This is a genomic window from Rhizobium sp. 32-5/1 (assembly GCF_029537235.1).
GTDB lineage: Bacteria > Pseudomonadota > Alphaproteobacteria > Rhizobiales > Rhizobiaceae > Pararhizobium.
The window spans coordinates 2,792,501-3,023,186 of the sequence record NZ_CP120638.1; the positions used below are offsets into that span (position 1 = coordinate 2,792,501).

General features: G+C 60.1%; 158 protein-coding genes, 1 tRNA gene, 2 rRNA genes, 45 pseudogenes and 1 riboswitch (2 of these 207 cut by a window edge). Of the genes and pseudogenes, 125 read left to right on the forward strand and 81 right to left on the reverse strand.

What is annotated here, in order from left to right:
• The 3 genes from P6U16_RS14195 to P6U16_RS14205 form a co-directional block, all read left to right on the forward strand.
• Nucleotides 1–2,528, forward strand: a 23S ribosomal RNA gene (locus P6U16_RS14195); it begins 272 nt to the left of the window's first position.
• A gap of 276 nt (nt 2,529–2,804) precedes the next feature.
• Nucleotides 2,805–2,919: ribosomal RNA gene (gene rrf / locus P6U16_RS14200) — 5S ribosomal RNA — on the forward strand.
• A gap of 251 nt (nt 2,920–3,170) precedes the next feature.
• A tRNA-Met gene (locus P6U16_RS14205) sits at nt 3,171–3,246 on the forward strand.
• A gap of 521 nt (nt 3,247–3,767) precedes the next feature.
• On the opposite strand, the gene P6U16_RS14210 is transcribed toward P6U16_RS14205, so the two are convergent.
• Entirely contained in the window at nt 3,768–3,950 is a 183-nt protein-coding gene (locus P6U16_RS14210; protein WP_277701108.1) for a hypothetical protein, read from the reverse strand.
• Between the two features lie 21 nt (nt 3,951–3,971).
• Nucleotides 3,972–4,499 carry a recombinase family protein gene (locus P6U16_RS14215; protein WP_277701109.1) on the reverse strand — a complete coding sequence of 176 codons (528 nt, stop codon included), beginning with the start codon at nt 4,497–4,499 and terminating at the stop codon, nt 3,972–3,974.
• A gap of 228 nt (nt 4,500–4,727) precedes the next feature.
• Between P6U16_RS14215 and P6U16_RS14220 the strand changes: the two genes are divergently transcribed.
• The 3 genes from P6U16_RS14220 to P6U16_RS14230 all read left to right on the forward strand — a co-directional run bounded on the left by P6U16_RS14220 (nt 4,728) and on the right by P6U16_RS14230 (nt 7,856).
• A complete protein-coding gene (locus P6U16_RS14220; protein ID WP_277703853.1) occupies nt 4,728–4,985 on the forward strand; it encodes an integrase core domain-containing protein in 258 nt (85 codons plus the stop codon).
• 20 nt (nt 4,986–5,005) lie between these two features.
• Nucleotides 5,006–5,287, forward strand: coding sequence for a hypothetical protein (locus P6U16_RS14225; RefSeq protein ID WP_277701110.1), 282 nt, complete (start codon nt 5,006–5,008; stop codon nt 5,285–5,287).
• A gap of 313 nt (nt 5,288–5,600) precedes the next feature.
• Nucleotides 5,601–7,856 carry a hypothetical protein gene (locus tag P6U16_RS14230; RefSeq protein ID WP_277701111.1) on the forward strand — a complete coding sequence of 752 codons (2,256 nt, stop codon included), beginning with the start codon at nt 5,601–5,603 and terminating at the stop codon, nt 7,854–7,856.
• A 283-nt stretch (nt 7,857–8,139) separates the two neighbouring features.
• Here P6U16_RS14230 and P6U16_RS14235 read toward each other — a convergent pair.
• Both P6U16_RS14235 and P6U16_RS14240 read right to left on the reverse strand, forming a co-directional pair.
• Nucleotides 8,140–9,301 (reverse strand): annotated as a pseudogene (locus P6U16_RS14235) (IS3 family transposase).
• A 127-nt stretch (nt 9,302–9,428) separates the two neighbouring features.
• Nucleotides 9,429–9,698, reverse strand: coding sequence for a hypothetical protein (locus tag P6U16_RS14240; RefSeq protein WP_277701112.1), 270 nt, complete (start codon nt 9,696–9,698; stop codon nt 9,429–9,431).
• Nucleotides 9,699–9,746: 48 nt separating this feature from the next.
• Here P6U16_RS14240 and P6U16_RS14245 point away from each other — a divergent pair, with 48 nt between their 5' ends.
• On the forward strand, nt 9,747–10,151 hold the full coding sequence (locus P6U16_RS14245) for a transposase (RefSeq protein WP_277701113.1): 405 nt from the start codon (nt 9,747–9,749) through the stop codon (nt 10,149–10,151).
• Between the two features lie 287 nt (nt 10,152–10,438).
• Here P6U16_RS14245 and P6U16_RS14250 read toward each other — a convergent pair whose 3' ends face one another.
• The 12 genes and pseudogenes from P6U16_RS14250 to P6U16_RS14305 all read right to left on the reverse strand — a co-directional run bounded on the left by P6U16_RS14250 (nt 10,439) and on the right by P6U16_RS14305 (nt 26,744).
• Nucleotides 10,439–11,143: an SDR family oxidoreductase gene (locus P6U16_RS14250; protein ID WP_277701114.1), complete on the reverse strand. Its 705-nt coding sequence runs from the start codon at nt 11,141–11,143 to the stop codon at nt 10,439–10,441.
• Between the two features lie 250 nt (nt 11,144–11,393).
• Nucleotides 11,394–13,955, reverse strand: a complete 2,562-nt coding sequence (locus tag P6U16_RS14255; protein WP_277701115.1) for an FAD-dependent oxidoreductase — start codon at nt 13,953–13,955, stop codon at nt 11,394–11,396.
• Nucleotides 13,956–14,212: 257 nt separating this feature from the next.
• Nucleotides 14,213–15,304, reverse strand: a complete 1,092-nt coding sequence (ugpC, locus tag P6U16_RS14260; protein ID WP_277701116.1) for a sn-glycerol-3-phosphate ABC transporter ATP-binding protein UgpC — start codon at nt 15,302–15,304, stop codon at nt 14,213–14,215.
• A gap of 121 nt (nt 15,305–15,425) precedes the next feature.
• Nucleotides 15,426–16,880 (reverse strand): extracellular solute-binding protein, encoded by a 1,455-nt coding sequence (locus P6U16_RS14265; RefSeq protein ID WP_277701117.1) that lies wholly within the window; start codon nt 16,878–16,880, stop codon nt 15,426–15,428.
• A gap of 45 nt (nt 16,881–16,925) precedes the next feature.
• The gene (locus P6U16_RS14270) at nt 16,926–17,954 is read right to left on the reverse strand and encodes a carbohydrate ABC transporter permease (protein ID WP_277701118.1); all 1,029 of its coding nucleotides are present in this window, start codon (nt 17,952–17,954) and stop codon (nt 16,926–16,928) included.
• Nucleotides 17,951–18,824: pseudogene (locus tag P6U16_RS14275) on the reverse strand (sugar ABC transporter permease). Before P6U16_RS14275 ends, P6U16_RS14270 begins: the two are co-directional and overlap by 4 nt.
• A complete protein-coding gene (gene rbsK / locus P6U16_RS14280; RefSeq protein WP_277701119.1) occupies nt 18,821–19,753 on the reverse strand; it encodes a ribokinase in 933 nt (310 codons plus the stop codon). The pseudogene P6U16_RS14275 and the gene rbsK overlap by 4 nt, the downstream one beginning before the upstream one ends.
• A 16-nt stretch (nt 19,754–19,769) precedes the next feature.
• On the reverse strand, nt 19,770–20,225 hold the full coding sequence (locus tag P6U16_RS14285; protein ID WP_277701120.1) for an RbsD/FucU family protein: 456 nt from the start codon (nt 20,223–20,225) through the stop codon (nt 19,770–19,772).
• Nucleotides 20,226–20,370: 145 nt separating this feature from the next.
• The gene (locus P6U16_RS14290; protein ID WP_277701121.1) at nt 20,371–22,779 is read right to left on the reverse strand and encodes an aldehyde dehydrogenase family protein; all 2,409 of its coding nucleotides are present in this window, start codon (nt 22,777–22,779) and stop codon (nt 20,371–20,373) included.
• Nucleotides 22,776–23,704 (reverse strand): annotated as a pseudogene (gene deoC, locus P6U16_RS14295) (deoxyribose-phosphate aldolase). Before deoC ends, P6U16_RS14290 begins: the two are co-directional and overlap by 4 nt.
• Before the next feature lie 218 nt (nt 23,705–23,922).
• Entirely contained in the window at nt 23,923–24,651 is a 729-nt protein-coding gene (locus tag P6U16_RS14300) for a DeoR family transcriptional regulator (protein WP_277701122.1), read from the reverse strand.
• Nucleotides 24,652–24,842: 191 nt separating this feature from the next.
• The gene (locus P6U16_RS14305) at nt 24,843–26,744 is read right to left on the reverse strand and encodes a potassium transporter Kup (RefSeq protein ID WP_277701123.1); all 1,902 of its coding nucleotides are present in this window, start codon (nt 26,742–26,744) and stop codon (nt 24,843–24,845) included.
• Between the two features lie 285 nt (nt 26,745–27,029).
• On the opposite strand from P6U16_RS14305, the gene P6U16_RS14310 reads away from it, so the two are divergent.
• Nucleotides 27,030–28,652, forward strand: coding sequence for an ABC-F family ATP-binding cassette domain-containing protein (locus P6U16_RS14310; RefSeq protein ID WP_277701124.1), 1,623 nt, complete (start codon nt 27,030–27,032; stop codon nt 28,650–28,652).
• A gap of 137 nt (nt 28,653–28,789) precedes the next feature.
• Here the strand turns inward: P6U16_RS14310 and P6U16_RS14315 are convergent, their stop codons facing one another.
• Nucleotides 28,790–29,020, reverse strand: a complete 231-nt coding sequence (locus tag P6U16_RS14315; RefSeq protein ID WP_277701125.1) for a hypothetical protein — start codon at nt 29,018–29,020, stop codon at nt 28,790–28,792.
• A gap of 112 nt (nt 29,021–29,132) precedes the next feature.
• Here P6U16_RS14315 and P6U16_RS14320 point away from each other — a divergent pair, with 112 nt between their 5' ends.
• Nucleotides 29,133–29,771, forward strand: coding sequence for a TetR/AcrR family transcriptional regulator (locus tag P6U16_RS14320; RefSeq protein WP_277701126.1), 639 nt, complete (start codon nt 29,133–29,135; stop codon nt 29,769–29,771).
• Between the two features lie 33 nt (nt 29,772–29,804).
• Here P6U16_RS14320 and P6U16_RS14325 read toward each other — a convergent pair.
• The 3 pseudogenes from P6U16_RS14325 to P6U16_RS14335 form a co-directional block, all read right to left on the reverse strand.
• Nucleotides 29,805–31,777, reverse strand: a pseudogene (locus P6U16_RS14325) (CHASE2 domain-containing protein).
• Nucleotides 31,777–35,416: pseudogene (locus tag P6U16_RS14330) on the reverse strand (FecR domain-containing protein). Before P6U16_RS14330 ends, P6U16_RS14325 begins: the two co-directional pseudogenes overlap by 1 nt.
• A gap of 386 nt (nt 35,417–35,802) precedes the next feature.
• A pseudogene (locus P6U16_RS14335) lies at nt 35,803–36,512 on the reverse strand (sulfate transporter family protein).
• Nucleotides 36,513–36,761: 249 nt separating this feature from the next.
• Between P6U16_RS14335 and P6U16_RS14340 the strand changes: the two are divergent.
• From P6U16_RS14340 to P6U16_RS14350, 3 genes and pseudogenes are all read left to right on the forward strand, one after another.
• Nucleotides 36,762–38,134, forward strand: a pseudogene (locus tag P6U16_RS14340) (amidase).
• Nucleotides 38,131–39,041, forward strand: a pseudogene (locus P6U16_RS14345) (ROK family protein). Before P6U16_RS14340 ends, P6U16_RS14345 begins: the two co-directional pseudogenes overlap by 4 nt.
• Nucleotides 39,038–39,769 carry a copper homeostasis protein CutC gene (locus P6U16_RS14350; protein WP_277701127.1) on the forward strand — a complete coding sequence of 244 codons (732 nt, stop codon included), beginning with the start codon at nt 39,038–39,040 and terminating at the stop codon, nt 39,767–39,769. Before P6U16_RS14345 ends, P6U16_RS14350 begins: the two are co-directional and overlap by 4 nt.
• Nucleotides 39,770–39,782: 13 nt before the next feature.
• Here P6U16_RS14350 and nagA read toward each other — a convergent pair whose 3' ends face one another.
• The 4 genes from nagA to P6U16_RS14370 are packed head-to-tail and all read right to left on the reverse strand — an operon-like array spanning nt 39,783 to nt 43,652.
• Complete coding sequence (gene nagA, locus P6U16_RS14355; RefSeq protein WP_277701128.1) at nt 39,783–40,958, reverse strand: N-acetylglucosamine-6-phosphate deacetylase; 1,176 nt, start codon at nt 40,956–40,958, stop codon at nt 39,783–39,785.
• A complete protein-coding gene (locus tag P6U16_RS14360) occupies nt 40,955–41,977 on the reverse strand; it encodes an SIS domain-containing protein (RefSeq protein WP_277701129.1) in 1,023 nt (340 codons plus the stop codon). The genes nagA and P6U16_RS14360 overlap by 4 nt, the downstream gene beginning before the upstream one ends.
• Before the next feature lie 29 nt (nt 41,978–42,006).
• Nucleotides 42,007–42,771, reverse strand: coding sequence for a GntR family transcriptional regulator (locus P6U16_RS14365; RefSeq protein ID WP_277701130.1), 765 nt, complete (start codon nt 42,769–42,771; stop codon nt 42,007–42,009).
• A complete protein-coding gene (locus P6U16_RS14370) occupies nt 42,768–43,652 on the reverse strand; it encodes an N-acetylglucosamine kinase (RefSeq protein ID WP_277701131.1) in 885 nt (294 codons plus the stop codon). The genes P6U16_RS14365 and P6U16_RS14370 overlap by 4 nt, the downstream gene beginning before the upstream one ends.
• Before the next feature lie 197 nt (nt 43,653–43,849).
• On the opposite strand from P6U16_RS14370, the gene P6U16_RS14375 reads away from it, so the two are divergent.
• The 9 genes and pseudogenes from P6U16_RS14375 (at nt 43,850) to P6U16_RS14415 (ending at nt 55,582) form a co-directional block, all read left to right on the forward strand.
• Complete coding sequence (locus tag P6U16_RS14375) at nt 43,850–44,749, forward strand: N-acetylmuramic acid 6-phosphate etherase (RefSeq protein WP_277701132.1); 900 nt, start codon at nt 43,850–43,852, stop codon at nt 44,747–44,749.
• A 51-nt stretch (nt 44,750–44,800) separates the two neighbouring features.
• Nucleotides 44,801–46,060, forward strand: coding sequence for an ABC transporter substrate-binding protein (locus tag P6U16_RS14380; protein ID WP_277701133.1), 1,260 nt, complete (start codon nt 44,801–44,803; stop codon nt 46,058–46,060).
• Nucleotides 46,061–46,387: 327 nt separating this feature from the next.
• Nucleotides 46,388–47,338 carry a sugar ABC transporter permease gene (locus P6U16_RS14385; protein WP_277701134.1) on the forward strand — a complete coding sequence of 317 codons (951 nt, stop codon included), beginning with the start codon at nt 46,388–46,390 and terminating at the stop codon, nt 47,336–47,338.
• Nucleotides 47,339–47,351: 13 nt separating this feature from the next.
• On the forward strand, nt 47,352–48,191 hold the full coding sequence (locus P6U16_RS14390; RefSeq protein ID WP_277701135.1) for a carbohydrate ABC transporter permease: 840 nt from the start codon (nt 47,352–47,354) through the stop codon (nt 48,189–48,191).
• Nucleotides 48,188–49,246: a Gfo/Idh/MocA family oxidoreductase gene (locus P6U16_RS14395; protein ID WP_277701136.1), complete on the forward strand. Its 1,059-nt coding sequence runs from the start codon at nt 48,188–48,190 to the stop codon at nt 49,244–49,246. The genes P6U16_RS14390 and P6U16_RS14395 overlap by 4 nt, the downstream gene beginning before the upstream one ends.
• Nucleotides 49,247–49,316: 70 nt before the next feature.
• Nucleotides 49,317–50,318 (forward strand): ABC transporter ATP-binding protein, encoded by a 1,002-nt coding sequence (locus tag P6U16_RS14400; RefSeq protein WP_277701137.1) that lies wholly within the window; start codon nt 49,317–49,319, stop codon nt 50,316–50,318.
• Between the two features lie 229 nt (nt 50,319–50,547).
• Nucleotides 50,548–51,597, forward strand: a pseudogene (locus P6U16_RS14405) (efflux RND transporter periplasmic adaptor subunit); the annotation flags it as partial.
• Nucleotides 51,598–51,763: 166 nt separating this feature from the next.
• Nucleotides 51,764–54,910: an efflux RND transporter permease subunit gene (locus tag P6U16_RS14410; RefSeq protein ID WP_277701138.1), complete on the forward strand. Its 3,147-nt coding sequence runs from the start codon at nt 51,764–51,766 to the stop codon at nt 54,908–54,910.
• A gap of 51 nt (nt 54,911–54,961) precedes the next feature.
• On the forward strand, nt 54,962–55,582 hold the full coding sequence (locus tag P6U16_RS14415) for a TetR family transcriptional regulator (protein ID WP_277701139.1): 621 nt from the start codon (nt 54,962–54,964) through the stop codon (nt 55,580–55,582).
• A 9-nt stretch (nt 55,583–55,591) separates the two neighbouring features.
• Here the strand turns inward: P6U16_RS14415 and P6U16_RS14420 are convergent, their stop codons facing one another.
• From P6U16_RS14420 to polA, 3 genes and pseudogenes are all read right to left on the reverse strand, one after another.
• Nucleotides 55,592–56,101 carry a 2OG-Fe(II) oxygenase family protein gene (locus P6U16_RS14420; RefSeq protein ID WP_277701140.1) on the reverse strand — a complete coding sequence of 170 codons (510 nt, stop codon included), beginning with the start codon at nt 56,099–56,101 and terminating at the stop codon, nt 55,592–55,594.
• Nucleotides 56,102–56,441: 340 nt separating this feature from the next.
• A pseudogene (locus tag P6U16_RS14425) lies at nt 56,442–56,567 on the reverse strand (isopenicillin N synthase family oxygenase); the annotation flags it as partial.
• Nucleotides 56,568–56,594: 27 nt separating this feature from the next.
• A pseudogene (gene polA, locus P6U16_RS14430) lies at nt 56,595–59,764 on the reverse strand (DNA polymerase I).
• A 268-nt stretch (nt 59,765–60,032) separates the two neighbouring features.
• Here polA and P6U16_RS14435 point away from each other — a divergent pair.
• The 3 genes and pseudogenes from P6U16_RS14435 to P6U16_RS14445 all read left to right on the forward strand — a co-directional run bounded on the left by P6U16_RS14435 (nt 60,033) and on the right by P6U16_RS14445 (nt 63,100).
• Nucleotides 60,033–60,464 carry a MarR family transcriptional regulator gene (locus tag P6U16_RS14435; protein ID WP_277703854.1) on the forward strand — a complete coding sequence of 144 codons (432 nt, stop codon included), beginning with the start codon at nt 60,033–60,035 and terminating at the stop codon, nt 60,462–60,464.
• A 91-nt stretch (nt 60,465–60,555) separates the two neighbouring features.
• A pseudogene (locus P6U16_RS14440) lies at nt 60,556–61,943 on the forward strand (M20/M25/M40 family metallo-hydrolase).
• A gap of 194 nt (nt 61,944–62,137) precedes the next feature.
• Nucleotides 62,138–63,100, forward strand: a complete 963-nt coding sequence (locus P6U16_RS14445) for a lysylphosphatidylglycerol synthase domain-containing protein (RefSeq protein WP_277701141.1) — start codon at nt 62,138–62,140, stop codon at nt 63,098–63,100.
• Between the two features lie 127 nt (nt 63,101–63,227).
• Here P6U16_RS14445 and P6U16_RS14450 read toward each other — a convergent pair whose 3' ends face one another.
• The gene (locus P6U16_RS14450; RefSeq protein WP_037103743.1) at nt 63,228–63,437 is read right to left on the reverse strand and encodes a cold-shock protein; all 210 of its coding nucleotides are present in this window, start codon (nt 63,435–63,437) and stop codon (nt 63,228–63,230) included.
• A gap of 552 nt (nt 63,438–63,989) precedes the next feature.
• A pseudogene (locus tag P6U16_RS14455) lies at nt 63,990–64,324 on the reverse strand (hypothetical protein).
• A 160-nt stretch (nt 64,325–64,484) separates the two neighbouring features.
• Here P6U16_RS14455 and P6U16_RS14460 point away from each other — a divergent pair.
• Together P6U16_RS14460 and P6U16_RS14465 are read left to right on the forward strand one after the other, a co-directional pair.
• Nucleotides 64,485–64,754, forward strand: coding sequence for a hypothetical protein (locus P6U16_RS14460; RefSeq protein WP_158476296.1), 270 nt, complete (start codon nt 64,485–64,487; stop codon nt 64,752–64,754).
• A 102-nt stretch (nt 64,755–64,856) separates the two neighbouring features.
• A complete protein-coding gene (locus P6U16_RS14465) occupies nt 64,857–65,339 on the forward strand; it encodes a DUF2938 domain-containing protein (RefSeq protein ID WP_277701142.1) in 483 nt (160 codons plus the stop codon).
• A 60-nt stretch (nt 65,340–65,399) separates the two neighbouring features.
• Here the strand turns inward: P6U16_RS14465 and P6U16_RS14470 are convergent, their stop codons facing one another.
• Nucleotides 65,400–65,723 (reverse strand): hypothetical protein, encoded by a 324-nt coding sequence (locus tag P6U16_RS14470; protein WP_277701143.1) that lies wholly within the window; start codon nt 65,721–65,723, stop codon nt 65,400–65,402.
• A 319-nt stretch (nt 65,724–66,042) separates the two neighbouring features.
• Between P6U16_RS14470 and P6U16_RS14475 the strand changes: the two are divergent.
• From P6U16_RS14475 to P6U16_RS14520, 10 genes and pseudogenes are all read left to right on the forward strand, one after another.
• Nucleotides 66,043–68,329 (forward strand): annotated as a pseudogene (locus P6U16_RS14475) (transglycosylase domain-containing protein).
• A gap of 299 nt (nt 68,330–68,628) precedes the next feature.
• Complete coding sequence (locus P6U16_RS14480; protein WP_277701144.1) at nt 68,629–70,389, forward strand: acetate/propionate family kinase; 1,761 nt, start codon at nt 68,629–68,631, stop codon at nt 70,387–70,389.
• 539 nt (nt 70,390–70,928) lie between these two features.
• Nucleotides 70,929–72,368 (forward strand): ATPase domain-containing protein, encoded by a 1,440-nt coding sequence (locus P6U16_RS14485; protein ID WP_277701145.1) that lies wholly within the window; start codon nt 70,929–70,931, stop codon nt 72,366–72,368.
• Nucleotides 72,365–73,405 (forward strand): sensor histidine kinase, encoded by a 1,041-nt coding sequence (locus tag P6U16_RS14490; RefSeq protein WP_277701146.1) that lies wholly within the window; start codon nt 72,365–72,367, stop codon nt 73,403–73,405. Before P6U16_RS14485 ends, P6U16_RS14490 begins: the two co-directional genes overlap by 4 nt.
• An 85-nt stretch (nt 73,406–73,490) precedes the next feature.
• Nucleotides 73,491–73,928, forward strand: coding sequence for a response regulator (locus P6U16_RS14495; protein ID WP_349017652.1), 438 nt, complete (start codon nt 73,491–73,493; stop codon nt 73,926–73,928).
• A gap of 162 nt (nt 73,929–74,090) precedes the next feature.
• Nucleotides 74,091–75,011: an ArsR family transcriptional regulator gene (locus P6U16_RS14500; RefSeq protein WP_277701147.1), complete on the forward strand. Its 921-nt coding sequence runs from the start codon at nt 74,091–74,093 to the stop codon at nt 75,009–75,011.
• A gap of 106 nt (nt 75,012–75,117) precedes the next feature.
• Entirely contained in the window at nt 75,118–76,626 is a 1,509-nt protein-coding gene (locus tag P6U16_RS14505; RefSeq protein WP_277701148.1) for an alpha-N-arabinofuranosidase, read from the forward strand.
• A 58-nt stretch (nt 76,627–76,684) separates the two neighbouring features.
• On the forward strand, nt 76,685–77,959 hold the full coding sequence (locus P6U16_RS14510) for an extracellular solute-binding protein (protein ID WP_277701149.1): 1,275 nt from the start codon (nt 76,685–76,687) through the stop codon (nt 77,957–77,959).
• A 90-nt stretch (nt 77,960–78,049) separates the two neighbouring features.
• A pseudogene (locus tag P6U16_RS14515) lies at nt 78,050–78,933 on the forward strand (sugar ABC transporter permease).
• Nucleotides 78,930–79,772, forward strand: coding sequence for a carbohydrate ABC transporter permease (locus tag P6U16_RS14520; protein WP_277701150.1), 843 nt, complete (start codon nt 78,930–78,932; stop codon nt 79,770–79,772). The pseudogene P6U16_RS14515 and the gene P6U16_RS14520 overlap by 4 nt, the downstream one beginning before the upstream one ends.
• A 45-nt stretch (nt 79,773–79,817) precedes the next feature.
• Here the strand turns inward: P6U16_RS14520 and ugpC (P6U16_RS14525) are convergent.
• From ugpC (P6U16_RS14525) to P6U16_RS14555, 7 genes and pseudogenes are all read right to left on the reverse strand, one after another.
• Nucleotides 79,818–80,891: pseudogene (gene ugpC / locus P6U16_RS14525) on the reverse strand (sn-glycerol-3-phosphate ABC transporter ATP-binding protein UgpC).
• 301 nt (nt 80,892–81,192) lie between these two features.
• Nucleotides 81,193–82,281, reverse strand: a complete 1,089-nt coding sequence (locus tag P6U16_RS14530; RefSeq protein WP_277701151.1) for a PHB depolymerase family esterase — start codon at nt 82,279–82,281, stop codon at nt 81,193–81,195.
• Between the two features lie 532 nt (nt 82,282–82,813).
• Complete coding sequence (locus tag P6U16_RS14535; RefSeq protein ID WP_277701152.1) at nt 82,814–84,568, reverse strand: biotin carboxylase N-terminal domain-containing protein; 1,755 nt, start codon at nt 84,566–84,568, stop codon at nt 82,814–82,816.
• A 38-nt stretch (nt 84,569–84,606) separates the two neighbouring features.
• Nucleotides 84,607–86,208 (reverse strand): 5-oxoprolinase/urea amidolyase family protein, encoded by a 1,602-nt coding sequence (locus P6U16_RS14540; protein ID WP_277701153.1) that lies wholly within the window; start codon nt 86,206–86,208, stop codon nt 84,607–84,609.
• A gap of 7 nt (nt 86,209–86,215) precedes the next feature.
• Nucleotides 86,216–87,021, reverse strand: a pseudogene (locus tag P6U16_RS14545) (putative hydro-lyase).
• Between the two features lie 22 nt (nt 87,022–87,043).
• Entirely contained in the window at nt 87,044–87,808 is a 765-nt protein-coding gene (locus P6U16_RS14550) for a 5-oxoprolinase subunit PxpA (RefSeq protein WP_277701154.1), read from the reverse strand.
• A gap of 11 nt (nt 87,809–87,819) precedes the next feature.
• Nucleotides 87,820–89,034: an NRAMP family divalent metal transporter gene (locus tag P6U16_RS14555; protein WP_277701155.1), complete on the reverse strand. Its 1,215-nt coding sequence runs from the start codon at nt 89,032–89,034 to the stop codon at nt 87,820–87,822.
• A gap of 447 nt (nt 89,035–89,481) precedes the next feature.
• On the opposite strand from P6U16_RS14555, the gene P6U16_RS14560 reads away from it, so the two are divergent.
• The 10 genes and pseudogenes from P6U16_RS14560 to P6U16_RS14605 all read left to right on the forward strand — a co-directional run bounded on the left by P6U16_RS14560 (nt 89,482) and on the right by P6U16_RS14605 (nt 99,154).
• A complete protein-coding gene (locus P6U16_RS14560) occupies nt 89,482–90,144 on the forward strand; it encodes a GntR family transcriptional regulator (protein WP_277701156.1) in 663 nt (220 codons plus the stop codon).
• Nucleotides 90,145–90,531: 387 nt separating this feature from the next.
• A complete protein-coding gene (locus P6U16_RS14565) occupies nt 90,532–90,801 on the forward strand; it encodes an acylphosphatase (RefSeq protein WP_277701157.1) in 270 nt (89 codons plus the stop codon).
• A 165-nt stretch (nt 90,802–90,966) separates the two neighbouring features.
• Nucleotides 90,967–91,608, forward strand: a complete 642-nt coding sequence (locus P6U16_RS14570) for a Rieske (2Fe-2S) protein (RefSeq protein WP_277701158.1) — start codon at nt 90,967–90,969, stop codon at nt 91,606–91,608.
• Nucleotides 91,605–92,450, forward strand: coding sequence for an aromatic ring-hydroxylating dioxygenase subunit alpha (locus P6U16_RS14575; RefSeq protein WP_277701159.1), 846 nt, complete (start codon nt 91,605–91,607; stop codon nt 92,448–92,450). The genes P6U16_RS14570 and P6U16_RS14575 overlap by 4 nt, the downstream gene beginning before the upstream one ends.
• Nucleotides 92,447–93,106: a glutathione S-transferase family protein gene (locus P6U16_RS14580; RefSeq protein WP_277701160.1), complete on the forward strand. Its 660-nt coding sequence runs from the start codon at nt 92,447–92,449 to the stop codon at nt 93,104–93,106. Before P6U16_RS14575 ends, P6U16_RS14580 begins: the two co-directional genes overlap by 4 nt.
• A gap of 1 nt (nt 93,107) precedes the next feature.
• Nucleotides 93,108–94,487, forward strand: coding sequence for an amidohydrolase (locus tag P6U16_RS14585; RefSeq protein ID WP_277701161.1), 1,380 nt, complete (start codon nt 93,108–93,110; stop codon nt 94,485–94,487).
• A 26-nt stretch (nt 94,488–94,513) separates the two neighbouring features.
• Nucleotides 94,514–95,611 (forward strand): BMP family ABC transporter substrate-binding protein, encoded by a 1,098-nt coding sequence (locus P6U16_RS14590; protein ID WP_277701162.1) that lies wholly within the window; start codon nt 94,514–94,516, stop codon nt 95,609–95,611.
• 3 nt (nt 95,612–95,614) lie between these two features.
• Nucleotides 95,615–97,137 (forward strand): annotated as a pseudogene (locus P6U16_RS14595) (ABC transporter ATP-binding protein).
• The gene (locus P6U16_RS14600) at nt 97,134–98,246 is read left to right on the forward strand and encodes an ABC transporter permease (protein ID WP_277701163.1); all 1,113 of its coding nucleotides are present in this window, start codon (nt 97,134–97,136) and stop codon (nt 98,244–98,246) included. Before P6U16_RS14595 ends, P6U16_RS14600 begins: the two are co-directional and overlap by 4 nt.
• Entirely contained in the window at nt 98,243–99,154 is a 912-nt protein-coding gene (locus P6U16_RS14605; RefSeq protein WP_277701164.1) for an ABC transporter permease, read from the forward strand. The genes P6U16_RS14600 and P6U16_RS14605 overlap by 4 nt, the downstream gene beginning before the upstream one ends.
• A gap of 198 nt (nt 99,155–99,352) precedes the next feature.
• On the opposite strand, the gene P6U16_RS14610 is transcribed toward P6U16_RS14605, so the two are convergent.
• Entirely contained in the window at nt 99,353–100,363 is a 1,011-nt protein-coding gene (locus P6U16_RS14610; protein ID WP_277701165.1) for an AraC family transcriptional regulator, read from the reverse strand.
• Between the two features lie 198 nt (nt 100,364–100,561).
• Here P6U16_RS14610 and P6U16_RS14615 point away from each other — a divergent pair, with 198 nt between their 5' ends.
• From P6U16_RS14615 to P6U16_RS14670, 12 genes and pseudogenes are all read left to right on the forward strand, one after another.
• Nucleotides 100,562–101,329 carry a 3-hydroxyacyl-CoA dehydrogenase gene (locus P6U16_RS14615; RefSeq protein ID WP_277703856.1) on the forward strand — a complete coding sequence of 256 codons (768 nt, stop codon included), beginning with the start codon at nt 100,562–100,564 and terminating at the stop codon, nt 101,327–101,329.
• 21 nt (nt 101,330–101,350) lie between these two features.
• Nucleotides 101,351–102,538: an acetyl-CoA C-acyltransferase gene (locus tag P6U16_RS14620; protein WP_277701166.1), complete on the forward strand. Its 1,188-nt coding sequence runs from the start codon at nt 101,351–101,353 to the stop codon at nt 102,536–102,538.
• A 23-nt stretch (nt 102,539–102,561) separates the two neighbouring features.
• Nucleotides 102,562–103,687: pseudogene (locus P6U16_RS14625) on the forward strand (acyl-CoA dehydrogenase family protein).
• A gap of 66 nt (nt 103,688–103,753) precedes the next feature.
• Nucleotides 103,754–104,985 (forward strand): annotated as a pseudogene (locus tag P6U16_RS14630) (thiamine pyrophosphate-dependent enzyme).
• Nucleotide 104,986: 1 nt separating this feature from the next.
• The gene (locus P6U16_RS14635; protein ID WP_277701167.1) at nt 104,987–106,000 is read left to right on the forward strand and encodes an alpha-ketoacid dehydrogenase subunit beta; all 1,014 of its coding nucleotides are present in this window, start codon (nt 104,987–104,989) and stop codon (nt 105,998–106,000) included.
• A gap of 2 nt (nt 106,001–106,002) precedes the next feature.
• On the forward strand, nt 106,003–107,274 hold the full coding sequence (locus tag P6U16_RS14640) for a dihydrolipoamide acetyltransferase family protein (protein WP_277701168.1): 1,272 nt from the start codon (nt 106,003–106,005) through the stop codon (nt 107,272–107,274).
• A gap of 4 nt (nt 107,275–107,278) precedes the next feature.
• A complete protein-coding gene (gene lpdA / locus P6U16_RS14645) occupies nt 107,279–108,676 on the forward strand; it encodes a dihydrolipoyl dehydrogenase (RefSeq protein WP_277701169.1) in 1,398 nt (465 codons plus the stop codon).
• Nucleotides 108,660–109,763: an enoyl-CoA hydratase/isomerase family protein gene (locus tag P6U16_RS14650; RefSeq protein WP_277701170.1), complete on the forward strand. Its 1,104-nt coding sequence runs from the start codon at nt 108,660–108,662 to the stop codon at nt 109,761–109,763. The genes lpdA and P6U16_RS14650 overlap by 17 nt, the downstream gene beginning before the upstream one ends.
• Complete coding sequence (mmsB, locus tag P6U16_RS14655; RefSeq protein ID WP_277701171.1) at nt 109,760–110,650, forward strand: 3-hydroxyisobutyrate dehydrogenase; 891 nt, start codon at nt 109,760–109,762, stop codon at nt 110,648–110,650. The genes P6U16_RS14650 and mmsB overlap by 4 nt, the downstream gene beginning before the upstream one ends.
• Before the next feature lie 34 nt (nt 110,651–110,684).
• A complete protein-coding gene (locus tag P6U16_RS14660) occupies nt 110,685–111,455 on the forward strand; it encodes an enoyl-CoA hydratase (RefSeq protein ID WP_277701172.1) in 771 nt (256 codons plus the stop codon).
• 188 nt (nt 111,456–111,643) lie between these two features.
• Nucleotides 111,644–111,964, forward strand: a complete 321-nt coding sequence (locus P6U16_RS14665; protein WP_277701173.1) for a PepSY domain-containing protein — start codon at nt 111,644–111,646, stop codon at nt 111,962–111,964.
• Nucleotides 111,965–111,999: 35 nt separating this feature from the next.
• Entirely contained in the window at nt 112,000–112,605 is a 606-nt protein-coding gene (locus tag P6U16_RS14670; protein ID WP_277701174.1) for a general stress protein, read from the forward strand.
• A gap of 88 nt (nt 112,606–112,693) precedes the next feature.
• Here P6U16_RS14670 and P6U16_RS14675 read toward each other — a convergent pair whose 3' ends face one another.
• Nucleotides 112,694–114,448 carry a PAS domain-containing methyl-accepting chemotaxis protein gene (locus tag P6U16_RS14675; RefSeq protein WP_277701175.1) on the reverse strand — a complete coding sequence of 585 codons (1,755 nt, stop codon included), beginning with the start codon at nt 114,446–114,448 and terminating at the stop codon, nt 112,694–112,696.
• 414 nt (nt 114,449–114,862) lie between these two features.
• Here P6U16_RS14675 and P6U16_RS14680 point away from each other — a divergent pair, with 414 nt between their 5' ends.
• Both P6U16_RS14680 and P6U16_RS14685 read left to right on the forward strand, forming a co-directional pair.
• A complete protein-coding gene (locus P6U16_RS14680; RefSeq protein WP_277701176.1) occupies nt 114,863–116,752 on the forward strand; it encodes a methyl-accepting chemotaxis protein in 1,890 nt (629 codons plus the stop codon).
• A 65-nt stretch (nt 116,753–116,817) separates the two neighbouring features.
• Entirely contained in the window at nt 116,818–117,399 is a 582-nt protein-coding gene (locus P6U16_RS14685; protein WP_277701177.1) for a hypothetical protein, read from the forward strand.
• A 106-nt stretch (nt 117,400–117,505) separates the two neighbouring features.
• Here P6U16_RS14685 and P6U16_RS14690 read toward each other — a convergent pair whose 3' ends face one another.
• The 8 genes and pseudogenes from P6U16_RS14690 to P6U16_RS14725 form a co-directional block, all read right to left on the reverse strand.
• On the reverse strand, nt 117,506–119,512 hold the full coding sequence (locus P6U16_RS14690; RefSeq protein WP_277701178.1) for an aldo/keto reductase: 2,007 nt from the start codon (nt 119,510–119,512) through the stop codon (nt 117,506–117,508).
• A gap of 32 nt (nt 119,513–119,544) precedes the next feature.
• Nucleotides 119,545–120,632 (reverse strand): annotated as a pseudogene (gene ugpC / locus P6U16_RS14695) (sn-glycerol-3-phosphate ABC transporter ATP-binding protein UgpC).
• 10 nt (nt 120,633–120,642) lie between these two features.
• Nucleotides 120,643–122,888: pseudogene (locus tag P6U16_RS14700) on the reverse strand (glycoside hydrolase family 2 TIM barrel-domain containing protein).
• Between the two features lie 10 nt (nt 122,889–122,898).
• Nucleotides 122,899–123,738, reverse strand: a complete 840-nt coding sequence (locus P6U16_RS14705; RefSeq protein WP_277701179.1) for a carbohydrate ABC transporter permease — start codon at nt 123,736–123,738, stop codon at nt 122,899–122,901.
• Nucleotides 123,735–124,631, reverse strand: coding sequence for a sugar ABC transporter permease (locus P6U16_RS14710; RefSeq protein WP_277701180.1), 897 nt, complete (start codon nt 124,629–124,631; stop codon nt 123,735–123,737). The genes P6U16_RS14705 and P6U16_RS14710 overlap by 4 nt, the downstream gene beginning before the upstream one ends.
• A 138-nt stretch (nt 124,632–124,769) precedes the next feature.
• Entirely contained in the window at nt 124,770–126,038 is a 1,269-nt protein-coding gene (locus tag P6U16_RS14715; RefSeq protein ID WP_277701181.1) for an extracellular solute-binding protein, read from the reverse strand.
• Nucleotides 126,039–126,172: 134 nt separating this feature from the next.
• Nucleotides 126,173–127,219 carry a LacI family DNA-binding transcriptional regulator gene (locus P6U16_RS14720; protein WP_277701182.1) on the reverse strand — a complete coding sequence of 349 codons (1,047 nt, stop codon included), beginning with the start codon at nt 127,217–127,219 and terminating at the stop codon, nt 126,173–126,175.
• A 242-nt stretch (nt 127,220–127,461) separates the two neighbouring features.
• A complete protein-coding gene (locus P6U16_RS14725) occupies nt 127,462–128,370 on the reverse strand; it encodes a homocysteine S-methyltransferase family protein (protein WP_277701183.1) in 909 nt (302 codons plus the stop codon).
• Nucleotides 128,371–128,584: 214 nt separating this feature from the next.
• Here P6U16_RS14725 and P6U16_RS14730 point away from each other — a divergent pair, with 214 nt between their 5' ends.
• Entirely contained in the window at nt 128,585–129,055 is a 471-nt protein-coding gene (locus P6U16_RS14730) for an Lrp/AsnC family transcriptional regulator (RefSeq protein ID WP_277701184.1), read from the forward strand.
• A gap of 21 nt (nt 129,056–129,076) precedes the next feature.
• On the opposite strand, the gene P6U16_RS14735 is transcribed toward P6U16_RS14730, so the two are convergent.
• Nucleotides 129,077–130,135: a LacI family DNA-binding transcriptional regulator gene (locus P6U16_RS14735; RefSeq protein ID WP_277701185.1), complete on the reverse strand. Its 1,059-nt coding sequence runs from the start codon at nt 130,133–130,135 to the stop codon at nt 129,077–129,079.
• A 339-nt stretch (nt 130,136–130,474) separates the two neighbouring features.
• On the opposite strand from P6U16_RS14735, the pseudogene P6U16_RS14740 reads away from it, so the two are divergent.
• From P6U16_RS14740 to P6U16_RS14770, 7 genes and pseudogenes are all read left to right on the forward strand, one after another.
• A pseudogene (locus P6U16_RS14740) lies at nt 130,475–131,451 on the forward strand (substrate-binding domain-containing protein).
• Between the two features lie 86 nt (nt 131,452–131,537).
• Nucleotides 131,538–133,051, forward strand: a pseudogene (locus tag P6U16_RS14745) (sugar ABC transporter ATP-binding protein).
• A complete protein-coding gene (locus P6U16_RS14750) occupies nt 133,044–134,042 on the forward strand; it encodes an ABC transporter permease (RefSeq protein WP_277701186.1) in 999 nt (332 codons plus the stop codon). The pseudogene P6U16_RS14745 and the gene P6U16_RS14750 overlap by 8 nt, the downstream one beginning before the upstream one ends.
• Nucleotides 134,039–135,034, forward strand: coding sequence for an ABC transporter permease (locus tag P6U16_RS14755; RefSeq protein WP_277701187.1), 996 nt, complete (start codon nt 134,039–134,041; stop codon nt 135,032–135,034). The genes P6U16_RS14750 and P6U16_RS14755 overlap by 4 nt, the downstream gene beginning before the upstream one ends.
• A gap of 5 nt (nt 135,035–135,039) precedes the next feature.
• Nucleotides 135,040–135,887: pseudogene (locus tag P6U16_RS14760) on the forward strand (sugar phosphate isomerase/epimerase family protein).
• A 27-nt stretch (nt 135,888–135,914) separates the two neighbouring features.
• Nucleotides 135,915–137,374 (forward strand): annotated as a pseudogene (locus tag P6U16_RS14765) (FGGY family carbohydrate kinase).
• Nucleotide 137,375: 1 nt separating this feature from the next.
• Entirely contained in the window at nt 137,376–138,077 is a 702-nt protein-coding gene (locus tag P6U16_RS14770) for a class II aldolase/adducin family protein (RefSeq protein WP_277701188.1), read from the forward strand.
• Nucleotides 138,078–138,099: 22 nt separating this feature from the next.
• Here the strand turns inward: P6U16_RS14770 and P6U16_RS14775 are convergent, their stop codons facing one another.
• The 12 genes and pseudogenes from P6U16_RS14775 to P6U16_RS14830 all read right to left on the reverse strand — a co-directional run bounded on the left by P6U16_RS14775 (nt 138,100) and on the right by P6U16_RS14830 (nt 148,128).
• Nucleotides 138,100–138,216, reverse strand: a complete 117-nt coding sequence (locus P6U16_RS14775; protein ID WP_277701189.1) for a hypothetical protein — start codon at nt 138,214–138,216, stop codon at nt 138,100–138,102.
• 115 nt (nt 138,217–138,331) lie between these two features.
• Nucleotides 138,332–138,862: a hydroxymethylpyrimidine/phosphomethylpyrimidine kinase gene (locus P6U16_RS14780; protein WP_277701190.1), complete on the reverse strand. Its 531-nt coding sequence runs from the start codon at nt 138,860–138,862 to the stop codon at nt 138,332–138,334.
• A pseudogene (locus tag P6U16_RS14785) lies at nt 138,853–139,457 on the reverse strand (thiamine phosphate synthase). Before P6U16_RS14785 ends, P6U16_RS14780 begins: the two are co-directional and overlap by 10 nt.
• Nucleotides 139,454–140,225 (reverse strand): annotated as a pseudogene (locus P6U16_RS14790) (thiazole synthase). The pseudogenes P6U16_RS14785 and P6U16_RS14790 overlap by 4 nt, the downstream one beginning before the upstream one ends.
• Before the next feature lie 2 nt (nt 140,226–140,227).
• Nucleotides 140,228–140,425 carry a sulfur carrier protein ThiS gene (thiS, locus tag P6U16_RS14795; RefSeq protein ID WP_277701191.1) on the reverse strand — a complete coding sequence of 66 codons (198 nt, stop codon included), beginning with the start codon at nt 140,423–140,425 and terminating at the stop codon, nt 140,228–140,230.
• Nucleotides 140,422–141,446 (reverse strand): annotated as a pseudogene (thiO, locus tag P6U16_RS14800) (glycine oxidase ThiO). The gene thiS and the pseudogene thiO overlap by 4 nt, the downstream one beginning before the upstream one ends.
• A gap of 2 nt (nt 141,447–141,448) precedes the next feature.
• The gene (gene thiC / locus P6U16_RS14805; protein ID WP_277701192.1) at nt 141,449–143,284 is read right to left on the reverse strand and encodes a phosphomethylpyrimidine synthase ThiC; all 1,836 of its coding nucleotides are present in this window, start codon (nt 143,282–143,284) and stop codon (nt 141,449–141,451) included.
• A 90-nt stretch (nt 143,285–143,374) separates the two neighbouring features.
• A riboswitch (TPP riboswitch) is annotated at nt 143,375–143,506 on the reverse strand.
• 28 nt (nt 143,507–143,534) lie between these two features.
• Entirely contained in the window at nt 143,535–144,491 is a 957-nt protein-coding gene (locus P6U16_RS14810; RefSeq protein WP_277701193.1) for an ornithine cyclodeaminase family protein, read from the reverse strand.
• Entirely contained in the window at nt 144,488–145,105 is a 618-nt protein-coding gene (locus tag P6U16_RS14815) for a PAS domain-containing protein (RefSeq protein ID WP_277701194.1), read from the reverse strand. The genes P6U16_RS14810 and P6U16_RS14815 overlap by 4 nt, the downstream gene beginning before the upstream one ends.
• A gap of 10 nt (nt 145,106–145,115) precedes the next feature.
• Nucleotides 145,116–146,222 carry an aminotransferase class I/II-fold pyridoxal phosphate-dependent enzyme gene (locus tag P6U16_RS14820; protein ID WP_277701195.1) on the reverse strand — a complete coding sequence of 369 codons (1,107 nt, stop codon included), beginning with the start codon at nt 146,220–146,222 and terminating at the stop codon, nt 145,116–145,118.
• 128 nt (nt 146,223–146,350) lie between these two features.
• Nucleotides 146,351–146,991: pseudogene (locus tag P6U16_RS14825) on the reverse strand (ThuA domain-containing protein).
• A gap of 33 nt (nt 146,992–147,024) precedes the next feature.
• Complete coding sequence (locus P6U16_RS14830; protein ID WP_277701196.1) at nt 147,025–148,128, reverse strand: Gfo/Idh/MocA family oxidoreductase; 1,104 nt, start codon at nt 148,126–148,128, stop codon at nt 147,025–147,027.
• Nucleotides 148,129–148,423: 295 nt separating this feature from the next.
• Here P6U16_RS14830 and P6U16_RS14835 point away from each other — a divergent pair, with 295 nt between their 5' ends.
• The 4 genes and pseudogenes from P6U16_RS14835 (at nt 148,424) to P6U16_RS14850 (ending at nt 153,801) form a co-directional block, all read left to right on the forward strand.
• Complete coding sequence (locus P6U16_RS14835) at nt 148,424–149,593, forward strand: PspA/IM30 family protein (protein WP_277701197.1); 1,170 nt, start codon at nt 148,424–148,426, stop codon at nt 149,591–149,593.
• Nucleotides 149,571–150,169: pseudogene (locus tag P6U16_RS14840) on the forward strand (OB-fold-containig protein). The gene P6U16_RS14835 and the pseudogene P6U16_RS14840 overlap by 23 nt, the downstream one beginning before the upstream one ends.
• A 42-nt stretch (nt 150,170–150,211) precedes the next feature.
• Nucleotides 150,212–151,878: pseudogene (locus P6U16_RS14845) on the forward strand (flotillin domain-containing protein).
• A gap of 207 nt (nt 151,879–152,085) precedes the next feature.
• Complete coding sequence (locus P6U16_RS14850) at nt 152,086–153,801, forward strand: GH32 C-terminal domain-containing protein (protein WP_277701198.1); 1,716 nt, start codon at nt 152,086–152,088, stop codon at nt 153,799–153,801.
• A gap of 16 nt (nt 153,802–153,817) precedes the next feature.
• On the opposite strand, the gene P6U16_RS14855 is transcribed toward P6U16_RS14850, so the two are convergent.
• A complete protein-coding gene (locus tag P6U16_RS14855; protein ID WP_277701199.1) occupies nt 153,818–154,567 on the reverse strand; it encodes an HAD-IIB family hydrolase in 750 nt (249 codons plus the stop codon).
• The gene (locus tag P6U16_RS14860; protein WP_277701200.1) at nt 154,564–155,901 is read right to left on the reverse strand and encodes a glycosyltransferase family 1 protein; all 1,338 of its coding nucleotides are present in this window, start codon (nt 155,899–155,901) and stop codon (nt 154,564–154,566) included. The genes P6U16_RS14855 and P6U16_RS14860 overlap by 4 nt, the downstream gene beginning before the upstream one ends.
• A 446-nt stretch (nt 155,902–156,347) precedes the next feature.
• Between P6U16_RS14860 and P6U16_RS14865 the strand changes: the two genes are divergently transcribed.
• The 15 genes and pseudogenes from P6U16_RS14865 to P6U16_RS14935 all read left to right on the forward strand — a co-directional run bounded on the left by P6U16_RS14865 (nt 156,348) and on the right by P6U16_RS14935 (nt 171,386).
• Nucleotides 156,348–156,857: a sigma-70 family RNA polymerase sigma factor gene (locus P6U16_RS14865; RefSeq protein WP_277701201.1), complete on the forward strand. Its 510-nt coding sequence runs from the start codon at nt 156,348–156,350 to the stop codon at nt 156,855–156,857.
• Between the two features lie 157 nt (nt 156,858–157,014).
• Entirely contained in the window at nt 157,015–157,608 is a 594-nt protein-coding gene (locus tag P6U16_RS14870) for a FecR domain-containing protein (protein WP_277701202.1), read from the forward strand.
• Nucleotides 157,598–157,954, forward strand: coding sequence for a hypothetical protein (locus P6U16_RS14875; RefSeq protein ID WP_277701203.1), 357 nt, complete (start codon nt 157,598–157,600; stop codon nt 157,952–157,954). The genes P6U16_RS14870 and P6U16_RS14875 overlap by 11 nt, the downstream gene beginning before the upstream one ends.
• A gap of 243 nt (nt 157,955–158,197) precedes the next feature.
• Nucleotides 158,198–160,366, forward strand: a complete 2,169-nt coding sequence (locus P6U16_RS14880) for a TonB-dependent receptor (RefSeq protein ID WP_277701204.1) — start codon at nt 158,198–158,200, stop codon at nt 160,364–160,366.
• Between the two features lie 77 nt (nt 160,367–160,443).
• Nucleotides 160,444–160,734, forward strand: coding sequence for a DUF2218 domain-containing protein (locus P6U16_RS14885; RefSeq protein ID WP_277701205.1), 291 nt, complete (start codon nt 160,444–160,446; stop codon nt 160,732–160,734).
• Nucleotides 160,735–161,001: 267 nt separating this feature from the next.
• A complete protein-coding gene (locus P6U16_RS14890) occupies nt 161,002–162,636 on the forward strand; it encodes an IucA/IucC family protein (RefSeq protein WP_349017653.1) in 1,635 nt (544 codons plus the stop codon).
• A complete protein-coding gene (locus P6U16_RS14895) occupies nt 162,620–162,778 on the forward strand; it encodes a hypothetical protein (RefSeq protein ID WP_277701207.1) in 159 nt (52 codons plus the stop codon). The genes P6U16_RS14890 and P6U16_RS14895 overlap by 17 nt, the downstream gene beginning before the upstream one ends.
• 65 nt (nt 162,779–162,843) lie before the next feature.
• Nucleotides 162,844–164,367: an IucA/IucC family protein gene (locus tag P6U16_RS14900; RefSeq protein WP_277701208.1), complete on the forward strand. Its 1,524-nt coding sequence runs from the start codon at nt 162,844–162,846 to the stop codon at nt 164,365–164,367.
• The gene (locus P6U16_RS14905; RefSeq protein ID WP_277701209.1) at nt 164,364–165,638 is read left to right on the forward strand and encodes an AMP-binding protein; all 1,275 of its coding nucleotides are present in this window, start codon (nt 164,364–164,366) and stop codon (nt 165,636–165,638) included. Before P6U16_RS14900 ends, P6U16_RS14905 begins: the two co-directional genes overlap by 4 nt.
• A gap of 316 nt (nt 165,639–165,954) precedes the next feature.
• Nucleotides 165,955–166,835: pseudogene (locus tag P6U16_RS14910) on the forward strand (DUF6005 family protein); the annotation flags it as partial.
• A 222-nt stretch (nt 166,836–167,057) separates the two neighbouring features.
• A complete protein-coding gene (locus P6U16_RS14915) occupies nt 167,058–167,798 on the forward strand; it encodes a TIM barrel protein (protein WP_277703857.1) in 741 nt (246 codons plus the stop codon).
• Nucleotides 167,795–168,721 (forward strand): siderophore ABC transporter substrate-binding protein, encoded by a 927-nt coding sequence (locus P6U16_RS14920; RefSeq protein WP_277701210.1) that lies wholly within the window; start codon nt 167,795–167,797, stop codon nt 168,719–168,721. The genes P6U16_RS14915 and P6U16_RS14920 overlap by 4 nt, the downstream gene beginning before the upstream one ends.
• A gap of 106 nt (nt 168,722–168,827) precedes the next feature.
• Entirely contained in the window at nt 168,828–169,697 is an 870-nt protein-coding gene (locus P6U16_RS14925; RefSeq protein ID WP_277701211.1) for an iron chelate uptake ABC transporter family permease subunit, read from the forward strand.
• Complete coding sequence (locus P6U16_RS14930) at nt 169,690–170,631, forward strand: iron chelate uptake ABC transporter family permease subunit (protein WP_277701212.1); 942 nt, start codon at nt 169,690–169,692, stop codon at nt 170,629–170,631. Before P6U16_RS14925 ends, P6U16_RS14930 begins: the two co-directional genes overlap by 8 nt.
• Nucleotides 170,628–171,386 carry an ATP-binding cassette domain-containing protein gene (locus tag P6U16_RS14935; protein ID WP_277701213.1) on the forward strand — a complete coding sequence of 253 codons (759 nt, stop codon included), beginning with the start codon at nt 170,628–170,630 and terminating at the stop codon, nt 171,384–171,386. Before P6U16_RS14930 ends, P6U16_RS14935 begins: the two co-directional genes overlap by 4 nt.
• Before the next feature lie 69 nt (nt 171,387–171,455).
• Here P6U16_RS14935 and P6U16_RS14940 read toward each other — a convergent pair.
• A pseudogene (locus P6U16_RS14940) lies at nt 171,456–174,655 on the reverse strand (efflux RND transporter permease subunit).
• A gap of 40 nt (nt 174,656–174,695) precedes the next feature.
• The gene (locus tag P6U16_RS14945; protein ID WP_277701214.1) at nt 174,696–175,925 is read right to left on the reverse strand and encodes an efflux RND transporter periplasmic adaptor subunit; all 1,230 of its coding nucleotides are present in this window, start codon (nt 175,923–175,925) and stop codon (nt 174,696–174,698) included.
• A 169-nt stretch (nt 175,926–176,094) separates the two neighbouring features.
• Between P6U16_RS14945 and P6U16_RS14950 the strand changes: the two genes are divergently transcribed.
• Nucleotides 176,095–176,676 carry a TetR/AcrR family transcriptional regulator gene (locus tag P6U16_RS14950; RefSeq protein WP_277701215.1) on the forward strand — a complete coding sequence of 194 codons (582 nt, stop codon included), beginning with the start codon at nt 176,095–176,097 and terminating at the stop codon, nt 176,674–176,676.
• A 145-nt stretch (nt 176,677–176,821) separates the two neighbouring features.
• Nucleotides 176,822–178,315, forward strand: coding sequence for a histidine ammonia-lyase (hutH, locus tag P6U16_RS14955; protein WP_277701216.1), 1,494 nt, complete (start codon nt 176,822–176,824; stop codon nt 178,313–178,315).
• 93 nt (nt 178,316–178,408) lie between these two features.
• Here hutH (P6U16_RS14955) and P6U16_RS14960 read toward each other — a convergent pair whose 3' ends face one another.
• The 5 genes and pseudogenes from P6U16_RS14960 to hutI all read right to left on the reverse strand — a co-directional run bounded on the left by P6U16_RS14960 (nt 178,409) and on the right by hutI (nt 184,258).
• Nucleotides 178,409–178,933 carry a HutD family protein gene (locus tag P6U16_RS14960; protein ID WP_349017654.1) on the reverse strand — a complete coding sequence of 175 codons (525 nt, stop codon included), beginning with the start codon at nt 178,931–178,933 and terminating at the stop codon, nt 178,409–178,411.
• A 1-nt stretch (nt 178,934) separates the two neighbouring features.
• Entirely contained in the window at nt 178,935–180,608 is a 1,674-nt protein-coding gene (gene hutU / locus P6U16_RS14965; RefSeq protein ID WP_277701217.1) for a urocanate hydratase, read from the reverse strand.
• Nucleotides 180,605–181,423 (reverse strand): N-formylglutamate deformylase, encoded by an 819-nt coding sequence (gene hutG / locus P6U16_RS14970; protein WP_277701218.1) that lies wholly within the window; start codon nt 181,421–181,423, stop codon nt 180,605–180,607. Before hutG ends, hutU begins: the two co-directional genes overlap by 4 nt.
• Nucleotides 181,424–182,958: pseudogene (gene hutH / locus P6U16_RS14975) on the reverse strand (histidine ammonia-lyase).
• Nucleotides 182,959–183,007: 49 nt separating this feature from the next.
• On the reverse strand, nt 183,008–184,258 hold the full coding sequence (hutI, locus tag P6U16_RS14980) for an imidazolonepropionase (RefSeq protein WP_277701219.1): 1,251 nt from the start codon (nt 184,256–184,258) through the stop codon (nt 183,008–183,010).
• Between the two features lie 100 nt (nt 184,259–184,358).
• Between hutI and P6U16_RS14985 the strand changes: the two genes are divergently transcribed.
• Together P6U16_RS14985 and hutC are read left to right on the forward strand one after the other, a co-directional pair.
• Nucleotides 184,359–185,702 (forward strand): formimidoylglutamate deiminase, encoded by a 1,344-nt coding sequence (locus P6U16_RS14985; protein WP_277701220.1) that lies wholly within the window; start codon nt 184,359–184,361, stop codon nt 185,700–185,702.
• Between the two features lie 109 nt (nt 185,703–185,811).
• Nucleotides 185,812–186,557: pseudogene (hutC, locus tag P6U16_RS14990) on the forward strand (histidine utilization repressor).
• Between the two features lie 64 nt (nt 186,558–186,621).
• Here hutC and P6U16_RS14995 read toward each other — a convergent pair.
• From P6U16_RS14995 to P6U16_RS15020, 6 genes and pseudogenes are all read right to left on the reverse strand, one after another.
• Nucleotides 186,622–186,762, reverse strand: coding sequence for a hypothetical protein (locus tag P6U16_RS14995; protein WP_277701221.1), 141 nt, complete (start codon nt 186,760–186,762; stop codon nt 186,622–186,624).
• A 46-nt stretch (nt 186,763–186,808) separates the two neighbouring features.
• The gene (locus tag P6U16_RS15000) at nt 186,809–187,051 is read right to left on the reverse strand and encodes a hypothetical protein (RefSeq protein ID WP_277701222.1); all 243 of its coding nucleotides are present in this window, start codon (nt 187,049–187,051) and stop codon (nt 186,809–186,811) included.
• Between the two features lie 299 nt (nt 187,052–187,350).
• Nucleotides 187,351–187,923 carry a sarcosine oxidase subunit gamma family protein gene (locus P6U16_RS15005; RefSeq protein WP_277701223.1) on the reverse strand — a complete coding sequence of 191 codons (573 nt, stop codon included), beginning with the start codon at nt 187,921–187,923 and terminating at the stop codon, nt 187,351–187,353.
• Nucleotides 187,916–190,872: pseudogene (locus P6U16_RS15010) on the reverse strand (sarcosine oxidase subunit alpha family protein). The gene P6U16_RS15005 and the pseudogene P6U16_RS15010 overlap by 8 nt, the downstream one beginning before the upstream one ends.
• On the reverse strand, nt 190,869–191,141 hold the full coding sequence (locus tag P6U16_RS15015) for a sarcosine oxidase subunit delta (RefSeq protein ID WP_277701224.1): 273 nt from the start codon (nt 191,139–191,141) through the stop codon (nt 190,869–190,871). Before P6U16_RS15015 ends, P6U16_RS15010 begins: the two are co-directional and overlap by 4 nt.
• 9 nt (nt 191,142–191,150) lie before the next feature.
• The gene (locus tag P6U16_RS15020) at nt 191,151–192,401 is read right to left on the reverse strand and encodes a sarcosine oxidase subunit beta family protein (RefSeq protein ID WP_277703859.1); all 1,251 of its coding nucleotides are present in this window, start codon (nt 192,399–192,401) and stop codon (nt 191,151–191,153) included.
• 90 nt (nt 192,402–192,491) lie between these two features.
• Between P6U16_RS15020 and P6U16_RS15025 the strand changes: the two are divergent.
• From P6U16_RS15025 to dhaK, 22 genes and pseudogenes are all read left to right on the forward strand, one after another.
• Nucleotides 192,492–193,459 (forward strand): annotated as a pseudogene (locus P6U16_RS15025) (GlxA family transcriptional regulator).
• Nucleotides 193,460–193,548: 89 nt separating this feature from the next.
• A pseudogene (locus P6U16_RS15030) lies at nt 193,549–194,243 on the forward strand (XRE family transcriptional regulator).
• A 109-nt stretch (nt 194,244–194,352) separates the two neighbouring features.
• The gene (locus P6U16_RS15035; protein WP_277701225.1) at nt 194,353–194,586 is read left to right on the forward strand and encodes an AbrB/MazE/SpoVT family DNA-binding domain-containing protein; all 234 of its coding nucleotides are present in this window, start codon (nt 194,353–194,355) and stop codon (nt 194,584–194,586) included.
• Nucleotides 194,583–195,008, forward strand: coding sequence for a type II toxin-antitoxin system VapC family toxin (locus P6U16_RS15040; RefSeq protein ID WP_277701226.1), 426 nt, complete (start codon nt 194,583–194,585; stop codon nt 195,006–195,008). The genes P6U16_RS15035 and P6U16_RS15040 overlap by 4 nt, the downstream gene beginning before the upstream one ends.
• A gap of 97 nt (nt 195,009–195,105) precedes the next feature.
• Nucleotides 195,106–196,011 (forward strand): glutamine amidotransferase family protein, encoded by a 906-nt coding sequence (locus P6U16_RS15045; RefSeq protein ID WP_277701227.1) that lies wholly within the window; start codon nt 195,106–195,108, stop codon nt 196,009–196,011.
• A 38-nt stretch (nt 196,012–196,049) separates the two neighbouring features.
• A complete protein-coding gene (locus P6U16_RS15050) occupies nt 196,050–196,736 on the forward strand; it encodes a GXGXG domain-containing protein (protein ID WP_277701228.1) in 687 nt (228 codons plus the stop codon).
• Nucleotides 196,737–196,751: 15 nt separating this feature from the next.
• The gene (locus P6U16_RS15055; protein WP_275786299.1) at nt 196,752–198,080 is read left to right on the forward strand and encodes an FMN-binding glutamate synthase family protein; all 1,329 of its coding nucleotides are present in this window, start codon (nt 196,752–196,754) and stop codon (nt 198,078–198,080) included.
• An 89-nt stretch (nt 198,081–198,169) separates the two neighbouring features.
• Nucleotides 198,170–199,476: pseudogene (gene glnT / locus P6U16_RS15060) on the forward strand (type III glutamate--ammonia ligase).
• Nucleotides 199,477–199,637: 161 nt separating this feature from the next.
• Nucleotides 199,638–200,522 carry a formyltetrahydrofolate deformylase gene (gene purU, locus P6U16_RS15065; RefSeq protein ID WP_277701229.1) on the forward strand — a complete coding sequence of 295 codons (885 nt, stop codon included), beginning with the start codon at nt 199,638–199,640 and terminating at the stop codon, nt 200,520–200,522.
• A gap of 427 nt (nt 200,523–200,949) precedes the next feature.
• The gene (locus P6U16_RS15070; protein ID WP_277701230.1) at nt 200,950–202,266 is read left to right on the forward strand and encodes an extracellular solute-binding protein; all 1,317 of its coding nucleotides are present in this window, start codon (nt 200,950–200,952) and stop codon (nt 202,264–202,266) included.
• A gap of 87 nt (nt 202,267–202,353) precedes the next feature.
• Nucleotides 202,354–203,322: a sugar ABC transporter permease gene (locus tag P6U16_RS15075; RefSeq protein ID WP_277701231.1), complete on the forward strand. Its 969-nt coding sequence runs from the start codon at nt 202,354–202,356 to the stop codon at nt 203,320–203,322.
• Nucleotides 203,319–204,271, forward strand: a pseudogene (locus P6U16_RS15080) (carbohydrate ABC transporter permease). The gene P6U16_RS15075 and the pseudogene P6U16_RS15080 overlap by 4 nt, the downstream one beginning before the upstream one ends.
• Nucleotides 204,268–204,474 (forward strand): hypothetical protein, encoded by a 207-nt coding sequence (locus tag P6U16_RS15085; RefSeq protein WP_277701232.1) that lies wholly within the window; start codon nt 204,268–204,270, stop codon nt 204,472–204,474. Before P6U16_RS15080 ends, P6U16_RS15085 begins: the two are co-directional and overlap by 4 nt.
• A 3-nt stretch (nt 204,475–204,477) precedes the next feature.
• The gene (locus tag P6U16_RS15090; protein ID WP_277701233.1) at nt 204,478–205,575 is read left to right on the forward strand and encodes an ABC transporter ATP-binding protein; all 1,098 of its coding nucleotides are present in this window, start codon (nt 204,478–204,480) and stop codon (nt 205,573–205,575) included.
• Nucleotides 205,568–206,578, forward strand: a complete 1,011-nt coding sequence (locus tag P6U16_RS15095; protein WP_277701234.1) for an ABC transporter ATP-binding protein — start codon at nt 205,568–205,570, stop codon at nt 206,576–206,578. Before P6U16_RS15090 ends, P6U16_RS15095 begins: the two co-directional genes overlap by 8 nt.
• 72 nt (nt 206,579–206,650) lie before the next feature.
• Nucleotides 206,651–208,294: pseudogene (locus tag P6U16_RS15100) on the forward strand (dihydroxyacetone kinase subunit DhaK).
• Nucleotides 208,291–208,929 carry a dihydroxyacetone kinase subunit DhaL gene (gene dhaL, locus P6U16_RS15105; RefSeq protein WP_277701235.1) on the forward strand — a complete coding sequence of 213 codons (639 nt, stop codon included), beginning with the start codon at nt 208,291–208,293 and terminating at the stop codon, nt 208,927–208,929. The pseudogene P6U16_RS15100 and the gene dhaL overlap by 4 nt, the downstream one beginning before the upstream one ends.
• A complete protein-coding gene (gene dhaM, locus P6U16_RS15110; RefSeq protein ID WP_277701236.1) occupies nt 208,926–209,327 on the forward strand; it encodes a dihydroxyacetone kinase phosphoryl donor subunit DhaM in 402 nt (133 codons plus the stop codon). The genes dhaL and dhaM overlap by 4 nt, the downstream gene beginning before the upstream one ends.
• On the forward strand, nt 209,324–209,686 hold the full coding sequence (locus P6U16_RS15115; protein WP_277701237.1) for an HPr family phosphocarrier protein: 363 nt from the start codon (nt 209,324–209,326) through the stop codon (nt 209,684–209,686). The genes dhaM and P6U16_RS15115 overlap by 4 nt, the downstream gene beginning before the upstream one ends.
• Nucleotides 209,670–211,262 carry a putative PEP-binding protein gene (locus P6U16_RS15120; RefSeq protein ID WP_277701238.1) on the forward strand — a complete coding sequence of 531 codons (1,593 nt, stop codon included), beginning with the start codon at nt 209,670–209,672 and terminating at the stop codon, nt 211,260–211,262. The genes P6U16_RS15115 and P6U16_RS15120 overlap by 17 nt, the downstream gene beginning before the upstream one ends.
• A gap of 2 nt (nt 211,263–211,264) precedes the next feature.
• Nucleotides 211,265–211,675: a hypothetical protein gene (locus P6U16_RS15125; RefSeq protein ID WP_277701239.1), complete on the forward strand. Its 411-nt coding sequence runs from the start codon at nt 211,265–211,267 to the stop codon at nt 211,673–211,675.
• A gap of 92 nt (nt 211,676–211,767) precedes the next feature.
• A complete protein-coding gene (gene dhaK / locus P6U16_RS15130; RefSeq protein ID WP_277701240.1) occupies nt 211,768–212,763 on the forward strand; it encodes a dihydroxyacetone kinase subunit DhaK in 996 nt (331 codons plus the stop codon).
• Nucleotides 212,764–212,773: 10 nt separating this feature from the next.
• Here the strand turns inward: dhaK and P6U16_RS15135 are convergent, their stop codons facing one another.
• Together P6U16_RS15135 and P6U16_RS15140 are read right to left on the reverse strand one after the other, a co-directional pair.
• Entirely contained in the window at nt 212,774–214,105 is a 1,332-nt protein-coding gene (locus P6U16_RS15135; RefSeq protein WP_277701241.1) for an FAD-binding oxidoreductase, read from the reverse strand.
• A 58-nt stretch (nt 214,106–214,163) separates the two neighbouring features.
• Nucleotides 214,164–215,213 carry a substrate-binding domain-containing protein gene (locus tag P6U16_RS15140; protein WP_277701242.1) on the reverse strand — a complete coding sequence of 350 codons (1,050 nt, stop codon included), beginning with the start codon at nt 215,211–215,213 and terminating at the stop codon, nt 214,164–214,166.
• Nucleotides 215,214–215,386: 173 nt separating this feature from the next.
• Between P6U16_RS15140 and P6U16_RS15145 the strand changes: the two genes are divergently transcribed.
• From P6U16_RS15145 to P6U16_RS15180, 8 genes and pseudogenes are all read left to right on the forward strand, one after another.
• On the forward strand, nt 215,387–216,394 hold the full coding sequence (locus tag P6U16_RS15145) for a Gfo/Idh/MocA family oxidoreductase (RefSeq protein WP_277701243.1): 1,008 nt from the start codon (nt 215,387–215,389) through the stop codon (nt 216,392–216,394).
• Nucleotides 216,394–217,296, forward strand: coding sequence for a sugar phosphate isomerase/epimerase (locus P6U16_RS15150; protein WP_277701244.1), 903 nt, complete (start codon nt 216,394–216,396; stop codon nt 217,294–217,296). The genes P6U16_RS15145 and P6U16_RS15150 overlap by 1 nt, the downstream gene beginning before the upstream one ends.
• A gap of 63 nt (nt 217,297–217,359) precedes the next feature.
• A complete protein-coding gene (locus P6U16_RS15155; protein WP_277701245.1) occupies nt 217,360–218,592 on the forward strand; it encodes a sugar ABC transporter substrate-binding protein in 1,233 nt (410 codons plus the stop codon).
• Nucleotides 218,593–218,704: 112 nt separating this feature from the next.
• Nucleotides 218,705–219,607: a sugar ABC transporter permease gene (locus P6U16_RS15160; protein WP_277701246.1), complete on the forward strand. Its 903-nt coding sequence runs from the start codon at nt 218,705–218,707 to the stop codon at nt 219,605–219,607.
• Nucleotides 219,604–220,431, forward strand: a complete 828-nt coding sequence (locus P6U16_RS15165; protein ID WP_277701247.1) for a carbohydrate ABC transporter permease — start codon at nt 219,604–219,606, stop codon at nt 220,429–220,431. The genes P6U16_RS15160 and P6U16_RS15165 overlap by 4 nt, the downstream gene beginning before the upstream one ends.
• Nucleotides 220,428–221,494 (forward strand): annotated as a pseudogene (locus tag P6U16_RS15170) (ABC transporter ATP-binding protein). The gene P6U16_RS15165 and the pseudogene P6U16_RS15170 overlap by 4 nt, the downstream one beginning before the upstream one ends.
• 119 nt (nt 221,495–221,613) lie before the next feature.
• Nucleotides 221,614–222,351: an SDR family oxidoreductase gene (locus P6U16_RS15175; RefSeq protein ID WP_277701248.1), complete on the forward strand. Its 738-nt coding sequence runs from the start codon at nt 221,614–221,616 to the stop codon at nt 222,349–222,351.
• A gap of 62 nt (nt 222,352–222,413) precedes the next feature.
• A pseudogene (locus tag P6U16_RS15180) lies at nt 222,414–222,793 on the forward strand (winged helix-turn-helix domain-containing protein).
• On the opposite strand, the gene modC reads toward P6U16_RS15180, so the two are convergent.
• The 3 genes from modC to modA form a co-directional block, all read right to left on the reverse strand.
• Nucleotides 222,768–223,841, reverse strand: a complete 1,074-nt coding sequence (gene modC / locus P6U16_RS15185; RefSeq protein WP_277701249.1) for a molybdenum ABC transporter ATP-binding protein — start codon at nt 223,839–223,841, stop codon at nt 222,768–222,770. The pseudogene P6U16_RS15180 and the gene modC sit on opposite strands and share 26 nt — an antisense overlap.
• The gene (modB, locus tag P6U16_RS15190) at nt 223,838–224,539 is read right to left on the reverse strand and encodes a molybdate ABC transporter permease subunit (RefSeq protein WP_277703860.1); all 702 of its coding nucleotides are present in this window, start codon (nt 224,537–224,539) and stop codon (nt 223,838–223,840) included. The genes modC and modB overlap by 4 nt, the downstream gene beginning before the upstream one ends.
• A gap of 102 nt (nt 224,540–224,641) precedes the next feature.
• Nucleotides 224,642–225,379: a molybdate ABC transporter substrate-binding protein gene (modA, locus tag P6U16_RS15195; RefSeq protein ID WP_277703861.1), complete on the reverse strand. Its 738-nt coding sequence runs from the start codon at nt 225,377–225,379 to the stop codon at nt 224,642–224,644.
• 237 nt (nt 225,380–225,616) lie between these two features.
• On the opposite strand from modA, the pseudogene ung reads away from it, so the two are divergent.
• A pseudogene (gene ung / locus P6U16_RS15200) lies at nt 225,617–226,317 on the forward strand (uracil-DNA glycosylase).
• Here the strand turns inward: ung and P6U16_RS15205 are convergent.
• Nucleotides 226,314–227,219 (reverse strand): DMT family transporter, encoded by a 906-nt coding sequence (locus tag P6U16_RS15205; protein WP_277701250.1) that lies wholly within the window; start codon nt 227,217–227,219, stop codon nt 226,314–226,316. The pseudogene ung and the gene P6U16_RS15205 sit on opposite strands and share 4 nt — an antisense overlap.
• A 188-nt stretch (nt 227,220–227,407) precedes the next feature.
• On the opposite strand from P6U16_RS15205, the gene P6U16_RS15210 reads away from it, so the two are divergent.
• The 3 genes from P6U16_RS15210 to P6U16_RS15220 form a co-directional block, all read left to right on the forward strand.
• Entirely contained in the window at nt 227,408–227,998 is a 591-nt protein-coding gene (locus tag P6U16_RS15210) for an ANTAR domain-containing response regulator (protein ID WP_277701252.1), read from the forward strand.
• Between the two features lie 59 nt (nt 227,999–228,057).
• Nucleotides 228,058–229,350 carry a CmpA/NrtA family ABC transporter substrate-binding protein gene (locus P6U16_RS15215; protein WP_277701253.1) on the forward strand — a complete coding sequence of 431 codons (1,293 nt, stop codon included), beginning with the start codon at nt 228,058–228,060 and terminating at the stop codon, nt 229,348–229,350.
• Nucleotides 229,351–229,702: 352 nt separating this feature from the next.
• On the forward strand, nt 229,703–230,686 hold the 5' portion of the coding sequence (locus tag P6U16_RS15220; protein ID WP_277701254.1) for a CmpA/NrtA family ABC transporter substrate-binding protein. Its footprint extends 309 nt past the window's final position; the window shows 984 of its 1,293 coding nt (coding positions 1–984); its start codon is at nt 229,703–229,705; its stop codon lies beyond the right edge, outside the window.

Consider the following 230,686-nt stretch of genomic DNA (forward strand, 5'->3'; position numbering starts at 1 on the left):
ACATCAACCGAGACTCCGTAAGTAGTGGCGAGCGAACGCGGACCAGGCCAGTGGCAATGAGGAATAAAGTGGAACGGAATGGAAAGTCCGGCCGTAGCGGGTGATAGCCCCGTACATGTAGAACACTCATTGTCCTAGAGTAGGGCGGGACACGTGAAATCCTGTCTGAACATGGGGAGACCACTCTCCAAGCCTAAGTACTCGTGCATGACCGATAGCGAACAAGTACCGTGAGGGAAAGGTGAAAAGCACCCCGACAAGGGGAGTGAAATAGAACCTGAAACCGGTTGCCTACAAACAGTCGGAGGGCGCAAGCCTGACGGCGTACCTTTTGTATAATGGGTCAACGACTTAGTGTGACGAGCAAGCTTAAGCCGATAGGTGAAGGCGCAGCGAAAGCGAGTCTGAATAGGGCGTTCAGTTCGTCGCATTAGACCCGAAACCGAGTGATCTAGCCATGAGCAGGTTGAAGGTTGGGTAACACCAACTGGAGGACCGAACCCGCATCTGTTGCAATAGATTGGGATGACTTGTGGTTAGGGGTGAAAGGCCAATCAAACTCGGAGATAGCTGGTTCTCTGCGAAAACTATTTAGGTAGTGCGTCGATCGAATACCTCAGGGGTAGAGCACTGGATGGGCTATGGGGACTCACCGTCTTACTGATCCTAACCAAACTCCGAATACCTGAGAGTACTAATCGGCAGACACACGGCGGGTGCTAACGTCCGTCGTGAAGAGGGCAACAACCCTGACCTCCAGCTAAGGTCCCCAAGTCATGGCTAAGTGGGAAAGGATGTGAGGATCCCAAAACAACCAGGATGTTGGCTTAGAAGCAGCCATCATTTAAAGAAAGCGTAACAGCTCACTGGTCTAAATAAGGGTCTTTGCGCCGAAAATGTAACGGGGCTAAAGCCATGCACCGAAGCTGAGGATCAACTGACTTGTCAGTTGGTGGTAGCAGAGCGTTCCGTAAGCCTGTGAAGGGGGACCCGTGAGGGCCCCTGGAGGTATCGGAAGTGCGAATGTTGACATGAGTAACGATAAAGGGAGTGAGAGACTCCTCGCCGAAAGACCAAGGGTTCCTGCTTAAAGTTAATCTGAGCAGGGTTAGCCGGCCCCTAAGACGAGGCAGACATGCGTAGTCGATGGGAACCACGTTAATATTCGTGGGCCTGGTGGTAGTGACGGATTGCACAAGTTGTTCTTTCTTATTGGATTGGAAGGGCAGCGGAGCGGTTCCAGGAAATAGCTCCACCAATATAGACCGTACCCGAAACCGACACAGGTGGTCAGGTAGAGTATACCAAGGCGCTTGAGAGAACTATGCTGAAGGAACTCGGCAAATTGCACGCGTAACTTCGGAAGAAGCGTGACCTCTTTTTACGCAAGTGGAAAGAGGTGGCACAGACCAGGGGGTAGCGACTGTTTATCAAAAACACAGGGCTCTGCGAAGTCGCAAGACGACGTATAGGGTCTGACGCCTGCCCGGTGCTGGAAGGTTAAAGGGAGAGGTGCAAGCTTTGAACTGAAGCCCCAGTAAACGGCGGCCGTAACTATAACGGTCCTAAGGTAGCGAAATTCCTTGTCGGGTAAGTTCCGACCTGCACGAATGGCGTAACGACTTCCCCGCTGTCTCCAGCATAGACTCAGTGAAATTGAATTCCCCGTGAAGATGCGGGGTTCCTGCGGTCAGACGGAAAGACCCCGTGCACCTTTACTATAGCTTTACACTGGCATTCGTGTCGGCATGTGTAGGATAGGTGGTAGGCTTTGAAGCTTGGACGCCAGTTCAGGTGGAGCCATCCTTGAAATACCACCCTTATCGTCATGGATGTCTAACCGCGGTCCGTTATCCGGATCCGGGACAGTGTATGGTGGGTAGTTTGACTGGGGCGGTCGCCTCCGAAAGAGTAACGGAGGCGCGCGATGGTGGGCTCAGAACGGTCGGAAATCGTTCGTCGAGTGCAATGGCATAAGCCCGCCTGACTGCGAGACTGACAAGTCGAGCAGAGACGAAAGTCGGTCATAGTGATCCGGTGGTCCCGCGTGGAAGGGCCATCGCTCAACGGATAAAAGGTACGCCGGGGATAACAGGCTGATGACCCCCAAGAGTCCATATCGACGGGGTTGTTTGGCACCTCGATGTCGGCTCATCGCATCCTGGGGCTGGAGCAGGTCCCAAGGGTTTGGCTGTTCGCCAATTAAAGCGGTACGTGAGCTGGGTTCAGAACGTCGTGAGACAGTTCGGTCCCTATCTGCCGTAGGTGTAGGAATATTGATAGGATCTGCCCCTAGTACGAGAGGACCGGGGTGGACACATCTCTGGTGGACCTGTTGTCGTGCCAACGGCATAGCAGGGTAGCTATATGTGGAATGGATAACCGCTGAAGGCATCTAAGCGGGAAACCAACCTAAAAACGAGTATTCCCTTGAGAACCGTGGAAGACTACCACGTTGATAGGCCGGGTGTGGAAGTGCAGCGATGCATGAAGCTTACCGGTACTAATAGTTCGATTGGCTTGATTGTTCTCATTGCTAGTGCTCATCAAAGCGCCTCCGGCGCTTTAATGATCCCTTTCTTTATGTCCTGGCGCGTGAAAAACGCTCCGGACGGGCCGCGTCACGAGACGCGACGGCCGCTTGGCCTTGCGGAGCTTTCGCTCCGGATGGGCCCAAAGCAGCTTAGAAAAAGACGTGTTCAAATAGACTAGTCACTAACGACTAATCCCTAATCACTCCTAGAGTGAACCAGCTTCTCATTTGGTTTTGCGCTGTCGCCAGCGCAATTCTTGCCCTTAGTTGACCTGGTGGTTATTGCGGGGTGGCTGCACCCGTTCCCATTCCGAACACGGCCGTGAAACGCCCCTGCGCCAATGGTACTCCGTCTTAAGACGCGGGAGAGTAGGTCGCTGCCAGGTCTATTAAAGGCAAGAAAATACCAAACCATCTTCTCTTCATCCTCGGCCAAAGCCGAAACAACGGGCCGCCATCAAGCGGCCTTTTTGCTTCGGTACGTTAAGCCGGATCAGAAAATCTCAGGGAGAAGCCGTCGCATGCGTGACGGTGCCTCCCTAACATGAGACAAATCCCAAGGGATTTGCTCAGGTAGTAAGTGTAACTGCAAAGCAGTTACACAATCGCGACATTCGGCAATGCCGAATGCGCTTGGCGCGGGTGGAGCAGCCCGGTAGCTCGTCAGGCTCATAACCTGAAGGCCGCAGGTTCAAATCCTGCCCCCGCAACCATCGCCTCTTGGCCACTTTGGCTAGAAGCAAAGTCCCGGCGAATAAGCCCTCCCGCAATCATCGCCTCAGAGATTTTCCCTGAAGGGTAGTCGCGCTTGGTGCGGTTTCCCGCAACCATCGCCATAGATGACCCAAAACCGCCAGGCGTGGCGGTTTTTGCGTTTGTGGCTGGCGCGTGGAAATCATCCGTTTGCTGCAGAGGTTGATGTTTAGACAAGTCATCCGCAATGGACTTCCGGTCCCGTTTGGTGGCGATCGACAGGATACCTGCTAGATCGCCTATGAGGTCAACCGTCAGGCGGTCGCCTGTTTCGGTTGGCGTCAATACAATGCGAGCGATCAACGATCGCAAAATGGTGGCCGCTTCCGTGCGGCTTTCGTTCGAATGCAATGAGGCAAGAAGATTTCGAATCTGAAGCTGATAGCGGTTGGCCATATTCGGATGAAACAGAACCGTTTCCTCCTTCACGTCCAGCAGAAGGCGCTCAAGTTCCTCCTTGCGATTCTGAACGATAATGGCCCTATGCTTTAAGCATCGCCCCTGGTACACCGTCCGAGATTGAGCGGATGATTTGCTGAGTCTCTCGCTCCAGCTTCGCCAGCTCCGCTCGATATCCCGAGAGCGAGGAATTGTGCTGCATGCGCAGCTCGTTCATGCGACGGGTGTATTCCTTGCAAAACTCTGCACAAAGCTGCTCATCCATCAGATGATCGCGCAGAGAGCGCTACACCATATGTTCCAGCTTCTCGCGCTCCATAGTCAGGCGGTTTTCGCAGGTCCCTTTATTCCGCGCCGTTGAGCAACCGACATGTTTTGCGCCTATCATCGAATATCCACCACCACACGAGCCGCAGCATAGAAGGTGTGACAGGAGGTGTTTTGGCCTATTCATCTTCCACAATGGCGCGTCGTGCTTGTTGATCTCGCCTTGCACCCGCTTGGCTTCATCCCAAAGCTCTTGATCAAGGATGCGCAATTCAGGGACATCCTTGATGATCCAAGCATCTTGTGGGTTCATTTGCGACACGCGTTTGCGCGTCGAAGGGTCTTTGATGTAGCGGAGCCGATTCCAGATCAAACGGTCGATGTAGAGTTCATTATTCAGGATGCCCGTACCGCGCTCGCGATTTCCGTAGATGGTGCTTGCACCCCACGCACCGCCTTGCGGACCGGCGATGCCCTCTTTGTTGGGCGTCATCGCAATCGTGCGCGGTGAAACACCGGCAATGTATTCCTTGAAAATGCGCCGCACTACGCCGGCCTGAATTTCATTGATTGCTCGACCGAAACAGGCGACCGCCTGACGGTTGACCTAATAGGCGATCTAGCAGGTATCCTGTCGATCGCCACCAAACGGGACCGGAAGTCCATTGCGGATGACTTGTCTAAACATCAACCTGTGCATCAAACGGATGATTTCCACGCGCCAGCCACAAACGCAAAAACCGCCACGACTGGCGGTTTTGGGTAACCTATGGCGATGGTTGCGGGAAAACGCACCAAGCGCGACTACACTTCAGGGAAAATCTCTGAGGCGATGATTGCGGAGGGCTTATTCGCCGGGACTTTGCTTCTAGCCAAAGTGGCCAAGTGTCAGTGGTTGCGGGGGCACTACAACACCGTGCGTCCGCACTCGTCACTGAACTACAAGTCACCGGCACCCGAAGCGGCTGTCTGGCCTCGCCAAAACGGCCCGACGTCAACGCCAGCGGTGGCGGCCAGGCCGAGCATGCACTAACATTAAACCCGGATCACCCCATGGGGGCAGACCTCAACAACGTCATGGCGCTGCGCGAAGAGGCCGGAAAGCTGGCGCTCAAATTGAACAACGGCGAGCCCGGCATTCTCGCCGGGCCGGATGCGCCGGGCTGCATGCTCGCCAGTTTGACCGCCGCACCCGATGGCACTGTCCCACTTTGGGGGCAGACCGGAAGTTTCATTGTAAACGTGAAGTCCATGCGGGTGCGAATTAATATGGGGCCTCTTCGGCATCAGTGCACGCTATATGCCGTGGATGAATTTCAGCGCCCATGTCGTTGATTGGGATAAACCCTTTCTCCCAGAAACGGGTTACCGCAGCTTCGGCGGTCTTAACGCGCCGCAGGTACCGGGCCTGACGTCGGATATTTTCACGGCAAGAATTATCGAAGTCCACATCGGAAAACACTTGAAGGGGAGATTACGGGGCGTCCAAATAAACGTAGATAGACCGGACACCAATGACCTATTCAAATAATGAAATTTCCATGCATGTAGAGGCAAGGTCCAGAATAAATTTTAAAGGTACATACGTGTTGAAGAAGAGAGCTGGCAGCGTTAAGGAGTATTGATCTTATTCGCGGGGTGAATGCGCATGGCAAAAGCTGCTGGTCAACCACGCCAAAGAACGACCGAACGCCGGAGAAGAAAATCCGCAACAATTGCTGTTCGCGTCAGATGGCTAAAATCATCGGTGATCAAAGCTCTAAAGAACGCAGAAATCAGAGAGAAGCTATTCGCCTTCTTGTTTTGGGTCTGCTTACTGCTATCGCTCACGCCCCTAATTTTCAGTTTTAAGGGCATATTCGGCAGTTTCGCTATCGCGGAACTCTTAGCAGTAGATGCAGCGCCCCTCCCTGGTTGGGTGGCGGACCCAAAATTCAGCGTCTTTCTCACGCTCGCGGGCCTGATGGCTTCCTGCGCGGTCGCGTTGAGGATTCCAACCTATATTCTGGCTTCATTGACGCCTGTCGTTGCCGCGTTTCTAGGACTCGCTGAGCCAGCGCAGCCCATCTTCGTTCCGTTGACACTGGCGTACTGTCTGCTCGCGTTCATTTCGTTGGCAATTTTTGGTTTAAGGGGCCGCTTCCTGTCTCCCGCTGTCGCTATTTTTGCAATTTTTTCATTCTTCGACAGCGCCGCAATAATCCTTCTCGATACAGTGCATTGGATCTCGTTCAACATCTTCGGCGGATCAATTCTCGATTCCGGATCGTACGAGGGATTTCTGCCCGGTTACTTACTCGACGACTATGGGGCTAGTATCGTTGATTTAATCTCATTTTTCGTACTGTTGGTTTCGTTAAGATTCTCGGTCCATCTGGTCAACGACAACAAGCAGATCGCCGGCACGCTTTGGGCAGAAAGAAAAAACACACGGGAAGCGCTGATTAGTGCCGTCGGCATGTGGTGGCCATTAGCAGTGGCCTTCATTGTTCTAACCGTTTGGGCTTATCCAAAATTCGACGCTTTCGTTGAAAACCGGACAATGACCTGGCTACAAAACATGCTTATTTGCGAGCCGGCGAACGAAATGGCTTCAGACTGTATTGCCTATGAACCAGCGCGGGCAACGGCCGTGGAATTCGAACCTATGATGCGAGTACTGGTTGACTACAGCGCTGCCCAAGTGGAATCGACAGCCAACCAAGCAATTCAGGACATTGCAAATCTGAGCATCCAAACTGCAGATGATCTAAAACACACAGTCTATCCTATCCTTGCAACGAAGGTGCTGCCTGAGCGTATGCCGGGCACGAACACACGCGGTTGCAGAAAGTTGAATATCCCCTGTCATGGTGCGAACGGAGCAAAGTCACTAGCCAATTCGGGATATCGCAGGCTACGCGATCCGCCATTGCGAGCACTTGAGCGACAAATCGAAAATGCCTATGTTTTCGCAAATGGTAATGTCGAAGCGTTTCGACAGGAGACTACCAGGTTAATCCAACAAGAGGTTATCAACTATCGAGTCCGTGCCAATATAGCCATCGACAAGACCGTGTACGGACTGAAACTGATAGCAATTTTCTCATTTTTGTACAGCTTGATGGTGTTGATAAAAACTTACGGAATCGCCTTCTCCCGGGTGATATTCGACTATAAATCTCGCTACACTCTATTCGCCCTTTTGGCGGAAAGCGATCGGGCCAAAGGCCTATTTTCGAGCGACAGGAATATCGTCGCGGTACATAAAAACTCGCCGTTAATATTGTCGCCGGAGGAAGGGCTTAACTACTACATTCAAGGTTCTCGCCAAGTCGCGTCCGGCCTCAGCTTCCCGTGGCCTCCATTTCCATTTAAGGGCATCAGAAAGCGGCTTTTCGCTAAGAACTATGTGATGCAGTTCTATAATCTAACTGGAGGAAGCAGCCCGGATTCCGTTGCCATGCATTTCGGCGCGATGGAACGGTTGATTTCAGTCAAAATAAGACAGGGAGATAGGTTCGTTTTCGATTTCCCCAACGTGGTAGCTTTCTCAACAGGCATCAAGGTCAAAACCTTCGTGACACTGAGCCTGCATGGACTTGTATTCGGAAAGGCATTGTACAGAATTGCGGAAGGCGAAGGGGTCATAATTTTTTATATCGAAGGCGAACCAACCGTGCTTTCCGCCGACGATTATGATTCGCCAGAAGTGCGGCGAGATGCGAAGTCCCTAGTCGCATGGCGCCTTGATACACCGTTCAGGATACAATCAAAACTGACAATGGCAGGGCTTCTTGCTTCGGGATATAATATCGCAAAGCAGGATGGTGGAGCAGCTGTAATCCATAACAACCAAATTACTAACGGATCGGCGAAGATGGGCGTTGCGCGCTTTGTGCGGACATTCCTTTCTCCCGTCTGAGAGACAAGTCGCTCAGGATCAATGCCGCTGGTCAATGCGGGCGGCAATCGAACGGCAAGCACAGCTCTCAGCATTTTTCGTGAAAGCGGCGTCCGATTAAAGGGCACTAATTTTCGTGCGTTCCCCATTTGCAAACTGATTACAACCCGTTCCTTTCGGAAACCGGTTATTGCGACTTTAGGGGTGCATGTCGAACTGGTGTGCCCGATCTCGCGCCGGACGCTTTCGCTGTGGAGGGGCGTTTGCAGTTGGTCTGCCCCCATGGGGTGATCCGGGTTTAATGTTAGTGCATGCTCGGCCTGGCCGCCACCGCTGGCGTTGACGTCGGGCCGTTTTGGCGAGGCCAGACAGTCGCTTCGGGTGCCGGTGGCTTGTAGTTCAGTGACGAGTGCGGACGCACGGTGTTGGAGTGCCCCCGCCAGCCCTCGATGATGATCTTCGCTTCTTTGAGCGTGTAGAAGATTTCTCCGTTGAGCAGTTCGTCCCTGAGCTTCGAGTTGAAGCTTTCGCAATAACCGTTCTCCCATGGGCTGCCCGGCATGATGTAAGCCGTTTTGGCACCGACGGTTGCAATCTACTCCCTCAGCGCCTTGGCGATGAATTCCGGGCCGTTGTCGGAACGAATATGCGCCGGGACGCCCCGCATGATGAACAGGTCTGAGAGGACGTCGATTACATCCACAGCCTTCAGCTTCCTCTCGACCCTGATGGCAATGCATTCCCGCGTAAACTCATCAATCACGTTGAGCATTCGGATTTTCCTTCCATTATGCGTGCGGTCCTCGACAAAATCGTAGGACCAGACATGGTTGGGATATTCCGGCCGAAGCCGGATGCACGCGCTGTCGTTCAGCCAGAGCCGACCGCGTTTGGGTTGCTTGGATGGAACCTTCAGCCCCTCCCGTCGCCATATCCGCTCGACCCGTTTGACGTTCACGATCCAACCCGCCTGATGCAGCATCGCCGTGATGCGGCGATATCCATATCGGCCATATTGGAGGGCGAGCGCCGTGATGTCGGCGGTCAATGCCGCTTCGTCATCTGGTGTCTTTGCGATTTTGCGGCTCACGTGGAACGATGCTGGCCGAGAACCCGGCATGCCCGTCGTTCGGACACGCCCAGTTCTGCGGTGACTTGGTCCACACAGGCACGACGGCGAGCGGGGCTTAGACGTTTCCCCTGGCAGCCTCCGCAAGGATCATCTTGTCCAGGGTTAGATCGGAAACAGCCCGCCGGAGCCGCGCATTCTCGGTCTCCAGCTCTTTTAGGCGCTTCACCTGATCGCCCTTCAGGCCACCGTATTCTGCCCGCCAGCGGTAATATGTAACTTCCGTCACGCCTATCGACCGGATCGCCTCCGCCATCGATTTGCCCTGTGCATTCAGCACGTCAACCTGACGAAGCTTCGTGACGATCTCTTCTGCCTTGTGTCTTTTCGCTGCCATTTCAATGTCCTTCTTCGGCTCAGGAGCCATACTTCAAAAAGGACCACTTTTCAGGGGGAAGACAGTTCCTTCTTCCGCCTTTCCAGCGCCACCATCTTCTCATTGATGCGGTCGGCTGCCCCTCCCTTCAAGACGAGGACGAGAAGTGTGTCCAGCTCGCGGTCGATGCGCCTGATCTCGAAGCGGACTCGAGCGAGACCCGAGCCTGCATGCGTGCTTTGATGACCTCACGGGTGAATTCTTTGCAAAACTCTTTGAACAGCTCCGGCTCCATCAGGTGCTTACCGAGGCCGTTGAGGATGGACGCTTCGAGCGTGTCGCGACGGATAATGTGCCGGCTATCACAAGTGCCCTTGGTGCGAGCATTGGTGCATCCGAGCATATCCTTGGTAATCATCGAATAGCCGCCACTGCAGCGGCCACATTTGACGAGGCCGGTGAACAGATGCTTCGGCCGCCGGCGGTCGTTCAGGGAAAAGTTGTCGCCCGGCTTCGTTCCCGGCTCGAGCGCGAGTTGCGCTTGTCGCTGCTTCACCGCGCTCCACTGGCTCTGGTCGATTATGCGGAGTTCCGGCACGTCCTGAGTGGCCCATTCACTTTCCGGATTAAGGCGCGAGACGCGTTTGCCGGTGTCAGGATCTTTCAGATACAGGCGCGGCTTGAGGCCTATAATCAACCGATCCATCGCATTCGTGGTCGGATCGAGAAGATCTTCGGTACATGGAAGCGAAGCTACGGCCTGCGCCGGGTGCGATGGCGCAGGCTTGCAAAGGCAGGTGCTCAAATTCGCCTCACGGCCATCGCCTACAATATGCAACGCAGTTTGAAGATCATCGCTATGGCTGGATAGCGTGCAAGACCACCACTGGCGCTCACACAGGAACGCCAAAAGCCACAGCAACCACCTTGGTGCGGCTATCTTCCAGCGCATTGCCCCGAAACCCGACAAAATCAAACAAAATCAACACAAAGCTCGCCCTGCGCACCGGTCCCCTTTAGCCAAATGCCAAGGCAGAATCGTTGGGCCGATTCAAAACCAGGGCTCAAAGGAGCGTGACCTTATGAGACTCTTCTCAACACTGGACGACACGTTCTGCTTGAACAGAGCAAATGAATACGCCACCTAGTGCAGCATTTTCAGACGGAACGCGTCAGCCCGCCATCGACCTTGATATTCTGGCCGGTTATGTAGCCGGCGCCTTCCGAGGCGAGGAAAGAGATCGTGGCGGCGATTTCCTCACTCGTGCCGTAGCGTTTCATCGGAACGCTGTCGCGCCGTTCGTCTGTTCCCGGAAGGCTGTCGATCCATCCCGGCAGGACGTTGTTCATGCGCACATTGTCAGCCGCGTAACTGTCGGTGAAAATCTTTGTATAGGCGGCAAGACCGGCACGGAACACGGCCGATGTCGGAAACATCGCGGAGGGCTCGAATGCCCACGCCGTCGAGATGTTGATGATCGTTCCGGATTTCTGCCTCTGCATGACGGGCGCGACCAGTCGGACCGAGCGAATGACATTCATGAGATAGACGTCAAGTCCCGTGTGCCACTGCTCATCGGTGATCTCGATGATCTGCGCGCGTGGCCCATGGCCGGCGCTGTTGACGAGAACATCGATCCGCCCCCAGCGCGACAGCGTCAATTCCACGACCCGCGCGAGATCGTCCGCGGACTGGTTCGAGCCGGTCACGCCGATGCCGCCGAGTTCCTCTGCCAGCGCCTTTCCCTTTCCCGAAGAGGAAAGAATGGCGACACTGAAGCCGTCGGACGCCAGGCGCTTTGCCGCTGCTGCTCCCATTCCGCTGCCACCCGCTGTAATGATCGCGACTTTTTCCACCGACATGCCAGTCTCCTGTTTTTCCATTGTTCGTCGTACTCTAGCCGGGAACGACCGAAACATGTCGGAGATTGTGTCGGTTCCGCAGCTGAATTCAATGGAATTGCGCTGATCATTCGTTGAAATCTTTGCACGCTTCACGCAGCTATCCATCACATCGCACGGCCTCAGCCGATACCCATGAGCCGGACAAGAAAATGCCCGCTTTATCGAGCGGGCATGATTGTTGTCTCTGGTTTTCTCAGGCGTGCGGGCGTTACGTCCGGGGCTTCAGATTCTGCGGGTCGTAGAGGGGTTTGTAGCCGACACCCGCAACCTCGACCGGGTAGGTCTCACCGAAATACTCGATATTGAGCTTGCGGCCTTCCTGGCAATAGGACCATGGCAGGTAGGCGAGCGCGATGTTCTTGCCGATCGTCGGACCGTAAGCGACAGAGGTCGTATAGGAACGGCGGCCGAGTTCATCGACCAGCACATCGCCGGTTTCCGGATCCATGACCGGCATCGAACCGACCGGGTAGCGCTTGACGCCCTTGCTGTCGGTGTTTTCGGTCATGACAAGCGTGCAGAGCATGGCCGGCTGATGCGGCCGCGCCTTGTACTCCAGGTGCTTGGCCTTGCCGCGGAAGTCGGCTTCCTTGACCTTCGGACGTGCAAGATCTGCCTCGATTAGGTTGTACTGGGTCAAAAGGTCGGCATTCTGCAGGCGTAGGCTCTTTTCCATGCGGCGCGAATTGGCATAGGTCTCGACCCCGAAGGCCATGACGCCGGTGGAGCGCAGGGCGTCCCAGACGGCGAGGCCATCCTCGTATTTCATGTGCAGCTCCCAGCCCTGCTCGCCGACATAGGAAATGCGGAAGGCTGTGACCGGCTTGCCGCCGATCTCGATCTGCTTGATCGCGGCGAAAGCGAAGTTTTCCGGATCGAGGCCGGTAGGATCGGTTACGACCTTTTTCAACGTGTCGCGGGCATTCGGACCCCAGATGCCGATGGTGATGAACTTTTCGGTGACATCGGTGATGGTCACGTCGAGGCCGCGATCTTCCGCCACGCGCTTCATGTAGTGGAAGTCGCGCGGGCCGGCGTCTGCCCCGTTGATCAGCCGGCACCGATCGGCCATGCGGATGACGGTGAAGTCGGCGCGCACCATGCCCTCGTCGTCGAGGAAGTGGGTGTAGATGCCCTTGCCGATATTGCCGTCGCCACCGATCTTGGCGGCGCAGAGCCATTCGAGGAGCTCGACATGGTCAGGGCCTTCGATGTCGACCATGTGGAAATGGCTGAGGTTGACGATGCCGCAATCCTCGCTCATCGCCAGATGTTCGGCATTGGAGACGCGCCAGAAATGGCGGTTGTCCCACTCGTTTTCACGCACCGGAACGCGATCGCCGTACTTCTCCAGCAGATGCTCGTTGGCAGCGTAGCCATGGGCACGCTCCCAGCCACCGAGTTCCATGAAATAGCCGCCAAGTTCCTTCTCGCGCTCATGGAACGGCGAACGCTTGACGCCGCGGCTCGAGGCGTAGGGCTCGCGGGTATGCACGGCCGGGAAGTAGATCTTCTGGGCAGCCTCGAAGCTGCGGTTCTCGATGAACTCTTCCGTCAGTTGGTGCGGATAGAAGCGGGCATAATCGATTGAGTTATGGTCGATCTCCGTGCGGCCATCCGTCATCCAATCAGCGATCAGCTTGCCGTAGCCTGGACCGTCCTTGACCCAGATGGCGACGCAGTACCAGAGGCCCCGCACCTTCTGGCTCTCGCCGCAGGACGGGCCTCCGGCGGCGGAAACCTGCAACAAGCCGTTGAACGAATGGCCTTCATTGTATCCGAGTTCGCCAAGGATAGGCGTCAGTTCCATGGCCTTTTCCAGTGGCTCGAGGATTTGCTCCATGTCGAGGTCGCGCTGCGAAGGCGACAGGCGGGCCTCATGCTTTTCGAGAATGTCGCGCGGATGACACATGCGCGGATTTGTCTGCTCGTAATAACCCCATTCGATCTGGCCACCTTCGGTCGTCTTCGGGTCGCCGGTGTCGCGCATATAGGCGGAGTTGCCCTGGTCGCGCAAAAGCGGGAACCCGATTTCCTTGCCGGTGCCTTCGAACTCGTTGTAGGGGCCGAAGAAGGTCAGCGGATGGTCGACCGGCATGACGGGAAGATCCTCGCCGACCATTTCGGCGATCAGGCGGCCCCAGATGCCGGCGCAGACGATGACGTGGTCGGCCATGATCGTGCCGCGATGGGTGACGACGCCCTTGATGCGGCCGCCCTCGACGATCAGCGACTGGGCCGGCGTGTTGCCGAAGATCTGCAGCTTGCCGGATTTCTCGGCGGCATCGACGAGCTTGCCGGCAACGGTCTGCGAACGCGGAACGACGAGACCGGCATCGGGATCGAACATGCCGCCCATGACCTGATTTTCCTCGATCAGCGGGAACATCGCCTTGATCTCGGACGGCGAGACATAGTGAGCGCGGGTGCCGAATGCCTTGGCGGAGGAGAGCTTGCGCTTGATCTCTTCCATCCAGGTGTCGTCACCCGTGCGAACCACTTCCAGGCCGCCGATGCGGGCGTAGTGGCCCATCTTTTCGTAGAAATCGATCGAATACTGTGTGGTCCAGACCGAAAGATAGTCATGGCTGGTGGTGTAGCAGAAGTCGGACGCATGCGCCGTCGAGCCGATATCGGTCGGGATGCCTGATTTGTCGATGCCGACGATATCGTCCCAGCCGCGCTCGATCAGGTGATGAGCGATCGATGCGCCGACGATGCCGCCGAGCCCGATGATTACGACTTTCGCTTTCTGAGGAAACTGCGCCATTGCATACGACCCTGATTGATATTGAAGAGGGATTTTAGGATTTGCTGCGCAGCAACCAGAGCCTGTCTACGACATAATCAGGATGCTGCACGACCACGGCAGCGCGCAGCGGACGGCAGCATCCCTGGTTCGCCGGCAATCGTCGATTCCCCGTATTGAAAGCACAGTAGCCAAGGCGGCGTCAAATATGTCGCGCATGATATCTCCGCGGGGCGAACTATGTCTCCGAAAGCGGCATGCGTTGATGGAAAAGGGTATCAGCGTCCGATGGCTTCCCCTGTGCTTTTCAGGAACAAGTGCATTTTCTCCGGATCCAGCGAGACATCGATTGTGTCATCCGGCCTGACGCGCGACGCGGCATGAATCTGCGCGGTGAAAGCGCCGGCGGCAACCTTGCCGATCGCAAGCGTGTGCGGACCCAGTGGCTCTATGTCGGCGACATGCACCCGCACCTGCGGAAACGCGGGGTTGGCTTCCATCGTGTGCTCCGGGCGGATACCGAGAACGACGGCCTGTCCGATCGCCGTGGTGAGGCGCCCAGCGGTCGGCGCGGGCACAGGGATCGCCACATCGCCGTCTGCCCGGAAGAATACATTGCCATCCGTGCTGTCGAGCCGACCTTCGATGAAATTCATGCTGGGCGCGCCGATAAATGCTGCAACGAAAAGATTCTTCGGCGATTCGTAGAGCGTGATGGGATCTGCAGCCTGTTCAATCCGCCCCTGATTCATCACCACGACGCGGTCGGCCATGGTCATCGCTTCCACCTGGTCGTGCGTGACGTAGACAATCGTGGTCTGCAGGCGCCGGTGCAGCAGCTTGATCTCGGTGCGCATTTCGATGCGCAGCTTGGCATCGAGGTTGGACAACGGCTCATCGAACAGAAAAACATCCGGCTGGCGAACAATGGCGCGACCGATCGCGACACGCTGGCGCTGTCCGCCGGACAGGGCGCTCGGCTTGCGCTCAAGATAGGCATTTAGATTGAGAATGCGGGCAGCATTGGCCACGGCCTTGGCGATCTCGTCCTTGGACGTTCCGCGCACCTTCATGCCATAGCCGATGTTCTCGGCAACGGTCATATGAGGATAGAGCGCATAGTTTTGAAACACCATCGAGCAATTGCGAAGCCCTGGACGCAGGCCGGTCACGTCGCGGTCGCCGATACGAATTGTCCCGGAGGATTCCTGTTCGAGGCCGGCAATCATGCGCAGCGTGGTGGTCTTGCCGCAGCCGGAGGGACCGACGAGAACGACGAATTCCTTGTCGGCTATAACAAGATCGAGGGGTGGGATGACCGCAACGCTGCCATAGGACTTGGTGACCTGTTCTAAACGCACCTGGGACATGATGCTCGACCCTTTTTTATGAGAATCCCATGGTGCTGCTGATGCGGCCATGGTTCGTCTTTCTTTCAGAAACAACCGAACCCGCCCCGGACAAGCCGGGGCGGAAATTGCGATGAACGCCTTATTTGGCGGCAAGCCCCATCGACGCGCGATATGCGGCCAACTGCTTGTCGCGACCGAATTCATCGGTCAGCTTGTTCCAGCCCTCAGCCACCGTGTCGAGCGCCTGCTGCGGCGTCACTTCTCCGGCCAGCGCCTTGGAAAGCTCGATTTCGAGAATTTCCGTGTAGGAGAAATAACCGGGCAGGCGCATATCAAGGGCTGTGTTCGTGGCTGTCACAGCCGCTTGTTGCGCCCCGAGATATTCCTTGGCTTCGCGTTCGGAGAAGCTCTTCGACCAGAGCCCCATGTTGGTGGTGTGCGAGATACGGTAGGGGTTGACGCCTGTGCCGCCTGTCACCGCCGCCTGGCCGGATACTGCCGGGCTGGTGAGGTACTGGATGTAGTTCCAAGCCGCTTCCTGGTTCTTGGAAGATGCGGGAACGGCCGCCTGCCAGCCACCGAAGGCCATGAAGGACGTCTGGAGGACTTCGGGCTGCTTGTCCCATGTCTTGGTCTTGTAGTTCCAGATTTCATCCACGCCCGGCAACGGTGCTGAGCCGACATTGCCGGCGACCTTGGACTGCTTGGGATCGGCGCCGATGACGCCCGTGTCACCCCAACCGATCGACTCCGCGACCTGTCCGCCGGCAAAGGCGGCGTTCACTTCACCGAAGGAGAAGTTCAGCGCATTCGGCGGAGCAAGCTTGGAGGCGCGGATATATTCCTCGAGGCCACGAACCCAGCCCGGATTGTTGACCTGCGCATCCATCGTGTCCGGATCGAAGAACATGCCGCCCGGATTGGCGGGATGGCTCGTGTAGCCGGCGACATGGCTGAACAGGAACCAGAACTGCTGGCCGCCGCGGCGGAAGGCTTCCGCCGTTCCCCAGAGGCCCTTGTCCGGCTGCTGGAAGAATTCAGCGATGTCGAGATACTGCTTCCAGGTCTTTGCCGGAGCGAGGTCGTAGCCATACTTGGCCTTGAAGGCGGCCTGGTTTTCAGCATTTTCGAAAAGGTCGATGCGGTAGGTATAGGTATGCGCGTCGCCGTCCATGGTCTGCGACAGGACCTTGCCGTTCCAGACCATCAGCTTTTCGCGATAGACCGGCGCGATGTCTTCCCAGTCAGCGCCTGTCTGCATCGAGGCTGGCATTTCGGAGAGGAAGTCGGTGAAGTCCGGGGCCCAGGCCGGGGCAAAGGCAATCATGTCAAACGTGTCTTCGCCTGAAGTCAGCGAAGTGACGATCTTGGGGTAGAGTTCCGACCATGGAAACTCGACGACATTGACCTTGCCGCAGGTCTTTTCTTCCCAGCCCTTGGCGGCCAGCTGTAGCGCCGAAGCGATATAGGGGCCGGTCTGTGTCGTGGCGTTGATCGTGACGCCGGTATAATCGGGCTCGCAGGCCATCGCCGCCGTGTTCGCGGTCAGGGCCAGCAATGCGCCGGCGGTTGAGCTAAGCAGAAGTCTCTTCATGGTTTCCTCCCAGAATTAAAACGTTGGTTCAAGCGCGTAGACCGGTCACTTAATCGCTCCCAAAAGCAGGCCGGACCGCATCAGCCTGCTTAATATTCCCGCCATGACGACCATGGGTATGATCGCGACCAGGGCGGCTGCCGATATCGCCCACCATTCATCGCCGCGCTGGCTGTTCTGGCCGGCGACGAGAATGGGAAGGGTCTGCCATTTGGAATTGGTCAAGAAGAGCGCAAACAGGAACTCGTTCCAGACGAAGGCCAGGGTGATCATGAACGTCGCGATCAGGCCTGGTTTTGACATGGGCAGCACGATACCGAAGAAGATTCGCCATGTCGGGACATTGTCCACCATTGCCGCTTCCTCGACCTCAACCGGCAGGGCCGCGAAGAAATCGCGCATGAGCCAGATGACGATGGGAAGCGAAAAGGCAACATAGGCGAAGGTGAGGCCTGTATAGGTATCGACGAGCTTGAAGCCCATCTTGCCCATTTCGGTATACATCAGGTACAGCGCGAAGGCCGTGACGATCGGCGGGAACATGCGCTGGCTGACGAACCAGAAGACAATGTCGTCATTGCCGAGCACCGGTCCGGGGAGCCTGATCCGACTGGATCCGATGGCAAGGGCGAGTGCGGCGAAAAAGGCACAGATCAGCGAGATTGCCTGTCCGAGGCCCAGCGCATGGCGGCCGAAGAGGAAGCCTCCGAATGCGATAAAGACGAAGATGACTGCCGATAGCAGCTTGACCTCGAAGGTAAAGCGCACAAGGGCATAGGCCGCCATCGCGCCGATGAAGGTTGCGAGCAGTGATGCAGAAATTCCGATGATCGTGGAGGCGATAAAGGTCGCATAGAACTGTCCACGGGCGCCGGAAAGCAGCTCGCTCCAGGCCGTCAGCGACGGCTCGAAGTCCACGAAGGGAATGTAGGTTGGACCGCCGACGACCCCAAGCGGCGATTTGAAGGACGTGATCACTGCCCAGTAGAGCGGGAAGAGGGTGAAGGCCAGCCAGATCAGGCAGCCGGCGAGCGCCCACCAGCGGCTGGGGCCCTTGAGGTCGCGGATGCTCATCTGTGCTTCTCCAGATAGGGCTTCAGAACAGCCAGATAGACGAGGCCGATGACGGTGATCACGAGCAGGAACAGGAAGGAGAGCGCCGACGTATAGCCGAGATTGAACTTCTTGAAGCCTTCCTGATAGGCAAACAGGGTCAGCGTCTCGGTCGAGATGCCCGGCCCCCGCCTGTCATGACAAAAACGGTGTCGATGATCTTGTAGCTCTCGATCAGGCGAATGAAGACGACAGCGGCAGAAATCGGCAGCATCATCGGGAAGGTAATCCCCTGAACTGCTGCCAGGGGCTGGCATTCTCCAATGCCGCGGCTTCGTAGACATCGTCCGGCAGCGTCTGCAATCCGGCCAGCAGCATGAGGATGACAAACGGTGTCCACTGCCAGACTTCGACCGCGATGATGGCGCCGATGGCCCAGGTTGTCTGGGTCAGGAACGGCAGGTTGGGAAAACCGAAGAAAGTCATCAGTTCGTTGAGCGGCCCCATCGTCGGATTGAGTAACTGCCGGGCAATCAAGGCTACAGCGACCGGTGCGACCAGCATCGGCAGGAGAAAGCTGACGCGAAACAGGCCTTCGCCGGGAACGCGCCGATTGAGAGCCAGGGCAACGGCAAAGCCGATAACATATTGCAGCATTACCGAGGTGACGGCGATAACAGTCGTTGTCCAGGTGACTTGCCAGAAACGTGGGTTCTGCAGAAGCTCCGTATAGTTCCCGAAGCCAACGAAACGCGCCGGGATCGGCGGCACGAGCCGCAGGCTCATGAAGCTGGTGGTTAGGGAGTAGATCAGCGGGAAGATGGAAATCACCAGCACGATCAGAAGGGCCGGCCAGATAAAGAAATGCTTGATGGGATCCTGGCGCGTCATCCGGCAACTCCCTGCCGAAGAAGTGCTTCGACCTCTTCAAGGCGCGGCATTGCTGGCGCTGTGCCGCGCCGGGTGACTGCGATTCCTGCGGTTGCGCAGCCGAAGCGCACCGCGTCCACCGGCTCAAAACCCCGCGAAAGTGCTGCGGCAAAGCCACCGACGAAGGCATCGCCAGCCCCGGTCGTGTCGATCACCGTGCCTGACGACATGGCCGGCACATGAACGGATTTGCTGGCGGTGTGATAGAGAACGCCACGTCCGCCAAGCGTGATCAGCGCTGTACGCACACCCTTCGCAAGCAGCGCATCGCCGGCACGTCGTGCATCGTCCAGTGTGTCGAGCACAAAGCCGACGATGGCCGCGGCTTCCGTCTCGTTCGGCACGATGTAGTCGCAGAGCGGATAGATCGCTTCGGGAAAGCTTTCTGCCGGTGCCGGATTGAAAATAGTGGTGACGCCAGCCGCGTGCGCAATTTCGAGCGCCCGTTGCGCTGCCTTTGCCGGCTGCTCGAGCTGGGTCACGAACACCAGCGACTGCTCGATCGTTTCGCGCGCCGCCTCTACATCGGCGATATCGATGGTACCGGCCGCACCGGGATAGACGATGATCGCATTTTCGCCGTTCTCGTCGTTGACGTAGATGAAGGCGGCACCTGTGGGCATATCATCCATCTGCACGACCTTCGGCCGGACGCCGGCTTCCGCATAGGTCTTCAGCGCCATGTCGCCGAACGTGTCCCGGCCGATTTTGGAAATAAACGAGACCTCCGCACCGGCGCGGGCCGCGGCGACGGCCTGGTTTGAGCCTTTGCCACCTGGGCCTACCGAGAAGCCGGTGCCGGTAATGGTTTCACCAACATTGGGCATTCGCTTGGCCAGGTAGGCCGTGTCGGCTACAAAGATCCCGAGGATCGAAACGCCTGCCTTCATGACGATCTCCCCGCTTTCAAACTGTTTCCGGCGGAATGACGCCCTTGGTGAAGATGAAGCAGCCGTAGAAGCGGTTTTCTCCTGTCGTGATCACGCAATAGGCTTTCTTGGCTTCCTCGTAGAATTTGAACCGCTCGATGCCGTACATCGGCGCCGGCTTGCCCTCAGCCGCATCGATCTCTGCCTGAACTTCGCTCTGGACGACCGGAATTTCATCCGGAGCGCCCATGATTTCCATGCGCCCCGCGGACGGCTGCAGCGGCGTGTCGAGGGGCATTACCGAAAGGATTGCTTTGATGGCCCGGGCGGTCGAGACATTGTCGATGCGCAGCAGCTTGCCGAGCACGGTCTGGCGGGCAATGGAATCGGACGGGAAGTTGGTATCGGATACCACAAGCGTATCGCCATGGCCCATGGACCGCAGCGCGTGCAGCACATCGGCGTTCAGCGCCGGGTCGATGTTCTTCAGCATGAAAGTCCTCCCTCATTGTCTCTGTCTCGAAACGATATCCGCCTGAGACTTTTGGGGTCGCCCGCCGCTCCGGCCAAACGATCCCCTTGCATGTTTCGTCCAAAACCGAACGGCGTCGGCGCTCCCCGCGCCGCGTCCGGTTCCCCTATTCGCCGTAGGGGATCCAGATGTTCTTGATGTCCACCGCGCGGCGCAGATAGAGCGCGCCCTCTGCGGCCGTCCTGTCCATCCAGTCCGTGGCCTTGCCATTATCGACGAAAGTTCGCTTCAGGTTGCCAGCGGACAATTTCTCCACCATCGCTGACAGTTCAGCCGTGCCGAAGGCCCAGAGCGCATCGACGTCGTTATGCGTCGCGAGCGTCTTTGCCAGATCGTCTGCCGGGCCGGTGACAATGTTGACAACGCCGGCCGGAACATCCGACGTTTCGAGAATGGAATAGAAATCCGTGGCTGCAAGCGGATGTGGCTCGCTGGGCACGACGACCACGCGGTTTCCAGTGGCGATCAGCGGCGCAACAAGGCTGATAAGCCCGAGCAGCGGTGCTTCCGGTGGGCAGATCACGCCGACCACGCCGAGCGCTTCCGGCATGGCAAGTGCCACGCCGCGCAAGGGTGGCTGATGCACCACGCCCTCATACTTGTCGGCCCAGGCGCCATAGGTAAACAGCCGGGCAATCGAAGCTTCAACTTCCGCCTTTGCAGCGGAGGCTGAGGCACCGGTCATCGCGCCGATGCGCTCGGCAAAGGCGTCGGCGCGGCCGCTGAGGTTTTCGGCAATGTAATAGAGGATCTGCGCGCGGTTATGCGCCGTGGCGCTGGCCCAGCTCGATGCGGCATGGGCCGCAACGACTGCATTGCGGATATCCTTGCGGTTGCCTTCCCCGACTTCGCCGATCAACTTGCCCTTCGGCGAAACGACGGGGCGGGAATAGTTGCCATCCGGACGCGCCTGCTTGCCGCCGATAAACAGTTTTGCCGTGCGGTCGATCGTCGGCTGCGAGAAGTCACCGGTCGTCGTCCTGATCTGCGGCAGGGCCGCAATGGTCCGTGCCTTGCGCCCGAGCCAGGCCTTCGGCTTCAGATATTCGTAGCAGCCTTCCCGTCCACCCTCGCGGCCGAAGCCCGATTCGCGTTTTCCGCCGAAACCGACAGCCGCGTCGAACAGATTGGTGGCATTGACCCAGACGACGCCGGCTGCAAGTTTCGCCGCAACATTGAGCGTAAGCCCGATGGTCTCGCTCCAGACGCTGGCGGCAAGTCCGTAGCGGCTGTGATTGGCAAGCTGGATCGCTTCTTCCGGCGTACGGAAGGTCATGGATACGGCGACCGGACCGAAGATTTCCTCCGTCGCCACGGTCGATGTCGGCTGGACGCCGCTGAGCAGCGTCGGCGGATAGAAGCTTCCACCCTTCGGCATGTCGATCTGTGCCTGATGCAGCGTCGCGCCTTCGGCCACGCCCTTTTTCACCAGGCTCTCGATGCGACTCAACTGCACCGGGGCGACGATCGCGCCCATGTCGATGCATTTGTCGAGCGGCTGACCGACGCGCAGCGTCTGCATGCGGCGCTTGAGGCGCTCGTGAAACAGCGCGGAGACGCCTTCCTGGACGAGGATGCGCGAACCTGCACAGCAGACCTGGCCTTGATTGAACCAGATCGCATCGACGACACCTTCGACCGCGCCATCGAGATCGGCGTCCTCGAAGACGATGAAGGGCGACTTGCCGCCGAGCTCCAGCGTCAGCGATTTGCCGCTGCCGGCCGTGCGTTCGCGAATGATCCGACCGACATCGGTCGATCCGGTAAAGGCGATCTTGTCGATATCGGGATGATCGACCAGAAGCGCACCGGTTTCGCCTTCGCCGGTGACAATGTTGATAAGCCCTGCGGGCAAGCCGGCGGCTGCAGCAAGTTCGGCAAAGAGCAGCGCGGTCAGCGAGGTAAATTCGGCCGGCTTCAGCACGACGGCATTACCGAGTGCCAGCGCCGGCGCCAGTTTCCAGGACAGCATCAGGAAGGGAAAATTCCAGGGAATGATCTGCCCAACGACGCCGACGGGGGCGTGATCGGCGAATTCTGTATCCTGGATCTGTGCCCAGCCGGCATGATGATAGAAGTGCCGGGCGGCGAGCGGCACGTCGATATCGCGAGTCTCGCGGATCGGCTTGCCGTTGTCGAGCGCCTCGACCACTGCGATCAGCCGGGCATGGCGCTGGATCATCCGGGCCAGCGCATAAAGATGGCGCGCTCGGGCATGGCCCGGCAGTTTCGCCCACTGCACTTGTGCCTTGCGGGCGCTGGCGACAGCACTGTCGATATCCGCCTTGTCGCCAAGGCTGAGGCGCGCGAGAGCTTTTCCGGTTGCCGGCTCGAAGGTGTCAAAGCTTTTGCTGGACGCCGACGGCACGAAGGCGCCGTTGATGAAATGGCCGAAGCCGGAGGCGTGGCGCGCGAGCCAGGCGCGGGCTTCTGTATCGGCTTCGGGAGCTGGGCCGTAGGACATGTCGTCGAAATACTTTGCTACATCAGAGATTGCGGCGGTCATCGTCATCATCCGATCGGGTGTCTGTTGAGGGCCGAGTAGGCGCCGGTCACGTGGTGCTCAAGCTGCCGCTCGATATCGGCAAGCAGGCTTGAAGCGCCGATGCGGAAGAGATCGGGTTCCAGCCATTCGCGGCCCAGTTCTTCCTTCATCAGGAACTGGTAGTTCAGCACATCCTTGGCCGCCGAAATCCCCCGGCCGGCTTGTAGCCGATCTTGATGTCGGTGCGCTCTTCATAGGCACGGATCGCCCTCAGCATGGTTAGTGTCACGGCGAGCGTGGCGTTGACGCCCTCCTTGCCGGTGGATGTCTTGATGAAATCTGCACCCGCCATCATGCAGACCAGAGAGGCTTTTGCGACATTGCGCAGCGTCTTCAGGTCGCCCGTTCCGAGGATAGCCTTGACATGCGCATCACCGCAGACGGCGCGATACTCGGTCATCTCGTCGTAGAGTGCCGACCAGTTCCCGGTCAGCACGTGTTCGCGCGTGATGACGATATCGATTTCCTTGGCCCCGGCGGCAACCGAGGCTTCGATTTCCTTGACCTTGAGGTGATGGGGGCTCAAGCCCGCAGGAAAGCCGGTCGATACGGCGGCAACCGGAATGCCGGAATCGCCAAGCGCTTCCACCGCAGTTCCGACGTAACGATGATAGACACAGATCGCGCCTGTCGTAATTGAGCGATCGCCCATTCCCAGCGCATCGAGAATGTCCGCCCGAACCGGATTCATCGCCTTTGCGCAAAGCCGCTTGACGCGCTCGGGCGTATCGTCGCTGTTCAGCGTGGTGAGATCGATGCAGGTGACCGCCTTGAGCAGCCAAGCCGCCTGGGCGTCCTTTTTGACGGTGCGACGACCCGGCAGCGTCGCGACGCGCCGCTCCGTTGCGGAGAGATTGACGCGTGTATCCATCACCCAGGAAAGATCGAGGGCCATGCCGGGATTCCGCAGAGAAGCATGGTTCGACAGCGTCACGCCACCGTCACGATCTACAGTCTCTCGGCGATGTGCAATTTCGGCTTCCACTTGGCTTCCTCCCGGTGCCGTCCGTTATGTCAGGCACATGGTTTGTTATTTTCTTATCATTGATTTGATAATTTCATCACAAAATGGAATCGTCAAGATTGTTCTGGAAGCAGCGACGAAAAATTTTTTCAGGCGAAGAATTCTGTTGGGCCGTCTTCGGTTAGTACGGCGTCAAAAGCCTGCATATCGCTGAAAAAGGCCGGTTTGAGCCTGCCCATCTTGCTCCGGTCGATCAGCAGCACGTTCTTTTCGGCTCGCGACATCGCCTTGCGCTTGATTTCCGCCTCATGAAAATGCGCGCAGGTCGCGCCGTGCCGGCTGTTTACGCCAGCCGCTGAAAGAAATGCAACATTGATCACCAGCGAATCGAGTGTTTCCAGCCCGGAAGACCCGGAAAACGATGCGGAAGCGGGGTGATAGAGGCCCCCGAGCATGACGAGCCGCACATGTGGCTTGCGTGTCAGCCTCTCGGCCACGTTGAGCGAGTAGCAGACGGCAGTCAGGTGAATATCGTCAGGGAGAAGATCGACGAGATAGGGCAGCGTTGTGCCGCAATCGAAAAAGACGGTTTCGTCATGGTGGATATAGCTTGCCGCATGAGCGCAGACATCCCGCTTCGCCGCCGCGTGACTGTCGGCCGCCTTGGAGAGTTCATAGGGATTGTCGGGCTCGCTTTCGGCTGCGGGCACGATATGGCCGCCGAGAAAGCCGAAAAGGTCTGAATTGGCGCTGACATCGCGGCGGACTGTCATTTCGGAAACGCCCAGGATCTGGGCAGCGTTCCGGATGTGAAGAACGCGGTGCTGCGACAGGGCATCGGACAATGCGGCAATGCGCTGTCCCTTACGCGTATTCATGAACCAAGCCTCGTCTTGTTATACGTGGAGCCGTCCTGTTCCGTGGTTGCGGGAACGCATGCTTGTCACATCATGGATAGCGTTTTGTTCGAAATTTAACAAGAGCGTGGCAAGTTATGCTTAAGCGTAAAGTTCGTGACTCTCCGCCCGCTGCAAAAACAGACATCCACAGAACACGACCCACCGGAGTCTCAGATGACCACCTGCTCGCCTATTTCCACCACGCGGTTGGCCGGCAGGCGGAAGTAGGCGGACGGATCGATGCCGATGCCGGCCGTTGCGATATAGAGTTTGTCCTGCCAGCCGGGCAGGCCTGCCTTCGGGTCGCTGATGATATTGCGTCGGCCGAGGTAGAACGAGGTCTGCATGATCTCGAATTTGAAGCCGGCCTTCTTGCAGAGGGCCAGTGCACGCGAGACGTTCTGATCGTCCATGAAGCCGAAGCTGACCTCGATGCGCAGGAAACGCTCCGACAGTCTGGTGATGGTCACGCGCTGCGCGTCCGGGACATAAGGCACATCGGCGGTGTTGACGGTCAGGATGACGTTCTGCTCATGCAGGACGTGATTGTGCTTGATGTTATGCAGCAGAACGGCCGGCGTGGTATCCGGCAAGCTCGTGAGGAACACCGCCGTGCCCGGCACCGAAACCGGCGCATGATCGGATTTTCGTTCGATGGACTTGATGAACATTTCCAGCGGCACATCGTTGCGCGCCGTCTTCTGGCGTAGAAGCAGCGATCCTTTCCGCCAGGTCCACATGATGATCATGATCACGAAGGCGAGAAGCACGGGCACCCAGCCGCCATCATGGATTTTCAGGAGGTTGGCGCCGAGGAACACTACCTCAAGCGAAAGAAGGGGAAGCAGGACCAGCACAGAGGTGACCGCCGACCATCCCCAGACAGAGCGCAGATACTGGACACACATGAGCGTCGTCACCACCATCGCGCCGGTGACAGATATGCCATAGGCGGTGGCCAGCGATTCCGAATCCCCGAAGGTGAAGATCAGCACCATGACGCCGACGAACAAAAGCATGTTGACCGCCGGCACGTAAATTTGTCCCGTATTGGTCTCGGAGGTGAAGGTGATCTGCAGCCGAGGCAGGAAGCCCAGATGCACGGCCTGACGGGCGAGCGAGAAAGCGCCGGTAATAACCGCCTGGCTCGCGATGATGGTCGCCGCCGTCGCGAGAAGCACGATCGGCAGCAGCGCCCAGTCTGGATACATCAGATAGAACGGGTTTTCGACAGCCTCAGGATGGGCAAGCACAAAGGCGCCTTGCCCGAGATAGTTCAGCGCTAGTGCCGGGAAAACCAGGATGAACCAGGCGACCTGGATCGGCTTGCGGCCGAAATGCCCGAGATCGGCATAGAGCGCTTCAGCGCCGGTCACGGTGAGGAACACAGCGCCCAGCACGATCAGCCCGACAAATCCCGCATGGGTGATGAACCAGATCGCATTCAGCGGGTTGAGTGCCTGAAGGATCTGATAGTCGTCGGAGATATGGAGCAGGCCGCCCCAGGCGAGTGCCAGAAACCATACGACGGTAATCGGCCCGAAGAAATTCGAGACGGCCGCGGTGCCGCGGGACTGGACCATGAACAAAAGGATCATGATCACGGCCGAAATTGGCAGCACATAGTCGCCGAGAACCGGCGTCACCAGCTTCAACCCCTCGACCGCCGACATGACCGACAAGGCCGGGGTAATCATCGCATCGCCGATGAACAGGGCCGCGCCGATGATGCCCGCGAAAAACAGCACTGGCATATAGCGTCCGGTCTTCTTCATCAGCAGAGCGAGAAGCGAGAGCGTACCGCCCTCGCCGTCATTGTCGGCGCGCAGAAGGAAGAGCACATATTTGAAAGTCACGATGATGGTGAGCGTCCAGACCATCAGAGAAATCAGGCCGATGACCTCCTGGTCGCTGACGCCGTCCTGCACGAAGGGGCGCAGGGCCTCCCGAAAGGCGTAAAGCGGGCTGGTGCCGATATCTCCGTAGACAACGCCGACCGACCCGACAAGCAGGGTCAGGAACTTGCGCATGTCTGGCGGGGCTGCGGACGCATTGCTGGTGGAAGCAGTCATCTTTTCTCCAGCTCGTCCGAGCCTGTTTCCCGTCGAAACGGATTGAAACTGTCTTGCAGCGTACCGGTGTCCGTCGACAAAAAGCGTTTATGTAAGCCTTTGGCACCTGTGCCGGTTCGCTTCCCATAGCGCTAAAGCGACGGCTTCTCAAGATCGCCTGGGATTACCCTCTCTTGAGATAGCTTGCCTGTTCGCCAAAGCGATAGTGCAGTGCGAAAAAACTGCTACAGGCCTCAAAATCCCGCGACACAAGGGCGCCGCAACCATTCTGGACGTCATCGACCTATGATCCGTATCGAAAATATCAGCAAGCAGCTCAGCCATCGCATTCTTTTCATTGAAGCCTCCGCCGCGCTCAACCGGGGTGAAAAGGTCGGGCTCGTCGGACCGAACGGCGCCGGCAAGACCACGGTCTTCCGGATGATCACCGGCGAGGAGCAGCCGGACGAAGGCCAGGTCTCGGTCGATAAGGGCGTGACCATTGGCTACTTCAACCAAGATGTCGGCGAGATGGAAGGCCGCACGGCTGTCGCCGAAGTGATGAATGGCGCCGGTCCCGTCAGCGTCGTCGCTGCCGAATTGCACGCGCTTGAGGCCGCTATGGTCGATCCGGACCGGATGGACGAGATGGACGCGATCATCGAGCGTTACGGCGAGGTGCAGGCGCGCTATGAAGAGCTCGATGGCTATGCCCTGGATGGACGCGCGCGTGAAGTGCTGGCCGGCCTGAGCTTTACCGAAGAGATGATGGACGGCGATGTCGGCGCGCTTTCGGGCGGCTGGAAGATGCGCGTGGCGCTTGCCCGCATTCTCCTGATGCGTCCCGACGTCATGCTGCTCGATGAGCCGTCCAACCATCTGGATCTCGAAAGTCTGATCTGGCTGGAGGCTTTCCTGAAGAATTACGAGGGCGCGCTTTTGATGACCTCGCACGACCGCGAGTTCATGAACCGCATCGTCAACAAGATCATCGAGATCGATAGCGGCTCGCTCAACAGCTATTCCGGCGACTATACCTTCTATGAAGGGCAGCGGGCGCTGAACGAGAAACACCAGCTTGCCCAGTTTGAGCGGCAGCAGGCGATGCTGGCAAAGGAAATCAAGTTCATCGAGCGCTTCAAGGCACGGGCCTCGCATGCGTCGCAGGTGCAGAGCCGGGTGAAGAAGCTCGACAAGATCGAGCGCGTCGAGCCGCCCAAGCGCCGCCAGACCGTCTCGTTCGATTTCCTGCCGGCGCCGCGTTCCGGCGAGGATGTCGTGATCATCAAGAAGGTGAACAAGAAATACGGCAGCCGGGTCATCTATGAGGACCTCGATTTTACCGTCCGGCGCAAGGAGCGCTGGTGCATCATGGGCATCAACGGTGCCGGAAAATCGACGCTGTTGAAGCTTGTGACCGGCTCCACCAATCCCGACGAAGGCAGTGTGGCGCTTGGTGCGAGCGTCAAGATGGGCTATTTCGCACAGCACGCAATGGACATTCTGGATGGCGAGAATACCGTGCTCGAAATGCTGGAAAACCAGTTTCCACGGGCAGGACAGGCGCCGTTGCGTGCTCTGGCGGGCTGTTTCGGCTTTTCCGGTGACGATGTCGAGAAGCGCTGCCGGGTGCTTTCAGGCGGCGAAAAGGCCCGGCTGGTCATGGCGATCATGCTGTTCGACCCGCCCAACCTGCTTGTGCTCGACGAGCCCACGAATCATCTCGATCTCGACACCAAGGAAATGCTGATCAAGGCGCTTTCGGAATATGAAGGCACCATGCTCTTCGTTTCGCACGACCGGCACTTCCTCGGCGCACTGTCCAATCGCGTGCTGGAACTGACGCCCGAAGGCATCCATCAGTATGGTGGCGGTTATACGGAATATGTGGCGCGAACCGGCCACGAGGCGCCCGGACTGCGCAGCTAGGCCAAGAGCCGAGGCCTGCAGGTTCGTCCGTAATGTCAAACAAAAACCCGACCGGTGGAGGCGCCGGTCGGGTTTTACGCGGGCAGGTCAATAGCAGCCGACGCACATAGCGTCGCTGGACCCGCCGGGAGGCTTGATCATTGCCAGCAAGCGTCTTTTTCGCCCTGCAAAAAGACTTTCTTCCATTGAGCCGGTTTCGGTCTGGCGTGTGGGCCCTTGGCAGGTTCCCTCTGGCGAATGCCCCTTGCTGCGGTCTGGAGCAGCGATTTGAATTCCGCCATCTGCACGCCATCCGCGTGCATCACGGCGCGGATCAGCGGATCAGTCAGAACCTCGTTGAGGGTTAGATCGGTCTGGGCCTGATACATGGGGTCTCCTTTGGTCTTTCGCGTCTTGCCGGTTCGGGAGCCGTTCTTGACTTCATCAATCAGTAGTGTTACCGGTAAGTAACAATGCAATAGTTACCGACCGGTCACACCCATGTCAATAAGCACGACGCAGAAAAATTCAAAACGCGGTTCCGAGCAGAAACCGGAAGCGGACTGTTCGCCTGCGCGACCCGCGCCGCGCGATCGTATCGTCTCGAAAGCCTGCGACCTGTTTCGTCAGCACGGCATCCGCGGCATCGGTGTTGATGCCATCGCGGAAGCGGCGGAAACCAACAAGATGACGCTCTACCGGCATTTCGGCTCGAAAGACGATCTCATCTGCGAAACCCTGAAATTCACCTCTCAGAAAGCGGCAGCCTTCTGGGAGGAGCTTGAAACCGCCCATCCCGGCGATGCCATGGCCCAGTTGCATGGCTGGGTGAAAGCCCGCGCCCAGTGCCTGACGGACGAGCCCTATGGCTGCGATCTCGCAAATGCGGCCGTGGAGCTCAAGGAGCAGGGCCATCCCGCCCATATCGTCATCGAAAACTTCAAGACGGCCCAGCACCAGCGGCTCGTGTTGCTCTGCGGACAGGCCGGCGTCGCGCAGTCCGAGCTGCTGGCGGATACGCTTTCGATGCTGCTCGAAGGCGCGCGCGTCAGCCGCCTGGCGATCGGCACGGACGGACCGTCCGCCCATTTTGTGCGGGCCTGCGAGGCAACGATCGCCTCGTTCGGGAATGCGCGATAAGGTTTGGGATACAGGCGCCCGTCCGCCAATGGTTCAGGCGAGGCGCGACTGAACCATTGCATAGTAGGCGACCAGTTCCGGAATGCCCTGTTTCAGCGCGGCGAAAGCCGGGTCGTCGGCATAAAGTTTACCGGCATATTTTCGCGTCAGCATGGCACCATGTTTGGCCAACAGGGCAGGCGGCGCGGCGGCGCTCAACACCGTGAAAACCGGTGACAGGCTGGTGCGACCCTTCACGGTAATCCTGTCGAGCTCGGCAATGGTGAAATCGCCGCTGGACAAGGCCGCCGTCTGCTCGCCGATAAGCAGCGGCACACCATAATTTTTCGATTCCCCCTCGAGCCGCGAGGCAAGATTGACGCTGTCACCGAGCACGGAATAGTCAAAGCGGCGGGTCGAGCCCATATTGCCGACGACGCAATCGCCGGTGTTGATGCCGATGCCGATCCGCAGAGGTGGTGGTGGCGCCATCCCGCTTTCCGCTGCTTCGCGGGCAAGCTCGTCATTCAGTGCGGTGATCGCCTCCAGCATGTCGAGGGCGGCGGTCACGGCATGGCGGGCATGGGCCTCGTCGTCCAGCGGCGCGTTCCAGAAGGCCATCAGGCAATCGCCGATATATTTGTCGATCGTGCCGCCGCTCTTCAGCACGATGTCCGACAGCGGCGTCAAAAGCCGGTTGATCAGCGTCGTCAGGCGTTCCGGGTCATCCTTCATCGCCTCGGCAATGGTGGTGAAGCCGCGCACGTCGCAGAACAGGATGGTCAGTGTTCGCCGCTCGCCGCCGAGCTTCAGCTGCGAGGGATCATTGGCGAGCCGTTCGACAAGCGCCGGCGAAAGATAACGGGAGAATGCGCGGGTGATCTCGCGCCGGCTTTTGCGCTCTGCCGCATAATCGAGCGCGGCCTGACCTGTGACCACGGACAGAAAACTTAGCGTCGGTCCCACCGGCGAGACGAAGATGTGGCCTAAACGCAAAAGCAGGTAGCTTGCTCCAACCAAAATCAGCACGGCCAAAAGCGTGGCGATGAATGTCGCCAATCCGGTTCCGCGCCAAACCAGAAGTGCGGCCAATAGGGCGCCAAAAGCGATGGCGGCAACACAGGATGAAAAGCCCGCCCGCTCGACCGACAGTCCGTGGGCAAGATTGTCGAAGATCGTCGCCTGGATTTCCGCTCCGGCAATCAGATGCTCCGTGTGCACGGTGTAAGATGTCGCAAAAGCATCAACGCCGCCACCTTGCAGCGTGGGCGCATTCTGCAAGCTGAGGCCGACGATGACGATTCGGTCCTTGAAGATATCAGGCGGAAGAAAGTTTTCCGGATCGAGCGCCTGGTAATAGGAGACGGTGGGATAGGTGCGGGCGGGGCCGAAGCTCTGGATCAGCCTGTTCGGCGATAGCTCGGGCGGTGCTTTCCCTGACGCCACAAGCAGTTGAGCGGCAAACCCGTCCGGGTAGACGGGCATCTGCCGCAGGACGCCGTCTCCGCCCAGATGCACGGAGGCAATGCCGGTGAGGGCGCCCCGCGCCGAAAACTCCACGAGCGGCTCGGTCCGCACGAGCTGATCGGCCTGTGGCGTGCGGATCAGGCTTTCATCGCCAGCCAGAACGACGTCGGGGCCGAGCGCTCCGGCAAGCGCAGCATCGTTCTCGGGAATGGCCGACGGCTCCGCAAAGATCACGTCGATCCCGATCACCCTTGCTCCGGCTTTGCGTAGCGCCTCGACCAGCCGGCCATGAATGTCGCGCGGCCAGGGCCATTGGCTGCCGATCTCCGCCATCGACGGCTCATCGATCGCAACGATGATCGGTCCCTCGTCCGGCAGAGAGGGCGGCGCGATGGTCGAAAGATAGTCGAAGCTGCGCAGTTCGAGGAGTGACCAGGGTTGGGTCAAAAGCAGCAGCGAAAAAAGACCGTTGAGACAACCGACAGAGCCGCAAGACCGGCACGTCGGCGTTTTACCCGACTTTCGAGCGATTTGATCTGGCCGCGCCGTTCCCCGGCCATCAGAAACGCACTTTCACGGTCCCTTTTATGGTCGGCCCCCATCCCGGCCGATTGCTTGCGAGATCGAAATCTGCGTCGAGCAGATTATAGCCGCCGACTTCCACTTCGAATTGCTTGTCGAACGGCTCCCATCTAAGCGTTGCGTCGAGCGTCCAGAAGTCGTCAAGTTCCGTGCCAACCGCGTCGCCGTCGCGTTTGCCGACATAATTTGCGGCAAGACTTGTCTTCACATTGGCCATGTTGACCCATGTGAGCGCAACCTGACCGGATGTTTCCGGCACGAAGGGCAACCGTTCGGCACCCGGCGCTCTCAACGGATCGAGATTCCGAGACCTGGTGTAGGCAGCGGTGGCCGAAATGCCGAAGCCGTGACCCAGCGCCATATTTGCAGTCAACGCAAGCCGGTCGATACGCCCCTCCGCCAGATCGATCTGGCTTGTGGAATAGGGTATCGAGATCGAAAGGTTCTTGATGTCCTGATGTTGGAAATCAAGCGCGGTGAAGAAGCGGTCGTTCCATTCAGCATCCCATCTTAATGCGAGCGTGTCGGTGTAGCCGTCCGCGGCAACGTCGGTCTGGTTTGCCAACAGGCCGACGATCCCGATGGGAGAGAGGGTCGGCGTATCGAACGGATTGCCTTCGCGCGTCAACCCGGCCCGCAGCCAATGGCCCTGCGACGGTGACCATGCAATGCCGATGCGCGGTTCGATCATGACGTCATTGTCATTGCTGTCTTCGACGTAGCGCGCAAACAAGGCGCCCTCGACCTTTAGGTCCGGGGTGATTTCGGAAAGCACATCCACATAGGCTTTTCCCACAACATGCCGTGCTTCATCTGCCTCCGAGACGATGAAAGGGCCTGCCGGCAAGAAAATGGAAGCGACTGTGCTGGATTTGGTATCAACCCGGCCACCTTCCACTCCGTAACGCCATGTCAGATCGTCATCACCCACCGTATGATTGATGGCAGCAACGATGTTAGATTGTCTGCTTTCCTGCAATATCCTGTTGCCGAGCGGTCCAACACCTGTCTCGACTATTTCGTTGTGGGCAATTTCCGTGCTGCGGTCGCTGTAGAGTAGCGCGGTGTTCAGAATATTTCTGTAGGCAAAGGTGTGGCTCCAGCCGAGGCCCGCCAATGTCTGATCGGACTCAGACGTATCGGAATAATCTCCGCCCAACGGAAATACAGGCGGCAACAGTGGAAAATTGAGCTTGTTGTCCGCCCAGCCGGAGCTGAAATAGGAAACGAGCCGGTCGTCCGGCGTGGGCGATGCTGTCAGGTAGCCGGTCCCGGACAACTGGCTGACGTTCCGTTCTGCATTATCACCCAGAGAGGTAAATGTTTGCAGAGGGTCTTCCTGCCAGCTTAACGTTCCGAAGAAGCTGATCGGGAAGGGCGCCATGGTCATGCCCCGCAATTCGGCGCCTGCCGTCCTGCCGCTGTGATCCTCCGTTGCAAGAAGGCCACCGGTGAGGGATGCTTCGAAAAACGGCTGCTGCAGAAGATTTGCGGCGCGTTCCCGGCTCGCCAGCATATGTGGCTCGACCATCAATCCTTGCAGGAACGAAGAAAAGGCACCACCGCCTGCGGCATCGACCAGCGCGTTGCCTTCGTAGCCGGAGGCGTTGAAAAACGGATCGACACTGCCACGCACGGCCTGGTCGATATAACTCGATCCCGTAAAGGGATCAAAGACGGCATCGCCGTAATATTGTCCCCAGGCGTTCAATCCCTGGAGACGGAAGGCGTCATTGAGCGTCGACCCGCCCTGCTGGTTGGCCCCGAGCGGCGCGTAGTCGCCGCCGCGGGCGCGGGTCCGGCGTAAAACCTCCTGTGCGTTGCGGATGGCCGCATCGGCGTCGTATTGATCTATGGCAATCGCGGTTCGGACAACGGAGACCACGGGATCGGCCGGATCGAGCCTCTCGGCATTATCGAGCGCCTGGGCCGCCGGCAGCCGGTCGCCTTTTTCGTAGTGGGCGGCGGCCAGCAGCAATTGCGCCTGGGAATAGCCCGGATTGGCCGTCGAACCCGCGAGAAGATCCTTGATGGCCTTGTCCCTGTCTCCGGTTTGCATGTGGTAGCGGCCGCGTGCCACCAGGGCGATATCGAAGGATGGATCAACCTCCAAGGCCTTGTCGATCTCCGCTTTCGCTTCCGCCAGACGCATTTCGTCGAGATAGAGCAGGGCAAGGTTGGCATGGCCGACAGGATCGAACGGGTCGAGTTCGATGGCTGTCTTGAACGCCCGCTCCGCTTCGCGATTGGCATCGCGCGCGGACTCCACGATGCCGAGCGTGTTCCAGAGAGAACTGTTGCCAGGGGCTATTTTCAGGGCCTGGTTCAGATCTTCAAGCGCAGCTTCAAGGTTGTTGGCGATGTGGAACTTGTAATCCGCCCGGGCTTCGAGCCCGTTCGGATCTTCAGGGTCGAGGGCAAGGGAGCGCGTAAATCCATCGACGAGCTCCTTTCGTCGCCGAGAAGCAAAGCGATCTGCGCGCGCGCCGCCGGCAGCATCGGATCGGTGGGGTCATTCTTCTCTGCGGCCCGGATGGTTTCCAGCGCCGCTGGAAGATCCTGCTGGAAACCGGCAACGAACGCTTTCCCGAGCGCGCCATAGCCGGCTGTGCCGCGTGGCGGCTGCTCGACATGGTTGGGGTCTGCCAGCGAGCGGGCAAAATAGCCGCCATAGGCCGCGACCGCGCGCCGCCTGGTATCGAGCCCCGGCAGCGCCTGCCGAAATAGCTTGGCTGCATCGTCATAGCGGTTTTCACCGCCGGCAATCAGCGCGTCCACGAGCAGAGCGCGTGCACGCTGCCGGCCGCCGAGCCCCAGCGCTCTTGCCCGGTCCAGCGTTGCGCGGGCCTTTTCCTTGCCATCAAGCGTCAGATAGACCTCGGACAGCGAAAGCCAGTCCTCCGCTGATCGACCGGCTTCCGCCTTCGCCTCGATACGTTGGCGCTCGCTGCGCATCTGCGCTGTGCGCAGCGACGTTGCCGGCATCCAGTGGAATGCGCTGCGCAGCGACAGGTTGAAGAGCATCTGCTCCCGGTCCTTCGGCTGAGCGATGACGATCTTGGAGGGCGCCTTGCCGATCGCGGCAACGGCCCCTTGCCCTTGCGAAACCTCCACGCTGCCAAAGGCGTTGCTGAGTTCCACCACCCCTTCAAGCACGATTAGAGACGTCTTCCCGTCCGGCCCGACGGTCAAGGTCCAGTCGGTGCCGCGAATGGCTGCCGCTGCCGCCGGTGTGTCGACGGTGAGGCCTTGGCCGCCGCGTTCGGCGCGGGCCCAGATCGTCCCGGATTGGAGTTCAAGCCCCGTATCGCCCGCGTTCCCCATTTTCTTGACGAGCAGCGCCGTGTTACGGCCGAGCCGAACCTGGGTGCGATCGGAAAAAGCACGGCGAGTTGACCGGTGGCATTGGTGCGCAGCACATCGCCGCTCAGCAGGTCCTGGGCGAGATCGACATAGCGCCAGTTGGAGACATCGAAAAAACGGACTTCCTCGCCGGCTTTCCGTGCGATGACCGATCCTGCCGCCGGCAGGCCACGCGCCACGGGTTCTGCCGTTGCCGGCAGGGCAAGGCTTAGCGCCGCTCCCGCAAGAGCACCTCGTATGGTCGCGTTGGACATGCAAATCCCCATAAATGCACAGTTGATCTGTGAATTTCACACCGGCAAAAGTCAAGGTGTTGGCCCTGTTGCTTTGCCGAAGAAGTGTATTATTGGGAAGCCGATCAATGCCGTGTTCCTGCTGAAACAGCGCCAAGGATTTTTCCAGTAAAACCTTATATTTCGAGTTCGAAAGCCGTGCCTAATATTGGGCATTTGAACAATTGAAAGGCGTTTTCTTGCCGCTGTTATTGCCTTCTTGATTCTGGAAATGTGCAGCCGTAAAGCCGATGTGCAGTCGCTGCCCATTATGGTGCCGGTATCCCCCACCAACAGCAATATCGATCACCGAAATCTGGCTGGACACCGGCTGCGCATAGCGGAATGATCGCCTTTTGGGAGATTCATCAGCTGAAATTCGGATCGCGCTTCGACAGCTTCTTGTGCAGATGCACCATCATGCCGGCGGCAAACAGGGGCGTCAAAAGGTTGAGGATCGGGACGGCGAGAAAGGCCGCCAGCAGAAGCCCCGCGAGGAAAACCGTCGTCGAATGCTTGGCGCGAAACAGCCGCGCCTGTGCCGGTGTGCGATAGCGCATCGCCGCGAACTCGAAGAATTCGCGGCCGAGCAGGTAACCGTTCACCAGGAAGAAGGCGATGAGGTTGACGCCGGGAATGAGAAGCAAAAACAGCGCAATGATGTTGCCGATGATGATGACGCCTAGAAATTTCAGCGTTCCCACGATCGCTTCGCCCAAGGGCAGCGCCTGACCGGCCGGCTCCAGCGGATAGTCGCGCTTCTCGACCACCTCGGCGACGTCATCGAGAAAAAGCCGGCAATCAGGGCCGTCACCGGCGCCATCAGGAGCGCAAGTGCCAAGGCGAGCCCGAGGCTGGCAAAGATCCCGATGATGAAGGTGAACCAGCCGGCCCATTCGGTCGAGACCGGCAGCAGCCCGCTCAGCCAGGGCAACGCCAGATAAGCCAGAATCTCCTTGAGCGCGAACCAGGCAGCGACCAGCACGAGCAGTGTCAGGCCGATAACCTTCCAGAAGACGGAGCGGGTTTCCGGCGCGAAAAGATTGGAAAAGGCAAGCCGCGCTGCGTCGAAAATCATGAACCCACCCATTGGTCGTCTGCCGGAAATATCCCGGAAACATCATTGTGCGTCACCGATGTAGGCGGGCGAGGTCGGGCCGGCAAGGGTGAGCCGAATTTCAAGGGTGCCCGGATCGGCGAAATCGTGGGAAAGGGGCAGGAAATCTCTGGCAAAGCCGGTCGGCGGCGATAAGGTGCGGCGAGTTTTTGAAGCGTGTTCTATGCGACGCGATGCGTTGCTTGGCACGGCAATCGAACGAGGAACAGGATGAGCGGATACGACAAGGATGGATCGTCGGTGGCGTCGCTTTCGATGCGTCTGCAAAGCGGCTCGCTGGACCCTGTCGCTCTCGCAGACTCCACCTTCAAAAAGATAGCCGGCTACGGAGATGATGCTATCTTTACCGGCCTGCTGGAAGAGCGTGCTCGAAAAGAGGCCATGGTTGCGCGCGCGCGTCTCAAGGCGGGGCGTTCGCTCGGTCTTCTCGATGGTATGCCGGTCGCCTGGAAGGGCCTCTTCGACACGGCTGGGTCCGTGACGACCGCAGGGTCCGTTGTTTTAGGGGGCAGCGGGCCGGCGCAAGCCGATGCCGCGGTCGTTTCAGCGCTTGCCGGTGCCGGCATGGTCTCGATTGGCCGCACCAATCTCAGCGAATTCGCCTTTTCCGGCCTCGGCATCAATCCCCATTACGGCACGCCGCTCAATCCGGCTTCGACAGACGGCGCGCGGATCCCGGGTGGTTCGTCCTCCGGCTCGGCGGTCGCTGTGGCGGCAGGGCTGGTGCCGGTGGCGATCGGCACCGATACCGGCGGATCGGTCCGCATACCCGCGGCCTTCAACGGCATCGTCGGCTACAAGGCCACACGCGGTCGCTATTCCATGGCCGGTGTCTTCCCACTGGCAACCAGCCTCGATTCGCTCGGGCCGTTGTGCCGGACCGTGCAGGACGCGGTATGGATCGATGCCGCGATGCAAGGGCTGGCGGCGCCCACCGTCCGGCGTGGCACGGTTCAGGGTCTGAAGCTCGTCATTCCGGAAACTATCGTCTTCGATGGTGCCGAGCCCGGAGTGATAGCGGCCTTCGATGCAGCGATCGGACGGCTGCAGAAAGCGGGTGCCACGGTCGAGCGCCGGGCATTCCCGGTTTTTCAGGCGGTGTTCGATGTCGCGGCCCGGTATGGCGCGCTGGTCACGGCAGAGGCCTATGCGCTGCATCGCGAACGGCTGTCGGGCGAGGACGCCTCGCGGATGGACCAGCGTGTCGTTGCCCGCGCGCGGCTGGGCGAAAAATCCTGACGCCTGATTACATCGCGATCCTCACGGCACGGCAGCGCCTGATCGAGGAGGCGAATGCCGCGCTGAAACCGGGCGAACTGATCGCCCATCCGACGCTGCCGCATGTCGCGCCGCTTCTTGCGCCGCTGCTGGCCGATGACGATCTGTTCTTCGCCACCAATGCCAAAACCCTGCGCAACACGCTGATCGGCAATTTCCTCAACTGGTGTGGGATCTCAATTCCCTGCGGCACTGGCGATGCCGGCATGCCTGTCGGGTTCCTCCTGTCCGCGCCGCGCAACGAGGACGAGCGGTTGCTGTCGGTTGCGCTTGCGGCTGAGGCCGTCATCCGGGGCGAGGCATGATCGTCTGTTTCGACATCGGCGGTTCCGCGATCAAGGGGCTGTCGCCCATGCGCCGGACCGGATCGTGCCGCTCGGGCGCAAGACAACCCCGCTCAAGGATTTCCCGGCTTTCGTCAATGTGCTGCGCGCGGTGCTCGACGAGGCCGGCGGCGCGCCGGAGCGCATCGCGCTGTCGATTACCGGCGTCGTCGATCCGGACACGCAGGCGACCAAATGCGCCAACATTCCCTGCATCGATGGACGTCTGCTCTCCGCCGAGCTTTCCACTGAGCTCGGACTGCCGGTGCTGATTGCCAATGACGCCGATTGTTTTGCTCTGGCAGAAGCCTGCATCGGCGCCGGGCGCGGTCACCGCATCGTGCTGGGTGCTATCCTTGGCACCGGTGTCGGCGGTGGTCTGGTGGTCGATGGCCGGTTGATCAATGCCGCTGGAGGCTTTGCCGGCGAATGGGGCCACGCTCCGGCCGTCGCCTCCCATGCCGGTCATCCGCCGATTGCTATCCCGGTCTACGAATGCGGTTGCGGCCAGAGGGGTTGCGTCGATACGGTCGGCGGCGCCCGCGGCATGGAGCGCCTGCATCTGGCGCTGCATGGCATCGAGGCAGCGAGCGAGGCGATCACGCAAGCTTGGCTGTCGGGGGATGCGAAGGCGGCGCGAACCATCAATGTGCTTGTCGATCTGGTGGCTTCACCTCTGGCGCTGACCGTCAACATCACTGGGGCGACGATCGTGCCTGTGGGTGGCGGCCTTTCCAATGTCGAACCGCTGCTGGACCTGCTCGATCAAGCCGTGCGCGCCCGCATCCTGCGGCGCTTCGAGCGGCCACTTGTTGTTCGCGGCGAATGCCGCATCGAACCCGGCCTGATCGGCGCTGCGATCCTTGGCCTCAACGGGGTAGAGCCATGAAGCCGGTTTTGCTCGAAGTCTGCGTCGACGATGCAGCCGGCCTTGCGGCGGCGATAGAAGGTGGAGCCGACCGGATCGAGCTTTGCTCTGCACTGGGGCTGGGTGGCCTGACGCCGTCTGCCGGCCTGATGGCGCTGGCGGCAAGCGCGCCGGTTCCTGTCTATGCGATGATCCGTCCGCGGCCCGGCAATTTCGTCTTTGACGAAAACGAAGTTGCGATGATGTGCGTGGAAATCGATGCTGTGCGGGCAGCGGGTCTTGTCGGCGTGGTGCTCGGCGCCAATCTCGCAGATGGCCGGCTGGATGTGGCTACCCTGGAGCGCCTGGTGCGCCAAGCTGCTGGCCTGGGCCTGACGCTGCACCGTGCCTTCGATCTCGTCCCGGATTTTTCCGAAGCGCTGGAAAGCGCTGTTGGGCTCGGTTTCGAGCGGATTTTGACATCCGGTGGTGCAAAGACCGCGCCTGATGGCGCCGGGCAACTCGCCGATATCGTGGCCCAAGCCTCCGGCCGTATTTCGATCATGCCCGGCTCCGGTGTAACCCAGACGACCGTCAGCGATCTTTTGGCACGGCTGGCCGTATCGGAAGTCCACTCCTCCTGCTCGATTGGTGAGCCGGCTGAGGAATCCCGAGTCGTATCGCTCGGATTTGCCCCAGCGGTCACGCGCAGGACCAGCGCCGCGGTAGTTGCAGCGCTCAAGGCGCAGCTTCCCAACCGCACCGATTGAGCGTCCGCCTGTCTCAGGCTTCGAAAACGCAGGCGCCGCCGATCCACGTCGAGACCATATCGAGGGATTGACTCATCAGCACGAAATCGGCGTCGAGCCCCGGAAGCAGCCGGCCCTTGCGCTCTTCTATGCGCATGGCGTCTGCGGGATAGGCCGAGGCCATGCGGAGCGCTTCGTCCAGCGGCAGCCCGAGCCTCTCGTGGACGAAGCGCACTGAAGACAGCATGTCGATATCTGCGCCGGCCAGTGTGCCGTCGGCCAGCGTCAGGCGTCCGTCCTTGCGGAAGATTTCTCGGCCGTTTAGGGTGAAGCCGGTCTGGTCAGAACCGATGGTCGACATGGCATCGGTGACGATGAAGATGCGGCTGGGACCGGCCTTGGCGCGAAGCGCGATGCCCATCGAGACCGGATCGACGTGAAAACCGTCTGCAATGATGCCGGCAAAGAGATCGCCGCGATCAAGTGCTGCGCCGACGACGCCGGGCTCGCGGTGGCCAAGCGGGCTCATGGCGTTGAACAGATGGGTAACGGTGCGAGCACCGGCGTCGGCGTAAGCCACAACGGTGGCGTAGCCGCTGTCTGTATGGCCGATGCTGACGACGAAGCCGGAAGCGGTAAGGCTTGCTACCTGTTCCACCGTCGTGTTTTCCGGCGCAGCTGTGATCATCATGGCATCGAACGCGCCCTTGCAGGCCAGCAACGCGTCGAGATCTGCCGCATCCATCGGTCGGATGAGGGCCGGATCATGTGCGCCCTTACGGGCGATGGAGAGATGCGGGCCTTCGAGGTGCAGGCCGAGAAACCCCGGCACGCCCGCCGCCTTCGCCTCGATCCCGGCCGCGATCGCTTTTGCCCGGATGTCGAACGTATCTGTAATCAGCGTCGGCAGAAGTGCCGTGGTGCCGAACTGCGCATGAGCGGCGCAGATCGTGCGGATGCCGTCGACATCCTGCCGGTCATTAAGCATGACGCCACCGCCACCATTGACCTGCAGGTCGATGAAGCCGGGAACCAGAAGCTGGCCCGAGGCATCGAGGGTTTCGACGCCATCAAGCAGATCGTTGATGCCAACGATGCCGGCAATGGTTCCATCCTCCACGAGCAGCGCCTTGCCGGCATGCCAGGTCTGTCCGTCGAAGATGCGGGCGCCGGTTACGGCTTTGCGGATGATGGCGTGCGTCGCGGTCATCGTGTTTCCGTTATCTTCTTGAGGGCGACAGGCGCATCCGGGTTGAGGCCACGTGAGCGGGACCAGGATTCGACGAAGCCGTAGAATGGCAGGATCAGCGCCAGTGCATCGGTGATCGGATGACCGGTCTCGACAAACGGCAGCACTTTGGCCGTTTTTGCCTTTGCGGACGTCACAAACGCGCGCGCACCCTTGGCACCGAGACCATCGAGAATACCCGAGACCGAGCCTTCGGCCGCATCGCGTGCAGCAAGGCCGATCACCGGAAATGTCTTCTCGACCAGCGCCACCGGCCCGTGCAGCACTTCGGCTGCCGAATAGGCTTCGGCGTGCATGCCGGAGGTTTCCTTGAATTTCAGGGCTGCTTCGCTGGCGATGGCGAGCGCGGGACCGCGACCCAGCACGAAGAGCGATTCGGCGTCGGCGAGATCGGCGGCCAGCATCTGCCAGTCGAGCTTGACGGCTTTTTCGAACTGGACCGGCAGATCGGCGACTGCGCGTTGTAGGTCCGCATCGCCCGTCCATTCGCTAAGGATCGCAAGGCCGGCGACGATGGAATTGACATAGGACTTGGTGGCGGCAACGGCGATTTCGGGACCGGCCTGGATATCGAGCGGGTGCGTACTGGCTTGCGAAATCGGGGAGGGCAAGGTGTTGGTCAGCGCGATCGTCACGGCGCCCGCCTTGGTCGCGGCTTCAGCCATGGCAACGATGTCGGGGCTTTTTCCGGATTGGGAAATGCTGATGGAGGCGGCGCCCGCAAGGCGCATCTCGGCGCCATAGATCGAGGCAAGCGACGGCCCGAGCGAAGCAACCGGCCGGCCGGTCGTCAGCTCAATCGCATATTTCAGGAACAAAGCTGCATGATCGGAAGAACCGCGGGCGATCGTGACGAGAAAGGCCGGATCCTTTTCGCGCAATGCAAGACCGGTTGCCTTGACGGCATCCTTCGAGCGATCGAGCAGACGCGCCGCCGCTTCCGGAATTTCGTCGATTTCGCGGCGCATGTTGGTTTGCATCGTCTTGTCTTTCTTCAATAATCTGGTGCTCACGAATCCGACAGGGTCAGTTCCGCTACGAAGTCATAGGCGTCGCCGCGGTATATCGAGCGCGTGCATTCCACGACCCGGCCGGAGGCAAGGTAGGAGATACGTTCGATAGACAATCCAGCTGAGCCGACGGGGATGCCGAGCATCGCCGCATCAGGGTCCTTCATGTTGCAGGCGGAAATCCGCTGCACGGCGCGCACCGGCCGCAACCGGGTCTTGTCGAGTTCGGCATAGAGCGAGGAGCCGATCCGCATCGGATCGGGCAGGAATTCCGCCGATATGCTGGCCCGCTCGATGGCCAGCGGCATGTCGTCGGCAATGCGCAAGCGTCCGAGCCGGGCAACGAGACCATCGGCGGGCAACCCGAGCGTCATCATCTCGTCCGGGGAGGGCTGGAACAGACCGCGCTCGATCCATTGCGCCCGCGTAGTCAACCCGCGCCGTGCCATGTCTTCCGTAAACGACGTCAGTCGCGACAGCGATTGCTGCACGCGGCTCACTGGCTTGACCACGAAGGTTCCCGAGCCATGACGGCGCACCAGAAGACCATCCTTGACGAGGTCATCGACAGCCTTGCGGACCGTTACGCGGCTGATATTGGCATAGTCGGCGAGGTCCCGCTCGGGCGGCAGGGCATCGCCATGATTGAGCTTTCCGGACAGGATAGCGCCTTCGAGGGATTGCCGAAGCTTCAGATAGAGCGGACCGGAGCCGCCGGCCTGAAGGCCCTCCAGAGGCAGAATGGCTTCGAGTTGCTCGGTCATGCGGTCACCTCCGAAATCGCCGCTACACGCTTTGCCGCAAGCATCACCGAACCCGTCAGCGCATCCGCCAGCGGTTCGACAAACAGCGGCTGATGGCGTTCGGCAAGCCACGGACGGTAAAGAGCCGCGAGCCCGCCGAGCAGGCAGATCTGTTTCCCGCCACGCTTGACAACGACATCGAGCGTTTCGTTGATGCTTTCCGTCGCAGCCGTAAGCAGCCGGATCGCCACCGGATCGCCTTTGCCGGCAAAGTCGAACAATCGCGGTGCATAGCGACCGAACTCGCCCGGCCGTGCCTGCCTGGCAAAATCGACGACCTCGCGAGGATCGTCATGGAATTCCGCCATGACGGCATCGGTCAGCGGCGAGGAGGGATGGATGCCATCGAATGCCAACACGCTTTCCTGCAGCAAGGCCTGGCCAAGCCGGGCGCCACTGCCGAGATCACCGATCGTAAAGCCCCATCCGCCTATATAACTGACGGTCGAACCCCGCCGTACGACATAGACAGTGCCGGTCCCAAGGCTTGCGACCGCGCCATTGCCGGCTGGCAGCGCGCCCTCAAGCCCGATCAATACGTCGGAGACGATTTCAGCCCTCGCAAAGGGAAGCCGTTGCTCCACGTAATGGACGGCGTCGCCGACATTGTTGCCGGCCAGCCCCAGGACTGCGGTTGCCGAGCCGATATGCACGGGGTCGATACCGGCGTCGGCGAAGGCGGACCGCGCGGAGTCGACGATGTTTATGAGGGCCGTATCGGGATCGGTCAGGATATTGGCAGCGCCGCTCTTGCCGCGGCCCAATATGTGGCCATCCGCGCCGGCAACAGCCGCGCGGCAGCTCGTGCCGCCTCCGTCGATTCCTAAAATGTAATCTGGCATGGATACCTCCGGAAAAAATGATACCAAAAAATACCATTAACCAAGGGGGATTTGGTCTTTAATTGGAATTATTACCTAATGTACGGAATAATAAGGGTTATTTTGATAGATGAAAATTTTCTTCGGTCAGAAGTTAATTTTTCCTAGACAATTGGTATTTTTTGGCATTAATTTGCGGAAGAGGGAGATTGAGCGCAATGCCGTCAGCCAAGACCGAAGAGCGTCACGATAAGGCAAAGGGTCTGGATGTCATACATCCGGCGCTGGCGCTGCGTCTGCTCGCTGCCGGTCAGCAGGCTGCCGCCAAGGTCGTCGAGGCGGCGATAGAGCCGATTTCGGCGGCGGCACGGATTGCTGCCGATTGTCTGGCCTCCGGCGGGCGCCTTGCCTATGCAGGCGCCGGCAGTTCCGGCCTTATGGCGATGGCCGATGCGCTGGAATTGCCGGGCACCTACGGGATCGGGCTCGACAAGGTCGCCGTGCTTCTGGCCGGCGGTGCCGCGAGTTTGACCGATCTTGCCGGCGGCTACGAAGACGACATGGATCTGGCGCGCAGGGATGTTCGCGATGCCGGCATCGGTGCCGGCGATTGCCTGATCGCGGTTTCCGCCAGCGGTTCGACGCCCTATGCGCTTGCAGCCCTCGACGAGGCCCGCAAGAACGGCGCGCGCGTCATCGCCATGGCGAACAACCCCGGCGCCGTTCTGTTTCAGGATGCCGAGATTTGCATTCTTCTGCAGACGCCGCCGGAAGTTGTTTCCGGTTCGACGCGGATGGGTGCGGGAACGGCGCAGAAGATCGCCTTCAACATGTTTTCGACGCTGGTCGGCATTCACCTCGGCCATGTCCATGATGGGCATATGGTCAACCTGAAGGCCGACAATGCGAAACTGCGCGGTCGCGCCATTCGTATCGTCTCGGACATCGCCGAAATCGGCGACGCAGAAGCCGGCCGTTATCTCACACTCTCATCGGGTTCGGTAAAGATAGCCATTCTGCTTGCTGCTGGGGCAAGCGACGTGGCCGCTGCACAAGCAGCGCTTACCGAGGCCGGTCAAAGCTTGCGCCGTGCCTTGTCGCTTGTGGCGGCGCACTGATTTCTGGGTTCCAAAACCGCGCCATCCGGCGCTTATAAAAGGGAGAACGTAATGACCCGCACGACACTGAAAGGATTGCTTCTGGCATCCAGCATTCTCGGCTCCGCCGGGCTTGCCCACGCTGAAGACGTCACGCTGACCATCGAAAGCTGGCGCAACGACGACCTGACCATCTGGCAGGAAAAACTGATCCCGGCTTTCGAAGCCAAGAACCCGGGCATCAAGGTGGTCTTCGCACCGACCGCGCCGACCGAATATAACGCGGCCCTGAACGCCAAGCTCGACGCCGGTTCCGCAGGCGATCTCGTCACCTGCCGTCCGTTCGACGCTTCGCTCGAACTCTACAACAAGAAGCACCTCGCTGACCTCAGCGGTCTCGCCGGCATGGAGAACTTCTCGCCGGTGGCTAGGGCTGCCTGGACGACGGACGATGGTGCTGCGACCTTCTGCGTGCCGATGGCGTCTGTCATCCACGGCTTCATCTACAACAAGGACGCCTTCGACAAGCTCGGCATCGCGATCCCGGCAACGGAAGCCGATTTCTTTGCCGCCCTCGACAAGATCAAGGCCGACGGCACCTACATCCCGCTTGCCATGGGCACGAAGGATCTCTGGGAAGCCGCAACCATGGGCTACCAGAACATCGGTCCGACCTACTGGAAGGGTGAAGAAGGCCGCGCTGCCCTCATCAAGGGCGAGCAGAAGCTGACCGACGCCGGTTGGGTTGAGCCCTACAAGGTTCTCGCCAAGTGGAAGGACTATCTCGGCGACGGTTTCGAAGCCCAGACCTATCCGGACAGCCAGAACCTGTTCACGCTCGGCCGTGCTGCGATCTATCCGGCCGGCTCATGGGAAATCGGTCTGTTCAACACGCAGGCCGAGTTCAAGATGGGCGCCTTCCCGCCGCCGGTCAAAACCGCTGGCGATGCTTGCTACATCTCCGACCACAACGACATCGGCGTTGGCCTGAACGCCAAGAGCGCGCACCCGGAAGAAGCCAAGAAGCTGCTTTCCTGGATCGCTTCTCCGGAATTTGCCGATATCTACGCCAACTCTCTGCCGGGCTTCTTCAGCCTGAATTCGACGCCGGTGAAGATGGCCGATCCGCTTGCCCAGGAATTCGTCTCCTGGCGCGAAAAGTGCAAGCCCACGATCCGCTCGACCTACCAGATCCTGTCGCGCGGCACGCCGAACCTTGAAAACGAGACTTGGGTCGAATCGGCCAACGTGATCAACGGCACCGATACGCCTGAAGTCGCCGCCGAGAAGCTCCAGAAGGGCCTCGACAGCTGGTACAAGCCTGCGAAGTAAGCTTGGTTCTGGGGTTTGCCCTCACCCTGACCCTCTCCCCGTAAACGGGGAGAGGGGACTACAGAGTCTGCGACTTGTCCCTTTGCCCCGTTTACGGGGAGAAGGTGCCCGCCTTCTTTGATGAAGAAGGGAAGGCGGATGAGGGCAGCACTCGGTGAAGGATGTCGCGATGCAAAAAGCACGGCGTCCAGCCAAAAAAATGTAATCTGAAATCACATCCTGCCGGCCCTTTCGGGGTGCTGGTGCGGCATGCGCGGCGGGGACCGGCGGCGCATGTCCTGTCGCATCGTGCGACGATTGACGAAAAACGGGTCGGAGCGGCAGGCCATGAGCGACGCCACATTTTCTGATGATGACATGAAGGTGCCGAAGCGCGGCACGCGCTGGCACATTCTGGTGTTCCTGGCCCCGGCCTTCATCGTCTATTCCGCCGTGATGATCCTGCCGTTGATCGAAACGTTGCGCCTGTCGCTGTTCAACACGGTTGATGGCCAGCCGGCCTTTGTCGGCCTCGACAATTTCCAGGTCCTGTTCGGCAATGAGCGCTGGGCGGCGGATTTCTGGCGGGCGCTGAAGAACAATTTCGTGTTCTTCGCTATCCATATGCTCATCCAGAATCCGCTCGGCATCGCACTTGCCGCCATGCTGTCGATCCCCAAGCTCCGGCTTGCCACTTTCTATCGTACAGCGATCTTCATGCCGACGATCCTGTCCTTCGTCATCGTCGGCTTCATCTGGAAGCTGATCCTCTCGCCGATCTGGGGCATCACGCCGTTCTTCATGGATCTCGTCGGTCTGAAATCCCTCTTCGGCCCCTGGCTCGGCAAGCCCGGCTCGGCTCTGATCACGGTCTCGCTGATTTCCGTCTGGCAGAATGTCGGCATTCCGATGATGCTGATCTACGCCGCCCTGCTCAACATCCCTGATGAGGTGATCGAGGCGGCCGAGTGCGACGGCATTACAGGCTGGAGCCAGTTCTGGAAGATCAAGCTGCCGTTGATTCTGCCCGCGATCGGCATGGTGTCGATCCTGACCTTCGTCGGCAATTTCAACGCCTTCGACCTGATCTATACGGTGCAGGGCGCGCTTGCGGGGCCGGACGGTTCGACGGATATCCTCGGTACGCTGCTCTACCGCACCTTCTTCGGCTTCCAGCTGCAACTGGGTGACCGCTCGATGGGTGCGACGATCGCGACGGTCATGTTCCTGATCATCCTTGCCGGCGTCTCGCTCTATCTCTTCGGCATCCAGCGGCGCGTTCGCCGCTATCAGTTCTAAGGGGGACGGATCCATGTCAAAGGCCCGCATGTCGCCGCTGCGCTCCAGCTTCGTCCATCTCGCCCTTGCAGCCTATACAGTGATTGCGCTGTTTCCGGTGGTGCTGACGATCTTCAACTCGTTCAAGGACAAGAACGCGATCTTCCGCACGCCGCTGGCGCTGCCGACGACCGAGACCTTCAGCCTTGTCGGTTATACGACGGTGCTGAAGCAGGGCGATTTCATCGGCTATTTCCAGAACAGCCTGATCGTCACAGTTGTGTCGATCTTCTTTGCACTGTTGTTTGGGGCCATGGCGGCTTTCGCGCTGTCGGAATATCGCTTCCGCGGCAATACGCTGATGGGCCTCTACCTCGCCATTGGCATCATGATCCCGATCCGGCTTGGCACCGTCGCCATCCTGCAGGGCATGGTCGCGGCCGGCCTCGTCAACACGCTGACGGCGCTGATCCTCGTCTATACCGCCCAAGGCCTGCCGCTCGCCATCTTCATCCTGTCGGAGTTCATGCGAACGGTGTCCGACGACCTGAAGAATGCCGGTCGTATCGACGGGCTTTCCGAATACGCGATCTTTTTCCGCCTCGTTCTGCCTCTTGTCCGGCCGGCCATGGCGACAGTCGCCGTCTTCACTATGATCCCGATCTGGAACGACCTCTGGTTTCCGCTGATTCTGGCGCCCGGCGAGGCCACCAAGACGGTCACGCTCGGCTCCCAGGTCTTCATCGGCCAGTTCGTCACCAACTGGAACGCGGTCCTGGCAGCGCTGTCGCTGGCGATCCTGCCTGTCCTCGTTCTCTACGTCATCTTCTCGCGGCAGTTGATCCGCGGCATCACCGCAGGAGCCGTCAAGTGAGCAGCAAAGCCATCCGTGTTCTCGTCGCTGGCCTTGGAAACATGGGCCGCAGCCATGCGCTCGCCTATCACAACAATCCTGGCTTCGAGATCGTCGGCTTGGTCAATCGATCCAAGCCAATGCTGGCGCCCGAGCTTGGCGGCTACACAATCCACCCGGATTTTGAGACGGCGCTGAACGAATTGAAGCCTGACCTCTGCTCGATCTGCACCTATTCCGACAGCCATGCGGATTATGCCGTCATGGCGTTCGAGGCGGGGTGCGACGTCTTCATCGAAAAGCCGCTGGCAACGACGGTCGCCGATGCGGAGCGTGTTGTGGCTGCGGCCAAGAAAGCCGGCAAGAAGCTCGTCGTCGGCTATATCCTGCGCCATCACCCGTCCTGGATCCGGCTGATCGAGGAAGCGCGAAAACTCGGCGGCCCTTATGTTTTCCGCATGAACCTCAACCAGCAGTCCTCTGGCCCGACCTGGATGACGCACAAGTCGCTGATGGAAACGACGCCGCCGATCGTCGATTGCGGCGTGCATTATGTCGATGTCATGTGCCAGATCACCGACGCGAAGCCTGTCGAAGTGCGCGGCATGGGTCTGCGCCTGTCGAACGAGATCGCCGCCGACATGTACAATTACGGCCATCTGCAGGTGATCTATGAGGACGGCTCCGTCGGCTGGTACGAAGCCGGCTGGGGCCCGATGATCTCGGAAACGGCCTTCTTCGTGAAGGACGTGATGTCGCCGAATGGCTCCGTCTCGATCGTCATGGATCCGAACGCGAAGTCCGACGACATCGACACGCACACCAAGACGGCAGTCATCCGCATCCACAAGGCCGAAACCGGTGCCGACGGAAAATTTATCCACAAGGACGAGGACCTGAAGATGGATGGCGAACCCGGCCATCAGGAACTCTGCGATTTCGAGCAGGCCTATGTGCTGAAAGCCATCCGCGAAGACATTGATCTCGATCGGCATATGAACGACGCCGTGCAGTCGCTGCGCATTTGCCTGGCGGCTGATGAGAGCGTGCGCAGCGGCCAGCCGGTCAAACTGTAACGAAGCATGTCCCGTTCCGCTGCGCAGCATCGGCACGAAAGGCACATGCGACAAAGAAAAGGCGCGTCCCGTGGGATCACTTCAACTGAAATCCATCCGCAAGGCCTTCGGTACCCACGAGGTGTTGAAGGGCATCGATCTTGAGGTCAAGGATGGCGAATTCGTCATCTTCGTCGGCCCGTCCGGTTGCGGAAAGTCTACGCTTTTACGGGTCATAGCAGGACTGGAAGATGCAAGTTCCGGTAGCGTCCAGATCGACGGCGAAGAGATGATCACGACGCCGCCTGCCAAGCGCGGCATCGCCATGGTATTCCAGTCCTATGCGCTCTATCCGCACCTGACGGTGAAGGACAATATGGGCCTTGGCCTCAAGCAGATGGGTGCGCCGAAGGCCGAAGTCGATGCCAAGGTCGCCAAGGCCTCCGCCATGCTGTCGCTGGAGCCCTACCTGGCGCGCCGCCCGGCCGAACTGTCCGGTGGTCAGCGTCAGCGTGTCGCCATCGGTCGTGCCATCGTGCGCGAGCCAAAGCTGTTCCTGTTCGATGAACCGCTGTCCAATCTCGATGCCGCGTTGCGTGTCAACACGCGCCTCGAAATCGCCCGGCTGCATCGCAGCCTGAAGGCGACGATGATCTATGTGACGCACGACCAGGTCGAGGCGATGACACTCGCCGACAAGATCGTCGTGTTGAACGCCGGTCAGATCGAGCAGATCGGCTCGCCGATGGAGCTCTACAACAAGCCGGCAAATACATTCGTCGCCGGCTTCATCGGCTCACCGCAAATGAATTTCATCGAAGCGGGTAGGCTGGGCGATGCTGAGGCCAAGACCGTTGGCATCCGGCCGGAACACATCACCCTGTCCCGTGAAAGCGGCGACTGGAAGGGCAAGGTCATTCACGTAGAGCATCTCGGCGCCGACACGATCCTTTATCTGGAAACCGAAGTGACCGGCCTTCTGACGGTGCGCCTGTTCGGCGAACATCGCTATGCTGTTGACGATGTCGTCTATTCGACGCCGGACAAGGCGAGCATGCACCGGTTTGGCGCGGATGACCGGGTGATTGTTTAACAGTCACGAAAGCCTGCCGATCACAGTTTGGTGAGGTCTATTGTGCGCTGCATCATGGTCTTGCCATCCACGGCAATTTAACATACAAAAACGTTTGTATATTAGAGACACGCTTGCGAGGAGGCCTCTCCGCACGCGTGTCTCGGTGATTTTCAGGTACTCCGACCGCTGCTTTCGCCTCCCAGGAAACGCCCGGCCGAGCCTTTTTGATATGGATGAACCCATGCGGATGAACCGACCGATCCTGGCTGTAACCACGGCCGCCCTTTTTGTTTTGGCAGGATGCCAGGAAAAGGAGGAGCAACAGGCAGCGCCTGTCTATCCGCCGGCACAGGTTTCCGTGGTCACGACGAGTGCAGGGCCTGTGACGATCACCAATGATCTTCCGGGCCGCATTGCCGCCACACGCGTCGCCGAGGTTCGTCCGCGGGTCACCGGTATCGTTATCCAGCGGGTCTTTGAACAGGGCTCCATGGTTCAGGAAGGCGACGTGCTCTACCGGATCGATCCTGCATCATTCCAGGTGCAGGTCGAAAGCGCAGAAGGCACGTTGCGCCGCGCCAAGGCAGTCCAGCTTCAGGCCAGGCAGTCGGCAGATCGTCAGGAGCAGCTGAAGAAATCAAACGTCGCCTCCGCCCAGCAATATGATGATGCCATTGCGACGTTGGCGCAGGCCGATGCCGATGTGGCCATTGCCGAAGCAGGCCTCGCCACCGCGAAGCTCAATTTGCAATATGCGAGCGTGACCGCGCCGATCAGCGGCCGTATCGGCCGTGCGCTGATCACCGAAGGCGCGCTCGTCAGTGCCAATGGCAGCGAGAACCTGGCGACGATCCAGCAACTCGATCCTGTTTATGCCGACTTCACCCAGTCCGCGACCGATCTTATCCGGCTGCGCAAGGCCATGAAGACCGGCGCCGTTTCCGGCGATCCGAACGAGGCAAAGGTGCACCTTCTGATGGATGACGGCAGCGCCTATCCGCATGTCGGTCGGCTGCTGTTTTCCGAGGCTGCCGTCGATGAAACGACGGGGCAGGTGACGCTGCGCGGCGAGTTCCCCAATCCGGACGGCGATCTTCTGCCGGGCATGTATGTCCGCGTGCTGATCGAGCAGGGTATCGAGCAGAACGCCATCAGCGTGCCGGCGCAGGCCATCCAGCGCGATACCGCCGGCAATGCACAGGTTTACGTCGTCAAGCCCGACGATACGGCCGAATTGCGCCCGGTCACGACTGGCCAGGTCTCCGGAGACCGCTGGGTGATTTCCAAGGGTTTGAATGTCGGTGAAAAGGTCGTCGTCGAAGGATTCCAGAAGGTTGGGCCTGGCGCCAAGGTTGTACCCTCGGATTGGAAGCCAACGGAGGCTGCGGCCTCGACCGAGGCCAAGCCCGCGGATGGTGAAACCAAGGCCGCCCCTCCGAAGCGGCCAAATGAGGATCTGATCGATGCCCAGTTTCTTTATCGATCGCCCGATCTTCGCATGGGTCGTTGCGATCTTCATCATGCTGGCAGGGGTGATTTCCATCCCGCTTCTGCCGATTTCACAATATCCGAACGTTGCACCGCCGCAGATCTCGATCAACACCACCTATCCCGGCGCCTCCTCGGAAGAAACCTACCAGAGCGTCAGCCGTCTCATCGAGAACGAGTTGAACGGCATCGACGGTCTGCAATATTTCGAATCGACCTCGAGTTCCGCAGGCTCCGTCAGCATTGATGTCACCTTTGCGCCGGGTACGGATTCCGGAGATGCCGCCATTGATGTCCAGAACCGTGTCCGCCGCGTCGAGCCGCGCCTGCCGGATTCCGTCCGGCAGCAGGGCATTGAGGTCGAGGAGGCCGGCTCAGGCTTCCTGATGATCGTGGCGCTTACGTCGACCGATGGTTCGATGGATGCGGTCGCGCTCGGCGACTATCTCAGCCGTAACGTCCTGAACGAGGTGCAGCGCGTCGAAGGCGTTGGCCGCGCCCAGCTGTTCTCGACGGAACGCTCGATGCGCATCTGGCTTGATCCCGACAAGATGGTCGGCCTCAACCTGACGACGGGTGATGTCACCGCCGCCATCGGGGCACAGAACGCACAGATCGCCTCCGGCAGCATCGGCGCGCAGCCAAACCCGATCAATCAGCAGGTTAGCGCTTCGGTTCTGGTCAAGGGTCAGTTGACCTCGGCCGACGAATTTGGCGCGATCGTCCTGCGTGCCAACCCGGACGGGTCGGCGGTTCGCCTTCGTGACGTCGCCCGCATCGAGATCGGCGGCCAGAGCTACTCGTTCTCGACGCGTCTCAACGGCAAGCCATCCGCCGCTATCGGCGTACAGCTGACGCCGACCGGCAATGCGCTCAACACCTCCACCGCGATCAAGGCGCGTCTGGATGAACTGGCGCGTTTCTTCCCGCCCGGTGTCGAATATGCGATCCCTTACGATACCTCGCCCTTCGTGGCTATCTCGATCGAAAAGGTGCTGCACACGCTGCTCGAAGCGGTCGCGCTCGTCTTCCTCGTGATGTTCCTGTTCCTGCAGAACATCCGCTACACGATCATCCCCACGCTTGTCGTGCCGGTTGCCCTGATGGGCACCTGCGCCGCCATGCTGGCTATGGGCTTCTCGATCAACGTGCTGACCATGTTTGGCATGGTGCTTGCCATCGGCATTCTCGTCGATGACGCGATCATCGTCGTCGAAAACGTCGAGCGCATCATGTCCGAGGAAGGGCTGACGCCGAAGGAAGCGACCCGCAAGGCGATGAAGCAGATCACCGGTGCCGTCATCGGCATCACACTGGTGTTGTCTGCGGTGTTCATTCCGATGGCCTTCTTCCCCGGCGCCGTCGGCGTCATCTACCAGCAGTTCTCGCTCACCATGGTCGTCTCGATCCTGTTCTCGGCGCTGCTCGCGCTGACGCTGACGCCGGCGCTCTGCGCCAGCTTCCTGAAGCAGGTACCGAAAGGCCATCACCACGCCAAGCGCGGTTTCTTCGGCCTGTTCAACCGTGGCTTCGACAAGGCGTCGCACCGTTACAGCGGCTGGGTCTCGAGCATGATCCGCCGCACAGGTCGCTTCATGCTGGTCTATGTCGTCCTGCTCGGCGGCCTCGGCTATCTGTTCCTGCAGCTGCCGTCGTCCTTTCTCCCGGATGAGGACCAGGGCTTCGTCATCGTCTCCATGCAGCTGCCGTCGGAAGCGACCGGCAACCGCACCACGGAGGTGATCGAGCAGGCCGAGGCGATCTTCGGCAAGGAGGAAGCGGTCGATCGCATCATCGCGATCAGCGGCTTCTCCTTTTCCGGTACCGGCCAGAATGCCGGCCTTGCCTTCGTGACGCTGAAGGACTGGAGCGAACGCGATGCCAACAATGTCGCCAGCGCCATTGCCGGCAGGGCTTCCGGTGCGATGAGCCAGATCAAGGACGCCATCGCCTTTGCTCTGTCGCCCCCGCCCATCCAGGGACTTGGCACCACCAACGGCTTTGCCTTCCGTCTCCAGGATCGCGGTGGTCAGGGTGCCGTTGCACTGGCTGCGGCCCGAGACCAGCTTCTGGGACTTGCGGCCCAGAGCCAGATCGTCTCCGGCGTGCGTGTCGATGGCCTGCCCGATGCAGCCCAGGTTGATCTCGTTATCGACCGCGAAAAGGCCAACACGTTCGGCGTTGCCTTTGCCGACATCAACTCGACGATCTCGACCAATCTCGGTTCGAGCTATGTCAACGACTTCCCGAATGCGGGCCGTCTGCAGCGCGTGACCGTCCAGGCGGACGAGAACAAGCGCATGCAGACCTCCGACCTGCTGAAGCTTAACGTGCGCAATTCGAATGGCGGCATGGTGCCGATTTCGGCCTTTGCCCACATCGAGTGGAAGAGCGGCCCGACCCAGACGATCGGTTATAACGGCTACCCGGCGGTGCGTATCAGCGGCCAGTCGAACCCCGGTTTCTCTTCCGGGGAAGCCATTGCCGAGATGGAGCGCCTTGCCGGGCAATTGCCGGCCGGCTTCGGCTATGAATGGACCGGCCAATCGCGCGAGGAAATCGCTTCGGGCACGCAGGCGCCATTGCTCATCGGGCTTTCCTGCCTGCTGATCTTCCTGTGCCTTGCAGCGCTCTATGAAAGCTGGAGCATCCCGGTCGCAGTCATGATGGTGGTGCCGCTCGGCGTCATCGGTTCGGTTCTTGCCGTGCTGATGCGCGACATGTCCAACGACGTGTATTTCAAGGTCGGCCTCATCGCGATCATCGGGCTTTCGGCCAAGAACGCCATCCTGATCATCGAGTTCGCCAAGGAACTGCGCGAGAGTGGCAAGTCGCTGCTGGATGCGACGGTCGAGGCGGCGCATTTGCGTTTCCGGCCGATCCTGATGACCTCGCTTGCCTTTACGCTCGGCGTTCTACCGCTCGCCATCGCAACCGGCGCAAGTTCCGGCAGCCAGCGGGCGATCGGCACCGGCGTCATGGGCGGCATGATCTCGGCAACGGTGCTTGCGATCTTCTTCGTTCCGGTCTTCTTCGTCTTCATCGCCGGGCTCTTCGAGCGGGGTCGGAAGAAAGAGACTGAAACCGCGACACCGACAGAGGCGCCCGCTGCCGGCGAATAATCTTAAAGGCCCGTCTCACGGCGGGCCTTTCTGCTGATGACAGGAGGCACCATGCGTAGGACCAAGGCCGAAGCGGAGGAAACCCGGCACAGAATCCTCAACGCTGCGGAGCGGGTCTTCTACGCCAAGGGCGTATCGAATGCGACGCTGGAGGATGTTGCCGGTGAAGCTGGCGTCACCCGCGGCGCAATCTACTGGCATTTCGCCAACAAGACGGATCTGTTTCTTGCACTCTACAACTCGGTGAAGATCCCGCAGGAAGACATGCTGGAGCCTGATGGTGCAGGCGGGGATACCGATGCGCTGGCCTTTATTGAAAAGAATGTCGCGGAATGGCTCGACGTCATGGAAATGGACGAACAGCGGCAACGCATCCTGTCCATCCTGTTGCGCTGCGACTATGGCGACGATCTGGCGCCTGTGCTGGAGCGTCAGCAGGAGGTTGACGAGCACCACACGAAGCTGTTGGTCAATGCCTTTGCCTCGGCCATGGCGAGCGGTGATCTCGATGCGCGCTGGACGCCGCAATCCGCCGCTAAGGCCCTGCGCTGGATGATGAAGGGCCTATGCAGCGAATGGCTGCTCTTCGGAAAACGATTCGATCTTGCGACCGAGGGCCGGGAAGGTCTGCGCCGGCTTTTCGACAGCTTCCGCCAGACGGCCGCCGACTGACATTCTGTGTCAGGCGGTCGTCGCCTTGAATTTGCTCATCAGATACGGACCGGACAGGATGGGCGGATATTTCGCCGTTTCGCCCGGCAAAAGGCAGGCGTCGAGCACGCTGATCTCCGCGGCCCAATTCGGCTGGTGAAAGAAGGCGAGCGATTGCCTGCGTGCCATGCCGCCCTCATCGGGCGACGGATTGACGACGCGATGCAGCGTGGAGATCCAGCGATCATTGGTCCAGCGCGCCATCAGGTCGCCGATATTGATGACGAAGGCACCATCAACTGGCGGCACGGGCGTCCAGCTCCCATCGGGCGTGATGATCTCCAAACCCTTCGAGCCCGCCTGCGGCAGAAGGATCGTCAGGCTGCCATAATCCGTATGGGCGCCGGCACGCAGCTGCCCGGCTTTTGGCGGCACATGCTGCTCTGGATAATTCAACGCCCGAAGCGCGCTGATCGGCGTATCGATGAACCGTTCGAAATAGGTTTCCGGCAGATTCAGCGCCACCGCGAAGAGCCGCATGACCCTGGCAGCGAGATCCTCCAGCGCCGCATAATAGCCCGTCCAGGCATCGAAGAAACCGGCAGGCTGGGCCGGCCAGATCGTCGGGGCGTAGCAGAAGGCCAGCGCTTCCGGATCGGTGATGGGGGCGGCCGCACAACAGGACCGCCGTTGAAGCTCTCCTTGAGATCGGGTGGGCTGTCGATGTCGCGCGACTTCGCCAGCGCTTCCAGTTCCGGCCCGAGATAGCCGTAGGGATACCCCTTGTAGGGCGCCCGCGCCTTTTGCTTTGCCTCCGGAGAAGATCGAAGAAGTCCCGGGCTTTTTCCCAAACGCCGTCGATCACCGCCTGCGGCACGCCGTGATTGCGGATCGCCAGAAACCCGGTGCTCCGGCAGATGTCGTCGACCACCCGGCCCAAACGCTGCTTTTCGGCGGCATCGCCCGTCTCGAAGGCCAGAAGGTCGAATACGGGAAATTGCTGCATCAGATCTGCTCCGGTTTGGGAGGGTGCTCAATGCGCCTCGTCCCAGTTGTGGGCAGCGCGGGCATCGACCTTCAGGGGCACGCGCATGTCGAGCGCCGGCATGGCGGCGTTTTCCATGACCGAGACGACGAGCGGAATGGTTTGCTCGACATCGGCATCCTCGACCTCGAAGATCAATTCGTCATGCACCTGCAAAAGCATCCGGGCGCGGTCGGCCAAGCCTGCATCCTTCAAGGCCGGCTCCATGCGGATCATGGCGCGGCGGATGATATCGGCTGCGGACCCTTGAATCGGCGCATTGATCGCGGCGCGTTCGTTGAAGGCGCGCATGGACGGGTTCGACGAGCGGATTTCCGGGTAGTGCGCTCGGCGCCCGAAGATCGTCTCGACATAGCCGTTCTCGCGGGCAAAGGCCTTGGTAGAATCCATATAGTCGCGGATACCGGGGAAGCGCTCGAAATACTTCTTGATGTAATCGCCGGCTTCGGACCGCTCGATCGACAGCTGGTTGGCAAGGCCGAAGGCCGATATGCCGTAGATGATGCCGAAGTTGATCGCCTTGGCGCGGCGGCGGATTTCGCTCGGCATGCCCTCGACGGGAACACCGAACATTTCCGATGCCGTCATGGCATGGATATCGATGCCGTCGGCGAAGGCCTGGCGCAATTGCGGAATGTCGGCGACATGGGCGAGAACCCGCAGTTCGATCTGGCTGTAGTCGGCCGAAACGAGCTTGTGGCCGGGGTAGAGACGAAGGCCGTGCGGATCTTGCGGCCTTCCGTGGTGCGTATCGGTATGTTCTGTAGGTTCGGATCGGAAGAGGAGAGGCGGCCGGTCGTCGTTGCAGCAAGCGCGTAGGAGGTATGGACGCGCTTGGTCTCAGGGTGGACGAAACCGGGTAGGGCGTCGGTATAGGTTGATTTGAGCTTGGTCAGCTGGCGCCAGTCGACGATCTTGCGCGGCAACGGATGCCCCTCGGCGGCCAGATCTTCCAACACCTGCGCCGAGGTCGACCACTGTCCGGTCTTGGTCTTCGAGCCGCCGGCCAGGCCCATGCGACCAAACAGGATGTCACCGAGTTGTTTCGGCGAGCCGATATTGAAAGTTTCGCCGGCCAGCGCATAGATGTCGTGTTCGTGCGCTGCTGCACCCTGCGCCAGTTCGCCGGAAAGCCGCGACAGGATTTGCCGGTCGACCGAAATACCGCGCTCTTCCATACGGGCCAGAACCGGCACCAGTGGACGTTCAAGGCGCTCATAAACGGAGACGAGACCCTTGGATGCAAGCCGCGGCTTCAGCACATGCCAGAGCCTGAGGGTCACATCGGCATCCTCCGCGGCATAGGCCGTCGCCTTGTCGATCTCGACGTAATCGAAGGTTTGCGAGGACTTGCCGCTGCCGGTCACCGACTTGTAGCTGATCGGCTGATGGCCGAGCCAACGCTCGGACAGCGAATCCATGCCATGCGTTCCATTGCCCGCATCGACGACATAGGACATCAGCATCGTATCGTCGAAGCCTTGGATGGTGACTCCATGGCGCTTCATGACGAGGTAGTCGTATTTCAGGTTCTGCGCGACCTTCAGGACGGACGGATCTTCCAACAGGGCTTTGAGCCGTGGCAGCGCCTCATTCATCGGGATCTGATCGGCTGCCAGTTTCACCCCATCGCTGAACAGGTCGTCGCCGCCGGTCTTGTGAAGCAGTGGCACATAGGCGGCCTTGATCGTCTTGCCCGACGGGTCCTTGTCATTGTCGGCGATCGCCAGCGAAAAACCCACAAGCTCGGCCTGCATCGCATCGAGCGAGGTCGTCTCTGTGTCAAAGGCAACAAGACCCGCGTCACGCGCATCAGCAATCCAGGCATCGAGCGTTGCGATATCACGGATCGCGACATAGCCGGCGTGGTCGATCTTCGCGGTGGCGAAGCTTTCGGCGCGTGCCTGGGCATGGGCCTGCGGCGTCTGGGTGTCGTGAGTGCCGTCAATCAGCACAGCCGCCGCTTGGGCAGCGCTGCCGCGTGCGGGCGAGGTGGAAGAGGAAAGCTCAGACGGTGCGGATGGACCGCCTGCCAGTTCGCCCTTGTCCAGGTCCGGTCCACGCGCCTCTGCGCCCCATTCGACAGGAACCTGTGCGGGTTCGACCACATCCGCATCCGTTTCCGTCGCCGCGGCGACCCGACGGGTCAGGGTCGTGAATTCCATGGCTTTGAGGAAGGCAATCAGACGCGGGCCGTCCTGCGTCTCCAAATGCAGCGCATCGAGATCCATATCGACAGGCGTGTCGATCTTCAGCGTTACAAGCTGGCGCGAGAGACGCGCGAGATCGGCATTGGCAATGATGTTCTCGCGGCGCTTGACCTGCTTGATCTCGCCGGCGCGGGCGAGAAGCGTGTCGAGATCGCCGAATTCCTCAAGCAGCTGTGCGGCGGTCTTCGGGCCGATGCCCGGAATGCCCGGCACGTTGTCGGTCGAATCGCCGGTCATCGCCTGCATGTCGATCATCTTTTCCGGCGGCACACCCCATTTCTCGATCACTTCGGGGATCGAGATCTGCTTGTCCTTCATGCTGTCATACATCGACACATTGGCCGTTACGAGCTGCATCAGGTCCTTGTCGGAGGAGACGATCGTCACGTCGGCGCCGGTGGCTTCCGCCATCCGCGCATAGGTGGCGATGATATCGTCGGCCTCAAAGCCCTCCTTCTCGATGCAGGGCAGGTTGAAAGCGCGGGTCGCGTGGCGGATCAGGCCGAATTGCGGGATCAGGTCTTCCGGCGGGGCCGAGCGGTTGGCCTTGTACTTGTCGTAGAGCTCATTGCGGAAGGTTTTGGACGAGTAGTCAAAGATGACGGCAAAATGCGTCGGCGTCACGCCGACGGACGTGTCGCGCGCGTCGGTGAGCAGCTTCCACAGCATGTTGCAGAAACCCGAGACGGCATTGACCGGCAATCCGTCCGACTTGCGGCTGAGCGGTGGTATGGCGTGGAAGGCACGGAAGATGAAGCCGGAGCCGTCGACGAGGAAGAGATGATCACCTTTTTCATGGGAAGAAGGGATAGCGCGGGCCGCGTTGGGCGTCCATATTTCAATTGCCGAGCTCGGATAATTTTCGAGCAGCAAATAAATGAGGGCCCTCACAGGAACGTTACTAATTTGTAATCCGGCTCCGGATGTGAATCCCTTGAAAAGCCACATTTGAAACCACAAATCTCAGTCAACGGCGTCTGAACACGCCGTCATCTGGCGGATGGCCTGTCCCCCGCCGAAGCCGGATGTAAGGACAAAGGCCTATCCCCTCTCCGGGCCTTTGTCCCAGATTGACAAAACCGTCATGGCCCCGCCTCCGCCATGACGGTTTTTGTCTTTTAGTGATGTGCGTGCAACCCTTGCTGCATAAGGCTTTGGCCCTTCCATCGCTTGCAATGAATCTTGTTTTTAGGGGATTTTGGGCGTAACCATGGGTATGGTCTTCAACCGGATGGATTCAGCAACATATCTGGCCAGCCTGCTGGCGAAGAATTTCTCCCGCGCCCTGCAGGAGAGAAGCCAAAAACTCGGCTTCGCGCCCGGACAGTTTCCCGTCCTGCTGGAATTATGGACCGAAGAAGGGCTCACGCAAAAGCAGCTCCTCGACAGGTTGGACATCGAGCAGGCGACGATGGCCAATACGCTTTCGCGCATGGAGCGGGATGGGTTGATCAATCGCCGCAAGCATCCGGACGACCGGCGTGCCCAGCAGATTTTTCTCACCGAAAAAGCAAAGTCCATGGAAGCGGATGCCAAGGCAGCAGCGCTTGCCGCAGACCAGTCGCTTCTGTCGGGCTTTCGCCGGTTCGAGCGCGAGCTGATGCTGGAATATATGCGCATGGCGATCGCCAACAGTGCGCGGAGCTGATGGCGCGTTTTTGCCATCCATCAAAATATTTTACTTAAACGTGCCGCGATTCCTCTCTACGGTCCGCCGCAACGAGAAGGATTCTGCAAAAATGGCAAATATCTCCCCGACACTCGAGCGCGCCGACGCCAATCTCCCTGAAAGTCTCGACCGGCTTTTCAATCTGGTCCGCATCCAGTCAATTTCCACCGATCCGGCCTACAAGACCGAGTGCCGCAAGGCTGCCGAATGGCTAGTGTCCGAACTGACGGGACTGGGCTTTACGGCTTCCGTGCGCGATACGCCCGGCCATCCGATGGTCGTGGCGCACCATGCGGCCGGCAAGGCCGGCGCGCCGCACGTGCTTTTCTATGGACACTACGATGTCCAGCCGGTCGATCCGCTCAATCTCTGGGAGGTCGCTCCTTCGAGCCGTCGATCAAGGACATCGGCGACGGACGCAAGGTCATTACCGGCCGCGGCACCTCCGACGACAAGGGCCAGCTGATGACCTTCGTCGAAGCCTGCCGGGCCTACAAGGAAACCCATGGCAGCCTGCCTTGTGAGGTCACCATCCTGTTCGAAGGCGAGGAGGAATCCGGCTCGCCGTCGCTGAAACCATTCCTGGAAGCGAACGCTGCCGAGTTGAAGGCTGACTATGCGCTCGTCTGCGACACCGGCATGTGGGACCGCGAGACGCCGGCGATTTCCGCCGGGCTACGCGGTCTCGTCGGCGAGGAGATCGTCGTGACCGCGGCCGATCGCGACCTGCATTCCGGCATGTTCGGTGGCGCGGCGGCCAATCCGATCCACAGCCTTTCGGCCATTCTCGCCGGTCTGCACGATGCAGAAGGCCGTGTCACGCTTGATGGCTTCTATGACGGCGTCGAGGAGACGCCGAGCCAGATCAAGGCCCAATGGGAGACGCTCGGACAGACGGCGGAGAAATTCCTGGGCGAGGTCGGTTTGTCGGTGCCATCCGGCGAAAAGGGCCGCTCGGTGCTGGAACTGATCTGGGCCAGACCCACGGCCGAGGTGAATGGCATCTGGGGCGGTTATACAGGCGAAGGTTTCAAGACGGTGATTGCCGCCCAGGCCTCCGCCAAGGTCTCGTTTCGCCTGGTCGGCAAGCAGGATCCTGCAAAAGTCCGCGTGGCGTTCCGGACCTATGTCAAATCGAAGATCCCGTCCGATTGTTCCGTCGAATTCCACGCGCATGGCGGATCGCCGGCTATCCAGCTGCCCTATGATTCGGCCCTGTTGAACACGGCGAAGATGGCATTGTCGGACGAGTGGCCAAAGCCCGCCGTCGTCATCGGCATGGGCGGGTCGATCCCGATCGTCGGCGATTTCCAGAAGATGCTCGGCATGGAATCGCTGCTTGTGGGTTTTGCCCTCTCGGACGATCGCATTCATTCGCCGAATGAAAAATACGACTTGCAGTCGTTCCACAAGGGCATTCGCTCTTGGATCCGAATTCTGGATGCTCTCGCAGCCTGATTCTCTCCATGCTTAAACCTTCCGCCCTTGACCCCGGCGGGAGGGAATGGTCTTTTCCTGATGATGAATTGTTGCAAACTGAACAGCGGCCTTCAGTTACCCCGAGGAGGAGCAGCTGAAGGGGAGAGAGACGGGAGCCGATGGAGCAGCCTGGCTGCTTCACTTGAAGTGCTCCTGTCGAGAACGACTGCGGCATGAAGGCTGTCCGTAAATTCATCTGGCCGGTCATCGGTCTGGCTGCAATCCTGTTTTCGCTTTATGGCCTTTTCCATGAGCTGCGCGATCTGTCATTGGAAGACTTCCTCGCCAGCATAGAGGCTGTTTCTCTTGAGGGATGGATTCTGGCCGGCTGTTCGACGCTGGTCGCTTATGCGGCGCTCGCCGCCTATGATCATCTCGCTCTGGAGCATCTGGGACACCGAATCTCGCTCTGGTTCATCACCGTCTGTTCATTCACGGCCTATGCCCTGTCGCACACCGTCGGCGCTTCGGTCTTCTCCGGGGCGGTGGTGCGATACAGAGCTTATGAATCCAAAGGGCTGACGGGAGGCGAGGTGGGGGTGCTCGTTGCCTTCTGTTCATTCACTTTTCTGCTCGGTACGGCGATGCTGTTCGGCATCGTGCTTATCGTCGAACCGGAAATCGTCGCGCGTTTTGCGTCGTTCCTGCCGATCGAGGCGGCCATCTCGACAGGCGTCATCATTCTGGGACTAATTGGCCTCTACCTGATTGGCAGCCTGGTGGGTTTCAGACCGGTCGCGACGCGCTGGTTCCGATTGGAATATCCGAAACCTTCACTGGCCTTGCGGCAATTGCTGATCGCGCCGATCGAACTGATCGGTGCTGCCGGAATTATCTATTTCGCCCTTCCGGAAGCCGGAAATCCCGGCTTCCTGGTGATACTCGGCGTGTTTCTCGCGTCCTTCTCCGCAGCACTTCTGTCGCATGCGCCCGGTGGACTTGGCGTCCTGGAACTGGTCTTCATTGCGGCCCTACCGGAAATGGATCCTGTCGGCGTTCTGGCTGGACTGGCGATCTTCCGCCTGTTCTACCTCATCATTCCCTTTTTCATGGCGCTCGGTGTTGTCGTGGTGTTCGAGCGGGCGCAATTCATCCGTGCGCGGGATATTGCCAGCGAAGACGAGCCGCAAGCCTGATCGACACGCCGTGGTGCCCAACGCACTTGTGGTTATAGGACGCGGACAACAAAAAAGGCCGGGCTCGGCCCGACCTTTCCAAACACCGAAAGCATTTGCAGGCGCGAACATGCGCGCCTGTTGAATATTAGGCAGCCTGCAGGTTGTCGGCAGACATCTTGCCGGACTTGCGGTCCTTGACGAGCTCGAAGCTGATCTTCTGGCCGTCGTTGAGGCCGCGCATACCAGCGCGCTCAACAGCAGAAATGTGGACGAAAACGTCCTGGCTGCCGTCGTCAGGCTGAATGAAGCCGAAGCCCTTGGTGGAGTTAAACCATTTTACAGTGCCAGTGGCCATAACGGATCCCTTTCTCTAGCAAATTGTGTTTCACCGTTCGTAAACGCTACGGAACGGCATTTGTTCGAATCTGAAGGAAAGTTCGTCCGATTGCGCACGATGTCGCAAAAACCAAAGTCATCTAACAAATATCGACAGCGCAGCACATAGGCGACGAGGGCGAGAACGTCAAGTTTATTTTGCGGAATTTCGCCTTGGCCATTGTAAACGTTGGTTTTTATTCAGCAAGCTGGATGGCCCTTATGAGGTGCTCTCGGCGTGATTCAACCGAAAAATGCTGCCAACGGGCCAGACGGCATGACGTAGAAAGCCACAATAAGAAAAGCCCGCGGCCGGGAGGAGGTGGCAGCGGGCTTCTCAAATTAGAACCGATCAGCAACTGGGAGGAGGAGTGTTGCCGATCCAGTGGACTTCCCTGGGAGGAGGAGCGGGTTGTCCACATCATCGAAGCTCTGCGGGAGGAGGTGCGTTGCTTCGATGTTTGTAGCATACGCCCAATCTGCCTAAATCATAGGCTCGATATTGCAATGCAGCAATGCGCGATACGCAAGGCTAGCGCCACCAGTAGCGGGATGGTTCGGGCTGCGACTGCGAGCCGAGAAGATAACCGACCAGCATGCCAGCGGCGGCGGCAAGAAACACCACGCTGCCTGCGGCTGCCGGATGTTCGCGGGCGACGCCAGCGATGACGCGACCCTCGGCGCGAACTTGTGCAACTGCTTTTTGGCCTGCGGTGCGGCGGCGTCATAGGCATCGGACGCCTTGTCGCGCACGTCTGTATAGGCCTTGGCGCCTTGCGCCGAGACGATCTTCGTCAGCCGGGCCACTTCTTCGCGCAATGCCTTGATGTCGGGATTGATGATTTCAGCCATGGTGGTTCTCCACATTTCGATGCGCTGACAACGGTTGAAGCGCCTTATTGTTCCCTGACACGCGCCTGTGCTGTGCAAATCCCCGATCATGAATGAAATCGTGGCAAACCTTGTTGTCCCCGTCGCAGGGATAGTAGATGCTCCCGGAAAGGGCAGGAATAACGGGACGCCAGAGATGAACGACAACGAGCCAAACTACGAGCACTCGGACTATGCCGGCGAGTTTACCGCCGATGGCATCACCGTGCTCGTCGATATCTTCCGCATTGCCGGCAGCAACGGGCCGTGGTCGCTGGAGGTGATCGATCAGGACGAAGGCCTGACCGTGTGGGAAGAGCCGTTTCCGACGGATAAGGACGCCTACGAGGAATTCCTTGCCACGGTCGAGCGCGACGGCATCGAATCGTTTCTGGAAGATCCGGAACCGGAACCCACGGTTCAGTAGCTGGCTTGCGGGCGTGTCTCTTCGCCAGGAGGGATCGCCTTGCAGCGGGCAATCGTCAATACTCCGTCATCGTCATTCCACCCCCAGCATCAGGACGTTTCCGTGGTAGATCTTTTGTTGCGTGGCATTGTGATTGGTATCGGCGCGACTATCCTGATGGATGTCTGGGCCATCGTGCTCTGGAAGATTTTCGGGGAGTCACGACCAAACTGGGGGCCGGTCGGTCGCTGGTTTTGGCATCTTCCCCGCGGCACGGTCTTTCACGATACTATCGCGCAGGCCGAGCCTTATACGCACGAATCAGCTCTCGGCTGGATTGCACACTATGCCGTCGGAATTCTCTACGGCATTGTTCTGGCTTTCTGGGGCGGCGAAGCTTGGTTCGCGACACCGACATTCCTGCCGGCCTTCGTTCTTGGCATACTGACCGTCGGCGCCGGCTGGTTTCTCCTGCAGCCGGGTCTTGGCATCGGCTGGGCAGCCTCGAAGCTGCCAAATGCCAACAAGGTGCGGGCGCTCAATCTTCTGGCGCATACCGTATTCGCGATCGGGCTCTATGGCACGGCGCTGTTGTTGCCGGCCTAACCATCGGCTGGGATCGGCTCGTCTTTGGCTTGGTCGATCCAGCGGCAGAAGCGGTGTAGCTCAGCGACGAGACCGCCAATAAACCACGAGCGATAATGCAAAGAGCACGAGGGCGACAGGCCAGAAATCTGTCGCCTGATCCCAACTCCATCGCCAAATCATGTAGCCATCGAGGTGGGGTGGCGGCATGTGGACGCTGATTTCATAGTCCCGCTTCTCGCGCCCATGAAAATGGCCGGCTGCGAAGGCGAGCCCGATGAGAATAGCTACTCGACGCTCGTAAAAGATCATCGCGGCCAGGGCAAAGACCATAGCGATGGCGATCGCCTCGACGATATGGCCGAGCCAGTCAAAGTTTTGCTGAAGATAGGTCCAGTCAATCATTCAACCGGTATCGACTGTTTTTTTGTGCCAGGCAATTGCTTGACTGCCAGGAACGCTGACCAATAACGTTTACCGCCGATTGCAACGGACGTCTGGAAGAGAAAATACCAATATGGTCAAAAATTATGGCCAAACCCCGGCCAAGGTATTGAAGCCTTTGAGCATATTCGTGGCCGATCTTTAACGACCCCTTAAATTGCCGCATTTACAGTTCATCGCACGTTCGAAGGTGGCCTGCGGGGTGCATCGGCGTCGGGTCGTTTTGGCGACCGGCAATCAGTGACACGAAACCCAAAAGATGGGGCAGCGCCGGTTCGGCATGGCAGGACAACGCAAATCAGGTCAGCGGATTGAACCGTCCTTCGAGGGCGGGCGTGGACGCAATGACGACGATCTCAGCATCTCGGCCGGCGAACGCATCAGTGGTGGCGGGAAGGCGGGTCGATCGCAGTCCGGCAAGTCGTCTAACGCCAAATCCTCCGCCAGCCGTCCATCCGTGAAAAAGGCAGGCCGCGGTCGTGGCGGCTCACGCCGAGGCGGTTCCGGCGGAGGTCTGGTCGGCCTGATCCGTTCGATCGTCTACTGGTGCTTCGTGCTCGGTCTCTGGGGTGGCATCGGCGTTGCTGGTCTCGTCCTCTATTATGGCGCGCGCATGCCGAATGCGACGAGCTGGACGATCCCCGAGCGTCCGCCAAACGTCAAGATCCTGGCCGTCAGCGGCGACATCATCGCCAATCGCGGCGCGACCGGCGGCGAGGCTCTGTCGCTTGAAAACATGTCACCCTATATCCCGCAGGCGGTCATCGCCATCGAGGACCGGAGGTTCTATTCGCATTTCGGCGTCGATCCGCTGGGTCTTGCCCGCGCCATGGTCACGAATATAACGACTGGCCGCATGGTCCAGGGCGGCTCGACCATTACCCAGCAGCTCGCAAAGAACCTGTTTCTCTCACCGGCGCGCACGCTGGAGCGCAAGGTGCAGGAAGTGCTGCTCTCCGTGTGGCTGGAGCAGAAATATACCAAGGACCAGATCCTTGCGATGTATCTCAACCGCGTCTTCTTCGGTTCCAACGCCTATGGCGTCGAGGCGGCGTCGCGCCGCTATTTCAACAAGTCGGCGCGCGATGTGAACCTCGGCGAGGCAGCGCTTCTGGCCGGCCTGCTCAAGGCCCCGTCGCGGCTGTCGCCGGCGCGCGATCCGCAGGCGGCCGAAGCTCGCGCGCAGGTCGTTCTCGGCACGATGCGCGAGGAAGGCTTCATCACCGATTCGGAAATCAAGACGGCCATGTCGCAGACGCCGACCCGCTCGAAGAGCTTCTGGTCGGGGTCCGAGCACTACGTCGCCGATATGGTCATGGACCAGCTGCCGGCCATGGTTGGCGAAATTAAGGAAGACCTGATCGTCGATACGACGCTCGATCTCGATCTGGAGAAGAAGGCCGAAGCCGCGATTTCGGCAAGTCTCGTCGAGGATGGACCGAAGCTGAATGCCTCCCAGGCTGCCCTCGTCTCGATCGACGGTACTGGCGCGATCCGCGCGCTGGTCGGCGGCAAGGATTATGCCGAAAGCCAGTTCGACCGGGCCTCCAAGGCCAAGCGCCAGCCGGGTTCGGCCTTCAAGCCCTTCGTCTATGCCGCGGCGATGGAGATCGGCCGTACGCCGATGTCTGTACGCAACGATGCTCCGGTGCGCATCGGCAAATGGACGCCCGAGAACTATGACCAGAAATATCGCGGAGAGGTGACGCTGACCAGCGCGCTGGCCGATCTCGCTGAACACCATCGCCGCGCAACTGGTCATGGAGGTCGGCCCGCAGAATGTCGCCAAGCTCGCCCATCGCCTCGGCATCGAATCGGAGCTTCAGGCCAATGCCTCGATCGCGCTTGGGACATCGGAAGTCAGTCTCGTGGAGCTGACGTCCGCTTACGCGCCCTTCATGAATGGCGGCTTCAAGGCCACGCCGCATGTCATCCGGCGCATATCGACCGCGGATGGCAAGGTGCTCTACGAAAACACCTATGACAATCCGCCCCGCGTTCTCGATCCGGCGATTGTCTCTGAGATGAACCAGATGATGATCAAGGTCATCACGTCGGGCACCGGCAAGAATGCCCGGCTCAAGGGCTGGGAAGCGGCCGGCAAGACCGGCACCACCCAGTCGTTCCGCGATGCGCTCTTCGTCGGCTATACCAGCAATCTGACGACCGGTGTCTGGTTCGGCAATGACGACGGCAAGTCGATGAAGAAGGTCACCGGCGGCGGTCTTCCCGCCAAGGCGTGGAATGTCTTCATGACCGCCGCGCACGAAGGCCTGTCGCCATCGCCGCTGTTCGGCACGGTCGGCGTGCCGGTGTTCGAGGGCGGTCAGCCTGCGCCTGAAAAGGGCGGAGACGAACTCTTCGACATCATCTCCCGCACGCTTGATACAAACGAGAGCCCATCCCGCGACGGCCCGGCCGTCACCGCCGAACAGACCGGCGCCGTTCAGCTCGACGACGGCCTCGTTCCGCCCGCGGATGTCGGCCAGCAGCAGACCGGCACGCGCCGAACAACCCTCCTCGACATTCTTTGGGTGGGTAAGGGCAGTCCTCTGCCTAGCGATTGAACGGCGAGATCAAACGATGCTGAGGTGGCCGTCCAGCGGTCCGTTACATGACCCTTGAGACCGTCACCACGATGAGCGATGATCCTCTCATCAACCTGCCAGCGTAAAGGTAGTGCGTTCCCGAGTCCGGTCGGAAGGCACGGCGGGTGCGAAAGCGATACCGCCCGGCGGTACACGATCGAAAAACGCGCGGTTGTGACCATATCAGATGATGGCTTCGACCAGCCCTTAACTGCTTCGGCAACTGGTTTGAAAGGCATATTGTGAAAATACTTGTGTTGAACTGCGGCAGTTCCAGCTTGAAGCTCGGCGTTTTCGAGATCGCAGAAAAGGCGACCGAGATATTCAAGGCGACCTACGAGAAATTTGAGGTCGGGAGCTGTTCCTACAAAATCACCAGGGACGGTCTGGCAGAAACTGGAGAAACGCCATTTGGCGACATTGCCGCTGTTCTGGCTGCCCTTCCGCAAATTCTCGATAGCCACGGCGTAACCAAGCTGGAAGCGGTCGGTCACCGGATTGTGCACGGTGGCGAGAAATTCCAAACCACAGTGGTTCTTGATGAAACAGTCATTACAGAGCTCGAGGCGCTGACGCCGTTGGCGCCGCTCCACAATCCCGCAAATCTGCTTGCTGTGGGCATTGCGAGGCGAGTCTGGCCTGATATTCCTCAGGTCGCGGTCTTCGACACCGCATTCCATGCGACCAATCCGCCGCGCGCAACGACTTACGCCGTGCCCAAGGCCTGGCGTGATGCCGGTCTGCGACGCTTCGGGTTTCATGGCACCTCACACAAATATGTGGCTCTGCGCGCTGCGGAAGAGATTGGCGAACCGCTGCGTGATCTGCAGATCGTCAGCGTGCATCTTGGCAATGGCGCCAGTGTCTGCGCGGTCAACCGTGGAGAAAGTATAGACACCTCGATGGGCATGACACCGCTTGAGGGATTGGTCATGGGAACGCGCTCCGGCGATGTTGATCCGGGCCTGTTTGGCTTCCTGGCGCGGCAACTGGGCCTGTCCATAAAGGAGATAGAGGACGCTCTCTATTCAAAGAGCGGGCTTCTGGGACTGACGGGCTCATCCGACATGCGTGATGTTGAAGATCGGGCCGGTAAAGGTGACACCGAAGCCCAGCTTGCGATAGAATTGTTCGCCTATCGTGCCCGGAAATATATCGGCGCCTATGCGGCGGCGATGGGTGGCCTCGATGCTGTCGTTTTTACCGGAGGCATTGGCGAGAACTCTCCGTCCATGCGTCGGCGCATCTGCGATGGGCTGGAGTTCATGGGTCTTCGGCTCGACCACGACCGTAACCAATCTGTCGACCTCGCCAATCGCGCCGCCCCGCAGATCCAGGCCTACGGTGGCAAAGTGCGGGTCATCGTCACCGAGACAGCCGAACAATTGATGATCGCCCAGGAAACAGCAGGCGCATTGGTGCTAACGGCAATCGTGCCCGAGCCTATCCCCGTCGCGGTCTCGGCTCGTCATGTTCACCTTTCCCGAGTAGCGGTCGAGACGTTGTTTGGGGCCGGATATCAATTGACGCCTGCGGTTCCTTTGCGCCAGCCCGGACAATGGGCCGCGAGCGAGCGCATCACGCTGGAGGGACCAAAAGGTCGCCTGGAGCGTGTCGCCATCCTTGGTCCCGAGCGTTTGCGGACGCAGATCGAAATTTCGAGAACGGATGGATTTGCGCTCGGCGTCGACGCCCCCGTTCGCGACAGCGGCAAACTGGATGGCACGCCAACGGTGCGCCTGATCGGGCCGGCCGGTAGCTTCAACACCGACGGACTGATCGTGGCCGCCCGGCACATTCATACCAACCCGGATGATGCTCGACGCCTGGGCCTTGTGGATGGCATGCTCGTGGACGTTCACATCGGTGACGAAGAGCGCGGGCTGGTGTTTGGCAAGACGCTCATTCGTATCAGCGCCAATGCCGTAACCGAGATGCATATCGATACAGACGAGGCAAATGCTGCCGATATCCGCGTCAATGGTGAAGGATCACTCGTTCCTAATCTTCGCGCCATCGCGGTGACCAACAGAGACTAGCGGATCTATTTCAGGCATCTACGCCTTGCAGATGCGACAGGCGCGGGTGCTTGCGACCATCCTCATGTCCTTTTTGACCAATGGTCGTGTTGCGCAGCCCCCGGCTGGACCGGTCCCAAAGAAGTCGATGGCCTGAAGACTGAAGGGTTCTGGCGGTTGCATCAGGCGCCCTGGCAAGGACCGCAAAAGATCCGGAGCATCTGAAGCTGTTGGAGCAAGGGGTGCGAAGCAGCCGACTCGAAGAGCTGTTATTGTCATTCCAAAATCTTGGTTCTTGCTGCCACTGGCCGCGATTGTTCTGAGCGACTGGGCGTCACGGCATGTTTCAAATCCTACAGTTGTCACCGATCCGATTTCGGCTCAGGAAGCGTGGTGAGAGACAATTTCTACGACCGGATGATGCCCCACTTCACGTCAAGAGCCGCATTGCATTTGATTGATATTTTTTGGCAAAGCCCAATATACCAGCCAGGCATCTTTCAACGACGATGCGCAGGTTCTCTTGAGAGACGCGACAACAAATTTTTGAAAGAATAGCAATGGCAAAACGAAAAAGCACGGTCGTCAGCACGGGGATTATGGGACTGAACGAGATCCTGCGCGGCGGCCTGCCAGCCTCCAATCTTTATATGCTGCAGGGAGCGCCGGGATCCGGCAAGACAACAGCGGCGCTGCAATTCCTTCGGGCAGGGGTGGAGGCTGGAGAAAGCTGTATATATGTCACGCTATCTCAGACAGCTGCGGAGCTTGAAGCGATCGCTGTTTCGCACGGTTGGTCCTTGGACGGCATTCGCGTCGAAGAGCTCACGACTTCCGGTACAGTCAGCGAAGCCGACGACCAGAGTATATTCCTGACAGCCGACCTTCGGCTGGATGAGACCCGAAAAGCTATTGAGGCTGCGATCGAACAACACAAGCCGCGTCGCCTGGTCTATGATTCCCTCCTGGAGATACGCCTGATCACTGGGGATTCGCCCCGATTCCGACGCGAATTGATCGGCTTCAAGTCCTTCCTTGCCCAGCGCAATGTGGTGGCACTTTTGCTCGACACCCAGATTGCCAGCTACGACCGCAGCGGCGAGGAGGTCGAAGGACTGGCCCATGGGGTCATTCGCTTCGATAAAGCCTTGGAAGAGTATGGTGGCGTCCGTCGCCGGGTGGAAGTGTCTAAGATGCGCGGTGTACCGATCGCAGATGGTTATCATGACATGGCCATCCGAGAAGGAGAGGGCGTGGTCGTATTTCCTCGGATCATGCCGAATATGGCGTCGGAAAACACCAAGGCGGAACTGATCAAGTCCGGCGTTGCAGCGCTTGATGATATGTTTGGCGGCGGCCAGGAGGCTGGCACGACAACGCTGGTGATCGGACAATCTGGCACCGGCAAATCGACGATGTCATCGCTCTATGCAACGGCGGCGCTCGAACGCGGCGAAAGCGTCGCGCTATTTCTATTCGAAGAGCGACTGGAGACATTCTTCCGCCGCTCCGAAGGCTTGGGCATGCAATTGCGGCAGTTCCACAAGGATGGCAAGCTGATCTTGCGGGACTTCAATCCAAACGAAATTTCGCCAGGTGAATTTGGCCAGATCGTCCAGGACGCAGTCACGCATAACAAGGTTCGCGTGGTCGTCATCGACAGTCTAACCGGCTATCTGAACTCGCTGCCGCATCGGGAAAAGGCTGTCCGGGATATCCAGTCGCTTCTGAAATTCCTTGCCCGTTCCGGCGTGCTGACCATGCTGATCGTCGCCCAGCATGGCCTTATCGGCCAGAATGTCAGCATCGACGTTGATGTCAGCTTCCTCGGGGATACTGTGCTCCTCTTGCGGATCATGGAACATGAAGGCCGCCTGCGCCGCAACATTACCGTCGTGAAGAAGCGTCACGGTCCGCATGACCTGAATATCCAGGAACTGCTCATTGAAAGTGGCAGCGTGAGTGTTGTCTCCTACAATCCTCTTCCTGATCCAAAATGAAAGAGGCGTCCACCGAAAGCGAGCTGGACTGGGTGCTCGTCCTTGCTCCTTTTCGCAAGGATGCGGACTATATTGCGGCGTTTCTGCGAGAGCAGAAAATTGCCGTTAAATACAGGACCGCTGACGAGGATCTCAGCCACCACCTGTCTCACTCGCCAGGCGTCATTGTTATTACCCATGAGGCTTTAAGCCCACCCGTTGTCTCCAAGATTGGTGGGCATCTCGCGACACAGCCCGATTGGTCGGAGGTGCCGATTCTGGTCTTGCTGGAGAGATCCGCCCCCTTTGCCCGTATTCGCAGCCAGCTCGAACGGTCATGGCCGGGCGCGCGATTGCTGTTTCATATGCGGCCCATCGCGCAGTTGGAATTGGTCAATAGCATTCAGACAAACCTGCTGGTGCGTTTGCGCCAGAAACAGGTGCGTGATGCGTTTGAGCGAGAAGTGGAGCTACGGCTGGAGCTCAATCACCGCATCAAGAATATTCTCGCCAGTGTGACGTCGATCTTTCAGATGACACGACGCGGCGCTTCGACCATTGAGGGCTTGGCGATAGACTTTACCGGGCGGCTGCATGCGCTGGCCAATGTACACACTGCCGTTTTTGAGGCAGGTGGAGAGGGCGTGGTGTTGTCCTCCGTCGTCGATCTGACTGTATCGCCGTACAATAGCGTTGGATTGAGCCGCATCGACGTTCATGGGCCCCCTGTCGAAGTCAGTCGCAATTCCGCGACGACGATTGTGCTGTGCCTCCACGAATTAATCACCAACGCCATAAAATATGGTGCGCTCTCTGTGGATAGCGGAAGGGTCGACATTGTCTGGACGATCTCCAAAGACCTGACGCCGATATTCGCCTTGAGTTGGGCCGAGCGAGGCGGTCCTGAGGTCGTTGAGCCGACACGGCAGGGTTATGGTACGCGATATGTACGTTCTGCACTCGCATCCCTGTTCGGATCAAAGCCCGATATTGTGTTTGATTCTAAAGGGTTCCGTTGCAGCGTTACCGGCCCCCTTAGCCAATTGCGTTTGAACTGAAACAAAAAGCTCCACGGTAAAAAATCTTGGTAGCCTTCTCGTAAATTATTGAAAACAAACAAAATTTCTTTTGGATCAATTCCGCATGCAGCGCGTTAACGATCGATTGCATGTCAAGAGGCACTATGAGCGTTACGATGGAGCGACGGTAATGGGCTGCAACGGCATAACGGTTCTGGTGGTCGAAGATGAGGTGCTTATTCGCATAGACATCGCTCAGACGCTTGAAGACGAAGGTTTCACCGTGTTTGAAGCCTCGGACGCTGAAGAGGCGATTGACATCCTGAGCAAGCATTCCGAAATCAATCTGATGTTCACGGATATCGATATGCCCGGCAGTATCGACGGGTTGAAGCTTGCAACGGCCGTTCGCGACAGGTGGCCGCCCATCAGCATCATCGTAACGTCCGGCCACCGGCAGATGAGCGACGATACGTTGCCCATCACGGGGCGGTTCTTCGCTAAGCCCTATGATGCCGCGCGCGTTATTCGCACGATGAGGGATATGGTCGCCTCAGCCTGAAGACCCTGGCGGAAAGCGCTCTGCTTATCGCACAATTTTCGTATAATTCCCACTTTCTACCGACAGACATCATTGTCTGTGCCCGATTTTGTGGCCAAGCCTGCGATTGCTTCTTTGCCCGAATTGCTGATACTTATGAGCAATTATTGGTATGGTTGGAAGATGACTGGAAAAGTTCTCGTAATTGATCCCTTGGAGCGGCAGGACATCATCAAGGGACTGGCCAGCGAGGTTCGAGTCTCTATTTTGAAGATTCTTCGCTCAGGTGCCAAGAACGTCAATACGATCGCCCATGAACTGAACCTGCCGCAGTCCACTGTGTCGGCGAACCTTCAGATCCTGGAGGATGTCGGTCTTATTACCTCCCATGGCGAGAAGGCAAAAAAGGGTAGCCAGAAGGTTTGCCAGTCCGCGTTCAAGGAAATTCTCGTCGCATTTCGCGAGGACGTTGCGGCAGCCAGGGACGATTCTATCGAGGTCTCGATGCCACTGGGGCTTTACGGCCAGTTCGATATTATGGGGCCGTGCGGCCTCTGTTCCCGCGAAGGCGTCATCGGCCTGCTCGACGTGCCGGATACCTTTTTGGATCCCGACCGAATGAAGGCAGGCCTGTTGTGGTTTACATGCGGCTTCGTCGAATACCAGTTCCCAAACAATACACTTCTCAGGAAAGCGAAGCCCAAGGCTCTCGAATTCTCCATGGAACTTAGTTCAGAAGTGCCCGGCACCGCCGCAGACTGGCCTTCTGACATCTTCATGGAGGTCAACGGGGTGGAAATAGGCCGTTGGACCTCTCCAGGGGACTTCGGTGACAAGCGCGGCGCCTATACGCCCGCCTGGTGGAAACTCGCAGGATCGCAATACGGCAAGCTGAAGAACTGGCGCATCAACCACGAGGGCAGCTACATCGACGGCGTCAAGATCTCCAATATCACTCTGGACGACCTCGCGATCGACAAGCATCGGTCGATCCGAATGCGGATCGGCGTGAAGGAGAATGCCGAGCATCCGGGTGGCATCAACATCTTTGGTCGCGGCTTCGGGAATTACGACCAGGATATCGTCCTGCGCATTCTGGTGTGACGAGCCTGCGATACCCTCTTGACGAACGCGACTCCTCGGAGCTTATTATACCGTATAGACGGATACAAACCGGATAATACGATATAAATAGTCGATGGGGAGGAGCATGGAGGCTCGGGTAACAGCGCACGCGCGCTATATAATCGCGGATATTGACAAACGGCTGTACGGATCCTTCCTCGAACATCTTGGAAGAGCGGTCTACACCGGCATTTACGAACCGGGCCATTCGACTGCCGATGAAAACGGTATGCGTCGCGACGTGCTGGACCTGGTTCGCGGGCTCGACACGCCGGTCTGCCGTTATCCCGGAGGCAATTTCGTCTCTGCCTATAACTGGGAAGACGGCATCGGCCCAAAGAACGAGCGTCCCACCCGTCTTGATCTCGCCTGGCGAACGGCCGAGTCCAATCAGGTCGGCATCCACGAATTTGCGGATTGGGCGAAGGCTGCGGGCACGGATATGATGCTTGCCGTTAATCTCGGGTCCCGTGGTTTGGATGATGCCCGGAATTTCGTCGAATATGTCAATCATCCAGGTGGAAGCTACTGGTCCGACCTTCGCCGCAAGAACGGTCAGGCAGATCCCTGGAACGTCAAGCTCTGGTGCCTCGGCAATGAAATGGACGGCCCCTGGCAGGTCGGTCACAAAACGGCGGTCGAGTATGGCCATCTGGCGAACGAAACCGCCAAGGCGCTGCGCGCTTTCGACGAAAGTCTCGAGCTTGTGGTCTGTGGCTCGTCACATTCCGAAATGCCCACCTATCCCCAATGGGAAGCGACGGTGCTGGAAGAAACCTACGATCAGGTCGACTACATCTCGCTGCATATGTATTTTGAAAACTACGAGAAGAAGACCTCGGAATTTTTGGCGTTGCCCGAAAAGCTCGACCGCTATATCGGCACGGTCGGGGGCGTCATCGGCTATGTAAAGGCAAAGAAGCGCTCGAAGAAGGACGTTCGTATTTCCTTTGATGAGTGGAACGTATGGTACCACGAGCGCCGCAGCGATGCGAAACGCATGAAGGAGTGGGATTGGCCGCATGCTCCGGTTTTGCTGGAGGACGTCTATAATTTTGAAGACGTGCTTCAGGTCGGCTGCATCCTCAATACATTTATCCGCCGGGCGGATGTCGTGCGCATCGCCTGCATAGCCCAGTTGGTCAATGTTATCGCACCGATCATGACGGAACCGGGTGGTGCCGCCTGGCGCCAGACAATCTACTACCCCTTTCAGTTTGCTTCGAACCATGGACGCGGCACTGCACTGCGCCTTGATGTCGATTGCGCCCACTACGATGCCGATATCGCCGCTGATGTCTCGTATCTAGACATCGCAGGGGTACATGACGGGGATGCCGGCACCCTCACCTTCTTTGCGATCAACCGCCATGGTGAGGAGCCCATGACGATCAATCTCTCCGTCGAAGGTTTCGGCAAGGCACGTGGCGTCGAGCACACGCTCATCAAACACGACAATCTTGAAGCCCGCAACACCAAGGAAGCGCCGGCTACTGTCGCTCCCGCAAAGGTTGACGGCGCCAGGATCTCGGAAAAGGGCGTTGAAGTCACCGTACCTCCATATTCCTACTCAATGATCAGGATCACACTTTGATTTGAAAATGAAAACATGTGAGCGGCGGGAGGCCGTGAACAAAAGGGAGGAGAATAAGATGTCGAGATTACGGAACTTTGCAAAGTGCATGCTACTGGCAACAGGGCTTTTCGCGTCGGCGGCCCAGGCGCAAGAAACTGTCGCCTGGTGGGATTTCCTGAGTGGCGGTGATGGTGTCCGCATGAAGCAGATGATCACCGATTTCAATGCTGCCCATGAAGGCAAGATCAAGATCGACGCGACGACGCTGGAATGGGGCACGCCCTTCTACTCGAAGGTGCAAACCTCCGCTTCTGTCGGCGAGGCGCCGGATATCATGACCTACCACGCAAGCCGCATTCCACTCGCGGTCAAGCAGGGCATTCTTCAGGAAATTACCGCCGATGATTGGTCCAAGATGGGCCTTTCGAAGGATGATTATGCCGATGCCACCTGGAGCGCTGTGTCCGTGGATGACAAGCAATATGCAGTGCCCTTCGATACCCACCCGATTGTCCTCTACTATAACAAGGATGCGCTCGCCAAAGCTGGTCTGCTGACAGAGGATGGCAAGCCGAAAGGACTCGACAGTCGTGAGAACTTCGAGGCTACACTGAAGGGACTGAAGGCCGCAGGCGTGAAGTACCCGCTTGGCTCAGTGACGGCCGATGGCAACTTCATGTTCCGGACCATCTACTCCTTCATGGGCCAGCAGGATGGGGAGCTTCTGACCGACGGCGAGTTCCTCGCCGGTAACAACGGCGAAAAGCTGCAGAACGTGCTTGCTCTCCTCCAGGGATGGACCAAGGACGGATTGCAATCCACCTATACCGATTACCCTGCGACGGTCGCGCTGTTTACCTCCGGTGAAGCGGCCATGATGATCAACGGTGTCTGGGAGGTGCCGACCATGGTCGATCTTCAGAAGCAGGGTAAACTGTTCGAGTGGGGCGCCGTCGAACTGCCGGTCCTCTTCAACCATGCCTCGACCTATGCGGACAGCCATGCTTTTGCCATTCCTGCCAACAAGGGCAAGGAGATGACCGCCGAGAAAAGGGCGGCTGTGCTTGAAGTCATTTCTTGGCTTTCCAAGAACTCGCTCCATTGGGCCAGTGCCGGTCACATTCCTGCCTATGGTCCGGTGACGGCTTCGGCGGAATATAAGGCAATGGAGCCGAATGCGACATATTCCCCGCTGACGGCCAATATGATCTTCGATCCCAAGACGCCACTTGCCGGCGTTGCCGGGCCGATCTTCGACGTCATGTCTACCTACTTCGTTCCAACACTCAACAACGAGATGGAGCCGGCCAAAGCCGTCGAGGAGATCAAGGCGGAACTGAACGATCTGTAATCCTCCCACGCATGGCCGCAGCAAAGTGCTGCGGCCATGCGTGCCGCGCCATCGGGCCGCGTTATCGGAATGACGGGAGATTGCGACGCCATGCTCAGGAACAAACGAAGTGAGACCTGGATCGCCGCTGCGCTGGTGGCGCCCTTCTTGGCGATCTACGGTCTCGTTTTCATCTATCCGACGATCAAGCTCTTCATGATTAGCTTTACCGATGCGCCGCTGATCGGCAGCGGCGCCTATGTCGGCTTTGAAAACTATACGCGTCTGTGGGGCGAACGACGCTTCAATGTCGCACTGTGGAACACCGCCTATTTTGTCATCCTGACAGTCGTGCCAGGTACGTTCGCGGCTTTCGCCATTGCGCTCGGTATTAACCGCCTTGCCGGCCGACTGCAGACGTTCGTGCTGGCGCTGTTCTTCCTGCCCTACATCCTGCCCGTGTCGGTCGTTTACCTGGTCTGGGACTGGACGCTCAATTTTCAGTTCGGAATCGCGATGCATATCTTTGACATGCTGGGTATGAACCGGGTGCCGGTGTTCAAGTCAACGACCTGGTTCATGCCCGCCGTCGCCTTCATCACGATCTGGTGGACCGCAGGCTTCTCCATCCTTCTCTTTCTTGCGGGCCTGCGAGCGATTCCGGCCGAAATCTATGAGGCAGCTGCGCTCGACAATGCGCGGCGCTGGGCCACTTTCCGCCGGATCACTTGGCCATTGATGTGGCCGGTCACGGCTCTCGTATTGACTATCCAGTTGATCCTGCAACTGAAAATCTTCGATCAGGTCTACCTTTTTCAACAGGTGGACGACCCAACGATAACCTTGTTCTCGTTTACTACGTCTTCCAGCGTGCATTTCAATCCGACCAGGGCGGCCGCGCGGCGGCGGCGGCAGTCGTGCTATTTCTGATCGTCATTGTCGTTTCGGTGATCAACTTTCAGCTCACACGGCTTTCAAAAGGAGGTGCGCGATGACTCCAGCCACGGCCCAGCGGCTCAATATGGCCGGCCTTGCCATCACGCTCACCACGGTCCTGTTTGCAGTGCTCTGGGCATTTCCCCTTTACTGGGGCGTGGTCTCTTCGTTGAAGCCGGAAGACGAAGTGGTCCGTCCTTATATCGAGTTGTGGCCGGATACATTCACGATCTCTCACTATGTCTTCGCCCTGACGCAGACGCAGATCGGTACATGGTATCTAAACTCGATCGCAACCGCACTGGCGATTACTGTACTCACCGTCTCCTCTTCGCTGCTGTGCGGCTACGCGATCTCGCAACTCGAATTCCGATTCCGGCGACCGCTCTGGTGGCTGATCCTGGCGAGCTTCATGGTCCCGATGCAAACCATGATCGTCAACCATTTCGAACTCGTCGCTAGTCTCGGGTTACTCAACACCTGGGCTGGTATAGTGCTGCCGCAACTGATCCATCCGGTCATCATTATCGTCTACAAGCAATTCTTCGACGGGGTTCCGAAAGACTTTCGCGAAGCTGCCGTAATGGACAATGCCTCGGAATGGCGCATTCTCACGCGGGTTTACATGCCGATGAACTGGGGAGTGACCACGGCGCTCGCGATCGTCACCTTTATTTGGTCCTGGAATGCCTTCCTCTGGCCGTTCTTGGCTGTGACGCAGACCGACATGATGACGATCACTGTTGGCATTACGCAGGTCAACGACGCCTTCGGGGTCTACTATGCCCGTCAGCTTTCCGCAGCCGTGCTCGCCGGCTTGCCGGTCGCCATCGCCTATCTCGTGTTCCAACGACGCGTAACCGAAGCCATTACATTGTCTGCCGGTATCAAGGGATGAGGTAGAGGAGGGGATTGCGGCAGATCCCTCCTTGGCTTTAGCCCTTCACTGCATGTGATGGGCCTTCCCGTCCCGATCGAAAAGATGGACGGCACTTGTGTCGAAAGCAATGAACACGGTTTCGCCAGGCTGGACTGCGCAGCGTCCGCCATCCTGGGCGATCACCTCAGTGCCATCGTTCAAGGTGCAGTAGAGCAGCGTACGATCACCGAGCCGCTCGACCACCCCGACCTTGGCCGGACTGCCCTGCGCGCTGGCGTCTTCACCTTCCAAGACCCGCACGGCTTCCGGCCTGATCCCGAGCTCATAGCGACCTGGGGCGGACAGCGACGGGGCGACTTGTAATTCGGCCCCGTCTCCCAGCCGCAACTGTCCTCCGGGCAGAAGCTCCACGGGCAGAAAATTCATCGCCGGACTGCCGACGAAGCCCGCGACAAAACGGGAAGCTGGTTTGAGGTAAACCTCCATCGGCGTGCCGATCTGTTCTATCCGGCAGTTGTTGAGGACGACGATCCTGTCGGCGAGTGTCATAGCCTCGGTCTGGTCGTGGGTGACGTAAATCATCGTCGACTTCATACGCTGATGAAGCTGCGCCAGCTCGACGCGGGTGCGCACCCTTAGCGCCGCATCAAGATTGGAAAGGGGTTCATCAAAAGAAACGCCTTGGGGTCTTTGACAATGGCCCGGCCGATCGCAACGCGCTGCCGCTGCCCACCCGAAAGTTGGGCAGGGCGTCGTGCAAGAAGCTCGTCCATCTCCAGCATCCTTGCCGCTTCGGCAACGCGCAAGTCGATGTCCTTTTCCGGCATGCCGACATTTCGCAAACCGAAAGCCATGTTCTCCTTGACTGTCATGTGCGGATAAAGAGCGTAGTTCTGGAAGACCATAGCCACACCGCGCTGGCCCGGTGCAAGCGTTTCACTGCGCACCCCCGATACTCAGTGCGCCGCTGGTGATTGCCTCCAGCCCTGCAATCATCCGTAACAGGGTCGATTTGCCAGAACCCGAGGGACCAAGAAAGACCATGAACTCCCCTGACCTGACGGTCAGCGATATGTCCTCGATGACTTTGACGCTGCCAAAGTATTTGGAAACATTCTCAAGTTTGATCTCTGCCATGCATACCTCCCAGACTTTTAAACCATTCTTTCTGGTATGTACCGGAAGTCAAGATACCATCGCGGCTTGGTGTGGGGCGAGTGGTTCCACCGCCGCGTCGTGCGGGCGTATCGGTATCGCCACTCTGGGCTGGTCGCCTTGCCGCCGAGGTGACGGGAAGCGAATGAATTGCCAACGCTGTCCATAGGGTGAAGGCCCGCAGGAAATCTGCGGCGCGGTCGATCCGGTCGATGGTTGAAGGGGTCCGTGAACGGCACCGCCCACTTTCGGAGCGACAGGTGATTGCGCACCAATTCTGACCTCATTTCTTAAGGCCTGCCGCCCTCAAGGCGTTGTCGATTGTCTGCTGGATGCTTCCATAGTTCTGCGTCGCGGACGCAGGCTGAACACTTGCGGACGACTGGTTCTGAGCGCCGAGATTCGGATCAACGCGTTTTTCGAAAGAGGCGATGAGGCCCCAGGAGCGGGCAATATGTTGGGTGGAGGAAAGGCGGACATCCAGCATATAGGGGCCCGCGCTGCCATAGCCGGACGCGACGTCGATCGGCGTGCCGTGACCCATGCCTGCGATTTCTACAAGTTCGATGGCGTCGCGGCCATGCACATCGGTCCAGACCTTGCGTTTATGGCCGTCGATCCATGTCGTTTCAGGCGCGTTTTGCACCTCGTGTACACCGCGCCATTGCTCGGTGATCGCCAGTGCATTCGCTGGTACAACAGTTTGATCCTTCATGCCTTGCCAGACGGAAATGGTCGGCCAAGGTCCACGGTGCGCGGACGCAGACCGAAGAGCAGCTTGGAGACTATCCGTTCCAGGTAGGCCATGCCCGCGCATGCGATCAAATGCCTCGGGAATTGTCCCTGCCGTTCCGTAGGGAAGCCCCGCAATAATGGCGCCCCCTGCAAACACTTCCGGATAAGCTGCAAGCATGACATTGCTCATCGCTCCACCCGCAGAGAGCCCGGTGATAAAGACGCGGGCGGGGTCGATGTCGTGGCGTGACATAACCGTCTGAATCGCCTGTAGAATGGAGAGGGCTTCTCCGTGATCTCGCTTGATGTCGCCGGGTTGGAACCAATTGAAGCAAGTATTTGCATTGTTGCTCCGCGTCTGCTGTGGAAACAGCACGGCAAAACCATAGTCATCCGCAAGGCGCCCCCAACCGGAGCCGAACGCATAGCCTGCAGCTGTCTGTGTGCATCCATGCAGGACCACGACCAGGGACGATCGAGGCGCAAGTCCCTCTGGTAGGTGTAGTTTCGCCTCAAGATCACCGGGATTGGACCCGAACGAAGTCAGGTTAACCAGCCTGTCTTCCCCGGAAAATGATAGTCCTTTGACTGTGTGCAGTTTGCTCAGCCGTTGGATCGTGTCGGAAATGGATCGCATGATGCCTCCTAGCCAGATGCGAGCGGAAAGTGCTCGAGACCCAATGCGCGGCCTGCCATAAGGTTGCTGCGTTGCACAAATATAAAGGGCTCGGTCATGAACGCGAGGAATGCTGTCTTATACGTCGCAGCTGATGACCGGAACTTGATTTATCGTAGTTGAGTTTCACGTCTCAACAGGAACATCTTAACGCGACGTCTATGAAACCAGCAGCAGGTAACTCGTCCGCCTGTCCTCGGCGATGATCGGCAAGGGGATGGAGCCGGCTTTGCCCAAGCCAACGGAGCGCAGAAAACCATCCTCCAGTTTCCAACGCGGCCGGCTGTAAGGTGGCGCCGAATCTACTGTCCGGTGCGGGAGCACCATCGAGGATTCTGCACAACAAGATCTGTTTTGAAGAACCCCGAGCATAAACAGCCGCCTCCAATTCGGAGACAGTTAGTTCCATTTCAGCAGGCGGCAAGGATGGCCCATGCTTGACGGGGGCGATTGCATTCCGATTATCGTGACTCTGCCTGTTTTTTCTGGTTCGTTAAACAGCACCGCCTGCGCCAGCCTCTGGCTCGAAGCGGGCAATCTCTGCCCCGGCCTCCAGGTAGCTGCCGGCGTCCGCCTTGAAGCGGATCTTGCCGGCGCGCGCCGCGATGACCTGGGTTTCCATCTTCATTGCCTCCATGACGGCAATCAGGTCACCGGCGGCGACATCTGCCCCGTTCTCGACCTTGAAGGCCTGCAGTGTGCCGGAGATGGGTGCCGTGATGCTGGCTGAATCATCGGTCTTTGTTGCCGACGCCGGAGGAGTTGTGCTGGACGAGAGACCGCCCAGACCGGCGAGCAGGGCTGCAGGAATGCCGAGCGCATGGCGCTTGCCGTCGATCTCGACATGGGTGCGGATCAGGGACGTGTCGGACACAGGCTCCGGGCGGGCCTCTGCCTCAAGCCGGTCGGCGAAATCGGTCTCGATCCAGCGCGTATGCACCTTGAAACCGTCCTCGCCGGTGAAGTCGCGGCTTTCCATCGCAGCACGATGGAAGGGAAGGACAGTCGCTATGCCCTCGATCTTGAATTCGCGCAGAGCGCGGCGGGCGCGGCTCAAGGCCTGTTCGCGGGTGGCGCCGGTGACGATCAGCTTCGCCATCAGGGAATCGAAAGTGCCCGGCACGGTCGAGCCGGAAACGACGCCGCTGTCGAGTCGGATACCGGGGCCGGACGGTGCATCGAAGCGCGTGATCGTGCCCGGCGTCGGCAGGAAGCCGCGGCCGGGGTCTTCGGCATTGATACGGAACTCGATCGAATGCCCGCGTGGCGGGGGTGTCTCTGTGATGCGCAGCGGCAGGCCATCGGCAATGCGGAACTGCTCGATGACGAGATCGATGCCGGTTGTCTCTTCGGTCACGGGATGTTCGACCTGCAGGCGCGTGTTGACCTCAAGGAAGGAGATCGTGCCATCGACGCCAAGCAGGAATTCGACCGTGCCGGCGCCGGAATAGCCCGCCGCGGCACAGATCTCGCTTGGCGGCATCGTGGATTTCATGGCGTTGAGCGTCGGTAAGGAAGGGGCTGGGGCCTCCTCGACAAGTTTCTGATTGCGCCGCTGCAGCGAGCAGTCGCGGGTGCCTACGACGAGCACATTGCCGTGTTTGTCGGCAATCACCTGCGCCTCGATGTGGCGCGGGCGATCGAGGAAGCGCTCAAGGAAACATTCACCGCGGCCGAAGGCAGCCTTGGCCTCGCGCACGGCGGATTCGTAAAGTTCGGCGATTTCCTCCATTTTCCAGGCGACCTTGAGGCCGCGGCCCCCGCCGCCATGAGCGGCCTTGATGGCAACGGGCAGGCCATGTTTTTCGGCGAAAGCGATGACTTCTTCCGCTGTCTCGACCGGACCGTCGCTGCCGGCAACCAGCGGCGCACCGACGCTTTTGGCAATCCGCCTGGCCTCTACCTTGTCGCCGAGTGCTTCGATGACATGCGGATCGGGGCCGATCCAGATGAGCCCGGCGTCCTGCACGGCACGGGCGAATTCCGCCCGTTCGGAGAGGAAGCCATAGCCGGGATGGACAGCGTCCGCGCCGGAGCGTTTGGCGACGGCAATCAGCTTGTCGATGTCGAGATAGGTTTCCGCCGGACGGCTGCCATCCAGCCCATAAGCTTCGTCGGCGAGCTTGACGAAGACCGCATCCATATCCGGATCGGCATAAACCGCGACCGATTGCAGGCCATGGTCGCGACAGGCGCGGATGATGCGGACGGCGATTTCGCCGCGGTTGGCGATCAGCACTTTTTTCATGGATGTCTCCTCAACTGGTCTTTTCCGGGGCCGCGGTCTCAAGCCTTCGCGGGCTGGATATCGGCAAAGGTCGTCACGGGCCTGAACTGTATCTGGGCATTGACCGGGATCTGCCCGGCGAGATCGAGATGATATTCGGCGACAGTGCCGATGACGGGATAGCCGCCAGTCAGCGGATGGTCGGCGAGGAAGAGAACTGGCTGGCCGCTATGGGGCACCTGGATGGCGCCGGTCGCGGTGCCCTCGCTCGGCAATTCCGCCTTGTCCCTGCGCTCCAGCGCGACCTCGCCGGAAAGGCGGATGCCGACGCGGTTCGACTGCGGTGTGACCTGCCAGACCTGTGATGACAGCGTGGCGATGCCGGTTTCGCTGAACCAGTCGCTGCGCGGTCCCATGACCACGTCGAGCGTAACGATCTCTCCGGCCGCAGGATGTTCGAAAGCGGGCTCTTCGGTCAGCGAAACTGATGATAGTCCCGTCCGGTCTTTCTGAACGGTCAGGACGGCACCCGTCACAACCGGGTCCGGCCCGACAACTGCGAGGGTATCCGTCGAGGCGCTGCCGAGCACGGGCTTCACATGGAAACCGCCGCGAACGGCGAGATAGCTGCGCATGCCGCGCGGTGCCTGCGAAAGCGTCACCACATCGCCGGGTTCAAGCGAGATCGGCCTGTAGGTTTCGCCGTTGGTCGTCCGGCCTGACGTATCGCGGATTGAAATGGGGCAGGGGGCTCCGGTGAGCGCAATGACCGTGCGTCCGGAGGCTTCAAACGAGAAACCGCCGAGGATGATTTCGAGGCAGGGCCTGCCGATCGGGTTGCCGACGATACGATTGGCGGCTTTGTACGCGCCCTGATCGAGCGCGCCTGAGGAGGAGACGCCCTGGCCGGTCTGGCCGAAGCGGCCGAGGTCCTGGAACAAGGCCGGTACGGGGGCTGCGAGGATTTTCAGCGTCAGGGCATCGGCATCAACGACGCTCGATGCGATCACCGGCGCTTTTGCCGTCGCTGGTAATGCTGTGACCGAGCGTTTGGCAAGATCATAGAACCGCACCTGATAGCCGGGCTGGAAGAGCGCCGGCGGATCACGCGAGAGATCCCACATCTTCTCCGGCGTCGTGCCGATGATCTGCCAGCCGCCGGGGCTGTTTTGCGGATAGACGCCTGAGAAAGCACCGGCAAGGGCAACAGAGCCGGCGGGGATTTTTGTACGCGGGCTCTGGCGGCGGGGCACCTGGAGGGCCGGGTCGCCACCGACGAGATAGCCGAAGCCGGGCGCAAAGCCGCAAAAGGCAACCGTGAAGGTGCTTCCGGTGTGGCGGCGGATAACGTCTTCGACCGAAAGGCCGGTGAGTTCTGCAACGTCGGCAAGATCCTCGCCGTTGTACTGTACGGGGATCTCGACGATCTGGTCGGAGGGCGCGATGCGGGCCGTCAGATCGCGGGTAGAGATTTCGCCTGCAAGCCTTTCCGGCGTCCATTTCTCGGCCTGGAAGCGGATCATCAGCGTCCGGGCGGCGGGGACCATGTCCACGATGCCCTCCACCGGGTCGGCTTCGAGCGAGGCAAAGAGCGCCAGCGTCTCGTCGAGATCGGCGAGTTCGACCAGAAGAACAGTGAGGCTGATGGGGAGGAAACGCATGGGAACCTCAGGCGTGATAGGCGGAATCGGGAATATCGGTGACGAACATGTGCCCCGGTGCATGGGTGATGGCAAAGGGCACACCCGATGCCATGACGGCCGCCTGCGGGGTAACGCCACAGGCCCAGAAGACAGGAACTTCCCCGGTTCGATGCGCACGGGATCGCCGAACTCCGGCTTGGCAAGATCCGTGATACCAATCTCCTCCGGTGATCCCACATGCACAGGCGCACCATGAACGGCAGGGAACCGGCCTGAGATGGTTGCGGCATCCGCAACGCGGGATGCTTTGATCGGCCGCATGGAGACCACCATGTTGCCATGCAGCCGGCCCGCCGGGCGGCAGGGCTGGTTGGTCAGATACATCGGCACGTTGGACTTGTCGGTGATGTGGCGGACTTCGATGCCGGCCTCGATCATCGGGGTCTCGAAGGTGAAGCTGCAGCCGATCAGGAAGCTGACGAGGTCGGGATGCTCGGCCCAGGCGGCGCTGGCATCCGGCGTTTCCTCGACAAGCTTGCCATCCCGCCAGATGCGGTAAAGCGGCAGATCCGTGCGCAGGTCAGCTCCGGGCGCCAGCACGGTCGAATGCGAGCCCGGATCGGAGACGTCGAGAACCGGGCAGGCTTTCGGATTGCGCTGCGCATAAAGCAGGAAATCGAAGGCCCAGTCGCGTGGCAGCACGATCATGTTGGCCTGTGTGAAGCCCGGCGCAATCCCTGATGTCGGCTCGACGATGCTGGCACGGTAGCGCTCGCGCGCCGTGCGTGCAGGCTCGATATCGACGAGGCGAAGATGGTCTATGGCGATCATGGCGTCCTCCTTGATCTTGCATTTACCGGGACAGGAAAGAGCGGACGGTAATACCGTCAGCTTCGAAGGCCCTTCTGATCTCCTGGGCTATGGCAACAGCGCCGGGACTGTCGCCATGGACGCAGATCGAATGCGCATCAATCCGGATGGTCGAGCCGTCTATGGCTTGTAGCGTGCCCTCGCGGGCAAGCTGCAGCATGCGTTTGGCGATCAGCTGCGTATCGTGCAGAACGGCACCGGGTTCCCGCCGCGAGACAAGCTGGCCATCCGGCATGTAGGCTCGGTCGGCAAAGGCTTCGGCGACGACGTTCAATCCAGACTTGCGCGCGAGATCCAGGATCGGCGCGCCAGCGAGACCCATGAGCACCAGCGACGGATCGATCGCTTTGATGCCGTCGATGACGGCTTGGCCCTGCTTCGGATCGTGGGCGATGCGGTTGTAGAGGGCGCCGTGCGGCTTGACATAGCCGACGGTGACGCCGGCTGCGGCCGCAACGCCTTTCAGCGCGCCGATCTGGTAGATGACGTCGGCGATCAGTTCCGCTGATGTGACGTCCATGTCGCGCCGGCCGAAGCCGACGCGATCCGGGTAAGACACGTGCGCCCCGATCGAAACGTCTTTCTCGGCAGCAGCCCTGACGGTTTTCAGGATGCCGACAGGGTCGCCGGCATGGAAGCCGCAGGCGACATTGGCGCTGGAGACGACGGCAAGCATCGCCGCGTCGTCGCCCATGGGCCAGGCACCATAGCTTTCCCCGAGATCGCTGTTCAGATCGATGGCGGTCATGTCGTTTCTCCTTAGGCAGCCGAAAGCAGGGCGAAGATCGGGCCGATCGACTTATAGCCCATGTACCAGGTGAGTGCGCAGGTGATCACCCCAAGCACCAGCAGCCAGCGCGGATAACGATAGCCGCCCATCAGGTCCGAGCGTGCCCAGGCCGCATAGATGAAGATCGACAGGCCGATCGGCAGGATCAGGCCGTTGAGGCCGCCGACGAAGACGAGCATCTGGGCCGGAGGCGTGGTGATGATCACGTAGAAGAACAGCGAAACGGCGATGAAGATCACGGTCGCTATGTTGCGGGCACGTTCGGTAATATCCTTCTTGAACACGGTGATGAAGGACACCGAGGTATAGGCAGCGCCAATCACGGAGGTGATCGCGGCAAACCAGAGAACCGCGCCAAAGATGCGGAAGCCGACATCACCGGCTGCGGCCTGGAAGGCCTGGGCCGCCGGGTTTGCGCCCTTACCGGAGACGTCGATGACGACGCCGCTGGCGACCACACCGAGGATGGCAAGGAAAAGCACGTAGCGCATCAGGCCGGTGACCGCGATCCCGGTCAGGGCCGCACGGTTGACGGCGCCGAGGTTCTCGATGCCGACGGTGCCCTTGTCGAGCAGGCGGTGCGCACCGGAATAGGTGATGTAGCCGCCGACCGTGCCGCCGACGATGGTGGTAATGGTGGCAAAGTCTATCGTGCTTGGCAGGAAGGTCTGGAAGAGCGCATCGCCGACCGGAGGAGCCGAAACGATCGCGACATAAAGCGTCAGGACAATCATCAGTACACCGGCGATGACGATGAGCCGGTCAATGGCGACTCCGGCGCGCTTCGACATGAAGATTGCGATGGCGATCAGCGCGCTGATTGCGCCGCCCCATTTCGGGTCGACACCGAGCATGGCGTTCAGACCGAGGCCCGAGCCGCCGATATTGCCGACATTGAAGAACAGGCCGCCGACGATGACGAGAATGGCCAGAACATAGCCGGTGCCAGGAATGGCAGCGTTGGCGATATCAGATGCGCGCATCTTCGTCAGCGTGACGATCCGCCAGATGTTCAACTGAACGACAAAGTCGATCAGGATCGAGGCAAGGATCGCAAAGGCAAAGGCGGCACCGAGCTTGGTGGTGAAGGTCGCCGTCTGGGTGATGAAGCCCGGGCCGATGGCCGAAGTCGCCATCAGGAAAATGGCGGCTGTCAGCGCGGCGCGGCGTGACTTGACGGACATGCCGCCAGGGGAGTGCTGCCTTGGGAGTTCGAATTCTGTTCCATGTTACCCTCTCTTTTGATCGCTTTGCCATTCGCAACGTCGTGCGAACTGACCGTCGATAAAGGCAGCGTCCTACTGTTTCACAATTCTGTCAATATTGTTCAACGATTTTATTCTTTCGTTCTTTCAAATTGTACAAATGTTGAGCGATTTGTTTCTGTTTTAGGCACGAAACACCCACGCTTTGAGCGGATTTCAGCCGCAGTATGGATCTTCTGCCCTAATCTTGCGGTCGCAAAAGAGCAGCAAGACGCTCGCTCCTGTCGCCGTCGCTCTCCCAACCTGCAAACGTCACTGTCGAATAACTTGTTTTCACCGTCCCCGGCCGGTTTCGTTTGCCTGCGAACCACGCTAACGATGCCGCGAGGGCAGGCGCATCTTCGTCGGCGTGCCCAGGGAACATCTATGGCTGAGCAGGACACGACATCGGCGCTTGCGCCTCGGCTGGCGGAAGAGATCAGGGACAAGCTGATTGCGGGTGAATTGAAGCCCGGTCAGCGCCTGTCCGAAGCGGCGCTTAGCGTCGATCTCGATGTATCGCGCAATTCGTTGCGCGAGGCCTTTCGGTTGCTCACCAAGGAAGGCTTGTTGCGCCACGAGCCCAATCGCGGCGTGTTTGTCTCGACGCCCAGCATGGCCTCGATCATCGACATCTACCGCGTGCGGCGCATGATCGAATGCCAGGCAATGGAAAAGGCCTATCCCAATCACCCGGCCGTTGCCCGCATGCGGGATGCTGTCGACGCCGCCCGCATTGCGCGCGATGCGAAGGACTGGAGTACAGTGGGCAGCAAGAACATGGTCTTCCACGCCGCGATCGTCGATCTTGCCGACAGCCGCCGGCTGAATGCCTTCTATGCGCAGATCGCTGCAGAATTGCGCCTGAGCTTCGGCATGCTTGCCGACCCGGAGCTTCTGCATGCGCCCTATGTCGATCTGAATGCAGCGATCCTCGAAAAGCTCGAAGCGGGCATGACGTCAGAAGCGGCCACACTACTGGAAGCCTATCTCGCCCAATCGGAACGAACGGTGCTGGCCGCCTTTTCGCGGATCGATGCGGGGAACTGAACTCTTGCGGGTGGCGTGCGCTAATCTCGGATGATTTAGCGGTCTTGCGCCAAACGAAAAAGCCTGCCGCGGGAGGAGGTGCGGCAGGCTTTTTCTAAACAACCGAACAGCGACCGGGAGGAGGAGTGTCGCTGTTCTCGCAGGCGGCCCCTTGGGAGGAGGAGCGGGGCGCCTGGTACACGAAGCTCTGCGGGAGGAGGTGCATCGCTTCGATGACTATGAAGATAATGGATTTCCCTGCTTATTAAAGATGCTTTCCTGCAGTGCAGCCATGCAAAAAGACGATGGCTCTTTCGGGTGGTGGTGATGGTCACCCTTGATCAAGGGGTCTTACGAATTGTCGCTCAGGCGCTATGCTGCGCGCTGCGAGGCAAGGAGAGTGTGTTCATGATCGAACAAGAAGAGAGCCATCTGCGGGAGAAAATGATCATCCTGGGTGATCTCGAAGCTTCGTCCTTCCTTCCCTGGATTGGGCGCCATGCGGCCAAGCTCGGGCTCTCGCATACGATATCCCATGCCGATCCCATGCGGATCGAACTGGAGATTGATGGGCCGGAGGCGTTGATCGACATGATGGAAATGGGCTGCTCTTTGGGGCCTATTGATGTCTGGGTCGATAGGATTGAACGCACATCCACCCTGCGTGAAACGCGCTAGAATTGCGTTGACCGTTTCTCTGCATGCAGGCCTTGTGCATCATATTTAATCAATGTTGCCATTGCGAAATAATTATGCAAACCTGAAATTAATTGATGAGCGCCGTCGCTTCCGTCGAGGTGCAAGTCATTCTTAAATCTATGATTTCTCTTGGAAAGTCTGATCATGCTCGCCGATACGACCGGCTCCTGGACGCCCGTCGCCCTTTCCGCGGATTTGCCGGCTGGAACCGTTAATCCTGCCCGTATTGCAACCGAATCGATCGCTCTTTGGCGCAGCGATTCCGGGCGTGTTGCAGCATCCGCAGATCGCTGTCCGCATCGGGGCATGCGTTTGTCCCACGGGTTCGTGCGGGGTGAGGCGATCTCCTGTATTTATCACGGCTGGAGCTATGCGCAGGCTGGCAACTGTCTTCGCATCCCGGCCCATCCGGGACTGGTGCCGCCGGAAACGATCCGCGTGGTGACCCATGCTGTCGAGGAAGCAGATGGTGTGATCTGGGTGGCCTTCGGTACACCAGCTTCCATTCCGCCAAAGCTCGACGGTTTTGTTCCGCTGCGTTCCCTGACCATTCTCGCGATGACAGCACAGATAGAAGCGGCTGCTGGTGCGGTGGCAAATTCGGAGGGACTGATCGAGAGCGGTACCATTCGCCTGCTTTTGTCCACCCAGCACGAGGGCGAGACGTTGGTCCATGTCCTAGTAAAAGATGATGCCGATGTTGCAACCCGCATTACTGCATCGCGCACCGCGGAAAATCTGCGTCGGACGGCTGAAGATCTTCAAGGCAAGGGAAGCGTGCAATGACCATGCAGGCGATGATCGACGAATGGTACCCGGTCGGCCTCATCAGCCAGCTCGATGCTGGCGGCCGCAGGACGGCGCTGATGGGCGAGCCTATCTTGGTGGCGAGCGACATTGACGGCAAAGCGAAAGTGACAGGCGGAAATGGCCGGATCCTGCCCGTGCGCCTGCGCTACGGCCATGTCTGGTCATCGCTGGGTGATCCCAAGAACGAGCTTTTCCCGATCCCGGAGGCAGATCAGCCGGGTCGCCGTTTTGTCGATGTCGGCGTCGTGCGCGTGCGCTGCTCGCCGCTTCGCGCGGTAGAGAACTTTCTCGACATCGCCCATTTCCCCTTTGTGCATACCGATATTCTCGGCGCCGAGCCGCATACGGAGGTCCAGAATTACAAGGTCGAGATTCGCGAGGACGTGGACGAGGTCTGGGCGACACAGGTGAAATTCTACCAGCCGCAGGCCGCAAAGTCCGCCAGCGGGGGCATTACGACCGAATACATGTACCGCGTGCCGGCGCCGACCTGCTCGGTTCTCTACAAGACCTGCCCGCCGCGCCCGAGCGAATGGGATGTGATCACGCTGTTCGTACAGCCGCTTGCGGAGGATATCTGCGATGTCTGGCCATGGATGGCGCTGTTCGATGACGAGACCTCGCTGACCGACCTCATCCATTTCCAGCAGACGATCTTCCTCCAGGACCGCTCGATCCTCGAAAACCAAATTCCGCGATTGCTTCCGCTCGATCCGGGCATGGAAATACCGACGCGGGCCGATCTGACGTCGATTGCCTATCGCCGCTGGCTGAAGCGCCACAACTATACCTATGGTGCACAATTGGTGGCGCAATGAAGCTTTACGACTACATCCTCTCGCCCAGCGGCTACAAGGTCCGCCTGATGGCCGCACTGATCGGCGTCAAGCTTGAACTCCGACCCGTCGATTTCCATCCGGGGCTCGAACATCGCAGCCCGGAACTTCTGTCTCTAAATCCCGCCGGCTCGATCCCGATCCTCGAGGACGGCGATCTGATCCTGACCGAATCCTCGGCCATTCTCGTCTATCTCGCAGCAAAGGCCGCCCCGAAATGGCTGGCTGGCGAAAAGCCTGAGGAAGCCGCCCGGGTGCAGCAATGGCTCTCCTTTTCCGGCCGCCTCACGGCCAGTCTCGGCGCCGCTCGATTGCATGAAATGCTGCTGCGTCCCGGCGATATCGCGGCGTTGCAGGCGCAAGGAATGGCCGCCCTTCGCGAGCTTGAAGCGGGCCTCGTCGAGCAGCGGCTGCGCGGCATGCGCTTTCTGGCCGCCGACCGGCCGACAGTGGCCGATATCGCCTGTTTTCCCTATGTGGCGCTGGCCCCTGATGGCGGCGTCTTGCTCGATGCCTATCCCACAATCCGGCTCTGGTCGCGGGCGCTTCGCAGCCTCGATGGTTTCATCGAAATGCCTGGCATCCACCGACTGCATGAATTGAAGCCCGAACCGCAAATCGAACCGGGCGAGGCCTAAGATGACCGGTTATCTCCTGAAGAACTGCGCGGCTGTGATCACTGACGAGGGCAGGGGCCCGGTCGTGCATCGCAATGTCGATCTCCTGACCAGCGGCCCCGCGATCCAGGCCATCGGCGAACATCTCGATGCAGACGGCATGCCGGCCGGCACGACCGTGCAGGACGCAACCGGCTGGTTCGTCTATCCCGGCCTCGTCAACACCCACCATCACTTCTTCCAGTGCTTCGTGCGCAACCGCGCCGATCTCGACTGGACGAAGCTTTCGGTCATTGAATGGCTGGATCGAATCTACCCGATCTTCTCGCAGCTCAATGAGGAATGTTTCTACCATTCCTCGGTCACGGCGATGGCAGAACTGATCAAGCATGGCTGTACCACGGCCTTCGACCACCAGTATAATTTTCCCCGGCACGCCGGAAAGCGGCTGATCGACCGGCAGTTCGAGGCGGCCGAGCTTCTCGGCATGCGTTTCCATGCCGGTCGCGGCGGCAACACACTGCCGAAGTCGGAGGGGTCCACAATCCCCGACGCGATGCTGGAGACGACGGACGAGTTCATCGGCGACTGCGCCCGCCTGATCGACACCTATCACGACACCAGCCCTTTCAGCATGCGGCAGGTTGTGGTCGCACCGTGCCAGCCGGTGAATTGCTACCGCGAGACCTTCGTGGAATCCGTGGCGCTGGCGCGCGATCGCGGCGTCATGATGCACACCCATGTCGGCGAGGGCGAAAGCCCTGTCATTCTGGCGCGTCATGGCAAACGCACCGTCGATTATCTCGAGGAACTGGGCTTTGCCGGGCCCGATGCCTTCTACGCCCATTGCTGGGAACTGACCCATGACGAACTGCGGACGATGGCTAAGAGCGGTACCGGCGTATCGCATTGCCCGGAGCCGGTTTATCTCGTCGGCGCCGAGGTCACGGACATACCCGCGATGGCGGCCTTCGGGTTGCGCGTTGGCCTCGGCTGCGATGGCGCGGCATCCAACGACAATTCAAACCTGATGCACTGCCTGCATTCGGCCTACATGCTGCAATGCCTCGTGTCCTCCACCCGCGCCCATCCGGTGCCGCCGCCTGTCGATTTCCTCGGCTATGGCACCACAGGCGGCGCGAGCCTGCTTGGCCGTTCCGACATCGGACGGCTTGCGCCCGGCATGGCGGCCGATCTGTTTGCGATCGATACGCGCCGCATGGATTATGTCGGCACGCGCCACGATCCGCTGAGCCTGATTGCGCGCGTCGGCATCGGCATGGCGACCGACATGACCATGATCAACGGGCGTATTGTCTGGCAGAAGGGCGAGTTCATCGGGCTCGACGAAGCCAAACTGTCTGCCGATGCCGAAGCTGCACTTGCCACCGTCGAATTCTAAAAACCAAAAAAGAGGGAACTGAGATCATGACAAAACTAACTCGTAGAAACCTGATGAAAGCCGCTGCCGCCACCGGACTTGCCGGCGCGCTTAGCAGCCGCATGACGTTTGCCGCCGACGAGCCCTTGGGCATCACGCTGGTGATCCCGTCGCCGGTCGGCGATGTCGGCTGGGGGCATGCGCTTGCCGCTGGTCTCGAGCCGATCAAGGCCGCTTACGGCGACAAGGTGAAAATCACCATCCTCGAGAATATCGCGGAAGGTCCGGACGCTGATCGCATCATGACCAAGACGGTCGCCGACGGAAACAAGTTCCTCGTCGCCGGCTCCTTCGGCTACCAGAACGGCGCACTGCAGATTGCCCGCCGTGATCCGAGCGTCACCGTTCTGCATGCCTCCGGCTTCCAGGTTGCGCCGAATTTCTCGCCGTTTGCCGCCAAGTATTTCCAGGGCACCTATCTGCTCGGGATGGCTGCTGCGGCCCTGTCCAAGACCGGCAAGCTGGGTTCGGTCTCGGCCTTCGCCATCCCCGAACTGATCACCTCCATCAACGCGTTCACGCTTGGCGCCCAGACCGTCAATCCGGATATCGAAGTTTCCGTTGTCTGGGTGAATTCCTGGTTCGATCCGGCCAAGGAGCAGGAAGCTGCCAAAGCGCTGATCGCCCAGAAATGCGACGTGATCTTCTCCAATGCACAGGATACGCCGTCTGTCATCGCGGCTTGCGAGGAGGCGGGCGTCTACTCGTTCAACCTCAACTCTTCGATGAAGAAATATGCCGAGAAGACCTATCTCGGTTGCGTCGCAACCGACTGGTCGCCGTTCTTCAAGGCATCGGTCGATGCCCATCTCGCCGGAACGTTCAAGGGCGCTAACGCTTTCCTCGGCGTCGCGGAAAACGTGGTCGAAGTGGTCGACTGGAACCCGGCCGTCCCGGCTGACACCATGACCAAGATCAAGGAGATCGAGGCCAAGATCGCCGATGGCAGCTTCTCGCCGTTCACCGGGCCGATCATGAAGGCTGATGGCAGCGAGGGCGTCGCATCCGGCGTGACCTTGGCTGATCCAGAGATCATCGCCATGGACTGGCACGTCAAGGGCGTCGCGACGCCGCTGCCGAAGTAAGCCATGAACACCCCGCTCCTGTCGCTGCGCGGCATTTCGAAGAGCTACGGCCAGATCCACGCCAACCAGGCGATCGATCTGGACGTGGCTGCGCAATCGATCCATGCGATCCTCGGCGAAAACGGGGCGGGAAAATCGACGCTGATGAAGCTGATCTATGGCGTCGAGCAACCGGATGACGGAACCGTCATCTGGGAAGGACAAGACTTGCGCCTTGCTTCCCCGCGGAAGCCAGGCGCAAGGGTATCGGCATGGTCTTCCAGCATTTCTCGCTGTTCGAGACCCTGACGGTGCTGGAAAACATCCGACTGGTCGTGCCGGGCCGGAAAGCTGATCTTGCGCAGCGCATCAAGACGTTGGGACAGGAGTTCGGCCTCGAAGTCGATCCGTTCGCCCATGTGCATGCTTTGTCTGTCGGTGAGCGACAGCGGGTGGAGATCATCCGGTGCCTGATGACCAACCCGAAGCTTCTGATCCTTGACGAGCCGACCTCCGTCCTGCCCCCGCAACTGGTGGAGAAGCTGTTTGAGACCCTGCGCCGCCTGCGCGATGGGGGTGTTTCCATCCTTTTGATTTCCCATAAGCTGGAGGAAATCCGGGCGATCTGCGATCGGGCCACGATCCTGCGCAGCGGGCGCGTCACCGGCGATGTCGATCCGCGCGACCACGATACCCACGATCTCGCCCGCATGATGATCGGTCGCGACATGCCGGCGCCGATCCCGGCGGTTCCCCTGTCCGGCGGCGAAAAATGCCTGGAGATCATCGGTCTGGATCACCAGCCGGACGATCCCTTCGCCGTGTCGCTGTCCGGTATCACCCTTGAGGTTCGCGCCTGCGAAATACTGGGGATCGCAGGAATATCCGGAAATGGCCAGAGTGAGCTTGCGGCGCTGATTTCGGGCGAGACTTTGCTTGGGCGCGAGCAGCGCGACCGGATCTACATGATGGGGTCGGATGTCGGCAGGCTCGATGCCGCGGCGCGGCGAAAGCTCGGCTTTGCCTTCGTGCCGGAAGATCGACTTGGGCGAGGCGCTGTGCCCGAAATGTCGCTTGTCCTCAATAGCCTGCTGACGGCCCATCCGCTCGATCTTCTGCGGCACGGCCTTGTCGACAGGAAACGCGCCATGGCGTTCACCGATGACTGTATCCGTCAATACGATGTCCGCACGCCCGGTCCCGATGCCGAAGCGGGAACCCTGTCCGGCGGAAATCTGCAGAAATTCATCGTCGGTCGGGAAATCATGCTGTCGCCGAAGCTTCTGTTCGTCGCGCAACCGACCTGGGGTGTCGATATAGGGGCCGCGACCGCGATCCGCAGCCGGCTGGTGGCCTTGCGCAACGAGGGCATGGCCATCCTCGTTATTTCCGAGGAACTGGAAGAACTGTTCGAACTGAGCGATTCCATCCAGGTGCTGCATCACGGGACGCTCAGCCAGCGGCTCGTCACACGCGATACTGAGCCGGAGGAAATTGGCCGCTACATGATCGGGGCGCAACATTCGGCCGGGGACATTCACGCATGAGCGGCGGATTTGTGGCTTCCTTTCCCTCTCTGGTCCGCCGGGAGCGCGCCTCGCTCGTAGCGACCTTCATTGCGCCGGCCGTTGCGCTTGTGGTCGCCCTCGTCCTCAATCTCAGTCTCTATCTGCTGATGGGCCGAGATCCCGTTGCTGTCCTCTATGCGATGCTGCTGGAACCCTTCCTCTCCTGGGCATCGTTTTCTGAAGTGCTCTTAAAGGCAGGGCCGCTACTCCTCATCGCGCAGGGGCTTGCGATCGGCTTTCGCGCCAAGGTCTTCAACATCGGCGCCGAGGGCCAGTTCATTCTCGGGGCGATCTTCGCCTCGGCCATTCCGGTCTGGTTTCCGCAGGCGACGGGCCAGTGGATCTGGCCGGCCATGCTCCTGCTCGGCGCGATCGGCGGCGCGCTCTGGGCGTCGCTGACGGCATTCTGGCGGGTGCGGCTCAATGCCAACGAGATCCTGGTTTCGCTGATGCTCAGTCTCGTTGCGGCTCAACTCCTGAACTACCTGCTGCTCGGTCCGTGGAAGGACCCGAACGGTTTCAATTTTCCGCAATCGGTGATGTTTCAGTACGACGCCATGGTGCCGACCCTGATTGCCGGAACCCGCCTCAACGTCTCGTTCCTGATCACGCTCGTCCTTTCGCTTGCGGCCTTCGTCTTCATGCAGAAGAGCTTCAGTGGCTACAAGCTGCAGGTCGGTGGTCTGGCACCCCGGGCGGCAGGTTATGCGGGCTTCAAAGAAGGTTGGACGATTTGGCTTTCGCTTCTGATCGGCGGCTTTGCGGCCGGTCTTGCCGGGGCGGCGGAAGTTGCCGGGCCGCTTGGGCAATTGCAGCGCTCTATCTCCAGCGGCTATGGCTATGCTGCCATCATCGTTGCGTATCTCGGTGGTCTGCATCCGATCGGCATCGTCGTCTCGGCGCTGGTCATGGCGGTCATCTATATCGGTGGCGACAATGCGATGGTTTCGGCCAACCTGCCCATCGCCGCGGTTCGCGTCTTTCAGGGCAGCCTGCTGCTCAGCTATCTCATCGCCGTGGCCTTCGTCCGCTATCGCCTAGAATGGCCGAAAACCGCCAGAAGAGCCGCCTCCCGGAGCCCGTCATGAACGCAATCGAGTTCATCATCGCCGGCATGCTGGCTGCTGCAACACCGTTTCTCCTTGCTGCTCTCGGCGAACTGGTGGTGGAGCGCGCCGGTGTCCTCAATCTCGGGGTCGAGGGGCTGATGGCGCTTGGCGCCGTCCTCGCTTTCATCGTCGTCTATCAAGGCGGCGGGCATTTTCTCGGTTTTGTAGCGGCCGGCCTGGGCAGCGCCGCCCTGTCGTTGATCTTTGCCTTCGTTACGCTCGGGTTCCGGGCAAACCAGGTGGCGGCGGGTCTTGCTATCGGCATTCTGGGGCAGGGGCTTTCAGCACTTTTCGGCAAGACCTACGAAAGCCTGACGGTCAAGGCACTTCCCCGGCTTTCCGTGCCGGGTCTTTCAGAGATCCCTGTTGTCGGCGGTCTTTTCGTTCAGGATATCGTGGTGTGGATCTCGCTTGTAGCGACCTTCGCCATCTGGGCGATGTTTGCCTATTCGAAACTCGGCCTCGTGATCCGCGCCGTCGGCGAAAACCCGAAGGCTGCGCACGCCATCGGCTATTCGGTCATCACTGTCCGTGTGCTTGCCATTGCCTTTGGCGGCGCCATGGCCGGCTTTGCCGGCGCCTATGCGGCCGTCATCTATACGCCGCTCTGGGCCGATGGGATGATTGCTGGGCGTGGCTGGATCGCCATCGCCCTCGTCGTCTTCGGCACATGGCTGACCGGTCGCATCTTCCTCGGCGCCTGCCTTTTCGGCGCGGTATCGCTGATGGGGCTGGCCGCCCAGGCGACCGGCCTGGACGTGCCCTCGCAATTGCTGTCAAGCCTGCCCTATCTCGTGACGATCATCGTGCTTGGTATTATTTCTGCAGACCGTCGCCTTTTGAAACTCAACGGCGTTGCCTCCCTCGGCGAACCATTCGAGCGATAATTGCGCTGCCAGACTATCGACGAACGCCCGCCAACCGCCAATTCTGCGGAAGAGGGGCCGTTTACTGTTCCCAGCCGGTCGCACCGTGGTCCGCGCGAGCGGCGCGGCCTATGTGCATGTCGCCACCGCCCGCGATACCAGCATCGTTTGCGCGCGATATCAAGCCGATTTTGTAATCGAGCACGGCGGCGGCGCTTGCTACTTAGCATCGGATAAGGTCGTTTCGCGCCGGTAGGCACTAGGGCTTTTCGCGGTCCACTTGCGGAAAGCCCGATGAAAGGCGCTCGGTTCGGAATAGCCGAGTTGCATGGCGATATCTGCGACGCTGCTCTTGCTGTTCAGCAGCAGCTGGACGGCAAGATCGCGGCGGATTTCATCCTTGATCCCGGCGTAAGTCTGGCCCTCTCCATGCAGGCGATGGCGAAGCGTCGATGGCGACATCCGCATCTGCGCGGCGAGATCACTGAAACTGGCCCAGGCCGGCGGCGGCGTCTGGCGCAAGCGTCGGCGGAGGCTTGCAGCCACACCGGCATCATATCGATAGCGCACGAGAATATTGGCCGGCGCACCCCGCAGAAATTGCTTCAGGGCCTGTTCGGTCCGGGCGATCGGCAGCTTCAGCACCGTGCGATCGAAGGCGAGACGGCTGATGGCCTGCGAGAACTGGACCGGGGCGCCGAAGAACAGACGGTAATCTGCGCCCTGTTCCGGCTCTGCACAGCGAAAATCCACCCGGCGGATTGGAATGCGACGGCCAACCAGCCAGCAGGTGATGCCGTGCAGCAGGATCCAGTAGGTTCTGTAGGCAAAGGCGGACCGGGCCTTACCCCTGTCCGTGAGTACGATTTCGGCCAGCCCGTCTCGCACAACGAGTTCGCCGCTTGGATCCTCCAGCATGACATTGAGAAAGCGCAGCGCGCGGCGAAGCGCCTGTTCCAGTGTCTTTGCATGCAGCACGCAGTGGCAGAGCAGCGTGAAACTGCCGCTTCGCATGGGGCGTCCTCCCATGCCGAAGAATTCGTCATCCACTGCGGCCGCGACGGCAAGCCAGAGTGCGCCGTAAGTCTCTGTGGAAATCGGTCTGTCGACGACCGGCGGTAGGCCCAGCGACGCCAGCAACGGTTCGGTCGCCTTGCCGTCCCGGCGCAGGCAATCGAGTGCCTCTTCCACGAAGGACGGTGAGATCATTCGCCGGTCGATCTCGGTCATGGTCAATGGCTCAACATGGCAAAACTAGCCGAAAAGAGAAGGACATTTCTGTCATCGCTTGCAATACCGCGCCGGCGTAGTCTTCGGCAAGACGGTAGGGCTGAAAAGCCCGGATATTCGATGAAGCGCGGCACGGGAGGGCGGCAGGATGGATCGAAAATCAAACCATGTACGCCTTGCGAACCGGAGGATTGCGTGATGCGGATCCCTGGCAAGGTTTTCGTGGTCACCGGCGCAGGCTCGGGCCTGGGCGCCGCTGTTGCGCGCTTGCTGGTCGAAGCCGACGCCCGGGTCATTGTCGCCGATATCAACGCTGAGGCAGGCGGACAGGTCGCCGCCGAACTGGGAGCGAGTGCCCGTTTCGTCCGCACTGACGTGACCAGCGAAGTCGATGGCCTTACCGCGGTCAACGCGGCAATCGATGCCTTCGGTCATTTGCATGGACTGGTGAACTGCGCCGGCATTGCGCCCGGCGAAAAGGTTGTGGGGCGTGATGGCCCGCATCGTCTTGAAAATTTTGCACGCGCCGTCGGCATCAATCTCATCGGCACCTTCAACATGATCCGCCTTGCCGCATCGCTTGTCCAGAAGGAAGAATCTGACAGCGAAGGCGAACGCGGGGTCATCATCAACACCGCCTCGGTCGCGGCTTTCGACGGCCAGATCGGTCAGGCCGCCTATTCAGCATCCAAGGGTGGCGTCGTCGGCATGACCCTGCCGATTGCCCGCGAGCTGGCGCGCTACGGCATCCGCGTCGTCTCGATCGCGCCCGGCATCTTCGAAACCCCGATGATGGCAGGCATGCCGCCCGAGACGCAGGAAGCGCTCGGTAGAAGCGTGCCCTTTCCGCCGCGTCTTGGCCGCCCTGATGAATTCGCCGCATTGGTCCGCCATATCTGTGAGAACACCATGCTGAACGGCGAGGTGATCCGTCTTGATGGTGCCCTGCGCATGGGACCGCGATGAGATTGGGCCCGGGAGGTTTGAATGACACTGCATGATCCCATCGTCATTGTCGGTTCCGCCCGCACCGCCATTGGCGGATTTCAGGGCGACCTGAAGGATATGACCGCGCCCGAGCTTGGAGCTGCCGCCATCCGCGGCGCCCTTGAGCGGAGTAGCGTCACCTCTGATATGGTCGAGGAAGTCGTGTTCGGCTGCGTGCTGCCGGCCGGACAAGGGCAGGCACCGGCGCGTCAGGCGGCTATCGGCGCAGGTCTGCCGTTCTCAACGGGGGCCAGCACCGTCAACAAGATGTGCGGCTCCGGCATGAAAGCGGTGATGGTGGCGCATGACCTGATTCTGGCCGGCAGCGCGAACATTGCCGTCGCTGGCGGCATGGAAAGCATGAGCAACGCTCCCTATCTGCTCGATCGGGCCCGTGGCGGTTACCGGCTCGGCCATGGCAGGATCATCGACCACATGTTCCTCGACGGGCTGGAGGATGCCTATGACAAGGGGCGGCTGATGGGAACATTCGCCGAGGATTGCGCCGAAGCCTATCAATTCACCCGCCCCGCCCAGGACGATTTCGCGGTGACATCGCTGAACCGCGCGCAGAAGGCGATCCGTGAGGGCTTTTTCGATACCGAGATTACGCCCGTCACGGTGAAAACGGACAAGACCGAACACGTCGTCAGTCGCGACGAACAGCCGGGCAAGGCAAGGCTTGAAAAGATTCCGACCTTGAAACCGGCCTTCCGCGAAAACGGTACGGTGACCGCCGCCAATGCCAGCTCAATTTCCGACGGTGCGGCAGCCCTGGTTCTGATGCGTCGCTCCGAAGCCGAGCGTCGCGGCCTTGCGCCGCTTGCCACCATCGTTGGCCACTCGACTCATGCGCAGGCACCCAATCTCTTCGCGACCGCGCCGATCGGTGCGCTGAAAAAGCTCAGCGCGCGAACAGGGTGGGCGCTGCAAGATGTCGATCTGTTCGAAATCAATGAGGCTTTCGCCGTCGTCGCCATGGCGGCGATGCGCGATCTCGACCTGCCGCATGACGCCGTGAACGTGCATGGCGGCGCCTGTGCGCTCGGTCACCCGATCGGCGCATCCGGCGCCCGCGTCATCGTCACATTGTTGGCAGCCCTTGAGCGTTACGATCTAAAGCGCGGCATGGCAACGCTGTGCATCGGTGGCGGCGAGGCGACGGCCATCGCGGTCGAACGGCACTAACGGCTTTTGGGAGGAGGCCGCCTATGATCCTGAGTGAACAGCAGATCCAGATCCGCGACATGGCCCGCGATTTCGCCCGGGAGCGCCTAGCGCTGGGTGCTGCCGAGCGTGACATCTCGCATGCGTTCCCGAAAGACGAACTGAGGGAAATGGGCGAACTCGGCTTTCTCGGCATGCTGGTGCCGGAGGCCTATGGTGGTTCGGAGACGGGCACCGTTGCCTATGCCGTGGCGCTCGAGGAAATTGCCGCCGGCGACGGTTCGTGCTCGACCATCATGAGCGTGCACAGTTCGGTCGGCTGCGTGCCCATCCTGAAATTCGGCACCGAGGAGCAGAAGCAGCGCTTCCTGCCCAAACTGGCCTCCGGCGAGTGGATCGGCGGTTTCGCGCTGACGGAGCCGCAAGCCGGTTCCGATGCGTCCAACCTGCGCACCCGCGCCCGGCGCGACGGCAGCGACTATGTGCTTGATGGCGCAAAGCAGTTCATCACCTCCGGCAAGAACGGCAATGTCATCATCGTCTTCGCCGTCACCGATCCGGATGCCGGCAAAAGGGTATTTCCGCGTTCATCGTGCCGACGGATACCCCCGGTTACGAGGTTGTTCGCGTGGAAAAGAAGCTCGGCCTGCATTCCTCCGATACCTGCCAGATCGCCTTTACCAATATGCGTATTCCGGCCGATCTGCGGCTGGGAGGGAAGGCGAGGGCTACAGGATCGCGCTCGCCAATCTCGAAGGCGGGCGCATCGGCATTGCCGCGCAGTCGGTCGGCATGGCCCGGGCGGCTTTCGAGGCGGCACGCGACTATGCCCGAGAACGCATTGCTTTCGGCAAGCCGATCATCGAGCATCAGGCCGTGGCTTTTCGCCTTGCCGATATGGCAACGCAGATCGAGGTGGCACGGCAGATGGTGCTGCATGCCGCCGAACTGAAGGAGGTTGGCCAGCCTTGCCTGACGGAAGCTTCGATGGCCAAGCTATTTGCTTCGGAAATGGCGGAAAAAGTCTGCTCCGATGCGATCCAGATCCATGGCGGATATGGCTATATGTCGGATTACCCGGTCGAGCGCATCTATCGCGACGTTCGCATCTGCCAGATTTACGAGGGAACAAGCGACGTGCAACGCATCGTCATTGCACGTAGTCTGTAGGAAAAAAGACCCCGCTTTCCGGGAGGAGACTGGAAAGCAGGGATAAAACGGGAGGAAGAACGAGGCATGACCGAGTTCCCGCAATTGAGTCTTCATGTTCCGGAACCGGCGGTCCGGCCCGGTGGCATGCCGGATTTTTCCAACGTCAACATCGCCAAGGCCGGCTCCGTGCCGCGCCCGGAGGTCGATGCGGCGTCCGAAGATATCCGCGACCTTGCCTATTCGATTATTCGCGTGCTGAACCGCGATGGCGAAGCGGTCGGTCCTTGGGCTGGGCTGTTGTCGGATGAGGAATTACTGACCGGCCTCAAGCACATGATGAAGCTCAGGGCCTTCGACGCCCGCATGCTGATGGCACAGCGGCAGGGCAAGACCTCATTCTACATGCAGCATCTGGGCGAGGAGGCGGTCAGCTGCGCTTTTCGCAAGGCGCTCAAAAAGGGCGACATGAATTTCCCGACCTATCGGCAGGCGGGCCTGCTGATCGCCGACGACTATCCGATGGTCGAGATGATGAACCAGATATTCTCGAACGAGAGCGATCCGCTGCGCGGCCGGCAATTGCCGATCATGTATTCGTCGAAGGACCACGGCTTCTTCACGATCTCAGGCAATCTTGCCACCCAATACGTCCAGGCTGTCGGCTGGGCCATGGCGTCGGCCATCAAGAACGACACGAAGATCGCCGCCGCCTGGATCGGGGACGGCTCGACGGCCGAGTCCGATTTTCATTCTGCGCTGGTGTTTGCCTCGACCTACAAGGCACCGGTGATCCTCAACATCGTCAACAATCAATGGGCGATCTCCACTTTCCAGGGCATCGCCCGCGGCGGCTCCGGAACCTTTGCCGCCCGTGGCCTCGGCTTCGGTATTCCGGCGCTCAGGGTCGATGGCAACGATTATCTTGCGGTCTATGCCGTCTCCTTTGGGCGGCCGAGCGCGCCCGGCGCAATCTCGGACCGACGCTGATCGAATATGTCACCTACCGCGTCGGCGCGCATTCGACCTCCGATGATCCCAGCGCCTATCGCCCGAAGACGGAATCCGAAGCCTGGCCGCTCGGCGATCCCGTGCTGCGGCTGAAGAAACATCTGATCGTGAAAGGTGTCTGGTCGGAGGAACGGCATGTGCAGGCGGAAGCCGAAATCCTCGACGAGGTGATCCAAGCTCAGAAACAGGCGGAAGTGCACGGTACGCTGCATGCGGGCGGAAAGCCCTCGGTGCGTGATATCTTCGAGGGCGTCTATGCCGAGATGCCGCCCCATATTCGTCGCCAACGACAGAAGGCAGGATACTGACATGGCCAGAATGACGATGATCGAGGCCGTGCGTAGCGCGATGGACGTCTCGATGGAACGCGACGACGACGTCGTGGTGTTCGGCGAGGACGTCGGCTATTTCGGCGGCGTCTTCCGCTGCACCCAGGGACTTCAGGCGAAATACGGCAAGACCCGCTGCTTCGATGCGCCGATCAGCGAGAGCGGTATTGTCGGCACGGCGATCGGCATGGCCGCCTATGGCCTGAAGCCCTGCGTCGAGATCCAGTTCGCCGACTACATGTACCCGGCCTATGACCAGATCACCCAGGAAGCAGCACGTATCCGCTATCGCTCGAACGGTGATTTTACCTGCCCGATCGTGCTGCGTATGCCAACTGGCGGCGGCATTTTCGGCGGACAGACACATAGCCAGAGCCCGGAAGCGCTGTTCACCCATGTCTGCGGCCTGAAAGTCGTCGTGCCCTCCAATCCCTATGATGCCAAGGGCCTGCTGATTGCCTCGATCGAGGACCCGGACCCGGTGATGTTCCTGGAGCCGAAGCGGCTCTACAACGGCCCCTTCGACGGCCATCACGACAGGCCGGTGACGCCATGGTCAAAGCATGAGCTGGGCGAGGTACCGGAAGGCCATTACAGCATCCCGATCGGCAAGGCCGAAATCCGCCGGCAGGGCTCTGCGGTCACCGTTGTCGCCTATGGCACGATGGTGCATGTTGCGCTGGCGGCCGCGGAAGAAATGGGCATCGACGCCGAAGTGATCGACCTGCGCAGCCTGCTGCCGCTCGATCTCGACACGATCGTGCAGTCTGTGACGAAGACCGGCCGCTGCGTCGTCATACATGAGGCGACGCTGACCTCGGGCTACGGCGCCGAACTGACAGCGCTGGTGCAGGAACACTGCTTCTATCATCTGGAAGCGCCGGTCGTTCGCGTCACGGGCTGGGACACGCCCTATCCGCATGCGCAGGAATGGGATTATTTCCCCGGACCCGGCCGCGTCGGCCGCGCGCTTGCCGAAGTGATGGAGGCATGACCATGGGTGAATTCATCATCAAGATGCCTGATGTCGGCGAAGGCGTGGCGGAGGCCGAACTCGTCGAATGGCATTGCAAGGTCGGCGATCCCGTCCGCGAGGACATGGTGCTTGCCGCCGTCATGACCGACAAGGCGACGGTCGAAATCCCGTCTCCGGTCACCGGCACAGTTCTCTGGCTGGGCGCCGAGATCGGTGACACTGTGGCCGTCAAGGCGCCGCTGGTGCGCATTCAGGTCGCGGGCGAGGGCGGCGAGGCGGACGCGGTCCCAATGGCGGAAACCGTGACGGTCGAAACTGCCGAGCAACCCGTCGAAAAGGTGGCAAGTCCACCGCCGGTCGAGATCAAGAAACCCATCCAGTCCACGCCAGTTGCCAAGGCCCCGGTCCAGACCATTGCGGACAAGCCACTCGCTTCGCCCGCTGTCCGCCTGCGGGCGCAGGATGGCGGCATCGACCTGCGGCAGGTGAGCGGCACCGGCCCGGCCGGGCGCATCACCCATGATGATCTCGACCAGTTTCTTGCCCGTGGCGCGCAGCCGCAACCGGCGTCCACCGGCCTTGCCCGCAGAACCGCCGTCGAGGAGATCAAGGTCACCGGCCTGCGCCGCCGCATTTCCGAGAAGATGGTGCTGGCGACATCGCGCATTCCCCATATCACCTATGTCGAGGAAATCGACGTCACCGATCTGGAAGACCTGCGCGCGACGATGAATGCCGGCCGCAAACCGGACCAGACAAAGCTGACGATCCTGCCCTTCCTGATGCGGGCGATGGTCAGGACCATTGACGAGCAGCCCGTTGTCAATGCCACCTTCGATGACGACGCCGGCATCATCAGCCGCCACGCAGCCGTGCATATCGGCATCGCAACCCAGACACCGGCGGGCCTGACCGTCCCGGTCGTGCGCCATGCGGAAGCGCGCGGCATCTGGGATTGCGCGGCGGAAGTCGTACGGCTGGCCGAGGCCGCCCGCACCGGCTCGGCGCTGCGCGAAGAACTGTCCGGCTCAACCATCACCATCACCTCGCTTGGCGCGATGGGCGGTATCGCGACCACGCCGATCATCAACCATCCGGAAGTGGCGATCGTCGGCGTCAACAAGATCATGACGCGGCCGGTCTGGGACGGCAGCCAGTTCATCCCGCGCAAGATGATGAACCTGTCATCCAGTTTCGATCACCGGGTCGTGGACGGCTGGGATGCGGCGACCTTCGTCCAGCGGATCAAGGCCCTGCTCGAAACCCCCGCGCTGATTTTCATTGAAAGCTGAGCCCATGAAAGAGATCGTCTGCAAACTTCTCGTCATCGGCGCCGGACCCGGCGGCTATATCTGCGCCATCCGGGCGGGCCAATTGGGCGTGGACACAGTCATCGTCGAAGCCGTCAAGGCCGGCGGTACCTGCCTCAACATCGGCTGCATCCCTTCCAAGGCGCTGATCCATGCGGCCGAGGAGTTCGAGAAAGTCTGCCATATGGCGGGTACCAAAAGCCCGCTCGGCATCTCCGTCGAAGCGCCGAAACTGGACCTCGCCAAGACCATCGCCTGGAAGGACGGTATCGTCGGCCGGCTGAATAGCGGCGTGCTTGGTCTGTTGCGCAAGGCCAAGGTCAAGATCGTCCATGGCCGCGCAAAATTCCGTGATGGCAAGACCGTCGAGGTCGAGACAGAGACCGGAATGCAGGTTATCCGTGCCGAAACGGTTGTCATCGCCACCGGCTCCGAGCCGGTGGAACTGCCGTTCCTGCCTTTCGGCGGACCTGTCATATCCTCGACGGAGGCCCTGTCGCTGAAGACGGTGCCGAAGAATCTGGTCGTTGTCGGCGGCGGCTATATCGGTCTTGAACTCGGAACCGCCTTCGCCAAGATGGGCTCCGAGGTCACGGTGGTCGAAGCGACCCCGCAGATCCTGCCACAATATGATGCCGAACTGGTGAAGCCGGTGGCCAAGCGGCTCGCCGATTTGGGCATCCGCGTCCTGACCGGCGCCAAGGCCAAGGGCCTTTCGGAGGAAGGGCTGGCGCTCCTGATCGAAAACGCCAAAGGCGAGGAGCAGCGGCTTCCAGCCGACAAGATCCTCGTAACCGTCGGCCGCAGGCCGCGCACGGAGGGATGGGGGCTGGACGAGCTCGACCTCGATCGCGCCGGCAGGTTCCTGCGCATCGACGACCGGTGCCGGACATCGATGCGCGGCATCCATGCCATCGGCGATATCACCGGCGAGCCGATGCTGGCCCATCGCGCCATGGCCCAGGGTGAAATGGCTGCCGAGATCGTCGCGGGGAAGAAGCGGACATGGGACAAGCGCTGCATTCCAGCCGTCTGCTTCACCGACCCGGAAATCGTCACCGCAGGCCTATCGCCGGAGGAGGCGCGGGCGCAGGGGTACGAAATTCGAGTTGGGCAGTTTCCGTTCAACGCCAACGGTCGCGCCATGACCATGCTCTCGGAGGAAGGGTTCGTGCGGATTGTTGCCCGCGCGGACAATAACCTCGTCGTCGGCATCCAGGCAGTTGGCACCGGTGTTTCCGAACTGTCGAGCGCCTTTGCTTTGGCGATTGAAATGGGCGCCCGTCTGGAAGACATCGCCGCTACCATTCACGCGCACCCCACCCGCAGCGAAGGCTTCCAGGAAGCCGCCATGAAAGCCCTTGGCCATGCCCTTCATATCTGAAACCGATGCCCCAGAAGCCGAAACGCTGGTCGAGAGGCAGGGCGTGCTCGGTCGTATCCGGCTCAACCGACCGAAGGCGCTCAACAGCCTGACGCTGCAGATGGTGCGCGACATCGAGGCAGCACTCGACGATTTCGAACAGGATCGGGCCATCGCGGCCGTGCTTGTCACGGGTGAAGGCGAGCGCGGCCTGTGCGCCGGCGGTGATATCCGCGCCATCTATGACGGCGGAAAAGCCGGATCGGATGTGCCGACCACGTTCTGGCGCGAGGAGTATACACTCAACGCCCGCATCGGTCGTTACTCGAAACCCTATGTCGTCGTCATGGATGGCATCGTCATGGGCGGCGGTGTCGGTATTTCCGTCTATGGCAGCCACCGTATCGTCACCGAGCGTACCCGTTTTGCCATGCCGGAAACCGGAATCGGCTTTTTCCCGGATGTCGGCGCATCCTGGTTCCTGACACGACAGGGCAATGAGCTTGGCACCTATATCGCGCTGACGGGCGAACCACTCGGCGCCGCAGACGCCATCCTCTTAGGTCTTGCCGATGTTTTTGTCCGGTCCGAACGGCTTTCAGAAATAAGCGATGCTTTGGCATCGCTGCCGGCGGGGCATTCGCGCGAGGCAATATCAACCACGATGGCAGGCTTTTCGGAAAAGCCGCCAGCCGGCGTTCTGGAAGCGCATCAGACGGCTATCGATCGCCTCTTTGCCCTCGACACGATCGAAGGCATCCTCGAAGCTTTGCGTCGCGACAAAAGCGATTTCGCCAAAAAGCTTCTCTCCGTTCTTTCGACCAAATCGCCGCTCAGTCTCAACGTGACGCTCCGGCTGCTGCGGCTTGGCCGCGAAACCAAGAGGCTTGAAGACTGCCTCGAACGGGAATTTGCGGCCACCCACGCGGTCCTGCGCAGCCACGATTTCTACGAGGGCGTGCGGGCAGTCGTGATCGACAAGGATCGCAATCCGCAATGGCAGCCGGCGCGGCTCGAAGATGTCACCGCAGCGGATGTGAAGGCCTATTTCCAACCCTCTGCCCATCCGCTCTTTGCGGGCAAGACCAAGGAAGGATCAGCAACATGACGATCGGATTTATCGGTCTTGGTCACATGGGCGGCCCAATGGCCGCCAATCTCGTCAAGGCAGGTTATGTGGTTAAAGGCTTCGACCTGTCACTGTCCTTGCTCGAAGAAGCGAACAGCAAGGGTGTGACGGCCTGCGCGTCGCTTGCCGAAGCGGTCGCCGGCGTCGACACGGTCATCACCATGCTTCCAGCCGGTAAACACGTCCTGGCAGTCTGGCAGGAGCTGGTCGCGACGGTCCCCACCGGCACCTTGCTGATAGACTGCTCGACCATCGATATCGACAGCGCCCGCAAGGCGCATGAGATGGCTGCCGAAAAGGGCTGCGTGTCGCTCGATGCGCCGGTGTCCGGCGGAACGGGTGGTGCCGCCGCCGGCACGCTGACCTTCATGATTGGTGGCAAGCAGGATGTATTCTCGAAATCCCAGCCGATCTTCGAGGCGATGGGCAAACGCATCATCCATTGCGGCGGACCAGCGGCAGGGCAGGCGGCCAAGATCTGCAACAACATGATCCTCGGCATCAGTATGATTGCTGTCGGCGAGGCCTTCGTACTCGGCGAAAAACTCGGTCTGTCACATCAGGCGCTGTTCGATGTCGCCTCGGTCTCGTCCGGCCAGTGCTGGTCGCTGACCACTTACTGCCCGGTGCCGGGACCTGTCCCGACATCCCCTGCCAACAATGACTACAGGCCTGGTTTTGCCGGCGCATTGATGCTCAAGGACCTGAAGCTTTCGCAGGAAGCGGCGCAGTCTGCCGGTGCCGCAACGCCGCTTGGTGCTAAGGCAGCCGAGCTCTATGCGCTGTTCAACGAACTTGGAAACGCCGACAGGGACTTTTCCGGCATCATAGAGATGCTGCGGAAACAGTCCGGCGGAACTGCCTGACACATCCCGACCCGCCCGCGAGAGGATCACGCCTATGGAAAAACCAATCATCGTCGAACAGCATGACCGGGTCGTCATCGTCACGCTGAACCGCCCGGCCGCCCGCAATGCGCTCAATTCCGAGATCATGAACGCGCTGGCGACCGAGCTTGCGCCGCTTGACCGCGATCCCGGCGTTGGCTGTTTCCTTCTCAGAGGCTCGGACAAGGCCTTCGCTGCCGGCGCCGATATCAAGGAGATGGCCGACAAGTCGTTCACTGACATGTTTGGCGAGGACTTCTTTGCCGCCTGGGACCGGTTCGCATCCTTCCGAACGCCGAAGATCGCCGCTGTCTCGGGCTATGCGCTCGGCGGCGGCTGCGAGCTGGCGATGATGTGCGACATGATTTTTGCGTCCGACACCGCCATGTTCGGCCAGCCGGAAATCAAGCTTGGCGTCATTCCCGGAATGGGTGGTTCGCAGCGGCTGACCAAACTCGTCGGCAAGGCAAAGGCGATGGACATGATCCTGACCGGGAGGATGATGGATGCGACGGAGGCCGAGCGCTGCGGCCTCGTCGCACGGGTTATAGCGGCCAACCGGCTGATGGAGGAGACGCTTGCCGCTGCGCAGACCATTGCCGGTTATAGCAAGCTCGCGACGATGGCGGCACGCGAGGCGGTCGACAGGGCGCTGGAAGGTGGTCTCAGGGAAGGCATCCTTTTCGAACGCCGCATTTTCCACGGACTCTTTGCAACGGCCGACCAGAAGGAAGGCATGGCCGCCTTCGTCGAAAAACGGCCGCCGCAATTCACCGGCAGGTAAGCCGCGGTCGAATTGAGGAGTAAGCGCTTAAGCCGCTTCTGCGTTGCCGTCGGCATTCGATTTCGGAGTTCTAATATACAGATTTTGCTACGATTTTATCTCCTGGCTGTGCATCGCCGTCGGAACTTTTAGAGTCATGACGGGTTCACTGGCCGAGGATCAATGACCGATCCTGTAAGGAGAATTCCATGAAGAAAACGCTCATCACAATGGCGCTTATCGCCATGTCCGCAACCTCGATTTTTGCACAGACGGCGACGCCGAATGCAACACCTGAAGGTGATACGCCTGCTGTCGCTACGCCGTCGGATCAGAACGCCACAGCACCGGTCGAAGGTGCCAATAGCTTCACCGAAGCGCAGGCTACCGACCGCATCGTAGAGGCCGGTTACACCGATGTTTCCGAGTTGAAGCTCGATGATAAGGGCGTGTGGCAGGCGAAAGCCAACAAGGACGGCAAGCCGATGATGGTATCGCTCGATTACCAGGGCAACATCGTCGCCAAGTAAGTTCAGCCACAAGATAAATAATCAGGAGAAATACCATGACAAAGACCGTTACAGGACTGTTTGACCATTATTCCGATGCGAGCGCCGCTGTTGAAGAGCTGAAGTCGGCAGGTATCCCGGACCGCGACATCAGCCTCGTATCCAACAATTCGGACGGCCGTCATTCCGACGACAACAATGCCGCTGAAGGTGCGGGTGCCGGGGCCGGTATCGGCGCAGCCGTTGGTGGTGCCGGTGGGCTTTTGACCGGCCTTGGCATCATGGCAATTCCGGGCGTTGGTCCGGTGGTTGCCGCTGGCTGGCTTGCCGCAACGGCAGCCGGTGCAATTGCCGGCGCTGTCGTCGGTGGTGCAGCCGGTGGGCTGATCGGCGCGCTGACGGACTCAGGCGTTGATGAAAATGACGCGCATGTCTATGCGGAAGGCGTTCGCCGCGGCGGCACGCTCGTGACCGCCAAGGTCGATGAGCCTCTCGTGTTTGAAGCGGAAGCTATTCTGAAGCGTTCGAACTGGGTTGATCTGCCAACCCGCCGCTCGGAATACGAAGGTCAGGGTTGGACCCGCTTCGATGAATCCGCGGAACCATATTCGAAGACTGAGGTCGTTGAAGACCGGGCGCGCTACGCCGGGCGCGCTTTGTAACATTCGGGTATGTTTTTCAGGGCCGCGATTGTCGCGGCCCTGATTGTATTCGCGTCCTTGAGGCGGCAACTTTATTGCACAAGGAGCGTCAAAATTCCTGCCACTCGTCCGCTTTCAGCGCTGCCGATCCGACCGACTGAAGGCGTGGTGTGGCCCGGTTCAGGCTTGGGGCTCGTTGTGCAGCAGACGGTCGCGCCGCCGTCGCGGAGGGCCGGTTTGAGAGTTGAAACTGTGACAGTTGGGTGAGAAGTCCAGCGAGTTCGGTCGACAGGGCGTGGTTGGCGGCGTTCGATTCCTCGACAAAAGCTGCATTCTGCTGTGTGCCTTGATCCAGCTGATTGACGGCTGTGTTGATTTCCTTCAGGCCAGCAGCCTGTTCGCGTGCCGCTTCGACAATGGCCGCGACGTTGCCGTCGATATCGGTTACCTGAGTGACGATCTGGGTGAGCGCGCCGCCGGTTTCATGCACCAATGACACGCCGAGATTGACTTGGCTGGATGAGGTGTTGATCAGCGCCTTGATTTCCTTGGCGGCCTTCGCCGAACGCTGGGCCAGTTCTCGCACTTCCTGGGCAACCACGGCAAAGCCCCGGCCTGCTTCGCCGGCACGCGCGGCCTCGACCCCTGCATTCAGAGCCAGGAGATTGGTCTGGAATGCGATCTCGTCGATCACCCCGATAATGCCCATGATCTCTTTGGAGGACTGCTCTATACCGGCCATTGCTGAGATGGCTTTCTGGACGACAGCGCCGGAATGCTGGGCACCGGAGCGCGTGGCGCTGACCAAGTGACCGGCATCATCGGCCCGCTTCGCGGAGGCCTGGCCGGTGAGCGTTACCTCTTCCAGCGCTGCAGCCGTTTCTTCGACTGACGCGGCAGATTGCTCCATCCGCTTGGCAAAATCATTGGATGCTTCCTGGAGCTGCTTTGCATTCGTGGAAATGCCTTCGGCGCTCGAATAGATTTCCCGAACGATCGTGCTCACTTTGGTAATCGCAGCGTTGAAGTCGGCCCGGGTTTTTTCCATGCTAGGCGAAAAAGCTCGATCAAGGGACACCGTAAGATTGCCCTGTGCCAATTCCCCAATCGCTGCGCCCAGTTCATCGACGGATGTCATGCGCTGCGTCACATCGGTCGCGAATTTGACGACCTTGTAGACATTGCCCTTGCTGTCGATCAACGGGTTATAGGCGGCCTGTATCCACACGGCTTTGCCGCCCTTGCCGTAACGGACAAACTCGTCGGATGCAAACTTTCCAGCCGCCAGATTGCGCCAGAAGTTTTTGTAGGCCTCGGTCTGCGTATAAGCAGGCTCGCAGAACATTGCGTGATGTCGGCCACGTATTTCTTCCAGCGAATATCCCAGCGTCGTGCAGAAATTTTCGTTGGCGTGGAGAATCTCTCCATCAGGGGTAAATTCAATAACGGCCTGCGAGCGGGAAATCGCAGCCAACTTGCCGTCGTCCTCCAGGGCCTTGATCTTGTTTTGTGTGATGTCGGTTGCGGTTTTGATGATCTTGATGACCTTTCCTGCACGGATGACCGGATTGTAGGAAGCTTCGATCCAGATCTCGCGACCACCTTTGGCGCGACGGCTATATTGGCGTCGATCAAATTGACCCGCTCTCAGCTTTGCCCAAAAATCCTTGTACTCTTGGCTATTGGCATGGTCCGGCAAAACGAAGATCGAATGATGCTTGCCGACGATTTCGGGAAGGGCGTAACCGATTGCTTCGCAGAAATTCTGGTTTGCATCGAGGATCGTCCCATCGGGTTTAAACTTGATCACAGCCTGGGATTTGCAGATCGCTGCCATTTCTTCTTTTGTGTCGCGCCCGAACATCGTTATCATCCCCATTCAATATCACTTCAGGATGACAACCCTTGGTTAAGGTGGAATTAAGCCTGTACTACCAAGATTTCACGGGAGATTTACTGGGGCTTTACTCAAAATGCGTGCTGACTTGACCATGTTTGGTCCCCTTGAGTTGCAAACATTGTGGAGATGGAAGCGTAAACAATGGCATTTATTCAATTTTTCTAATAAATTTGTGTGCATCCTGAGGATTTTAACAGTTATGAAATACTAATTTTCAATACTGCTGCCAGCACCACGCCATTGTGTGTGAGGATCATGATGATCTCTGGCCTGAGCGCAGGTCCTCCAAGGTGTCGATGTTTTCGCAATTTCTAAGGGCTCTTCCGGGTAGGGAAGCTGAACCCTTGTGCCGGTATCACCGGCGGCAGAGGACATTTTATGCTGTTTGGTATCTCCACACGTCTTTCTCTCACTGCCAAGATTGCAACCATAATCGTTCTGGCCAATCTCACAGGACTCGCGGTAACATCCTATTTTTCCTGGACATCTGAAACGAAGGCAGCGCTTGAGACAGCCTATGTCAACTGGCAGCGCAATACCCGGCAGATTGGTGAAATCGCCGAAGGTGGCGTCAAATGGAAAAAGGCGCCGGCCATTCGCGAGGCCTATTCGCTCTATCGATCGTCACCGGCCGAAGGCATGATCCATTTCGAAGCTGTTACCGGCAAGGGTGAAACTGCGGACGTCTGGTCGGCGGATGGCATCGATGCAGGTGTCCTGACCGCATCGGCGGCAGAGGCTATCAAGTCCGTCGGTGACGAGCCGGTCTGGAATAAAACCGGTGACGGCTTCGTCACGCTCGCCTTGCCGCTTGGCAAGGACAAGAGTGGCCAGCGCATCGGCTATATCGCAACGGTCTGGTCGACTGAACTCATCTACGCTGAAAGCAATATGAAATCTTTGGCCTTTGCCGGCAAACAGGCATTGGTCATTGCGCTCGTTATAGGTGTCTTCCTGCTGGCGATGCGCCGCAACGTTGGCAAACCGCTGGCAAAGCTGACCAATCGCATCGACGCCTTTCAAAAGGGCGATCTCGACAGTCCCGTGGCATTTCTGGAGAAACGTGACGAAATCGGTGTCATCGCGCGGGCGCTTGACGCTTCGTTGAAGGAGGCAAGCGCCAAGCTGGAGCAGGAGAGGATCGCCACCATACAGCGCGATGAACTCGATGCAGAACGTGTCCGATTCTCGGAACAGGTTGGTGCAGCGGCCCGCAACCAGGCTGAAGTCGTCGGCCGTATTGGCAGGGCGTTGGAGCAATTGGCGGAGGGCGACTTTTCGATCCGTCTTCCCGATCTCGGGCCGGACTTCGAGAAATTGCGCACCGATTTTCACAAGATGATTGATGCCGTATCCGAAACCGTTCGCGAAATCAGCGGAGCCACGACAGCGGTCGATTCCGGCACATCCGAGCTCGCCCGGGCGGCCGACGATCTGGCCAAGCGTACCGAAACACAGGCCAGTTCGCTCGGTGAAACCGCCAACGCGCTCGATCAGATCACGACAACGGTACGCTCGTCCTCGGCGCGTGCCGAAGAGGCTGGCCGCATGGTCGCCGAGGCCAAGACCGGCGCCCACAACTCCGCCGTTGTGGTCAGGGACGCTATCGGCGCCATGAACAAGATCCAAGGCTCATCGAACCAGATTGGGCAGATCATCGGCGTGATCGATGAGATCGCGTTCCAAACCAATCTCCTGGCGCTCAATGCAGGTGTGGAGGCCGCGCGTGCAGGTGATGCAGGCAAGGGATTTGCCGTCGTTGCCCAGGAAGTGCGCGAACTGGCGCAACGTTCGGCCGGTGCGGCAAAGGAGATCAAGAACCTGATTTCCGCATCCAGCGCGGAAGTGGCCGCCGGTGTCTCGCTCGTCAACCGGACCGGTGACGCTCTTGGCGTCATCGAGGATCAGATCAGTCGCATCAATGACAGCATTACCTCGATCGTCCAGTCTTCGCGCGACCAGGCGACAGGCCTCCTGGAAGTCAATAATTCGATCGGCCAGATGGACCAGGTAACCCAACAGAATGCCGCCATGGTCGAGCAAACCAATGCGGCCTGCCACGAACTGACCAACCAGAGCAGGCTTTTGAAGCGTGCCGTCGGCAATCTGCGCATCGACGGAGGTCTCGCCGAACAACGTCATGCGCCTCAAGCTCGTGTTTCGGCCACACGTCCCGAGCCGCGCGTCAACGTGGCCCGCCAGCCTGTGCATCGCAGTGCGGGCGCAACCGCCCTCGCTCCTGCCCAGGACTCATGGGAAGAATTCTAAGACATCGGGGCAAAAGCCCCGATCCCACATCGTGAAGAATAACAAATCTCAAAAAGGAAGCACCAATGACAAGCAGGAAATTTGCAGTTCTCGTCGCCTCTGCCTCGTTTCTTTTTTCCGCCGGACTGACCTCCGCGGAAGAAGCCTATGTCGCTCCGGTCAAGGACTACATTGAAAGCAATGTGAAGTCGTGGATCAGCGATCCGGTCATCATCGAGGCTATCAAGGCGCAGAACGCGAAAAATGCAGCCCTCTCCCAGGCCGATATCGACGCATTGGATCAGAAATGGCGGGCAGAAGTCGAGGGTTCCGATCGCGCTATGATCGACGGTGTCCTCGCCAACCCGGTCTCAGCACTTCTGAAGGCCAAGCAGGAAGCCTCGGACGGCACGATCACGGAAGTCTTCGTCATGGATGCCAAAGGTCTCAATGTCGGCCAGAACGACGTGACGTCAGACTATTGGCAAGGCGACGAGGACAAGTTCCAGAAATCCTTCGGCGCCGGCGCCGGCGCGATCTTCGTCGATGAAGCTGAAAAGGACGAATCGACTCAGATCCTGCAATCCCAGGCCAGCACCACCATTGTCGATGAAACTGGTGCGCCGATCGGTGCTGTGACCATCGGTATCAACCTGGATTCGCTGTAATCCAATCGCTGCGAACGCCGCCAACTTTGGCTGGTGGCGTTCGCGGGGATCATCCATATTGGCGACTTCGCCAGCATAGCCGCCCGACCGGGCGGCTCTTGCGTTTTTAGGCCTCGATCCACCGGACCTCGTCGGCCGTCAGCCGGATGTCGAGCGCCGAAAGACTGTCTTCGAGTTCTGCAACCGTGCGCGGGCCGATCAGCGGGATGACAGGGAAGGGCTGGGCAAGTACATAGGCCAGCGCAATATGGATTGGCTTTCGGCCAAGCCGGTTAGCAAGTTCGATTGCCCTTTCGCGGCGCTCAAAGTTGCGGTCGCTGTACCAGCAGCGGACCAGTTCCTCGTCCTCGGTTTTTTCGCGACCTGCACGCTCCGTGAAGAAGCCGCGGCCCTGGCTCGACCAGGCAAAGTTCGGGATCTGTCGTTCGGAAAGCCAGATTTTCCATTCATCATCCGAAGCAGCGACGCAGCCTGCCCAGATCGGGTCAAGCATCTCTGCCAACGAGAAATTATTCGAAAGCGCGGCCGGTGCCGTCTTGCCGTTCGCGTGGGCATAGTCGATCGCCTCCTGAAGGCGGGCACGGCTCCAGTTGGATCCGCCGAAAATCCCGCGGATACGGCCGGCCCGAACCTCGGCATCCATGGCATCGACAAACTCGCCTACGGGAATCTCGGGATTGTCGCGGTGCATGAAATAGGCATCGACATAGTCGGTTTTCAGCCGCTCCAGCGACTGCGACAACTGCTTGCCGATGCGGTCCGGATACACGAGCGGAGAGTGCGCGCCCTTGCCGATCAGCACCACGTCTTCGCGAGGCACCTTGCGGCTTGTCAGCCACTCGCCGAAAATTCGTTCGGTTATGCCGTTATTGTAGATCCAGGCGGTGTCGAAGACGTTGCCGCCCGCCTCGTAAAAGGCGTCGAGCGTTAGCGAGGCCGCCGCGAAATTAGGGAAAAATTCAAAGCCGAGCGCCACGACGGAGGCCGGCTTGTCTATGCCCGGGATCTGCCGGCGCGGCACGCCGGTGCCGGGCCTGACGGTTTCGCCGCGGATGTTGAAGGGGCGCTGGTCGGGTTTCTCGATCCCGTATTCGAGGTTGATCGAGGACCGCCAGCGGTCGAGTACCCTCAGATTGCCAATGGAATCGGCCCAGCTCATGCCAGGGGCGTCAAATTCCTGCCTGCCCGCACGGATGGCATCGCCAGCCGCGTCCACCTCAAAGGAATAAAGCCACCGGTCTTCAACGACCTCGACGGTATTCCTGCTGCCATCCTTGTGGATGATCTCGATCCGTCCCGTGCCACCCTCATGACCCGAGGCAAACCAGAAGTCGGCGACCTCGATGCGACCTTTGGATCCGATGATGCGCAACACATTGTCCTGTTGCGCCATGATCGAACAGGAGACCTCGGCAACGATGCCGTTCTCGAACTGAAGCACCGCCGAGGCCCATTCGTCGACCCCGGTTTCACCAAGACGACCGGCGCCGACCACCTTAACCGGGTCGAGGAAAGGCTTGTTTTCAACGGCCCCAGCGATCAATCTGGCCATGGAGACGGGATAGCCACCAACATCGAGAATACCGCCACCGGCGAGCGCGTTGGAAAACAGCCGGTGATCCGGCCTGACCGTTCCCATGTCGAAGCCGAAGCTCGACTTGATCAGATGCACCGCGCCGATCGCACCGCTCTGCACGAGATCGACGATTTTTTCGGTTTGCGGGTGCAGCCTGTACATGAAGGCTTCACCGGCGAAAACGCCGGCCTTGCGGGCCTCGTGGTAGATGGCATCGGCCTCATAGGCCGAAAGCGCGATCGGCTTTTCGACCAGTACATGCTTGCCGGCGCGGATCGCCTTGATTGCCCATTCGGCGTGCGACGGATGGGGCGTGGCGATATAGACCGCGTCGATTTCGGGGTCGGCAAGCAGCGCTTCGTAACCGTCGACGATGCGGGCGCCGGGAAAGCCATCCCCAAGGCCTGGCCTTGACGGGTTTCGGCTGGCGATTGCAACCAGTTTCCCCGTCCGGGAATGGGCGATGCCGGCCGCAAATGTCTTGGCGATGCTTCCGGGGCCGATTATGCTCCAGCCGATGGTCTTCATGTTGGTCATTGTGGTTTTCCCGATTTGTACGGACGCGATCGTTATCTGATACGCGCGCCGGCGCTGTCGAAAAGGAAGGAACTGGCTGCAGAAAGTCCGACGGTCAGTTTTTCGCGATTGGTTGCCGAGCGAGCCTGCGCCCATTCGATGATGATCCGTTCATCCGCGGAGACATGGACATAGAGATAGCTGGTATTGCCGAGGTGTTCCGCGACATCGATCGCGACGACGAGATCGGCATCGCCTTCGCCTGCCGCCTTGAAATGCTCAGGCCGGACACCGATGCTGACGTCATCTCCGACCTTTACGGCAGGGGATGTCGCCGGAAGTGTCAGTTTTGCATCGGGTTGGTTTGCAACGGCGACCGTGATGGAGCCGAGTGTGACGGCCGAAACCTGCGCTTTGAGGAAATTCATGCGCGGCGAGCCGATGAAGCCGGCGACGAAGGTATTGTTCGGGTCGTCGTAGAGGTCCAGTGGCGCACCGACCTGTTCGACAACGCCGGCTCGCAGCACCACGATCTTGTCGGCGAGCGTCATCGCCTCCACCTGGTCGTGGGTCACGTATATGATCAGGACTTGAGCGTCTTGTGCAGTTTGGCGATCTCGACGCGCATGTGCACGCGCAGTTCCGCGTCGAGGTTGGAAAGCGGTTCGTCGAACAGGAAGACATCCGGGTTGCGCACGATAGCGCGGCCGATGGCGACACGCTGCCGCTGCCCGCCGGACAGCGCCTTGGGTTTGCGGTCCATCAAGGGGCCGAGTTCGAGAATGTTTGCTGCATCCGTGACGCGGCGTTCGATCTCCTCCTTCGCCATGCCGGCAAAGCGCAGGGCAAAACCCATGTTTTCGCGCACCGTCATATGCGGATAGAGCGCATAGGACTGGAAGACCATTGCGATCCCGCGCTTCGATGGATCGACGTCATTCATGACGTTGCCGCCAATCGTCAGTTCGCCCGATGTTATGTCCTCAAGGCCGGCGATCATCCGCAACAGCGTCGATTTTCCGCAGCCGGACGGTCCGACGAAGACGACGAATTCGCCGGTTTTGATCGAAAGATCGACGCCCTTGATGATCTCCAGTGCGCCGAAGCTCTTGCGTATCTCTGTGAGGCGGACATCGGCCATGGCTGGTCTCTCAGTTGATGGTAAAGGTTGTGGTGCTTGTGGCGAAGCGTCGGCTCTTGATGGTCAAGGTCAGCGTCCCGTGCTCATCGCCAGCCTCGATCCAGAAACCGGTGGCGCCGCCCTTCAGCGTATGGTCGGCTGGGCCGATGATGCGGCCCGGGCCTTCCAGCGCCAGCGAAACGGGTTCTTCGAAGAATGGCAGGAGATTGCCGCACTGGTCGAGGACCCTGATAACGACGCGCACTGCGTCCTTTTCACCGGCACGAAGTGCCGTGTCATCCGGCGTGACTTCCAGCGTGGTCGGGACGGGATCGGCCGGCAGGGTGAGAGACTTCACCGGTTTGCCATCGACATAGCCAGTGAAGGTGCCTTCGCGCCAGACGCGGCCCCAGGTGCCGAATTCTTCGGGCGTCACGCTCCGGAGGTCAAGAACGACAGGAGGGTGGGGAAGATGCGGGTAATTCTCCCGGTCCGGATAGACGCGCTTGGCCGGCCACTCGCCGAATTTCACCTCGATATAATCGCAGTTGGTGAGGATGATCAGCGGCAGCACGCCGCCGACATTGCGCTCGCCGCGCGCCCAAAAGGTGACCGGCTGGAGTACGACACCGTCCTTCGGGTCTCCCTGCGAGGCATAGGCATAAGCTGCCAGCTTCGGGATGCGGTACATGTCCAGCACGCCGTGATAGCAGATGCGGTCGCCGGCTCCGAAATCCTTGTGGGTGTTGTAGTCGAACATGCACCACCCGGTGGAGCCTGAAATATTGCTGTCGCCCGCGACCGCATCGAGGATCAGCAGGTGCCGCGTGACGTGTTCGGCCTGGCGCTGTTCCTGGTCGAAGCGTTTTGTCGGATACATGTGACCGTTGTATTCCGTGATCATGTAGGGGATCGGCCGGGTAATGCCCGTCGTCTCCACCCGGTCGCGCAGAACGACGCGGCCGCGATTGTTGCCCGGCATCTCCTCCTGGCCGAGGATGAAGTCGTTCATCGTGTAGACGTCTTCGAGCAGTTCCGAATTGGTGATGAACCGGACGCCACCGGTTTGTCGCGTCGCATCCAGTTCGCGGGCGAGCCGGTTTGTCTCGGCATAAAAGTCGTGATTGTCCTGGCTTTCGTTGATGCGCACGCCCCAGATGATGATCGACGGGTGGTTCCAGTCGCGTTCGATCATGCAGCGAACGTTTTCGACGGATTCCTTCTGCCATTCCGTGCCGCCGATATGCTGCCAGCCGGGAATCTCTTCAAAGCAGAGCAGGCCGATCTCGTCGCAGCGCTCAATGAACCATTTCGACTGCGGATAATGCGAGGTGCGGACGATGTTGCAGGCCAGTTCATACTTGAGGATGTCGGCATCCTTCTCCTGTGCCCGACGGCCCATGGCATAGCCGGTATGCGGCCAGCTCTGGTGACGATTGAGGCCGCGCAGCTTCAGCGGCCTGCCGTTGAACAGGAAACCGTCCGGCGTGAACTGGGCGGTTCTGAAACCAAAACGATGCGTCAGTACGTCTTCGCCATGCTCCGTCTCAAGTTTTAGCGAGAGGGCATAAAGCACCGGATTGTCGATGTCCCAGAGTTCGATCCCGGTCAGGTTTTCGAATGTCAGGAAGGCTTCGTTGGCACTGACATTAACGGACGCCGTCGCCACATCGCCGCCGCCGCGACGGCTGATCTGTGCGGAGATCGTCCCAGCAAAGGCGCGGCCCTCCGGATTGGCGAGAAAGACGCGGGCGGTGACAGACTTGGTGTCGGCCAGCGCATCCGGCGTCTCGATCTTGACGTTGGCGATCGATACCGGGCTTGCGACCTTCAGCCAGACGTCGCGATAGATGCCGGCAAAGCAGAGATAATCGATCTGTCCGCCGAAGGGCGGGATTTCCGGGTTCTCGGACCCGTCGATCTTAACGGTCAGGAGGTTCTCGCCCCGTTTCAGATGCGGTGTCAGGCGCGCCTCGAAGGGTGTGTAGCCGTCCTTGTGCGCGATGATCCTGTGGCCGTTGAGATAGACCTCGCTGTCGGCCATGGCGGCGTCGAAGACCAGCGAGACTTCGCGGCCCTCGAAGCCGTCTTCCCAGGTGAGCACCTTCTGGTAGGTGAAGGCCTTCTGGTAGATGGTTTCATCGAAATAGTTATAGGAAGCTCCACCGCCGTGTGCGGCAGGCGGATTGTCTCGCCCGTCAGCGGCCGGTCCGTCGCGGTCGGGTCGAAGCCCTCCGCAAAGATCCAGTTGCCGTTGAAGCTTTCATATCTGCGCATTGACGAAATCCTATTTCACGGAACCAAGCATGCCCTGTACGAACTGGCGCTGCATGATGAAGAAGACGAGGAGGGTGGGAAGTGTCGCAAGGATCGTACCGATCATGACGACGCCGAAATCGGGGTAGTAGGCCGAGGCGAGCGAAGAGACGACAAGCGTGATCGTCTTGGTCTCGTTGGACTGCAGCACGATCAGCGGCCAGAGGTAGTTGTTCCAGCTTGTCATGAACACGATCACGAATGCCGCCGCAAAGGTCGAGCGCATCACCGGCACGTAGATGTAGAGGAATATCTGCCATTCCTTCAGCCCGTCGACCTTGGCCGCGTCGCGCAGTTCGGTCGGAAAAGCCTTGGTCGACTGGCGGAAGTAGAAAATGATGAAGGCGGAGGCGATGGTCGGCAAGAGAATGGCGATATGGGTGTTGATCAGCCCTGCCTTGCCCATCATCATGAAGAGCGGGATCATCAAGGCGGCAAACGGTACCATCAGGGTCAACAGCACCAGCGAGTAGATGCGGTCGCGCATCTTCGAGCGGAACATCTCAAAGCCGTAGCCGGCCAGCGACGAGACCGCGATGGTCAGCAGCGTGGTCAGAATGGCGACCTTCGCCGAATTCCAGAATACCAGCGGCACATCAACAAGGGTGAAGAAATTCGCGACATTGGTCGAGAATGCGTCGCCGAAGCTTGTCTTGCCCTTGATGATGTCGATCGACGTGTTGGTCGAGCTGATCAGCATCCAGATGAAGGGAAAGACCGAGACGAAGGCTGCGATGGACAGCGCGATATAGGTCGCTGCGCCGGGCAGGATGCGCCATGCGCGCGCGGAGGGGGCGGGTGTCGGTCTCACGAGCGGTCCCTCGCAGCGTAGAATTGAAGGAAGGACAGGACGGCGACCATCAGGACGATGACATAGGAGATCGTCGCGGCATAACCGAAGCTCGGCATGAAGCGGAAGGTGAGGTTGTAGATGTAGAGCGACAGGGTGATTGTCGCATCCGCCGGCCCGCCCTTACCCTCGGTCAGGTTATAGACTTCATCGAAAAGCTGGATCGTCCCGATCGTCGAAATGATGGTGGTAAAGAGAATGACCGGCTTCAGCATCGGGATGGTGAGGTGCACGAACCGCGCCCAGGCAGGAACGCCGTCGATGCGGGCGGCCTCGTAGATCGACTTGTCGATATTCTGCAGTGCCGCCAGATAGAAGATCATGTTGTAGCCGGTCCAGCGCCAGGTAATCGCCAGAATGACCAGCACCTTTGCCCAGAAGGGCTCCGTCAGCCAGCCGATCGGCGTGCCGATGAGGCCGACGGCCATCAGCGCCTGGTTGATCACGCCATCGACGGAGAACATGCTCTTGAACAGCACGGAATAGGCGACCAGCGAGGCGACGCAAGGCAGGAAGATTGCGGTGCGGAAAAAGCCGGCGAACTTCAGCTTGTCGGTATTGAGCAGCGACGCCAGCATCAGCGCCAGCACGATCATGATCGGCACCTGGATGACGAAGAACGTCGTGGTGTTGATCAGCGCCTTCAGGAAGACCGGATCATTTGACAGGCGGGTGATGTTCCCGAAGCCTGCGAACTTCAGCATCATGCCCTTGCCCGAGTAGAAGGACAGAAACAGCGAGCGGAAGATCGGATAGATCAGGAAGATGCCGATGAGCGCGAGTGCCGGGGCGATGAACAGCCAGCCGTTCACATCGTAATAGCGCTTCAACCCGCCTGGTTTTGCAAGAGCCATGATCGTCGTTCCGCTTCTGGGTGGATCGGTCTTTTCGGTGCCCGGCAGTGCCCGCGAATGATCAGGCGGCCTTCGACAAGGCCGCCCGTTTTGGCGGATGACGGGCGTAGGGGCGCCCGTCGCTGGGAGGAGGACTGCTTACTGGATCTGGCCTTCGGCCTGGCTCTGGATTTGCTTCAGGACCTCATCGATCTTCGCACCCTGAGCGAGCGACGGAAGATGCGCGGTGACGGCGGTGTCAACTTCATTGGTGAAGATGCCGTAGTTGACCGGAGGAACCTTCGACAGCCAGTCGGAGAAGTTCTGCCAGACAGTTTCGCCACCGAAGAAGTCATCCGCCTTCATGTAGGCGTCACCGGTGCGGGCTGCGAGCAGCGAGCCGACTGCGCCGCGCTCCGTGAGAATCTTCTGGTAGAAGTCGATGTCCTTGGCGTAGGTCTCGTTCAGGAAGGCGATCGCATCGGCTTTTTCCGCCGAGCTTTCCAGGACATACCAGCTCGATCCGCCGAGGTTGGACGCGTGTCCGGCACCTTCGATGCCAAGGCTCGGGATCGGGGCCACGCCCCATTTGCCTGCCTGATCGGCCTGCGCCTTGACGGTACCGGTGATCCAGACGCCTGTCGTGACCGATGCGACATCGCCGGAGGTGAAGCTGCCGACCCACTCCGTCCAGCCGGAAGACGGCTTGTAGATGCCGGCCTGCAGGATTTTCTGTTGTGTTTCGAGCGCTGCCTTGAGTGCGGTGTTGTTCTCGATATTCAGATTGCCGTCAGCATCGAAATACCACTGACCGGCGGACTGCATCAGGATGCGGGTGAAACCGGCATCGGTGATGTCGAGGCCCATCATCTTCTTGCCGGTCTTTTCCTCGACCTGCTTACCGATCTCGATGAACCGATCCCACGTGATGTCCTGAACGTCGGTGGGCTTGAAGCCGGCCTGCTCGAGATAGTCCTTGCGGTAGTAGAAGCCCGTGACGCCGCTGTCGAACGGCATGCCGTAGACCTTGCCATCCACTGTCATCAGTTGCACCTTGTAGGGTGCAAAGCCGGAGTAATCGACCGTGCCGCTCAACTCGGCAAAGGCGCCGGGGAAGGACTGAAGGTATTTCTGCGCGCCGTAGTCCTCGATCAGGACGATATCCGGCAGCGCGTCCGTCGTGCCGGACGACAGGGCTGTCTGCAGCTTCTGCTCGACATCGGCTTTCGCGAAGTCAACGATGTTGAACGTCGTTTCCGGATGCTTGGCGGTATATCGCTCGCCGGCTTCCTTCATGATCGCGACGTTGAAATTGGGGTCCCAGCACCAGATGGTGACCTCACCGGCAAAAGCGGCGGTGGATGCAAAGAGGCTTGCGCCTGCGAAAGCTGCAGCCGCGAAACGCGAACGAATCGTTTTGTGATACATGTGTTCCTCCCGAACGAATTTGGCTCGACATGGTCTCCTCCCGTGCCGATATCGAAAGATTTACCCAAAATTGGAAAACACGCAAGGAAAATTTAGTAAATATTTATTGCGCCTGCGAACGTCTTGAAAAACGTTCAGGATTTCATGGCGCTGCGGCAGCTCTCGCGGTGGATGAGCTCTGTGGAAATGTGCACCTGCTTGCCATAGGTGCGGCCCGACAGGCGCTCCAGCAGCAGATCGACGGCGACTTCGCCGATATGCTCGCCATGAACGCGGACCGTCGTCAGCGGCGGCATCAGGAATTGTGCGACCGGGATATCGTTGAACGAGATTACGCCGATATCGTCGGGTATGGATAGGCCGGCCTCCTGGATCGCCCTGTAGGTGCCAATCGCCATGTTGTCGTTTGAGGTCACGATGACATCCGGCTTTTCCGGTAGCGCCAGTAGATCGCGGGCCAGCCGATAGCCTGTGTCCAGTCGAAGGCTTTGCCCCGATGAGCAATCGGCCAGTGCCAGGAGTTCAGGATCGAAAGTGCCTTGCTGCTTCTGCCAATTTATATAGGCAGCGCAGCGCTTCTCGCCGAAAGGCGTGACGGTTCCGTTCAGTTTTTCATGGCTGCCGATGAATCCGATCCGCTTGTAGCCACCGGCTTTCAGGGAATCCAGGACCTTAAGGGTCGCGATTCCCATATCCGAGAGCACGCTGTCGATCTGGTCGATCCTGGGGTCGAAATCGGCAAAGACGACCTGCCGTGCGTGACGTTGCAGCCATTCGATTTCATTGTCGGAGTGTTTGCCGATCACGATCACGCCGGATGCGCTCTCAAGCAGGGACGCCTCTGGAAGGGCGTCGGAGTGGAAAACCTTGACGATCTCGGTCTTGAGTTCGCGACAGCGGGTTTCGATGCCCAGACGAACGCCGACATAATAGGGGTCGGCAATCTCGTCGGACGGTTCGAGGAAATGCACGATGACGAGCTTGGTCAGCGGGCTCGGTGCTGCCTGGCCGCTCGCCTTGTTGCGATTGCGTGGCGTCTCGTAGTTCAGCGCCTCTGCTGTCTCAATGATCGCCTGCCGTTTTGCCGGCGAAATGGAAAGGGCAGGGTCGTAGTTCAGGACACGCGATACCGTGGCGGATGACACGCCGACGGCCTTGGCGATTTCCTTGATCGTTACCATTACCAGCATTCCATTTTTACGGCTGAGGCGCAGCCTGCCACAGCGAAGCGTCAGGGGAAATAGATTTCAGTAAATGTTTACCGAGCTTTTCCGCGATTTCCTATGTCTTCGCTGCTTTATTCGGGCTTTGGTGCTTATAGGTATGGCACAATCGGTTCAAGACCTGCGTTTACCCGCAGCATCTCCCTAAAATTTACTCCGCTTTCCCCTGAGCCATTGCGCCAGCATCGGGAGACACTCACTCAGGCTTTCAAACGGCGCACCAGCCGATGGATATGATCGGTGCCGACTCCACAGCATCCGCCGATCATCGAGGCGCCAGCCTCCACCCAGTCGCAGGCGAAATCGCAATAGACGTCACCGGTCAGGTCCTCGCGGGTCGCATGCAGGGCCTCGTTGGCGGCGCCGTCGTCCTCCAGCGGTTCGAAGGCATTGGCATAAACGCCGATGGCGATCTTTGCATTCCGCTTTTTGAAGACATCCGCAGCGACGCGGACGGCGCTTGCCATGATCTCCGGGCGGCTGCAATTGAAAAGCAAGGCTTCAAGGCCTGCCGATGCTGCCCATTCCGCAGCCTGGGCGATCGTCTCGCCGGAGCGCAGGCGTGGCACGTCTGTTGCCCCGACTGCCATTTCATCGGCGAGCGTGAAGGAAATCCAGAACGGTTTTCCGGTGTCGGCAACGGCCTGTCGCACAGCTTCGCCCTCAGCGATGAGGGAGAGCGTCTCGCCCAGCCAGACATCCACGAAGGGCGAAAGACCGCGGACGAGAACCGTCAGATAGTCCTGAACCCTTTCTGGTTGGAAAAGCTGCGGTTCGTAGGAGCCGAAGATGGGCGGCAGGGAACCGGCAACACGCACCTTGCGCGCGGTGAAAGCATCTGCCGCTTCCCGTGCCAGCCGACCCGAAAGCGCGATCAGCGCTTCGCCCTCCTCGCGAAAGCGTTCCTCGCCAATGTGAAAGGGCACGAGCGCATAGCTGTTGGTGGTGACCACATCCGCACCCGCCTCGATGAATTCGCGGTGCACGTCGCGAACGATCTCCGGTGTATCGATGAGGGCCAGAGCAGACCATTCGGGTTGCCGCAATTGGGCGCCCAATCGGACCAGTTCCCGGCTCATGCCGCCGTCGAGAATAAGAACGTCGCTCATTTGATGGTCTCCGGGACTGCTGTTTCCGTCTGCTGCCTGACTGGGGCGATAGAGAGGCACATTAGTTTGCAGTTTCGACGTTCGCCCGCAAATACAGGATTATCCTGCGGCAACGCCGCGCTGATCGTGTAATAAATGCGGGAAATATGCGATTGGTTTATCTGGCTGCTGGAACCTGAAGCCGGTTGCTGGCCGCGGTATGTAAGGAGTTGAAATGGCAGGACTATTGGATGCTTTCGATGGCAACATTCTGGAAATCGTCCAGAGGAATTGCCAACTGAAGGCCGAGACGATCGCGGAGGAGGTCGGTCTGTCGGCATCGGCCGTGCAGCGGCGGCTGAAGCGCATGCGTGAGGAGCGCGTTATTTCTGCCGAGATCGCTGTCGTCGATCGCAAGGTGACGGGCAATTCGATGACCTTCATCGCCGGCATGGAGATCGAGCGGGAGAATTATGACGCCCTGTCGAAATTCCGCATCTGGGCGGAGAAGCAGGACCATATCCAGCAGGTCTATTACGTCACAGGTTCCGTCGATCTGATCGCCATCATCACCGCAAGGGATGTCGGCCAGTATGACGAGATCACCGCCGGTATCATGGCGCAAAATCCGCAGATCAAGCGGATCCATACGAATGTGGTGCTCAAGGATATCAAGCTGGGCCTCTTCGTGCCGGTGGAACACTGAGGTTTCGCTAGGCTCCTTTCGTCAGTCGATGTCTTTCAGAGCATCGAGTGGCCCCATCAGCGCCGTGCGCGGCGGTACGAGTTCCGGTCGGATCAGATGCAATTGTGGTGGCGAGCGGCCCTGGTCGATGATTTCGAAGGCCTTGGCGATCATGCTTTCCACATCCTGGCGGATCATGATCACGGGGAAGGGCAGGAAGGAGCCGAAGGGGTCATAGTCGTAGCAGCCGACGACGATGTCGGCGAAGGTCTCGTGCGGGTGCTGGCCGAGAAAGCGTAGGAGGCCTTCGAAGTTGATCGAGGAATTGATGAAAAAGGCGCGCGGCAGGCGGCCTTCACGCGCGTAGAAGGTTTCGAATGCCTTCTGGGTCATGGCCGGCGAATAGCCGGTCGGCTGGATGCACTCCTCCGGATCCGCCCCGAATATCTCGCGCTTCACTTCCCGAAATCCGCGGATACGCTCGCGGCTCGCATGGTCGTTGCGACCGCCGAAGAGATAAAGTTCCTCCGGCTGCAATGGACGGTCGCCATCGCAATGACGGATGATCGCCTCGGTCAGCAGTCGCCCGCCCTCGTAGTTGTCACTAATGACCGAATGGGTTTTTGTTCCGGGAAGATCGATGTTGATGTGCTTGAGGCCGGCCGCTTCGCAAACGGCGTGCACGCCGTCCGGATCTGTGGCGCCGGCCACGAAAAGTTCGTCGATCGAGTACGAGATCAGCGTCTCGACCGTTTGCCGCTCTTCCTGCGGATCGCGGCAGGCGCTGACGACGATCGGGCATTGCCCTCTGGCGCGCACATAGGCCTCGAAGGTCTGCGCCATCGAGGAAAAATATCTGTTGTCATGCACCGGCAGCAAGAGGCCCACGAGGCCGGATCGCGAACTGCGCAGCCCGCGCGCCTGGAGATTTGCGGTATATTGGTGTTTTTCCGCCAGTCCACGGATCAGTTCGGCCGTGCTCTCCTTGATCCGGCGCTTTTGCCAAGTGCCGTTCAGGACTGCGCTGACCGTCGAGGCGGAACACCCGGACAGGACAGAGAGATCATAGATAGTCGCCTTTTTCTTGCTCTCCTGTCGCATTCCCGCCCTCTGCCATTTTTTCATGCCGCCAGCGCGGCGGAAAAGTTCAGTGTTTCTAATACATTGAATCTGTCGCTGTCTCCTCGGAAATAGCGCTGACGCCTCTAGGCAATCCTGTCGCACCAATCTCCGCTTGACGAAAGAATAAATCTATTTGATATTAATTGCACCATCGATTGTGCAAAAAGAAATATCGATTGTGCAACGCGGTATCGCTTGAGGAGGCGGTTTTCGGGAGGGTAAGCTGAGGCTTGATTCCCGTTTAAATTCTGATTGGAGGGCCGGCTGTCCGCAGCGGTCAGGACGTTCCCCTGACGGGGACTTTGAGGAGGAATTCGAATGAAGAAATTTATGGTCGTGGCGCTTGCTGCGTCGCTGTCGCTTGGCGTCTCGTTCGCGGCTTTGGCTGCCGATAAAGTTGGCGTCGTCGTGAAGATCGGCGGTATTCCGTGGTTCAATGCCATGGAGGCCGGTATCAAGGAACAGGGTGCCAAGCTCGGTCTTGACGCCTTCATGGTCGGTCCGACCAGTGCTGACCCGGCTCTTCAGGTTCGTGCCATTGAGGATCTGATCGCTCAGGGCGTCAAGGTTATCGGCGTGGTGCCGAACGACGCAAAAGTGCTGGAGCCGGTTCTGGCCAAGGCCAAGGCGGCAGGCATCTTTGTCGTGACGCATGAATCGCCAAGCCAGAAGGGCGCCGACTGGAATTTCGAGCTGGCCTCGTCCACCGGTTTCGGTGAAGCCCACGGCAAGCTGCTCGCCGAGAAGATGGGCGGCAAGGGCGAATATGCCGTCTTCGTCGGCTCGCTGACGGTGCCGCTGCATAATGCCTGGGCCGATGCTGCCATCGCCTATATCAAGGCCAACCATCCGGACATGACGCTCGTTGGCGAACGCTACGGCGTGGCGGAAGACGTCGACAAGAGCCGCTCGACGGCGCTTGATCTGATTGCCGCCCATCCGAACCTTCATGGTTTCCTTGCCTTCGGCAGCCAGGGTCCGATCGGTGCCGGCCGCGCCGTCGAGGAGCGCCGCAAGACTGGTGAAATCTTCGTGCTTGGGCCGTTCTCCCCGGCCAGGGCCAGAAGCTCATCAAGTCGGACGCGATTTCCGGCGGCTTCATGTGGAATCCGAAGCAGGCGGGCGAGGTTTTCGTCACCATGGCCGATCGCCTGATCAAGGGCGAAAGCGTCAAAGAAGGTGATGACATTCCAGGTCTTGGCGTCATCAAGCCTGCCGGCAACGACATCATCGTCGATCAGCTGTTGCCAATCAACAAGGATACCGTGGACGAACTGGCCGGCATGGGCCTGTGATCCGCTAGAGGGTTCTCCCGACTGCTGGGCCGGCTTCGGCTGGCCCGGCAGGTTCTACGACCATGTACCCTGTTAGGCATATCCGAATGACCGATCCTTCCGGCGAGAAAGCAGACGCGCGCGCGCTTCTGTCCCTGCGCAACATCAACATGACCTTTGGTGGCGTGAAGGCGCTGAAGAATGTCAGCTTCGATGTCATGCCGGGTGAAGTGCACTGCCTTGCCGGCGAGAACGGTTCGGGCAAGAGCACCTTGATCAAGATCATCACCGGTGTCTATCGACCTGCGAGCGGTGCTGTCATCGATTATGACGGTCAGACCTATTCCCACATGTCGCCGGTCACGGCGCAGAATGGTGGCATCCAGGTCATCTGGCAGGATCTCGCTCTGTTTCCCGAGATGACCGTTGCCGAGAACATCGCCTTCCAGACTTTGCTTGGCCGCTGGCCGCGGTTCGTCAATTATGGCCGCATGCGCGAAACGGCGATCCGCGCCCTGAAGCGCCTTGGCGTCACACTCGACGTCGACCTGCCGCTCAAGGAATTCCCCATCGCGCAGCGCCAGATCGTGGCGATTGCCCGCGCGCTGGTCGGTGAGGCGAAGATCGTCTTCATGGACGAGCCGACAGCGTCGCTCACCCAGTCCGAAACCGATCACCTGCTGGATATTGTCCGCACGCTCTCGGCCTCAGGCGTTGCCGTCGTCTTCGTCAGCCATCGCCTCGCCGAGGTGCTGGAGATTTCAAGCCGGCTGACGGTCCTGCGCGATGGGGGCCTCGTCGGGGTCTATTCGACAGAGGGTATGACGCAGTCGCGCATTACCGAATTGATGACCGGCCGCACCTTCGACCAGCATGTCCGTGCCCAGCCGAAAGATGCCAATCCCGTTGTGCTCGAGGTGAAGAACCTGACGCGACCGGGTCAGTTCGAGGATGTCTCTTTCACCGTGCGCAGGGGCGAGACGCTCGGCATCACCGGGCTCTTGGGGGCGGGCCGAACCGAGCTTGCGTTGTCCCTGTTCGGCATGTTGAAGCCGCACTCCGGCGAGGTGGTGCTGGATGGCAAGCCCGTGCGTTTTTCCACCAACCGCGAGGCAATCGAGGCCGGCGTCGCCTATCTCTCCGAAGACAGGCTGTCGCTCGGTCTGATCCAGCCGCAGTCGATTGCCGACAATCTGGTGATTGCCTCGCTCGACGGCATTCGCACCAACGGGCTGCTGTCGGACGAGCGCAAGCGCCAGCTGGTCGCGCAATGGGTCGCCGATCTCGGCGTCAAAATCGGCAAGCAATCGGATGCGATCTCGACCTTGTCGGGGGCAATCAGCAGCGCATCGCAATCGCCAAATGGCTGGCGACCAATCCGAAACTTTTGATCCTCGACGCACCCACCGTCGGCGTGGATGTCGGCGCGCGAGCCGGCATTTTCGAGATCGTGGCAAAGCTTGCCGAAACCGGACTTGCGATCATCCTGATCTCCGACGAAGTGCCGGAGGTTTATTTCAATGCCGACCGGGTGCTGCATATGGCCGGCGGTCGGATCAGCAGTGCTTTCGATCCGCGCCAGTGCACGCTGAAAGACATCGAGGCGGCTGTCTATGCGTAAGATCGTTCAATCCCACGCCACCGAATTCGCGTTGCTCGCTGTCATCGCGCTCATCAGCCTGTTCCTGTCGCTGGCGACGGATCGTTTCTTTACGCTCGGCAATGCCTTCGATCTGTTGAACACAAGCTCGGTCAACATCATCTTTGCCGTGGGGTTGCTGGTCGTTTTGATCGCCGGCGGCATCGACATTTCTTTCGCCGTTGCCGCGTCCGTGGTGCAGTATGTCGCCGCGCTGCTTCTGGAGAGCATCGGTGGTGGCGGCTGGTTCTCGGGACTCTTGATCGCTGCAATTCTCGGCGTGGCGCTCGGCGCGATCAATGCACTCCTGATCCACCGGTTCAAGATCATTTCGATCGTCGCCACCATCGCGACCTTCAACATCTATTTCGGCCTCCTGATGTTCTTCACGCGCGGCGTGTCGATCTACAATCTGCCGGACTGGCTAACGAGCCGCGTCATCCTGTTCGAGCATGAAATGGCCGATGGCAGCTGGGTGGAAATCACCCTTCCGGTCCTGATCATGGTTGCCTGCGTCATCTCGACCTGGGTGCTGATCACCCGCACGACAACCGGCCGCCAGCTCTACGCCTTCGGCGACAATCCGGAAGGCGCCCGCCGCTTCGGTATTAATGTCGGCGGCATGCAGTTCATCGCCTTTGGCTGGCTGGGCCTGATGGCGGGGATCGCCGGCCTCGTCCAGGCGCATTACGCGCAGGAAGTCGTCCCCAACGCGCTTTATGGCCGTGAACTCGATGTTCTGGCAGCGGTGGTTCTCGGCGGCGCCCGTCTTGGCGGCGGCAAGGGCACGGTGCTTGGTTGCGTGCTTGGCGTGCTGATGATCTCGATCACCCAGAACGGGCTGAACCTGATGGGCGTCTCGCCTTTTGCCTTCAAGATGATCATCGGCGCCATCATCCTAGTCGCCATCACTTTGTCGAACACGAACATCGAGCGCCTGTTGCCGTTCATGCGGGAGGGATCGCGCCGATGAGATCCGTTGTCGATCGTTTTGTATCCTGGGTGGGTCCGGAAATCGCCGGGCCGGGTGCCGCCTTCATTGCCGTGATGATCTTCTTCAGCATCGGCTCGCCGCAATTCCTGACGGGCGCAACATTCGGATCTGTCGCATTCCAGTTGCCGGAGCTGGGGCTGTTGACGCTCGCCATGCTCTTGCCGATCCTCACCGGCGGGCTCAATCTCGCCATCACGTTTACGGCCAACATTGCCGGTCTGACGGTCGCCTGGGTGTTGCAGCAGAACGGCGGTGCCGATGCCGGGCCGGTGGCTTTCCTGCTCGGCAGCCTGCTTGCCATCGGTGTCGGTGCTGCAAGCGGCCTCATCATGGGGCTGGTCATTGCCTATACCAAGGCGCATCCGATCCTCGTTTCCCTGTCGATGATGATCTTCCTGCGCGGGCTTGGCGAATTCCTGACGCGCGGCGGTGACGTCTCGGGCTTCCCCGCATTCCTGCAGCCGATCGGCCATGGCAGCATTCTCGGCCTGCCGATCCCGCTTCTCATCCTCATTGCCTGCGTGCTGATCTGGCATGTGCTGCTGACCCGGACGAAGCTCGGTTTCGGCACCTACATGATCGGCTCCAACATCGAAGCTGCCCGCTATTCCGGGATCAATACCCGCAAGGTGCTGGTCCTCGTCTACATGCTGTCGGGGGCCATGTGCGCAATTGCCGGCATCATCATGCTGGCCCGGTTCAATTCCGTGCGCGTCGGTCACGGCGAGTCCTATCTGCTGATCACAGTGCTTGCCTGCTTCCTCGGCGGGGTCAATCCGTTTGGTGGTTTCGGAAGGGTCATCCCGGTCTTCCTTGCGTTGGTCGTGCTGCAGCTTCTGTCATCCGGGCTCAATCTGATGGGCGCCAATCAGCATCTCGCAACTGCCGTCTGGGGCATCCTTCTGATCAGCGTGATGCTGCTGCGCTGGATGTCTTCGCATTTCAAAATTTTCAAACGCAAGAAGGGATAGGGACTATGGAAGGTTTTGGCGTTCACACGAGCATGTGGACAATGAACTGGAACCGCGAGGGCGCCGAAAAGGCCATTGCGGCAGCGGTGAAATACAAGATGGATTTCATCGAGATCGCGCTCCTGAATGCGCCAGCCGTCGATGCGGCTCACAGTCGTCAGCTTCTCGAAAAGCACCAGTTGCGCTCGGTCTGCTCGCTGGGCCTGCCGGAACACGCCTGGGCCTCCGTGCATCCGGAAGAGGCAGTCGAGTATCTCAAGGTTGCCATCGACAAGACCGCCGACATGGGGGCTGAAGCGCTGTCGGGCGTCATCTTCGGCGGCATCGGCGAACGCACCGGCGTGCCGCCGACAGAAAAGGAATATGACAACATCGCCCGGGCTCTTCAGGCGGCGGCAAAACACGCAAAGTCACGCGGCGTTCAGCTTGGGGTTGAGGCGGTCAACCGCTACGAAAACCATCTCATCAACACGGCTGCCCAAGCCGTCGATATGATCGAACGCGTCGGTGCCGACAATGTTTTCGTCCATCTCGACACCTACCATATGAACATCGAGGAAAAGGGCGCCGCAAACGGCATTCTCGTGGCCCGCGACCACCTGAAATACATCCACCTCTCCGAAAGCGACCGCGGCACGCCGGGTTACGGCAATGTTCCTTGGGACGAGATCTATGCAGCACTTGCCGCCATCGGCTTCAAGGGGGGCTCGCGATGGAGAGCTTCATCAATATGCCGCCCGAGGTTGCCTACGGTCTTGCCGTCTGGCGCCCGGTTGCCAAGGACGAAGAGGAAGTCATGGGCAATGGTCTGCCCTTCCTGCGCAACAAGGCCGCGCAATACGGCCTGATCTGACGCAATCTGAACATGAAGGGACATGGGATGACGCAGGCGATGCGGGAAGGATCGGACGCTCGCATCGCCGTGCTTGATGTCGGCAAGACCAATGTCAAGCTGAGTGCTGTTTGCGAGGACGGGACGATTCTGGAAACCGTCTCCATTGCCAATGGGGTTATGGACGGTCCGCCCTGGCGCCATCACGATCTGGCCGGGACGGGGACTGGGTGATGTCGTCGCTGACAGAGCTTTGTCGGCGTCATGACATCCTGTCCTTCGTGACATCCGGCCACGGCTCCGGCGGTGTGCTTGTCGGCCCCGACCCGGATGAAAATGGCGACGGAACGGCGCTGCCGATGATCGACTACGAGCAGCCGCTGCCGGAAGACATCCGGCTGCGTTATGCACCGCTTTCCGGTTCGTTTTTCGATCGCGGCAGTGCGCTGATGCTGGGTGCCACGCACCAGGCGCGGCAGATGTACTGGATGCAGTATGCCGAGCCGCAAGCCTTTGCGAAGGCGCGCTGGTTTCTCGGCGTGCCGCAATACTGGGCGTGGCGTCTGAGCGGCGTGGCGGTGTCGGAAGCGACTTTTCTCGGGGCTCAATCCCATCTCTGGAACACGGTCGAGCGGCGGTGGTCGCCGATTGTTGCCGCCTGCGGTTGGCAAAGCCTGATGCCGCCCTTCGCCCATGCCTGGCAACGCATCGGCAAGATCCGGCCAGCGCTCGCCAGTCGATACGGACTGCCGCAGGATATCGACGTCCTGGCCGGGATCCATGACAGCAGTGCCAATTTCTATCGCTATCAGGCAGCGGGTCTGACAGGGGCTACCGTGGTCTCGACCGGAACCTGGATCGTTGCGCTTAACGGCGCCGTTGCGCTGGAGCGGCTGGACGAGCATCGCGGCATGACCTGCAACAGCGATGTCGATGGCCGGCCGGTGGGTGGTGCACTGACCATGGGCGGCCGCGAATTTTCTCTGGTCGCCGGCCCGCAAACGGATAGCCGCCCGGTTTCGGCTGAGGCTATTCAGCGCCTGGTCGAGCAGGGCACCGTGGTGCTGCCATCCTTTGGCGACGATGACGGCCTGTTTCCCGGAAGTGCGGGAAAGGGACGCTTTATCGGTCCGCTTCCCGTTGATCCTGTCGAGCGAAAGGCACTTGCTGTGCTTTACACCGCGCTCCTGACCGCAGAATGCCTCGATGCGCTGGGCAGCGACGGCCTTGTGGTACTTGATGGCAGTTTTCTGCGCGAGCCGCTCTATGCCGCACTCGTTGCAGCCCTGCGCCCCGACCGGCAAACGCTCTACAGCCTAGACGCCTATGGTGTCGCCTCCGGTGCAGCACTTCTCGCCGGCCATTCAACGCGCACGATAAAAGCACCCATCGCCCTCAATACGCCGCTTTCCATGCCCGGCATCGCCAACGCCCTTGGCCGCTATGCCGAGCGCTGGCGCCAGCTTTCCCGTACCAACACACCCGCACGTCTCCAGAAAGGCCTATGACATGAGCAACACACCAACCGATATAGCAGCGCTGCGCCGCGAAATGGTCGATATCTGCCGGCGCATGAATTCCAGCGGCATCAACCAGGGAACGGCCGGCAATCTTTCGGTACGGACTGATACTGGATTCCTGATCACGCCGTCGTCGCTGCCCTATGATACGATGCAGCCGGAAGATCTGGTCGAGATGGATTTCGACGGTACCTATGTCGGCCGCCGGCCATCCTCGGAGTGGCGTTTCCACCGTGATATCCTGCGCGAACGCACGGACATCAACGTCGTGCTGCATTGCCATTCCATCTATGCAACGACACTTGCCTGCCACCACAAGACCATTCCGAGCTTCCACTACATGACCGGCATTGCCGGGGGCACCACTGTTCGGTGCGCGGGCTATGCGACCTTCGGCACGCAGGCGCTGTCCGACAATGCGCTGGCGGCGCTGAAAGATCGGATCGCCTGCCTGCTTGGCCAGCACGGCCAGATTTCGCTCGGCAAGGACCTCGAAAGTGCCCTTTGGATGGGGATCGAAATCGAGACCCTGTCGCGCATGTATGTGCAGGCGTTGACGCTCGGCGAACCTCCGGTTTTGCCTGATGACGAAATGGAACGGGTCATCGCCCAGATGCGGCGCATGAGCTATGGCTACGCGCCCGATCCGGAAGGCGTCAACGATCTGGCGCGGCCGCGTGGGCAGGCTTGAATTTTGAAGGCTGCTATCCCGCTTACGGGAATTGTGTCTTGGCGAGCAACTGATCGAAGACATGATCCTTGGAAAGGCGGATGCTGTCCGAAAGCTTCCTTCCGAAGGCGATATGGGTCGCGATGGCGCTTGCCAGCATGCAGCCGGTTCCGCGCATGCTGGCAGAGAGCCGGGGGCCTCGAAGCGGGTGATCGTGCCATCGATTTCGATCAGAATGTCCCGGGATTGCGGGCCAGCGCCATGGCCGCCCTTGATCAATACGGCGTTTCCCCTGACAGGAAGAGGCCGGCCTGTACGATCGCTTCCTCGTCGTCTTCTGCTGGCCGTAAAGCGCCTGAGAACACAGCGAGTTCCGGTAGGTTCGGTGTTATAAGGTGGCAGAGCGGCAGAAGGTCCTGCTTCAGGCAGTCAAGAGCATCGCCCGGCAAGAGCAGACCTCCCGACGATGAGACCAGCACCGGATCGAGAATGACGGGAAGCTGCGGATGGTTGCGCAGCACGCTCGCCACCGCGGCGACAATCGCCTGTGTCCCCAGCATGCCGATCTTGACCGCCGAGACACTGTTGGCCTCAAGCGCTGCCCGGATCTGCGCCGCTACGAGATCGGCATCCAGCGTTAACACCTGCCGGACAGAATGATGGGTCTGGACCGTGATTGCCGTGACGGCAAGGCAGGTCTTTCCGCCGAGTGTGGCAATGGTTTCGATGTCGCGCGCCATTCCGGCGCCACCGGAGGAATCGCTGCCGGCAACGACCAGCACGCAGGGTGGCTCAACTAGCGCCACTGACTGGTCTTCCCAATCCATTGCCGTGTGCGTTCCTCTGGGTCGGCATGCAGCGTGATATCGGTGACGACGGCCGCGCTGTCGGCACCCGCGGCAAAGACGCCGTCGAGCCGATCGATAGTGAGCCCGCCGATCGCCACCAGATGCAAATCGCCGACTTTCCGCTGCCACTCGGAAAGCCGCTCCAGTCCCTGCGGCGCCCAAGGCATTTTTTCAGGATGGTCGGGTAGACCGGACCGAGTGCAATGTAATCCGGCTTGGCTGAAAGGGCGGTTTCGAGTTCCGCTTCGTCATGGGTGCTGAGGCCGAGTTTCAATCCGGCCCGGCGGATGGCGTCCAGATCGGCGGTGGCCAGATCTTCCTGGCCCAGATGGATGAAATTGCAGCCTTCCTCAATTGCCAGCTGCCAGTGATCATTGACGACCAACTGACACGCATACGCCGCACAGATCGTTTTCGCGCGGCGAATTTCCTGGCGAAGCACATGCTCCGGCATATCCTTGATCCGCAATTGCACCAGCTTAACGCCGAGCGGCACGAGGCGGTCGATCCAGTCGGCCCTATCGACAATGAGGTAGAACGGATCAAGCTTCACGAGAACACCGCCTTTCCGATGACGGGTGTCGAGGGCACGGCCATGTCGCGCGGTTCCAGCAGGCCCGCTTTGTAGCCAGAACGCCCGGCCTCGATGGCGGCGGCGAAGGCACTGGCCATCTGCACGGGATTGTTTGCGCCAGCCACGGCGGTGTTTAAGAGAACGGCATCGAAGCCCAGCTCCATGACGAGGGCGGCGTGCGACGGGCGGCCGAGACCGGCATCGACGATCAGCGGCACGTCGTGAAAATGCGCCCGCATGCTGCGCAGCGCCGGAATGTTCTGCGGGCCCATGGCACTGCCGATCGGCGCGCACCAGGGCATCAGCACCTTGCAGCCGGCATCGAGCAGCTTTTCCCCCACCACCAGATCGTCGGTCGTGTAGGGAAGACCTCGAAGCCGTCGGCGCAGAGAATGCGGGCAGCGTCTACGAGCGCGAAGACATCCGGCTGCAGCGTGTCGTGATGGCCGATGACCTCCAGCTTGATCCAGTTGGTGCCGAACACCTCGCGCGCCATCTGCGCGGTCAGCACCGCTTCGGACGTCGTGTGGCAGCCGGCGGTATTGGGCAGGATGCGCGTGCCGAGATCGCCGATCATCCGGAAGAAGGCGCCGCCCTGCTTGCCGCCCGCCATTTCACGGCGCAGGGAGACGGTGAGGATCTCGGTTTTCGACGCTCGCACCGCATCGGCGAGAATGGCGGGGAGGGGTAACGCGCCGTACCGAGCAGCAGGCGCGAGGAGCCCCTGGTTCCATAGAGTTCGAGCATGGTCATCCTCCCTGCATCGGTGACAAGATTTCGATCCGGTCGCAGTCGTTGAGGCGAAAAGCGGCGCGGTTCTCTCGGTGGACGATCTCGCCATTGACGGCCGTCGCCAGCCAGTCGCCTTCGTAATCGAGCAAAACCAGCAATTCGGCGAGCGTCTGGCTGGTGATGTCATGGTCTTCGCCGTTGATGATCAATTTCATGATGGATGTCCTTCCTGCATGCGCTGTTTCGCTCCTTGCTCACTGCGATGAGAAAGCCTGGTGCCGGATAGTCCGATCCGTTCGACGACCTCACGGGCCATGGCTGGCGCCAGCAGGAAGCCGTGCCGGTAGAAACCGTTGACGAAGATCCGGCCGTCGCTTTCGAACACCCGTGGCAGATTGTCGGGAAAGGCGGGGCGAACGCCGGTGCCGGTCTCGATGAGTTGCGCCTCGCCGAAGGCAGGGTGCAGTGTATAGGCGGCGTTCAGCAGCTCCATCAGCGAGCGGGCGGTGATCGGACCATCATCCTCGCTCTCGATCATCGTGGCGCCGACCATGAACAGGCCGTTGCCACGGGGACGATGTACAGCGGAATGCGCGGATGCAGCAGGCGCACCGGACGCGACAGGGAAACCTCCAGCGTTTTGAGGTGCAGCATTTCGCCCCGCACCCCGCGCAGGTCCTTCGTGTTGCCGATCCGGTTGCGTCCGGTGCAATCGACGATCCGGTCGAAGCCTGAGGGGTCTTCGTCCTGCACAACTCCGAAACAGAACGAGACACCCATCCCGAGCAGTTTTCGGTGAAGCCCGGCCAGTGCGGCGCGCGGATTGAGATGCGCTTCGTTGCGGAAGAACAGCGCCTGTCGGAAGCGTCCGGCAAGGGCGGGTTCCAGCGATGCGATTGCGTCCTCGTCCAGCCATTCGAAGCCTAAGGTTCGACCGGCAAAGCGCCGCAGCTCCGCCTCGTCGCGGGCAGGCGCGACCACCAGCGTGCCGTTTTTCGCCACATGGCCCGGCAGAGCCGCATCCCACCAGTCCGCTGCCCGGCAGCCGAGCGTCAGCACAGCGTCCGGCGCACTTTCGCGCTCGCACCAGGGGGCCAGCATGCCGCCGGCAAAGCCGGAGGCGCCGGTGCCGACACCAGCTGCCGTGTCGATGACCTCGACCTTCGCACCCGACGTGGCGAGTTCATGGGCAACCGTGAGGCCGGCAATGCCGGCCCCCTTGATCAGGACGCGCATGCTCACTCTCCGGCCTGTGGCGCGTCGGGCTTGTCGCCGAGCGGCATGTAAAGCTTTCCACCCTCGCGGAACTTCGCGGCCATCGCCTCCAGCCCCTCCTTCTGCGCCTCCGCCCGGATGTCATGGGAAATCCGCATGGAGCAGAATTTAGGGCCGCACATTGAGCAGAAATGCGCCACTTTGTGCGCTTCCTTCGGCAGGGTCTCGTCATGGAAGGACCGCGCCGTTTCCGGGTCGAGCGACAGGTTGAACTGGTCCTCCCAGCGAAACTCGAAGCGCGCCCGCGACAGGGCGTCGTCGCGCAGCTGGGCTGCCGGATGCCCCTTAGCGAGATCGGCCGCATGGGCGGCGATCTTGTAGGTGATGACGCCGATCTTGACGTCGTTGCGATCCGGTAGGCCCAGATGCTCCTTCGGCGTGACGTAACAAAGCATCGCGGTGCCGAACCAGCCGATCATCGCCGCCCCGATGCCCGAGGTGATGTGGTCATAGCCCGGTGCGATATCGGTGGTTAGCGGACCGAGCGTATAGAACGGCGCTTCGCCGCAGACCTTCAGCTGCTTGTCCATGTTTTCCTTGATCTTGTGCATCGGCACGTGGCCGGGGCCCTCGATCATCACCTGGCAATCCTTGGCCCAGGCGATCTGCGTCAGTTCGCCAAGTGTATCCAGTTCTGCGAACTGGGCCGCATCATTGGCGTCAGCGATCGAACCCGGTCGCAGGCCGTCGCCGAGCGAGAAGGAGACGTCATAGGCGCGGCAGATGTCGCAGATTTCCTCGAAGTGCTCGTAGAGAAAGCTCTCCTTGTGGTGGTGCAGACACCACTTGGCCATGATCGAGCCCCCGCGCGAGACGATGCCTGTAACCCGGTTGACGGTGAGCGGGATATAGGCGAGGCGCACGCCGGCATGGATGGTGAAATAGTCGACGCCCTGTTCGGCCTGCTCGATCAGCGTGTCGCGATAGACCTCCCAGGTGAGGTCTTCGGCAATGCCGCCCACCTTTTCCAGAGCCTGGTAGAGCGGGACTGTGCCGATCGGGACGGATGAATTGCGGATGATCCAGTCGCGGATATTGTGAATGTTGCGGCCGGTGGAGAGGTCCATGACCGTATCCGCACCCCAGCGGATGGCCCAGACCATTTTTTCGACTTCCTCGGCCATGGAGGAGGTGACGGCGGAATTGCCGATATTGGCATTGATCTTGACCAGGAAATTGCGGCCGATGATCATCGGCTCCAGTTCCGGATGGTTGATATTCGCCGGAATGATCGCACGACCGGCGGCGACCTCCTGACGAACGAATTCGCCGGTCACATGATCGGGAATATGCGCACCGAAGCTTTCTCCGTCCCGGACAAGCGGTGCGTTCGGCGCTGCGCGGCCGAGGTTTTCACGGATGGCGATGAACTCCATTTCCGGCGTGACGATACCGGCGCGGGCATAGGCGAGCTGGGTAACGGCCTTGCCGCTGTTTGCGCGCTTCGGCGTGTGGCGCACCGGAAATTCCGGCGTCAGGCGCTCGCCTGAAACAAAGCCGTTGTCTTCCGGCTTCACGTGGCGGCCATCATAGGCCTCGACGTCGCACCGGGCGGCGATCCAGCTTTCGCGCAGACGCGGCAGGCCGTGTTCGATGCTCACAGTGTGGGCCGCGTCCGTGTAGGGGCCGGAGCTGTCGTAGACGACGACCGGTTGTTCGCCTGACGTTGGGTGCAGGCTGATTTCGCGCATGGGGACGCGGATATCGGGGTGCAGAATGCCGGGCTTGTGGATTTTGCGCGAGGCGGGAAGTGGGCCTTGCGTGACAGTCAGAAGCGTGGTCTTGGCGGCGATATTCATAGTGAGGCTCCAATGTTGCGTTGGAGACCCAGTTCTGGAGAGCCGGAAAGATGGAAAGACGCCGACACGAATCCCGGATGAACCGGAATCGTGGCAGCGCTTGCACCGTCCCTACGCCAGTATGAACTGGATCAGGTTCAACGGGTCACTGCGCCTCGGTCGGCCAAAACCGATCCGACCAGCAGTATCTCAGCCCCTTGACGGGACCCCCTGGTGAATGTCTCAAGTTGAAAGAAGCGGAGCCGCTTTGTCAAGTTCGCCTATGGGCATCGAGGATCGCCCGGGTGATCGCGATGTCCTGGACGGCGATGCCTGTCAGATCGGCGATGGTAATTTCGTCCTGATTTTGCCGGCCTTTTACGGCCCCATCTAGGACTGCGCCCAACTCACGGCAGCTTTCAAGCATAATCGCTCCTGCCTCGAAGGCTGTGGAAAATTCGCCATGCGCCAGCGATTGTTCGAGGCGATCGGCGATCCGGTGGTCTGCGCGCGCCACCAGTGCAGTTTCCAGTTCCTGCTTGCCGGGCGCATCCGCACCGATGGCGGTGATGTGCGTGCCCGGCCGTATCCAGTCGCTGCAGACCAGCGGTTCGCGGGACGGCGTGGTGGTGATGATGGTATCCGCCGATCGGCAGAGGGCTTCAAGGTTTCTGGCAAGCTCGACCGCTATGCCTTCCTCTGCAAGCGTCTCGACAATCCCGGCTGCTTTTGTTTTGGACCGTGCCCAGAGGGCGAAGGTAAGCGACCTGTCCTTCATCGCCCGGTGCAGGCAACGGATCTGCATGCCCGCCTGAATGCCTGAGCCAATTATTGCGACGCGCCGGGCGTCTTTTCGGCAGAGTGCTCGTGTTGCAATGGCGCCGCCAAGGCCGGTGCGCAGGTCCGTCAGGAAGCCCTCGTCCAGCAGGATTGCCTGCAACTGTCCGGTCGTCGCCGAAAGCGCCAGCATCACGCCGCTGGACGTGGACAGTCCGATCGACGGGTTACGATAGAAGCCGCTCGCGATCTTGACGACGAAGATCGGATCGCCGGCGATGTGCCCGTATTTGATATGGCAATCGCCGTCTGCTTGCGGGAAAGCGATGTAGCCCACTGGCGGGATCGTCGCGCGCCCTTGCGAGGCGGCGATATAGGCTTGCTCGACCGCATGCAGGCCGGCGTCGAGATCCACGAGGGCTTCGATTTCAGCGCGCGACAGGATGATCATTCGTCCGCCGCTCGTTCCTGGTTGAGATATTTATAGACCGTGGCACGGCCCATGCCGAGAACGCGGGAAATATAGGCGGCTGCGTTCCTGCCGCCGAAAGCGCCGTCGGCCGACAGGTCCTTGACCAGCTGTTGCTTCTGGTCGCGCGTCAGGTTTGCGATAATCAGGGCGCGCGACGTCGTCCAGTTCTGGATGTATTCGTTGATGCGCTCGTGCCAGTCCTCCTTGAAGAGGCTTGCCGGCTTGTCGTGATCGACAGGGACAGAGGCAAAGGCGCTGAGCGTCTGCATCACCGCGTGGAAATGCGAGACATCCGCATTGATGCAGAGCACCGCGATCGGCCGATCGTTGGCGTCGCGCAGGATGATGCTAATCGACTTGATGCGCCGCCCGTCCCAGTTGACCTTTTCATAGGGACCGAGAATGCGCTCGATCGGTCGGAAATCGATCTCGTTCAAAAGCGACGGTTCGCCGATCTCGCGCTTGGAAAAGTTGCCGGCGATATGGGCGGCCGTCTCCGTCTCGAGGTCGTGCAGCACGACCTCGACGAAGGGCTGGAACAGCTGGGCGATGCCGTCGCAGACGGCGGCAAAGGGCACGAGCTCGGGCTTCATGCCTGCGCTCTCAACTGCGTATGAAATCTGCAAGACGGCCCAAGCCTGCCTCCAGATGATGTTTTTGCGCGCCGATGCCGATGCGGATGTAGCCGTCGAGCCCATAGACGTCGCCGGGGACCAGCATGACGCTTTTCTGCTCGCGGACACGATCGACCAGCACGGAGGAGTTGATGTCACGGTTGTATCGGACGAAGGCCATCCCTCCGGCCTGTGGCGGCAGGTAGGAAAACAGGTTGTTGTGCGCGTCGATCCATGAGGTCAGCAAGGCGCGGTTTTCCCGGAGAAGCCGGCGGCTGCGCGACAGGATTTCGCCGCGCTTGGCCGGCTGCAGCACGATGTTGGCGATATGCTCGCTGAGTGCGCCTGTCGTGATCGATGTGTAGTCCTTGCGTTGCCATGTGGCGTAGATTTCCCTGGCAGGCCCGACCAGCCAGCCGAGGCGCAGGCCGGGTAGGGCCATGGCCTTGGACAGGCCGGCGGTGACAACGGCCTTCTCATAGAGGTCCGCGAAGCTGATGGATTCCTCGGTATCGAGTTCCGAACCCTTGTAGATTTCGTCGGCATGCAGATAGACGTCGTGTTCGCGGGCAATATCGACCAACGCGTCCATGGTTTCGCGCGGCAAAAGGCTGCCGGTCGGGTTGTTGGGGTTGCAGAGGCTGATGAGCTTGGTCTTCGGCGTGACCGCAGCGCGCACTTCATCGAGATCAGGCCGCCAGCCCAGTTCCTCGCGCAGCACGATCTCCTTGACGGTGACGCCCAAGGCCTTCGCCCAGCCGCGAATCTGCAGGTAATTCGGCACAAACAGAACCATCTCGTCGCCCGGCTCCAGCAGCGTCATCACGAGAATGAAATTGGCTTCGGCCGAGCCGTTGGTGACCATGACGTTGTCGCGGTCGCGGTCCTTGTAGAGACGGGCGATCGTGTCGCGCAGCTCGACGCCGCCATTGGTCCAGCCATAGCCGAGTTCGACATCGTGCAGGCCAAGCAGCTGCTCCGGCGTCAGCAGTTCCTTCAGCGAATAGGGATGAACGCCGCTGTCGGAGAGATTGAATTCGACCAGATTTTCGTAAAGCGACTGAACCCGCTCAAGCGTGAATTCCTCGATCTGCATGGGGCTCTCCGGAACGATTGACAGTGCAATCCTACTAATCCGGAAAATGTAGACTGTAAAGTCTTATATAGAATATATGTCTACATCGTGCCGGTCGATGGTTTGCCGGCACGATGCGAAGGTTTGCGTCAGCGTGCGGCCCAGCTGGCGCCACGGCGGAAGATTGTCCTCATCTCCGGCACGTCGAATTCCTTCGCCTGGTGGCCGAGGGAGGAATAGAAGACGCGACCTTTGCCGTATTTGCGTTTCCAGACGACCGGCATGACGACGCCATCGATCCAGGAGGCGTGTTCGCCGGTAAAGGTCGTGGTCGCCAGCACCTCATTCGAGGGATCGATATGCATGTAGTATTGCTCTGACGTGTAGGGAAGTCGGCAATGCCCTGCATCACCGGGTCGTCGGGCCGGGTGATGTTGACCCGGTAGTCGATAATGTTGCCTGGATGTGCTACCCACTGGCCGCCGATGATGAACTGGTAATCGACACAGTCGCGGAAACTGTCGCCGGCGCCTCCATGATAGCCGGCGATGCCGACGCCACTCTCAATGGCGGCGGCCAGGTTCTTGATTTCGTCCTTCTCGATCTTCGACATGGTGATGATGGGGACCACCAGCGACAGATCATGCACCGAGGGATCGGCAAAAGCTTCCGTGCCTGCCTCGACGCGGACCTTGAAGCCGTCCTCCTCCAGAATGTCCTTGATAACGGTGGCGCATTCCTCCGGTTCATGGCCGCTCCAGCCGCCCCAGACGATCAGTGCTTCACGCATGGTCTTTCCTCCTGAATTCAATTCGTGTGCCGCTCATCGAGCCAGTCGCCCGTCGATAAGAGACGACGACAGAGCGTCGGGACGCTCCGTTGCCGTCGTGATGGTGATCGTCCGTCCGGTATCGGACGCGGTTTGGAAAGCTTCCATGACCTCAAGCACATGCAGCGCGAGGCTGCCATTTGCCCGGTGCGGGCGGTTCGAGCGGATCGCATGCGCGAGATCCGCAACGCCGATGGAGCGATAGTTGCCGTCGGCGTAGGGCTGCGTCGTTTCCTGCACCTCGAAGGCACCGCCCTTTCTCAGGAGTTCCACCTCGCCACCGAAATTGTTGGGATCCGGCACGATCAGCGTTCCCTCGGTGCCGTAGACTTCCAGCGGAACATGCCTGTGGCCGGCGACGTCGAAGCTCATGCCGATCTGCACCACCGCCCCATTGGCAAAGGCCATGACACCGGCAACATGCGTCGGCACCTGCACGGGGATCCGCTGGCCGTTGCGTGGTTCGCTCGTGATGGTGCGCTCCGTGCGCGGTGTGATCGCAAAGCCGGCAACCTGGGAAACGGGGCCAAACAGGTTGACGAGATCGGTGATGTAATAAGGCCCCATATCGAGCATCGGACCGCCGCCGACCTCATAGTAGAAGTCCGGGTTCGGGTGCCAGCGCTCATGGCCTGGGCACATGAAGGTGGCCGTTCCACCGACCGGCTGGCCGATCACGCCCTGATCGATCAGTTCGCGCGCTGTCTGGTGGCTGCCGCCAAGGAAGGTATCGGGTGCAGCGCCGATGCGCAGGCTTTTGGCCTTTGCCGCCTCTGCCAGTCTTTTGCCTTCGGCAAAATTGATTCCGAGTGGCTTTTCGGAATAGGTATGCTTGCCGGCATCGAGCGCCTGCAGGGCGACAGTCACATGCGCCTTTGGAACGGTGAGATTGACGATGACCTCTATGTCCGGATCGGCGAAAAGTGCCGCAATATCCCTGGCCGTCACGTTGAATTCGGCCGCCCTTGCGGTTGCGAGATCGTCGTTCAAATCGGCAATGCCACGGATGTCGAGGACCGGAAACGAAGCCATCGCCTTCAGATAGGCGCCTGAAATATTCCCGCAACCAATGATGCCGATACCGACTTTTTCATCCATTCCTCCCGGTCATTTTCGAACGGCTGGCTGCTCTCCCGGCAACCGCTGCTGCGCCATGATGGCATCGCGCTTTCAGCCCGTCCATCAGGCAACGGTCCGAATAGAGGTCTATCAAGTATATTCGCGATCGCTGAAAATCTGCCGAGTGTGCGTGCGGGGCAAATGTTCCTGGTCCGGGAGACGCCTCTTCGGAAAGTGCTGCTGGTACGAGTTGCCTCCGTTGACACCCTTCGCAAAAGGAGAATTTCTGATCATTCATCTTGAAAGCACCAAAGAAGTGCTTTATGTTTTCCACATGAAAAAAGACCAAACACCGGCCCATCCGTCCCACCTGCGCTATGAGCTGGCGCTGGATGAATATGGTCTGCAATCCCTGCAAGAGACGTTCAACGCCTATGCGGAGATGATGCGGATCTTGCGGGAGGTTGCAACCCCGCAGGCTGGCGCCAACCTCGTGGCCTTGCACGAACTTGCCTATGAACGCGTGCGTGAACAAACGGGTCTGCCCTCGCGTCTGGTCACGCTCGGGCTTCGCGATTTCGCCAGTCATGGCGGGGTGCTTCCGGTGCCGCCGCGCCTGCCGCTGGACGATAAGCTTTTTGCCATCAAGGGGCCGTCGCTGCTGACGTTGGCGACGGTCCGCGGGCGGGTCACGGCCGGCTTTGATGTTGCCGGCTATTCCAGTGGGTGGGAAGGAGCCTTTCCAGCCAGTCTGGTCGCTTATTCCGATCACTACGAAATCCACATCGGCGTGACGCCCAACACGCCGCGAACACAGGAGCGCAGTGCGATGAACGAAGGAATTCTCTCCCGAATGGGCCGTCTGATCGCAGGCATTGCCAATGCCACGATCGACAAGGCGGAAGACGTCAACAAGGTTGCTGTGGTTGAACAAGCTATCCGGGAGATCGACGCCGCAGCTGATGAGGCGCGTGCCGATCTCGGCAAAGCGCAGGCGCAGGAATATCGCATCCGGAGCCGCCGCGGCGAAATCATCGCGGATATCGCCAGTTTGGGCGAAAAAATCCAGGTTGCGATTTCCGCTAGCCGCGATGATCTGGCAAAGGCCGGTGTCGCCCGGCAGATCGATCTGGAGTCCCAGATCGCAGCCCTCGACAAGGCGCTTGATGATGCGCGCAGCCAGGTCGATGAGGGCCAAAAGGCGCTCCAGGCGGTTTTGGCTACCCGGCGCGAAGCGGAAGAACGGTTGACCGAATTGAAACGCAGTCTGAACCGTTATCCAGACGGCCAAACGTCAGCGCCAAGTCGCCGGGAGCCGACGGATCGATCGGCCCGCGCCAGTGCTACGGTATCGCGCGTGACGGGAGTTCCAGCGGGCGAGCGAAACGGTATAATGGAACTCGACGAGCTTGATCGGCTGCATCGCGAACGGGCCATCGAAGCGAGACTTGCCCTTTTGAAATCGGATGGAAAAGCCCCTGATGAGCCTCCTTCTCGCTCCTGAATCTGCCCCGTTCTTCATAGCCGCCGCGATACTGGTTGCGCTGACCGTTATCGAGGTCATGGCGATGGTGATCGGGTTTTCGTTCAGCGATATGCTCGGCGATCCCATCGACAGTCATGATGGCCTGTCCTGGATTTTCTCCTGGTTCAACGTCGGCGGCGTGCCCATCCTTATCCTGGTTATGCTTTTTCTCGGCATCTTCGCGATCTGCGGTCTGTTGATCCAGATGGCCGCCAGCCAGGTTTACGGGCTCTTGCCGGCCAGCATTGCGGCGACCCTTTCGGTGATCTGCACGATCCCCTGACCCGCCATTCGACCCTCGCGGTTGCGCGCATTGTGCCGCGCGACGAGACCTATGCCGTCGATCTGACCGAACTCGTCGGGCGGACGGGGCAGGTGACGGTCGGCCCTCTCGACCAAGGGCTGCCCGGACAGGTGCAACTGAAGGATGCCCATGGAAACTGGCATACGGTGCGTGCGTGCGCCGCCCGCGGTGAAGCGGCCATCCCTGTCCGTACCATCGTGCTTCTGGTCGATCGCACCAAGAACATCTTTACCGCCATCGTCGCCCCCTGACCTGCAGGCCGCGACCGACAACCCCACAACGGAGCAATGACCATGTTTGAACTCATTTGGCCTGTCGCGATCGGTGTCGTTCTCTTTTTGCCATAGGTTTCGTGATCGCATCTCTCTACACACGCTCCAGCCGCGACGAGGCCTATGTACGCACCGGGTTGGGTGGGCAGAAGGTCGTGCTTGACGGCGGCTCCATCGTCCTGCCGATCTTTCACTCATTCGCCCGGGTGAACCTGAAGACACTGCGCCTTGAAGTTCGCCGCGGCGAGGGGGATGCGCTGATCACCAAGGACCGCATGCGCGTGGATATCGGCGCGGAATTCTACGTTCGTGTGAAGCCGGACGCATCTTCGATCGCGCTTGCGGCCCAGACGCTCGGCGACCGGACCAATGATGCCGAGCAGTTGCGTGTCCTGATCGAGGCGAAATTCGTCGATGGCCTGCGGTCTGTCGCGGCCACCATGACGCTCGACGCGTTGCAGGAACAGCGCATGGATTTCGTGAAAGCGGTTCAGGAAGCGGTCGGTGCCGACCTTCAGTCGAACGGCCTGGAACTGGAATCAGTCTCGTTGACACGTCTCGACCAGACGGACATCAAGCACTTCAACGCCAACAACTTCTTCGACGCCCATGGTCTGGCAGCCCTGACGCGCATCACCGAAGGCCGCAAGAAGGAGCGCAACGAAATCGTCCGCGATACCGAAGTGGCCATCGCCCAGAAAGACCTTGAGGCGCGCCAGCTAACGCTGTCGATAGACCGGACGAAACGCGAGGCGGAACTGAGCCAGGAGCGCGACATCGCCAACAAGTCGGCCGCCACCCGAGCCGAAACGGCGCAGCAGGAACAGGCGGCCAAGCGCGCCGAGGAGGAAGCCCGCATCGACTCGCAGCAGGCGATCGCCGAGCGTGAGGCACTGGCCAAGCAGGCTCGCGAAAGTGCCAATATCGACGCTGCCCGCGCCGTTCAGCAACGCGACACCGAGGCCAAGCGCGACCTGCAAATCGTGGCACAGGAAAGTGCCATCGCTGTTGCCAACAAGAGCCGCGAAGAATCGGAAGCCAAGGCGCAAGCCGAAAATGCACGCGCCCTGGCGATTGCGGCTGAAGAAAAGGTCGGCACTGCAAAGGCGGTGGAAATCGCCGAACGCGAACGCCAGATCGCCGTCATCGATGCGCGCAAGAGGGCCGAAACCGAGGCGACCGCTGTCACCGTCGGTGCCGAAGCGGAAAAGCAAGCGGCGACCGACCAGGCCGATGCCATCAAGACGCTGGCCACGGCCGAGGCCGATGCGGCAATCATCCGGGCGAAAGGCATTCTGGAGACCGGCAAGGCGCAGGCGGAGAGCGAAGCTTTGCTCAACGAGGCGCGCAACCGTCTGAGTGCCGCAATCATCGAGTTCGAAATCACCCGCGAGCGCATCCGCATCATCCCGGCGGCCCTAGCCGAAGCCGTCAAGCCGATCGAGAAGATCTCGGATATCCGCATCTTCGACACCGGCGGCATGCTTGGCCGCGGCGGTGCTGGTGGCGCGTCCGGCGGCGGTATCGGCATGGGCGAGGGACTGGCCGGCCAGCTTCTGGCCTATCAGGCGAATAAGCCGATCCTTGACCGGTTGATGAAAGAAGCCGGTTTCGACGGCGACAATGCGATCAATTCGCTGATGTCCGGTCTCGATACACCCAAGAAGGACGATGACGAAAAAGCATGACGCTTCGTCTCGGAGCACTCTGACGTGGGGCCCCTTTTTGCCCGGAAGCTATTGTTGAAATCACCGGGGAGGGAGCCATATCCCTCCCCGGTGCCGTTTGGACCGTAGGTCAGCACGGATGTGCCTTATTCTCGTGGTCTTAATGGTGCCTGCAGCGTTTGAATGACCTGTTGAGCAGCGTGATATTTCTTAGACGAGGTGACCATTATGGACCAGACGGCAACAACCACCGAAGCGTCCCCCACACTTCGCACATTGACCGTCGAACTGCCCGTCAATGCGACCCTGCATATCTGGCTGAAAGCGGTGGCCGACGGCCGGCAGGGCTCCCTGTCCTTCACCAGCGCCCGTGGCAAGTTCGGCGAGGTGCTCGTTACCAATGCCGAGGAAAACGAGTTTCGTATATTTCATGTCTTCGGCGGTGGGCCGATCGAACTCAGCTATGACATCGCGGAGACCTCCGTGTCCGTCGCCTACTGGTTCACGCTGGCAGATGTTCTGGAAACCGGCATCACCGTCATCCACACCAATCCCGTCAATGCGCCACCGGACTTGCCGGGTGGTTACCACTTTCGCCCGCCTTTCGGCTGGATGAACGACCCGAACGGTTTCGGCCGTTTCGGCGGGCGCCCGCACCTGTTCTACCAGCATTACTCCCACGGACTGCGCTGGAACACCATGCACTGGGGCCATGCGGTTTCTTCGGATTATCTGCGCTGGCGGCATCTGCCGATCTTCCTGTTTCCGTCCGAAGACCTGACGGCGCGGCCAGACAAGCGCGGCGGAGCTTTCTCCGGCTCGGCGATCCCACTGCCCGACGGCCCTGGCATCCGTGTCTTTTTCACCGAACAGGTGCAGGATCGCCAGCCGGAGCAGCAGATCCAGCTGACCGCGACATCCGGTGACCTGATCATGGCGGGCCAGGCGGACGTGATCCTTCCCCATCGCCCCGAGAATCAGGGGCTGACCCTCGATTTCCGCGATCCCTACGTCTTCAAAGGGCCGGACGGGTTATGGAAGATGCTGCTCGGCAGCCAGAGCGACGAGGGCGGGGTCATTCTGCTGTATGAAACCAGGGACCACACGTCAGCAGGCGGCTGGACCTACATAGACAAGCTGTCCGTCGAGAAACGTTACAAGACGACGGCCACCGAATGCCCCTGCATGCTGCCACTTGATGGGCCGGCCACCGATCCGAAGACGCGATGGGTGCTGATCTACGGCCTCATGACCAGCGAAGATCCGGCGACGCGACGGAAAAACCTGACAATGGCGGCAGTCGGCTGGTTCGATGGACGCAGCTTCGTCAAGGAATATGAACAGGAACTCGATTTTGGTACGGACAATTACGCCTTCCAGGCTTTCATGGATGGCGATACGGCGATTGGTATCGGCTGGCTTGCCAATTGGGCCGATGCTGGACCGACGATCGATTTTCCGACGGCCATGACCCTGCCACGCCGCATCCTGCTGTCGAACGGGGTCCTGTGCACGCCGCCGATCGGCCCGGCGGAAAGTCTGCGCGGCCACATGCTCGACCGAACGCGTCTGGCCGCAGGACAGGCGGTGAAGCTGGAGACTGGCGCCGCCGAAATTCTCTTCGAACTCACTGAGCCGGGGACGTATTTCGAGCTGGAGCTGGATCATCCCGGCGTGCAACTCGGCGTCTGCGTCGACGAGCAGGGTCTGTGGATTCGTCATGACGTGGAAGGGGTCGGACCTTGGCCCGACTACGTTGCCCGCGGTGCACGTCCGAAAAAGCTGCGGATCTTTCTCGATTATGGCTCTATCGAGGTCTTTGCCGATGACGGCCGCTGGGTTGGCACAAAGCGCATCGACGGTTTCGCGCCTATCCAGTCCGCCAAGCTAAAGGCTCCGTCCGGTAGCGTTGCCAACGCTACGATGTGGGCGCTCAGATTGTAAGTATTATCTTACTGATTTAAGACGCGTCGATGATATTCCAATGCTGGAAGCCTTCCAGGACGCCATCGGCGATCCGCTGTTGCGCGACATAGATGTTCGGCCGCTCCGAGGCGAGAGCCTGAAGCTCCGGCAGTGCATTGCCGACGACGATCCCGCGCACGTCATCCAGCAGAAACATGCTGGAATCATTGCCGGTGTCGCCGGCGACCACGACCTCGTCGAGCCCGATGTCCATTCGCCGACAAAGCCAGCGCAATGCCGCGCCCTTGTCGGTCCCTGCGGGCAGGATGTCGAGGTCGCGAGCGCTGGAATAGACGACGCGGACATTCTGGCCGGCCTGTTGCAGGTCCTGCTCGATGCGGGCAATCGTTTCGGTCGATGCGTCGTGGAGATACCAGCTCGATTTATGGGCGTGCTGGAACCGGTCAGGCTGCAAGCTGGCGGCGCCCGTTTTTTCCAGGACCGCGCGGATGCTCCGGTTCTCAAACGGTTGCCCGAGAGATGCCGTATAGAGTGCCCCCTCGTCCGCTTCCCCGATGTTCGAAAGCATTGTGCCGACCCCGCCGATGAGGATATCGGCGGTCGGTAGCGCCGTCTGCGGCAGGAACTCCTGCATGTCCTCGATCAACCGGCCGCTGTTGTAGACCAGGATCGGTCGGGTAGCAGGATCAAGCTTATCCCAGGCATCCGCAAAACGTTCTTCCGCCTCACTGTTGCCTGCCAATGTCCCGTCAAGATCGGATGAAAACAGCCGGACCGGTTTCAATCTCCGTCGTTCCATGGTTCCGCCCATTCCTTGTCATCCAGCGCCTGCAGCATCGGTCGCCCTTCGACAACAGCGATGATCTGCTGTGCAATTCCTGTCCACGTGAATAGGCTGCGGGCCTTGTGCGCACCCATGCGCGACAGGCGTCCATAAAGCCGTTCGTGTTTCAGCGGTTTCATCATGGTGATGCCGAGGTCATACTTGTCGAACGGATCGGCAAAGAGCGCATGGCGTCCGTAGCTGACTGCACGGTAGAGGCCGCCGTGGACGGTGATGATCGTCGGCGTGCCGCTTGCCATAGCCTCGATCGCCGTCATGCCAAAGGGCTCGTAGCGGCTCGACAGGACGAAGAGATCGGCAGCGCGATAGTAGTCGGGCAGGTCGTCGTCTGCGACGAAACCGGAAAAGTCGATCCGGTCTTCCAGGTTCAAATCGGCGGCCCTGGCCTTCAACTCGTCAAGGATGGTCTTTTCGAAGTCATCCATGTTCTCGCCGCCCACGGCCAGCAACAGGCGTGCCTCCGGTTCGCGCTCCGCCAGCACGCCGAAGGCGTCGATCAGGAGATCGTAGCCCTTGTTCGTTGCCAGTCGCCCGAGCGCAAGCACGACCTTGCCCTCGAAACCAAGCCGCTGGCGGGCCATTTCGCGGGAGGCGGACGAAACCGGAAAGAACCGGTTGTCGTCATAGCCTGGCGGCACCATGTGCACCCGGCTCTTGGCCAGTCCGTAGTCGTCCACCAGCACGTCGAGTTGCACCGGGGTCGTGGCGATGACGATGTCGCAGCTTCGGTAGATGATCAGTTCATGCTTGATGCGTTCGGAAAAATTGAATTCCGCCTCGAACGTATCCGCCTTTTCCGGGTAGTCGGTTTCCATCTGCCGCTTCTTCCAGAGGCCGAGCGAATGCGGCGTGTGAATATGCGGCACGGACAGGGCTTCCGATAGGCGCTGGCCGGCAACGCCGGCGTCCCAGTAATGGCTGTTGATGAAGGTGTAGTTGAGATCGTTGCGCTTGATGAAGCGCAGCGCATTTTCGCACCATTCCATCAGCGAGCGATGCAGATATTCCTTCGGAATGAAATCGGGGCCGCCGCAGGGAATGCGGATCACCCGAACCCGATCATCTACTGCGTCGAATTCCGGCTGATCCTCGAAGCGCCGGGTATAAACATCAACGGTATAGCCAAGCTGGGCAAATTTGCGCGCGAGTTCGATGACGTAGACGACCTGCCCGCCGGTATCGGCGGCGCCCAGCGGCGGTATCGCGGCAACATAGCCATGGGTGGAGATCAGCGCGATGCGTGGAAAACGCCCCGGATCTGCGGAAGTACTCATATCTTCAGTTCCTTGAATCAACCGGGATTTTGAAGGCCCGGTAGAATTTTGCGGAGAAGCCATTTCGGCGAAACTCTGTTCCAGAGTTAGGGCGGGGACATTGATCGTCCAGAAAATTTGCGGCAGGTGCAGAAAATTTGACTTTTCAGCCGATGCAGGTGCCGCTGAAAAAGCGAGCAAGCAGCCGGATCCGGTCGATATTATCCTTCGAAATCGCTGAAGGATAAAACGTCATTTAAAGATGATAAAAAGAGACAAGTTTCTGAAGCCTTGTGTTATAGGTCCCCAGCGTCCCGTTTTGGAAGATGGAGATATGGGCGCAGATGCCGGCATCTCCCTTGGATATCCAGGCAGGATTGGCAACCGAAGCCGAAAGGAATGCGGCAATGACAAAAGCTGTGCAGTCGGCTTTCGAAAATTCGCTTTCGTGACTGGAGTTGTAGGTCATGGCAGACGCCGAAATCCGTACCAGTCTCTATATTGAGAACCGCAAGGCGCTGATCGAATACGCGACACGCATTCTTGGGTCCCGCGAAACGGCTGAGGATGTCGTGCAGGAAGCGTTTCTGCGTTTTGCGCCAGCCAATACGAGTTTCGGTTCTGCAAAGCAGACGGTTGGCTATCTCTACCGGATTGTCCGCAATCTGGCTTTCGACGCCTTGAAGCGGCGCAAGGTGGAGGCGCGGGAGCAGAATGGAGATCCGCCCTTCTGGTCGATCCCCGGCGAGGAACGCACCCCCGAACAGACATTGCTTTTGAGCGACGAACTCCGGCAGATTTCGCTGGTCCTTTCCGAATTGCCCATTGATGTGCGCATCGCACTCGAAATGCACCGCTTCGGCGATTACACATTGGATGAAATTGCCGAACGGCTGGACATATCCGTTGCGACCGCACACCGGCATGTCCGCACGGCCATGATGCGGATCGCTGCACGGCTGACGGTGGATCCATAAAGGACGGCGGTTTCGTGAAAAAAACCGCGGACCGATCGTCTTTGTCATAGAACGGATAATTCGGCGGGAAATGTGCCACGTGGCATGAAAATTGGGCCGATGCAGGTGTAATTTGAGCCGAGAAAACGAAATCCCTGTCGCCACACTGGAAGAAGCCATGGACTGGTTTCTGCAGCTGAAGGCAAAGCCGAACTGTCCGGACAGCGACGGCGAATTCCAGAGCTGGATGGGTCGCTCGCCGGTGCATCAGCGCGCCTGGGACCACGCATTGAAAACCTGGCAATTGATGGGCGAGGTGGCACCGGTCCACCAGCATCTCTGGCCCGCGGACCTGCCGGTCATGGGACACGTGCCCATACGCCGGCGCAGGCTGCTGCGGGCAGGTGGGGTCGCCGCCGTGCTTGCGGCTGGCCTGATGGCCGTGCTCGCAGCGCCGTCGCTGCTGGTCTGGTGGCAGGCGGATTATATGACCCGCACGGCGGAAAGCCGGATTGTCACGCTCGAAGATGGGACCATTGTTCACCTGGGCGGCGACAGCGCGATCCGAACGGATATTTCACAGACCGGACGGAACGTCACGCTTTTGGCGGGCGAGGCATTCTTCGAGGTTGCGCATGATGCCGCCTTGCCTTTCTCGGTCGATGCCGGCGGCGTCAAGGTCATGGTTCTCGGAACGGTCTTCGATGTCCAGCTTGCCGGTGGCGAGATCGACAGTGGAACTGGCGCAGGGGCGCGTGGCCGTGTCCTATAACACCACTGAGCGAAAGGAGAATTTCGAACTTTCGCCCGGTGAGATGGCTGTCGTCGATCATGCAAGCGGCGCCGTTGCGCGTGATACGATTGCGCCGGAGGATATTGCCGCCTGGCGGCACGGGCGGATGTTCGTCAATGACGTGACGATCGGTGACGTTGTCGAGCGACTGCAGCGATATCACCGGGCATGGATCAGCGTTCCGGACCCGAGGCTGGCGGCGCGCCGCGTGACCGGTCTTTACGATCTGACCGATCCGGATCGTGCCCTGCAGGCGCTTGTCCAGCCCTATGGCGGCAGGCTGCGAAAGGTGACGGATTACGGCCGCGTGCTGACGCAGTTTTAAGCGGAGAAAAAACTCAAGAAAATATGAATTCGGATGAAAAAATCCGGAGCGGGTCGTCTTTGGTCGGAAGCGCATGCCTGGGGGCTATGTGCCTGCAACAGAGACGGGGGTAAAATGATTTCGCCGCGATGCCGTACAGGTAGTGTTTTTCTTAGGTCGACCAGGGCCCGCAGCATTGCGTTGCGCCTTCTCGCCACAACGGCAATTGTCGGATTTTCGTCGCTTTCTTTGGGCGCGGTGCAGATGGCCGCTGCACAGGACACCACGTCCGGCGTCAGTGCCAGCCGTGATTTCGACATCCCGGCGCAATCCCTGGCAGGCGCTCTCAACGCCTTCGGTCGTCAATCCGGGCTTCAGGTGACGCTTGCTGCCGAGACGTCGCGCGGTGTCCGTTCCAGTGCGGTCAGTGGCTCCCTTCCGCCGGCCCAGGCGCTCTCGCGGCTTCTTTCCGGCACGGGAATTTCCTACGAAATCTCGGGCGGCACGGCCGTTATCGGATCGTCCGACGCTGAATCTGTCGTGGATACCGGCCACGTGAGTGCTGACGGTGCGACCGTCCTGGAGCAGATCACCGTCTATGGCAGTGGCCAAGGCAGCCCGGGTGAAGTCGTGATTTCTGCGGAGGATCTGGAGCAGAAGAAGCCGGCGAGCATTGCCGATGTCTTTAAGGGCGAGCCCGGTATCTCGGTCGGCAGTTCGTTGCCGATGTCGCAGAAGGTCTACGTACACGGCATCGAGGAAACGAGCCTTGCCGTGACCATGGACGGCAGCCGCCAGAACAACAAGATCTTTCACCACAGCGGCACGAACCTCATCGATCCGGGTCTGCTAAAGAGCGTCGGCGTCGATGCTGGCGTAGCGCCGGCCGATGCCGGCCCAGGCGCGCTGGGTGGTGCCATTGCCTACGAGACCAAGGATGCGCGCGACCTGCTCGACGGCGATGGCTTCGGCGGCTTTGTCACCTCCAACTACAATTTCAACAGCGACACCGTAACGACCGGACTTTCGGCCTATGGTATGCAGGACGGGCTGGAGTTTCTGGGCTATTTCAACTTCGGAAACGGCGACAATTTTACGGCCGGCAATGGCGATGAAGTCGGCGGTACGAGCACCGATCTGCTGAGCGGCCTTGGCAAGCTTGCCTACGAATTCGACAGTGGCGACCGCGTCGAAATCAGCCACGAACAGATCCGCGACCACGCGCCCAGGCCATTCCGCGCGAATATCGGCGCCATTGCAGGACGTCCGGCAGAGCCGCGCGAATACAAGCTCGATCGGCAAAATACTGTCTTTACCTACACGGACAGCACGCCGGAAGGCTGGTGGGACCCGACACTTCTGCTTGCCTACAGCAAGGCCCAACTGGAAGTTCCGATCATTCCGCGCGTCGGTCCCAGCTATCCCGGCACGGGCACGACGGACAGCCTGAACGGCAAGTTTGAAAACAAGTTTTCCTTCGACATCGGGCATATTGTTGCCGGTGTCGATTTCTACGACGATGAGGCGGAATACGAGGATCCCTTCGATCCTGGCAAGGAGAAGTCGCGCAATCTCGGCATTTATGCGCAGGCGCGCATCGAGCCGTTCGACAGGACGCGACTTTCCTTCGGTGCGCGCGGTGATACCCAGAAATTCACCGGCACGACCGGCGAAGAATGGAGCAATTCCGGCTTCAGCGGCAATATTTCCGGCGAATACGACCTGATCGAGGATCTGCTGGTCGCAAAAGTCGGCTATTCGCATGTCTGGGCAGGAATACCTCTTGCCGAAAACTTCATCTTGAACCCCGGCTGGAATTACGGATCTGGGCCAAAGCCTGTCACGGCCGACAACTACATTGTCGGGCTTGAGGCCAACCACAACGGATTCACCCTGGAAGGCAGCCTGTTCCAGACCGATCTCGATGATGCTCGCACGCCCCGCTACGGCGTCCTGCTCGGCGTCGATGCCCATGATGTCCGTTCGCGCGGCTTCGAAATCGGCGGCGGCTATAACTGGGGCGATGGTTATTTCAAAGTGAAATACGCCAACATCGACGTCGAGATTGACGGCCAGCCGGCCGATTCCGACCTCGGCACCTATCTCGCCACGCCCGCCGGACAAATTATCACCCTGCAGGCGGTGCATACCTTGACCGACTGGGGCGTGACCTTCGGCGCCGATGCGGAAATCGCGCTCGACTATGATGATGTCGCTGTCGGTAACCAGCCTTTAGAGGGCTACGAGGTCGTCAACGCCTATGTCGAATACGTGCCGCCCACGCACAAGAACCTGACATTCCGGGCAGAGTTGAAGAACATCTTCGATGAGACCTATGCGGACCGGGCAACCTATGGCCAGGAATTCGGAACGGTGACGCCGCTTTACGAATCCGGCCGTGCCTTCATCCTGACGGCCAAAGCCACGTTCTGATTGGCGAAGGCAAGAGACGACCACCGGTGCGGGAGAGTTTCCCGCACCTATCATTGCGAAGATCACGGGAGTTCCTGATGCTGGAAGCAACGACGCGTTTCCCGACGGAAAATGGCCAAAAGTACCTGACCCAGTTGTGCAAGCATTTTGCGCACAAGATCGAAGTGGAGCAGGTCGATGCGCGCGGGGAACTCCGGTTCTCCTGTGGAACCGGCTATCTCGAAGCCGAACCGGACGCGCTGAAAATCCGGGTGGAATCGCCGAACGCCGCACAACTGATGGACACGAAATCGGTGGTCGAGAGCCACCTGCTGCGGTTTGCCTTCAGGGAACCGTCCGGTCCGCTGCAATGGCATTCTGCCGATTGATCAGAGGATTGCCGGCGCGTGACGCCCGGCTTGAAAACAGAATTCAAGGCGGCCTTCCTAACGAGGGGGTTAGCCATGGCGCGATGATGCAATCGTGTGCCGAGGATGGACATGACACAATCGTCTAGGCAAGCAGCGGAAAAGACGACGTTCCAGAGTTTTGCAAACTGCTATTTGCGGGAGGTAAATTCCGGGGCGTTCGTTCGACATAGAGCAGTCAACGGACCGGCTGCCGATTGCGTCGAGTGGTCATTGCCGGGCCAGCATATGTTCCTTAGGGCGGAGGTGGTTTCGCGCTCGATTTGCGGTCCGCACCAGTTCGGTCGGGTCTGGAGCCGTGGCGCATCGGACCCGGTCTGGCGGCAGGTCGAGTTGCTCTCGGCCCTTCATTGCCTCGTGCACGAGTCCTATCGCCACATCGAGGACGGTCGGGCAGAGCAGATGCGCGGCTTCGAGCTCGAATTGCTGATGCGTGTTCTGGACAGCTATCAGCAGACGGCGCTCTATCTCGACAAGGCCCGCGAACGGCCAGTGGAAAACGATCATTTCATCGAGGCGGAGCAGTCCTTGGTCTTCGGGCACTGGCTGCATCCCACGCCAAAGAGCCGGCAGGGCATGACCTTCTGGCAACAGGAAAGCTACGCTCCGGAATTACATGGCCAGTTCAAGCTGCATTATTTCGCAGCCCGGATGGATCACGTCCGCCACGATTCCGCCAGAGCCATGACGGCGCCGGACATGGTGGCGGCAATCGCAGGCAAAGACGGCGATGGGCCGGTGGTCCGCACAGGGGAATATTTGCTTCCCATGCACCCGCTGCAGGCGGAGGCTCTGCTGCTGGATCCGGACATTCAGGCGCTGCAGCGCGACGGTGTCCTGCGCCATCTCGGCCCGGCCGGGCCGCTTTTTACCGCAACGTCCTCTGTGCGCACCGTCTACGGCGCCGAGCAGGAGTGGATGCTGAAATTTTCCCTTCCGGTACGCATCACCAATTCCGTGCGGCTCAACCGTAGGCACGAACTCGATGCGGGCGTCGCCATGGCAAAACTCGTCGACAGGATCGGTTTTGCCAAGCGGTCGACGCATTTCCGCATCATCCAGGATCCTGCCTTTATGACGCTTGATCTGCCCGGCCGTGCCGAAAGCGGTTTCGAGATGATCCTGCGTGAGAACCCGTTTTCCGGTCAGCGCGGCTCCGGTGTCGTGACCATGGCGGCGCTGACCGCTGACCCAATGCCGGGTGAAGCATCCAGGCTCATGCGATTGATCGCCCACCTCGCCAAGGCCGGCGGGCAGTCCATCCAGACGGTCAGCCTCGATTGGTTCCAACGCTATCTTGAGTGCGCCGTGGAGCCGCTGATCCGCTTTTTCGACGATTTCGGCGTGGCGCTCGAAGCCCACCAGCAGAACAGCCTCATCGATATCTCCGGCGGATATCCGCGCTTCAGCTATTACCGCGACAATCAGGGCTTTTACCTTTCCGAGCGCTATCGCAGCCTGCTTGCGGCGCATGTGCCGGAGACGGAAAACATCGCCTCGCTCTATTTCGCCGAAAGCGAAATTCGCGATCGCTTCTGCTACTACCTCATCGTCAACCAGGTCTTCTCCGTCATCAGCCGTATGGGTCATGACGGGCTCTGCGAAGAAGGCGCGCTGTTGTGCTTGCTACGCTCGCATCTGGAGCAATGCGCGCTTGGCATGTCGGGGGCGGGGCGGGATTTTGCCCGCCATGTTCTGGATCAGCCGACCATCACCTCCAAGGCCAATCTGACAACGCGGTTGTTCGATGTTGACGAGCTGCAGTCCGCGGTAGGTGCCAGCCTCTATCGACAGATACCGAACCCGCTGCGCGGCCCTTCCGTGCTGGCCATGACGAGGACGAGCCATGCCATTGCCTCATGAACTTCCGCAGCGACCAGACGAACGGGTGCTGCGCCAGCTGGTAGCGGCGCTGATTTTCGAGGGCATCGTTCCAGTGCGGCAAAGCGCCGGCGAAGGAGATATCGTGTTCGACTGGCCGCAAGGGCAGGGGAGATGCAGGTAGACTTCCGCTGCAGGGGCAGCATCGGTGCGTTTGGACGTCCAAGGCTGGCTTCGGGATCTGTGGAAATGCGGGCTCCAGATGAGCCGTGGAAACCCGCCTCGCTGGAAGCGCTGATTGCCGATTTGCCGGGACCGCTCGTCCATCGCCAGCGGCTGCTCGACGAGTTGCAGCAGACGATTGCCTTTTGCCGGCTGAATGACGAGGCCCTAACACCGCGGCTTCGCCGCCAGATGTCGCTTGCGCAACTCGAAGGCGCGCTCGAGGAAGGGCACCCCTATCATCCCTGCTTCAAGGCGAGGACCGGCTTTTCTGCATCCGATCATCTGAGCTACGGCCCTGAAGCCGGAAACGCATTCCAGCTTGTCTGGCTGCTGGTTTCCCGCCGTCATATCCGGCAGGCCTTGCCCCAAAGCGAGGCTGATTTCTGGCTGCACGAACTTGGCCCGGAGACGTGGTCGCAACTCCAGCAAAAACGCGACGAGCTGCGGCTCAACGCGTCCGATTTCGGGCTCATCCCTCTGCATCCATGGCAGTGGGAAAACCTGCGCATCTCTCTGCTATCGCCGTGGATCGAGGCTGGCGACGCCTATTTTCTCGGGCCGATGGGCGACAGCTACACGGCGACGCAATCGATCCGGACGCTGATGAATGACAGCCGGCCCATGGCTGCCAGCATCAAGCTGCCGATGAACCTCGTCAACACATCCTCCCGTCGTATCCTGGAGCCGCATTCGGTCTGCACGGCACCCGTGATTTCGGAGTGGATCGGCGGGATCGTTGCGCAAGACCACCTGTTCCGGTCGCGCTACCCGATGACTATCCTTCGCGAATATGCCGGCATCATCGCCGACGCAGAGGGTGATCTGGCCGGCCAGGTCGGTGCGATCTGGCGACAGAGCGCCGAGGCGACGCTTCTGCCAGGCGAAGCGATCGTGCCGCTCAATGCCCTGATGATGAGCGAGCATGATGGGCGGCCCTTTGCCGATGACTGGATCCAGGCGCATGGGCTGATGCCGTGGCTCAACCGGCTCATCGAAGTCATCGTTTTACCGGTCTGGCACCTCTTGGTTTGCCACGGCATCGCCGTCGAAGCGCATGGGCAAAACATGTTGCTCCTGCATCGGGATGGCTGGCCGGTCCGACTTATCCTCCGGGACTTCCACGAGAGCATCGAATTTTCGCCATCGTTCCTGCGCGAGCCCGATCTCATGCCGGACTTTGCATCGCTGCATCCCGATTACCGAGATGCGCCGCCGGACCGGTTTTACTGGACGGACAATCTTGATTCCCTGCGCGAACTCGTGATGGATACGCTGTTCGTCTATAATTTGAGCGAAATCTCCCATCTTTTCGAGGAAAGCTACAGTCTGCCGGAAAGCCTTTTCTGGCAGCGGGTGGATGCGTGCCTTGCATCCTATGTCGAGGACACCGGCATGGCCGGTAGGCAGAGCCTCCTCGGCCACTCCAATGCCAGCATCCTGACCGAATCCCTGATGACGCGGAAGCTCTTCGCGCAGCAGCCGGAATACCACCACCTCGCGCCGAATCCCCTTGCCGGACACGCGGCCCAACTGAGGAGAAAGCCATGATCCGGATCGATGACCGGCTCTATGAACGAGCCTATTTCGAAGAATCGTCCGCGCGCTTCGCCAGGGAGACTGGACTGTCCGACGGGCAGGGCGGCCGCTACGCCGTGTGTTTCCCGGAAACGGCCGACTGGCTGTCTCTGTTTTTTGCAATGCGCAAGGCCGGTGCCAGCGTGTTGCCGATCCATCCCCATACGCCCTTGCCCGCCGCCCGCAAGCTGGCCATCGGGGCCGGCTGCACGCAGTTGTTCTACAACAGCCTCACGCCAGAAATGCTACAGACCGTTGCGCGACCAGACAGTGAAGGGCAGTTGCTGCAGATGAGTTCCGGCACCACCGGTGCGGCGAAATGCGTGGCGCGGAGCTGGGCGGAGATCGATCGCGAGGTCGAAACCTATGTCCGGACTTTCCGGGAGCCGGAAGACATGACCCCGGTTATCGCCTGCCCGACGACCCATTCCTATGGTCTGATCTGCGGTATTCTCGTTGCGCTTCAACGCGGCCAGACGCCTGTTGTCGTCAACACGGCGAACCCCAAATATCTCATGGGCAAGCTGCGCGACATTGAGCGACCGCTGCTTTATTCCTCGCCGGCCATCCTCAACACGCTGGCCCGACTTTTGCCAGCAGGCGAAAAAATCCATGCGATCATGACCTCGGGGACGCTTCTGCCTGATCCGTGGTTTGCGCAGGTCCGCTCCGCCAGCCGTTTCATGTTCCAGCAATATGGCTGCTCGGAATCCGGCTGCATCGCCATCAACCCCGAGGTCACGTCGGCCGGCGACATGGGTTTCGTGCTTCCGCATCTGCGCGCTCAGACAGGGCGCAGTCGCGACGATGCCGCTGAGATCGTTGTTTCGGGCGATGCCGGGGCTGCGGTCCACACCCGCGACCTCGGCTATTTGCGCGACGACGGGATGCTGGTTTTCCTGTCGCGGATGGACGACATGATCAACGTTTCCGGCCTTAACGTCTATCCCGGGGATGTCGAGGATGCCGTGATGGCCATGCCTGGCGTCACCGACGCCGTGGCTTTCCGCAAGAGCGACCGCTTTGCCGGCGAGCGCGTCGCGCTGCTGTTCAGCGCCAGCGAAATCGTTGCGCCTCCGGCGGTCCGCGAATGGTGCATCGCCAATCTCGCCAGCCATCAGCTACCGATGGAAATCCTGCAGGTCGATGCCGTTCCCCGGCAGGCGAACGGCAAGATCAGCCGGCGGGAAATCGCCGCCCGCCACGCCGCCGGCGAATTTCGGAAGTTGGAGGCTGCAGAATGAGTCGCGACGAGATCATGGCGGCCGTGTTTGCCATCCTGTCCGAGCAGATGATGCACCCGCATCTCGAAGGTTTTGCGCCAGAGGCGCGGCTGAACGAAGACCTGTATCTCGATTCCGTGCTGATCCTGCAGATTTTTCTCAATCTGGAACTGGAATATGGCCTGCCCATGCCGGAAAAGGCGATCAGCAAACAGGACGTCGCGACGGTCGCGGATTTTATCGCCCTGTTTGATCCGGAGGCGGCAGCCGTGCTTTCTATTCCGGTACCGATTATCGCGGGGAGGGCGTTCACGGCGAGGCGCCTTACGATATCAAGGTGCATTGCTTCGTCAGTTGCGTCTGCGAGGCGGTCAAGCGCGCCGGGCTCGACCACCGCCCGTTCTATTTCGGTGTCTGGGATGCAAAATTCGTGGTCAACGAAAAATGGCAGCTTCGCTATCACGCGCCCGAGATCAGCCAGGAGTTTTCCCGCAGCTGGTTCGAACGGCTTTACGGCGTGACGGTGCGCGAGTGGTACGATCCAGATCTGACCAAGCTCGAGAACCTTGGCATGATGCTCGATCTCGTCGAGAGGCGACCCGAGACCGGGTACGTCATGGTGATGCTCGATATGTTCCACCTGCCGGAACGCGAGAACAAGTTCAACCAGAACCCGTTTCCGCATTACCTGATGCTGTCGAAGACGGAAAATCCTGAAAACTGGTTCGTGCTCGATCCGGACTACCGCTGGCAGGGGAGATCGCCCGCGACAAGATTATCCACGCGGCGATGCAGCCAACGGTCGGCGGTGGCTATGTGTTCGATCGGGCGCAGGCGCGCGTTCCCGACGCCGCCGATCTTCGGGCTTATTTTGAAGCCTGCTTCGTTCCCGATCGCAATCCATTGATCGGCAGCCTGCGCGAGATCGTCACGGCGCATGTGGAGGCGCGCGACGGAACGCGTCTCGAAGACCTTGATCTTGCGCTTCGGGAATTGCCGGTGATCACCATTCGCAAATATGCCTATGAACACGGCTTTGCATTTTTCTGGCGGGCGCTGAAATTGCCCGCAGTCGAATTCGATCTCTGGTGCGACGAGATCGAAGCGCTCGTCAACGAACTGAAGACGCTGCAATACGCCTGCATGAAGCTGTCCCAGACCGGCGATCGCGCCCATGTGGCCCCGCTTCTTAAGCATCTGAACGAAGCGGATCGCCTCGAAAGCAAGATCAAGGGCAAGCTCGGCGAGATATTCGACCTCTGGTGCCGGCAGCAGTTTCCGGCGGTACTGGATACCCCCTATCAAGGAGGACTGTGCGATGAAGGTCTCGCTCTGCACCATCACCTTTCGCCATCACCTGATTTCCTCGGGGAGATCGCCACCTTTGCACGCGCAAACGATTTCCAGGGCATCGAGCTGTGGGCCGCCCATGGTCGCAACATGGCGCAGCAGCCTGATCGCAATGCCGATTTGCTTTCAGCCTTCGGGCTGTCCGTGCCGATGATCAGCGACTACCTGCCAGTGGATGCCGATCGGCTGACGCTCGAGCGTCAGGCAACCGACGTCTGCCGCATGGCGCGCCGCTGGCGGGCGGGTAAGATCCGGACTTTCGCTGGAAATCGCGCCAGTGCCTCCGTTTCGGCGGAGGAACGACGATCGATCGCCCGGCGCCTGCGGGATATCTGCGCGATCACCGCCGATTTCGGCATTCACCTCCTGGTCGAAATTCATCCGAATACGCTGGCGGATACGGCGGCTTCGACGCTGGAGCTGATCGATGCGGTCGATCATCCGTTTTTTGCGATCAATTTCGATACGCTGCATGTCTGGGAAGGCGGCGACGATCCCGTTGCCGTGCATCGGACAATGAAGCCGTTCATCCGCCACTACCATCTGAAGAACATCCGCGACCGCTCCGATCTTGATGTCTTCGAGCCCGCCAATGTCTATGCCGCTTCCGGCCGCCGCGAGGGAATGACGCCGTTGTTCCAGGGCGCAGTCGATTACATGCGTTTTCTCGGCGAGATTTCCGACGATCCAGAGACGGAAGTCTCGCTCGAATGGTTCGGTCCAAACTGCATGGACGTGCTGCGCAAGGATCGCCGCGCGATCGGGCATTTCGTGGAGCGCCGCGAACCGCCACGCCTGTCCGTCAATTTCCTAGGAGCCATGTCATCATGATCACCAAAACAGTCCTGTCGATGATCCACCGCTTGTCATTCGGTATTGGCCTTGCAGTCGTTTCCGTTCCGTCAATGTCTTTTGCCGCCGACATCGCTACCGCGACCGGTGCCGTCGCTGTCGAGATCCAACCGGCGAAAATTGCAGTGTTCGATATCGCAGCGCTCGATACGCTTGATAGCCTCGGCATTCGGCCGGCCGGCATTCCCTCCAATCTCTATCTGCCGCAACTGGATCATCTGAAGGAAACTGGTACCGCCGTCGGCGACATCTTCGAGCCGAACCTCGAGGCTCTGAGCGAACTCGCTCCAGACTTGATCATTGTCGGTGGGCGCTCCTCGACACAGGTCGAGGCGACCTCGCAGGTCGCGCTGACGATCGACATGACTATGGATGGCGACGATCTTCTGAGCCAAGCGAAAGACCGCCTGTCGGCCTATGGCGTGCTGTTTGCCAGACAAGAGGAAGCCAAGGCGGCCGCAGCCAAGCTCGATGCCGCCGTGGAAAAGGCCCGCGCCGCCGTCAAGGGCAGGGGCACGGCGCTGATCATCATGACAAATGGGCCGAAAATCTCTGCCTATGGCCCGGGTTCCCGCTTCGGCTGGGTGCATTCCTCGCTCGATCTGCCCGCCGCCGTCCCGGATGTTGACGCGGCGACCCATGGCGAGGCGGTGTCGTTCGAGTTTGTCCGCAAGGCCAATCCCGACTGGTTGCTGGTGCTGGACCGGGCCGCCGCCATCGGTGCCGATGATCAGAACGCCAAGACGACGCTCGACAACGAACTGGTGGCCGAGACCACGGCCTGGAAAAAGGGGCAGGTGATCTACCTTCCGGCCGGTGATTTCTATATTGCCGCCGGCGGCGTGCAGGCCATGAGTCGCGTCTTCACGGCCATTGCGGACGCCTATTCCAACAAGCCATGATTACACTGAATGCGCGCTGCAAGAGATGGACGATCGGCCTTGTTGCCGGTCTCGGCAGCCTGCTGCTTTTTTCCTCAGTCTTGCGGTGGGCGCGGACACATTGCCGATGAGCCGGTTGCTTGACGATCCGCAGGCGCTGCAGCTTTTCCTCGCCAGCCGCTTGCCGCGCACGCTGGCGGCGATGCTGACCGGGGCGGGGCTGGCGATTGCCGGGCTTATTATGCAGACGCTGGCCCGCAACCGTTTCGTGGAACCGGCAACGGCGGGCACGGCCCAGAGTGCTGCCCTCGGCATCCTGCTCGCTACGCTGGTTTTTCCGGGCGCATCGTTGGCGGTGAAAACCTTGATCGCCAGCGTCGCTGCACTTCTCGGTACCTCGGTCTTTTTGATGACGGCCCACCGCCTGCCGCCGACCCAGCCGTTTCTCGTTCCGTTGTTTGGGCTCGTCTACGGCGGTGTCATCGGTGCCATCGTCACTTTTGTCGGATGGCAGGCAGACCTGCTGCAGTTCCTCGATATCTGGACCAATGGAGAATTCTCCGGCGTCGTCCGTGGCCGCTATGAATTGCTTTGGGGAACGGCTGTCATGATCGCCCTGGCCTGGTGGGTGGCGGATCGGCTGACGGTTGTGTCGCTTGGACGCGATGTCAGCGTCGGGCTGGGATTGAGCTATCAGCGGACGCTGCAACTGGGCCTGGTCATCGTCTCGGTCATTTCTGCGCTGACCGTCGTCATCGTCGGCATCATACCATTTGTCGGCCTTGTCATTCCCAATCTCGTATCGCGCCTGATGGGTGACAACCTGCGCGGAACGATCCCGTGGGTGGCTGGTAGCGGTGCCATGCTGGTGCTTTGCTGCGATCTCATCGGCCGGCTTCTACGCTACCCCTATGAAATTCCCGTTGCGACCGTCATGGGCATCGTCGGTGGGCTGCTGTTTCTCAGGTTGATGTTCCTTCGGTCCGCGCATGCCTGATCGCCGTCTCATCGTTCTTCTGGCTCTCGCCCTTCTTTCCGTGCTGGTTTTCATGCTGGCCGGCTTGCGCGGCAATATCGCCTTCGTGCTCGAATTGCGTGCCTTGAAGCTGCTGGCGCTGCTGCAGGTGGCCGTCTCGATTGCGATTTCCACGGTGCTGTTCCAGACGGTGACGGCTAACCGCATCCTCACGCCTTCGATCATGGGGCTCGACGCACTCTATGTCTTCGGCCAGACCGCGCTGGTTTTCCTCTTGGGCGGGCTCGGTTACGCCAGCCTGAACGGCGGCTTCAAGTTCGGCATGGAAGTTGTGCTGATGGTCGCGCTCGCCATGGCCCTCCTCTGGCCAATGCTGCGGGCGCGGATGGACATGGGGCTGATGCTTCTGATGGGCGTAACGCTTGGCATTCTTTTCCGCAGCCTGCAGGCGCTCCTGGCGCGTATGCTCGATCCGAATGCCTTTGCCGTCGTGCAGGGTGCGAGCTTTGCCAATTTCAATGCGTTGCGGACGGATCTGACCGTGCTCGGGACAGCAATCACCCTTGTCGCCGCCCTCCTCTGTTGGCGCGCGCGTCATCTTCTCGATATCATCGCGCTTGGTCGGGATGCGGCGATCGGCCTTGGTGTTCCCTGGACCCGTGCGGCGACCGGGCTTTTGCTTCTTGTCTCCGTGCAGGTTGCGGTTTCGACCGCGTTGGTCGGCCCTGTGGCATTCTTCGGTTTGCTGGTTGCAGCGCTCGCCGCGCGTGTCGTCGGGACGCAGCGGCATGCGGTGCTGTTGCCCGCGGCCGTGCTTGTGGCGATCATCGTTCTGGTCGGCGGGCAGGCCCTTCTCCAACATGGGCTGGGCGGCGCTTCCACGCTTGGCGTCATTATCGAATTTGTCGGTGGTCTGGTGTTCCTGATCCTGCTTGTCCTTGGGAGCCGAAAATGATCCTGATCGAGAATGTCTCTTTTTCCCACCGCGATGTGCCCATCCTGCGCGACATCAATCTGGCCTTGCCGAAGGGCGGGATCACCGCTCTCGTAGGCCCGAATGGCGCCGGGAAATCGAGCCTCCTCTCCCTGGTGGCGCGGCTCCAGCCGCTTCAAAGCGGGCGTATCTCGGTCGATGGCCTGCCAGTCGATACGACGCCAAGCCGTCAACTGGCGCAGCGGCTCGCCATTCTGCGGCAGGATGGCATCGTCGCCAGCCGGTTGACCGTTCGCGAGTTGGTCGGTTTTGGCCGATTTCCGCATCATCAGGGCCGCCCCGGAGCGATCGATCTGGCTTTGGTCGATGCCGCGCTCGAACAATTCGATCTTGCGCCGTTGGCCGGTCGCTTCATGGATACGCTGTCCGGCGGACAAAGGCAGCGGGCGATGGTGGCGATGACCTTCTGCCAGGGCACGGATTACCTTCTGCTCGACGAACCGCTCAACAATCTCGACATGTTCCATGCCCGGCAATTGATGCAGGCCTTGCGGCGGATTGCCGACGAGGCGGCCAGAACGGCGATCATCGTCCTGCACGACATCAATCAGGCTGCCGCCTATGCCGACAGGATCGTGGCCATGCGCGACGGCCGGGTGATCGTCGATGGTCCGCCGGAGGCGGCTCTGACTGAGGAAAACATGGAAGCGGTGTTCGGCTACAGGATTCAAATCGAGCAATACGCCGGAAAGCCGTTCCTGCTGCATCATCTTTAGCGGGCACGCCGCGATTTCAGATATACACTGGACCGACCTCCGCCGTATCAAGGGCGGAGGTCGGTCAGTTTATTCGGCCGGGGAAGGCGCCGCGAACGTCGGACCATGAGCCGGTTCCGCTGCGCCGCTTTTGCGCAGCGGTTTATTGCCGGTCATCGCCCGCACCAGCACGTAGAAGACCGGTGTCAGGAACAGGCCGAAGAATGTCACACCGATCATACCCGAGAACACCGCGACACCCATGGCGTGACGCATTTCCGCACCGGCGCCAGTGGACACGACCAGCGGCACGACGCCCATGATGAAGGCCATCGAGGTCATCAGGATCGGCCGCAAGCGCAGACGGCTTGCGGTGATCACGGCATCGAAGGGTTTGGCGCCTTCGAACTCGAGCTCGCGCGCGAATTCGACGATCAGGATGGCGTTCTTTGCCGACAGCCCGACCAGCACGATCAGGCCGATCTGGGTGAAGACGTTGTTGTCCCCCCGGTCAACCAGACACCTGCGAGGGCGGCCAGGATGCCAAGCGGAACGATCATGATGATCGACAGCGGCAGCGACAGGCTTTCATACTGGGCGGCCAGCACGAGGAAGACCAGCAGGATCGCCAGCGGGAAGATCAGTATGCCGGAATTGCCGGCGATGATTTCCTGGTAGGTCAGCTCCGTCCATTCGAAGCTGATGCCCGCCGGCAGGGTGTCGGCTGCGATCTGCTCGACGATAGCGCGCGCCTGGCCGGACGAGACGCCGGGGGCTGCGTTGCCGTTGATATCGGCGGAGAGGAAGCCGTTGTAACGCATGGCGCGTTCCGGGCCGGCGCTGGAGGTCACCTTCAGCACCGCCGACAGCGGGATCATCTCCCCTGAGGTCGAGCGGACTTCGAGCTTGCCGATATCCTCCGCCTGCGCCCGATAGGCGGCATCCGCCTGGACGCGAACGGAATAGGTGCGGCCGAACTTGTTGAAGTCGTTGACATAGACCGAGCCCAGATAGATCTGCAGCGTGTTGAAGATGTCGGTGAGCGGCACATTCAACTGGCGTGCCTTGGCACGATCGACGTCGGCGTAGAGTTGCGGCACGTTCACCTGATAGCTGGAGAACAGGCCGACCAGTTCTGGTGTCGCATAGGCCTTGGCGAGGAAGCCCTTCACGGCGGCGTCCAATGCCTCGTAGCCGAGACCGTTGCGGTCCTCGATCTGCAACTTGAAACCGCCGATCGCACCGAGCCCCTGCACCGGCGGCGGCGGGAAGATGGCGCTGAAGGAATCCTGGATGACGCCAAGTTCCTGGTTGAGCCGCCCCGCAATGGCACCGGCCGAGAGGTCCGGTGTTTCGCGTTCCTCGAAGGGTTTCAGCGAAAGAAAAACGATGCCGGCATTCGATGAGTTGGTGAAGCCGTTGATCGACAGGCCCGGGAAGGCGATGGCGCTTTCGACGCCCGGCACCTTGAGCGCGATATCGCTGATGCGGCGGATCACGTCCTCCGTTCGGTCGAGCGAGGCACCATCCGGCAGCTGCGTGAAGCCCACGAGATACTGCTTGTCCTGCGGCGGCACGAAACCGCCGGGCACGGCCTTGAACAGGAACACGGTCGAGCCGATCAGGACAAGATAGATCGCCATCATCAGCGTCTTGCGAGAGATGACCCGGCGCACGCCGCCGCTATAGGCGTTCGAACCGCGCGTGAAGACGGCGTTGAAGCCCCGGAAGAGCCAGCCGAACAGGCTGTTCATCACCCGTGTCAGGCGATCCTTCGGTGCGTCATGCGACTGCAGGAGAAGTGCCGCCAGCGCCGGCGAAAGCGTCAGCGAGTTGAAGGCCGAGATCACCGTAGAGATGGCAATCGTCAGCGCAAACTGCTTGTAAAACTGGCCGGTAAGGCCGGAGATGAAGGCGAGCGGCACGAAGACGGCAACCAGCACCAGTGCGATCGCGATGATCGGGCCGGAGACTTCCGTCATTGCCTTGTAGGTCGCTTCGCGCGGCGCAAGGCCATTCTCGATGTTGCGCTCGACGTTTTCGACCACGACGATCGCGTCATCGACGACGATGCCGATGGCGAGCACCAGGCCGAAGAGGCTGAGTGCATTGATCGAGAAACCGAACATCTGCATCACGGCAAAGGTACCGACGATCGAGACCGGCACGGCGATCAGCGGAATGATCGATGCGCGCCATGTCTGCAGGAACAGGATGACGACGATGACGACCAGCGCGATGGCTTCCAGCAGCGTATCGACCACGGCCTCGATAGAGGCGCGCACGAACTGCGTCGTGTCATAGACGATCTCGTAGGAGACGTCCTGCGGCATGGTGGTCTTGATTTCCTCCATGACGGTGCGGACCCGGTCGGCAATCTCGATCGCGTTCGATCCGGGCGCCTGGAACACCGGAATGGCGACAGCCTGCTTGTTGTTGAGCAGCGAGCGCAGGGAATATTCGGCGGAGCCGAGTTCAATGCGGGAGACGTCCTTCAGGCGCGTGATGGCGCCCGACGGGCTGGTCTTGATGATGATCTCGCCGAACTCCTCCTCGCTTTGGAGGCGGCCCTGCGCATTGACCGAAAGCTGCAGATCGACGCCCTCGAGATTGGGCGAGGAGCCGATGACGCCCGCGGCGGCCTGAATGTTCTGGGCGCGGATTTCATTGACGATATCGGAGGCCGACAGGCCGAGCTGCGCCATTTTCTGCGGATCGAGCCAGATACGCATCGAATAATCGCCAGAACCGAACAGTTGCACCTGCCCGACGCCGTCGATGCGGGCCAGCCGGTCCTTGACGTTGATCAGCGCGTAGTTGCGCAGATAGGTCATGTCGTAGCGGCCTTCGGGCGAGGTCAGGTGCACGACCATCATCAGGTCAGGCGAACTCTTGATGGTCGTCACGCCGAGGCGGCGCACCTCTTCGGGCAGGCGCGGTTCCGCCTGGGAAACGCGGTTCTGGACAAGTTGTTGCGCCTGGTCGGGGTCGGTGCCGAGCTTGAAGGTCACGGTCAGCGTCATCAGGCCATCGGTCGTCGCCTGGCTGCTCATGTAGAGCATGCCCTCGACGCCGTTGATCGATTCCTCCAGCGGCGTCGCCACGGTCTCGGCGATCACCTTCGGGTTGGCACCGGGATAGTTGGCGCGGATGACCACCGATGGCGGCACGACATCCGGATACTCCGATATCGGCATCACCGTCAGCGAAATCAGGCCGCCGATAAAGATCATGAAGGACAGAACGCCCGCGAAGACGGGGCGATCGATGAAAAATTTGGAGATGTTCATATCTCGACCCGCCTTTTCGCGTGGTTTTTGAAGGGATCGCTTAGTTCTTGGCGGTCCCGGCAATCGATGCCTGGAGTTGGGTGCTGGTGCCTGTTGTCATCGACACCATTTCGGGCGCGACGAGCGAGCCTGGCCGGATGCGCTGGAGGCCGTTGACGACGATGCGCTCCTTGGCCTTGAGACCGCTGGTGACAATGCGCAGGCCATCGGCTTTCGCGCCGAGCGAGATTTCGCGGTATTCCGTCGTGTTGTCGGGCTTCACCACCATGACAAATTTCTTGTTCTGGTCGGTGCCGATCGACCGTTCATGCACAAGTACGGCGTCGGTGGCCTTTGCCTGGCCCAGGCTGAGCCGCGCGAACTGACCCGGAAGCAGCGTGCCGTTGACGTTGTCAAATTGCGCACGCACGCGGATGGTGCCACTTTCAGGATCGACGCTGTTGTCGATCAGCTGCAGGCTGCCCTTGACGTCCTCGGCACCAGCCACGTCCATCCGCACCGGCACGCGGTCGATGAAGTTGCGCGCGTTGATGCCATCAGGCAGTTCGGCAAGAATGCCGGCAACGACGTCCTCGCTGGCCTCGAAGCTTGCATATATGGGGCTGAGCGAAACAAGCTCCGTCAGGACCGGCGAGGACGGACCGGCGGCGATCAGGTTGCCGGGGGTCATTTCGATCTTGCCGATGCGTCCCGTGATCGGTGCGCGGATTTCCGTATAGCCGAGATTGAGCAACGCCGTTTGCAACACGGCCTGTGCTGCTTCGACGTCGGCTTTTGCGCCGGCTTCCCCGTTGATGCGCTGGTCGTAGTCGCTCTGCGAGACTGCGGCTGAGTTCAGAAGCTGTTTTCCGCGCTTCAGTTCGGTGCTGGCCAGCGAAGCACGAGCTTCGGCAGCAGCCACCGCCGCACGCGCGCGGGCGACTTCCGCTTCATAGGGTGCGGGATCGATCGTCACCAGAAGATCGCCCTTCTGGACGACGGCGCCTTCCTGGAAATGCACCGCCTGGATGGCTCCGGCGACACGGGAGCGAAGCTGCACATGATCGACGGCTTCAAGGCGACCGGAAAACTCGCTCCATTGCGTGATCGGCTTGGCCTCGACGACCGCCACCGAAACGGGCACTGCGGGCGGAGCGGCGGCGGTTTCGGCAGCGTTGCCTTGACCGGCGGGGCTGCCCTGCATGTCGAAGAAGACGGTGGGCGCGAGTGTAGCTGCGGCCAGAACGAGGCCGGTGGCGAGAAGCTTTCGTCTGATGTTTGCAAGAGACATCGGGATTTATCCTTGTTTCTGACGTTTTTTGCGAATACGCTTTGCTGGCCTTGGGAGGACGAAGTGTCGCGTTGACGTTCAATACCGTTCGGTATACAAATAGTCGTGGGGGTGTATTGTTGTCAATGGAATTTTATACCGATAAGTACAAAATCGGGGGATGTGAGAAATGGGACGGCCCAGAGAGTTCGATGTCGATGATGCATTGCAGACGGCGATGGAGCTGTTCTGGCGAAAAGGCTACGAGGGCACGTCTCTGACGGATCTGACCGAGGGCATGGGGATTACCCGCCCTAGCCTCTACGGCTTCTTCGGAAACAAGGAAGAACTGTTCCTCAAGGCGCTGGACCGCTACGAGCAAAAACAGATGGTGTTTTTTCGCGAGGCTCTCGAAGAACCCAAGGCGCGGACTGTAGCGGAACGTGTTCTGAAGGGTTACGCCGACATGCAGACGGCGGAATGTAGCCCCAATGGCTGTCTCGGCATCAACGGCGCGCTGGCTTGCAGCGAGGCCGCTGCAGAAATTCAGAAATGCCTGATCGAAGGCCGGCGTCGTGTCGAACACGCGCTTGCGGAGCGATTTGAGCGTGCTGTCCAAGAGGGAGATTTCCCGGACGGCTGTTCACCAACGGACCTTGCCCGATATATCATGACGGTGACGCAGGGCACGGCGGTCCAGGCGGCATCTGGAGCCGATCGCGCCGCTCTGTACAAGGTCATTGACATGGCGCTGCAGTGCTGGCCGAAATAGGATTTCCTGTTCGCTCTCCATTATCGACCGGCCGGACCCATTGTCTGGCGGATTTCGCAGTGTCATACCGCTGATCATGCGGAGATGTTGCGGCATGCGTTCTGCCCCGGAACACCGTTTGTTGCGTTGATTTCGGAGGATGAACGTGCGGCATTCCATCACTCTTGACGACGGTCTTGGCTGGCGCGGTGTCGCAGCCGTGGCCAATGGTGCGCCACTCGATATCAGCGATGCCGCGTGGTCGCGCATCGGGATGGCGAGCCGGATCGTCTCGGCGATCGTGGAGAGCGGTGTCCGTGCCTATGGTGTCAACACTGGCGTTGGTGCTCTTGCCGATACCGTCGTCGATCGCCCTTCGCAGAGCCGCCTGTCCCGCAACATCGTGCTGAGCCATGCCTGCGGCGTCGGACCGCTTCTCGATGCACGTGCAGTCCGGGCAATCATGGCGGCACAGATTGCCAATTTTGCCCATGGGCATTCCGGCGTCCGCCCCGCCGTCGTGTCCGGATTGCAGATGTTTCTCAATGGCGGCTGCATTCCGGATGTGCCCTCGAAGGGGTCGGCAGGATACCTGACGCACAACGCCCACATAGCTCTGGTGCTGATCGGCGAGGGCAAGGCGCGCCTGAACGGAAAGCCGGTCTCGGCTGCGGATGCCTTGACCACGCTGGGGGTCGCGCCCCTGGTGCTTCAGGCGAAGGAAGGCCTGAGCCTCGTCAACGGCACTGCCTGCGCAACCGGGCTTGCGGCTGTGGCACTGGACAGGGCCGCCCGTTTGCTCGACTGGGCGGATGCCATCGCCGCCGTCACACTCGAGGCGCTCGGGTGTCAGATGACGGCCTTCGACGAAACCGTGCTGGCCCTTCGTCCATCGAAGGGCATCCAATATGTCGGGGCGTCCCTGCGGGCGCGGCTGGCTGGAAGCGGCCTGCTCGAGGCAGCCGTCGGCGCACGCACGCAGGATGCGCTCAGCCTTCGGGCAATCCCGCATGCCCATGGTGCGGCACGCGACGTTTTCGACCGCGTCGCACAGGTGGTCGATCAGGAGCTGGCTTCCGTAACGGACAACCCGGCGGTCTCCGGAACGCCGGATGCGCCTGTTGTCTCGTCGCAGGCGCATGCCGTCGCCTCGGCGATGGCGCAGGCGCTCGATAGCCTGACAATTGCATTGGCTCAGATCGCGGCGATGAGCGAGCGCCGCATCGATCGCCTCGTCAATCCGCTTGTGAGCGGTCTACCGGCATTCCTGGCCGTCGATCCAGGTGCGGGCTCCGGCTTCATGATTGCGCAATACACGGCGGCGGCTCTGAGTGCCGAAAATCGACGGCTGGGCATGCCGGCCAGCCTCGACGGAGGCGTGACGTCGGCCCTGCAGGAGGATTTCCTCAGCCACCCGACCGCAGCGGCCAACAAGCTGCTGGCCCTTCTCGACAATGCGGAGCAGATAATCGCCATCGAATTGGCGGCAGGCGTACAGGCGCACGATATGCTGGCGGGCAGGGGCCGACGTGCTGACGGTACGGATCATGTCTATCGCAAAGTCCGGGCGCTGGTGCCGACCTATGCCGATGACCGGCCATTGGGTGGCGACCTCGAACGGGTGCGGGATATGATGATCGATGCGCCGCCGCCTGTGTGACGGCAGGCGTTCTGATCTGGCCTCAGGCTGCAGCCAATCGAATGATGCAGATCTCCGCCGGCGCCTGCGCGAGGAGTTCCGTGCTGCCGATTATCACGGCACAATCCAGCCTGTCGAGCGAGATGGGTTCGCCCGCGTCGCGTCCAATCGTGAGGGTGAAAGCGCAAGCACCAGCAGGGTATCTCCGCTGCTCTCAATATCGAAGGTGCCCTCGATGCGCCGCCGTTCGACCCGGTGTGCCCAGCGTCCGCGACGGGTCATTATATTGAGGTCGGTGATCGGGCCGGAGACTAGCCTTGCCGTGGTCGCAACATCCGCCGGAAAGGGCAGGGGTGACGACGTCGGGGTGAGGCAGACAGGCGGCTCGCCGCCGACAGCCAGTTCCATGCCCTCGCCTTCGAGAACAATCAAGGTCCGGTCGATGCCGGGAAAGGCCGAGAATGGCCCGTCCGTCGAAACGACCGCCATGCTGATCCGCCAGTCGAAACCACTGAGATCGCCGTCTTCCGGAAACACGGCGATTTCAGTCGTGAAACCGCCGCCATTCTTCCACGGCATGACCCGGTAGTCCGGCTGGCGCAGGATACGGATCAGTGCGTCCGTTTCGAGACCTGCCACCTCAGTTGCCCAATATGCCCGGCAGCCGCAGGCCCTTTTCCTTGGCGCAATCGATGGCGATGTCGTAGCCTGCGTCGGCATGGCGCATGACGCCGGTCGCGGGGTCGTTCCAGAGCACGCGGTCCAGGCGACGGGCTGCATCGTCCGTGCCATCGGCGCAGATGACGACGCCGGAGTGTTGGCTGAAGCCCATGCCGACGCCGCCGCCGTGGTGCAGCGAGACCCAGGTCGCGCCCGATGCGGTGTTGAGCAGCGCGTTGAGCAGTGGCCAGTCGGATACCGCATCCGACCCGTCCTTCATCGCTTCCGTCTCGCGGTTCGGCGAGGCGACGGAACCGCTATCCAGATGGTCGCGGCCGATGACGACCGGCGCACTCAATTCGCCGGTCCTGACCATCTCGTTGAAGGCGAGACCGAGCCGGTGACGGTCACCGAGGCCGACCCAGCAGATGCGTGCCGGCAGGCCCTGGAATGCGATGCGTTCGGCGGCCATGTCGAGCCAGTTGTGCAGGTGCTTGTTGCCGGGGGTCAGTTCCTTGACCTTGGCGTCGGTCTTGCGGATATCCTCCGGATCACCCGAAAGGGCAGCCCAGCGGAACGGGCCAATGCCGCGGCAGAACAGCGGGCGGATATAGGCCGGTACGAAGCCCGGGAAGGCGAAGGCGTTTTCAAGACCTTCGTCCTTGGCGACCTGGCGGATGTTGTTGCCGTAGTCGAAGGTCGGGATGCCCACGTCCTGGAAGGCGATCATCGCCTCGACATGCTCGCGCATCGAGGCGCGGGCGGCTTTCTCGACGGCCTTCGGATCGCTCTCGCGTTTTTCCTTCCACTCGGCCATCGTCCAGCCCTTGGGCAGGTAGCCATTGATCGGGTCGTGTGCGGAGGTCTGGTCGGTGACCATGTCGGGACGGATGCCGCGGCGAACCATTTCCGGCAGGATGTCGGCGCAGTTGCCGAGCAGGCCGACGGACTTGGCTTCGCCGGCGGCGGTCCAGCGCTCGATCATCTCCATCGCTTCATCGAGCGTTTCGGCACGCGCATCGACATAGCGGGTGCGCAGGCGGAAATCGATCGAGTCGGGATTGCATTCGACGGCGAGGCAGCAGGCGCCGGCCATGACAGCTGCAAGCGGCTGGGCGCCGCCCATGCCGCCGAGACCGCCGGTCAGGACCCACTTGCCGGTGAGGTCGCCGTTATAGTGCTGGCGGCCCGCCTCGACAAAGGTTTCGTAGGTGCCCTGCACGATGCCTTGGCTGCCGATATAGATCCACGAGCCGGCGGTCATTTGGCCGTACATGGCGAGACCCTTCTTATCCAGCTCGTTGAAATGATCCCAGGTCGCCCAATGCGGCACGAGATTGGAATTGGCAATCAGGACGCGCGGTGCATCCTTGTGGGTGCGGAACACGCCGACCGGCTTGCCCGACTGGACCATCAGCGTCTCGTCTTCGTTGAGATCGCGCAGCGTCTCGACGATCTTGTCGAAGTCCGCCCAGGTGCGAGCGGCGCGGCCGATGCCGCCGTAGACGACCAATTCATGCGGGTTCTCGGCCACTTCCGGATCGAGATTGTTCATCAGCATGCGAAGCGGCGCTTCGGTCATCCAGGATTTTGCGGTGAGTTCGGCGCCGCGGGCGGCGCGCACGTCGCGGATATTATGACGAGGATTGGTCATTTGGTTCCCCTTTTCGTGTGTGCCAATGTCAGCGCAGAGGATTCAATGCGCGTGAGAATGTCTTTGAGATGAATGCGAAGCCTTGTCGCCTTGGCTTCGTCGTAGGCGAAAGGCGGCGTCTCGGTGGTCAGGTGCGTGGACTGCGCCAGTTCCATCTGTATGGCGTGAACGCCGGCTTCCGGCTTGCCGTAGTGACGCGTTGTCCAGCCACCCTTGAAGCGGCCATTGAGGATGCTGGTGTAGCCTTCGACTTTGGAAGCTACGTCGAAGGTTGCTGTTTCGATCACCGGATCGCAGGTCTGGCCGCTATCGGTGCCGATGTTGAAATCCGGCAACTTGCCCTCGAACAGGAACGGGATGTGCGAGCGGATCGAGTGGCAGTCGTAGAGGACCGCAATGCCGTGGATTGCCTTCACCCGCTCGATTTCCGCCGCCAAGGCCGCATGATAAGGCGCGTGAAAGTCGGCAAGCCGAGTGGTGATATCGCCCTCGGTTGGCTCCTCGCCAGTCTTCCAGATAGCCACACCGTCGAAATCGGTGCCGGGAATGAGCCCGGTCGTGTTCTGGCCGGGGTAGAGGCTAACACCCACCGGGTCGCGATTGGCATCGATGACGTAGCGATGGAATGTGGCTCGGACCGTTGTCACCTCCGGCAGCAAACCATCATAGAGATGATGGATATGCCAGTCGGTGTCGGCGAGGATGCGGCCATTGTCGTTCAGCCGCTCCCAGATCGCCGGCGGAATATCGGTGCCGGTGTGGGGAAAGCCGAGGATGACGGGGGATGAGCCCTGTCTGGTTTCGAAGACGGTCATTCAAGCCTCCAACACCGGCAGGATGCCTGCGGAAACCGCGGCATTCAGCCCTCCTGAGCCGACAAGGTCACTGGCTGCCTTCAGGTCGTTGGCCATGTAGCGATCGACTTCCAGCGTCGGCACAACCTTTCGGATCGCGGCGATGGCTTTGTTCAGTTCCGGGCTGGTGGTCAGCGGACTGCGGAAGTCGATGCCTTGGGCGGCCGTCAGTGCCTCGATGCCGATGATTGCAAAAAGATTGTCGGTCATCTGCAGCAGGCGGCGGGCCCCATGGCAGGCCATGGAGACATGGTCTTCCTGGTTGGCGGAGGTGGGGGTGGAATCGACCGAGGCCGGATGCGACATCTGCTTGTTTTCGGACATCAGCGCGGCAGAAGTGACTTCGGCGATCATCAGGCCCGAGTTGAGGCCGGGCGTCTTGGCGAGGAATGCCGGCAGGCCGTAGGAGAGGGCCGGATCGACCAGCAGAGCGATGCGGCGCTGCGAGATCGCGCCGATCTCGCAGACCGCAAGCGCAATCTGGTCGGCGGCGAAGGCCACCGGCTCGGCGTGGAAATTACCGCCAGAAACAACGGAATTGTCCGAGAGAACAAGCGGATTGTCTGTCACCGCATTGGCCTCGATTTCGAGCGTGCGAGCAACCGAGCGCAACAGATCGAGGCAGGCGCCATCGACTTGCGGCTGGCAGCGGATGCAGTAGGGATCCTGAACCCGTTCGTCGCCTTCGATATGGCTTTCGCGGATCACCGAGCCCTTGAGCAGGCCGCGCAGCGCAGCGGCAGCGTCGATCTGGCCCTTGTGGCCGCGCAGCGTGTGGATATCCGGATGGAACGGTGCCGAGGAGCCCATGGCGGCGTCGGTCGAAAGCGCGCCGGTGATCAGTGCGGACTGCGCGGCGCGATGGGTACGGAAGAGGCCGGCAAGTGCCAGAGCGGTGGAGACCTGCGTACCGTTGATCAGCGCCAGACCTTCCTTGGCGGCAAGCACGACCGGGGTGAGGCCGGCACGTTCCAGAGCGGTGCGGCCGGCAAGCTGTTCGCCGTTGAAGAAGGCTTCGCCTTCACCCATCATCACCGCTGCCATATGGGCCAGCGGTGCCAGATCGCCGGAGGCGCCGACGGAGCCCTTTTCCGGGATGACTGGGATGACGCCTTTTTCGAGCATGCCCTCGATCAGACGCACCAGTTCGATGCGCGTGCCGGACGCGCCGCGGCCAAGCGAAACCAGCTTCAGCGCCATGATCAGGCGGACGATGTTTTCAGCAAGCGGCTGGCCGACGCCGCAGCAATGGGAGAGGATCAGGTTGCGCTGCAGGGTGGCGACGTCGGCGGCATCGATCCTGATGCTCGCCAGTTTGCCGAAGCCGGTATTGATGCCATAGACCGGGGCATCGCCGGCGGCGATCTCGGCGATGCGTGCGGCTGCCTTTTCGATGCCTTTGTCAAAAGAGGGTCAAGCCGGGCGGGCTCGCCGGTCCAGTAGATGGCCTCAAGGGTCGAAAGCGCGACAGAGCCCGGCTGAAGAATAAGGGTCATTGCGAAGTCCTCACCAATGCGCGGAGCCAGGCTCACGCGTCTTTCAATGTCATTGTCCGTTGCGAACGCGGGCATGCAGCGGGTTGAAGCCCATGCGGTAGACGAGTTCAGCGGGCCGCTCGATGTTCCAGATGGCGAAATCGGCCCATTTGCCAGGTTCCAGCGTCCCCACCTCGTCGACGAGGCCGAGCGCCCGCGCCGCTTCCCGGGTTACGCCGGCAATACATTCGGTCACCGTCATGCCGAACAGGGTGGCGGCCATGTTCATGGTCAGAAGCAGCGAGGTCAGTGGCGAGGTGCCCGGATTGCTGTCGGTGGCAATCGCCATGGCAACGCCGGCCTTGCGGAAGAGATCGATCGGCGGCTTCTTGGTTTCGCGGATGAAATAGAAGGCGCCGGGCAGGATGACGGCGACAGTACCGCTTTTCGCCATCGCCTGCGCGCCTGCTTCATCGGTATATTCGAGGTGATCCGCCGAGAGCGCCCCGTATTCGGCGGCCAGCGCTGCTCCGTGCAGATTGGAGAGTTGGTCGGCATGCAGCTTGACCGGCAGGCCATGGGCTTTCGCGGCATCGAACACCAGCCGCATTTCATCGGTGGAAAAAGCAATACCTTCGCAGAAACCGTCGACAGCATCGGCGAGGCCCTCAGCCGCGATGGCGGGCAGCATTTCGCCCACGACTTTCGCGACGTAACCGGCCTGATTGCCCTTGAACTCCGGCGGCAGGGCATGGGCGCCAAGGAAGGTCGTGCGGATGGCAACGTCGCGTTCTTCGCCCAGTCGGCGCGCGGCGCGCAGGGTCTTTGCCTCGTTTTCGAGATCAAGGCCGTAGCCGGATTTGACTTCGATGGTGGTGACGCCCTCGGCCATCAGCGCGTCGAGCCGGGGAAGGGTCTGCCGCACAAGCTCGTCTTCACTGGCTTCGCGCAACGATCGGACGGAGGAAACGATGCCGCCGCCGGCACGGGCGACCTCCTCATAGGTGGCGCCGGAAAGCCGCATCTCGAATTCGTTGGAGCGGTCTCCGGCATGGACCAGATGCGTGTGGCAGTCGATCAGGCCCGGCGTGATCCAGCGGCCTTGGCAGTCGATGAGCTCTCCGGCATCGTCGATGGAGAAGGGTAATCCGGCTTCGCTTCCGGCGTAAAGAATGCGACTGTCCTGTACGGCGATCACGCCGTCTTCGACAAGGCCGAGGCCGGGTAGCGCAGGGTTCAGGGTCGCAAGCCGCGCGTTCCGCCAGAGGCGATCGCAGGCAGCCGGGCGGGCGCTGCCGGGTTTCGATTTTATGGAAGACATCGATTTCTCGCCTTTCCTTTTCGTGCTATTATGTATAGACATAAAGAAAATGAGCGCAAGCGATTTTTTGGCGTGACGACAGTCAGGAAGGGATGAGGCCGTGACCAGCATTCATGTGAAATCGGCTCTGACGCCGGCGGGATGGCAGAAGGATGTGCGGCTGACGATCAAGGGCGGCCAGATTGCCTCCGTCGAAACGGGCGTTGCGGCACAGGCGGATGACGAGCGGCATGACATCATCGTGCCAGGCATGCCGAACCTTCACAGCCACGCCTTCCAGCGCGGCATGGCCGGGCTTGCGGAGGTGCGCGGGCCGGGTGCCGACAGCTTCTGGAGCTGGCGCAATGTGATGTACAGGTTCGCGCTTTCGATGACGCCGGATCATGTCGAGGCCGTCGCCAGCCAGCTTTATATGGAAATGCTGGAAGCCGGATTTTCCCGTGTCGGCGAATTCCACTACCTGCATCATGACATTGACGGCCGGCCATATGCGGATATTGCCGAGATGGCGCAGCGGATCGCTGGTGCTGCCGCGCAGACCGGTATTGGCCTCACGCTTCTTCCTGTCTTCTATGCCCATTCGACCTTTGGCGGGGCGGAGCCCAATGATGGACAGCGTCGCTTCATCAATGATCCCCAAAGCTTTGCGCGCCTGCTCGAAGGCTGCCGTCGCGCCGCCAGCGATTTGCCGGGCGGAAATGTCGGCGTTGCGCCCCACAGCCTTCGGGCGGTGACGCCGGACGAGCTTTCCGTCGTGGTGGCGATGGCGCGGGGTGGGCCGATCCATATTCACGTGGCCGAGCAGGTCAAGGAAGTCGAGGATTGCATCGCATGGTCCGGTGCAAGACCGGTCGAATGGCTGCTCGACAATGCCGGTATTAACGATCGCTGGTGCCTGATCCATGCAACCCACATGACCGACGATGAAACGCGCCGCATGGCACAATCAGGTGCAGTCGCCGGTCTCTGCCCGATAACCGAGGCCAATCTCGGCGATGGCACGTTCAACGCCGTGGTTTTTGGCGAGGCAGGCGGCAAGTTCGGTATCGGCTCCGATTCCAACATCCTGATCGGCATTTCCGATGAGTTGCGCCAGCTTGAATATTCGCAACGTCTGCTGCACCGCTCGCGCAATGTTCTGACGGCGCCAGGGCAATCGACCGGACGGGCGCTGTTTGATGGTGCCGTAGAAGGCGGAGGCAGGGCGCTCGGCTCGCAGGTCGGTCTCTCCGTTGGCCAGCCGGCCGATTTCGTGGGCCTGCGGCAGCCGGATATCGGCAGCTTGACGGACGACGCCGTGCTGGATTCCTGGCTGTTTGCCAATGGAACCAGGCCGGATTGCGTCTGGGTTGCCGGCATCAAGCAGGTCGAGAATGGACGTCACGCGAAGCGTTCCCAGATTACGTCCAGGTTTCGCGCCGTCATGCGTGCGCTTCTGGCTTGATCCATCGCGTTCCGGTAAGGGGTGTCGCTGATGGCAAGAACGATGATGGCCGAGGCATCGACCGGCTGATGGAAGTGGGACCGTGGTCAAATCGCGCAAGGATGCAGAGTTGGAAAGTGGAGGGGTTCCTGCCGATGGGCCGGGCGAGCTTTCGCTGCACCAGCGCATCCTCGGTGACATCGAAGATCGGATCCTGTCCGGTGAATGGCCCCCGGCTTTCGCATACCCTTCGAAGTCGATCTCGCCGAGCAGTATAATTGTTCGCGCATGACGGTGAACAAGGCGCTGACGCAGCTGGCAAAGACCGGGCTGATCGAGCGCCGGCGCAAGTCCGGCAGCTATGTGACGCAGCCGCAGGCACAGTCGGCGGTGCTGGAAATCCGCGATATCAAGCTTGAGGTTCAGTCCCTCGGTCTCGCCTATGATTACAGGCTGGTGGCGAAGAGCCGGCGGCGCAGCACGGCAGAGGATCGGCGGCGTCTGGGGCTGGAGGGTCCAACCGCTGTGCTTGAGATAAATTGCATCCATCTTGCCGGCGGCCGGCCATTCTGCGTCGAGCAGCGTCTGATTAATCTGGCGGCCGTGCCGGATGCCGTATCGGAAAGCTTCGAGGAATCGGCGCCGGGGCCGTGGCTGCTGAATCGGGTGCCCTGGAGTGCAGCGGAACACACGATCCGCGCTGTTGCAGCCGATGATACGATTGCAGCGGCCCTGGGAATTGCCGTTGGAACGGCCTGTCTCACGGTCGAGCGGCGCACATGGAGCAACGGCGCCTATATCACCCATGTGCGGCTCATCTACCCCGGCGAGCGGCATGCGCTGGTAGCCAACTTCACGCCGTCTCAGCCGAAGTAACGCGAGCCGGAATGAAGGCGACCAAGTGGCGGGGATCCCGCCACTTGCCGGTGTCGGACAGCCGTTATTTCTTGGGCTTTGCGCCGGAAAGCTTGGGGACTTCCTTGTTCAGCGTCGCGGCGAACGGCGCTGCAGCCTTGACGGCTTCCTTGTCCTTTTTCGGCTTTCTGACTTCCTTGTTGCTCTTTGCTTGCCCCTTGGCCATGGTCGTGTCCTTCCTCAGTGGATGATCGGGGTGGTGCTTATAATACCTACCCCTTGGCGTCTTCGAGATTGTCTTCCGTTGTTACCCGCTCATAGGTTTCGCCTTCGCTGCGTACACGATATTGCGGCGAACCATCCCGAACAGGCAATTTTGCGAGAATGCGAAAAATCGTTTCGTCGCGCAATGACAAACCGACCGTACTTTTCATCCGAACCTTCTGGCCGACCGAAAAACGGTGCAGACGGGTTTGAGACCGATGAACTGCGGGCGGTGTAGAGGTGGAAGCCATGGGCATTCTCCTTGAAAAAGGCGTGAATGAAAAATCGGAGGCCTGCCCCGTTTCGTCATATCCGCTTTTTTGAAGGGGCGTTTGCCGGGTCGGGAACTGCCAGTGCGTCCGTCGTCGATTCCTGCCAGGCGGCAGGCCGGATCAGTCAAGTCGTAGCGATGAGCCGTATCCAGGCACGACGCCGGGCGCGGTACGATCGAAAATTTGGATTGAGCAGCCGAGCCTTGGCCAAAGAGCGATTGAAATTCAGCCTAGTGTCAATTGCGGTTTAAGTGAGGCCAGATCGACGCTGCCGTCGCTTAAAGACCTGCTCGGGCATCGACGCCGAATTCGAGGCCCATTTCGATCAGTTCGTCCCAGAGGCTTTCGGCAAAACCACGCAGGACGAGGATTTCGAACCGGATGTCACCGGTACGGGTGATCAGTGCGGAAATATGGCTGATCAGGGTCATGGCGGAGCGGCCCACCGGGAATTGCGACAGGTGCAGATCGACGGCCGTGCCCTTGGCGAGAACGGCTTCTACGGCGTTGCCGCTGATGCCGATCCGCACGCGTCCATGGGACTGGTCGGCAATCGAGGCCGGACCGGATAGAAGCGCCTGTTTGTCCGCAATATCCGAATGTGCAAACGCTGCATCGCCGACAACGAACCACTGCCCCGGACCGACAGCGCGCACCGCATGCGCCGAACTATCGCTCACAGACGCCACAATGGCCGAAAGGTCGCCCGTTCCTCCGGACGCCAGGATCTGCAGCACATGCCCTTCCGGCAGCGCTTCGAGCACAATCCTGCCATCGACCGCTGTTGAGCCGAAAGATCCGGATTTTGCGCCAGCAAGGGCGGGGCGGTGAACAAGCGAAAATTCAGCCATGGAGCTTTCCATTTTCCGGATCGAAGAAGACCGGGCTGCACAGCACGGCCTTGGTATATTCGTTTTTGAGGTCGTTCCACACGGTGACGTGCTCGCCGTGCCGCCGCAGCCCGCGCTTGACGAGGGCAAGGCCGATCGTCGAGCCGATATCAGGCGAGTAGCAGCTGGAGGAGACGTAACCCTGGTCGTTTTCCAGCGTCGGCTCTGCGCCGTCTGCAAGAATATGCGAGCCGGTCTTGAACGTGGTGGCGGGATCGATCGGTTTGACGCCGACCAGGGAGAGCCGGTCCGGGTCAATCATACCTTCGCGCGACAGCATGGCCTTGCCGATGAAGTCCGGCTTGGTGGTGGAAACCATTTTGGCGAAACCGAGATCGGAAGGAATGACGGTTCCGTTGATTTCGGAATGGGTCACATGACCCTTCTCGATGCGCATCACCCCCAGGGCCTCGACACCGTAAGGGCAGATGCCATGCTCGCTGCCTGCTTCCATGATGGCATCGGCAATGGCTTCGCCATAGCCGGCGGGCACTGCGAGCTCATAAGCCAATTCGCCGGAAAACGAGATGCGGAACAGTCGGCCGGAGAGCTTGCCGCCAAACAAGGAGACTTCTTTTGCGCCAAGGAAGGGAAAAGCGGTGTCTGAAATGTCCTCATCGACGAGCTTCTGCAGGATTGCCCGCGATTTCGGTCCGGCTACGGCAATCTGCGCCCAATGGTCTGTCGAGGAGGCAAACTGGACATCAAGATCGGGCCAGAGTGCCTGGGCGCAGAATTCCAGATGGTTCATCACGCCGGCGGCATAGGCAGTCGTGGTCGTCATGAAGAAGTGGTTTTCACTGAGCCTGCTGGTCGTGCCGTCGTCGTAGATCATGCCGTCTTCGCGCAGCATCAAGCCGTAGCGCGCCTTGCCAACCGGCAGTTTCAGGAAGGCGTTGCAATAGACACGGTTGAGGAATTCGGCTGCATCCTTGCCAAAGATCTCGATCTTGCCGAGCGTCGAGACGTCGCAAATGCTGGCATTCTTGCGGACATTCAGCACTTCGCGGTCGACACTTTCGCGCCATGTCGTCTCGCCTGCCTTCGGAAACCAGGACGAGCGATACCAGAGGCCGGTTTCGACAAAGACCGCGCCGTGTTTCTTCGCCCAGTCGTGCAGTGGCGATTTGCGCACCGGCTGGAAATGTTTGCCTCTCGATGTGCCGGCAAGCGCGCCGAAGGAGAGCGGCGTATAGAAGGGCCGGAATGTCGTGGTGCCGACGTAGGCCGGCGAGACCTTGCGGGCTTCGGCCAGAATCCCGATGGCGTTGATGTTGGACAGCTTGCCCTGGTCGGTCGCCATGCCGTTGGTCGTGTAGCGCTTGGCCAGTTCGACATGGCCGTAACCTTCGCCGACGGCGGAAACCAGATCCTTGACGTGCACGTCGTTCTGGTAATCGACGAAGGCCTTGCCCTTCGAGCCGCGCACGAACCAGAGCGGCTTGGCATGCTCCGGCTTGTCTGTGGTTGGTGCGAAGGCGGCGGTGGCATTGCTGAAGCCGAGGTCCACAGTGATCCGTCGGGCTTTTTCGGCACCATCGGCAAGGCAGGCTTCCAGCGTTTCCAGCCCGATTGAAGAGCCGGCCAGCGTCAATCCATCCTGCCGTTCGGGGGCGAGGAAGGCCGATTTGGTTTCCGACCAGACAGGCCGCGCGCCGCGATGGCAGGCGAGGTGGATGATCGGGCTCCAGCCGCCGGACATGGCAAGAGCGTCGACCTTGATCGTTTCGGAAGAACCGGGGCTGGACACAGTGACACCGGACAGCATCTTGCCGCCGCGTGCGTCCTGAACGACCCCGCCTACAATGATGCGAGCCTTGCCGGACCAGTCTTTCGGTGCATCCGTGCGGCTATCGACGATGGCGGCGACATTCAGGCCTTGCGCCTCAAGGTCGGCTGCGGTCCGATAGCCGGAAGCATTGTTCGTAAAGACAACAGTCTGCCGTCCAGGCGCGACCGCCTGGCGGTTGAGATAGCTGCGCATGGCGCCTGACATCATCACGCCGGGAATATCGTTGCCGCCGAACACCATTGGCCGCTCTTCCGCGCCGCTTGTAAGCATTGCCTGTTTGGCGGCAATCCGCCAAAGCCGCTCCATCGGTCGGTTGGGATCGACTTCGCCGACATGCTTCTGTACGCGCTCGACGCCGCCAAAGACATTGCCGTCATACCAGCCAAACACCGTGGTGCGTGTCATCAGCCGGACATTCGGCAGGCTCCCCAGTTCCGCAAGCGTACGGGCAAGCAGTTCCGCCGGCGTCTCCGTTCCGATTGCAGATGTTTCCGACAAGAGCGAACCGCCAAACTCAAAGCCCTCGTCGGCGAAGATGACGCGGGCACCGGCGCGGCCGGCTGTCAGGGCTGCGGCAAGACCTGCCGGGCCGGCGCCGATCACCAGCAGATCGCAATGCGCCCAGCACTTTTCATAGGTGTCCGGATCGGGCTCATACGTGGCGCGTCCGAGACCTGCCGCCTTGCGGATGATCGGTTCATAGACCTTTTCCCAGAACGCCGCCGGCCACATGAAGGTCTTGTAGTAGAAACCGGCGCCGAGAAAGGGCGAGAGCAGGCTGTTGACGGCGCCGAGATCGAAATCGACCGAGGGCCAGCGGTTCTGACTTTTGCAACGAGGCCCTGGTAAAGCTCGGCGACGGTCGCGCGCGTGTTGGGCTCCGTGCGTCCGCCTTCGCCGATCGTCAGCAGGGCATTCGGCTCGGCGGCCCCCGCCGTCAGGATGCCCCGTGGGCGGTGGTACTTGAACGAGCGGCCGACGAGCTGGCGGCCGTTGGCGAGCAGGGCGGAGGCTACGGTATCGCCGACAAAACCATGCATCGGTTTTCCGTCGAAGCTGAAATCGAGCGGCTTGTTGCGATCGATACGACCGCCGCTGGACAGGCGGAACGAACTCATACGGTCTCTCCGATCGTCGCTGCGTCCACGGCAGAATAAATGACATGGGTCATGGTATCACGCTCGACGATCAGCCAGCGGCGGCAGCCGGAGGTGTGGTGCCAGTGCTCCTTGTGCCGTCCCCGCGGATTGTCGCGCAGGTAAACATAGGCATGCCATGCCTCTTGCCCGGCATCCGGTGTGGGACGGGTGATCCCGGCGTCGCCGCGAACGGTGAATTCTTCCTTGGGGCGCGGCCCGCAATGGGGGCAGGCGATCAGGCTGGCCATGTCAGGTCCTCAGTGCAGATTGGGTTGGGCGCCAACGCCCTTTTCGTCGATCATCCGGCCGCGCGCGAAGCGGTCAAGCCGGAAGGCGCGTCCCGTCTCGTGCGGTTCGTTTTTCGCGATCAGGTGGGCGTAACAAAAGCCCGAGGCGGGCGTGGCCTTGAAGCCGCCATAGCACCAACCGGCGTTCAGATAGAGATTGTCGATGTGGGTCCGGTCGATGATCGGCGAGCCGTCCATGCTCATGTCCATGACACCGCCCCAGGAGCGCAGCACGCGCACACGCGACAGAGCCGGGATCATCGCGACGCCCGCTTCCGCGACATGTTCGACCGTCGCCAGATTGCCGCGCTGGGCATAGGAGTTATAGCCGTCGATATCACCGCCGAAGACGAGGCCGCCTTTGTCGGATTGCGAGACATAGAAGTGCCCGGCGCCGAAGGTGACGACATTGTCGATGAAGGGTTTCAATCCTTCCGAGACAAACGCCTGCAGCACGTGGCTCTCGATCGGCAGCTTCATGTCGACCATATCGGCAACGGTGGTGGAATTCCCGGCCGCCGCCAGCGCCAGCTTGCCGCAGCCAATAAAGCCCTGGCTGGTTTCGACGCCGGTGACGCGGCCGTTTTCGCGGCGGATGCCGGTCACTTCGCAATTCTGGATGATATCCACGCCGCGCATGTCCGCACCGCGGGCATAACCCCAGGCCACCGCATCATGGCGCACGGTGCCGCCGCGTTTTTGCATCAATGCACCCTGGATCGGGAAGCGGGCATTGTCGAAATCAAGGAAGGGCAGCATCTGGCGCACTGCATTTCGGTCGAGCAGGTCGGAATCGACACCGTGCAGCCGCATGGCATTGCCGCGCCGCGTATAGGCGTCGCGCTGGGCGTCGGAATGATAGAGGTTAAGCACGCCGCGTTGCGAGACCATGGCGTTGAAATTGAAATCCTGCTCAAGCCTTTCCCAGAGCTTCATCGACAGTTCGTAGAACGGATTGTTGCCCTGCAGTAGATAGTTGGAGCGGATGATCGTCGTGTTGCGGCCGACATTGCCGGAGCCGATATAGCCTTTTTCCAGAACGGCGACGTTGGTCATGCCGAATTCCTTGGCAAGGTAATAAGCCGTGGCAAGGCCATGTCCGCCGCCACCCACGATGATCACGTCGTAATGGTTCTTGGGAACCGGGCTGCGCCAGGCCGGCTGCCAGCTCTTGTTGCCGCGAAGCGCATTGAGAAAGACGGAAAAGGCGGAGTAGCGCATGATCGATTCACCGTGGAAGCTGGCGGTGATCATGACAGGATATGGGATTGCCTCTTGCAGAAATGAGACTTTTTACTGCATCATCAGGACATGATCGCTGAAGACAGGAAAAACACCCAGAAGATCGGTTTCATCCTGCTGCCGGGCTTTGCGCTGATGTCCTATGCATCGGCGACGGAGCCGTTGCGGGCCGCCAATCTCCTGGCAGGGCGTGACATCTATACATTGTCGAACCATGGTTCTGACGGGGACCTGTCCTTGTCCTCCTCAGGCGTTCCGGTTCCGATCGATCCCTTGCCTGGTCGCAGCGTCGGTCTGGATATGGTCTTTGTTTGTGCCGGGGCACACCCGTCGATTGGGATGCGCCCGGCGTTCTTGCCTGCCTTCGTCAGCTTGCCCGTGATGGCGTGCGCGTTGGCGGCATTTCCGGTGGTCCCTATCTGATGGCGGCGGCCGGTCTGCTTGATGATCGCGATTTCACCATCCACTGGCAGCACGCTCCCGCTTTGATGGAGGCGTTTCCGCACCTTGCCCCGCGGCAGGCGCGCTATGTGTTGGACGGCAACCGCATCACCTGTGGTGGCGGCGTCGCGCCGCTCGACATGATGCACGCGCTGATCACCGAGCGTATGGGGTCGGATTTCGCACGCAGGGTCAGTGATTGGTATCTGCACACCCATGTGGAGGCGTCCGGCGCACCACAGCGCGGGTCGCTGGCGGAGCGCTACGGCGTCAACCATGCTGGCCTCCTGACGGTGCTGGAAAAGATGGAAGCGACGATCGAAGCGCCGCTCGACCGGCAGGCCATGGCGGCGCTGGCGGGTGTCTCGCCACGGCATCTCGACCGGTTGTTTTCCGGCCTTATGAAATCCTCTTTCCTTCTCGAATATCGCAAGATCAGGCTCGATCATGCGCGCCGTCTCCTGCAGCAAAGCCCGCTTTCCATCTCTGAAATCGCATTTGCCACGGGCTTTTCCAGCGCCGGGCATTTTTCACGCAGCTATCGCTCCGCTTTTGGCGAGCCGCCCCGCAGTAGTCGGCAGGCGCGGACTGGCTGATGGGGTGTGGATAATTTCTTGGCGGTTGAGAAATTTTCACTCTCAGGATAGTCTTTTCTCAACTGGACACGGGAAGGAACGCGGTTGGCATGGCGAAAAGCAAGGTGAAAGAGGTCGACATCGGCCGCACGACCGACGATGAGCGACCGGCCCTGAAGGCAGCCTTCCTTCAGGACCCGCATGCCCTGCGCGAACCGAAGGAAAACAATCTCGAAATCGCCATCGGCCATGAGGTGCGCGCCTTCCGCAAGAAACTCGGGATCACCGTCACCGACCTGGCGACCGCCACCGGCATTTCGCTCGGCATGCTGTCGAAGATCGAAAATGGCAATATCTCACCGTCGCTGACGACGCTGCAGTCCCTGTCGCGCGCACTCGGCGTTCCGGTCACGGCGTTTTTCCGCCGCTACGAGGAGCCGCGCAATGCCGTCTTCGTCAAGGCCGGCGAGGGGTGGAACTGGAGCGCCGCGGCACACGCGCCGGGCATCAGTACAATCTGCTTGGCCATATCGACAACAACACCGCTGGTGTCGTCGTCGAGCCTTATCTTATCACGCTCAGCGCCAACTCCGATACGTTTCCGGCGTTTCAACATGAAGGCATGGAGTTTCTCTACATGCTGGAGGGCGAGGTCGTCTATCGCCACGGCGACCGGCTCTTCACCATGCGGCCCGGAGACAGCCTGTTTTTCGACGCCGATGCCCGCCATGGCCCGGAAGAACTGGTGAAACTGCCGATCCGCTATCTCTCGATCATTTCCTATCCGCAGAAGCAGGGGATGTAGGAAATGGAAATCGCGAACTGTAGAAATAGCTAAATTGGAAGTCGGCCATCGTTGAATACTATGATGATATGTAATACCTTGGAAATGACTTTCCTTACCGAGGTGAATCATGAGTGCGACAGTCACAACAAAGGGCCAAGTCACGATACCCAAGCAGGTCAGGGACTTTCTGGGAATCGTGCCGGGAACCCGTGTGGACTTTAATCGCGCCGCAGATGGAACTGTTGTGATAACCCGCGCAGATAAGAAGCCCAGCGTTGGCCGTTTCGCAACTTTGCGTGGACATGCGGGAAAAGGATTGAGCACTGAAGCCATTATGGCGCTCACCCGTGGTGAAGAGTGACGCTTGTCGATACCAATGTCCTTCTGGATTTGGTCACCGATGACCCAGAATGGTGTCAATGGTCGATCGAGCAGTTGGAGGCTGCAGCGTTACGGGGGCCGCTGTTCATCAATGATATTGTCTATGCCGGACTTTCGGTTCGCTACGACCGTATCGAGCGCCTTGATACATTTGTCGAAGAGGCCGGGTTGAAGCGGGTGCCAATGCCTGAAGCCGCTCTTTTCCTGACGGGGCAGGTGTTTGCAAAGTATCGAAAAGCGGGTGGTTTGCGAACCGGTGTGCTTCCGGATTTCTTCATTGGCGCACATGCTGCAGTCGGGGGTATGGAATTGCTGACGCGGGATGTCGCGCGTTATCGCACCTATTTCCCGCGCATCGCTCTTATAGCGCCTGACCGCCGGGAGAGAGCCCCGAGGAGCTGAAGGAATGTTGCCTTAAAAGAAAAAAGTTTCTTCTCAGTTGAAATGGAAAACGACAGCTGCTATCGATCTTTCATCGATAAATTGAAGGATCGTCCCCATGTGCGGAATTGTCGGATTGTTTTTGAAGGACAAGAGCCTGGAGCCACAATTGGGTGCCATGCTGTCCGATATGCTGGTCATTATGACGGACCGTGGGCCGGATAGTGCGGGCATTGCAATTTACGGCGCACCCGCCGACGGCCGTGCGAAACTCACGGTTCAATCGGCCAAGCCAACGACGGATTTTGCAGGGCTGGAAGCGCTGCTGAAGGCTGCAGATGCGAGCGTTACGGTGGAGCTGAAAAGCACCCATGCTGTAATAGAGACAGATGCCGCGCAGGCATCGGTCGTACGTGACCTGCTTGCCCAAGAGCGCCCCGACATCCGCGTCATGGGCTCGGGCGACAGCGTCGAGATCTACAAGGAAGTTGGTCTTCCGAAGGATGTGGTTTCCCGTTTCGGCATCCGCGCGATGGGCGGGACGCATGGCATCGGTCACACCCGCATGGCGACGGAATCGGCCGTCACGACGCTCGGCGCCCACCCGTTCTCGACCGGCGCCGATCAGTGCCTCGTGCACAATGGCTCGCTCTCCAACCACAACAACCTGCGCCGCGAATTGGTGCGAGAGGGCATGACCTTCGAGACGCAGAATGACTCGGAAGTCGCCGCCGCTTATCTCACCGCAGAAATGGCCAAGGGCAAGGATCTGGGCGAGGCACTCACCAGTGCGCTCGACGATCTCGACGGCTTCTTCACTTTCGTCGTCGGCACCAAGTCCGGCTTCGGCGTGGTGCGCGATCCGATCGCCTGCAAGCCAGCCGTAATGGCCGAGACCGATCAGTATATCGCCTTCGGCTCCGAATACCGCGCGCTTGTCAATCTGCCGGGCATCGAGAATGCGCGGGTCTGGGAGCCGGAGCCAGCAACTGTCTATTTCTGGGATCATGAGAAGGCCGCCTGAACGTGAATGTCAGCCTAAAACGAGAAAGTCTGGAAGCGATGCGCACCTTCGATCTTGCCACCACGCCTTTGCGCGACCTCAACAGCGCGCTCCACACCATTGCCCCCGGCACCAATGATACGAACTTCGAGGTCGTCAATCCGCGCGGCAGCCATTCCGTCGCCGTCGGCATCGACCAGCCGGTGACCGTCGAAGTGCGCGGCAGCGTCGGCTATTATTGCGCCGGCATGAACGATGGCGGCACGGTAACGGTTCACGGGTCCGCAGGCCCCGGTGTTGCGGAAAACATGATGTCGGGCACGGTCGTCATCGAAGGCGACGCCAGCCAGTATGCGGGTGCCACCGGCCGGGGTGGTCTCTTGGTCATCAAGGGCAATGCGGCGTCGCGCTGCGGCATTTCGATGAAAGGCATCGACATCGTCGTTCGTGGCAACATCGGCCATATGTCGGCCTTCATGGGCCAGTCCGGCCATCTCGTCGTGCTCGGCAATGCCGGCGATGCGCTCGGGGATTCGCTCTATGAGGCCAAGCTGTTCGTGCGCGGCGAGGTCAAGAGCCTCGGCGCCGACTGCATCCAGAAGGAAATGAAGCCGAAGCATCTGAGGCTGCTGGCCGAACTTCTGGATAAGGCCGGCGTCACCGACGTCAAGCCGGAAGAATTCAAGCGCTACGGCTCGGCCCGCACGCTCTACAATTTCAATATCGACAACGCTGATGCGTATTAAGGCAGGGAGCCGTTCATGAGCTATCACAACCCCTATACCCCGCCGCGCAAGTCAGCGACTTTTGACGATTATACGCTGGCCGAAATCCGCCGGGCTGCTGCAACCGGCATCTATGACATCCGCGGTGCCGGCACCAAGCGCAAGGTTCCGCATTTCGACGACCTGCTGTTCCTCGGCGCCTCGATCTCGCGCTATCCGCTCGAAGGTTATCGCGAGAAATGCGATACCTCCGTTGTGCTCGGGGCGCGTCATGCCAAGAAGCCGATCGTGCTGAAGACGCCGATCACCATTGCCGGCATGAGTTTCGGGGCGCTATCGGGCAATGCCAAGGAAGCGCTGGGCCGCGGTGCGACGATCGCCGGCACCTCGACCACCACCGGCGACGGCGGCATGACGGATGAGGAGCGCGGCCACAGCCAGACCCTGGTCTACCAGTACCTGCCGTCCCGTTATGGCATGAACCCGAAAGACCTGCGCCGTGCCGATGCGATCGAGATCGTCGTCGGCCAGGGCGCCAAGCCCGGCGGCGGCGGCATGCTGCTCGGCCAGAAGATTTCCGACCGTGTTGCCAACATGCGCAACCTTCCCAAGGGCATCGACCAGCGCTCGGCCTGCCGTCACCCAGACTGGACCGGCCCTGATGATCTTGAAATCAAGATTCTCGAACTGCGCGAGATCACCGACTGGGAAAAGCCGATCTATGTGAAGGTTGGCGGCGCACGCCCCTATTACGATACAGCGCTTGCCGTGAAGGCTGGTGCCGACGTGGTGGTGCTTGACGGCATGCAGGGCGGTACGGCGGCAACGCAGGACGTGTTCATCGAGAATGTCGGCATGCCGACGCTCGCCTGCATCCGCCCCGCTGTCCAGGCGCTGCAGGATCTCGGCATGCATCGCAAGGTGCAGCTGATCATCTCCGGCGGTATTCGCTCCGGCGCCGATGTGGCCAAGGCTCTGGCGCTTGGCGCCGATGCGGTCGCGATCGGTACGGCGGCGCTGGTTGCCATCGGCGACAACGATCCGCATTGGGAAGAAGAGTACCAGAAGCTCGGCACCACAGCAGGCGCCTATGACGACTGGCACGAGGGCAAGGACCCGGCCGGCATCACCACCCAGGACCCCGAGCTTGCAAAGCGGCTCGATCCGGTTGCCGCCGGTCGCCGTCTTGCCAATTATCTCAAGGTGATGACGCTGGAAGCACAGACCATCGCGCGTGCCTGCGGCAAGAACCACCTGCACAATCTGGAACCGGAAGACCTTGTGGCGCTCACCATCGAAGCCTCCGCCATGGCACAGGTGCCGCTGGCCGGGACCAGCTGGATCCCGGGCAAGGGAGGCTTCTGACCAACCACAATTTGGCCGTTGCCTGATCTCCCAAGACAGGTAGCGGCCTTTCCACGAAAAAGTGTCTGAATAATCCAAAGGGGAACACAGTGACACTCGATCTTGCTACCTTTGCCAGGGAACGTGGCATCAAATATTTCATGATCAGCTATACCGATCTGTTCGGTGGCCAGCGGGCCAAGCTCGTTCCGACTGAAGCGATCGCTGACATGCAGAAGGACGGTGCGGGCTTTGCGGGCTTTGCCACCTGGCTCGACCTTACGCCCGCGCATCCCGACCTTTTGCACTCCCGGATGCCTCCTCCGTGATCCAGCTTCCCTGGAAGAAGGATGTCGCCTGGGTCGCGGCCGACTGCGTGATGGAAGACAAGCCGGTCGAACAGGCGCCGCGCGTCATGCTGAAGAGGCTGGTCGCGGAAGCCGCCAAGGAGGGGCTCCGCGTCAAGACCGGCGTCGAGCCGGAATTCTTCCTGATCTCGCCGGATGGCTCGAAAATCTCCGACGAGTTCGATACGGCCGAGAAACCCTGCTATGACCAGCAGGCCGTCATGCGCCGCTATGACGTCATTGCCGAAATCTGCGACTACATGCTCGAACTCGGCTGGAAGCCCTACCAGAACGACCACGAGGATGCGAACGGCCAGTTCGAGATGAACTGGGAATATGACGACGCGCTGCAGACGGCAGACAAGCATTCCTTCTTCAAATTCATGGTGAAGTCGGTTGCCGAGAAACACGGCCTTCGCGCCACCTTCATGCCCAAGCCCTTCAAGGGGCTGACCGGCAACGGCTGCCATGCTCATATTTCCGTCTGGGACCTTGACGGCAAGGTCAACGCCTTTGCTGACAAGGACATGCCGTTCGGCCTTTCGGCCAAGGGCAAGACCTTCCTCGGCGGCATTATGAAGCATGCGTCCGCGCTTGCCGCCGTCACCAACCCGACGGTCAATTCCTACAAGCGCATCAACGCGCCCCGCACGATCTCCGGCGCTACATGGGCACCGAATACGGTGACATGGACAGGCAACAACCGCACCCATATGGTTCGCGTGCCAGGCCCCGGCCGGTTCGAACTGCGCCTGCCGGACGGCGCGGTCAATCCCTATCTCCTGCAGGCGATCATCATTGCCGCCGGTCTCAACGGTATCCGGCAGAATGCCGATCCGGGCCGTCACTATGACATCGACATGTACAAGGAAGGCCACACAGTAACCGACGCGCCGCGGCTGCCGCTCAACCTGCTCGATGCGCTGCGCGAATACGAAAAGGATATCGAGCTTCAGGCCGCTCTGGGAACCGAATTCTCCGCAGCCTATCTCAAGCTCAAACACGGCGAGTGGAATACCTACTGCTCTCATTTTACCGAATGGGAACGGCAGACGACGCTCGATATCTGAGCCTAGGGCCAAGTTCCAAGAACAGAACAGACGGCATGGCCTGTTCCTGCTATCCGATGTCGCGAAACGGATGGACGGGCAGGCCGGCATCGCGCTAGCTTCCGTTCCACGATGCTGGGCCGGGAGGGCCAGCCAAGACCCAAACGAAAGACTTAAAGACCATGAAGAGCTATGTGCTGACCGTTTCATGCAAATCCACCCGCGGCATCGTCGCGGCGATCACCGGCTATCTGGCGGATGAGGGCTGCTACATCACAGACAGTTCGCAGTTCGACGATCTGGAAACCGGCCTGTTCTTCATGCGCCTGACCTTCATCAGCCAGGAGGGCGCTTCGCTGGAGAAGCTGGAAAAGGGCTTCGAAGCGGTCAAGACCCGTTTCGGCATGAATGCCGACATCCGCGACAGCGAGCACCGCATGAAGGTGCTGCTGATGGTGTCGCGCTTCGGTCACTGCCTCAACGACCTGCTCTATCGCTGGAAGATCGGCGCGCTGCCGATCGAGATTGTCGGCGTTGTGTCCAATCACTTCGATTACCAGAAGGTCGTGGTCAACCACGATATCCCGTTCCACCATATCCCGGTGACCAAGGCCAACAAGGTTCAGGCCGAAGCCCGCATCATGGACGTGGTCGAGCAGACCGGAACTGAACTGATCGTGCTTGCCCGCTACATGCAGATCCTGTCGGATTCGATGTGCCAGAAGATGTCCGGCAAGATCATCAACATCCACCACTCGTTCCTGCCGTCGTTCAAGGGTGCCAACCCTTACAAGCAGGCCTATGAGCGCGGCGTGAAGCTGATCGGCGCGACGGCGCACTATGTCACGGCCGACCTTGATGAAGGTCCGATCATCGAGCAGGACATTGCCCGCATCACCCATGCACAGTCAGCCGAGGATTACGTCTCGATCGGCCGCGACGTCGAGAGCCAGGTTCTGGCCCGCGCCGTGCATGCCCATATTCACAATCGCACCTTTATCAACGGCAACCGGACTGTCGTCTTCCCGGCAAGCCCCGGCTCCTACGCCTCGGAACGCATGGGCTGATCCCTCGGCTTCAGCACCGTCAACGGCCTAACATCGTCAAATCCCTGAACGTTCGTCGCGTTCGGGGATTTTTTGTTTTGCGGATGCTCACGATTATCCGCTGCCTGAACTATTTGTTTAGTTGAGTAATTTTTCATTTTCCGGAAAACTGTCGCGCGAACCTCCCACGTTATGGGTGCAATGCAGCAACGATTGCCTCTTGTCATGTTGAGTAAAATACATATCACTAAACATATTGCTCAACACGGCGAGATTTAGCCGTCGAGCGAAGGGCGGGGAGCTCAGGTGAAATTGTAAGGTTTGGTGGCGGCCCCGGTGGATGGCAGTTGCGCAGCTTTGCGCCCTTTTGAACCAGGGGCCATGCCGCGCGAACAGTGGGAATTCCCGAAGCCGGCGTGGTGCCTGCTTCTGTATCTGGGAGGAATACATGCGGAAAATGACCAAGGCCCTTTTGGGGGCAACAACGGCGCTGACGCTTTCGGCAGGTGTGTCGCAGGCAGCCGAACTCACCCTTTGCTGGGCGGCATGGGATCCGGCAAACGCGCTGGTGGAACTGTCGAAGGATTTTACGGCGCAGTCCGGCACGGACATGAAATTCGAGTTCGTGCCGTGGCCGAACTTCGCCGATCGCATCCTCAACGAACTCAATGCCGGCGGCAAGCTCTGCGATCTTCTGATCGGCGACAGCCAGTGGCTCGGCGGTTCCGCCGAGAACGGCTACTACGTCAAGCTCAACGATTTCTTCGACAAGGAAGGGATCAAGATGAGCGATTTCGCGCAGGCCGCGGTGAATGCCTATTCGACCTGGCCGAAAGGTACGCCGAACTACTGGGCGCTTCCGGCCATGGGCGACGCCAATGCCTGGTTCTATCGCAAGGACTGGTTCGCCAAGCCGGAAATCCAGGCGGAATTCAAGGCTGCGACCGGACGCGATCTCGCACCGCCGACCACCTGGCCGGAGCTTCTGGAAACGGCGAAGTTCTTCAACGGCAAGGATATCGACGGCAAGAAGGTCTATGGCGCGGCGATCTTCACCGAGCGCGCGTCCGAAGGCATCACCATGGGCGCTACGCAGGCGCTGTACGCCAATGGCTTCAAGTATGAAATGACGCCGGGCAAGTATGACATGGAAGGTGCCGTGAATTCCGCCGATGCCGTCAAGGGGCTGGAGGAATACAAGGAACTCTACAAGTGCTGCACGCCGCCGGGTTATACCGACGCCTATATGGGTGAGACGCTGGATGCGTTCAAATCCGGGCAGGCGGCGATGGCAATGAACTGGTTCGCCTTCTTCCCCGGCCTCGTCAAGGACGAGAATGTCGGCGGCGACAAGATCGGCTTCTTCAACAATCCGAAGGGCACGACCAATGCCTCGACGCTTGGCGGGCAGGGCATCTCGGTCGTTGCCAACACCGATAATATGGATGGCGCGCTTGCCTACATCAAATGGTTCGCCCAGCCCGACGTGCAGAAGAAATGGTGGTCGCTCGGCGGTTATGCCGTGCACAATGCGGTGCTGAACGATCCGTCGTTCAAGGACAGCCAGCCGTTTGCGGCCGACTTCCTGGTTGCCATGAACCAGGTGCAGGACTTCTGGCAGGAACCATCCTACGCCATCCTGCTGCAGGCCACGCAGAAACGCCTGCACGACTACGTGGTCGCCGATCAGGGCACGGCGAAAGAAGCGCTCGACGGACTGGTCAAGGACTGGACGGAAGTCTTCGAAGACGACGGGAAACTCTGACATCCTCCCGGAATGGTCGCTCGGTGTGAAATCCGGGCGGCCGTTTCTCGACATGTTTCCGCTTTTTCTTCGTTCCAGGTGATGCCCGTGACCGATACCAATACAACTGTTCTGGACAAGGCCGCGGATAAGGCCGTACGAGCGACGCCCGTGCCGCTTGTGTACCGTGTCCGCGGCCTGTCCGATCGCTCGATCGCCTGGGTTTTCATCCTGCCGACGATCGTGCTGCTTCTCGCCATCAACATCTTCCCGCTGATCTGGGCGGTCTATCTCTCCTTCACGAATTTCCGGGCGAACCGACCCAATGCCGAAATCGAAGGCGTCGGGCTGTCTAACTATCAGCGTGTGCTCAACGATCCCGATATCTGGCAGGCGATGCAGACGACGGCGCATTTCGTCTTCTGGACGATCCTTCTGCAGATGCTGATCGGCTTTGCGCTGGCTTACCTGATCGACCGAAAATTTCGCGGCCATGCCTTCTGGACGACCGTCATCCTCATTCCGATGATGCTGTCGCCGGCCGTGGTCGGCAATTTCTGGCGGTTCCTCTACCAGCCGCAGATCGGCCTGTTCAATTATGTCTATTCCTTCTTCACCGGCGTCGAGCCGTCCTCCTTCGAAATGCTCGGTTCCGTGACGCTGTCGCCCTGGGCCATCATCATCGTCGATACCTGGATGTGGACGCCCTATGTGATGCTGATCTGCCTCGCCGGCCTGCGGTCGATCCCGGATTACATCTACGAGGCGGCGGAAGTGGACCGCGCGTCGGCCTGGCGGCAGTTCTGGTCGATCACCGTGCCGATGGCGCTGCCGTTCATCATGCTGGCCGTGCTGTTCCGAGCGATCGAGAACTTCAAGATGTTCGACATGGTCGTGCTGCTGACCGGTGGCGGGCCTGGCTCGACCACCGAGGTCGCCTCGATCACGCTGAAGCGCGAGGCCTTCGAAAGCTGGCGCACGGGTCGGGCCTCTGCCTTCGCCATCATCCTGTTCGTCGCCGTCTTCGGGCTCGCCAACATCTATGTCAAAGCGCTGAACAGGGTGAAACAACGATGAGCACCGCGAACACCGCCCATTCCGTCGTCGAGCCGAGCCAGACGACCAAGCGCATCGCCGGGGCGATCGTCATCCTCTATGCGATCGTGACCATGGTGCCACTCGCCTGGATCTTCCTGACGAGCTTCAAGTCACCGCCGGATTCGATCAGCTATCCCCCGAAGATTGTCTTTCAGCCGACGCTGGAGGGATATTGCAACCTCTTCACGACCCGGACCCGGCAGACGCCGGAATACATCCAGTCGCTCGGGGCGCCGGTCTCGACCTGTGATGAGATCACCCGCAACCGCAACATGGTCATTGCCGGTCCGTCCAACTACTGGCCCCGCTTCCAGAATTCGCTGATCATCGCCTTCGGCTCGACCTTCCTTGCCGTCTTCCTCGGCACGTTGTCGGCCTACGGGTTCTCGCGCTTCAAGGTGCCGCTGGCTGACGATCTGCTGTTCTTCATCCTGTCGACGCGCATGATGCCGCCGATTGCTGTCGCGATCCCTATCTACCTCATGTATCGCGAGCTTGGCCTTTCGGACACGGCGCTCGGGATGATCCTGCTCTATACCGCCGTAAACGTTTCGCTCGCCGTCTGGCTGCTCAAGGGTTTCATTGACGAAATCCCGCGGGAGTATGAGGAAGCGGCGATGATCGACGGCTATACGCGGCTGCAGGCCTTCCGCAAAGTGGTGCTGCCGCAGGCGACGACCGGCATCGCGGCGACCGCCATCTTCTGCCTGATCTTCGCCTGGAACGAATATGCCTTCGCGGTCCTCCTGACCTCCGGTTCCGCGCAAACCGCGCCCCCTTTATCCCGACGATCATCGGCGAGGGCGGACAGGACTGGCCGGCGGTTGCCGCCGGCACCACGATCTTCCTCGTACCGATCCTCGTCTTCACCATCCTTCTGCGCAAACAACTCCTGCGCGGCATCACCTTCGGAGCGGTTCGCAAATGACACACGAAAATCCGGCAACCGCCAAACCGAAACGTCCGTTCTTCCTGCGGCGCGGGGCTATGGAAAACATCGCCACGGCCCTGATCGCCATCGGCTTCCTGATGCTGTTCCAGCCTTTCGCACTGGTTCTCTACACCTATTCGCTGGTCACGCTTCTTGCCGGGACCGTGATGTTCATTATTGTCTCGAAATTTCCGGAGTAAACCATGGCGGAGATCAGGGTCAAAAACCTGCGCAAGGACTTCGGTGAATTTGTTGCCGTACAGGATTCAAGCTTTACCGTGGCGGACGGCGAGTTTCTGGCGCTGCTCGGACCGTCCGGCTGCGGCAAGACGACGACGCTCAGGATGATTGCCGGGCTCGAGCTGCCGACAAGCGGCCAGATCTTCCTCGATGGTGAGGATGTCAGCTTCAACCGGGCCAGCGCCCGCGATATTGCTTTCGTGTTCCAGCTGTTTGCGCTCTATCCGCATATGAATGTGCGCAAGAACATCGGCTTTCCGCTTCTCAGCCAGGGCGTGCCGAAGGCGGAGATCAAGGCGCGCGTCGAGGAGACGGCGAAACTGCTGCAGATCGGGCATATCCTTGACAAGTCCGTCTCGGGCCTTGCCGGTGGTGACCGACAGCGTGTGGCATTGGGCCGGGCAATCGTCCGGCGGCCGAAATGTTTCCTGATGGACGAACCGCTTGGCACGCTTGATGCGGAGTTCCGCGAGGTCATGGTGCATGAGCTGCGCGAGTTGCACAACCGCATCCATGCGACGACCGTTTACGTCACCCACGACCAGCACGAGGCCATGGCAATGGCTGACAAGATCGCCGTCATGAACCACGGCATCATCGAGCAGTTCGGCACGCCGCAGGAAATTTATAACCGCCCGGCGTCCATGTATGTCGCCGACTTCATCGGCTCGCCGCCGATGAATTTCCTGAAGTTTACGGCAGGTGTTCAAAAGGGCGCGGGCTCCGTATCTTTCGATGGTGTGGAGATCGCACTGCCGGAAGTGCATCAGGATCTGGCGCCGGGCGAACTAGCGCTCGGAGTTCGGCCGGAACATATCCGTTTCAATGACAGCTCGGCTTTGCGCGGCTCGGTCTATGGCGCGGAATATCTCGGCACCAACCAGATCGTCGCCGTCGAAACCGGCAAGGGCCTCCTGAAGGCACGCGTGTCGGCGGACCGGACATTCCGGATCGGTGAAACCGTCGGTCTCGAACTCAACAGCGAAAAACTGTCGCTGTTCGAATGCGCCTCCGGGCGCGCCGTCCAGTCATCGTTGTACACGGAGGCCCGTCATGGCTGAGGTTTCCCTGCAATCCATCTCGAAGTCCTTCGGTGACAATCCGGCCGTCAGCAATTTGACGCTGACAATCAGGGACGGCGAATTCGTGGTCTTGCTTGGTCCTACCGGGGCAGGAAAGACGACCACCCTGCGGTTGATCGCCGGGCTGGAGCGGCCGGACAAGGGCCGCGTCACGATCGGCGGACAGGACATGGCGAGCCTTGCGCCGGCCAGCCGCGACGTCGCCTTTGTCTTCCAGCAATATTCGCTCTATCCGCATCTGACGGTCTACGAGAACCTGGCTTTTCCGCTGCGTTCGCCAGCCCGCCGGATGGCTGCCGACGAGATCGACAGGCGTGTCCGCGAAGTCGCGAAGATGGTCCGGATCGACCACAAGCTGGAAAACCGTTCAACCCGGCTTTCCGGTGGTGAAATGCAGCGCGTTGCCATCGGCCGGGCACTGGTGCGAAAGCCTGCAATCTACCTGATGGACGAACCGCTGTCATCGCTCGATGCCAAGCTGCGCGGCGAGTTGCGGCTGGAACTGAAACGCATCCAGAGCGAACTCGGCTCGACCCTGCTTTATGTGACCCATGACCAGATCGAAGCCATGACCATGGCCGATCGTATCGGCATCCTCGATAACGGCCGGCTAGTGCAGGTCGGCACGCCGCGCGAAATCTACAGCAACCCGGCCAATCTGCATGTGGCCGCGCGCCTCGGCCAGCCGCATATCAATCTGATTCCAGCCGGGCTCGTACCGGGCGCGCAGCCGCCACCGGGCACTAAAACAGTTGGAGCGCGCACGGAACACTTGGAAATCCAGGCTGCAAACGGCAATGCCAATGCGCAGATCGACTGGATCGAGCATCTGGGCGATCAAAGCCACCTGCACATGCGCATCGCCGGCCACAAGTTGGTGACGCTGGCCAATCCCTATGTTCCGGTCAAGCCGGGCGACAATATTACGTTGACGCTGAAGGATCCGCTCTATTTCGGTGCGGATGGGCAGCGCCTGGTGTGATGCACAACACGCGATTGCTTTCCTTGCCGCCAGCGGAAAGGATGCCGATCAAAACCGCACTGGATGAATGCGATGAAACACTTCTTCAACGTCAAGGAAAACATCGTTACCGAAGCGCTGGACGGCCTTCTGCGCACCTCGCCGGCAGGCATGCTCGCGCGCCTCGACAGCTATCCGGATATCAAGGTGATCGTTCGTGCCGACTGGGACAAGTCGCGTGTTGCGGTGATTTCCGGCGGCGGTGCCGGTCATGAGCCGTCGCATGCCGGCTTCGTCGGCAAGGGCATGCTGACGGCGGCGGTATCAGGGGAAATCTTTGCGTCGCCCAGCGTCGATGCGGTTCTTACTGCCATCCGGGCGGTCACCGGCAAGCCGGGTTGCCTGCTGATCGTCAAGAATTACACCGGCGACCGCCTGAACTTCGGTCTGGCAGCGGAAAAGGCCCGTGCAGAGGGTTTCGATGTCGAGATGGTCATCCTTGCGGACGACATCGCGTTGCCTGATATCAACCAGCCGCGCGGGGTGGCCGGCACGCTTTTCGTCCACAAGATCGCCGGTTATCTGGCTGAAAACGGAAAATCGCTGGCCGACGTCGCTGCGGCGGCACGTGCAGCGTCCGGTGATATCGTCTCGCTCGGCGTTTCCTTCTCCTCCTGCTCGATCCCGGGCCAAGCCTACGAGGAGCGCCTCGGGTCTCAGGAGGGGAGCTTGGCCTCGGCATCCATGGTGAGCCGGGCGTCGAGCGGATCGCTGTCCAGCGGGCGGACGAGATCGTCGCGATCATGACGGAGCGGCTGTCGGCTGCCATGCAGGCTGACGCGCGCTACTGCCTGCTGATCAACAATCTCGGCGCCGTGCCGCCGGTGGAAATGACGCTGATCGCCCATGCGGTCCTATCCTCGCCTTTTGCAAAGAGCATCGCCCTGACGATCGGGCCGGCACCGCTGATGACGGCGCTGAATATGAATGGCTTCTCGCTGTCGCTGATCCGACTCGACGCGGCGCGGGAAGAAGCGTTGGGCTTCCCCGTCGCACCGCATGCCTGGGTTCCACCGGTGATTGTCCATGACGTGGCGATCCTGCCAGTACCGGCAGTCCCGGCCGGTTCGCAGCGGGCACCGGCGAGCCAGGATGCGGTGGTCGAGAAGGTGTTGACGACGGTCTGTGAAAGACTGATCTCGATCGAGGCCGAGCTCAACCGTCTGGATGCAAAAGCCGGCGACGGCGATACCGGCTCGACAGTCGCGACCGGCGCGCGCAGCCTGCTTGCGCAGAAGGACCGGCTGCCGCTTGCCGATCCGGCAGCCCTTCTCGCCGTTGTCGGTGATACGCTTGGGACGGTGATGGGCGGGTCGAGTGGTGTTCTTCTGTCCATCTTCTTCACCGCCGCTGGAAAGGCACAGGCGGAAAAAGGCGATATGGCTGCAGCCCTGCTGTCGGGGCTGGAGCGCATGACCTTTACGGCGGCGCAAAGCCGGGCGATCGGACCATGGTCGATGCGCTGGAACCGGCCCTGAAGGCTCTGGTGAGTGGTGGCATTCAGGCGGCATCTGTCGCTTCGGCGAAGGGGCTGAGGCAACCGAGTCGATGCGCAAGGCCAAAGCTGGCCGTTCGGCCTATATCGCAGAACGCGAACTCGACGGTGTGATGGACCCCGGCGCCTATGCTGTGGCGCAGGTTTTTGCAGCACTCGCCGGTTTGCTGGAGCCCGCATGAACGCTACCGCTCAAATTGCTCAGTCGCCTGTCTCCGTCTCGATCGGCGCTTTGATCGAGAGGTGCCGATCGGAAATCGCCACCCATGCGGATCGCCTGAACGGACTTGATTGCGCTATCGGCGACGGCGATCACGGGACAAACATGCTGCGTGGTTTCGACGCGCTGCTTGCCGAGCGCGAACTGCTCAATGCCCTGCCGATTGACGAAACACTGGTTGAGGCTGGTCGAATTCTCGTCATGACGATCGGCGGTGCCTCAGGCCCGCTTTATGGCACCCTTCTGATTGAGCTTGGCAGGGCGCTTGGAAGCGGCGTCGTGAACAATGAATTTTCGAGCGCATTCCAGCAGGCGGTGGACGCCGTTGCAAAACGAGGCAAATCAAAGGGCGGCGACAAGACGCTGCTTGACGTTCTTTATCCAGTTGCTGATCTCTTGGATGAGCAGCACGATATCGAAGGCCTGCCAGGTATGGCATTCGCGTTTGCAGAGAGCACGGTTCCCCTGCAAGCCATGCGGGGACGGGCATCGTTTCTTGGCGAGCGGTCCATCGGCCATATGGACCCCGGTGCGGCGAGTTGCGCGCTTCTGATTGCGGCTGTCTGCCGCGCGTTGAACGAAGGATGCAGGGCATGAGCGCCGCCACCAACAATGTCGGCATCGTCATCGTCTCCCATTCGCCGCTGATCGCCAGGGGTGCCGCGGACATGGTTCGCCAGATGGTCGGCGATAGCGTCCCGCTTGCCTGGTGCGGCGGCAATCCGGCCGGAGGACTGGGGACGGACATGGCCGCCATCCTTCAGGCGATCGAGGATGCCTGGTCGGACGCAGGTGTTGCAATCTTCGTTGATCTGGGTGGTGCGGAAACCAACAGCGAGATGGCCGTCGAGGCCATTGGTGCGCCGCGTTCGGCCCTGATTGCGATCTGCAACGCGCCGATCGTCGAAGGCGCGGTGATGGCCGCGGCCGAAGCGTCGGGCGGCGCATCGCTGGCACGGGTCGTTGCGACTGCCGAGGAGCTTTCGCCGTCATGACGGAGAAACGAACGTGTTTGCAGGCAGAGCTATCCTCGCCGGGCGCGCAGGCTTCCGTCGAGCTGTTGATCACCCATGGTGTCGGCCTGCATGCACGTCCCTCGGTGTTGTTTACCCGGCTTGCCAAGAGCTTTCCGTGCACGATCGAGATCGAAGTCAATCGCTCAGGTCTCTGGCTGAGTGCAAAGAGCATCGTGAAGGTCATGGGCGCACGGATTCGCAAGGGATCGACCCTGCGTATCCGTGCCAGTGGTCTGCGGGCCGAAGAGGCGATCCGCGGTCTGGAAGCGCTTTTTGCAAACGACTTCGGCGAAGTCCAGGATCCAGCCGGGGAAGCATCGCATGTCCGGGGCGCGTGACCTTCCTGGGCGGAGCTGGCGTGGACAAGGCAATGGCATCGGCCTTGCCGTCGGTGCGGTCCACATCGGGCCGAATCCTGTTGTCGCAGTTCCGGTTGCCCATCCTGGCGATCCGCAAATCCTGGCGGCTGCTATCGAAACGGCCATTGCCGATCTCCAGGCACTGATGGCGGCTGCCGATCCGCACAGCCGCAATATTCTGGAATTCCAGGTGGAGATGCTCTCCGATCCCGCAATCCGCGATATCGGTTCCGATCGGGCGGACGATGGAACAGGGACCGTTCTGGCCTGGGTTTCCGCAATCGAAGACTATATTGCCGGCTTTGAAAGCTCGGACGACGACGATATCTGCGCTCGGGCCGTTGATGTAATCGACATTCGCAACCGCGTCCTGGGCGCGCTGAACGGAACAAGGGCGGATGACTTCCCCGCAGGATCAATTTTTGTCGGCGCGGACATCGCCCCCAGCCTCTTTCTGACCCACGACTGGACGAGCGGTGGCGGCATAGCCTTGAGCGCCGGCAGCACCGCGAGCCATGTCGCGATGCTCGCCCGCGCCCGGTCAGTGCCCATGGTCGTTGGCCTTGGACCTGTCCCGCTGGAAAATGGTATGCGGCTGATGGTCGACGGCATCAGGGGAATTGTTCTGCCTGAGCCAACAGAAACGGATATTGCAGAAGCCTTGTGTTCCATCGAAATTACAAGCGCGTCGGCGGCCAAGTCAAATCTTCCACCGGACGGCGAAATCAAGAGTGGCATGACTTGCCTGGTCAACATCGGCCATCCGGCGGAACTCGCTGCCGTGAGCGCCGACTGCGCGGGTATCGGCCTGCTGCGCAGCGAGTTCCTGATGTCTTCCACTGCCGATCTTGCCAACGAGGAGCGGCAATATCGTCTCTATGGTGAGGCCTTGTCCTGGGCAGGCGAGCGGCCGGTTACGGTGCGGCTGCTGGATCTGGGCGGTGACAAGGCACTTGGCGGGTTTGGTGCCAACGAACGCAATCCGTTCCTTGGAATGAGGGGCATCCGGCTGCTTCTTGCGCATCCGGATCTGCTCCGGGTGCAGGCACGCGCCTTGCTCCGTGCGGCGGTCCTTGGCAACCTCAAGGTCATGCTGCCGATGGTCACGGTTGCGTCCGAAATCACAGTGACGCGGCGCATCTTTGCGGAAGAGGCGGAGGGGCTTGCGAGACGGCATGTGGCGTCGCGCATGCCGGATATCGGCATGATGGTCGAGGTTCCGGCGGCAGCCTTGATGCTCGATCGTTTCGAGAATGCGGATTTCTTTTCGCTGGGGACCAATGATCTTGCCCAATATCTGAGCGCGGCAGCGCGGGACAGCGCCGCGGCTTCCAGCCTCTATGAGCAAACGCGGCCGGCGCTGCTGCGGTTGATCCGCCAAACGGTAGCGATGGCGGACATGATGGGCAAGCCGATCGGCATTTGTGGCGACCTTGCCGGCATTCCGGATGCGTTGTCGGAACTGCTGGCCTGTGGCCTCAAGCAGTTTTCCGTTGCTCCCCAGCAGCTTGCGGCCCTAAAGACAGCGCTTCATCACACCAAGACGGGAAGCTGACAATGGCGCGCGACGCAAATGAGGATGCGATCACCGCCTATAAGGCCATCCTTGCGACGATCATAGATAATCGTCCCTCTGGGACACGGCAGCGACTGGCCGCGGCACTGGGCAAACACCGCAGCTTTGTCACGCAGATTACCAGCCCCAGCTATTCCACGCCGCTGCCAGCCAGGCATCTCGCGACGATCTTTCAGGTCTGCCACGTCAGCAAGGGCGAGCAGGACCGTTTCCTCGAGGCCTATCAATTGGCCCATCCGGGAAAACTGCCCGATCTCGGGCATGCCGCCGGGTTGCGGCAATTGACGCTGATGGTTGCCGATTTCGGAGATGACAAGAAGAATCAGATGCTCGATGAGGCCATCCAGGATTTCGTCCAGAAGATGGTCTCTCTATCGCGTGAGGCCGATTAGAATGCGGGCTGCCGTGGTTTTGGGAAAAGACAATACAGGGACGGGGCTGGCAAATTGCGGTTGCTCGGATACGATTGTTTCCGGGGAGATCGATGAAGAAATTCATGAACGATGCGGGATCGCTGGCCGCCGACAGCCTGGAGGGCTTTGTTGCTGCGCATGAGGATCTCGTCGCGTTCGGGCAGGGACGAAAACACATTCGTCGTCGGGTGTTTACCCCCGGTAAGGTTGCGGTCATCGCCGGTGGAGGTGCAGGCCACGAGCCGATGCACGTCGGCTTTATCGGCAAGGGCATGCTGGATGCCGCCTGTACCGGACATGTCTTCACGTCGCCGACGCCGGATCAGATACTCGGTGCCATCCAGGAGGCCGACAATGGCGCGGGCGTGCTTCTGATCGTCAAGAATTATGATGGCGACCTGATGAATTTCGAGATGGCGGCGGAGATGGCCGTATCTTCGGGTTCACACCGGATCGAAACATTGATCGTCAATGATGATATCGCGATCGAGCGGACCGCGCGCGGTACAGGACGCCGCGGCGTCGCGGGCACGCTTATCGTCGAGAAGATTGTCGGCGCTGCCGCCGAAGGCGGTGTCGATCTCGCGACGCTGAAGACGGTCGGTGAAGCAGCCATTGCCGCGACGCGGACCATGGGGGTCGCGTTGCGCGGTGCAACGGTGCCGCAGATAACGCGGGAGACTTTCGCGCTTGGTGACGACGAGATGGAGGTCGGTGTCGGCATCCATGGTGAGCCAGGCCGGTCGCGCCAGAAGATTACCGATGCTTCCACTATTGCGACCTTGGTCTGCAACCAGATACTCGCTGATCTGGCGCCTGCCGAAGGACAGCGCATCCTGCTCCTCGTCAATGGCCTCGGAGGAACGCCACCCTCCGAACTTTACGTCATGTTCGGCCTTGCCCGGCGCTTTTTCGAAGCGCGCGGCCTGGTGGTCTCGCGCAGGCTCGTGGGAACCTATGCAACGTCGCTCGACATGGCCGGCATGTCGATCACGGTGACGCTGCTGGACGATGCGCTGACGACTTTGTGGGATGCGCCTGTAAGCACAGCTGCGTTACGTTGGTAAGTCATAGATTTTATACAGAGGGTGCGATCTGGATCGCCGTGCCATCGGAAAAGCGCGAGAAGCGGAACGGCAGCGGATCGACGATTGGCGTATTGCCCATCACCAGATCGGCCGTCAGGTGCCCGGCACCCGGACCAATACCAAAACCATGACCGGAAAAGCCGGTGGCAATGGTCAGGCCGGGGAGGGCATCGATGTTCGAGATCACCGGCACAGCATCGGGCGTCACGTCGATCAATCCGGCCCAGATTTGTAGCGGTTTCGCGTTCTTCAAAACGGGAATTGCGTCTGCTGCGGCTTTCAGGGCGGAAAGTACGGAGCGCTCATCCGGTTTGGGATCGAGAATGCGGTGTCGCTCAAATGCACCGGGCCGGTCGAGTGGCGGTGGCATGATCTCCCACAGTTCCTGCCAGCTTCTGGCGCTCAATCCGAGCTGCACGCTGTCTCCTTCCGCCTTTCGGGCCGGCTGGAACTCCCGGTAAAAGGCCAGGCTGTCGGGAACGAGCGCATGCTGGTTCTCAGCGCTGTGGGCGATCGTGTAGCCGCCATCGAGCCGCCTGCGGTAGGCATAGGTCCAGTCCGCTCCGGCGCCATCAGGTCCGCCACTGACCGGGCTCGTGCGCAGCACGGAGTTGCGCACTTTCAGTTGCGGCAGCCGCAGGCTGAGGCCCTTGCAAAACAGCCGCGACCAGGCGCCGCCGGCTAGAACGACGGCCGACGTCTCTATGCGGCCTTTTTCGGTGATGACGGCGGAAATCCGGCCGGCGCTCTTTTCGATGCCGCGCACGGCGCAGCCGATGAACAGTCTTGCGCCCGCCCGACGCCCCCCGTCCGCAATCGCCGGCACCGCTTTCTGCGGCTCGGCGCGCGCATCGCTCCTCGTATACATCGCACCCTTGTAGCGGGCGGCGGCACCCGGCATCAGGGCCGCGGTTTCGTGGGTGTCGATCTCCCGGCTATCGAGACCATGGGCCCTTGCATTCACCAGCCAGTTTTCATGACTGGCGACATCCTTGTCCGTTTGCGCAAGATAGAGGATGCCTGAGCGGCGGAACCCGGTCTCGCCGCCGATGCGTGCATCGAGCCCGTCCCAAATCTTCAGGGACTCAATGGCGAGCGGAATTTCGCGTGGGTCGCGGCCCATGACGCGCACCCAGCCCCAGTTGCGGCTGGATTGTTCGCCGCCGAGCACGCCTTTTTCGCAGAGCACGACTTCGACGCCGCGTTCGGCCAGAAACAGCGCCGTGCTGACGCCGATGATGCCACCACCGATAATAACGACATCTGCCCTGGTTGGCAGGCTGCGGTCTGTTTCAGCTAAATCGAGAGGTGGACCCGGCATGTTTTCGTCTCGGTGCATGGCAGTAGTACAGCGAGAATTTCACCCGCCGAGCCGGAGATCAAGCCTGATTTTTGACCGGAAGCTCGAAGGCGTCGCTTTCGCCCTCGACCAGTTCCATAGGCCAGATCCTGTGGGCCGGCGTCTGGGGATAGTGGTGCTTGAAGCTGGGCATGGAGGCGAGCAGCGATTCCGCCAAAGCAATGCCAAGGTCGCGCAGAGACAGTCGGAAGCAGGTCAGCGGCGGTGACAGGAAACGTGACTGCGGGCTCTCGCGAAAGCCGATCACCGCAAAGTCGCGGCCCGCATGAATGCCGGCTTCCGCCAACCTTCGGTAAAGCCCGATCGCCATGACCTCGTAGATCAGAAGGATTGCCGTCGGCTGTTTGCCGGAGCGCAAAAGTTCGTCGGCGGCGAAATAGCCGCCCTGTTCACTCGAACTGGTGCGGGTAACCAGGTCCGGATCGAAGGCCAGCCCGTGTCGCGCCAGGGCCTGTTTGTATCCGTCGAGGAAGATATAGCCGAGATTGGCCTCGTTGTGCGGCACCGCAATCGCGATGCGCCGGTGTCCGCGACCGACCAGCCTGTCGATCGCCCGGCTGGCCACGCCTTCGAAATCGAGATCCAGCCAAGGCGGATTGTGCCCGGATTCGCTTCGTCCCAGCGCGATGAACGGAATTTTCGCCTTTTCGAGCATGTCGATACGTTTGTCGATTTTTCGGGTTGCCGAGATGATCATGGCATCGACGAGGCGGCGCGCAACGATACGCTGCAGATAGGCGTTCGGGTCCTCGTCGGTCGAACATGGCAGGAGAATGAGATCGAGTTGGTGACGGGCGAAGACACTTTGCGCGCCGTCCACAACACCCATGAAGAAGTTATCGCTGTTTTCAACGGTTTGGGCGCTCGATTCCATCATCAATCCGATGGTGTTTGTCGTGCCCTGGCGCAGGCTGCGGCCGGATTGGTTGGGGACGTAGCCAAGTTCGACCGCCGCCTCCAGCACACGTTTGCGGGTGTCTTCATTGACGTCGGGTCGGCCATTCAGCGCGCGCGAGACTGTTCCGATCGAGATATCGAGATGCTGCGCCAGGCGGCGAATTCCCTTCATGCTTCGGTCTCTCTCCCATCTCCACACGCTGCACAGTTCTAATTCCTATTGACACGTTTCGAAAATGCATCATAGTACCGTAAACGTTTACGGAAATCAGGTAGGAGTGATATCCGTAAGCTTTGAAGGAGGAGAACCCCATTTTTAACGCTGTTCTATGCGGGTGCGGAGCTATGGCCAAAGGTTGGCTGAAAGCGATCGCGGAAACCCCAAGGTTACAATCGACGGTGCGCATTGTCGGGCTCGTGGATGTCAATCCGCAAGCGGCGACCGCACTTGCCGAAGCGTTCCAGTTGAAGGACGTCGTGATCGGGTCCGATCTCGAGACCGTGCTCGCAAAAACCAGCGCTGATGTCGTCTTCGATGTCGTCATCCCGGCTGCCCGCCACAGCGTCGTCTCGACCGGGCTGCGCCTCGGTTGCCATGTACTCAGCGAAAAGCCGATGGCGGTGTCGTTGGAAGAGGGCCTTGATCTTGTTGCTCGCGCCGAGAAAGCCGGCCGCATACATGCGGTGGTGCAGAACAGGCGCTTCATTTCCGGTGTCCGTCGCATGCGTGCCTTCCTTGACAGCGGGGCCATTGGCGAGCTCACAGGCATTCACTGCGACTTCTTCATCGGTGCGCATTTCGGTGGTTTCCGCGAGGCGATGGACAATGTGCTTCTGCTCGATATGGCGATCCATACGTTCGATGCGGCGCGCTTCGTTGCCGACAAGACGCCGCTTGCCGTCTATTGCCATGAGAGCAACCCGAAGGGGTCGTGGTACGGTCGGGATGCCGCCGCCGATGCGATCTTCGAGTTTTCCGACGACGTGACCTTTACATATCGCGGCTCGTGGTGCGCCGAAGGCGCCAATACCAGCTGGGAAAGCCAGTGGCGTATTATCGGCACCAAGGGCACGCTGCTTTGGGATGGTGCCGACGCATTTCAGGCGCATCGCGTCGTCGGCAATGACGGTTTCCTGCGTGATCTGGAGCCCGTCAATGTGCCCGAACTGGCCGATGATGCACAGACGCACGGCCATGCCAGCGTGATTTCGGATTTCATTGCCGCTATCCGCGATGGATCCGAGCCGGAGACGGCAAGCAACGACAATATCAAAAGCCTTGCCATGGTTTTTGCGGCGATCGAAAGCGCCCGCAGCCGGCAGCGCGTGACCATTCAGAACAGGACAGTTTGATGAGCAATCCAGCAAAATCCATCCGTATCGGCACCATGGTCAGCGCATCCGCGGGCAAGGCCGCCACCCGCATCGGGCAGATTGCCGATATGGGATTCGAGAGTTTCGAACCCTTCTTCTGGCAGACGACCAATGGCCAGGATCTTGCAGAACTCGGCAAACGCTGCATCGAGGCGATCGGCGCCCGGGATATCACCATCTCGACGCTCGGCATGTTCGGCAATCCGCTGGAAACGACGGATATCGACCGCGACACACTGCAGGGCTGGAAGGATTGCATCGACAATGCACACCATTTCGGCGCAACCTGCGTTGCAGGCTTTACCGGTCGAGTTCGTAATAAGCCACTCACGGACAGCTTGCCCCGCTACAAGGAAATCTGGAGCGAGCTTGCCAAGCGCGCGGCCGATAAGGGTGTTAAGATCGCTTTCGAGAACTGCGCCATGGACGGCAACTGGGCGAGCGGCGACTGGAACATCGCCCACAATCCGGACGCCTGGGAACTGATGTTCAACGAGACGCCGGATGACAATATCGGGCTTGAATGGGAACCTTGCCACCAGATGGTCTATCTCATCGATCCGCTGCCGCAGATCCGCAAATGGGCGCCCAAGATTTTCCATGTGCACGGCAAGGATGCCACGATCCGCTGGGACGTGATCCGCGAGCACGGTATTTTCGGCAAGGAAAAGTTCGTCTTCATGCGCACGCCGGGTTTCGGCGATACCAACTGGACGGATGTGATTTCCGAACTGCGGCTTGTCGGGTGGTCCGGGTCGATCGACATCGAAGGCTGGCATGATCCGGTCTATCGCGATGCGCTGGAAATGACCGGCCAGGTTCATGGCCTGAATTATCTGAAGACATGCCGGGGCGGCGATTTCATCGTCGATCCGGTCTGAGCGTGCATGCCCTGCCGGCATGGAGGATGCCGGCATTTTAGGGATAACCAACAGGAGGAAAAGATGGGTATCCGGAATCTCTTAGTTATGGGGGCTTTTGCCCTTGCAAGCGTGTCCACCTTCGCCGTTTCGGCCAAGGCTGAGGATGTAACGATCAGCGTCTGGTCGCTCGACCGCGATATTCAGCCGGCGCCTACTCTCGTGGCGGATTTCAACAAGCTGAACACCGGGATCAAGGTCGAGTACCGCCAGATCCAGTTTGACGATGTCGTCAGCGAAGCAATGCGCGCCTACTCGACCGGTCAGGCGCCTGACATCATCGCCATCGACAATCCCGAACACGCTTTATTTGCGTCGCGTGGTGCGTTTCTCGACCTGACGGACATGATTGCCAAGTCCAGCGAAATCAAGACCGCAAACTATTTCCCCGGTCCTCTTGCATCGACCATGTGGGACGGCAAAAATTACGGCGTGCCGAAGGCGACCAACACCATCGCGCTCTACTACAACAAGGATATGTTCAAGGCGAAGGGGCTTGATCCGAACAAGCCGCCGCAGACTTGGGACGAATTGCTCGATGCAGCGCGCAAGCTGACGGATCCGGGCGCAAACGTCTATGGTCTTGCCTTCTCCGCAAAGGGCAATGAGGAAGGGACCTTCCAGTTCCTTCCCTGGGCGCAGATGGCTGGCGGCGGCTACGAGAACATCAATTCGGAAGGATCGATCAAGGCGCTCGACGTCTGGAAGACGATCATCGACGAGAAGCTCGCATCGCGGGACAGCCTTACCCGAGGCCAGTGGGATTCGACCGGCACCTTCAATTCCGGCAATGCCGCCATGGCGATTTCCGGTCCATGGGAACTGGACCGGATGCTGACGGAAGCGAAATTCGACTGGGGCGTCGCATTGTTGCCGGTGCCGGAAGCCGGCGCAGAGCGTTCATCGGCTATGGGCGATTTCAACTGGGCGATTTTCGCCAACACCCAGCATCCCGCTGAAGCCTTCAAGGTGCTGGAATATTTCGTCTCGCAGGATATCAGGATGTTCTCGGATTTTGGACAACTGCCGGCCCGCTCGGATATCGCCATTCCCGCGACCGGAAAGCCGCTCAAGGATGAAGCGCTCAAGGTCTTCACCGAACAGCTGAAATACGCCAAGCCCCGCGGTCCGCATCCGGAATGGCCGAAGATCTCCAAGGCGATCCAGGATGCCATCCAGGCTGCTCTGACCGGCCAGATGAGCTCGAAGGACGCGCTCGACCAGGCCGCCGAGAAGATCAAGGCCGTGCTCGGTTGATGCAAGGTGCTCCCGAAAGGGGCGCCACTTCACCCGTTTTGAAGTTTCCTCCCGGAAGGGGCTGCCCACGCGCTTGCGCTAGGCAGCCCCGTTCGGAACGGACGAGGGCAGCATGAAACGATTTTTCTCCAGCATCACCGATGGCAAGGGCTTCGACATCTTGCTTGTCGCCTTTCCGCTCGGCTACCTCTTTCTCATGTCCGGCCTGCCGCTCCTCTACAATGTCCTGATGAGCTTTCAGGAGGTGGACATGTTCAGCCTGGGGACGTTCTGGCGGCCCTTTGTCGGCCTGAAGAATTATCGGGACCTGTTCGCGCAGCCGGAAACGCTGCCGATCCTCTACAATACCGGCATTTTCGTCGTCGCCTCGATCGCCGGGCAATTCCTGCTCGGCTTCGGGCTGGCGTTGTTCTTTTGGACCAATTTTCCGGGTGCCTCGTGGCTTCGCGGCCTCTTCCTTGTTTCCTGGGTGATGCCCGGCCTCGTCGTCGGCGCGATCTGGAACTGGATCCTGTCGGGCGACTTCGGCGTGCTGAATTTCCTGCTGCGCGAGACCGGCATCATCGACGGAAATATCTTCTGGCGTTCGGACCCCGATTTTTCGCTCTGGGCCGTCATCATTGCGAATATCTGGCTTGGCATGGCCTTCAACATGATCCTGCTGTCTGTCGGTCTCTCGGCGATCCCGAAGGACCTCTATGAGGCTGCTGAACTCGATGGTGCCAACGCTTTCCAGCGTTTCTGGACGATCACCCTTCCGATGATGCGCTCGAGCATCGGTGCGATCATTTCGCTGGGGCTGATCTTCACCCTGCAGCAATTCGATCTGTTCGCGGCCATCACGTCAGGTGGGCCGAACAATTCCTCCAACGTGACGCAATACTGGGCTTGGGACCTGTCCTTCCGCCAGTATGATTTCGCCAAGGGCGCGACGATTTCCGTCATCATGATCGTCTTCGTGATGTTTGCATCGGTCGTCTATGTGCGATCCACACGCCATGAGGTGCGGGGATGAGCGAGATGATGCGCAACCGCCTGATGCTGGCCGCCGCCATATTCCTGGCAGCGATCTACCTGTTTCCGCTTTACTGGATGTATATCACCGCGCTGAAGACCGGCTCGGCAATGTTCGCGACGCCGCCGCAGTTCTGGCCGAGCGATCCGCAATGGCAGATTTACGGCGAAGTCTGGCAGAGCCGCAATATGGGTCGATATCTGTTCAATTCGCTGGTCATCGCGTTTGGTGCGGTTTCGCTCATCTGCGTGCTGGGCGTCGGCTGTGCCTATGTGCTGGCGCGTTATCGCAATGTCTGGGTCGATATCGGCCTGTTCCTCATCCTGATGCTGCAGGTCCTGCCGGCCTCGTTGATGATCACGCCGATCTTTGTCGGGTTTTCCCAGATAGGCCTGCTCGCCAGCCCGCGCTTTGCCGTGATCCTTGCAATTGCCGCGAAAAGCATGCCGTTCTTCGTTGTTCTCGTTCGCGCCACCTTCATGAGCGTGCCGCAGGAACTGGAGGAGGCGGCGCTTGTCGACGGCAATTCGCGCGTCGGCGCCTTCTGGCATATCGTCCTACCACTGGCGCGCAACGGCATCCTGGTCAGCGCCATTCTGATCTTCATGCAGGCCTTCGGCGAGTTCGTCTACTCGAAGTCGATCATTCAGGCGGTGGAGCTACAGCCGGCCAGCGTCGGGCTGAATTCCTTCATGGGGCCGAACACCAATGAATGGAACAACATCATGGCCTACGCGACGATGTATGTGACGCCGATCCTCGCCATCTTTGTCCTTCTGCAGCGCCGTATCGTTTCCGGCCTCACCTCGGGAGCCCTCAAATGACCCTTCAGATCGAACTGTCCGGCGTCAACAAATACTACGGTGCCTTCCACGCGCTGAAGAATATCGATCTGGCGATCGAGAAGGAAGCTTCGTCGCGCTTGTCGGGCCGTCCGGCTGCGGCAAGTCCACGCTCCTGCGGTCGCTGGCCGGGCTTGAGAGCATCTCGACCGGCGACCTTCGCATTGCCGGCGACCTGATGAACAACGTGCCGCCCCGCAAGCGAGATGTTGCCATGGTCTTCCAGACCTATGCGCTCTACCCGCACATGACCGTCGAGCAGAACCTGACCTACAGCCTGCGCATTCGCGGCGTGAGCAAGGCCGAGATGAAAAAGGCAGCGGCAGAGGTCGCGGCGACGACCGGCCTTTCGGAACTGCTGGGGCGTTATCCGCGTGAATTGTCCGGCGGCCAGCGTCAGCGGGTCGCCATGAGCCGGGCGATCATCCGCAATCCCAAGGCCTTCCTGTTCGACGAGCCCCTGTCGAACCTCGATGCTGCGCTGCGCGTGCACATGCGCAAGGAAATCCGCATGCTGCACGACCGGCTGGGTGCGACCTCTGTCTATGTCACGCACGACCAGGTCGAAGCGATGACCATGGCCGACCATGTCGTCGTCATGCGCGACGGCATCATCGAACAGCAGGGGCGTCCGCTGGACCTCTATGATCGGCCCGCCAACAAGTTTGTCGCCGGCTTCATCGGTTCGCCGGCCATGAATTTCATTCCGGCCACGGTCGGTCAGGACGGTCTGTCTCTTGTCGTTCATGTCGGAGAGCCGCAGACGATCGTCATGGACAGGGCGCTCGAACCTGGCCGCAGCGTTTTCGCGGGCCTGCGACCGGAGCACCTGCATGCCGCCGATGCCGGTGAGGGCACGTTCCGCTTCCCCGTCGGCATCGTCGAGACGACGGGGTCCGCGACCTATATCTCGACGGCAACGACTCCTGAGATCACCATCGTCGATACGACACGTCGCTCCATCCGGTCCGGCGATGTCATCGAGCTTTCGATCCGGCCCTCAGACGTGCATGTCTTCGATGCGCAGACCGGCATGCGCCTTTAAATGTAACCGTTTTTTCTGGATAAAAATACGTTTGACGGCTTGACAGGAAAGACCCCGCCGATATTCCTTGTGCCGGATTTTAAGGACGGTTCACGGAACCGCGACAGGGAGAAACGACCATGGCTGGACTACTCGCGGGCAAGCGCGCCGTCATCACGGCGGCAGCGCAGGGGATCGGGCGCGCTGCAGCGGAAGCCTTCCAGCGGGAAGGTGCCATCGTCACGGCGACCGATATCAATGCGGAAAAGCTCAGTGAACTCAAGGCGCTCGGCATGAATGTCGCGACGCTTGACGTGACAAGCAAGGATGCGATCGAAGCCTTTGCCGCGGCCACAGGGACGATCGACGTGCTGTTCAACTGCGCGGGTTTCGTCCATGCCGGAACCATCCTTGAAGCGGGCGAGCGTGACTATGATCTCGCCTTCGACCTCAACGTCAAATCCATGTTCCGCCTAATCCGGGTCTTCCTGCCGGGCATGATTGAAAATGGCGGCGGCTCGATCATCAACATGTCGTCGGTCGCCGGTGTTCCGGCCGGTGTGCCCAACCGTTTCGTCTATTCGGCGAGCAAGGCGGCGGTGATCGGCCTCACCAAGTCGATCGCCATCGACTATATCAAGCAGGGTATCCGCTGCAACGCGATCGCGCCGGGCACCGTGCAGTCTCCGTCTCTGGAGCAACGGATGAGGGCCCAGGGCAATTACGAGGAAGCGCGGGCTGCCTTTATCGGCCGCCAGCCGATGGGCCGCCTCGGCGAGCCGGAGGAGATCGCGGCGCTTGCCGTCTATCTCGGCAGCGATGTCTCCGCCTATACGACCGGCCATGTGCACGTGATCGACGGCGGGCTCAGCCTGTAGGCCCTATCTCCGTTGCAGATGTACAGCGTCGGAGCCTGCGTTATAGTTGGCCCATGACCGACATGCCACCCGCCAGCCTTCGCCCCGTCCTGCGCATCGATTTTCCGAATGCTGAAAGGTTGGGGCGTGGCAAGATCATGCTTCTCGAACATATCCGTGAGACCGGCTCGATCTCTGCGGCGGGACGCGCCATGGACATGTCCTATCGGCGTGCCTGGCTCTTGGTCAGTGCGCTGAATACGATGTTCTCGGAACCCTCGGTCGAATCCCAGCGCGGCGGAAAGCAGGGGGCGGAGCAGCCGTCACGCCGTTTGGCGAGGAACTGATCCGCCGGTTCCGGGCGATGGAGGCGAAAATCGCCGCGACCATGGCCGACGACCTCGCTTGGCTCGAGGACAATCGCCGCAGCGAGACAGTCACGGGTTCAGCGCCACGCTCTTGATGACGAGATGGACCGGCATTCCGATCGACAGGCCGAGGCGTTCGCCGGAGAATCCTGTGATGCGCGAGACGATGATGTTGCCGCCGCAATCGACACGGACGTCAATTGCCCCGTTCTCTTCCTCCGCAATTTCAGCGATCGTGCCTTCGATGATGTTGAGTGCGCTGAGGCCCTCGGGGCGCTTGGTCGCGAGCATCACGTCGCGGGCCGCGATATGCAGGCGGATGTCGCGACCGTCTGCGAGCGAGATCTTTGGCACGCGGAACAATGTGTCGCGTGCACGGATCACCGTCAGTCGCGGCTCGTGGTCGTCTGTTTCGACGACACCTTCGATAACGGCACCCGCCTCCCGCTTGCCGATCATCGGCGAGAGTGCCGACAGGCTGAGGACCGACGCCGCGTCGCCGGCGGCGGTCACGCGGCCGTTTTCCAGCGCAATCACCCTGTTGGCAAGGCGTGCGACCTCTGTGACCGAGTGGCTGACATAGACGACGGGAATGTCGGTCTCGTCCCGAAGGCGCTCAAGATAAGGCAGGATTTCCGACTTGCGCGCATCGTCAAGTGCTGCAAACGGCTCGTCCATCAACAGCAGGCGCGGATTCGACAAGAGCGCTCGGCCAATGGCGATGCGTTGTTTTTCGCCGCCCGACAGGTTGGCCGGGGCTCGCTCCAGGAGGGGTTCGACGCCGAGCAGGTCGATGATTTTGTCGAAGCTCTGTCCTGCATCAGTGCGCCCGGCGAACCAGCGACCATAAGTCAGGTTGCGGCGGACATTCAGATGCGGAAACAGGCGCGATTCCTGGAAGACATAGCCGAACCGTCGCCGATGCGGTGGCGTAAAGATGCCCTGATGCGTATCGACGATAACATCGCCATCGAGCACGATACGACCAATGTTCGGCCGCAAGAGGCCGGCGATGATATTGATCAGCGTGGTCTTGCCGGAGCCGGAACGGCCGAACAGCGCGGTCACGCCACCCTCCGAGGAAAAGGCAGCGTCGAGGGAAAAGCTGGCCAACCGGTGTCTGGTTTCCACTTCCAGCGTCATGCGCGCTCCACCCGCCGGGCGGCCATGCCGGCCAGAAATTCGGACAGCATAAGGGCGGCCATCGATATCACGATGGAAACGATTGTCAGGCGCAGGGCGCCGGCATCGCCGCCGGGAACCTGTGTGAAGGTGTAGATCGCCGATGACAGCGTCTGGGTCTCGCCCGGAATGTTGGAGACGAAGGTGATCGTCGCACCGAACTCGCCCATCGCCTTGGCAAACGACAGGATCATGCCGGCGATCACGCCGGGCACGATCAGCGGTAGCGTGATGGTGGCGAAAACCCAGACGGGCCCGGCACCGAGCGTCGATGCGGCCTGCTCCAGCTTGCGATCCACTGCTTCGATCGATAGCCGGATGCTGCGCACCATCAGCGGAAAACCCATGATGGCACTGGCAAGTGCTGCACCGGTCCAGCGGAAGGAAAACACGAGCCCGATGGTCTCCTCGAGGAATGCACCGATCGGCCCGCGTTTGCCGAACAGGATGAGCAACAGATAGCCGGTGACGACGGGCGGCAGGATCAGGGGCAGGTGGACGAGGCCGTTGAGGATTGATTTGCCCCAGAACCGGCCGCGGGCGAGAAGAAGGGCGATCGCGATACCAAAGGGCAGGCTGGCGAGCATGGCGACTGCGGAAACGCGCAGGCTGAGCCGGATTGCCGTCCACTCCGCATCGCTCAAGGCCAGCCAGTCCAACCGCATGCTCCGTTTCTGTCGGCGCCGAATGGCGCACCTCTTGCCAGCCAATATTCCGACGACGATAGGTGTTCCGGCTGAGTGCTGCCAGAGCCCGCCTGCCTATTTGAGAATGGTAAATCCCTGCGCCTTGAAAAGGGCGGCTGCCTCTTCGGATTTCACGAAATCGACATAGGCGACCGCTGCCGGGCTCTCGGCGTCTGTCGTGATTGCGATCGGGTAGACGATCGGCGGGTGGGTGTCTTCCGGGAAAGTGCCGACGACCTTTACCTCAGGATCGGCAACGGCATCGGTCTGGTAGACAATGCCATAGGGCGCTTCACCCTTGGAGACGAGGAGTAGGGCAGCACGGACGTTTTCAGCGCCGGCAACCCTGGCCTCGACCGATGGCCAGGCGCCGAGCTGTTCCAGCGCCGCCTTGCCGTATTTGCCGGCAGGAACCGAATCTACCGCACCCATGGCGAGTTTGCCGTCGCCGACGAGTGCCGCGAGATCGAAGCCATGCTTGATATCGACATCGGCCGTATCCTTGCCGGCGATGAGCACGAGACGATTGCCGATAAGGTTGGCGCGTGTCCCTTCTTTGATCAGTTTGTTTTCGGCAAGATAGTCCATCCAGGAAAGATCGGCGGAGATGAAGACATCGGCCGGAGCCCCGGACTCGATCTGCTTGGCAAGCGCCGAGCTTGCCGCATAGGAAACCGTTGCCTCTTTGCCGGACTGCTTCTGCCATTGCGTGTTCACAGCATCCAGCGCGTTTTTTAGGCTGGCAGCGGCAAAGATGGTGACTTTCTCTCCGGCAAGGGCGTCCTTACCCAACGGTAATCCGGCCAACCACAGCGCAGCGAGTGCTGCTCCCACGGATATCAGCAAAGCGCGGCGATCAAGGCTCACATGTTCCTCCTTGGGTACCGAGATATTTTCTTGGATATAACGATCCATCGAGAATGGCTAGCGCTATATTTCTGGAAACATAATGACGGTCTCGGTGGATCAGGCTCAGGATTGATGCTTGTCTTGACCTCCGCGTGCACTAAAATCCAGAAAAAGGCATGCAGTTGCAGGGAGAACAGCCGGATGGAAACCAGTATCAAGCTCGAGGAGAGCTGGAAGGCCGCGCTGGCGCCGGAATTTTCGAGCGACTACATGGCCAAGCTCAAGCAGTTCCTCCTAGCGGAAAAACAGGCCGGCAAGCAGATCTTTCCCAAGGGGCCTGAATACTTCCGGGCGCTTGATCTCACGCCGCTGGACAAGGTGCGCGTCGTCATTCTCGGTCAGGATCCCTATCACGGCGAAGGGCAGGCGCACGGGCTTTGCTTCAGCGTCCAACCGGGCGTGCGCACGCCGCCGTCGCTGGTCAATATCTACAAGGAAATGCAGAGCGATCTCGGCATTCCGCCTGCGCGCCATGGCTTTCTCGAAAGTTGGGCAAAGCAGGGGTGCTGCTGCTCAACAGCGTGCTGACCGTCGAGCGTTCGCTGGCAGCGTCGCATCAGGGCAAGGGCTGGGAGAAGTTTACCGATGCGATCATCCGCGCCGTCAATGAACAGGAGCATCCGGTCGTCTTTATGCTCTGGGGATCCTATGCGCAAAAGAAGGCGGCCTTTGTCGATCAGAAGCGCCATCTGGTCATTCGCTCGGCGCATCCTTCGCCGCTTTCGGCCCATGCCGGCTTTCTCGGTTCGCGCCCTTTTTCGAAGGCGAACGCCTTCCTGGTTTCCAAGGGGTTCGAGCCGATCGACTGGGCCTTGCCCGAGAAACCGGATGTGCAGTCCTAATTACTCTCGTTGGCATTGTCGGTCACCGCGGCCACCTTGCGGCGCGACACGACGTGCTCGCGCCAGACTGTAAAGATGCCGGCGCAGACGACGATGATCGATCCGCCAATCATGTTTAGGCTCACTTTCTCGTCGAAGATCGAGACGCCGATCATGCAGGCAAAGACAAGTTGCAGATAGGTCAGCGGCTGCACTTCGGCGGCATCGAGATGTTCATAGGCCTTGATCAGAAAGAAATGGCTTGAGGTGCCGGTGGCGCAAAGAAGCAGCATCCAGGCCCAATCAGTCGGTGCGAGCGTCGTCCAGTAGAAGGGGCCGATCAACGTCATTGCTGCGGCTCCGACAAGCCCGGTGTACAGGAAACTGGTCATCGAACTGTCGTCGCGGCTGACAAGTCGTGTAGCAATCACATAGACAGCGAACATCAGCGCTGAGCCCAGGGGGATCAGCATGACAGGATCGAAGCCCTCGCCGCTAGGCTTCAGGATCAGCAGCACGCCAAGCAGGCCGATAACGATTGCCGTCCACCGCCGCCAGCCGACGCGTTCGCCGAGAAACGGCATCGAGAGAAGTGCAACAAACAGTGGGCCTGATGAAAAAACGGCCTGCGAATGAGCCAGGCCGACCAGTGAGAAGGATGTGATGACGACAACGATCTGAAACGCCAGCAGCAGGCCGCGCACGATCTGCAGTTTCGGCTTCCGCGTCCGGATTGCTGCCTTGAAGCCGCCGCTGGTGCGACACGTGACCACGATCGCAAAGCTCGCAAATGCCCAGTAGCGGATCATCGTAATGAAGATCGGCGGATAAAGGGTGCCCAGGTGTTTCGAAATCGCATCCTGAATCGAGAAAATGACCAGGGCGAGAAAGACGAAGATATAGCCGTTTCGCTTCGATTGCATGGTGCTGTTTTACATCCGGGAAAAGCAGGAACGCCAAGAGTTTTTTGCGGCGCGGCAACAATTCGCGACACAATGATATTGCCGATGAAACTCGGCCCTGCACCTCGCGCGATATTTCTGTGCTGTAAAGAATACCGTGGTGGAATTTTTGCATTGCACAAGAAGGCGCTTATAGGCAGAGTCGAGCCATGTCGACCAAGCCTCTGTCCATTCTGGTTATCGATGAAAACCATATCCGCGCCTCGATCATAGAGACAGGCCTGCGCGAGGCGGGCCACGAGCACGTGACGGTGCTGCATGAAATCGCCGGGCTGGCGCGTCAGATCGAAATCATTGTCCCTGACGTCATCGTCATCGATATCGAGAATCCGAACCGCGATATGATGGAGCATCTGTTCCAACTGACACGGGCCGTGAGCCGCCCGATTGCAATGTTCGTTGACCGATCGGATTCGGCGTCCATTGAGGCCGCCGTCGAGGCGGGCGTGTCGGCTTATATCGTCGACGGGCTGAAAAAGGAGCGGGTCAAGCCGATCCTCGACATGGCGGTCAGCCGTTTCAACGCCTTCAGCCGCCTGCAACGCGAACTGGCGGACGCCAAATCGGCGCTGGAGGAACGCAAGATCATCGAGCGGGCCAAGGGCATATTGATGCAGATGCGGCAGATTTCCGAGGAGGAAGCGTTCACCATGCTGCGGCAGACGGCAATGAACGAGAAAAAGAAACTGACCGACATCGCGCAGAGCGTGGTGACGGCCGCCGGATTGCTGATGCGATGAGCGGCGCGATCTGATGACGGACAGGATGACAGCGAGCAGGATATGTCAGGGTGTACAGAATGAATGCGCGTGAGGATCTGACCCGCGGCGGCCATGCTGCCGGCGGTGCGCTGGCTGCGCCCGAGCGGTTGCGCAGCGAAGGAGCGCGGGTCGTGCGCGCGGGCTTCATTCCGCTCGTCGATGCGTCCGTGCTGATTGCCGCAGCGGAGTTCGGTTTTGCAACGCGAGAAGGTATCGCGCTCGACCTCGTGCGCGACGTCTCTTGGGCGAATGTCCGGGACCGGCTGGCCTTCCGCCAGTTCGACGTGGCGCACATGCTGTCGCCTATGCCGGTTGCTGCAGCACTGGGGCTGGGTTCCAACCCCTCGCCGACGATCACGCCGTTTTCACTCGGTCGCGGCGGTAATGCGATCACACTTTCGACACGCCTCTATGCCCGCATGCAGGCTGAGGCGGATCTGGCGGGTGGCGAGACGGCGCTCGCTAATGCCGAAGCGCTGGCGAAGGTAATTGCCCGTATGAAGAGGGACGGCGAGGCGCTGCCGACCTTTGGCATGACCTATCCGTTTTCGTCGCACAACTACGAACTGCGCTACTGGCTGGCGGCTGGCGGCATCGATCCGGATGCGGACGTGCGCCTGATCGTCGTGCCGCCGCCGCTGACCTCGGATGCTCTGGCGGCCGGCGCGATCGACGGCTTCTGCGTTGGCGCGCCCTGGAACATGGTGGCATCCGAGCGCGGCGTAGGTCGCATCGTCGCCGCCAAGCAGGACCTTTGGCCTTCGGCGCCGGAAAAGGTCATCGGCACCCGCCCGGATTGGGCCGACAGCCATCCCGAAACGCTGTCGCGGCTCATCGTGGCGTTGGATAGCGCAGCGCGCTGGTGCGATCGTCCCGAAAACCGCGATGCTCTGGCCGATGCTCTGGCCGATGTCCGATACGTCGCTGCACCCGTCGATATCATCCGGCGTGTCCTGCGCGGTGAATTCACGGTCGATCCGCAGGGCAGCCAGCGGGTCATCGATAATTATTTCATCTTCCACAACGACCTGGCAAACTATCCGCGGCCGAGCAAGGCTCTGTGGATCTACAGCCAGATGATAAGGTGGGGGCAGATCGAGCATTCGTCTGAAGGCGAACGGCTCGCAGCATCCGCCTATCGGCCGGATCTCTACCGCGCGGCACTCGGTCCAATGCCCGATTCCTCGGACGATCGGCGCATCGAGGGTGCCGTCGCCGGCGACGCCTTCATCGATGGCCATGTGTTCGACCCGTCGGACATTCCAGCCTATGTGGCCGGATTTCCGATCCGGGGATCCGCCGCAACGCGCATTTCGCGGGATGATATCTGAGCGCGCTGTTGCATAAGAATGCTGCAATCGCTTCGCTGCGCTGCACAAATTGAAGGCCGATAGAGGCGTTGGTGAAAATTTGAGCAGGGAAATATTTTAGAATTTAATATTTTGAATCATCGGCTTATCTCGAAATCTAAAAACTGGCACGCTGCTTGCTTGATATAAATCGCCAGGGTCAATGACGATCCCGGCGCCATTGAGCGGCACGCCGTTCAGTCAGTGACATCGACGTCGCAAGGCTTTCTGCACCGAGAGGGACTTCTCCCATTCTCTCGATGCGTATGCCGAGCGGCGTTTTTTTGTGCGTTTTTTGACTTCGCGCCTCCGGGCAACAGAGAGGGAATCGACAATGAGCAGGATCCTGTCGGGCGGACTGACCCGCCGCAACATGTTGAAAACCACGGCCGCCACGGCGCTGATGGGTGCCGTGAAAATGGCTTTCCCGTCTGGCGCATTTGCGCAGGGTGCGGGGCCTGAAACGACCAAGGCTGTTCTCGGCTTCATTGCGCTCACGGATTCGGCGCCGCTGATCATCGCCAAGGAAAAGGGCCTGTTCGCAAAGCATGGCATGCCGGATGTCGAAGTCGTCAAGCAGGCGTCGTGGGGCACGACGCGCGACAATCTGGTGCTCGGCTCGGAAGGCAGCGGCATCGACGGCGCGCATATTCTCACCCCCATGCCCTACCTGATCTCCGCCGGCAAGGTGACGCAGAACGGCCAGCCGCTGCCGATGGCGATCCTTGCCCGCCTCAATCTCGATGCCCAGGCGATTTCGGTCGGCAGCGCTTATGCCGATCTCAAGGTCGGTATCGATGCGGGCGCACTCAAGGAGGCCTTTGCGAAAAAGAAGGCCGATGGTGCGCCTGCCAAGGTTGCCATGACTTTCCCGGGCGGCACGCACGACCTGTGGTTGCGCTACTGGCTTGCCGCCGGCGGTATCGATCCGGACAGCGACGTCGAAACCATCGTCGTCCCGCCGCCGCAGATGGTCGCCAATATGAAGGTCGGCACCATGGACTGTTTCTGTGTCGGCGAACCCTGGAATGCCCAGCTCGTCAATCAGGGCGTCGGCTACACGGCCGTCAACACGGCTGAAATCTGGGCGAAGCATCCGGAAAAGTCCTTTGCCATGCGGGCCGACTGGGTCGAGAAGAACCCGAACGCCGCCAAGGCGATTACCATGGCGATCATGGAGGCGCAGCAATGGTGCGACGACATGGCCAACAAGGAAGAACTGGCTGGCATCGTCGGCAAGCGGGCCTGGTTCAACGTTCCGCCGCGCGATCTCGTTGGCCGCTTGAAGGGCGAATATGACTACGGCAACGGCAAGGTC

Coding starts and splice junctions, on each gene's coding strand:
- P6U16_RS15005 (WP_277701223.1), bottom strand. CDS start 187,923: ATGGCTGAATTTTCGCTTGTTCACCGCCCCGCCCTTGCTGGCGCAAAA.
- P6U16_RS14815 (WP_277701194.1), bottom strand. CDS start 145,105: ATGAAGCCCGAGCTCGTGCCCTTTGCCGCCGTCTGCGACGGCATCGCC.
- P6U16_RS15115 (WP_277701237.1), top strand. CDS start 209,324: ATGACGGAGAAACGAACGTGTTTGCAGGCAGAGCTATCCTCGCCGGGC.
- P6U16_RS14290 (WP_277701121.1), bottom strand. CDS start 22,779: ATGATGACGATGACCGCCGCAATCTCTGATGTAGCAAAGTATTTCGAC.
- P6U16_RS14230 (WP_277701111.1), top strand. CDS start 5,601: ATGGCAAAAGCTGCTGGTCAACCACGCCAAAGAACGACCGAACGCCGG.
- P6U16_RS14610 (WP_277701165.1), bottom strand. CDS start 100,363: ATGACCGAGATCGACCGGCGAATGATCTCACCGTCCTTCGTGGAAGAG.
- P6U16_RS14410 (WP_277701138.1), top strand. CDS start 51,764: ATGCCCAGTTTCTTTATCGATCGCCCGATCTTCGCATGGGTCGTTGCG.
- P6U16_RS14755 (WP_277701187.1), top strand. CDS start 134,039: ATGAGATCCGTTGTCGATCGTTTTGTATCCTGGGTGGGTCCGGAAATC.
- P6U16_RS15145 (WP_277701243.1), top strand. CDS start 215,387: ATGGCCAAAGGTTGGCTGAAAGCGATCGCGGAAACCCCAAGGTTACAA.
- P6U16_RS14580 (WP_277701160.1), top strand. CDS start 92,447: ATGAAGCTTTACGACTACATCCTCTCGCCCAGCGGCTACAAGGTCCGC.
- thiC (WP_277701192.1), bottom strand. CDS start 143,284: ATGAATATCGCCGCCAAGACCACGCTTCTGACTGTCACGCAAGGCCCA.
- P6U16_RS14495 (WP_349017652.1), top strand. CDS start 73,491: ATGCAGCGCGTTAACGATCGATTGCATGTCAAGAGGCACTATGAGCGT.
- P6U16_RS14895 (WP_277701207.1), top strand. CDS start 162,620: ATGCCATTGCCTCATGAACTTCCGCAGCGACCAGACGAACGGGTGCTG.
- P6U16_RS14720 (WP_277701182.1), bottom strand. CDS start 127,219: ATGGTAACGATCAAGGAAATCGCCAAGGCCGTCGGCGTGTCATCCGCC.
- P6U16_RS14635 (WP_277701167.1), top strand. CDS start 104,987: ATGGCCAGAATGACGATGATCGAGGCCGTGCGTAGCGCGATGGACGTC.
- P6U16_RS14660 (WP_277701172.1), top strand. CDS start 110,685: ATGGAAAAACCAATCATCGTCGAACAGCATGACCGGGTCGTCATCGTC.
- P6U16_RS14520 (WP_277701150.1), top strand. CDS start 78,930: ATGACTCCAGCCACGGCCCAGCGGCTCAATATGGCCGGCCTTGCCATC.
- P6U16_RS14250 (WP_277701114.1), bottom strand. CDS start 11,143: ATGTCGGTGGAAAAAGTCGCGATCATTACAGCGGGTGGCAGCGGAATG.
- P6U16_RS14605 (WP_277701164.1), top strand. CDS start 98,243: ATGAACGCAATCGAGTTCATCATCGCCGGCATGCTGGCTGCTGCAACA.
- dhaM (WP_277701236.1), top strand. CDS start 208,926: ATGAGCGCCGCCACCAACAATGTCGGCATCGTCATCGTCTCCCATTCG.
- P6U16_RS15165 (WP_277701247.1), top strand. CDS start 219,604: ATGAGCGAGATGATGCGCAACCGCCTGATGCTGGCCGCCGCCATATTC.
- P6U16_RS14935 (WP_277701213.1), top strand. CDS start 170,628: ATGATCCTGATCGAGAATGTCTCTTTTTCCCACCGCGATGTGCCCATC.
- P6U16_RS14640 (WP_277701168.1), top strand. CDS start 106,003: ATGGGTGAATTCATCATCAAGATGCCTGATGTCGGCGAAGGCGTGGCG.
- P6U16_RS14770 (WP_277701188.1), top strand. CDS start 137,376: ATGAGCAACACACCAACCGATATAGCAGCGCTGCGCCGCGAAATGGTC.
- P6U16_RS14315 (WP_277701125.1), bottom strand. CDS start 29,020: ATGTATCAGGCCCAGACCGATCTAACCCTCAACGAGGTTCTGACTGAT.
- P6U16_RS14870 (WP_277701202.1), top strand. CDS start 157,015: ATGGACTGGTTTCTGCAGCTGAAGGCAAAGCCGAACTGTCCGGACAGC.
- P6U16_RS14865 (WP_277701201.1), top strand. CDS start 156,348: ATGGCAGACGCCGAAATCCGTACCAGTCTCTATATTGAGAACCGCAAG.
- P6U16_RS14320 (WP_277701126.1), top strand. CDS start 29,133: ATGTCAATAAGCACGACGCAGAAAAATTCAAAACGCGGTTCCGAGCAG.
- P6U16_RS15015 (WP_277701224.1), bottom strand. CDS start 191,141: ATGGCCAGCCTGATCGCCTGCCCCCATTGCGGGCCGCGCCCCAAGGAA.
- P6U16_RS14245 (WP_277701113.1), top strand. CDS start 9,747: ATGCTTCGGCCGCCGGCGGTCGTTCAGGGAAAAGTTGTCGCCCGGCTT.
- P6U16_RS14925 (WP_277701211.1), top strand. CDS start 168,828: ATGAGCCGGTTGCTTGACGATCCGCAGGCGCTGCAGCTTTTCCTCGCC.
- P6U16_RS15120 (WP_277701238.1), top strand. CDS start 209,670: ATGTCCGGGGCGCGTGACCTTCCTGGGCGGAGCTGGCGTGGACAAGGC.
- P6U16_RS15175 (WP_277701248.1), top strand. CDS start 221,614: ATGGCTGGACTACTCGCGGGCAAGCGCGCCGTCATCACGGCGGCAGCG.
- P6U16_RS14470 (WP_277701143.1), bottom strand. CDS start 65,723: ATGATTGACTGGACCTATCTTCAGCAAAACTTTGACTGGCTCGGCCAT.
- modC (WP_277701249.1), bottom strand. CDS start 223,841: ATGACGCTGGAAGTGGAAACCAGACACCGGTTGGCCAGCTTTTCCCTC.
- P6U16_RS14360 (WP_277701129.1), bottom strand. CDS start 41,977: ATGCAAACCAACATGCGCCGCGAAATCGACGAAATTCCGGAAGCGGCG.
- P6U16_RS15095 (WP_277701234.1), top strand. CDS start 205,568: ATGGCTGAGGTTTCCCTGCAATCCATCTCGAAGTCCTTCGGTGACAAT.
- P6U16_RS15125 (WP_277701239.1), top strand. CDS start 211,265: ATGGCGCGCGACGCAAATGAGGATGCGATCACCGCCTATAAGGCCATC.
- P6U16_RS14890 (WP_349017653.1), top strand. CDS start 161,002: ATGTTCCTTAGGGCGGAGGTGGTTTCGCGCTCGATTTGCGGTCCGCAC.
- P6U16_RS15135 (WP_277701241.1), bottom strand. CDS start 214,105: ATGCCGGGTCCACCTCTCGATTTAGCTGAAACAGACCGCAGCCTGCCA.
- P6U16_RS14735 (WP_277701185.1), bottom strand. CDS start 130,135: ATGCGACAGGAGAGCAAGAAAAAGGCGACTATCTATGATCTCTCTGTC.
- P6U16_RS14510 (WP_277701149.1), top strand. CDS start 76,685: ATGTCGAGATTACGGAACTTTGCAAAGTGCATGCTACTGGCAACAGGG.
- P6U16_RS14670 (WP_277701174.1), top strand. CDS start 112,000: ATGACAAAGACCGTTACAGGACTGTTTGACCATTATTCCGATGCGAGC.
- P6U16_RS14590 (WP_277701162.1), top strand. CDS start 94,514: ATGACAAAACTAACTCGTAGAAACCTGATGAAAGCCGCTGCCGCCACC.
- P6U16_RS14900 (WP_277701208.1), top strand. CDS start 162,844: ATGCGGGCTCCAGATGAGCCGTGGAAACCCGCCTCGCTGGAAGCGCTG.
- P6U16_RS14255 (WP_277701115.1), bottom strand. CDS start 13,955: ATGGCGCAGTTTCCTCAGAAAGCGAAAGTCGTAATCATCGGGCTCGGC.
- P6U16_RS14685 (WP_277701177.1), top strand. CDS start 116,818: ATGACAAGCAGGAAATTTGCAGTTCTCGTCGCCTCTGCCTCGTTTCTT.
- purU (WP_277701229.1), top strand. CDS start 199,638: ATGAAGAGCTATGTGCTGACCGTTTCATGCAAATCCACCCGCGGCATC.
- P6U16_RS14490 (WP_277701146.1), top strand. CDS start 72,365: ATGAAAGAGGCGTCCACCGAAAGCGAGCTGGACTGGGTGCTCGTCCTT.
- P6U16_RS15090 (WP_277701233.1), top strand. CDS start 204,478: ATGGCGGAGATCAGGGTCAAAAACCTGCGCAAGGACTTCGGTGAATTT.
- P6U16_RS14775 (WP_277701189.1), bottom strand. CDS start 138,216: ATGCTGGCAAGCGCCATCGCGACCCATATCGCCTTCGGAAGGAAGCTT.
- lpdA (WP_277701169.1), top strand. CDS start 107,279: ATGAAAGAGATCGTCTGCAAACTTCTCGTCATCGGCGCCGGACCCGGC.
- P6U16_RS14210 (WP_277701108.1), bottom strand. CDS start 3,950: ATGGATGAGCAGCTTTGTGCAGAGTTTTGCAAGGAATACACCCGTCGC.
- P6U16_RS14880 (WP_277701204.1), top strand. CDS start 158,198: ATGGCCGCTGCACAGGACACCACGTCCGGCGTCAGTGCCAGCCGTGAT.
- P6U16_RS14445 (WP_277701141.1), top strand. CDS start 62,138: ATGAAGGCTGTCCGTAAATTCATCTGGCCGGTCATCGGTCTGGCTGCA.
- P6U16_RS14285 (WP_277701120.1), bottom strand. CDS start 20,225: ATGCTGAAGAACATCGACCCGGCGCTGAACGCCGATGTGCTGCACGCG.
- hutU (WP_277701217.1), bottom strand. CDS start 180,608: ATGACCAATCCTCGTCATAATATCCGCGACGTGCGCGCCGCCCGCGGC.
- P6U16_RS14830 (WP_277701196.1), bottom strand. CDS start 148,128: ATGGATGAAAAAGTCGGTATCGGCATCATTGGTTGCGGGAATATTTCA.
- P6U16_RS14950 (WP_277701215.1), top strand. CDS start 176,095: ATGGGACGGCCCAGAGAGTTCGATGTCGATGATGCATTGCAGACGGCG.
- P6U16_RS15150 (WP_277701244.1), top strand. CDS start 216,394: ATGAGCAATCCAGCAAAATCCATCCGTATCGGCACCATGGTCAGCGCA.
- P6U16_RS15085 (WP_277701232.1), top strand. CDS start 204,268: ATGACACACGAAAATCCGGCAACCGCCAAACCGAAACGTCCGTTCTTC.
- P6U16_RS14850 (WP_277701198.1), top strand. CDS start 152,086: ATGGACCAGACGGCAACAACCACCGAAGCGTCCCCCACACTTCGCACA.
- P6U16_RS14225 (WP_277701110.1), top strand. CDS start 5,006: ATGGGGGCAGACCTCAACAACGTCATGGCGCTGCGCGAAGAGGCCGGA.
- P6U16_RS14505 (WP_277701148.1), top strand. CDS start 75,118: ATGGAGGCTCGGGTAACAGCGCACGCGCGCTATATAATCGCGGATATT.
- P6U16_RS14540 (WP_277701153.1), bottom strand. CDS start 86,208: ATGCGTTTCCTCCCCATCAGCCTCACTGTTCTTCTGGTCGAACTCGCC.
- P6U16_RS14920 (WP_277701210.1), top strand. CDS start 167,795: ATGATCACCAAAACAGTCCTGTCGATGATCCACCGCTTGTCATTCGGT.
- P6U16_RS15205 (WP_277701250.1), bottom strand. CDS start 227,219: ATGCAATCGAAGCGAAACGGCTATATCTTCGTCTTTCTCGCCCTGGTC.
- P6U16_RS14460 (WP_158476296.1), top strand. CDS start 64,485: ATGAACGACAACGAGCCAAACTACGAGCACTCGGACTATGCCGGCGAG.
- P6U16_RS14945 (WP_277701214.1), bottom strand. CDS start 175,925: ATGTCTCTTGCAAACATCAGACGAAAGCTTCTCGCCACCGGCCTCGTT.
- P6U16_RS14420 (WP_277701140.1), bottom strand. CDS start 56,101: ATGCGGCTCTTCGCGGTGGCGCTGAATCTGCCGGAAACCTATTTCGAA.
- thiS (WP_277701191.1), bottom strand. CDS start 140,425: ATGAAATTGATCATCAACGGCGAAGACCATGACATCACCAGCCAGACG.
- P6U16_RS14555 (WP_277701155.1), bottom strand. CDS start 89,034: ATGTCCGTCAAGTCACGCCGCGCCGCGCTGACAGCCGCCATTTTCCTG.
- P6U16_RS14690 (WP_277701178.1), bottom strand. CDS start 119,512: ATGACCAACATGAAGACCATCGGCTGGAGCATAATCGGCCCCGGAAGC.
- P6U16_RS14570 (WP_277701158.1), top strand. CDS start 90,967: ATGCTCGCCGATACGACCGGCTCCTGGACGCCCGTCGCCCTTTCCGCG.
- hutG (WP_277701218.1), bottom strand. CDS start 181,423: ATGACCGTCTTCGAAACCAGACAGGGCTCATCCCCCGTCATCCTCGGC.
- hutI (WP_277701219.1), bottom strand. CDS start 184,258: ATGTCTTCCATAAAATCGAAACCCGGCAGCGCCCGCCCGGCTGCCTGC.
- P6U16_RS14885 (WP_277701205.1), top strand. CDS start 160,444: ATGCTGGAAGCAACGACGCGTTTCCCGACGGAAAATGGCCAAAAGTAC.
- P6U16_RS14220 (WP_277703853.1), top strand. CDS start 4,728: ATGGTTGCGGGAAAACGCACCAAGCGCGACTACACTTCAGGGAAAATC.
- dhaL (WP_277701235.1), top strand. CDS start 208,291: ATGAACGCTACCGCTCAAATTGCTCAGTCGCCTGTCTCCGTCTCGATC.
- P6U16_RS14680 (WP_277701176.1), top strand. CDS start 114,863: ATGCTGTTTGGTATCTCCACACGTCTTTCTCTCACTGCCAAGATTGCA.
- P6U16_RS14860 (WP_277701200.1), bottom strand. CDS start 155,901: ATGAGTACTTCCGCAGATCCGGGGCGTTTTCCACGCATCGCGCTGATC.
- nagA (WP_277701128.1), bottom strand. CDS start 40,958: ATGACCGCGACGCACGCCATCATCCGCAAAGCCGTAACCGGCGCCCGC.
- P6U16_RS14435 (WP_277703854.1), top strand. CDS start 60,033: ATGGTCTTCAACCGGATGGATTCAGCAACATATCTGGCCAGCCTGCTG.
- P6U16_RS15000 (WP_277701222.1), bottom strand. CDS start 187,051: ATGGCTTCCACCTCTACACCGCCCGCAGTTCATCGGTCTCAAACCCGT.
- P6U16_RS14500 (WP_277701147.1), top strand. CDS start 74,091: ATGACTGGAAAAGTTCTCGTAATTGATCCCTTGGAGCGGCAGGACATC.
- P6U16_RS14585 (WP_277701161.1), top strand. CDS start 93,108: ATGACCGGTTATCTCCTGAAGAACTGCGCGGCTGTGATCACTGACGAG.
- P6U16_RS14730 (WP_277701184.1), top strand. CDS start 128,585: ATGGCAGGACTATTGGATGCTTTCGATGGCAACATTCTGGAAATCGTC.
- rbsK (WP_277701119.1), bottom strand. CDS start 19,753: ATGAAGGCAGGCGTTTCGATCCTCGGGATCTTTGTAGCCGACACGGCC.
- P6U16_RS14750 (WP_277701186.1), top strand. CDS start 133,044: ATGCGTAAGATCGTTCAATCCCACGCCACCGAATTCGCGTTGCTCGCT.
- P6U16_RS14995 (WP_277701221.1), bottom strand. CDS start 186,762: ATGGCCAAGGGGCAAGCAAAGAGCAACAAGGAAGTCAGAAAGCCGAAA.
- P6U16_RS14310 (WP_277701124.1), top strand. CDS start 27,030: ATGATCCGTATCGAAAATATCAGCAAGCAGCTCAGCCATCGCATTCTT.
- P6U16_RS14820 (WP_277701195.1), bottom strand. CDS start 146,222: ATGCAGATCGAGGAATTCACGCTTGAGCGGGTTCAGTCGCTTTACGAA.
- P6U16_RS14725 (WP_277701183.1), bottom strand. CDS start 128,370: ATGAGCGACGTTCTTATTCTCGACGGCGGCATGAGCCGGGAACTGGTC.
- mmsB (WP_277701171.1), top strand. CDS start 109,760: ATGACGATCGGATTTATCGGTCTTGGTCACATGGGCGGCCCAATGGCC.
- P6U16_RS14565 (WP_277701157.1), top strand. CDS start 90,532: ATGATCGAACAAGAAGAGAGCCATCTGCGGGAGAAAATGATCATCCTG.
- P6U16_RS15045 (WP_277701227.1), top strand. CDS start 195,106: ATGTGCGGAATTGTCGGATTGTTTTTGAAGGACAAGAGCCTGGAGCCA.
- P6U16_RS14710 (WP_277701180.1), bottom strand. CDS start 124,631: ATGGCTCTTGCAAAACCAGGCGGGTTGAAGCGCTATTACGATGTGAAC.
- P6U16_RS14305 (WP_277701123.1), bottom strand. CDS start 26,744: ATGACTGCTTCCACCAGCAATGCGTCCGCAGCCCCGCCAGACATGCGC.
- P6U16_RS15155 (WP_277701245.1), top strand. CDS start 217,360: ATGGGTATCCGGAATCTCTTAGTTATGGGGGCTTTTGCCCTTGCAAGC.
- P6U16_RS14450 (WP_037103743.1), bottom strand. CDS start 63,437: ATGGCCACTGGCACTGTAAAATGGTTTAACTCCACCAAGGGCTTCGGC.
- P6U16_RS14270 (WP_277701118.1), bottom strand. CDS start 17,954: ATGAGCATCCGCGACCTCAAGGGCCCCAGCCGCTGGTGGGCGCTCGCC.
- P6U16_RS14380 (WP_277701133.1), top strand. CDS start 44,801: ATGACCCGCACGACACTGAAAGGATTGCTTCTGGCATCCAGCATTCTC.
- P6U16_RS14620 (WP_277701166.1), top strand. CDS start 101,351: ATGACACTGCATGATCCCATCGTCATTGTCGGTTCCGCCCGCACCGCC.
- P6U16_RS14600 (WP_277701163.1), top strand. CDS start 97,134: ATGAGCGGCGGATTTGTGGCTTCCTTTCCCTCTCTGGTCCGCCGGGAG.
- P6U16_RS14810 (WP_277701193.1), bottom strand. CDS start 144,491: ATGATCATCCTGTCGCGCGCTGAAATCGAAGCCCTCGTGGATCTCGAC.
- P6U16_RS14485 (WP_277701145.1), top strand. CDS start 70,929: ATGGCAAAACGAAAAAGCACGGTCGTCAGCACGGGGATTATGGGACTG.
- P6U16_RS14905 (WP_277701209.1), top strand. CDS start 164,364: ATGATCCGGATCGATGACCGGCTCTATGAACGAGCCTATTTCGAAGAA.
- P6U16_RS14930 (WP_277701212.1), top strand. CDS start 169,690: ATGCCTGATCGCCGTCTCATCGTTCTTCTGGCTCTCGCCCTTCTTTCC.
- P6U16_RS15210 (WP_277701252.1), top strand. CDS start 227,408: ATGTCGACCAAGCCTCTGTCCATTCTGGTTATCGATGAAAACCATATC.
- P6U16_RS14265 (WP_277701117.1), bottom strand. CDS start 16,880: ATGAAGAGACTTCTGCTTAGCTCAACCGCCGGCGCATTGCTGGCCCTG.
- P6U16_RS14915 (WP_277703857.1), top strand. CDS start 167,058: ATGGCGCAGCAGCCTGATCGCAATGCCGATTTGCTTTCAGCCTTCGGG.
- P6U16_RS14385 (WP_277701134.1), top strand. CDS start 46,388: ATGAGCGACGCCACATTTTCTGATGATGACATGAAGGTGCCGAAGCGC.
- P6U16_RS14575 (WP_277701159.1), top strand. CDS start 91,605: ATGACCATGCAGGCGATGATCGACGAATGGTACCCGGTCGGCCTCATC.
- P6U16_RS14550 (WP_277701154.1), bottom strand. CDS start 87,808: ATGACCGCCATCGATCTGAACAGCGATCTCGGGGAAAGCTATGGTGCC.
- P6U16_RS15050 (WP_277701228.1), top strand. CDS start 196,050: ATGCGCACCTTCGATCTTGCCACCACGCCTTTGCGCGACCTCAACAGC.
- P6U16_RS14835 (WP_277701197.1), top strand. CDS start 148,424: ATGAAAAAAGACCAAACACCGGCCCATCCGTCCCACCTGCGCTATGAG.
- P6U16_RS14650 (WP_277701170.1), top strand. CDS start 108,660: ATGCCCTTCATATCTGAAACCGATGCCCCAGAAGCCGAAACGCTGGTC.
- P6U16_RS15055 (WP_275786299.1), top strand. CDS start 196,752: ATGAGCTATCACAACCCCTATACCCCGCCGCGCAAGTCAGCGACTTTT.
- P6U16_RS15215 (WP_277701253.1), top strand. CDS start 228,058: ATGAATGCGCGTGAGGATCTGACCCGCGGCGGCCATGCTGCCGGCGGT.
- P6U16_RS15035 (WP_277701225.1), top strand. CDS start 194,353: ATGAGTGCGACAGTCACAACAAAGGGCCAAGTCACGATACCCAAGCAG.
- dhaK (WP_277701240.1), top strand. CDS start 211,768: ATGAAGAAATTCATGAACGATGCGGGATCGCTGGCCGCCGACAGCCTG.
- P6U16_RS14615 (WP_277703856.1), top strand. CDS start 100,562: ATGCGGATCCCTGGCAAGGTTTTCGTGGTCACCGGCGCAGGCTCGGGC.
- ugpC (WP_277701116.1), bottom strand. CDS start 15,304: ATGTCCCAGGTGCGTTTAGAACAGGTCACCAAGTCCTATGGCAGCGTT.
- P6U16_RS15020 (WP_277703859.1), bottom strand. CDS start 192,401: ATGCGCTACTCCGCCTTTTCCGTCTTTCTCAATGCGCTTCGCGGCAAC.
- P6U16_RS14560 (WP_277701156.1), top strand. CDS start 89,482: ATGGCTGAGCAGGACACGACATCGGCGCTTGCGCCTCGGCTGGCGGAA.
- P6U16_RS14715 (WP_277701181.1), bottom strand. CDS start 126,038: ATGTATCACAAAACGATTCGTTCGCGTTTCGCGGCTGCAGCTTTCGCA.
- P6U16_RS14415 (WP_277701139.1), top strand. CDS start 54,962: ATGCGTAGGACCAAGGCCGAAGCGGAGGAAACCCGGCACAGAATCCTC.
- P6U16_RS14665 (WP_277701173.1), top strand. CDS start 111,644: ATGAAGAAAACGCTCATCACAATGGCGCTTATCGCCATGTCCGCAACC.
- P6U16_RS14390 (WP_277701135.1), top strand. CDS start 47,352: ATGTCAAAGGCCCGCATGTCGCCGCTGCGCTCCAGCTTCGTCCATCTC.
- P6U16_RS15070 (WP_277701230.1), top strand. CDS start 200,950: ATGCGGAAAATGACCAAGGCCCTTTTGGGGGCAACAACGGCGCTGACG.
- P6U16_RS14350 (WP_277701127.1), top strand. CDS start 39,038: ATGAAGCCGGTTTTGCTCGAAGTCTGCGTCGACGATGCAGCCGGCCTT.
- P6U16_RS14375 (WP_277701132.1), top strand. CDS start 43,850: ATGCCGTCAGCCAAGACCGAAGAGCGTCACGATAAGGCAAAGGGTCTG.
- P6U16_RS14300 (WP_277701122.1), bottom strand. CDS start 24,651: ATGAATACGCGTAAGGGACAGCGCATTGCCGCATTGTCCGATGCCCTG.
- P6U16_RS14535 (WP_277701152.1), bottom strand. CDS start 84,568: ATGAAAAAAGTGCTGATCGCCAACCGCGGCGAAATCGCCGTCCGCATC.
- P6U16_RS14675 (WP_277701175.1), bottom strand. CDS start 114,448: ATGTTCGGGCGCGACACAAAAGAAGAAATGGCAGCGATCTGCAAATCC.
- P6U16_RS14370 (WP_277701131.1), bottom strand. CDS start 43,652: ATGCCAGATTACATTTTAGGAATCGACGGAGGCGGCACGAGCTGCCGC.
- P6U16_RS14240 (WP_277701112.1), bottom strand. CDS start 9,698: ATGATTACCAAGGATATGCTCGGATGCACCAATGCTCGCACCAAGGGC.
- P6U16_RS14530 (WP_277701151.1), bottom strand. CDS start 82,281: ATGCGATCCATTTCCGACACGATCCAACGGCTGAGCAAACTGCACACA.
- P6U16_RS15140 (WP_277701242.1), bottom strand. CDS start 215,213: ATGAAGGGAATTCGCCGCCTGGCGCAGCATCTCGATATCTCGATCGGA.
- P6U16_RS15160 (WP_277701246.1), top strand. CDS start 218,705: ATGAAACGATTTTTCTCCAGCATCACCGATGGCAAGGGCTTCGACATC.
- P6U16_RS14365 (WP_277701130.1), bottom strand. CDS start 42,771: ATGACCGAGCAACTCGAAGCCATTCTGCCTCTGGAGGGCCTTCAGGCC.